Annotated in this window: 222 protein-coding genes, 2 tRNA genes, 3 pseudogenes and 1 riboswitch (2 of these 228 running past the window's edge); of the genes and pseudogenes, 115 read left to right on the forward strand and 112 right to left on the reverse strand. The window is 62.1% G+C overall.

From position 1 onward, the window contains the following. On the forward strand, positions 1-232 hold the 3' end of the coding sequence (locus EUU22_RS17130; RefSeq protein WP_129333213.1) for a siderophore-interacting protein. It extends 848 nt beyond the left edge of the window; 232 of the gene's 1,080 nt are visible here — the last part of the coding sequence; its start codon lies off the left edge, out of view; the stop codon is at positions 230-232. A gap of 7 nt (positions 233-239) precedes the next feature. Here EUU22_RS17130 and EUU22_RS17135 read toward each other — a convergent pair whose 3' ends face one another. From EUU22_RS17135 to EUU22_RS17145, 3 genes are all read right to left on the reverse strand, one after another. Beyond that, on the reverse strand, positions 240-1,436 hold the full coding sequence (locus EUU22_RS17135; RefSeq protein WP_129333214.1) for an MFS transporter: 1,197 nt from the start codon (positions 1,434-1,436) through the stop codon (positions 240-242). A gap of 16 nt (positions 1,437-1,452) precedes the next feature. Then, complete coding sequence (locus EUU22_RS17140; protein WP_129333215.1) at positions 1,453-3,555, reverse strand: TonB-dependent siderophore receptor; 2,103 nt, start codon at positions 3,553-3,555, stop codon at positions 1,453-1,455. 455 nt (positions 3,556-4,010) lie between these two features. Next, the gene (locus tag EUU22_RS17145; RefSeq protein ID WP_129333216.1) at positions 4,011-4,490 is read right to left on the reverse strand and encodes a group III truncated hemoglobin; all 480 of its coding nucleotides are present in this window, start codon (positions 4,488-4,490) and stop codon (positions 4,011-4,013) included. A 217-nt stretch (positions 4,491-4,707) separates the two neighbouring features. Between EUU22_RS17145 and mbfA the strand changes: the two genes are divergently transcribed. Further along, complete coding sequence (mbfA, locus tag EUU22_RS17150; protein WP_129333217.1) at positions 4,708-5,694, forward strand: iron exporter MbfA; 987 nt, start codon at positions 4,708-4,710, stop codon at positions 5,692-5,694. 110 nt (positions 5,695-5,804) lie between these two features. After that, the gene (locus EUU22_RS17155; protein WP_129333218.1) at positions 5,805-6,998 is read left to right on the forward strand and encodes an MFS transporter; all 1,194 of its coding nucleotides are present in this window, start codon (positions 5,805-5,807) and stop codon (positions 6,996-6,998) included. 21 nt (positions 6,999-7,019) lie between these two features. Here EUU22_RS17155 and EUU22_RS17160 read toward each other — a convergent pair whose 3' ends face one another. Further along, the gene (locus tag EUU22_RS17160) at positions 7,020-7,640 is read right to left on the reverse strand and encodes a transglutaminase-like cysteine peptidase (RefSeq protein ID WP_129333219.1); all 621 of its coding nucleotides are present in this window, start codon (positions 7,638-7,640) and stop codon (positions 7,020-7,022) included. A gap of 108 nt (positions 7,641-7,748) precedes the next feature. Then, the gene (locus EUU22_RS17165; protein WP_129333220.1) at positions 7,749-8,555 is read right to left on the reverse strand and encodes an alpha/beta hydrolase; all 807 of its coding nucleotides are present in this window, start codon (positions 8,553-8,555) and stop codon (positions 7,749-7,751) included. A gap of 181 nt (positions 8,556-8,736) precedes the next feature. Between EUU22_RS17165 and infC the strand changes: the two genes are divergently transcribed. The 5 genes from infC (at position 8,737) to pheT (ending at position 13,788) form a co-directional block, all read left to right on the forward strand. Next, a complete protein-coding gene (gene infC / locus EUU22_RS17170) occupies positions 8,737-9,273 on the forward strand; it encodes a translation initiation factor IF-3 (protein ID WP_129333739.1) in 537 nt (178 codons plus the stop codon). A 214-nt stretch (positions 9,274-9,487) separates the two neighbouring features. Continuing rightward, positions 9,488-9,691, forward strand: a complete 204-nt coding sequence (gene rpmI / locus EUU22_RS17175; RefSeq protein WP_112685884.1) for a 50S ribosomal protein L35 — start codon at positions 9,488-9,490, stop codon at positions 9,689-9,691. A 36-nt stretch (positions 9,692-9,727) separates the two neighbouring features. Continuing rightward, positions 9,728-10,132 carry a 50S ribosomal protein L20 gene (gene rplT, locus EUU22_RS17180; RefSeq protein WP_112685882.1) on the forward strand — a complete coding sequence of 135 codons (405 nt, stop codon included), beginning with the start codon at positions 9,728-9,730 and terminating at the stop codon, positions 10,130-10,132. 133 nt (positions 10,133-10,265) lie between these two features. Next, positions 10,266-11,351 (forward strand): phenylalanine--tRNA ligase subunit alpha, encoded by a 1,086-nt coding sequence (gene pheS / locus EUU22_RS17185; protein ID WP_129333221.1) that lies wholly within the window; start codon positions 10,266-10,268, stop codon positions 11,349-11,351. Positions 11,352-11,364: 13 nt separating this feature from the next. After that, positions 11,365-13,788 (forward strand): phenylalanine--tRNA ligase subunit beta, encoded by a 2,424-nt coding sequence (pheT, locus tag EUU22_RS17190; protein WP_129333222.1) that lies wholly within the window; start codon positions 11,365-11,367, stop codon positions 13,786-13,788. 45 nt (positions 13,789-13,833) lie between these two features. Here the strand turns inward: pheT and EUU22_RS17195 are convergent, their stop codons facing one another. Continuing rightward, positions 13,834-14,742: a DMT family transporter gene (locus tag EUU22_RS17195; protein WP_129333223.1), complete on the reverse strand. Its 909-nt coding sequence runs from the start codon at positions 14,740-14,742 to the stop codon at positions 13,834-13,836. A 161-nt stretch (positions 14,743-14,903) separates the two neighbouring features. On the opposite strand from EUU22_RS17195, the gene EUU22_RS17200 reads away from it, so the two are divergent. After that, positions 14,904-15,764, forward strand: a complete 861-nt coding sequence (locus EUU22_RS17200) for a helix-turn-helix domain-containing protein (RefSeq protein ID WP_500681147.1) — start codon at positions 14,904-14,906, stop codon at positions 15,762-15,764. Between the two features lie 9 nt (positions 15,765-15,773). Here the strand turns inward: EUU22_RS17200 and EUU22_RS17205 are convergent, their stop codons facing one another. Then, positions 15,774-16,772 carry an aldo/keto reductase gene (locus EUU22_RS17205; RefSeq protein WP_129333224.1) on the reverse strand — a complete coding sequence of 333 codons (999 nt, stop codon included), beginning with the start codon at positions 16,770-16,772 and terminating at the stop codon, positions 15,774-15,776. A gap of 136 nt (positions 16,773-16,908) precedes the next feature. On the opposite strand from EUU22_RS17205, the gene EUU22_RS17210 reads away from it, so the two are divergent. Then, positions 16,909-17,799, forward strand: coding sequence for a LysR family transcriptional regulator (locus EUU22_RS17210; protein WP_129333225.1), 891 nt, complete (start codon positions 16,909-16,911; stop codon positions 17,797-17,799). 14 nt (positions 17,800-17,813) lie between these two features. Here the strand turns inward: EUU22_RS17210 and EUU22_RS17215 are convergent, their stop codons facing one another. Together EUU22_RS17215 and EUU22_RS17220 are read right to left on the reverse strand one after the other, a co-directional pair. Then, positions 17,814-18,257, reverse strand: a complete 444-nt coding sequence (locus tag EUU22_RS17215) for a GNAT family N-acetyltransferase (RefSeq protein ID WP_129333226.1) — start codon at positions 18,255-18,257, stop codon at positions 17,814-17,816. Between the two features lie 3 nt (positions 18,258-18,260). Next, complete coding sequence (locus EUU22_RS17220; RefSeq protein ID WP_129333227.1) at positions 18,261-19,211, reverse strand: aldo/keto reductase; 951 nt, start codon at positions 19,209-19,211, stop codon at positions 18,261-18,263. 179 nt (positions 19,212-19,390) lie between these two features. Here EUU22_RS17220 and EUU22_RS17225 point away from each other — a divergent pair, with 179 nt between their 5' ends. Continuing rightward, positions 19,391-20,377, forward strand: coding sequence for a Gfo/Idh/MocA family protein (locus EUU22_RS17225; protein ID WP_129333228.1), 987 nt, complete (start codon positions 19,391-19,393; stop codon positions 20,375-20,377). Positions 20,378-20,404: 27 nt separating this feature from the next. Here the strand turns inward: EUU22_RS17225 and EUU22_RS17230 are convergent, their stop codons facing one another. Both EUU22_RS17230 and EUU22_RS17235 read right to left on the reverse strand, forming a co-directional pair. Then, positions 20,405-20,779 (reverse strand): GtrA family protein, encoded by a 375-nt coding sequence (locus tag EUU22_RS17230; RefSeq protein ID WP_129333229.1) that lies wholly within the window; start codon positions 20,777-20,779, stop codon positions 20,405-20,407. Next, the gene (locus EUU22_RS17235; protein ID WP_129333230.1) at positions 20,776-21,798 is read right to left on the reverse strand and encodes a glycosyltransferase; all 1,023 of its coding nucleotides are present in this window, start codon (positions 21,796-21,798) and stop codon (positions 20,776-20,778) included. The genes EUU22_RS17230 and EUU22_RS17235 overlap by 4 nt, the downstream gene beginning before the upstream one ends. Before the next feature lie 155 nt (positions 21,799-21,953). On the opposite strand from EUU22_RS17235, the gene EUU22_RS17240 reads away from it, so the two are divergent. The 4 genes from EUU22_RS17240 (at position 21,954) to EUU22_RS17255 (ending at position 27,069) form a co-directional block, all read left to right on the forward strand. Continuing rightward, on the forward strand, positions 21,954-23,789 hold the full coding sequence (locus tag EUU22_RS17240; RefSeq protein WP_245485109.1) for a hypothetical protein: 1,836 nt from the start codon (positions 21,954-21,956) through the stop codon (positions 23,787-23,789). A gap of 87 nt (positions 23,790-23,876) precedes the next feature. Then, complete coding sequence (xseA, locus tag EUU22_RS17245) at positions 23,877-25,490, forward strand: exodeoxyribonuclease VII large subunit (RefSeq protein ID WP_129333231.1); 1,614 nt, start codon at positions 23,877-23,879, stop codon at positions 25,488-25,490. Positions 25,491-25,663: 173 nt separating this feature from the next. Then, a complete protein-coding gene (locus EUU22_RS17250; protein WP_129333232.1) occupies positions 25,664-26,551 on the forward strand; it encodes an EamA family transporter in 888 nt (295 codons plus the stop codon). A 182-nt stretch (positions 26,552-26,733) separates the two neighbouring features. Then, positions 26,734-27,069: a hypothetical protein gene (locus tag EUU22_RS17255; protein ID WP_129333233.1), complete on the forward strand. Its 336-nt coding sequence runs from the start codon at positions 26,734-26,736 to the stop codon at positions 27,067-27,069. 61 nt (positions 27,070-27,130) lie between these two features. Here the strand turns inward: EUU22_RS17255 and EUU22_RS17260 are convergent, their stop codons facing one another. The 3 genes from EUU22_RS17260 to EUU22_RS17270 form a co-directional block, all read right to left on the reverse strand. Further along, positions 27,131-28,384, reverse strand: a complete 1,254-nt coding sequence (locus EUU22_RS17260) for an aminopeptidase (protein WP_129333234.1) — start codon at positions 28,382-28,384, stop codon at positions 27,131-27,133. A gap of 119 nt (positions 28,385-28,503) precedes the next feature. Further along, the gene (gene ybaK, locus EUU22_RS17265; RefSeq protein WP_129333235.1) at positions 28,504-28,977 is read right to left on the reverse strand and encodes a Cys-tRNA(Pro) deacylase; all 474 of its coding nucleotides are present in this window, start codon (positions 28,975-28,977) and stop codon (positions 28,504-28,506) included. 8 nt (positions 28,978-28,985) lie between these two features. Beyond that, a complete protein-coding gene (locus EUU22_RS17270) occupies positions 28,986-29,336 on the reverse strand; it encodes an ArsC family reductase (protein ID WP_129333236.1) in 351 nt (116 codons plus the stop codon). Between the two features lie 169 nt (positions 29,337-29,505). Here EUU22_RS17270 and EUU22_RS17275 point away from each other — a divergent pair, with 169 nt between their 5' ends. The 3 genes from EUU22_RS17275 to EUU22_RS17285 all read left to right on the forward strand — a co-directional run bounded on the left by EUU22_RS17275 (position 29,506) and on the right by EUU22_RS17285 (position 31,573). After that, on the forward strand, positions 29,506-29,865 hold the full coding sequence (locus EUU22_RS17275; RefSeq protein ID WP_129333237.1) for a DUF488 domain-containing protein: 360 nt from the start codon (positions 29,506-29,508) through the stop codon (positions 29,863-29,865). Positions 29,866-29,990: 125 nt separating this feature from the next. Then, the gene (locus EUU22_RS17280) at positions 29,991-30,557 is read left to right on the forward strand and encodes an isochorismatase family protein (protein WP_129333238.1); all 567 of its coding nucleotides are present in this window, start codon (positions 29,991-29,993) and stop codon (positions 30,555-30,557) included. Beyond that, positions 30,554-31,573 carry a GlxA family transcriptional regulator gene (locus EUU22_RS17285; RefSeq protein ID WP_245485113.1) on the forward strand — a complete coding sequence of 340 codons (1,020 nt, stop codon included), beginning with the start codon at positions 30,554-30,556 and terminating at the stop codon, positions 31,571-31,573. The genes EUU22_RS17280 and EUU22_RS17285 overlap by 4 nt, the downstream gene beginning before the upstream one ends. 18 nt (positions 31,574-31,591) lie before the next feature. Here the strand turns inward: EUU22_RS17285 and EUU22_RS17290 are convergent, their stop codons facing one another. The 6 genes from EUU22_RS17290 to bioB all read right to left on the reverse strand — a co-directional run bounded on the left by EUU22_RS17290 (position 31,592) and on the right by bioB (position 37,281). Beyond that, a complete protein-coding gene (locus tag EUU22_RS17290) occupies positions 31,592-32,071 on the reverse strand; it encodes an anthrone oxygenase family protein (RefSeq protein WP_129333239.1) in 480 nt (159 codons plus the stop codon). A 189-nt stretch (positions 32,072-32,260) separates the two neighbouring features. Continuing rightward, positions 32,261-33,244 (reverse strand): beta-ketoacyl-ACP synthase III, encoded by a 984-nt coding sequence (locus tag EUU22_RS17295; protein WP_129333240.1) that lies wholly within the window; start codon positions 33,242-33,244, stop codon positions 32,261-32,263. After that, positions 33,241-34,521 carry an adenosylmethionine--8-amino-7-oxononanoate transaminase gene (locus EUU22_RS17300; RefSeq protein WP_129333241.1) on the reverse strand — a complete coding sequence of 427 codons (1,281 nt, stop codon included), beginning with the start codon at positions 34,519-34,521 and terminating at the stop codon, positions 33,241-33,243. The genes EUU22_RS17295 and EUU22_RS17300 overlap by 4 nt, the downstream gene beginning before the upstream one ends. After that, positions 34,518-35,159, reverse strand: a complete 642-nt coding sequence (gene bioD / locus EUU22_RS17305; RefSeq protein WP_129333242.1) for a dethiobiotin synthase — start codon at positions 35,157-35,159, stop codon at positions 34,518-34,520. Before bioD ends, EUU22_RS17300 begins: the two co-directional genes overlap by 4 nt. Continuing rightward, positions 35,156-36,295 carry an 8-amino-7-oxononanoate synthase gene (locus tag EUU22_RS17310; protein WP_439329161.1) on the reverse strand — a complete coding sequence of 380 codons (1,140 nt, stop codon included), beginning with the start codon at positions 36,293-36,295 and terminating at the stop codon, positions 35,156-35,158. The genes bioD and EUU22_RS17310 overlap by 4 nt, the downstream gene beginning before the upstream one ends. Then, positions 36,295-37,281 carry a biotin synthase BioB gene (bioB, locus tag EUU22_RS17315; RefSeq protein WP_129333244.1) on the reverse strand — a complete coding sequence of 329 codons (987 nt, stop codon included), beginning with the start codon at positions 37,279-37,281 and terminating at the stop codon, positions 36,295-36,297. Before bioB ends, EUU22_RS17310 begins: the two co-directional genes overlap by 1 nt. 138 nt (positions 37,282-37,419) lie before the next feature. Between bioB and EUU22_RS17320 the strand changes: the two genes are divergently transcribed. After that, positions 37,420-38,031 carry a GntR family transcriptional regulator gene (locus EUU22_RS17320; RefSeq protein WP_129333245.1) on the forward strand — a complete coding sequence of 204 codons (612 nt, stop codon included), beginning with the start codon at positions 37,420-37,422 and terminating at the stop codon, positions 38,029-38,031. 44 nt (positions 38,032-38,075) lie between these two features. Here EUU22_RS17320 and EUU22_RS17325 read toward each other — a convergent pair whose 3' ends face one another. The 14 genes from EUU22_RS17325 to EUU22_RS17390 form a co-directional block, all read right to left on the reverse strand. Next, positions 38,076-38,870 (reverse strand): hypothetical protein, encoded by a 795-nt coding sequence (locus EUU22_RS17325; protein WP_129333246.1) that lies wholly within the window; start codon positions 38,868-38,870, stop codon positions 38,076-38,078. 210 nt (positions 38,871-39,080) lie between these two features. Beyond that, the gene (gene guaA, locus EUU22_RS17330; protein ID WP_129333247.1) at positions 39,081-40,643 is read right to left on the reverse strand and encodes a glutamine-hydrolyzing GMP synthase; all 1,563 of its coding nucleotides are present in this window, start codon (positions 40,641-40,643) and stop codon (positions 39,081-39,083) included. A gap of 86 nt (positions 40,644-40,729) precedes the next feature. After that, a complete protein-coding gene (locus EUU22_RS17335; protein WP_129333248.1) occupies positions 40,730-41,368 on the reverse strand; it encodes a 5'-methylthioadenosine/S-adenosylhomocysteine nucleosidase in 639 nt (212 codons plus the stop codon). Next, complete coding sequence (locus EUU22_RS17340; RefSeq protein ID WP_129333249.1) at positions 41,365-41,814, reverse strand: PaaI family thioesterase; 450 nt, start codon at positions 41,812-41,814, stop codon at positions 41,365-41,367. The genes EUU22_RS17335 and EUU22_RS17340 overlap by 4 nt, the downstream gene beginning before the upstream one ends. A gap of 75 nt (positions 41,815-41,889) precedes the next feature. Continuing rightward, positions 41,890-42,342 (reverse strand): TspO/MBR family protein, encoded by a 453-nt coding sequence (locus EUU22_RS17345; RefSeq protein ID WP_129333250.1) that lies wholly within the window; start codon positions 42,340-42,342, stop codon positions 41,890-41,892. 36 nt (positions 42,343-42,378) lie between these two features. Continuing rightward, positions 42,379-43,467: a DUF1513 domain-containing protein gene (locus EUU22_RS17350; protein WP_129333251.1), complete on the reverse strand. Its 1,089-nt coding sequence runs from the start codon at positions 43,465-43,467 to the stop codon at positions 42,379-42,381. Positions 43,468-43,469: 2 nt separating this feature from the next. Next, the gene (locus EUU22_RS17355; RefSeq protein WP_129333743.1) at positions 43,470-44,567 is read right to left on the reverse strand and encodes an imelysin family protein; all 1,098 of its coding nucleotides are present in this window, start codon (positions 44,565-44,567) and stop codon (positions 43,470-43,472) included. Next, entirely contained in the window at positions 44,567-46,105 is a 1,539-nt protein-coding gene (locus EUU22_RS17360; protein WP_129333252.1) for a di-heme oxidoreductase family protein, read from the reverse strand. The genes EUU22_RS17355 and EUU22_RS17360 overlap by 1 nt, the downstream gene beginning before the upstream one ends. Before the next feature lie 45 nt (positions 46,106-46,150). After that, positions 46,151-47,431, reverse strand: coding sequence for an imelysin family protein (locus tag EUU22_RS17365; protein ID WP_129333253.1), 1,281 nt, complete (start codon positions 47,429-47,431; stop codon positions 46,151-46,153). 141 nt (positions 47,432-47,572) lie between these two features. Continuing rightward, the gene (locus tag EUU22_RS17370) at positions 47,573-48,862 is read right to left on the reverse strand and encodes an RsmB/NOP family class I SAM-dependent RNA methyltransferase (protein ID WP_129333254.1); all 1,290 of its coding nucleotides are present in this window, start codon (positions 48,860-48,862) and stop codon (positions 47,573-47,575) included. Between the two features lie 99 nt (positions 48,863-48,961). Then, on the reverse strand, positions 48,962-49,324 hold the full coding sequence (locus EUU22_RS17375; RefSeq protein ID WP_129333255.1) for a septal ring lytic transglycosylase RlpA family protein: 363 nt from the start codon (positions 49,322-49,324) through the stop codon (positions 48,962-48,964). 359 nt (positions 49,325-49,683) lie between these two features. Next, the gene (locus EUU22_RS17380) at positions 49,684-50,556 is read right to left on the reverse strand and encodes an SDR family oxidoreductase (RefSeq protein ID WP_129333256.1); all 873 of its coding nucleotides are present in this window, start codon (positions 50,554-50,556) and stop codon (positions 49,684-49,686) included. Between the two features lie 4 nt (positions 50,557-50,560). Further along, positions 50,561-51,730, reverse strand: coding sequence for a tRNA epoxyqueuosine(34) reductase QueG (gene queG / locus EUU22_RS17385; protein ID WP_129333257.1), 1,170 nt, complete (start codon positions 51,728-51,730; stop codon positions 50,561-50,563). 12 nt (positions 51,731-51,742) lie between these two features. Beyond that, entirely contained in the window at positions 51,743-52,435 is a 693-nt protein-coding gene (locus EUU22_RS17390; protein ID WP_112685805.1) for a glutathione S-transferase family protein, read from the reverse strand. A 160-nt stretch (positions 52,436-52,595) separates the two neighbouring features. Here EUU22_RS17390 and EUU22_RS17395 point away from each other — a divergent pair, with 160 nt between their 5' ends. Continuing rightward, positions 52,596-53,402 (forward strand): undecaprenyl-diphosphate phosphatase, encoded by an 807-nt coding sequence (locus EUU22_RS17395; protein WP_129333258.1) that lies wholly within the window; start codon positions 52,596-52,598, stop codon positions 53,400-53,402. A 47-nt stretch (positions 53,403-53,449) separates the two neighbouring features. Here the strand turns inward: EUU22_RS17395 and EUU22_RS25325 are convergent, their stop codons facing one another. The 3 genes from EUU22_RS25325 to EUU22_RS17405 all read right to left on the reverse strand — a co-directional run bounded on the left by EUU22_RS25325 (position 53,450) and on the right by EUU22_RS17405 (position 55,183). Next, positions 53,450-53,608 carry a hypothetical protein gene (locus tag EUU22_RS25325; RefSeq protein ID WP_165351202.1) on the reverse strand — a complete coding sequence of 53 codons (159 nt, stop codon included), beginning with the start codon at positions 53,606-53,608 and terminating at the stop codon, positions 53,450-53,452. A 192-nt stretch (positions 53,609-53,800) separates the two neighbouring features. Further along, positions 53,801-54,781: a complex I NDUFA9 subunit family protein gene (locus tag EUU22_RS17400; protein WP_129333259.1), complete on the reverse strand. Its 981-nt coding sequence runs from the start codon at positions 54,779-54,781 to the stop codon at positions 53,801-53,803. A 114-nt stretch (positions 54,782-54,895) separates the two neighbouring features. Beyond that, positions 54,896-55,183 (reverse strand): DUF1330 domain-containing protein, encoded by a 288-nt coding sequence (locus EUU22_RS17405; protein ID WP_112685799.1) that lies wholly within the window; start codon positions 55,181-55,183, stop codon positions 54,896-54,898. A 217-nt stretch (positions 55,184-55,400) separates the two neighbouring features. Here EUU22_RS17405 and EUU22_RS17410 point away from each other — a divergent pair, with 217 nt between their 5' ends. Beyond that, positions 55,401-56,387: a right-handed parallel beta-helix repeat-containing protein gene (locus EUU22_RS17410; RefSeq protein ID WP_165351203.1), complete on the forward strand. Its 987-nt coding sequence runs from the start codon at positions 55,401-55,403 to the stop codon at positions 56,385-56,387. A gap of 24 nt (positions 56,388-56,411) precedes the next feature. Here EUU22_RS17410 and pyrF read toward each other — a convergent pair whose 3' ends face one another. The 4 genes from pyrF to dnaN form a co-directional block, all read right to left on the reverse strand. Then, positions 56,412-57,104, reverse strand: a complete 693-nt coding sequence (pyrF, locus tag EUU22_RS17415; RefSeq protein WP_129333261.1) for an orotidine-5'-phosphate decarboxylase — start codon at positions 57,102-57,104, stop codon at positions 56,412-56,414. Then, entirely contained in the window at positions 57,101-57,691 is a 591-nt protein-coding gene (locus tag EUU22_RS17420; RefSeq protein ID WP_129333262.1) for a histidine phosphatase family protein, read from the reverse strand. The genes pyrF and EUU22_RS17420 overlap by 4 nt, the downstream gene beginning before the upstream one ends. A gap of 6 nt (positions 57,692-57,697) precedes the next feature. Continuing rightward, a complete protein-coding gene (gene pmtA, locus EUU22_RS17425; protein ID WP_129333263.1) occupies positions 57,698-58,291 on the reverse strand; it encodes a phospholipid N-methyltransferase PmtA in 594 nt (197 codons plus the stop codon). A 138-nt stretch (positions 58,292-58,429) separates the two neighbouring features. Beyond that, on the reverse strand, positions 58,430-59,548 hold the full coding sequence (gene dnaN / locus EUU22_RS17430; protein WP_129333264.1) for a DNA polymerase III subunit beta: 1,119 nt from the start codon (positions 59,546-59,548) through the stop codon (positions 58,430-58,432). Positions 59,549-59,770: 222 nt separating this feature from the next. On the opposite strand from dnaN, the gene rsmI reads away from it, so the two are divergent. From rsmI to EUU22_RS17485, 11 genes and pseudogenes are all read left to right on the forward strand, one after another. Continuing rightward, on the forward strand, positions 59,771-60,685 hold the full coding sequence (gene rsmI, locus EUU22_RS17435) for a 16S rRNA (cytidine(1402)-2'-O)-methyltransferase (RefSeq protein ID WP_439329162.1): 915 nt from the start codon (positions 59,771-59,773) through the stop codon (positions 60,683-60,685). Next, positions 60,682-61,065 (forward strand): YraN family protein, encoded by a 384-nt coding sequence (locus EUU22_RS17440; RefSeq protein ID WP_129333266.1) that lies wholly within the window; start codon positions 60,682-60,684, stop codon positions 61,063-61,065. Before rsmI ends, EUU22_RS17440 begins: the two co-directional genes overlap by 4 nt. A 218-nt stretch (positions 61,066-61,283) precedes the next feature. Continuing rightward, positions 61,284-62,603: a sn-glycerol-3-phosphate ABC transporter substrate-binding protein UgpB gene (gene ugpB, locus EUU22_RS17445; protein WP_129333267.1), complete on the forward strand. Its 1,320-nt coding sequence runs from the start codon at positions 61,284-61,286 to the stop codon at positions 62,601-62,603. Positions 62,604-62,703: 100 nt separating this feature from the next. Further along, positions 62,704-63,588, forward strand: a complete 885-nt coding sequence (gene ugpA / locus EUU22_RS17450; protein ID WP_129333268.1) for a sn-glycerol-3-phosphate ABC transporter permease UgpA — start codon at positions 62,704-62,706, stop codon at positions 63,586-63,588. Positions 63,589-63,599: 11 nt separating this feature from the next. Further along, on the forward strand, positions 63,600-64,448 hold the full coding sequence (gene ugpE / locus EUU22_RS17455) for a sn-glycerol-3-phosphate ABC transporter permease UgpE (RefSeq protein WP_129333269.1): 849 nt from the start codon (positions 63,600-63,602) through the stop codon (positions 64,446-64,448). A 2-nt stretch (positions 64,449-64,450) separates the two neighbouring features. Next, positions 64,451-65,551, forward strand: coding sequence for an ABC transporter ATP-binding protein (locus tag EUU22_RS17460; RefSeq protein WP_129333270.1), 1,101 nt, complete (start codon positions 64,451-64,453; stop codon positions 65,549-65,551). A gap of 155 nt (positions 65,552-65,706) precedes the next feature. Further along, positions 65,707-66,207 carry a cupin domain-containing protein gene (locus EUU22_RS17465; RefSeq protein WP_129333271.1) on the forward strand — a complete coding sequence of 167 codons (501 nt, stop codon included), beginning with the start codon at positions 65,707-65,709 and terminating at the stop codon, positions 66,205-66,207. Positions 66,208-66,295: 88 nt separating this feature from the next. Beyond that, positions 66,296-67,243: a glutathione synthase gene (gene gshB / locus EUU22_RS17470; protein WP_129333272.1), complete on the forward strand. Its 948-nt coding sequence runs from the start codon at positions 66,296-66,298 to the stop codon at positions 67,241-67,243. Positions 67,244-67,444: 201 nt separating this feature from the next. Continuing rightward, positions 67,445-68,086, forward strand: a pseudogene (locus EUU22_RS17475) (magnesium chelatase domain-containing protein); the annotation flags it as partial. 256 nt (positions 68,087-68,342) lie between these two features. Next, the gene (locus tag EUU22_RS17480) at positions 68,343-69,155 is read left to right on the forward strand and encodes a DUF2971 domain-containing protein (RefSeq protein WP_165351204.1); all 813 of its coding nucleotides are present in this window, start codon (positions 68,343-68,345) and stop codon (positions 69,153-69,155) included. Between the two features lie 21 nt (positions 69,156-69,176). Further along, entirely contained in the window at positions 69,177-69,407 is a 231-nt protein-coding gene (locus tag EUU22_RS17485) for a hypothetical protein (RefSeq protein WP_113251316.1), read from the forward strand. Between the two features lie 210 nt (positions 69,408-69,617). Here EUU22_RS17485 and EUU22_RS17490 read toward each other — a convergent pair whose 3' ends face one another. Then, positions 69,618-70,874, reverse strand: coding sequence for an STAS-like domain-containing protein (locus tag EUU22_RS17490; protein WP_129333273.1), 1,257 nt, complete (start codon positions 70,872-70,874; stop codon positions 69,618-69,620). 201 nt (positions 70,875-71,075) lie between these two features. Between EUU22_RS17490 and EUU22_RS17495 the strand changes: the two genes are divergently transcribed. The 3 genes from EUU22_RS17495 to EUU22_RS17505 all read left to right on the forward strand — a co-directional run bounded on the left by EUU22_RS17495 (position 71,076) and on the right by EUU22_RS17505 (position 74,568). Next, complete coding sequence (locus EUU22_RS17495; protein ID WP_129333274.1) at positions 71,076-72,548, forward strand: sigma-70 region 4 domain-containing protein; 1,473 nt, start codon at positions 71,076-71,078, stop codon at positions 72,546-72,548. A gap of 368 nt (positions 72,549-72,916) precedes the next feature. After that, positions 72,917-73,279: a hypothetical protein gene (locus tag EUU22_RS17500; protein WP_129333275.1), complete on the forward strand. Its 363-nt coding sequence runs from the start codon at positions 72,917-72,919 to the stop codon at positions 73,277-73,279. Continuing rightward, complete coding sequence (locus tag EUU22_RS17505; protein WP_129333276.1) at positions 73,243-74,568, forward strand: plasmid recombination protein; 1,326 nt, start codon at positions 73,243-73,245, stop codon at positions 74,566-74,568. The genes EUU22_RS17500 and EUU22_RS17505 overlap by 37 nt, the downstream gene beginning before the upstream one ends. A gap of 135 nt (positions 74,569-74,703) precedes the next feature. Here EUU22_RS17505 and EUU22_RS17510 read toward each other — a convergent pair whose 3' ends face one another. Continuing rightward, the gene (locus EUU22_RS17510) at positions 74,704-75,318 is read right to left on the reverse strand and encodes a hypothetical protein (protein WP_129333277.1); all 615 of its coding nucleotides are present in this window, start codon (positions 75,316-75,318) and stop codon (positions 74,704-74,706) included. Positions 75,319-75,519: 201 nt separating this feature from the next. Here EUU22_RS17510 and EUU22_RS17515 point away from each other — a divergent pair, with 201 nt between their 5' ends. Genes EUU22_RS17515 through EUU22_RS17535 form a run of 5 tightly spaced genes read left to right on the forward strand, consistent with a single transcriptional unit; the run spans position 75,520 to position 77,428 of the window. After that, positions 75,520-75,732, forward strand: coding sequence for a hypothetical protein (locus tag EUU22_RS17515; protein WP_129333278.1), 213 nt, complete (start codon positions 75,520-75,522; stop codon positions 75,730-75,732). Next, on the forward strand, positions 75,725-76,321 hold the full coding sequence (locus EUU22_RS17520; protein ID WP_129333279.1) for a hypothetical protein: 597 nt from the start codon (positions 75,725-75,727) through the stop codon (positions 76,319-76,321). Before EUU22_RS17515 ends, EUU22_RS17520 begins: the two co-directional genes overlap by 8 nt. Next, positions 76,318-76,572 (forward strand): hypothetical protein, encoded by a 255-nt coding sequence (locus tag EUU22_RS17525; RefSeq protein ID WP_129333280.1) that lies wholly within the window; start codon positions 76,318-76,320, stop codon positions 76,570-76,572. The genes EUU22_RS17520 and EUU22_RS17525 overlap by 4 nt, the downstream gene beginning before the upstream one ends. A gap of 2 nt (positions 76,573-76,574) precedes the next feature. Continuing rightward, positions 76,575-77,009 (forward strand): hypothetical protein, encoded by a 435-nt coding sequence (locus EUU22_RS17530; RefSeq protein ID WP_129333281.1) that lies wholly within the window; start codon positions 76,575-76,577, stop codon positions 77,007-77,009. After that, positions 77,006-77,428: a putative Ig domain-containing protein gene (locus EUU22_RS17535; protein WP_129333282.1), complete on the forward strand. Its 423-nt coding sequence runs from the start codon at positions 77,006-77,008 to the stop codon at positions 77,426-77,428. The genes EUU22_RS17530 and EUU22_RS17535 overlap by 4 nt, the downstream gene beginning before the upstream one ends. Before the next feature lie 135 nt (positions 77,429-77,563). Here EUU22_RS17535 and EUU22_RS17540 read toward each other — a convergent pair whose 3' ends face one another. From EUU22_RS17540 to EUU22_RS17560, 5 genes are all read right to left on the reverse strand, one after another. Then, positions 77,564-77,848, reverse strand: a complete 285-nt coding sequence (locus tag EUU22_RS17540; protein WP_129333283.1) for a hypothetical protein — start codon at positions 77,846-77,848, stop codon at positions 77,564-77,566. After that, the gene (locus tag EUU22_RS17545; protein WP_129333284.1) at positions 77,848-78,093 is read right to left on the reverse strand and encodes a hypothetical protein; all 246 of its coding nucleotides are present in this window, start codon (positions 78,091-78,093) and stop codon (positions 77,848-77,850) included. Before EUU22_RS17545 ends, EUU22_RS17540 begins: the two co-directional genes overlap by 1 nt. A 203-nt stretch (positions 78,094-78,296) precedes the next feature. Continuing rightward, a complete protein-coding gene (locus tag EUU22_RS17550; RefSeq protein ID WP_129333285.1) occupies positions 78,297-78,536 on the reverse strand; it encodes a hypothetical protein in 240 nt (79 codons plus the stop codon). A 517-nt stretch (positions 78,537-79,053) separates the two neighbouring features. Then, a complete protein-coding gene (locus EUU22_RS17555) occupies positions 79,054-79,806 on the reverse strand; it encodes a recombinase zinc ribbon domain-containing protein (RefSeq protein WP_129333286.1) in 753 nt (250 codons plus the stop codon). Between the two features lie 156 nt (positions 79,807-79,962). Beyond that, positions 79,963-80,697: a recombinase family protein gene (locus EUU22_RS17560; protein ID WP_129333287.1), complete on the reverse strand. Its 735-nt coding sequence runs from the start codon at positions 80,695-80,697 to the stop codon at positions 79,963-79,965. A 38-nt stretch (positions 80,698-80,735) separates the two neighbouring features. Here EUU22_RS17560 and EUU22_RS17565 point away from each other — a divergent pair. Further along, positions 80,736-81,638, forward strand: a pseudogene (locus EUU22_RS17565) (YifB family Mg chelatase-like AAA ATPase); the annotation flags it as partial. A gap of 82 nt (positions 81,639-81,720) precedes the next feature. On the opposite strand, the gene cysK reads toward EUU22_RS17565, so the two are convergent. Next, positions 81,721-82,689 (reverse strand): cysteine synthase A, encoded by a 969-nt coding sequence (cysK, locus tag EUU22_RS17570; RefSeq protein WP_129333288.1) that lies wholly within the window; start codon positions 82,687-82,689, stop codon positions 81,721-81,723. A 136-nt stretch (positions 82,690-82,825) separates the two neighbouring features. After that, positions 82,826-83,443: a LysE family translocator gene (locus EUU22_RS17575; protein WP_129333289.1), complete on the reverse strand. Its 618-nt coding sequence runs from the start codon at positions 83,441-83,443 to the stop codon at positions 82,826-82,828. A gap of 141 nt (positions 83,444-83,584) precedes the next feature. On the opposite strand from EUU22_RS17575, the gene EUU22_RS17580 reads away from it, so the two are divergent. Further along, a complete protein-coding gene (locus EUU22_RS17580; protein ID WP_129333290.1) occupies positions 83,585-84,217 on the forward strand; it encodes a LysE family translocator in 633 nt (210 codons plus the stop codon). 3 nt (positions 84,218-84,220) lie between these two features. On the opposite strand, the gene EUU22_RS17585 is transcribed toward EUU22_RS17580, so the two are convergent. Together EUU22_RS17585 and EUU22_RS17590 are read right to left on the reverse strand one after the other, a co-directional pair. Beyond that, positions 84,221-84,523, reverse strand: coding sequence for an NIPSNAP family protein (locus EUU22_RS17585; protein WP_129333291.1), 303 nt, complete (start codon positions 84,521-84,523; stop codon positions 84,221-84,223). Continuing rightward, positions 84,520-85,425, reverse strand: a complete 906-nt coding sequence (locus EUU22_RS17590) for a DMT family transporter (RefSeq protein WP_129333292.1) — start codon at positions 85,423-85,425, stop codon at positions 84,520-84,522. Before EUU22_RS17590 ends, EUU22_RS17585 begins: the two co-directional genes overlap by 4 nt. 107 nt (positions 85,426-85,532) lie before the next feature. Between EUU22_RS17590 and EUU22_RS17595 the strand changes: the two genes are divergently transcribed. Next, complete coding sequence (locus EUU22_RS17595) at positions 85,533-85,991, forward strand: Lrp/AsnC family transcriptional regulator (protein WP_129333293.1); 459 nt, start codon at positions 85,533-85,535, stop codon at positions 85,989-85,991. On the opposite strand, the gene dut is transcribed toward EUU22_RS17595, so the two are convergent. Next, positions 85,988-86,458 (reverse strand): dUTP diphosphatase, encoded by a 471-nt coding sequence (gene dut, locus EUU22_RS17600; protein ID WP_129333294.1) that lies wholly within the window; start codon positions 86,456-86,458, stop codon positions 85,988-85,990. The genes EUU22_RS17595 and dut overlap by 4 nt on opposite strands. A 91-nt stretch (positions 86,459-86,549) precedes the next feature. On the opposite strand from dut, the gene EUU22_RS17605 reads away from it, so the two are divergent. Beyond that, a complete protein-coding gene (locus EUU22_RS17605) occupies positions 86,550-88,133 on the forward strand; it encodes a peptide chain release factor 3 (RefSeq protein ID WP_129333295.1) in 1,584 nt (527 codons plus the stop codon). A 4-nt stretch (positions 88,134-88,137) separates the two neighbouring features. On the opposite strand, the gene EUU22_RS17610 is transcribed toward EUU22_RS17605, so the two are convergent. Next, positions 88,138-88,749 (reverse strand): LysE family translocator, encoded by a 612-nt coding sequence (locus EUU22_RS17610; RefSeq protein ID WP_129333296.1) that lies wholly within the window; start codon positions 88,747-88,749, stop codon positions 88,138-88,140. 78 nt (positions 88,750-88,827) lie between these two features. Continuing rightward, positions 88,828-89,628: an AraC family transcriptional regulator gene (locus EUU22_RS17615; protein WP_129333297.1), complete on the reverse strand. Its 801-nt coding sequence runs from the start codon at positions 89,626-89,628 to the stop codon at positions 88,828-88,830. Between the two features lie 126 nt (positions 89,629-89,754). Beyond that, a riboswitch (TPP riboswitch) is annotated at positions 89,755-89,852 on the forward strand. A gap of 47 nt (positions 89,853-89,899) precedes the next feature. Here EUU22_RS17615 and thiD point away from each other — a divergent pair. Then, positions 89,900-90,760 carry a bifunctional hydroxymethylpyrimidine kinase/phosphomethylpyrimidine kinase gene (thiD, locus tag EUU22_RS17620; protein WP_245485116.1) on the forward strand — a complete coding sequence of 287 codons (861 nt, stop codon included), beginning with the start codon at positions 89,900-89,902 and terminating at the stop codon, positions 90,758-90,760. A gap of 12 nt (positions 90,761-90,772) precedes the next feature. Here thiD and EUU22_RS17625 read toward each other — a convergent pair whose 3' ends face one another. The 3 genes from EUU22_RS17625 to EUU22_RS17635 all read right to left on the reverse strand — a co-directional run bounded on the left by EUU22_RS17625 (position 90,773) and on the right by EUU22_RS17635 (position 92,770). Continuing rightward, the gene (locus tag EUU22_RS17625) at positions 90,773-91,303 is read right to left on the reverse strand and encodes a flavin reductase family protein (protein WP_129333298.1); all 531 of its coding nucleotides are present in this window, start codon (positions 91,301-91,303) and stop codon (positions 90,773-90,775) included. Between the two features lie 38 nt (positions 91,304-91,341). Beyond that, complete coding sequence (locus EUU22_RS17630; RefSeq protein WP_129333299.1) at positions 91,342-91,746, reverse strand: GFA family protein; 405 nt, start codon at positions 91,744-91,746, stop codon at positions 91,342-91,344. 112 nt (positions 91,747-91,858) lie between these two features. Next, a complete protein-coding gene (locus tag EUU22_RS17635) occupies positions 91,859-92,770 on the reverse strand; it encodes a pirin family protein (RefSeq protein WP_112685749.1) in 912 nt (303 codons plus the stop codon). A 241-nt stretch (positions 92,771-93,011) separates the two neighbouring features. Between EUU22_RS17635 and EUU22_RS17640 the strand changes: the two genes are divergently transcribed. Next, positions 93,012-93,824: a class II glutamine amidotransferase gene (locus EUU22_RS17640; RefSeq protein ID WP_129333300.1), complete on the forward strand. Its 813-nt coding sequence runs from the start codon at positions 93,012-93,014 to the stop codon at positions 93,822-93,824. A 12-nt stretch (positions 93,825-93,836) separates the two neighbouring features. Here EUU22_RS17640 and EUU22_RS17645 read toward each other — a convergent pair whose 3' ends face one another. The 4 genes from EUU22_RS17645 to ubiE all read right to left on the reverse strand — a co-directional run bounded on the left by EUU22_RS17645 (position 93,837) and on the right by ubiE (position 97,919). Then, on the reverse strand, positions 93,837-94,190 hold the full coding sequence (locus EUU22_RS17645; protein WP_129333301.1) for an MmcQ/YjbR family DNA-binding protein: 354 nt from the start codon (positions 94,188-94,190) through the stop codon (positions 93,837-93,839). Then, positions 94,187-95,407: a bifunctional phosphopantothenoylcysteine decarboxylase/phosphopantothenate--cysteine ligase CoaBC gene (coaBC, locus tag EUU22_RS17650; protein ID WP_129333302.1), complete on the reverse strand. Its 1,221-nt coding sequence runs from the start codon at positions 95,405-95,407 to the stop codon at positions 94,187-94,189. Before coaBC ends, EUU22_RS17645 begins: the two co-directional genes overlap by 4 nt. Positions 95,408-95,505: 98 nt before the next feature. Beyond that, positions 95,506-97,080: a 2-polyprenylphenol 6-hydroxylase gene (ubiB, locus tag EUU22_RS17655; protein WP_129333303.1), complete on the reverse strand. Its 1,575-nt coding sequence runs from the start codon at positions 97,078-97,080 to the stop codon at positions 95,506-95,508. A gap of 62 nt (positions 97,081-97,142) precedes the next feature. Beyond that, positions 97,143-97,919, reverse strand: a complete 777-nt coding sequence (ubiE, locus tag EUU22_RS17660; protein WP_129333304.1) for a bifunctional demethylmenaquinone methyltransferase/2-methoxy-6-polyprenyl-1,4-benzoquinol methylase UbiE — start codon at positions 97,917-97,919, stop codon at positions 97,143-97,145. A gap of 147 nt (positions 97,920-98,066) precedes the next feature. On the opposite strand from ubiE, the gene mutM reads away from it, so the two are divergent. From mutM to EUU22_RS17685, 5 genes are all read left to right on the forward strand, one after another. Then, complete coding sequence (mutM, locus tag EUU22_RS17665; RefSeq protein ID WP_129333305.1) at positions 98,067-98,957, forward strand: bifunctional DNA-formamidopyrimidine glycosylase/DNA-(apurinic or apyrimidinic site) lyase; 891 nt, start codon at positions 98,067-98,069, stop codon at positions 98,955-98,957. A 17-nt stretch (positions 98,958-98,974) separates the two neighbouring features. Then, a complete protein-coding gene (locus EUU22_RS17670; protein WP_129333306.1) occupies positions 98,975-99,748 on the forward strand; it encodes an enoyl-CoA hydratase in 774 nt (257 codons plus the stop codon). A gap of 196 nt (positions 99,749-99,944) precedes the next feature. Further along, positions 99,945-100,211, forward strand: coding sequence for a 30S ribosomal protein S20 (gene rpsT, locus EUU22_RS17675; RefSeq protein ID WP_112685733.1), 267 nt, complete (start codon positions 99,945-99,947; stop codon positions 100,209-100,211). Positions 100,212-101,046: 835 nt separating this feature from the next. Further along, positions 101,047-102,603: a chromosomal replication initiator protein DnaA gene (gene dnaA, locus EUU22_RS17680; protein WP_129333307.1), complete on the forward strand. Its 1,557-nt coding sequence runs from the start codon at positions 101,047-101,049 to the stop codon at positions 102,601-102,603. Positions 102,604-102,660: 57 nt separating this feature from the next. Next, positions 102,661-103,251 carry a class I SAM-dependent methyltransferase gene (locus tag EUU22_RS17685; protein WP_129333308.1) on the forward strand — a complete coding sequence of 197 codons (591 nt, stop codon included), beginning with the start codon at positions 102,661-102,663 and terminating at the stop codon, positions 103,249-103,251. Here the strand turns inward: EUU22_RS17685 and gcvA are convergent. Next, positions 103,227-104,123, reverse strand: coding sequence for a transcriptional regulator GcvA (gene gcvA, locus EUU22_RS17690; protein ID WP_129333309.1), 897 nt, complete (start codon positions 104,121-104,123; stop codon positions 103,227-103,229). The genes EUU22_RS17685 and gcvA overlap by 25 nt on opposite strands. Before the next feature lie 194 nt (positions 104,124-104,317). Between gcvA and EUU22_RS17695 the strand changes: the two genes are divergently transcribed. Then, positions 104,318-105,241 (forward strand): DMT family transporter, encoded by a 924-nt coding sequence (locus EUU22_RS17695; protein WP_129333310.1) that lies wholly within the window; start codon positions 104,318-104,320, stop codon positions 105,239-105,241. A 5-nt stretch (positions 105,242-105,246) separates the two neighbouring features. On the opposite strand, the gene EUU22_RS17700 is transcribed toward EUU22_RS17695, so the two are convergent. From EUU22_RS17700 to rph, 5 genes are read right to left on the reverse strand one after another with little or no spacing between them, the layout of a single operon-like run. After that, entirely contained in the window at positions 105,247-105,984 is a 738-nt protein-coding gene (locus EUU22_RS17700) for a class I SAM-dependent methyltransferase (protein ID WP_129333311.1), read from the reverse strand. A gap of 19 nt (positions 105,985-106,003) precedes the next feature. Next, the gene (gene hemW, locus EUU22_RS17705; RefSeq protein ID WP_129333312.1) at positions 106,004-107,185 is read right to left on the reverse strand and encodes a radical SAM family heme chaperone HemW; all 1,182 of its coding nucleotides are present in this window, start codon (positions 107,183-107,185) and stop codon (positions 106,004-106,006) included. A gap of 7 nt (positions 107,186-107,192) precedes the next feature. Further along, complete coding sequence (gene rdgB / locus EUU22_RS17710) at positions 107,193-107,837, reverse strand: RdgB/HAM1 family non-canonical purine NTP pyrophosphatase (RefSeq protein WP_129333313.1); 645 nt, start codon at positions 107,835-107,837, stop codon at positions 107,193-107,195. A gap of 10 nt (positions 107,838-107,847) precedes the next feature. Continuing rightward, on the reverse strand, positions 107,848-108,264 hold the full coding sequence (locus EUU22_RS17715; protein WP_129333314.1) for a VOC family protein: 417 nt from the start codon (positions 108,262-108,264) through the stop codon (positions 107,848-107,850). Positions 108,265-108,292: 28 nt separating this feature from the next. Further along, entirely contained in the window at positions 108,293-109,009 is a 717-nt protein-coding gene (gene rph / locus EUU22_RS17720) for a ribonuclease PH (protein ID WP_129333315.1), read from the reverse strand. 171 nt (positions 109,010-109,180) lie between these two features. Here rph and hrcA point away from each other — a divergent pair, with 171 nt between their 5' ends. Together hrcA and grpE are read left to right on the forward strand one after the other, a co-directional pair. After that, positions 109,181-110,263, forward strand: a complete 1,083-nt coding sequence (hrcA, locus tag EUU22_RS17725; RefSeq protein ID WP_129333316.1) for a heat-inducible transcriptional repressor HrcA — start codon at positions 109,181-109,183, stop codon at positions 110,261-110,263. A gap of 117 nt (positions 110,264-110,380) precedes the next feature. Further along, a complete protein-coding gene (grpE, locus tag EUU22_RS17730) occupies positions 110,381-111,010 on the forward strand; it encodes a nucleotide exchange factor GrpE (RefSeq protein ID WP_129333317.1) in 630 nt (209 codons plus the stop codon). Between the two features lie 69 nt (positions 111,011-111,079). On the opposite strand, the gene ptsN is transcribed toward grpE, so the two are convergent. From ptsN to lptC, 6 genes are all read right to left on the reverse strand, one after another. Beyond that, a complete protein-coding gene (gene ptsN / locus EUU22_RS17735) occupies positions 111,080-111,541 on the reverse strand; it encodes a PTS IIA-like nitrogen regulatory protein PtsN (RefSeq protein ID WP_129333318.1) in 462 nt (153 codons plus the stop codon). Positions 111,542-111,609: 68 nt separating this feature from the next. After that, positions 111,610-112,194: a ribosome hibernation-promoting factor, HPF/YfiA family gene (hpf, locus tag EUU22_RS17740; protein WP_129333319.1), complete on the reverse strand. Its 585-nt coding sequence runs from the start codon at positions 112,192-112,194 to the stop codon at positions 111,610-111,612. A 225-nt stretch (positions 112,195-112,419) separates the two neighbouring features. Continuing rightward, positions 112,420-113,967: an RNA polymerase factor sigma-54 gene (gene rpoN, locus EUU22_RS17745; protein ID WP_129333320.1), complete on the reverse strand. Its 1,548-nt coding sequence runs from the start codon at positions 113,965-113,967 to the stop codon at positions 112,420-112,422. A 142-nt stretch (positions 113,968-114,109) separates the two neighbouring features. After that, on the reverse strand, positions 114,110-114,922 hold the full coding sequence (lptB, locus tag EUU22_RS17750) for an LPS export ABC transporter ATP-binding protein (RefSeq protein ID WP_439329163.1): 813 nt from the start codon (positions 114,920-114,922) through the stop codon (positions 114,110-114,112). A gap of 16 nt (positions 114,923-114,938) precedes the next feature. Next, positions 114,939-115,436: an LptA/OstA family protein gene (locus EUU22_RS17755; RefSeq protein ID WP_245485153.1), complete on the reverse strand. Its 498-nt coding sequence runs from the start codon at positions 115,434-115,436 to the stop codon at positions 114,939-114,941. Between the two features lie 71 nt (positions 115,437-115,507). Then, on the reverse strand, positions 115,508-116,173 hold the full coding sequence (gene lptC, locus EUU22_RS17760) for an LPS export ABC transporter periplasmic protein LptC (RefSeq protein WP_129333322.1): 666 nt from the start codon (positions 116,171-116,173) through the stop codon (positions 115,508-115,510). Positions 116,174-116,440: 267 nt separating this feature from the next. On the opposite strand from lptC, the gene EUU22_RS17765 reads away from it, so the two are divergent. From EUU22_RS17765 to EUU22_RS17800, 7 genes are all read left to right on the forward strand, one after another. Continuing rightward, positions 116,441-116,743 carry an integration host factor subunit beta gene (locus tag EUU22_RS17765; protein ID WP_129333323.1) on the forward strand — a complete coding sequence of 101 codons (303 nt, stop codon included), beginning with the start codon at positions 116,441-116,443 and terminating at the stop codon, positions 116,741-116,743. Between the two features lie 76 nt (positions 116,744-116,819). Next, positions 116,820-117,164, forward strand: a complete 345-nt coding sequence (locus tag EUU22_RS17770; RefSeq protein ID WP_129333324.1) for a DUF1049 domain-containing protein — start codon at positions 116,820-116,822, stop codon at positions 117,162-117,164. 188 nt (positions 117,165-117,352) lie between these two features. After that, the gene (locus tag EUU22_RS17775; RefSeq protein ID WP_129333746.1) at positions 117,353-118,396 is read left to right on the forward strand and encodes a class I SAM-dependent methyltransferase; all 1,044 of its coding nucleotides are present in this window, start codon (positions 117,353-117,355) and stop codon (positions 118,394-118,396) included. Next, complete coding sequence (locus EUU22_RS17780) at positions 118,393-119,253, forward strand: TrmH family RNA methyltransferase (protein ID WP_129333325.1); 861 nt, start codon at positions 118,393-118,395, stop codon at positions 119,251-119,253. The genes EUU22_RS17775 and EUU22_RS17780 overlap by 4 nt, the downstream gene beginning before the upstream one ends. Further along, the gene (lspA, locus tag EUU22_RS17785) at positions 119,250-119,741 is read left to right on the forward strand and encodes a signal peptidase II (RefSeq protein WP_129333326.1); all 492 of its coding nucleotides are present in this window, start codon (positions 119,250-119,252) and stop codon (positions 119,739-119,741) included. The genes EUU22_RS17780 and lspA overlap by 4 nt, the downstream gene beginning before the upstream one ends. Positions 119,742-119,890: 149 nt before the next feature. After that, entirely contained in the window at positions 119,891-120,766 is an 876-nt protein-coding gene (gene olsB / locus EUU22_RS17790) for a l-ornithine N(alpha)-acyltransferase (protein ID WP_129333327.1), read from the forward strand. Between the two features lie 353 nt (positions 120,767-121,119). Next, a complete protein-coding gene (locus tag EUU22_RS17800; RefSeq protein ID WP_129333329.1) occupies positions 121,120-122,079 on the forward strand; it encodes a LysR substrate-binding domain-containing protein in 960 nt (319 codons plus the stop codon). On the opposite strand, the gene EUU22_RS17805 is transcribed toward EUU22_RS17800, so the two are convergent. Then, a complete protein-coding gene (locus EUU22_RS17805) occupies positions 122,061-124,346 on the reverse strand; it encodes an NADP-dependent malic enzyme (protein ID WP_129333330.1) in 2,286 nt (761 codons plus the stop codon). The two genes, EUU22_RS17800 and EUU22_RS17805, sit on opposite strands and share 19 nt — an antisense overlap. A 199-nt stretch (positions 124,347-124,545) precedes the next feature. On the opposite strand from EUU22_RS17805, the gene mutS reads away from it, so the two are divergent. The 19 genes from mutS (at position 124,546) to trmB (ending at position 145,635) form a co-directional block, all read left to right on the forward strand. Then, complete coding sequence (mutS, locus tag EUU22_RS17810) at positions 124,546-127,197, forward strand: DNA mismatch repair protein MutS (RefSeq protein ID WP_165351229.1); 2,652 nt, start codon at positions 124,546-124,548, stop codon at positions 127,195-127,197. A 117-nt stretch (positions 127,198-127,314) separates the two neighbouring features. Beyond that, positions 127,315-130,140: a [protein-PII] uridylyltransferase gene (locus EUU22_RS17815; RefSeq protein ID WP_129333332.1), complete on the forward strand. Its 2,826-nt coding sequence runs from the start codon at positions 127,315-127,317 to the stop codon at positions 130,138-130,140. Between the two features lie 2 nt (positions 130,141-130,142). Next, positions 130,143-131,753, forward strand: a complete 1,611-nt coding sequence (gene murJ / locus EUU22_RS17820; protein ID WP_129333333.1) for a murein biosynthesis integral membrane protein MurJ — start codon at positions 130,143-130,145, stop codon at positions 131,751-131,753. Further along, complete coding sequence (locus tag EUU22_RS17825; RefSeq protein WP_129333334.1) at positions 131,750-132,157, forward strand: VOC family protein; 408 nt, start codon at positions 131,750-131,752, stop codon at positions 132,155-132,157. Before murJ ends, EUU22_RS17825 begins: the two co-directional genes overlap by 4 nt. A gap of 80 nt (positions 132,158-132,237) precedes the next feature. Continuing rightward, positions 132,238-133,302, forward strand: a complete 1,065-nt coding sequence (gene trpS, locus EUU22_RS17830) for a tryptophan--tRNA ligase (RefSeq protein ID WP_129333335.1) — start codon at positions 132,238-132,240, stop codon at positions 133,300-133,302. A gap of 75 nt (positions 133,303-133,377) precedes the next feature. Beyond that, positions 133,378-133,869: a universal stress protein gene (locus tag EUU22_RS17835; protein WP_129333336.1), complete on the forward strand. Its 492-nt coding sequence runs from the start codon at positions 133,378-133,380 to the stop codon at positions 133,867-133,869. A gap of 115 nt (positions 133,870-133,984) precedes the next feature. Further along, positions 133,985-134,548: a NifU family protein gene (locus EUU22_RS17840; RefSeq protein ID WP_129333337.1), complete on the forward strand. Its 564-nt coding sequence runs from the start codon at positions 133,985-133,987 to the stop codon at positions 134,546-134,548. A 26-nt stretch (positions 134,549-134,574) separates the two neighbouring features. After that, a complete protein-coding gene (gene tsaB, locus EUU22_RS17845; protein WP_129333338.1) occupies positions 134,575-135,219 on the forward strand; it encodes a tRNA (adenosine(37)-N6)-threonylcarbamoyltransferase complex dimerization subunit type 1 TsaB in 645 nt (214 codons plus the stop codon). Between the two features lie 7 nt (positions 135,220-135,226). Beyond that, entirely contained in the window at positions 135,227-135,724 is a 498-nt protein-coding gene (locus EUU22_RS17850) for a GNAT family N-acetyltransferase (protein WP_129333339.1), read from the forward strand. A gap of 41 nt (positions 135,725-135,765) precedes the next feature. Continuing rightward, complete coding sequence (locus EUU22_RS17855; RefSeq protein ID WP_129333340.1) at positions 135,766-136,194, forward strand: Fur family transcriptional regulator; 429 nt, start codon at positions 135,766-135,768, stop codon at positions 136,192-136,194. Positions 136,195-136,224: 30 nt separating this feature from the next. Next, on the forward strand, positions 136,225-137,022 hold the full coding sequence (gene olsA / locus EUU22_RS17860; RefSeq protein ID WP_129333341.1) for a lyso-ornithine lipid O-acyltransferase: 798 nt from the start codon (positions 136,225-136,227) through the stop codon (positions 137,020-137,022). Positions 137,023-137,070: 48 nt separating this feature from the next. Then, a complete protein-coding gene (gene miaB, locus EUU22_RS17865; RefSeq protein ID WP_129333342.1) occupies positions 137,071-138,462 on the forward strand; it encodes a tRNA (N6-isopentenyl adenosine(37)-C2)-methylthiotransferase MiaB in 1,392 nt (463 codons plus the stop codon). Between the two features lie 47 nt (positions 138,463-138,509). Next, on the forward strand, positions 138,510-139,565 hold the full coding sequence (locus EUU22_RS17870) for a PhoH family protein (RefSeq protein WP_129333343.1): 1,056 nt from the start codon (positions 138,510-138,512) through the stop codon (positions 139,563-139,565). Between the two features lie 87 nt (positions 139,566-139,652). Further along, positions 139,653-140,159 carry an rRNA maturation RNase YbeY gene (ybeY, locus tag EUU22_RS17875; RefSeq protein ID WP_129333344.1) on the forward strand — a complete coding sequence of 169 codons (507 nt, stop codon included), beginning with the start codon at positions 139,653-139,655 and terminating at the stop codon, positions 140,157-140,159. A 12-nt stretch (positions 140,160-140,171) separates the two neighbouring features. Continuing rightward, positions 140,172-141,266: a hemolysin family protein gene (locus tag EUU22_RS17880; RefSeq protein WP_129333345.1), complete on the forward strand. Its 1,095-nt coding sequence runs from the start codon at positions 140,172-140,174 to the stop codon at positions 141,264-141,266. An 89-nt stretch (positions 141,267-141,355) separates the two neighbouring features. Then, a complete protein-coding gene (lnt, locus tag EUU22_RS17885; protein ID WP_129333346.1) occupies positions 141,356-142,945 on the forward strand; it encodes an apolipoprotein N-acyltransferase in 1,590 nt (529 codons plus the stop codon). 150 nt (positions 142,946-143,095) lie between these two features. Further along, on the forward strand, positions 143,096-143,515 hold the full coding sequence (locus EUU22_RS17890) for a helix-turn-helix domain-containing protein (RefSeq protein WP_112685657.1): 420 nt from the start codon (positions 143,096-143,098) through the stop codon (positions 143,513-143,515). 171 nt (positions 143,516-143,686) lie between these two features. Next, positions 143,687-144,925, forward strand: a complete 1,239-nt coding sequence (gene metK / locus EUU22_RS17895; RefSeq protein WP_129333347.1) for a methionine adenosyltransferase — start codon at positions 143,687-143,689, stop codon at positions 144,923-144,925. Positions 144,926-144,933: 8 nt separating this feature from the next. Further along, the gene (gene trmB / locus EUU22_RS17900; RefSeq protein ID WP_129333348.1) at positions 144,934-145,635 is read left to right on the forward strand and encodes a tRNA (guanosine(46)-N7)-methyltransferase TrmB; all 702 of its coding nucleotides are present in this window, start codon (positions 144,934-144,936) and stop codon (positions 145,633-145,635) included. A 3-nt stretch (positions 145,636-145,638) separates the two neighbouring features. On the opposite strand, the gene EUU22_RS17905 is transcribed toward trmB, so the two are convergent. After that, positions 145,639-145,896: a BQ00720 family protein gene (locus EUU22_RS17905; RefSeq protein ID WP_129333349.1), complete on the reverse strand. Its 258-nt coding sequence runs from the start codon at positions 145,894-145,896 to the stop codon at positions 145,639-145,641. A gap of 48 nt (positions 145,897-145,944) precedes the next feature. Further along, a complete protein-coding gene (locus tag EUU22_RS17910) occupies positions 145,945-146,370 on the reverse strand; it encodes an Hsp20 family protein (RefSeq protein ID WP_129333350.1) in 426 nt (141 codons plus the stop codon). 159 nt (positions 146,371-146,529) lie between these two features. Here EUU22_RS17910 and EUU22_RS17915 point away from each other — a divergent pair, with 159 nt between their 5' ends. Next, complete coding sequence (locus EUU22_RS17915; RefSeq protein ID WP_129333351.1) at positions 146,530-147,474, forward strand: nucleoside hydrolase; 945 nt, start codon at positions 146,530-146,532, stop codon at positions 147,472-147,474. 62 nt (positions 147,475-147,536) lie between these two features. Here EUU22_RS17915 and EUU22_RS17920 read toward each other — a convergent pair whose 3' ends face one another. From EUU22_RS17920 to EUU22_RS17930, 3 genes are all read right to left on the reverse strand, one after another. Next, positions 147,537-149,849, reverse strand: a complete 2,313-nt coding sequence (locus tag EUU22_RS17920) for a methyl-accepting chemotaxis protein (RefSeq protein WP_129333352.1) — start codon at positions 149,847-149,849, stop codon at positions 147,537-147,539. A 239-nt stretch (positions 149,850-150,088) separates the two neighbouring features. Then, positions 150,089-150,988: a ribokinase gene (locus EUU22_RS17925; protein WP_129333353.1), complete on the reverse strand. Its 900-nt coding sequence runs from the start codon at positions 150,986-150,988 to the stop codon at positions 150,089-150,091. Between the two features lie 50 nt (positions 150,989-151,038). After that, a complete protein-coding gene (locus tag EUU22_RS17930; protein WP_439329164.1) occupies positions 151,039-152,265 on the reverse strand; it encodes a DNA recombination protein RmuC in 1,227 nt (408 codons plus the stop codon). A gap of 254 nt (positions 152,266-152,519) precedes the next feature. Here EUU22_RS17930 and EUU22_RS17935 point away from each other — a divergent pair, with 254 nt between their 5' ends. From EUU22_RS17935 to truA, 4 genes are all read left to right on the forward strand, one after another. After that, positions 152,520-154,034 carry a globin-coupled sensor protein gene (locus EUU22_RS17935; protein ID WP_129333354.1) on the forward strand — a complete coding sequence of 505 codons (1,515 nt, stop codon included), beginning with the start codon at positions 152,520-152,522 and terminating at the stop codon, positions 154,032-154,034. 90 nt (positions 154,035-154,124) lie between these two features. Beyond that, positions 154,125-154,640 (forward strand): peptide deformylase, encoded by a 516-nt coding sequence (gene def, locus EUU22_RS17940; protein ID WP_129333355.1) that lies wholly within the window; start codon positions 154,125-154,127, stop codon positions 154,638-154,640. Positions 154,641-154,707: 67 nt separating this feature from the next. Then, a complete protein-coding gene (fmt, locus tag EUU22_RS17945) occupies positions 154,708-155,643 on the forward strand; it encodes a methionyl-tRNA formyltransferase (RefSeq protein ID WP_129333356.1) in 936 nt (311 codons plus the stop codon). After that, the gene (truA, locus tag EUU22_RS17950) at positions 155,643-156,398 is read left to right on the forward strand and encodes a tRNA pseudouridine(38-40) synthase TruA (RefSeq protein ID WP_129333357.1); all 756 of its coding nucleotides are present in this window, start codon (positions 155,643-155,645) and stop codon (positions 156,396-156,398) included. Before fmt ends, truA begins: the two co-directional genes overlap by 1 nt. Positions 156,399-156,418: 20 nt before the next feature. Here truA and EUU22_RS17955 read toward each other — a convergent pair whose 3' ends face one another. The 4 genes from EUU22_RS17955 to dapD form a co-directional block, all read right to left on the reverse strand. Further along, a complete protein-coding gene (locus tag EUU22_RS17955) occupies positions 156,419-157,015 on the reverse strand; it encodes a hypothetical protein (RefSeq protein ID WP_129333358.1) in 597 nt (198 codons plus the stop codon). Beyond that, positions 157,002-158,195: a succinyl-diaminopimelate desuccinylase gene (gene dapE, locus EUU22_RS17960; protein ID WP_129333359.1), complete on the reverse strand. Its 1,194-nt coding sequence runs from the start codon at positions 158,193-158,195 to the stop codon at positions 157,002-157,004. Before dapE ends, EUU22_RS17955 begins: the two co-directional genes overlap by 14 nt. 108 nt (positions 158,196-158,303) lie before the next feature. After that, positions 158,304-158,687, reverse strand: a complete 384-nt coding sequence (locus EUU22_RS17965; protein WP_165351205.1) for a DUF805 domain-containing protein — start codon at positions 158,685-158,687, stop codon at positions 158,304-158,306. A gap of 1 nt (position 158,688) precedes the next feature. After that, a complete protein-coding gene (gene dapD, locus EUU22_RS17970) occupies positions 158,689-159,546 on the reverse strand; it encodes a 2,3,4,5-tetrahydropyridine-2,6-dicarboxylate N-succinyltransferase (RefSeq protein ID WP_129333361.1) in 858 nt (285 codons plus the stop codon). A gap of 154 nt (positions 159,547-159,700) precedes the next feature. Here dapD and EUU22_RS17975 point away from each other — a divergent pair, with 154 nt between their 5' ends. Beyond that, positions 159,701-160,561, forward strand: a complete 861-nt coding sequence (locus tag EUU22_RS17975) for an LOG family protein (RefSeq protein WP_129333362.1) — start codon at positions 159,701-159,703, stop codon at positions 160,559-160,561. 62 nt (positions 160,562-160,623) lie between these two features. Here EUU22_RS17975 and EUU22_RS17980 read toward each other — a convergent pair whose 3' ends face one another. Together EUU22_RS17980 and EUU22_RS17985 are read right to left on the reverse strand one after the other, a co-directional pair. Continuing rightward, the gene (locus EUU22_RS17980) at positions 160,624-161,202 is read right to left on the reverse strand and encodes an EF-hand domain-containing protein (protein WP_129333363.1); all 579 of its coding nucleotides are present in this window, start codon (positions 161,200-161,202) and stop codon (positions 160,624-160,626) included. Positions 161,203-161,312: 110 nt separating this feature from the next. Then, positions 161,313-162,035 carry a pyrimidine 5'-nucleotidase gene (locus tag EUU22_RS17985; protein WP_129333364.1) on the reverse strand — a complete coding sequence of 241 codons (723 nt, stop codon included), beginning with the start codon at positions 162,033-162,035 and terminating at the stop codon, positions 161,313-161,315. A 103-nt stretch (positions 162,036-162,138) separates the two neighbouring features. On the opposite strand from EUU22_RS17985, the gene EUU22_RS17990 reads away from it, so the two are divergent. Then, the gene (locus EUU22_RS17990) at positions 162,139-163,053 is read left to right on the forward strand and encodes an EamA family transporter (protein WP_129333748.1); all 915 of its coding nucleotides are present in this window, start codon (positions 162,139-162,141) and stop codon (positions 163,051-163,053) included. A gap of 92 nt (positions 163,054-163,145) precedes the next feature. Continuing rightward, positions 163,146-163,679: pseudogene (locus EUU22_RS26000) on the forward strand (methylated-DNA--[protein]-cysteine S-methyltransferase); the annotation flags it as partial. Between the two features lie 9 nt (positions 163,680-163,688). Here EUU22_RS26000 and argB read toward each other — a convergent pair. Then, complete coding sequence (argB, locus tag EUU22_RS18000) at positions 163,689-164,576, reverse strand: acetylglutamate kinase (RefSeq protein WP_129333366.1); 888 nt, start codon at positions 164,574-164,576, stop codon at positions 163,689-163,691. 273 nt (positions 164,577-164,849) lie between these two features. Here argB and EUU22_RS18005 point away from each other — a divergent pair, with 273 nt between their 5' ends. Next, positions 164,850-165,578, forward strand: a complete 729-nt coding sequence (locus tag EUU22_RS18005; protein ID WP_129333367.1) for an anti-sigma factor — start codon at positions 164,850-164,852, stop codon at positions 165,576-165,578. Positions 165,579-165,602: 24 nt separating this feature from the next. Here EUU22_RS18005 and yihA read toward each other — a convergent pair whose 3' ends face one another. The 5 genes from yihA to rpmH form a co-directional block, all read right to left on the reverse strand. Further along, a complete protein-coding gene (yihA, locus tag EUU22_RS18010) occupies positions 165,603-166,262 on the reverse strand; it encodes a ribosome biogenesis GTP-binding protein YihA/YsxC (RefSeq protein WP_129333749.1) in 660 nt (219 codons plus the stop codon). 82 nt (positions 166,263-166,344) lie between these two features. After that, complete coding sequence (locus EUU22_RS18015; protein ID WP_129333368.1) at positions 166,345-167,262, reverse strand: DMT family transporter; 918 nt, start codon at positions 167,260-167,262, stop codon at positions 166,345-166,347. A 60-nt stretch (positions 167,263-167,322) separates the two neighbouring features. Next, entirely contained in the window at positions 167,323-169,191 is a 1,869-nt protein-coding gene (gene yidC, locus EUU22_RS18020; RefSeq protein WP_129333369.1) for a membrane protein insertase YidC, read from the reverse strand. Next, a complete protein-coding gene (gene rnpA, locus EUU22_RS18025) occupies positions 169,191-169,580 on the reverse strand; it encodes a ribonuclease P protein component (RefSeq protein WP_129333370.1) in 390 nt (129 codons plus the stop codon). Before rnpA ends, yidC begins: the two co-directional genes overlap by 1 nt. 33 nt (positions 169,581-169,613) lie before the next feature. Then, on the reverse strand, positions 169,614-169,748 hold the full coding sequence (gene rpmH / locus EUU22_RS18030; protein WP_078070738.1) for a 50S ribosomal protein L34: 135 nt from the start codon (positions 169,746-169,748) through the stop codon (positions 169,614-169,616). A gap of 423 nt (positions 169,749-170,171) precedes the next feature. Between rpmH and EUU22_RS18035 the strand changes: the two genes are divergently transcribed. From EUU22_RS18035 to EUU22_RS18045, 3 genes are all read left to right on the forward strand, one after another. Further along, positions 170,172-172,220 carry a methyl-accepting chemotaxis protein gene (locus tag EUU22_RS18035; protein ID WP_129333371.1) on the forward strand — a complete coding sequence of 683 codons (2,049 nt, stop codon included), beginning with the start codon at positions 170,172-170,174 and terminating at the stop codon, positions 172,218-172,220. Between the two features lie 205 nt (positions 172,221-172,425). Further along, positions 172,426-173,901, forward strand: coding sequence for a sensor histidine kinase (locus EUU22_RS18040; protein WP_129333750.1), 1,476 nt, complete (start codon positions 172,426-172,428; stop codon positions 173,899-173,901). 137 nt (positions 173,902-174,038) lie between these two features. Continuing rightward, a tRNA-Arg gene (locus EUU22_RS18045) sits at positions 174,039-174,115 on the forward strand. A 54-nt stretch (positions 174,116-174,169) separates the two neighbouring features. Here EUU22_RS18045 and mgtA read toward each other — a convergent pair. Continuing rightward, on the reverse strand, positions 174,170-176,740 hold the full coding sequence (mgtA, locus tag EUU22_RS18050) for a magnesium-translocating P-type ATPase (protein WP_129333372.1): 2,571 nt from the start codon (positions 176,738-176,740) through the stop codon (positions 174,170-174,172). Between the two features lie 239 nt (positions 176,741-176,979). Here mgtA and scpC point away from each other — a divergent pair, with 239 nt between their 5' ends. Continuing rightward, positions 176,980-178,473: a succinyl-CoA:acetate CoA-transferase ScpC gene (scpC, locus tag EUU22_RS18055; RefSeq protein ID WP_129333373.1), complete on the forward strand. Its 1,494-nt coding sequence runs from the start codon at positions 176,980-176,982 to the stop codon at positions 178,471-178,473. Between the two features lie 25 nt (positions 178,474-178,498). On the opposite strand, the gene EUU22_RS18060 is transcribed toward scpC, so the two are convergent. Beyond that, the gene (locus EUU22_RS18060) at positions 178,499-178,801 is read right to left on the reverse strand and encodes an ArsR/SmtB family transcription factor (RefSeq protein ID WP_112685595.1); all 303 of its coding nucleotides are present in this window, start codon (positions 178,799-178,801) and stop codon (positions 178,499-178,501) included. Between the two features lie 88 nt (positions 178,802-178,889). Between EUU22_RS18060 and trxC the strand changes: the two genes are divergently transcribed. From trxC to EUU22_RS18080, 4 genes are all read left to right on the forward strand, one after another. Further along, on the forward strand, positions 178,890-179,336 hold the full coding sequence (gene trxC / locus EUU22_RS18065) for a thioredoxin TrxC (protein ID WP_129333374.1): 447 nt from the start codon (positions 178,890-178,892) through the stop codon (positions 179,334-179,336). A 108-nt stretch (positions 179,337-179,444) separates the two neighbouring features. Then, positions 179,445-180,749 (forward strand): alpha/beta hydrolase, encoded by a 1,305-nt coding sequence (locus EUU22_RS18070; RefSeq protein WP_129333751.1) that lies wholly within the window; start codon positions 179,445-179,447, stop codon positions 180,747-180,749. A gap of 197 nt (positions 180,750-180,946) precedes the next feature. Then, complete coding sequence (locus EUU22_RS18075) at positions 180,947-182,185, forward strand: NAD(P)/FAD-dependent oxidoreductase (protein WP_129333375.1); 1,239 nt, start codon at positions 180,947-180,949, stop codon at positions 182,183-182,185. 33 nt (positions 182,186-182,218) lie between these two features. Continuing rightward, entirely contained in the window at positions 182,219-183,271 is a 1,053-nt protein-coding gene (locus tag EUU22_RS18080) for a 4-hydroxyproline epimerase (RefSeq protein ID WP_129333376.1), read from the forward strand. A gap of 37 nt (positions 183,272-183,308) precedes the next feature. Here the strand turns inward: EUU22_RS18080 and EUU22_RS18085 are convergent, their stop codons facing one another. Next, positions 183,309-183,737, reverse strand: coding sequence for an RbsD/FucU family protein (locus tag EUU22_RS18085; RefSeq protein ID WP_129333377.1), 429 nt, complete (start codon positions 183,735-183,737; stop codon positions 183,309-183,311). Further along, the gene (locus tag EUU22_RS18090) at positions 183,721-184,968 is read right to left on the reverse strand and encodes an ROK family transcriptional regulator (protein ID WP_129333378.1); all 1,248 of its coding nucleotides are present in this window, start codon (positions 184,966-184,968) and stop codon (positions 183,721-183,723) included. The genes EUU22_RS18085 and EUU22_RS18090 overlap by 17 nt, the downstream gene beginning before the upstream one ends. A 241-nt stretch (positions 184,969-185,209) precedes the next feature. Between EUU22_RS18090 and EUU22_RS18095 the strand changes: the two genes are divergently transcribed. The 11 genes from EUU22_RS18095 (at position 185,210) to EUU22_RS18145 (ending at position 196,188) form a co-directional block, all read left to right on the forward strand. Continuing rightward, positions 185,210-186,235 (forward strand): sugar ABC transporter substrate-binding protein, encoded by a 1,026-nt coding sequence (locus EUU22_RS18095; RefSeq protein WP_129333379.1) that lies wholly within the window; start codon positions 185,210-185,212, stop codon positions 186,233-186,235. A 101-nt stretch (positions 186,236-186,336) separates the two neighbouring features. Continuing rightward, entirely contained in the window at positions 186,337-187,395 is a 1,059-nt protein-coding gene (locus tag EUU22_RS18100; RefSeq protein WP_129333380.1) for an ABC transporter permease, read from the forward strand. Beyond that, positions 187,395-188,177 (forward strand): ATP-binding cassette domain-containing protein, encoded by a 783-nt coding sequence (locus EUU22_RS18105; RefSeq protein WP_129333381.1) that lies wholly within the window; start codon positions 187,395-187,397, stop codon positions 188,175-188,177. The genes EUU22_RS18100 and EUU22_RS18105 overlap by 1 nt, the downstream gene beginning before the upstream one ends. Beyond that, positions 188,174-188,797: a nucleoside triphosphate hydrolase gene (locus EUU22_RS18110; RefSeq protein WP_129333382.1), complete on the forward strand. Its 624-nt coding sequence runs from the start codon at positions 188,174-188,176 to the stop codon at positions 188,795-188,797. The genes EUU22_RS18105 and EUU22_RS18110 overlap by 4 nt, the downstream gene beginning before the upstream one ends. Positions 188,798-189,054: 257 nt before the next feature. Next, the gene (locus tag EUU22_RS18115) at positions 189,055-189,447 is read left to right on the forward strand and encodes a response regulator (protein WP_129333383.1); all 393 of its coding nucleotides are present in this window, start codon (positions 189,055-189,057) and stop codon (positions 189,445-189,447) included. A 9-nt stretch (positions 189,448-189,456) separates the two neighbouring features. Further along, complete coding sequence (locus EUU22_RS18120; protein WP_129333384.1) at positions 189,457-191,685, forward strand: ATP-binding protein; 2,229 nt, start codon at positions 189,457-189,459, stop codon at positions 191,683-191,685. Between the two features lie 17 nt (positions 191,686-191,702). Next, positions 191,703-192,773 carry a response regulator gene (locus tag EUU22_RS18125; protein WP_129333385.1) on the forward strand — a complete coding sequence of 357 codons (1,071 nt, stop codon included), beginning with the start codon at positions 191,703-191,705 and terminating at the stop codon, positions 192,771-192,773. Positions 192,774-192,861: 88 nt separating this feature from the next. Next, entirely contained in the window at positions 192,862-193,899 is a 1,038-nt protein-coding gene (gene pyrC / locus EUU22_RS18130) for a dihydroorotase (RefSeq protein WP_129333386.1), read from the forward strand. A 115-nt stretch (positions 193,900-194,014) separates the two neighbouring features. Then, entirely contained in the window at positions 194,015-194,368 is a 354-nt protein-coding gene (locus EUU22_RS18135) for a DUF805 domain-containing protein (protein ID WP_129333387.1), read from the forward strand. A 129-nt stretch (positions 194,369-194,497) separates the two neighbouring features. Then, positions 194,498-195,190 carry an orotate phosphoribosyltransferase gene (locus tag EUU22_RS18140; RefSeq protein WP_129333388.1) on the forward strand — a complete coding sequence of 231 codons (693 nt, stop codon included), beginning with the start codon at positions 194,498-194,500 and terminating at the stop codon, positions 195,188-195,190. A 71-nt stretch (positions 195,191-195,261) separates the two neighbouring features. After that, positions 195,262-196,188, forward strand: a complete 927-nt coding sequence (locus tag EUU22_RS18145) for a carbohydrate kinase family protein (protein ID WP_129333389.1) — start codon at positions 195,262-195,264, stop codon at positions 196,186-196,188. A 96-nt stretch (positions 196,189-196,284) separates the two neighbouring features. Here the strand turns inward: EUU22_RS18145 and pgi are convergent, their stop codons facing one another. Further along, positions 196,285-197,910: a glucose-6-phosphate isomerase gene (pgi, locus tag EUU22_RS18150; RefSeq protein ID WP_129333390.1), complete on the reverse strand. Its 1,626-nt coding sequence runs from the start codon at positions 197,908-197,910 to the stop codon at positions 196,285-196,287. Positions 197,911-198,203: 293 nt separating this feature from the next. Beyond that, positions 198,204-199,910, reverse strand: coding sequence for a long-chain fatty acid--CoA ligase (locus EUU22_RS18155; RefSeq protein ID WP_129333391.1), 1,707 nt, complete (start codon positions 199,908-199,910; stop codon positions 198,204-198,206). Positions 199,911-200,474: 564 nt separating this feature from the next. Here EUU22_RS18155 and EUU22_RS18160 point away from each other — a divergent pair. Next, entirely contained in the window at positions 200,475-201,791 is a 1,317-nt protein-coding gene (locus EUU22_RS18160) for a UDP-glucose dehydrogenase family protein (RefSeq protein WP_129333392.1), read from the forward strand. Positions 201,792-201,858: 67 nt separating this feature from the next. Here the strand turns inward: EUU22_RS18160 and EUU22_RS18165 are convergent, their stop codons facing one another. From EUU22_RS18165 to EUU22_RS18205, 9 genes are all read right to left on the reverse strand, one after another. Continuing rightward, the gene (locus tag EUU22_RS18165) at positions 201,859-204,174 is read right to left on the reverse strand and encodes a polysaccharide biosynthesis tyrosine autokinase (protein WP_129333393.1); all 2,316 of its coding nucleotides are present in this window, start codon (positions 204,172-204,174) and stop codon (positions 201,859-201,861) included. 93 nt (positions 204,175-204,267) lie between these two features. Then, the gene (locus tag EUU22_RS18170) at positions 204,268-205,173 is read right to left on the reverse strand and encodes a UTP--glucose-1-phosphate uridylyltransferase (protein WP_129333394.1); all 906 of its coding nucleotides are present in this window, start codon (positions 205,171-205,173) and stop codon (positions 204,268-204,270) included. A gap of 4 nt (positions 205,174-205,177) precedes the next feature. Continuing rightward, positions 205,178-206,173 (reverse strand): glycosyltransferase family 2 protein, encoded by a 996-nt coding sequence (locus EUU22_RS18175; RefSeq protein ID WP_129333395.1) that lies wholly within the window; start codon positions 206,171-206,173, stop codon positions 205,178-205,180. Continuing rightward, entirely contained in the window at positions 206,170-207,120 is a 951-nt protein-coding gene (locus EUU22_RS18180; protein ID WP_129333396.1) for a glycosyltransferase family 2 protein, read from the reverse strand. Before EUU22_RS18180 ends, EUU22_RS18175 begins: the two co-directional genes overlap by 4 nt. Further along, the gene (locus tag EUU22_RS18185) at positions 207,117-208,139 is read right to left on the reverse strand and encodes a glycosyltransferase family 2 protein (RefSeq protein WP_129333397.1); all 1,023 of its coding nucleotides are present in this window, start codon (positions 208,137-208,139) and stop codon (positions 207,117-207,119) included. The genes EUU22_RS18180 and EUU22_RS18185 overlap by 4 nt, the downstream gene beginning before the upstream one ends. Continuing rightward, on the reverse strand, positions 208,136-209,347 hold the full coding sequence (locus EUU22_RS18190; protein WP_129333398.1) for a glycosyltransferase family protein: 1,212 nt from the start codon (positions 209,345-209,347) through the stop codon (positions 208,136-208,138). Before EUU22_RS18190 ends, EUU22_RS18185 begins: the two co-directional genes overlap by 4 nt. Positions 209,348-209,375: 28 nt before the next feature. Further along, positions 209,376-210,164, reverse strand: coding sequence for an endo-1,3-1,4-beta-glycanase ExoK (exoK, locus tag EUU22_RS18195; protein ID WP_129333399.1), 789 nt, complete (start codon positions 210,162-210,164; stop codon positions 209,376-209,378). Between the two features lie 16 nt (positions 210,165-210,180). Then, complete coding sequence (locus EUU22_RS18200; protein ID WP_129333752.1) at positions 210,181-211,260, reverse strand: acyltransferase family protein; 1,080 nt, start codon at positions 211,258-211,260, stop codon at positions 210,181-210,183. A gap of 422 nt (positions 211,261-211,682) precedes the next feature. Continuing rightward, a complete protein-coding gene (locus EUU22_RS18205) occupies positions 211,683-213,170 on the reverse strand; it encodes a lipopolysaccharide biosynthesis protein (protein ID WP_129333400.1) in 1,488 nt (495 codons plus the stop codon). A 124-nt stretch (positions 213,171-213,294) separates the two neighbouring features. Here EUU22_RS18205 and EUU22_RS18210 point away from each other — a divergent pair, with 124 nt between their 5' ends. Both EUU22_RS18210 and EUU22_RS18215 read left to right on the forward strand, forming a co-directional pair. Beyond that, on the forward strand, positions 213,295-214,269 hold the full coding sequence (locus EUU22_RS18210) for a glycosyltransferase family 2 protein (RefSeq protein ID WP_129333401.1): 975 nt from the start codon (positions 213,295-213,297) through the stop codon (positions 214,267-214,269). 69 nt (positions 214,270-214,338) lie between these two features. After that, entirely contained in the window at positions 214,339-215,286 is a 948-nt protein-coding gene (locus EUU22_RS18215; protein WP_129333402.1) for a polysaccharide pyruvyl transferase family protein, read from the forward strand. On the opposite strand, the gene EUU22_RS18220 is transcribed toward EUU22_RS18215, so the two are convergent. Together EUU22_RS18220 and EUU22_RS18225 are read right to left on the reverse strand one after the other, a co-directional pair. Beyond that, positions 215,277-216,296, reverse strand: a complete 1,020-nt coding sequence (locus EUU22_RS18220; protein ID WP_129333403.1) for a glycosyltransferase family 2 protein — start codon at positions 216,294-216,296, stop codon at positions 215,277-215,279. The two genes, EUU22_RS18215 and EUU22_RS18220, sit on opposite strands and share 10 nt — an antisense overlap. Positions 216,297-216,423: 127 nt before the next feature. Beyond that, positions 216,424-216,678 (reverse strand): exopolysaccharide production repressor protein, encoded by a 255-nt coding sequence (locus EUU22_RS18225; protein WP_245485119.1) that lies wholly within the window; start codon positions 216,676-216,678, stop codon positions 216,424-216,426. A 787-nt stretch (positions 216,679-217,465) separates the two neighbouring features. On the opposite strand from EUU22_RS18225, the gene EUU22_RS18230 reads away from it, so the two are divergent. The 4 genes from EUU22_RS18230 to EUU22_RS18245 are packed head-to-tail and all read left to right on the forward strand — an operon-like array spanning position 217,466 to position 221,749. Further along, positions 217,466-218,143, forward strand: coding sequence for a sugar transferase (locus EUU22_RS18230; protein WP_129333405.1), 678 nt, complete (start codon positions 217,466-217,468; stop codon positions 218,141-218,143). A gap of 54 nt (positions 218,144-218,197) precedes the next feature. Beyond that, positions 218,198-219,463 carry a polysaccharide biosynthesis/export family protein gene (locus EUU22_RS18235; RefSeq protein ID WP_129333406.1) on the forward strand — a complete coding sequence of 422 codons (1,266 nt, stop codon included), beginning with the start codon at positions 218,198-218,200 and terminating at the stop codon, positions 219,461-219,463. A gap of 7 nt (positions 219,464-219,470) precedes the next feature. Next, entirely contained in the window at positions 219,471-220,760 is a 1,290-nt protein-coding gene (locus tag EUU22_RS18240; protein ID WP_129333407.1) for an O-antigen ligase family protein, read from the forward strand. 11 nt (positions 220,761-220,771) lie between these two features. Next, the gene (locus EUU22_RS18245; RefSeq protein WP_129333408.1) at positions 220,772-221,749 is read left to right on the forward strand and encodes an acyltransferase family protein; all 978 of its coding nucleotides are present in this window, start codon (positions 220,772-220,774) and stop codon (positions 221,747-221,749) included. 22 nt (positions 221,750-221,771) lie between these two features. On the opposite strand, the gene EUU22_RS18250 is transcribed toward EUU22_RS18245, so the two are convergent. The 3 genes from EUU22_RS18250 to EUU22_RS18260 all read right to left on the reverse strand — a co-directional run. Beyond that, on the reverse strand, positions 221,772-222,236 hold the full coding sequence (locus EUU22_RS18250) for a DUF411 domain-containing protein (RefSeq protein WP_129333409.1): 465 nt from the start codon (positions 222,234-222,236) through the stop codon (positions 221,772-221,774). Positions 222,237-222,865: 629 nt separating this feature from the next. Continuing rightward, positions 222,866-222,941, reverse strand: a tRNA-Thr gene (locus EUU22_RS18255). Between the two features lie 126 nt (positions 222,942-223,067). Beyond that, on the reverse strand, positions 223,068-223,151 hold the 3' portion of the coding sequence (locus tag EUU22_RS18260) for an NAD(P)H-dependent flavin oxidoreductase (RefSeq protein WP_129333410.1). It continues 876 nt past the right edge of the window; only the last 84 of its 960 coding nucleotides appear in the window; the start codon falls outside the window, past its right edge; the stop codon is at positions 223,068-223,070.

Here is a 223,151-nt window from a genome sequence, read left to right on the forward strand (position 1 = left end):
CGACGGCCGAGCTCCCGGCACGACTGGCCTTCTCTCCGGTCATTTGGGGCATATCGATGCCGCCGCATTGCCGGACGATATCTTTGTCTGGGCGGGCTGCGAATTCTCGGACTTCCGGGAAATCCGGCAGATCCTCCGCAAGAGGTGGGGTCTGCCGAGGGAGCGGCAGCTCGTGGTCCCCTACTGGCGTCGAGGCAGTGCCGGTGACGAAGCGCGTCACGAAGCGGCGTGATAGCCGGTTACGAGCGTCGCGTCGCGAGCAACAGCAGCGGTACGGCGGCAAACGCCAGGAACGAAGTGACTGTGAAGAGCGGGCCATATCCGAAGCGCTCGGCGATCTGGCCGGCGGCGACCCCGCCAGTCAGGCTCACTAGCGCGTCCATGCATTGGAAGAGCGTAAAATCGACGCCGGCCTGGCGGGGATCGGACCAGCGCATGAATTGGGCGTAGAGTGCGACGAAGCCGAAGGCCATGATGCCGGACGTGCTGGCGGCGGCCGCCGTCATCGTGATCGCGAGCGGCACGAAGGCGGTCGAAGCCGCGGACGAGAAGAGGGCGAGGCAGCCTGCCTGAAGGAGAAGTGCCACCGTGAGGACGCTGCGCACACCGAAGAGGCGGACGCAGATACCGCCGAACACGGCCGCTCCGAGACCGACGAAGAAGCTTCCCAGCCCATTGAGAAGCCCGAGACGACCCGCATCCAGGCCTTGGTCGACGAGAAGTGGACCGATCATGCCGAGGGCGGATTTCTGTGCGAGCACGAAAACCGCGGACACAAGCAGGCCGCGCCGCAGTTCCGGTCGCGACAAGGCGGTTCCGAGGGAGGGAACATGCGAGCGGACTTCTTCCGGGAGATCGCGCGCAGCGCCGAAAAGGAACGGTGAGCCGAGCAAAAGGAGGAGGCCGGCCGTTGCCCAACTCGCGGGTCCCCACCCGTAGAGACCGCTGAGGTAGAGAAAGAGCCCGCCACCGATCGCTGAGCCGAGGTAGGCGCCACCCACCTGAGCTGCATTCCCCCAACCATGCTGCTTGCGCGCCAGAGTCTCGACGGCGAAGCCATCGCAGGCGATGTCGACGGTGGCGGCAGCAAAGGCGACGACAGTCAGGCAGGCGAGCAGCGGCAGGGCGACCGCCGGGTCGAGAAAGCCCGCGACGAGAAGTCCCGCCGCCGAAACGATGCCGCCGGCAGCGACGACGGTGCGACTGCGATTGCGCCCGACCGGCGGCAGCCGGTAGCGTTCGATCGCGCCGGCCCAGAGGAATTTGAGCACCCATGGCAACGCGATCAGCGACACGAGTCCGATGCGATCGAGCGGAACACCGTTTAGTCGCATGATCGCCGGCAGCGCAGACCACGTGACGCCGCCGATAACGCTCTGTGCGACGTAGAGGCCGGCAATGCCGGAAATCACGTAGGTTGAGGAAACGGGACGCATGGCCTTCGCTTGCCGGTTAGAAGCGATAGCGCAGGCTGCCGTAAATCGTGCGGCCTTCATCCCAATAGCAGTAGCCGGCCGAGCAGATTTGCTTGCGGGTATCAAGCAGGTTTTTCGCGTTGACCTGCAGGGTGAGGCCCTTGAGATCCGGATTACGATAGCCGAAGTCGTACGATAGCGCCGCATCCGCGAAGGCACGGGCTTCATTCTTGAACGAGTTCTGATCGTCACCGTAGCTTTCGCCCGAATAGCGCACGCCGGCGCCGAGGCCGAGGCCGGCGAACGCACCATCCTCGATGAGGTAATGGCCCCAAAGTGAGGCGACGTGGTTCGGCGTCGCCGAAAGCTCGTTGCCGTCCGTGCCGGTCGCGCCCTTTTCGATTGTCATGCGTTGGTAGGTATAGGTCGCGATCAGGCTGAAGCCGTTGTCGAAGGAGGCATGGCCCTCGAGCTCCACGCCGCGTGAGTTCAGGTCGAGCTGACGTTGTTTGTTGATGCCCGTCGACGTATCGAAAACGACGCCATCCTTCTGGTCGATATCGAAGAGAGCCGCGCTGAGCACGGCATTGCTGTCTGGAATTTCGTATTTGACGCCGATCTCCTTCTGCCGACCGATCGTCGGACGGGCGACGCGACTGTCGTTGCTCGTGACATCGTCGTAAACGAAACCGACATTGGGAGCGAAAGACGTCGAATAGTTGGCGTAGGGAATGAAGCCGGCGACTGTCCGGTAGGAGAGGCCTATGCGCCCCGAAAAGGCGCCGTCCTTCTGGTCCGTGGAGACGAAGGACGAGTCGATCGCGTCGGTCTGTGCCCAGTCGTAACGGCCACTCGCAAACAGCGTGAAGTCATTCCACTCCATCTGGTCGTGCAGGTACAGACCGAAGAGGTTCGTTTCCTGCCAGCCGGCGTACGGTGTCGGCATGGTCTTGGCATCATCGGCAGAGACGTAGGAGACCGCACTGTATGCCTCATACTCGGACCAGCTGTAATCCAGGCCGGCAACTGCGACGTGACGGATATCGCCGGTGTCGAACTCGAACTGCGCCATGTTGTCGACTGTGAAATTCTTCATTGTCTCTTCGTAGTAGCCCCAGTAGCGGGCAAGCGGCAGTCCGGCGCCGACGGAATAGAGACCGCTGTACTCGAGGTCAGCATCGACGGCGTTGTAGCGCAGGTTCTGCCGCAACGTGACGACGTCATTCAGGCGATGTTCGAACTCGTAGCCGATACGACCCTGGTTCTGGTCGAAGTCGTTGAAGTCCGGGTCGCCGGCGTAGATGTCGGAGACTTTTCCATAGGCGGGATTATAAAAGGCGGCCGTGCCGCCGGTAACGGCGTGTGTGTACTCGCCCAGGATCGTCAGCTTCGAATCTTCGTCGCGCTTCCAGGTGAGTGCTGGCGCCACATATAGCTTGTCGTCGGAATAGCCTTCGAGATCTGTATCGCTCTTTCGTCCCAACGCGGTGAAGCGATAGAGGAGCGTTCCCTCAGCATCCACAGGGCCGGAAAAGTCGACGCCGGCCTGGTAGCGACTGTGCTCTCCGCCCAGGATCTCGACCTCGCGAAACGGCTCGTCCTTCGGACGTTTGGTGACGACGTTCACGATTCCACCAGGGCCGCTCACCCCGTAGAGCGAAGAGGCAGGCCCCTTCAGGACGGTGACACCTTCGATGCCGTATGGTTCGGTCCGCAGCCAGGCCGACGGACCGTTGAAGAGCCGGAGCCCATCGCGGAACATACCGTTGTAATACGCCGGAAAACCGCGAAGGTAGAAGGCGTCGTAGCGGCTGTCGAAACCGAACGTGTTCGGATTGGCGCCGGCGGTATATCCGAGCGATTCGTTGAGCGTGCGAGGCTTCTGGTCTTCGATCTGGTCCTGCGTCACCACCGAGACGGCCTGTGGGATGTTCGTGATGGCGGTATTGACCTTCGTCCCGATCCGGTCGGCTTTCGCGACATAGCCGTCCTGTACGAGAATGTCATCGCTTTCCGCTTCGACAACGACCGCGTCGAGAAGAGTCTCGCCGGGTGCACCCCCGTCCTGGGCAACAGCCTGGTCGACGGCGAGGGCGGCAACGCTCGAGAGAAGGAGGGTGATGCGCAACGGAAAATACATGAGGTGAATACTCCAGTTATCTCGCCGGAGTACTCCAAAATATGAGTTAATTTGTCAAGTATTAACGATCGATCGGCCGAGGAAAATTCCGGCCGCGCGGGCCGGCGTCTTTCCGCGCAGAGCACCTGTTTCGGATAGGTACAGTTCGGGCGGGATCGTTAGAGCGCCTTTAATGAGCTCCTTCGAAATAGCGGTGCATTTGTGGGGAAGGGCTAAACGCTGCGCGCGCAACTGATATGGTCCGCCCCAGCCACTCCTGAGGTGGTCAGGAGCCCACGTCCACCCCCCACCCCCCAGCCGGTCGTGGGCTCCGCTTTGTCTGAATCTGCCGGCAGACCTCGAAGGAGATCCGGCACCGCGCATCTGCACCACTTCTCCTCGATCTCACGACAAAGGGCCCGGACAGGTCATCTGGCACGTGCCAAGGCATACGAAGAGTTGTTTTCGGGTTGTTCTTAATGCGCCGACATCGGTCGCCGATTTGCCGGATCGTCCAGCGCTGGATTGTAGAACATCGCCAATACGAGACTTCGGGCGATGCGTTCCGCGGTCGCCATGAACCATTGTGCAGCTTCTTCGCTCGGCGCGATATCGTCGAGAGTCGCGCGGAAGAGTGCCAGCCACTCGGCGAACAGGCCCTCATAGACGCCCTCCACGCCGAGATGGGCCTGAACCGGCTTGCCGCCGTAGGTGCCGGTCCTGAACGCGATGGACGACCAGAAGCTCTTCATCTTCGTCAGGTGGTCAGGCCAGCGCCCGGCAAGCCGTTGTTCGAAGACAGGTCCGAGATGTTCATGGGCGCGGATGCGACCATAGAAGGTTTCGACCAGAAGGTCGATGAACGCGGCATCCACGCCGAGACGCTCCATCTCCGTCTGGGCGCGTTCGCGTATACCGGCAACATGGGCTGCGCGCGCGGTCAGATCGACGGGCATTGATGACGTCTCCCCCAGATTGGTTTCTCTTCAGTTGGGTTGATATCTGTCAATTTTAAGGCACTTACGAGGCGCACACGAGCGCGTACGTACTCCGCATATCTAGAGTGCGAAACTTCCGGTGCAATGCGGCCATATGTCCGTCGGGCGACGATTGTCGGCCCTTGACCCGCTCGCTGGAATGGATAAGTTAGAATTATTCTAAATGGAGTTATTTATGCTCGGTCGATTTTTCCCATCTTCTTCGAAACGCTCCTTCGCGAGCCTGAGCGAGCAGGAGATACTGGCGCTGGCGATCTCCTCGGAGGAGGACGACGCGCGGATCTATCTTGCCTACGCCGATCAGCTGCGCGCCCAGTATCCGCAGTCTGCCAAGGTGTTCGAAGACATGGCGGAGGTCGAGCATTCCCACCGCAACATGCTGATCGAGATGCATCGTCAGCGGTTCGGCGAGCGCATTCCTCTCATCCGTCGTGAATATGTCAGCGACTTTTACAGCCGCAAGCCCGACTGGCTGCGGGCCAATCAGACACTCGAGCAAATCCGCGACGAGGCGGAGGCGATGGAGCAATCGGCCTACCGCTTCTACACCGAGGCGGCCAAACGGACGAGCGATGCCGAAACGCGACGGCTCCTCGGCGATCTGGCATTGGCCGAGCAGGGGCACGAGGAAATTGCCCGGATGCTGGGCGAAAAGCATGTGCCTGCCGACGTCGCGCACGAAGAGGCGCAAACAGCCCGACGGCAGTTCATCCTGACATATGTGCAGCCGGGCCTTGCAGGCTTGATGGACGGCTCGGTCTCCACGCTCGCACCGATCTTTGCCGCGGCGTTCGCCACAGGTGATACCTGGCAGACCTTCCTCGTCGGTCTCTCCGCGTCCGTCGGCGCCGGCATCTCGATGGGTTTCACCGAAGCCGCACACGACGACGGCAAGCTCTCCGGTCGCGGTTCGCCGGTGAAGCGCGGCCTCGCGTCCGGCGTCATGACGGCACTCGGCGGTCTCGGTCATGCGCTGCCTTATCTCATCCCGCATTTCTGGACGGCGACGATCACCGCATCGGTCATCGTCTTCATCGAACTCTGGGCGATCGCCTTCATCCAGAACAAATACATGGAGACGCCGTTCCTGCGCGCGGCCATGCAGGTGGTGCTCGGTGGCTCGCTGGTTCTTGCCGCAGGTATTCTGATCGGCAACGGCTAGTCTGGCGGCCGGACGGCACGAGACAGGCGCCGTCCGCTTGCGCGCCGTTCTATTCGACTGTCGGCTGTCGTTGCCAACGAGTTGCGACGCAGCTAGCGTGGCGACGCACCATGAAACCGTCCCCCCTGACCATCGGCCTGGGCGTTTCCATGACCGTCGGCTATGGAACGCTTCACTACTCGTTCTCGGTTCTCGCTCCTGCGATCGCACGCGATTTCGGGTGGGAAACGAGTTTTGTCTTCGGGGTGTTTTCAGCCGGCTTGCTTGCAGGGGCCGTATCGGCGCCGATCTTCGGACGGTCGATCGACCGCTTTGGCGCACGCCCGATCATGGTACTGGGGACGCTCGCTGCGACGCTCGCGCTGGGGCTCTATGCGGTCATGCAAAATGCGTGGCAGTTCGCGGCGGTTACCTTTCTCGCCGAATTCGTGGCCTTTGCCGTGCAGTACGACGCCGGTTTCGCTGCCCTTGCCCAGCGGCACGGTCAGGAGGCGAGGAGCCACGTGACGCTGGTCACGCTGATTGCAGGCTTCGCGTCGACCGTCTTCTGGCCCCTCGACCAATGGCTTCTGACGCTGATGGATTGGCGTGACGTCTATCTGGTCCTCGCCGCGGTCAATCTCGTCTTTGCCCTGCCCGTCCATCTGGCGGTACCTTCGTATCGTCCGCCGCGGAAAGAACAGGCGACCGCCACAGGGAAAGAAAGCCCAAAGGACAGTGGCACGCGGATGCCGATGGTGCTGATGGCAATCAGCCTGGCGGCAGGCGGTTTCCTGATCTCGGCTGTCAGCGCATCGCTGCTGGTGGTGCTTGGTGCCGCCGGCTACTCGCCAGCCGTCGCGACCCTCGCCGGCAGTCTCATCGGGCCGTCGCAGGTGCTGGCGCGGCTCATCGAGTATTCGCAGCGGAGACTCTTCACGCCTGTGGTGACTGCGCTCGTCGCGTCCGGCGCGCTTTTCGTGTCGTTCCTGCTCCTGTCGTCCGCACTCGTGCGGCCGATCATCGCCGTTCCGATGTTTTTTGCCGTCATCTACGGCGCGGGGCAGGGGCTGACGTCTATCGTTCGGGGCGTGCTGCCCTTGCATTATTTCGGCACAGCCGGCTATGGCCAAACGATGGGGATCCTGTCGGGCGCCCGAATGGTGCTTTCCGCCGCTGCGCCGGTTTCGATCGTCTTTGTCAGCGAAAGAGCCGGGGCGGGCGTCGCCATCCTTTTCCTGCTCGCCGCCGCCGGCATTTCTGCAGGAGCGATGGCCTTGCTTTCACGGCTACCGCCGCTGACACGCGAGGTGCCCGGCAGCTGAGAGAATGCGGTCCGGAATCGGTTATTTCAACGCGCCGACCATGAGATCGGTCGTGCCGTTCTCGATCGTCACCCACCGGCCGCTATCGAAGCCCGCCTGCCGCTTGAGGTAGGTATACGGCGTTGCAGTCCAGAGTTTGACCTCGTCGTTCAAGTTGTCGAGGACATAGTCGCCTTGGGCTGCGCGCACCGTCAGGACCGCGTGGCCTTCACCGTCCGGCTTGCGCACGACGGTGATGAGAAGATCCGAAGGATCGAAACCCGCTTCGATCAGCTTCTTGCGCTTCAGCAGAACGAAGTCCTCGCAGTCGCCGACATCGGTCGGATAGGTCCACATTTCTTCGCGGCCGTAGATGTCGGAGTCGGTCATCGGGGTGACCGAGGCATTCACCGCAGTATTGATGTCTCGCAGAACGCTCCAGCCCCGGTCGGTTATCCGGGGCGCCGGGGCGTTCGCACGGCCGTGGACGCCGCATTCGTCGCGATGAGTACGGCAGAATTCGTAGTGACCGATCGGCTGTGAGGTGACGGCTCCGATAACCATGGCCTTCGGTGCCGCGGGCGCCGAGAAGCCACTGTTGATGGGCACAAAAAATGCCGTCGCCGCCAATACCGCGGCGAGCGCGCGCGAACCGTTCCTCATGAACCCGTCCCTTTATATCGTTAACGAAGAGTTAATGCTGGACGGGCGTGTTAGTCAATCATTAGCAACTGCTGAAGACAGGCATTTCGCGGCTATGGTTAAAATGCATCACCTTGCTTCGGAAATGCCGAGGATCGCAGCGTTCATCCGCTCGATGTCCTGGGGGCGGGAGAGACGGTGGTCGCCGTCGCGGATCAGCGTCAGGACGACGTCGTCGGCTGGCAGGAATTCGATGAGTTTCAGGGCGTGGGTGTAAGGCACGTCGGGATCCACCATTCCTTGCAGGATGTGTATCGGGCAGCCGGTCTCGATGATTCCGGTGAGAACCCGATTGTTGCGCCCATCCTCGATCAGGGCCCGGGTGAAGATGTTCGGCTCGGGACTGTACTGCGACGGTTCTTCGAAATAGCCGCGCGCCTCCAGTGACCGTTGCTCGTCTGCGCTGAGATTGGGCTCCACCAGTTCGGTGGTGAAGTCGGGTGCGGGTGCAATGAGCACCATGCCTTCGAGCTTCGCGCCTGCTCCCCGGCGCTGGAGCTCCTGCGCAAGGCGAAGCGCGATCCAGCCGCCCATGGAAGAACCGACGAGGACGACGCGCCCCGGTGCTGCCTCATCGAGGACGGCAAACGCCTCCTCCAGCCAGCGCGAGATGGTACCGAGCTTGAAGTCGCCTCCCGAGGCGCCGTGGCCGGAATAGTCGAAGCGGATCGCCTGGCGACCGGTGCGGGCAGCAAGACGGTCGAGTTCCTCCGCCTTGGTCCCGCTCATATCGGAGCGATAGCCGCCCAGCCACATCAGAGCCGGGCCGGCAGCGCGGTCGGTGGCCGGCCGGATCAGCATCGCGATCTCGCGCCTCGTCTCGCCCGAGCCCACAACAAGATGCTGCAGTCGGGGCTCGGTCTTGATGTCTGTCATGAGGAACTCCAAATCTCGCTACGCATTCATAAAACTGATTCGTTCTTGCGAGCACACTAGGTGATTTTCTTTCCGAAGCGTGTTATTAGCCTTGCCGCGGTGGCTGCAAGCGCGACGGAAAGACGAGATTTCGCTCCGGCCGGCAATGCCGCATTCGGAAACAAATGAGGAGAATACGACCATTCGCAGACCTTTCAAAGCCGACGCCCCCGTAAAGGAAGGGCCGCGCTCAAACCGGGAGATCAGGATCCCCAGAGTTCAGCTTATCAATGAAGAAGGTCAGAACCTCGGCATCGTGCCGACGGACGAGGCCCTTCGCATGGCCGAAGAGGCCGGTCTTGATCTCGTCGAGATCTCGCCGAATGCTGAACCTCCGGTCTGCAAGATCCTGGATCTCGGCAAGCTGAAATACGCCAACCAGAAGAAGGCGGCCGAAGCGCGCAAGAAGCAGAAGATCGTCGAGGTCAAGGAAATCAAGATGCGGCCGAACATCGACACTCATGATTATGAGGTGAAGATGAAGGCGATGAGCCGCTTCTTCGAAGAAGGCGACAAGGTCAAGGTGACCCTGAAGTTCCGCGGCCGCGAAATGGCTCACCAGGAACTCGGCATGAAGCTTCTGCAGCAGGTGAAGGAAGATACCCTGGCTATCGCCAAGGTGGAAGCGGAGCCGAAGCTCGAAGGCCGCCAGATGATGATGGTACTGGCGCCGAAGTGAGGTGAATGCCTGCACTTCTGTGACCAAAGCCGCCGCCTGCCGGCGGCTTTTCACGTCTTTCGGCCGATTCCCCCGGCCGAACCCGTTGCGCTTTTGACCGAGTGCGGTTATAAGCGCGCGTCCGAACGGTCCGGCAGGGCATGCCGTGGCCGTTTCTAATGCTTGAAAGGAGCCTCGTCTGTTCCTTTCGATACAAAAACAATGGAGTAGCAAAATGCCCAAGATGAAGACGAAGTCTGCTGCCAAGAAGCGGTTCAAAGTCACCGCCACCGGCAAGGTGCTGGCAGCTGCTGCTGGCAAGCGCCACGGCATGATCAAGCGGTCCAACAAGTTCATTCGCGACGCGCGCGGAACCATGGTTCTCGCCGACGCTGACGGCAAGAAGGTCGTCAAGAACTACCTGCCGAACGGTCTCTGAGACCCGGCTCTACTGGATTACTAAGGAGATCATGACATGGCACGCGTAAAACGCGGCGTTACCGCCCACGCCAAGCACAAGAAGGTTTTGAAGGCAGCCAAGGGTTTCTACGGCCGCCGCAAGAACACCATCCGCGCCGCAAAGGCCGCGGTTGACCGTTCCAAGCAGTACGCTTATCGCGACCGCAAGGTGAACAAGCGCAACTTCCGCGCTCTGTGGATTCAGCGCATCAATGCTGCCGTCCGCGAATTCGGCCTCACTTACGGCCGCTTTATCGACGGTCTCAACAAGGCTGGTATCGAAGTCGACCGCAAGGTTCTTTCCGACCTCGCCATCCGCGAACCGGAAGCTTTCGGCGCGCTCGTTGCCGCCTCCAAGAAGGCCCTCGAGTACCTCAAGGAAGACGGTTCGGCCAATGAGTTTGAAAGCGCGGTTCGTTAAGACCAGCGCTTCCCAAGCTTTCTAGAAATTCGATTGGGAAACCCGCGCTGGCAGGGCTGGCGCGGGTTTTTTCTTTCTCGGTGTCATGCCGACCGCGAGACGGTGTCGGCAATCAGGGGCAGGAACAAGGGACATGTCCGATCTCGACAGTTTGAAAACGGCCCTTCTGGCCGATATTGCCACCGCAGACGGTGAAGCGGAAATCGAGGCGCTGCGCGTCGCAGCTCTCGGCAAGAAGGGTTCGATTTCCGAGCTGCTGAAGACGCTCGGCTCGATGACGCCGGAGGAACGCCAGGCCCGGGGCGCGGCAATCAATGCGCTGAAGAATGAGGTGACCGAACAGATCACCATGCGCAAGACCGAACTTCGCGACGCGGCGATTGCCGCCCGCCTTGCTGCCGAAACGGTGGACGTTTCGCTGCCTGTCCGCTCCTCGCCGGCCGAGCGCGGTCGCATTCATCCGATCAGCCAGATCGTCGACGAGATTACCGCCATCTTTGCCGATATGGGCTTCTCGATCGCGGAAGGTCCGGACATCGAAACCGATTACTACAACTTCACCGCGCTCAACTTCCCGGAAGGCCATCCCGCCCGCGAGATGCACGACACCTTCTTCCTGGAGCCGGATGCCAATGGTGAGCGCAAGGTGCTGCGCACCCATACGTCTCCAGTACAGGTCCGCACCATGGAGGCGCAGAAGCCGCCGATCCGCATCGTCATCCCCGGCAAGACCTACCGTCAGGACTCGGATGCCACCCATTCGCCAATGTTCCATCAAGTCGAAGGCCTCGTCATCGACAAGACTGCGAACGTTGCAAACATGCGCTGGGTGCTCGAGGAATTCTGCAAGGCCTTCTTCGAGGTGGATAATGTCGTGATGCGCTTCCGGCCGTCCTTCTTCCCCTTCACCGAGCCGTCCTTCGAGGTCGATATCCAATGCGACCGTTCCTCGGGTCCGATCGTCAAGTTCGGCGAGGGTAAGGATTGGATGGAGATTCTCGGCTGCGGCATGGTGCATCCGAATGTTCTGCGTTCCGGCGGGCTCGATCCTGACGAATATCAGGGCTTCGCCTGGGGCATGGGTCTCGACCGCATCGCCATGCTGAAATACGGCATGCCGGATCTCCGGGACTTCTTCAATGCCGACGTTCGCTGGATGAGCCATTACGGTTTCCGCCCGCTCGACGTGCCGACGCTGTTCGGCGGCCTGAGCGCGTGAAGAGGATAGAACGATGAAATTCACACTCTCCTGGCTGAAGGAACACCTGGAAACCGACGCCACGCTCGACGAGATCTGCGAGCGTCTGACGGCGATCGGCCTCGAGGTCGAGGACGTCGATGACAAGGCTGCCTACAAGCCCTTCGTCATCGCCAAGGTGTTGACTGCCGAAAAACATCCGGAAGCCGATCGGCTGAAGGTCCTGATGGTGGACGCCGGCGACGGCAAGCCGGTGCAGATCGTCTGTGGCGCGCCGAATGCCCGCGCCGGCCTCGTCGGTGCGCTTGCCCGTCCGGGCACCTATGTCCCCGGCATCGACGTGACGCTCGCCGTCGGCAAGATCCGCGGCGTGGAAAGCCATGGCATGATGTGCTCCGAAAAGGAGCTGAACATCTCCGACAACCACGACGGCATCATTGATCTGCCGGCAGATGCGCCCGTCGGCACGTCCTTTGCCGCCTATGCCGGCCTGGACGATCCGGTCGTCGAGATCAATCTCACGCCCAACCGTCCGGACTGCACCTCGATCTTCGGTATCGCCCGCGATCTCGCTGCCTCCGGTCTCGGTAAGCTGAAACTGCCGAAGGCGCCGGATTTCAAGGTCGAAGGTGATACCCCCGTCGAGGTCAAGATCGTGCTCGACGATGAGCGGCTCTGCCCCGGCTTCGCCTACCGTCTGGTTCGCGGCGTGAAGAATGGCCCAAGCCCCAAATGGATGCAGCAGCGACTTCTCGCCATTGGTCTTCGTCCGATTTCGGCACTGGTCGACGTCACCAACTACATGACCTTCGATCAGGGTCGGCCGATGCACGTCTTCGATGCCGACAAGGTCAAGGGTGACCTCGTGGTTCGCCGTGCCCGCGAGGGCGAGGAAATCCTCGCGCTCGATACCCGCACCTACAAGCTGAACCCGACCAACGTCATCATTGCCGATGACAACGGACCGGAATCGATCGGCGGCATCATGGGCGGCGAGCATTCCGGCTGTGACGAGGCGACCGTCAACGTGCTGATCGAGTCGGCGCTCTGGGACCCGATCAACATCGCCAAGACCGGCCGCAGCCACGGCATCATCACCGATGCGCGCTACCGTTTCGAACGTGGTGTCGATCCGGAATACATGGTGCCCGGCCTCGAGCGCACCACCGAACTGGTGCTCGAAATGTGCGGGGGGACGGCGGCCGCCGCCAAGGTCACCGGCTACAAGGGCTATGTGAATAAGGTGGTCGATTTCCCGTTCTCGGAAGTGAAACGCCTGACGGGGTTGACCGTCTCGAACGAGGAGGGTCGCGAAATCCTCACCGGTCTCGGCTTCGAAGTCGAAGGCGCGGGCGAGGTGGTCACGGTTGCCGTTCCTTCCTGGCGGCCGGATATCGACGGCAAGGCCGATCTGGTCGAAGAGATCATGCGTATACATGGTGTCGACAACATCAAGCCGGAGCCGCTGCCGAGCGCCGGCGCCGTCAATGGCCGGATTCTGACGCCGTTGCAGATCCGCACGCGCACGGCCAAACGCGCGCTGGCCGCTCGCGGCATGCTGGAGGCCGTCACATGGTCCTTCATCTCGCACGAACAGGCAAAGCTCTTCGGCGGCGGAAGCCACGCGCTTCGGCTGGCAAACCCGATCGCGGCCGATATGTCGGACATGCGCCCGTCGCTATTGCCGGGTCTGCTGGCCGCTGCGCAGCGCAACGCCGACCGCGGTTTTGGTGACGTTGCGATCTTCGAGGTTTCGGGCACGTACGAGAACGATACGCCGGAAGGGCAGCGCCGCGTCGCCGCCGGCATCCGTCGCGGTACGGCTTCGCTTGCCGGTGCGGGCCGCATGTGGTCGAACACTGCCAAGGGTGGTGGTAAGGCAGTCGACATCTACGACGCGAAGGCCGACGCGCTCGCCGTGCTGGAGGCCTGCGGTCTGCCGATGGGGAATGTCCAGATCGAGCCCGGTGCACCCGCGTGGTACCATCCGGGCCGCTCCGGCACGATCAAGATGGGCCCGAAGGTGATCCTCGGCTACTTCGGAGAATTCCATCCGAAGACGTTGGAGGCCCTCGATGTCACGGGCGCCCTCACGGGCTTCGAGGTCTATGTCGACGCGGTCCCGGAGCCGAAGAAGAAGGCGACCCGGACCAAGCCGGCGCTGGAGCTTTCGCCCTTCCAGATGGTCAGGCGCGACTTCGCCTTCGTCGTCGACAAGACGGTGGAGGCCGGATCAATCGTCAAGGCCGCCGGCAGTGCTGACCGCAGACTGATCACCGGCGTGAATGTCTTCGACGTTTTCGAAGGCGCATCGCTCGGCGAGGGGCGCAAGTCTGTTGCGATCGAAGTGCTGATCCAGCCGGTCGAGAAGACGCTGACCGACGAGGACTTCGAGGCGTTGACCAAAAAGGTCATCGCCAATGTCGAAAAGTCGACCGGCGGTATACTTCGCGCCTGAACGATCAACGAAGTGAGAAAGGGCGGCGCAGCCGCCCTTTCCTTTTCAGGCTCTGCTCGGCGCAGCCCCGTCGGTCTTCGCCCGCGCCGGCAGACGGGCGAACATCACGACGTTGCCGGCAAGGGTCAGAAGAAGGCCGGCGACGCCGACCGCGGTCCAGTGATAGTCCTCGTAGATGCTCGACAGCGTGAGCGCGACGACCGGGAAGAGAACGGTCGCGTAAGCGGCCTTCTGCGAGCCGATCCGTGAAACCAGCATCAGATAGGTCGTGAAGCCGATAACTGAACCGACGACCGACAGGTAGAGGAGCGCGCCGAGGTAGGTGATATCCGGCGGTGCGACCATCGGCGTGGCGGTAAGAAGGACGAGGCCGAGGAGCGTGAGGGCGCCATAACTCATGCCCCAGGCGTTGGCTGTCACCGGACTGATGCCGGCTGCACTATTGCGACGCGACGCCATGTTGCCGAGTGAGAAGAACATCGTGCCGAGCGCCGAGAGCCCGATGCCTTTCCAGCTGTCCGGATTGAACGCGACGAATATGTCCGGCCCGAAGAGCAGCACGAGGCCAGTGGCGCCCAGCATTGCCGCGAGAAGCGTGCGCGGGCTGATCCGGTCGCCGAAGAATATTCGCGCATTGACGGCATTGAAGATGGTCGCAAGCGAAAAGACCACCGATATCAGGCCGGACGGAACAAAGGCGGCGGCGTAATAGAAGCAGAGGAAGTTGCAGCAGAAGAGGCAGAGCGCCTGTGCCAGAATGAACGGCTGCTGTCTCAGCGGCGGAACTTTCATCCGGCGGGTCAAGATCAAGGCGCCGACGAGGATCAGCGCGGCGGCGGCGAAACGATAGAAGACAGATACCAGCACCGGCACGGGCCCGATCTGGAGGGCGATGGCGATCCAGGTCGTGCCCCAGATCAGAACGGTGGAGGAAAAGAGCAGATAGTTGGTCATGGTGGTTCCCTGAATTTCGGGTCACACCTAGGACCATTCCCGTGTCCGGGCTTGCACGATCTTGCGGCGAACTGCATCGAAAGGGACCCGCAGTCACGACTTCCGTGTGGTCGTCCGTCGAACTTGCTGTAAAATGGGCTCGTTTCTACAACAGGCTTTCCATGCAGCAGCGCTCGTCCGTCTACAGCTTGCTTTCTTCCTCACCCCGCGCCGAGCGGCTGGGAGGGCTGGATCTCGGCGCCGGAAAGTCGACGGCGATCTGGCGCAACAGCTTCGACCGCATGCATTATGAGCGGCCGGACGGGCATACGTTCAGCCTCTATCTCCGGGGCGGCGAAAGCACTTGGCGACTGGATGCCGGGCGTGCGCATGGCTGGCCGGGTGCACTCTGCCTCATGCCGCAGGGCGCGTCGTCGGACTGGGAAATCAACGATACGTTCGAATTCGTCCATCTCTATGTCACGGACGACGAGTTGCGGCGGCAATTTTCCGAGACGCTCGACCGCGACGCGCGGCTGATGACCGTTCCCGAGGCGACGTTCGATGATGCACCTCGGCTCGCCCAGAGCTTGCGGCATCTCGCTCTCGCGACACAAGCCAGGGAGACCCTGCGGGCAGAAGAGGCGATTGCCACCGCGATCGCTTGCCTGTTTTCGGACCCTCGCTACGGCGGGGCGCGACTGGTTCCTCTGCGCGGCGGGCTCTCGCTGGTGGTCCGGCGGCGGCTGATCGACTATGTCGAGGCCCGCCTCGAACATGTGATCACCCTCCAGGAACTGGCAGGTGTCGCCGGGTTGAGTGAATTCCACCTACAGCGCATGTTCCGGCTAAGCTGCGGTGTCTCGCCCTACGGCTTCATCCTCAACCGGCGTATCGATCGGGCAAGGAGGATGCTTGCGGACGGCGATCCCATCGCCGAGATCGCGTCCGCCTGCGGCTTCAGCAGCCAGAGCCACATGACGCGGATGTTCAAGGCGGTAACCGGTACAACGCCCTCCGCCTACCGCCGCAGTGTCGCGTAAGCCGGCATCTCATCGTCCGGACATCTTCGTCATCTTCTCCGAATAGCGCGCGCCGGCGACCTTTGCCGGTGCGAGGAGCTCGCCGAGAGCTGCCACGTCCTGTTCCGAGAGTGGGACATCTGCAGCCGCGACGTTCTGCTCGAGATGCGGGATCTTGCTTGCTCCGGGGATCGGCACAATGAAGTCGTCTTGGGCCACGACCCAGGCCAGGGAGAGTTGGGCGGGTGTCACGCCTTTCTCTTCGGCCATCTGCTCGAGCAATCTCACCAGGGAGAGATTGGCGTCGAAGTTTTCCGCCTGGAAGCGTGGCAGCGTGCGACGGAGGTCGTCGGAGGCAAGCCCGTCGAGCTTCTTCAGTGCGCCGGTCAGCACGCCGCGGCCGAGCGGCGAAAAGGGCACGAAGCCGATGCCGAGTTCCCGGCAGGTGTCGAGGACGCCATTCTGCTCCGGATCGCGTGTCCAGAGGGAGTACTCGCTCTGGACCGCGGCTATCGGATGGACGGCATGGGCACGGCGGATCGTTGCGGCGCTTGCTTCCGACAGGCCCAGAGCCTTGACCTTGCCCTGCCGCACCAGATCGGCCATGGCGCCGACCGTGTCTTCGATCGGAACGTCTGGATCGACGCGATGCTGATAGTAGAGGTCGATCACGTCCGTGCCGAGCCGCTTCAGCGAAGCCTCGGCGACGGCGCGAACGTTCTCCGGCCGTCCGTCGGTACCCGTGATCATCTGGTCGGACGGTTTTGCCGGATCGATACGGAACCCGAACTTCGTCGCGATCACGACGTGGTCGCGATAGGGCCGCAGGGCCTTTCCGACGAGCACCTCGTTCTTGTATGGCCCGTAGATCTCGGCCGTGTCGAAGAGCGTGACGCCGAGCTCAATCGCACGATGCAGGGTGGCGATCGCCGCGCTCTCGTCGGCGGAGGGGCCGTAGGCATGGCTCATGCCCATGCAGCCGAGCCCGAGGGCGGAAACGGAAAGACTTCCGAGTTTGCGCGTCTTCATTTGTTGCTCCTTCGTGTCGTCGGATGACGTTGGTGCGGCAGAGCCTTCAGTCTCTGGGCACGACTTCAAATTAGTCTGCGTCGATCGCTCTGATAATTACTGCAAAATGCAACGGCTTGTTCTATCTGTTAGAACAATGAACCGGACCCAGCTTTCGCAACTCGCTGTTCTTGCCGCCGTCGCCGCGCATGGGAGCTTCCGCGCAGCGGCCAAGGAACTCAAGATCGCACCTTCGGCGGTGAGCCATGCCGTGACACGTCTGGAGGAAAGCCTTGGGATTCGCCTGCTCGCCCGCACCACACGAAGCGTCCGCCCGACCGAAGAAGGACGGCGCTTGCTCGACAGCCTCGCTCCTGCGCTGGGGGAGATCGATGCGGCGATGGCCGCTCTCGTTGACGCGCGCGAGAGACCGGCCGGCAACCTGCGCATCACCCTGCCGCGACTTGCTGCCGACCACGTGATCGTTCCCCGGCTAGGCTCGTTTCTGCAGTTCTACCCGGAAATCACCGTCGAACTCGTCACCGAGGACCGGTACGAGGATCTCGTCGCGAAGGGCTACGACGCCGGTCTGAGGCTCGGCGAAAGCCTGGAACAGGACATGATCGCGGTGAAGGCGAGCGGACCGTTTTCCGGCGCGGTCGTCGCGACGCCGGACTATTTCCGAGCCCATCCGATGCCGGTGCATCCGCGCGATCTACTGCGACACGCCTGTATCCGGCGTCGTTTTTCGAGCGGCGCGATCTACCGCTGGGAGTTCGAAAAGGAGGGGTGGTCACTGGTCGTTGACGTCGAGGGCCCCGTGATTCTCTCGGATGACCGGCTCATGTTGCAGGCTTGCCTCGGCGGAGCCGGAATCGCCTATCTCTTCGATCAGCGGGTTGCCGAGGAGCTGAGGCAGGGCCACCTGGTGCGTGTTCTCGAAGACTGGTGTCCGCCTTTCGACGGCTTCTACATCTATTATCCGTCGCGCCGGCAGATGCGACCGGTGCTCAGGGCGTTCGTGGATTTCTACCGTTTTGGCGCGTAGGCGGCCGCGTTCGCTCATAGGCGGACGCGGTATCGCACATGCCCGTCTTCCTTGGCGTAAGTGTCATAGAGCTTGCGCGCCGTCGCGTTGTCGTGGTCGGTGTGCCAATAGAGCCGTGACCAGCCCTTTGCCTTGGCAAGCACGATCAGGTCATCGATCAACGCTCGCCCGATGCCTTGGCCGCGGAGGCGTCCATCGACGTAGAGGTCTTCGAGATAACAGTCCGGCGTCATCGACCATGTCGAGTCGTGAAAATGGTGGATGGCGAAGCCCGCCAGTTCACCGTCGACGAAAGCAAGCCGCATGGCGAGGCGAGACGACGGATCGAGGATGCGCGCCCAGGTGTGCCTGGTGACCTCGTCCGGCAGGTCGACCTTGTAGAAGGTCAGATAGTCGCGCCAGAGGCGTTGCCAGGCCGTTTCGTCTGCTGGCTGCGCGTCGCGTATCTCCATGGGCATGTCCTATGCTCCGGCTTCGGTGAGGAGTGCCATCTGCGCGGCAGAAAGCTGAAGCCTGCCGACGGCAATCAGGCTTTCGAGCTGCTTCAGGCTGGTTGCGGAAGCGATCGGTGCCGTGATGCCCGGCCGCGCGGCGATCCAGGCGATTGCGACGGTGGCCGGGCTGGTACTCGTTTCTGTCGCGACCTTGTCGAGTGCCGTGAGAATTCTCAAGCCCTTTTCGTTCAGATAATTGCCGACACGGTAGCTGCGAGACGAACCCGCGACATCCTCCGGCTTGCGGTACTTGCCGGTGAGAAACCCGGCTGCGAGCGCGTAATAGCTGATAACGCCGATCTCTTGCGCAGTGCAGAGGTCGGCAAGAGGCCCCTCGAAGGCCTCGCGGGTGTACAGATTGTATTCCGGCTGCACGACGTCGTAGCGGGGCAGGCCCTGGTCGGCCGCGACATCGAGCGAAGCCTGCAACTGCGTGGCATCGAAGTTCGAACAGCCGATCGCCCGGACCTTGCCCTGCTGCTTCAGCTTCGCGAAGGCTTCGAGCGTTTCCTCATGCGGCACGTCGGGGTCCGGCTTGTGGGCAAGATAGAGGTCGATGTAATCGGTACCAAGCCGTTTGAGCGAGGCCTCCACTGCTTCGGCGATCCACTTTGCGCTGAGGCCCGTTTTCCTGCCGTTGTTGTCGAAACCGACCTTTGTGACAATCACCGCGCGGTCTCGTGAAACGTGGCCGCGCTTCAGCCACTTGCCGATGATCGTCTCGCTCTCTCCACCGGCGTGGCCGTCGACCCAGGCCGAATAGACGTCCGCCGTGTCGATCGCGTTGTAGCCCGCATCGAAGAAGGCGTCGAGCAGTGCGAAGGAGGTCTTCTCGTCCGCCGTCCAGCCGAACACGTTGCCGCCGAAAACGACCGGGGCGATGGAAAGGCCGGTGCGGCCGAGCGAACGCTTCTGCATGGAAAAACTCCGTGATTTGGTGGGAAAGCCGCTCGCGGCCGATCGGAGGCGGAAGGTTAGCAACGGTGTCCGTGATCGACCATCGAATTTCTTTGATGGAAGGACAAACGTCCAGGAGCCATTGCCTCGTCCGGCGGCAATGGATAGGTTGCCGCGGCATCGTTTCAGGAGGGATCCCCATGCTGCGCTTTGGAATTCTGTCGACCGCAAAGATCGCCCGGGACCTGGTGATTCCCGCGATCCAGGACGCCGAGAACTGCGTCGTTTCCGCGATCGCGAGCCGTGACCTCGTGAAGGCGCGCGCCGTGGCCGATCGCTTTTCCGTGCCCCATGCCTTCGGATCCTACGACGAGCTGCTCGCCTCCGATCTCATCGACGCCGTATACATTCCGCTGCCGACGTCACAGCACGTCGAATGGGCGATCAAGGCTGCCAATGCCGGGAAACACGTGCTGTGCGAAAAGCCGATCGCGCTGAAGGCGGAGGAGATCGACCAGGTGATCGCTGCCCGCGACCGCAACAAGGTCGTTGTTTCCGAGGCCTTCATGGTGACCTACGCACCGGTCTGGCGGAAGGTGAGGGCGCTGCTCTCGGAGGGGGCGATCGGGCGACTGCGCCACGTGCAGGGCGCGTTCACCTATTTCAACCGCGATCCCGCAAACATGCGCAACGTACCCGAACTCGGCGGCGGTGGGCTCCCGGACATCGGCGTCTATCCGACGATCACCACCCGGTTCGCAACCGGCAAGGAGCCGTTGCGCGTCCAGGCGGTCACCGAGCGCGACCCGGTCTTCGGCACCGACATCTATTCGAGCGTGAAGGCAGAGTTCGACGGCTTCGAATTGAGCTTCTACGTCTCGACGCAGATGGCGAACCGTCAGATTATGGTCTTCCACGGCACCGACGGCTTCATCGAGGTGCGCTCGCCCTTCAATGCCGACCGCTGGGGTCCGGAAGAGATCGAGTTGACGAACCAATCGCACAATCTCTCGCAGGTCTTCCGTTTCCAGGACAGCCGTCAATACCGTTGTGAGGCGGAGGCTTTCGCCCATGCCGCTGCCGGCGAACCGGAGGAGATCGTGACCTTGGAGAACTCGCGCGCCAACCAGCGCTTCATCGACGCGATCTATCGCGCCAGCGAAAAGGACGGCTGGGAGACAGTATAAGGAAGCGAACGGGAGCGTCTCCTTCCGCTATCGGCGGAACACGAAGCGGGAATAGCCGAAGAAGCTGAAGGCCATTGCCGCGAGCGAGGCAAGCACCAGCGCGGCAACCGGTTTCAACAGCGGCGAGGCGATCAGCAGGGCCGAATAGAGAACGTAGTTCAGGACCGCGGTCGTAATGCCGACCGACCCGTAGCGGAACCCTTCCACCGCCAGCGAATGGCGCGAGGCGCCGAAGGTGAAGCTGCGATTGAGAAGCCAGGTGGCGGCGAGCGCGATCACGATCGCGAACGCCCGCGCGGCAAAGGGACCGAGCGGTGTCGTATGCAACAGGAGCATCAACACTGCCGCATCGATCACGAAGCCGGTGGTGCCGACGATGCCGAAGCGCAGGAGCCTCTTCATGCGGCATCCGCCCTGGCCGGAACCGATATCGCGTCGGCGGAGAGCCGCTTTTCGGCTCTCGTGCCGCGGTGGACACGTGCCGAAGCAAGACCGGGAAGCGTCATGTAATGAATCCGCAACTGCTCGGCGCGCGAGCGGGCAACGGAATCGAGGATGGTGCCGGCGGTGAGGAAGAGAAGCGACATCATCATCAGTGCGAGTGAGAACACCCAGGTCGGCATGCGCTCGACCAGTCCCGTCTGGAAATAGGCGTAAAGGACCGGCGTCATGAAGACGACGCTTGCGGTCATCAGCGCCGCAGAGAAGGTGCCGAAGAAGGCGAAGGGGCGTGTCTCCTTCATCAGCATCGCGAACATCCAGAGGATCTTCGCGCCGTCGCGGAAGGTCGAGAGCTTCGAATGGGAGCCTTCCGGCCGCCTGCCGTAGTCGAGTTCGAGCTCGCAGACGGGAAGCTTCAGGCGCGAGGCATGCACCGACATTTCGGTCTCGATCTCGAAGCCGCCGGAAACGGCAGGGAAGCTCTTGACGTAGCGACGGGAGAAGGCGCGGTAGCCGGAGAGGATATCGGTGAAATCCTGCCCGAAGAGGAAGCGGTAGAGGCGGTTGAAGAGGCGGTTTCCGAAGGCGTGGCCGTTGCGGCCGGCATCCTGGTGCACGCCGCGGCGTATGCCGACTACCATGTCGGCGCGCTCGGTAATAAGAGTGCGGACGAGTTCTTCGGCATCATCCGGGGCATAGGTGCCGTCGCCGTCTGCCATGATGTAGACGTCGGCTTCGATGTCGGAGAACATGCGGCGCACGACGTGGCCCTTGCCCTGGCGGCGCTCCCGGAAGACGGTCGCTCCGGCAAGCATCGCGTGAAGCGCCGTCCCATCCGTGGAGTTGTTGTCGTAGACGTAGATGCGCGCGTCGGGCAGGGCCTGCCGGAAGCTGCGGACGACGTGCCCGATTGTCGCTGCCTCGTTGTAGCAGGGCAGCAGGACAGCAATGTCGAGATCATCCGACCCGAATACGTGCATACTCGTTACTCGCAAAACACAACGGGCGCTCCGGTTTGTCCGAGGCCTGGTTTTACTATTTCTTGAGAAGGTTAAGGCTAGGTTTCGCGCACATGTGACACCTGAAATTTCCGCCGTCCGGTTCCGCCGGTGCGACGGCGAAGGAGCAGCCCGGCATGGCGGCTATCGACATCATGAACGACGAGCGCAGACCGCTTTGGACGCGTTACGGCTTCTCCCTTCTCTTCTACGCGGTGGTGACAGTTTCCGCGATCGCCTTTCTCAATCTGCCAGGTGCGCAAGACTACGTCGGAACCGATAACGACGATGTGATGCGCCTCGTCGTGGTTCGCGATTTCCTCGCGGGACAAGGCTGGTTCGACAATATGCAGCATCGCCTCGGCCTGGAGGCGGGCACGTCGATGCATTGGTCGCGACTGATCGACCTGCCGATCGCCGTACTCATTACGTTTTTCCGACAGTTTTTGCCGGAGACTGCCGCCGAGGCCGCGGCATTGCTGGTCTGGCCGCTGTCGCTCACGGTCCCGTTGCTGGCGACGATAGGGCTTGCTGGCCGAAGGATAGGCGGTCCGCAGGTGATGCAGATCGCCTTTGCGATGACGGCCATTCTGGTCGTTACGTCGAACCGGTTTCTGCCGGGAGCGATCGACCACCACAATGTCCAGTTCGTCCTCATAGCCACAATGGCAGCCATGCTGGTCGATGCCGACTACAAGCCGTGGAGCTTCGCAGTCGCGGGCGCGGCGGCCGCCCTGGCAATCGCCATAGGCGCGGAGACAACGCCCATCGTCGCCGTCGTCTGTCTGGTTGTCGCCGTCCTGTGGGCCTGGCATGGATCTGATTTTGGTGCCGCGGCACGCGCATTCGCCCTGGCTATCGCCATCGGCGTGACGATCTTCTTCTTCACAACGGTTCCCCCAAGCCGCTACGGCGAGGTTACCTGCGACAGCCTCTCCGTCGGCTACTACGGGATTACAGCGGCCGGCGGCGCATTGCTGTTCCTTTCGGCACTGCTGGCGAACGGAGCTCGCCGCGAGTTCCGTTTCGCTCTGCTCGCGGGCAGCGGAGTGATCGTGGCTGCGACGGCGCTCGTTCTGGCGCCGCAGTGTCTCCGCAATCCCCTTGCTGATCTCGATCCTCTGCTGGTCAAGCTCTGGCTCTCCAATGTGATCGAAGCGCAGTCCGTGCTCAGCGAACTGAGAAGCGAGCCAGGCACTTTCGGTGGCTTTTACGCGGTCGGTTTTTTCGCTCTGATCGTCTGCCTTTCGCGTATCGTGATGCGTGACCGTGTCGAACTGCATGCCATCCTTTTCGCCTTGGTGGCGGCCGCCTGGGGGATTGCCCTGATCCAGGTGCGTGGCGCCGTCTTCGCCAATCTTCTGGCGCTCCTGCCGCTGGCGCTCCTGATTTCCGAACTCCGCCGTCAGGCCCATGCAGACCCGGAGAACATGAGCATCGGCTTCTTCTTTCTCGGAGGTGCCCTCATGGCGGTGCCGAGCGTGTGGGCCTTTCTCGGGGTGCTCTCCGCCGAGGGTACGGATGGCGTCGCCAACCGGCTTCGGAGCGGAGAATCGAAGCAAACCGAGATGGCAGCGTCCGCGGATTGCGAAAGCCGTGCCGCCATAGCGCCGATGACGGAAGTGCCGCCGACCACCGTGGCGGCGCCCTCCGACAGCGGCTCCGATATCCTGCGATTCACCGCCCACCGCGTGCTTTCGGCGCCTTACCACCGCAATCAGGGAGGCATGCTCACGGAATTGCACATCGGGCTAGCGACTCCTGCCGAAGCGGTCGCCTTCCTCCGTGGCGCGAAGGTCGGCCTGATCGCCTATTGTCCCGAGAATGCACAGACGAAGCGCTTGGCAGCGATGAAGCCGGACGGACTCTATGCGGCGCTCGGTCGTGGCGAGATTCCGCCTTACCTGATAGCCTTGCCGCAGGCGGAGGACTCAGGATTCCATCTCTACAGGGTCGACCTGCCGGCTGAATGACGCGGCCGCGGTTGATAACCGGCCTTCGAGGACCGATGCATCGCTTCGATGGCTGATCTTTGTCGTCAATTGGGCTAGTAAGCCTGCATGGCCAATTTTTTCAGTGATGATTCGCCCACCAATCTCACGGAATTCACCGTTTCGGAGCTTTCGGGCTCGATCAAGCGGACGATCGAGAGCGCCTTCGATCACGTCCGGGTACGTGGCGAAATCTCCGGCTATCGTGGCCCCCATTCATCGGGCCACGCCTATTTTTCCCTGAAGGACGACAAGTCCCGCATCGACGCGGTGATCTGGAAGGGCACGTTCTCGAAGCTGAAATATCGCCCGGAAGAGGGCATGGAAGTCATTGCAACCGGTCGTGTCACCACCTTCCCCGGCTCGTCGAAATACCAGATCGTCATCGAGGCACTGGAACCGGCCGGTGCCGGCGCCCTGATGGCACTGATCGAGGAACGCAAGCGGCGCCTTGCGGCGGAAGGCCTGTTCGATGCCGCCCGCAAGCAGTTGCTTCCCTATATGCCGAAGGTGATCGGCGTCGTGACTTCGCCGACCGGTGCGGTCATCCGCGATATCCTGCACCGCATTTCCGACCGCTTCCCGGTCCATGTGCTGGTATGGCCGGTGAAGGTGCAGGGGGAAGGATGCGGTGAGGAGGTCGCAAACGCGATCCATGGTTTCAATGCCATCGAGCCCGGCGGGCCATTGCCGCGTCCCGACGTTCTCATCGTGGCGCGGGGTGGCGGCAGCCTTGAGGATCTCTGGGGATTCAACGACGAGATCGTCGTGCGGGCTGCCGCCGAAAGCGCAATCCCGCTGATTTCCGCCGTTGGACACGAGACGGACTGGACGCTCATCGACTATGCCGCAGATGTGCGGGCGCCGACGCCGACAGGTGCCGCCGAAATGGCGGTTCCGGTCAAGGCCGACCTGGAGGCGCAGGTTGCAAACCTCGGCGCGCGGCTTGCGGGTGCGAACAGTCGCCAGATGGAATCCAGGCGCCAGAACCTTAGAGCGCTCGCTCGCGCTCTTCCGTCGCTGGACCAATTGCTGGCGTTGCCGCGCCGTCGCTTCGACGAGGCCGCGGGTAGCCTCGGTCGCAGTCTCGAACTCAGTACGATGAACAAGCGCCGCAGCTTCGAACGCGCGGCCTCACGCCTCAATGCTGACATTCTGGCGCGGCGGATCGCCGAGCGACGCCAGCGCCTCAATGAAAGCGCCTCGCTTGCCGAGAGGATTGTAGAGCGCATGGTCGATCGGCTGAGATCCCGCCTCGGTCGCTGCGATGCCGCACTCACGGCCATCCCGTCGCGTCTGCAGTCGCAGACAGGACGTGCCCGCGACCGGCTGACGGGGCTGGTCGCCCGTGCCGATGCCGCGATAACCGCGGAGACCCGGCAGCGCCGGCATGCGGTCACGGCTCATGATCGTATGCTGCAGTCGCTATCCTACAAAAACGTCCTGATGCGCGGCTACGCCGTCATACGCGATGCCGGCGATCGTCCGGTTTCGCGTGCCGCCGGGCTGGCGACGGGAGCCGCGATTGCGATCGAATTCTCCGACGGCCGCGTGTCGGCCGTCACCGGAGGCGGAGGAGAGGCGGCTGGGGTCGCATCGACGAGCGAGGCGAAGGCACCACCTTCTGCGCCGAGGTCCTCGAAAAAGGGTGAACCGCCGGCCGGGCAGGGTAGCCTTTTCTGACGGTGCGGTTCATTCGCTCCGCCACCAGCAGGATGGAGCGATCAGAAGTGCGGTGACCGTGCCGAATACGTCACGCGCACCGCTTCTGCACCAATCACAACCGCGTGAATATATCTTGCCATAAAGATAAATTGGCGTAAGCATGCCACTTCTCGAACAGGAGGGCAGAGCCGATGGTGAAATCCGCCGACATCACGACAGTTGCCGTTACCGCAATCGCTCCGGCGATCTGGGGAAGCACCTACATCGTGACGACGACCATGCTTCCCACTGGCTATCCCCTGACGGTGGCCATGCTGCGGGCGCTGCCGGCGGGGCTCATCCTGCTCGTGCTCGTCCGTCAATTTCCAAGCGGGCTCTGGTGGTGGCGGATGCTGGTGCTCGGCGCTCTCAACTTCACGATCTTCTGGGCGATGCTCTTCGTCTCCGCATACCGGCTTCCCGGTGGTGTTGCCGCGACCGTGGGCGCGGTCCAGCCGTTGATCGTGATAGGGCTCTCTCGCCTCGTGCTGACGACACCGGTGCGCCCAGCCGCCGTCGTCGCGGGTCTTGCCGGGCTTGTTGGCGTCGGTCTTCTGGTGTTGACACCGAAGGCGGCGCTTGACCCGATCGGTATCGTCGCGGGACTAGGTGGTGCCGTTTCCATGGCGACGGGCACGGTTCTGACGCGTCACTGGCGCCCGCCGGTATCGAGCCTGACGGCGACGGCCTGGCAATTGACGGCGGGCGGGCTGCTTCTGGTGCCCCTTACCTTTGCGATGGAGCCGCCATTGCCAGCACTCTCGTTCACGAACATCGCCGGCATCGCTTATCTCGGATTGATCGGTGCCGCGCTCACGTACATTCTTTGGTTTCGGGGTCTCGTGCGACTGGAGCCGTCTGCGGTCGCCTCTCTGGGCTTTCTGTCGCCGATGGTCGCCACCCTGCTCGGTTGGGTGATTCTCGACCAGGGCCTGTCGCCAACACAATTCCTTGGCTTCCTCGTCGTGCTGGCGAGCGTCTGGCTCGCCCAACGGGCGACGGCGTCGCCGCAGGTGGCGAAGTCCGCACACGCGTCTTGAGGCGGCGGCAGGGCGAGTGATGCCGGTCTGCACCAGCACCGGACTTTTTGTCGGTTGCTGGGAAGGCTCGCATCGCCGCCATTTAAACGCCCTTCGGACTTCCTATCTCTATCCGTATCATCAGCAGACACAAATGCGGTGACAGTGTTGATGCGGGCCGTCGTTTGAGGAGTATGGGAATCATGAAACGGATAGCGGGAATAGTTCTCACGGGTCTTTTGCTGGCCGCCGGTACGCCTGCGCTTGCGGGTGATGCCGAACTCGCATCGATCCTGTTCGGAAAGGTCTACAACGACGGTGTCACGGCGGTGCAGGTCGGAGCAGGCTATCGCTGGAGAAACGGGGATGTTCCGCTCTTCGTCCGGCATCCCTCTGCGACAATCATGCGCGCCGCTCAGGCGGAAGCGGCAAGCGATCCGGCCCTCGGCGAGGCGTTGTCGCGCCGCGGCATCGCCCTGCACAACGTCATCTGGGTCCAGACCGCGATGAACGGCGGCCGGATCATCTATCACTACTGAAATCCGGGCTATCGAGGCGGCGAAGTATGGCTTCCACCGCCTGTCGAAAGCGTCCGCAGCCTCAGGCCCACTCGCCCTTGCGCATGACCGGCGCCCGGCTTCCGTCAGCCTTTACGCCGTCAATATCGACTTTGTCGGAGCCGATCATCCAGTCGATGTGGATCAGCGAGGAATTGCCGCCCTGTGCCGTGATCTGGTCCTGTGTCAGCGAGGCTCCATTGAGGAAGCACTTCGAATAGCACTGGCCGAGCGCAATGTGGCAGGAGGCGTTCTCGTCGAACAGCGTGTTGTAGAACAGGATCCCGGACGCCGAGATCGGCGAGGAATGCGGCACCAGTGCCACTTCGCCGAGTCGGCGGGCGCCTTCGTCGGTGTCTAACACCTTCAGCAGGACCTCTTCGCCCTTTGAGGCCTTCGCTTCAACGATGCGGCCGCCCTCGAAACGGACCCGGATATCGTCGATCAGGGTTCCCTGATGCGAGAGTGGCTTCGTGCTTGACACATGGCCTTCTACCTTCAGCGCGTGCGGCGTGGTGAAGACTTCCTCGGTCGGAATGTTCGGGTTGCAGGTGATGCCGTTCTTGGCGACCGACGCGCCACCGTGCCACTCGTGGCCATCTGCAAGCCCGACCGTCAGGTCGGTGCCGGGACCGGTGAAGTGCAGAGCAGCGAAACGCTCGCCGTTCAGCCAGGCGGAACGCTTGTGGAGCTCGGCATTGTGTTCGGCCCATGCGGCCACCGGATCGTCGCGGTCGACACGCGAAGCGGCGAAGATCGCATCGGCGAGCTTGCGGACGGCCTGATCGACCGGCAGCCCGGGGAATACCAACGTCGCCCAGGATGGGTTTGGATAGGAGCAGATGTTCCAGTTGATATCGAAATTGGAGATGTGTTTCAGCGCCGGCTTGTAGGCGATCGAGTTCGCCTTGTTGGCGCGCGCCACCCTGGCCGGGTCCTGGCCGGAAAGCAGCATCGGGTTGTCACCGGCGATCGCCAGCCGTGCGGCACCCCTCGCATAGGCCTTCGCCATGCCGTCGTAGAGCCAGCCGGCGGCCCGATCGAAGCTCGAATCCGGCGCGTGCCGATAGCGGGCAAGAGTCGTCTCCTCGTCGGAGTAGAAGGTGGAGACGAGGCTCGCTCCCGCCATATAGGCATGCTTGGTGATGAGACGAACGAGCGGCATGGCGGCGATGGGCGCCGTCATGACCAGTTCCTGGTCCTTCTGCAGATGCAAGCCCACCTTGACGGCTACTTCGGCCAGCTTTTCGAGCTTTGCCGGATCGACTGCGGTGTTGAAATCGGGCGCGATTGTCATGGAAAACCTGCCATTCTGTTGCGATGGGGCACAAAGACTTAGAGGTCTTTGCGGCGAAATTGAAGTCCACGCTCTGGCCGGGACGGTTTCTCGCCCGGTTCGCGGCGTTTGGGCTTTCGTCAGGCGGTTACGGAGGCGGCGATCGCCTTAAGTGCGTTCCGGGCGTCCTTCGGATCGAGGCAGACCTGCACGCCGCGTTGGCCACCGTTGATGTAGACATGCGGCTCTGCAAGCGCGCTCTCCTCGATTGCCGTCGGCACCGCCTTCCTCTGTCCGAAGGGGCTGATACCGCCGACGTGATAGCCGGTAAGCCGCTCGGCATCCGCCGGCTTCATCATCGCCGCAGACTTGCCGCCGAAGGCGGTGGCGAGCTTCTTCATGCTGACCTCGCGGTCAGAGGGAACGACGACGCAGACCGGTTTGCCGTCGACTTCGGCCATCAGCGTCTTCAGGACCCGACGGGGATCCTCGCCGATCGCCTCAGCCGCCTGGAGACCGATGCGCTCGGCATCCGGATCGTAGTCGTAGAGGTGAACGGAAAAGACAATGCCTGCCTTCGTGAGGGCCTGCGTGGCGCGTGTCGTCTTGGACATCGAGAACCTCAGCCGGCGAAGAACTGGTCGTAGAGGTCCGGCTTGAAGCCGACGAGCACGCGTCCATCCTTCTCCAGGACCGGCCGCTTGATCATCGACGGCTGGTCTAGCATCAGCGCAATTGCCCGTTCGCGATCGAGGTCGTCTTTGGTCGTGTCCGGCAGTTTGCGGAATGTGGTTCCGGCACGGTTCAGCACGGTTTCCCATCCGACGGCGTCGCACCATCGCTCGACCCTGCCGCGGTCGATCCCGAATGACTTGTAGTCGTGAAAGGCGTAATCGACACCGTGCTCCGCCAGCCAGGTGCGGGCCTTCTTCATGGTGTCGCAGTTCTTGATGCCGTAGATCGTAACCTGCATGTGTGGTCCTGTTGCGCCTCCGGGGCGGTTGCCGCCCCGATTCTGTTATTCAAGGCATAGCAAAACGTCACGGCCTTTCAAACGACCGGAGCGACGGTAATCGGCTTTGACAGCGGTACCGGTTTGCGTCCCAATGCTCCGCAGTGCAGCTGAAGGAGGATTGCCCACCATGGCGAAGATCATGCTGAAGCGGGTCTATGAGCCCGCAGCCGAGACCGACGGAACGCGGATACTCGTCGACCGGCTCTGGCCCCGCGGGATCGCCAAGGAAAAGGCCGGCATCGATCTCTGGCTGAAAGACATTGCCCCGAGCGATGCGTTACGCAAGCGGTTCCACGGCAAACCGGAAGACTGGGAAGAATTTCGCGCCGCCTACTTCGCCGAGCTTGCGACGCCAGCAGCACAAGCCGCTGCGGAGGCGCTCCGCCGCCATCTGGACGACGGGCCGGTCACGCTGCTCTACGCAGCTCGCGACGAGCAGCACAACAATGCCGTCGCGCTGAGAGGCTGGCTCGCAGACAACGCCTGACCATTGGCGCACGTCGAGGCAAGCATGTTTGGCGTGAAATGTCCCATCTTTGTCACGAAAGACGATTTCTCTTTATGTTCTTGAGGCTAGGATCTCAATGTGTTCAACACATGGAGATGCATGAAATGTCCGCATATGATATCGCCCTGATCGTGATCGACGTCCAGGAATCCTTCCGACACCGCCCGTATTTCCGCGAGGAAGGGCTTGCCGCCTATATTGCCCGCCAGCAGGCGCTGATCGATGGCGCCAGGGCTGCGGGCGTTCCCGTCGTGCAGATCTTCCATGTCGAGGATGACGGCCCGTTCTCGGAGGCATCCGGTAACGTCACGACGCTGAAGCCGCTGCGGATCGAACCGGATGCAACCTTCCGGAAGCGTCGCCACAGCGCTCTCGTCGGCAGCGGCCTCGACGTCTGGCTCGTCCGCAACGGCATTCGCAAGGTGATCATTTCCGGCATCCGCACCGAGCAATGCTGCGAAACGACGGCGCGTCACGCCTCCGATCTCGGCTACGCGGTCGACTACGTCGGCGAGGCGACGCTCACTTTCCCGATGACCGATGCCGGCGGGCGCGAGTGGAGCGCTGAAGAAATCCGCGCCCGTACCGAGCTCGTGCTCGCAGGCCGATTTGCCCGCGTGGTGACGGTCGAGGAAGCGCTTTCCGGCCTTACGGAGAAGATTGCCGCATGACGAACGATATGCAGCGACGCCGGGAGATTCCGGTCTACATGGTCGTGCCGCCCCGCGCGTTGCTGCTCGACATAGCCGGTCCGATGGAAGTGCTACGCAAGGCGAACCTTGTCCAGGAGGAGGTTTTCTTCTCCGTCCGCTACATCGGCCCGGCCCCGACTGTCGGGAGCTCGATCGGCCTGCAGCTTGCAGCGGTCGAGCCTCTGCCTGAGGAACTGCCAGAGGGTTCGCTGGTGGTTGTCTCGGGTGCTGCCGACAAGCCGCTCGGTCAGGTCTTCGATAGCCGTGCGGAGGACGTGCGGCTCGAAGCGGCAATCGTCGCCTGGCTGAAACGTGCCATTCTCCCGGGTCGGAGGCTTGTCTCGATTTGTTCAGGTGCGCTGCTTGCCGCCCGCGCCGGTCTCCTGGATGGCTACGAATGCACGACCCATCATGAGACGACCGCCGAGCTGATCCGGCTCGCGCCGACGGCGCGTGTGCGGGAGAACCGTCTCTATGTCGAGGATGGCGAACGACTGACGAGCGCCGGGATCACCGCCGGCATCGACCTGATGCTGCACATCGTCGCGAAGGAGGCGGGACACGCAACCGCTCTTGCCGTCGCCCGTTATCTTGTCGTCTACCTGCGGCGCGGTGGTGCCGATCCCCAGCTCTCGCCCTGGCTCGAGGGGCGCAATCACATTCATCCGGCAATCCATCGCGCGCAGGACGCCGTCGCTGCCGATCCCGCGCGAGACTGGTCAGTTGATGAACTCGCCCGCGTGGCGGTAACGAGCCCTCGCAATCTGTCGCGGCTCTTCAATGAACATACGGGGATGAGCGTTAGCGATTACGTGAATCGGATGCGCATAGCTCTGGCACATGAACTCGTGGTTACCACGCGTCTCGACATGGAAAGCGTGGCGGAGCGGGCCGGCTTCGCCTCGACACGACAGTTCCGTCGCGCCTGGAACCGGCTGCATTCGGCCTCCCCGAGCCGCGCCAGGAAATTGCCGCCCGAACACGCGCGTGCCTGACGAGCGGCCCCGGTGTCGCTATCCGGCTGCGATCGCCGCGATGAAGAGCGCCGATGCAGCGGCGGAGGTAAGTGTCCGGACGTGGTTCCAGCGTGTCCAGACGTCAAGATAATTCCGCCAGACGGCGCTGACATCGCCCGAGCCCGCCCTTGAGAGTCTGTTGTTGAGCGGCACGTTGAAGACCATCGTCACGCCGAACATCCCGACGACGTAGAGCACACCGCCGAAAAGCGTCGAAAGGCTGCCGGGTTCGCCCCAGCGGAGCAGGGCGATCAGGGCGAGAATGGCACTCGACACTGTCGTGCCGAGGAAGAATGGCATGAATGTCGACCGGAGAATTTCGACGTTGATCGCGTTCATGGCCGCAGCGCCGGCTTCCGCGCCGGTCCTGTCGAGCGCCCGCATGATGAAGGTCGAGAAGGCAAAGTAGAGCCCGGCCAGAAGGCCGCAGCCGATCGCAGAGAACCAGAGAAGGACGGAGATAACGACATTGACCATGGCAGCCTGTCTCCCGCGTATCAAGATCAAATCCCTTGCGGGACTGATGCTCTTTCACAGTGCCGAGGATGCTGGCACAGACAGGATCGAAAGGAAAGCTGGACCGTCGGGTCTACACCTGTTCATCAGAGACGTGTGCTTCTGGCTTTGACCGGCGCTGAGTGGCGGGCTCGTGCCATTCAGAGCAGATCAGACACGCCAGACGAGCGACCCGCCTGTCATGCCAGCACCGGCCGCGCTCAGGAGAAGGATATCGCCGCAACACAGAGCACGTTCCTTGTGGCTGATCGAGAGCGAAAGCGGGATCGTGGCGGCCGATGAATTGCCGAAGTCGGCGATCGTCTCGACCGCCCGCTCCTTCCCGATTGACAGCTTCTCGCAGAGCGCATCCGTCATGCGGGCGTTCGCCTGATGGGGAACAAAGCGGGTGACGGCGCTCGACTGCAGGTCCGCATCTGCCAGCGCCCTCATGGCCGTCTCCGACATCATCCTGACGGCCGACGCAAAGACCGCCTTGCCGTCGCGAATGCTCATCCGGCACTGGTCGTCCGGAAGACCCGGCCGGAAGGGAAGCGAACTGCCCCCCGCCGGAATGCCGATCAGGTCATACTGGCTGCCGTCGCTGGCGAGATCGAGCGAAAGCAATCCGCAGTCGCTGTCCTCCGAGGGTGCCAGTACGACGGCGCCGGCCGCGTCGGCAAAGAGCACGGCGGACGCGCGTTCGTCAGGGTTTACTCGGCGGCTCAGGATGTTTGCTGCGACCACCAGCACCGGTCTGCCATGGCGCACCACGTGGCTGTCGGCCAGCGCCAATGCCTGCAGAAACCCGGTACATGCGCCGGCAAGATCCACCGCGCCGCAGCGGGTAAGCCCGAGGCGGTGCGCGAGCAACGGAGCAGACGGCGGCAGGAGATGATCGGGTGTCGAGGTCGCAAGCAGCGTCAGCCCGATATCCTGCCGGTCCACATCGGCGTTCGAGAGCGCATCCTGGGCAGCTCGTGCCGCAAGTGTGGTTAGGCTGTCCTGCGGCTCCGCCCAACGGCGGCGCCTGATCCCGGTGCGTCGTTCGATCCAGCCGGACTCCAGGCCGAGCCGCTGCTCGATCTCGCAGTTTTCGACAACACGCTCGGGGGCGCTGTGGCCGAACCCGGCCATCCGGCTCGACCGCGTCATCGGTCGATACTCCGGATCAGGTCGGCGCATTCGTCGATAGCAGAGTATGCACGGTCGAGCTCTTCGGCGGACGAGCAATAGGGTGGCATCAGATAGATGACGTTGCCCAGTGGGCGGATGAGCAGTCCTCGTTCGCGAAACAGCCGACGCAGTCTCGGTCCGACGTCGGAGAGATACCCGGTCGTCGGTGTTGCGAGATCGAGAGCCGTGATCGTTCCGATCTGCCGAACCTCCGAGAAACGCGGGTCGTTGCGGAAACGTGCGAGCTTCTCGCTCTGCATCTCGGCCAATGCGGCTATCCGTGCCTGCACGGGTTCTTGCCGCCAGATGTCGAGATTGGCCAATGCCGCGGCGCAGGCGATCGGATTGGCGGTATAGGAGCTGGAGTGAAAGAATGTCCGGCTGCGATCCGTCGAGCGGTGCGCTTCGAAAATCTCCGGTTTGCTGAGTGTCGCGGCGAGAGGCAATGCACCGCCCGTCAAGCCCTTGGACATGCAGAGAATATCCGGAGTGATGTCGGCCTGCTCGCAGGCGAACAGGGTACCTGTGCGGCCCCAGCCGGTCATCACCTCGTCTGCGATCAGGAGAGCGCCGTAGCGGCGGGCGATTGCGGCGAACTCCGAAAGTACCGAAGGATGATAGAGTTTCATCCCCCCGGCACCGAGGATCAGGGGCTCGACGAGCACCGCTGCCACGTCGCCACCGCGACAGAGCTGCTCCAGTGCGTCGAGTGTCTGTTGCTCCTGACCGGGTGCGGGAAAGGGGAGCCGACCGACATCGAACAGCAGGGGCTGGTAGGGGGCGTTGAACACACCGCGCTCACCGACTGACATCGCACCGACAGTATCGCCATGGTAGCTATGCTCCATCACGACGATCCTGGTCTTCCGCTCGTCGCGGTGATGGAAATAACCGAGCGCCATCTTGATGGCGACCTCCACCGCGGTGGAGCCGCTGTCGGAGTAGAAGACATGGGTGAGGCCGGGTGGCGCAAGTTGGATCAGGCCGGCCGCGAGCGCTTCGGCGGGTTCATGGCTGTACTCGGCGAAGATGATCTGGTCGAAGTTGTTCGTCGCCTCACAGATCGCCGCCGTGATTGCAGGGTGACGATGGCCATGAGTAATCACCCACCAAGAGGAAATCCCGTCGAAGATCCGCTGCCCATCCTCATCAATCAGGCTCGAACCTTCGGTCCGAACGATGCGTTTGAAGGGTTGCTCCAGACCGTGCTGCGTAAAAGGATGCCAAACCGGCGACGACGATTGGGCGACATTCATGGCCTGCTCTCCGGCTGGAAGACCGAAAGGTCGAAGTGCTCGCCAAAGGCGCGTGCGAGCGTCAACGGATTTAGATCGGCAAGGAACGGCAAGCGCCCGAGGCGACGAACCCCTCCGAGGTGAACGATCGAGGCTTCGACACGTTCTTCCGGGTCGCCGATAAACACGATACCGAGAACCGGGACTTGCCGCGACCGCAGTGCTTCGATCGACAGTAGCGTGTGATTGATCGTCCCGAGACGTGTTCTGGCACAGAGGATGACGGGGTGCCCCCAGCGCGCGAAGACGTCGATGAAAAGCCGGTCCGTGGTCAGCGGAACCATCAGGCCACCGGCGCCCTCGATCACCAGCGGTCCGTCGACCGTCGGAGGATCGATCGCGTCCGGGTCGATGCTGACGTTATCGATTTCAGCTGCGATATGCGGCGAAGCCGGCGTGCGAAGCCGCCGGAACTCCGGAAGGACGCGGCCGTCGGCAAGTCCGCTCAGGCGGGCGACGGTTTCGCTGTCGGTTTCATCATCGAGGCCGGACTGGATGGGTTTCCAGTAGAAGCCGTCGAGCGCGGCCGCCAGCGCGGCGGCGAAAACCGTCTTGCCTACACCGGTATCGGTCCCGGTGACGACGTAGCGCACGCTCACGACGATATCTCCATGAGCGCGACGGCGAGATGGTCGAACAGCGAGCGAACGTCTTGCTCTTCGACATTGCAGGTTATCGAGATGCGCAACCGCGCCGTTCCGGCCGGAACTGTCGGCGGTCGAATGGCCCGCACATCGAAACCATCTCGCCTCAACCGTTCTGCGAGTCTGATGGCCCGTCCGTTTGAGCCGACGACGACCGGCTGGATCTGTGACCCGCTCGATGTGCCGAGGAGATCGGTGCTCAATCCGTCGGCGAGGTGAACGAGGTGATGGAGGCGCCACCGTCGCTCCGGTTCGTCGCGGAGTATCCTCAGGACCTCGCGGAGAGACGCTGCCTGAAGCGGCGAGGGTGCGGTCGAGTAGATGAAAGGCTTGGCGTGGTTGACGAGATAGTCGAGCAAAACGGCGCTTCCCGCGACGAATGCGCCCGACATGCCGAGGGCTTTGCCGCAGGTATGGAGGACGAGGACATTCTCCCGTCCTTCGAGATCTGCGGCGAAGCCACGGCCATCCGGTCCCCATACACCGCTCGCATGGGCCTCATCGACGAAGAGAAATCCGTCGTGGCGATCTGCGACCGACATCAGGTCCTGAAGTGGCGCATGGTCGCCATCCATCGAATAGAGGCTCTCGACCGCGATCCAGGGCGTTCCGAGGCCGCCATTCTGGCGCCAGTGCCGTATCGCCTCCTCGCAGGCTTCGACATCGTTGTGCCGAACCGCCACGGCTTCCGCCCGTCCGGCCTTGATCCCTGCATGCGCGCTCGCATGAATGAGGGCATCGTGCAGCACGAGATCGCCGCGCAGCGGCAACGTCGACAGGACAGCGAGATTGGCGGCATAGCCGTTCCCGAAATAGAGCGCTCGTTCGCCGCCGAAAAAGGCCGCCGCCTCGGTCTCCAGTGCCTCGTGTTCCTCGTGATTGCCGCGCAGCAGCCGTGATCCGCCGGCGCCGAGGGGTACGCCACGTTCCAGCGCTGACATTGCTCCGGCCGCCAGCCTTGGGCACGAGGCGAGGCCCAGATAGTCGTTGGAGGAGAAGTCGACGCCGGTTCTGGCCGATAGCTGCCGGCCGCGGTCCTTCTGCGCCAGTTGCTGCAATCTGGCATCGTATCGGGCCAGCTGAGCAAGCATCAGCTGTTGTCCTCCGCGGTGAGACCCAGCCGGCGGAAGAGGCTTCGGTCCTTGTCCTCCCCCGGATTGGTCGCCGTCAGCAGGGTATCCCCGACGAAGATCGAATTCGCACCGGCGAAGAAGCAGAGGGCCTGCAGCTCATCCGACATGGCGCTGCGTCCGGCCGAGAGGCGCACGTAGGAGCGCGGCATCAGTAGCCGAGCAAGGGCGATGATGCGGACGAAGGCGATCGGGTCGACCGGCGTCGCATCCGCCATTTTGGTGCCGGGGACGGGGATAAGCATGTTGATCGGCACGCTCTCCGGCGGAGACGGCAGGTTCGCGAGCGTGACCAGCATGTCGATGCGGTCGTCCTCGCTTTCACCCAGTCCCATGATGCCGCCGCTACAAACCTTGATGCCGGCCTCCCGCACGTGGGCAAGCGTTTCCAGTCGCTCTCCAAATCGACGGGTCGTTATGACTTCGGGGTAGAAGCGTTCGGAAGTGTCGACATTGTGGTTGTAGTAGTCCAGTCCCGCTTCGGCGAAGGTCTGGGCTTGCGCAGGGGACAGCATCCCGAGCGTCATGCAGGTTTCGAGGCCGAGTGCCTTGACGCCCTTCACCATGTCGACGATCGCCGCTTCGTCGCGCGCCTTCGGGCTGCGCCAGGCAGCACCCATGCAGTAGCGAGTCGCTCCCGCATCCTTCGCCTTCTGCGCCTCGACGAGCACTTGCTCGCAAGAGAGCAGCTTTGAGGCCTTCAGACCGGCCTCGTGATGCGACGACTGGCTGCAATAGCCGCAATCCTCAGGACAGCCGCCAGTCTTGATGTTGATGAGCTTGCTGAACTGCACTTGGTTGGGGTGGAAATTCTCACGATGAACGCTATGGGCCTGGAAAAGCAGATCGTTGAAGGGTTGCAGGTAAAGGGTTCTGGCATCCTCGACCGCCCAGACCGGACTTGCGTCGTCGATGGTTGTTGTCTGGTGCCGGTTCAGGTCGTGCATGGCCGCATCTCCGCGTTTTTCCCAACGTCGAGGCTTGGCAAATAATAGATTATCTATTAAATCTCCTCGTGATGTTAGGCTGACTGCAAATGTGCAGATGGTCAACGGGAATCATTATAGATTATCTATGAGAAGGTCATGGCAGAGACGGTCGCAGAGCGCATGGCAAGAGTGTTGGGCGAGCGGATCGTCGCCGGGGAGCTACTCCCGGGCGCGCCTCTTCGTCAGGATAGGATCGCCGAGGAGTTCGAGGCGAGCCACGTGCCGGCGAGGGAGGCGTTTCAGCTTCTGAGGTCGCGTGGGCTGGTCGTCACCGAGCCGCGCCGCGGGGTGCGGGTCGCGCCTCTGGACCCGGCGACGATCCAGGAAACCGTCGAGATCAGGGCGGCATTGGAAAGTCTCGCACTCACCTTCGCCGCTCCCCGCATGAATGCGGCCTCTTTCGAGCGGATCGAGAAGGCGCTCATCGCGGCCGATCAGGCGCAGACCATAGTCGAGTGGGAGCAAGCCAATCGCGTATTCCACCGCGAGCTCGTCATTCCGTGCCGGATGCCGAAACTCCTATCCATGCTCGACGATCTTCAGCTTGCCAATTCACGGATCATCTTTTCGTCGACACGTTCCGCCGGCTGGCAGCCGGGCTCGAGCCTCGCGCATCGCCAGATCGTGAATGCTCTGAAGAAGAGGGAGTTCGACCGTGCCGCGACCATGCTGCGCAGTCATATCCGTGGGCTCGAGCGCGCGACGTGAGGTATTGTACGACACCCTGAGGATCGGACGGAAGCGTTTGGCGGTTAACGGCCCGCGCCGTCGAGAGCCTTTTTCGCCCTCTCTGCAGCGGCTTCCGCATCGATGATGGCCTGAACGGCCTCCTCGCGACCGGCCGCCGCGTGGCTTCGGGCCATCTGGGCGAGATCCGCGGCCATCTGCGCGGTGAACTCCGCCGTCTCACGATATTTTGCGGCGGTCTCGCGTTCTCCCTTTGCCTCGGCCTCCTGGCCTTCACGGACCAGTTTTTCCGTTTCGATAGCTTGCTGGTTCGCCGTCGCCGCAAGACTCATGGCGAGAAAGGCCTCATGCAGGCCGGCAAGGGTCGACGTGCGAGCCGTATTCATGAACGTGGTGTCCCAGTTCAGTGCTGGGATCAGTTCGCCGCAGTGAATTTTTGCGAAAGCGGTCAGTTGTGTGCCGTATTGCTGCATTATCTCCAGATTGGCCTCGGAGGTGCGTGCCGCTCTTCCCAATTCCGCGCCGTAGCTGACACCGAGCCTGAAACCCTCCTTGAGGCCCTCGCCGTATCCGAGACGTTCGTCGGCTGATGTAAGCTCTTCCGGCGTGGGAACCACCCGGAGGACGATCGACGGATCTCTCACCGAACTCAGGGACAAATCGTGGTAGCCGTCGACCACGCCGCGCAGCCATCCGGGGTAGGATCCCTCGCATGCCCCCCGGTGGAATTGTGGGCTGTCCCGATCGGCGAAGGCGACGGCCGTTCCCACGATGCTCGCGCAGAGAAGGACAATCGCCGCAAGAGAAGCGGCCCCCATGCCGCGCATGATTGTCGCCGTTCGCTCGATCTGCCGTGTCATGCCGGCTGCCCTCGCTCGATGTTCAGCTACGCGGAGAATAGCTGAACACTACACGCGGACATTGCGAGTTGTGTTGACCTGTGTCAACTTTAGCGATTGGAGACGAGCTGTTTCACGCACACGGTGTGACGCAGCGCGCCGGGCACTCTTGGAGACCACGGCGTCGGCAGGAATCTGCTTCGCGCAGGCCTCCCGGGATCAATTGCTGTCTCATTCCCACTCGATCGTGCCCGGCGGCTTCGATGTCACGTCGTAGACGACGCGGTTGATGCCGCGGACCTCGTTGATGATGCGGGTTGCCGCACGGCCGAGGAATTCCATGTCATAGTGATAGAAGTCGGCCGTCATGCCGTCGACCGAGGTAACGGCGCGGAGCGCGCAGACGAACTCGTAGGTGCGGCCGTCGCCCATGACGCCGACGGTCTGTACCGGCAGCAGCACGGCGAAAGCCTGCCAGATGGCATCATAGAGCCCGGCCTTGCGGATTTCGTCGAGATAGATCGCATCGGCTTCGCGCAGGATGTCGAGCTTCTCGCGCGTGACGCCGCCGGGGCAACGGATGGCGAGGCCCGGACCCGGGAAAGGATGGCGGCCGATGAAGGAATCGGGCAGACCAAGCTCCTTGCCGAGCACGCGGACCTCGTCCTTGAAGAGTTCGCGCAGCGGCTCGACGAGCTGCATGTTCATGCGCTCTGGCAGGCCGCCGACGTTGTGGTGCGACTTGATCGTCACCGAGGGGCCGCCGGTGAAAGAGACGCTTTCGATGACGTCAGGATAAAGCGTACCCTGACCGAGGAAGTCGGCGCCGCCGAGTTTCTTGGCCTCTTCCTCGAAGGTTTCGATGAATAGCCGTCCGATGATCTTGCGCTTGGTTTCCGGGTCGCTGACACCCTCGAGCTCGCCGACGAAACGGTCGACCGCATCGACGTGAATGAGGTGCAGGTTGTAATGTTCCTTGAACATGGCAACCACGTCGGCCGCCTCGTTCTTGCGCATCAGGCCGTGGTCGACGAGGATGCAGGTCAGCTGGTCGCGGACGGCCTCGTGGATCAGCAGGGCCGCGACGGAGGAGTCAACGCCACCCGAGAGGGCGCAGATGACCCGCTTGTCGCCGACTTGGTCGCGGATCGCCTGCACGGCCTTGGCGCGGTAGGCCGACATCGTCCAGTCGCCCTTGATGCCGGCAACGTTGTGGATGAAGTTGGCGATCAGCTTGGCGCCGTCGGGCGTGTGCACGACCTCAGGATGGAACTGCACGGCGTAATACTTGCGCTTCTCGTCGGCGATGAAGGCGAAGGGCGCGTTGGCCGAAGTCGCGACAACCTCAAAGCCGGGGGGTAACGCGGTTACCCGGTCGCCGTGGGACATCCAGACCTGATGGCGGGAGCCGGTGGGCCAGAGACCTTCGAACAGCGCACAGTCCTTCTCGATGTCGAGGAAGGCGCGGCCGAACTCCCGATGATGTCCCCCCTCGACCTTGCCGCCGAGCTGCATGCAGATCGTCTGTTGCCCGTAGCAGATGCCGAAGACCGGAACACCGCTGTCGAAGACGACTTGCGGTGCGCGGGGGCTTCCCTCTTCCAGCGTCGAGGCCGGGCTCCCGGAGAGGATCACCGCCTTCGGCTTCAGCCGCGCAAAGCCTTCGTCTGCAGATTGGAACGGAACGATCTCGCAATAGACGCCCGCCTCGCGGACGCGCCGGGCGATGAGCTGCGTCACCTGGCTGCCGAAATCGATGATGAGAACGCTGTCGGGATGAGCTGTCTGGGTCATGTCGAGCCTTTAATGAAAACCGCCCGTTCTGGCAATTGCTGATTTACCGCAGAACCGGAAAATTTCGCGGTGCACCGCGCCGGGCTTCAGAACCAGAAGAGGCCGTCCTCGAGTGCCGCAAACAGCGCATCGACACTGCCGGCGAGCTTCTGGTCGATGACATGGAGGTACTCCGTCCAGTCGCCGACGTGCCGAAGCTCTTCCTTCCCGTCTGAGATGCCTCGAAGGCCGATCAGTGGCAAGCCGAACGTGCTGCACACCCGAAAAACCGCAAAGGTCTCCATGTCGACCATGTCGGCCGCGATCGCGTGATAGGCTTCGCCGGAAACGATGTTGGCGCCGGTCGAGAGACTGGCCGTCGGAATGCCCGGAATGCGCAATGGGAGGTCGATAACCGCGGGAAGGTCGAGAAACGGGGTGCGGCCCTTCTCGAAGCCGAGCGGCGAGGCGTCCATGTCGCGATAGGACACTGACCCGACTTGGTAAATCTCGGTCTGTTCGAGGGTATTCGAACCGGCGGAGCCGAGCGAGACGACGAGGTCCGGAAGCGTCTTTTCCGCCTCCAGCGTGGAGACGGCTCGGGTCAGTGCGAGCGTGGCCTCAACCGGGCCGACGCCCGTCATCAGCGGGGCGAAGCGCGAGCGCAGGAAAGGACCATATTCCGCCTCTGCGGCCATGACGAAAAGGACCGACTTGCCGCCGACGGATTTCAGTTCGAACGTCACCCGGTGATCCCCTCCCGTCCGCGCACGACCATCAGCGTGCTCGTCATGGAGGCGATCAGCTTGGCCGGACCGTCGCCGACGGCATAGCCGCGACCGTCCGCAACAATGATCGTACTGCCCGGCTTGGTGATCTCGCCGCGGAACAGGAACCGGTCGCCGCGGCCCGGCGACAGCAGGTTGACCTTGAATTCGATCGTGAGGAGTGAGGCATCCGCTGCAACGACGGTATAGGCGGCGTAGCTGCAGGCGCTGTCGAGGGCCGCCGAGATGACGCCGGCATGAAGGATGCCGTGTTGCTGCGTGAGCTTTACGTCAAACGGCAGTTCGATCTCGACGACGCCCTGCGAGATGCGGGTGAGTTCGGCGCCGAGCGTCTCCATCGCGCCCTGGCGCGCGAAGCTCTGCCGGATGCGTTCGTGGACGTCCTCGCTGCCTATGTCACTCATCTGTCGTCATTCCCCTCGAGAGGCGCGAAATTGGCACGCTCTCGGGAGGCAGGCAAGCCGCTCCCGTCGAGAAAATCAGTTGAGCACGAAGAGCGAGAGATTGAGGAGCGAGGCGAAACCGACCCAGGCCGCATACGGAACGAAGAGCAAGCCCGAAGGGCGATCGATGTCCCAGGCCTTGGCGATGAAGGCGACGATCAGACAGAGAAGTGGCAAGATGACGACGAGGCCGAGAGCCGGGCTCTGCAGGCCGAAGAACGAGGGGGACCAGAGAAGGTTGAATATCATCTGGCCGAACCAGAGCTGCATTGCAGCGGAAGCGGGGGCTCTCAGCCACATGCGGGCGCCGGCGATCGCGATCAGCACGTAAAGCGTGGTCCAGACCGGACCGAAGACATAGGCGGGCGGGTCGAACGGCGGCTTGTCGAGCGACTGATACCACTCGTCCGGAAGGTTCGCGAGACCAGAGAGCAGGCCGAAACCGAGCGTAACGACGATGAAGACGAGATGGATCAGAAGCGAGCGCATGATGAAGATGTAGGGCGCGATCGGCCTCGTCCAAGGTCAAAGCGTGCCGAGACGCACGATATGCTGGTCCCAGGCGACGGCACTCTGTGTTCTCCCGAAACGCCCGTCATAGGACGAGACTGCAAACCCCTCCGCGCCGGGCGCGATGGCCGCCGCGTCGACGATTCGCGTTTGTCGCAGACGCGCACCCGTGGCGCCATCGAGGGTCACCGTGAGGCCGCCTTTGGGTGAGGTGAGGCCCACGAGGTTGTTATGACGGTTAACCGCGATCGCGCCGACGTAATTCGCGAGTCCCTCTGTCGTCTCCTCCGGCAGATCGACAAGACGAAGCTCCTCTCCCCGGCCAAAGTAGCCCACGAGCGGTGGAAGGTCGTTGCGCGGACCTTCGTATTGGCAGGCAAACCAGATGCGGCCGTTGTCGGCGAGCGCGAGATGACGGGTCGAAAGCTGCCGGAGTGCCGGCGGCAGCGTATGCTTTTCGATGAGCGCCCCTGTTCGTGCGTCGCTGATGACGAGGCTAGGTTCCATATGATCGAGATTGAGCTTCGTTCGTCCGAAATCGGGATGGGTCTCGATGCCGCCATTGGCGATGATCAGCAGCCTTCCGTCGTCACTCACCGTCATGTCGTGTGTTCCGACACCATGGGCCGGAACTTCGCCTAGACGGGAAAAGCCGCTCGCGGCGTCATAGATGCCGATGACGCCGCGGTTATTGTCGAAATCGTTCTCGCAGGCATACAGGAGGTGCCCGTCCGGCGAGAAACTGCCATGGCCGAAAAAGTGCCGGTTCTCGCCACAGGCGAAGACTGTCGGTTCCGAGCCGGCGCCGGGATCGACGGCAATGGCAAAGGTGCCGGGTCTGCGCGCGAAGGCGACCACCTTGCCAGTCGCCGTGCAGGAGGTCAGGCCATGCATCCGCCCGGGAAGATCCACCTGCGCAATGATCTCGCCTTCTTCACTGAGGAGCGCCAGACCGTAGGCGCCACTGGGTGCGCGAAAACCGGAGGCGAAGACCGCGTCGGCGCGGTCGAGTGCGAAGGCGGCTTCGGAGGAGAGGCCTGCCAGAAAGGCGGCGCCTGCGGCTTTGACGAAACTGCGACGGTCGATGAGTACGCTTCTCCTCACGGTCAGTCTCCGTCCGAGAAGGAGAAGCCGGCGCCCAGCCCGAGTGCTCCGCCGAAATCGTCGTTGAGCCGCAGGATCAGGTCCTTGCTGTTCAGCAGCAGGAAGTCCAGCCGGGAGCGTTCTTCCGGCGACGCGACCGCCGTCTCGATATCGGGGCTGACGGCGCCGGCCGTGCGGATCAGTGATTTAAGCACGAAATCAATGGAGGTAACGATCGAGCGGGAGTCTGGATCGAGGAGTTCCTGCATGTCCGACTGGTCTATCAGTGTGCGGATGCCTTCGAAATTGCCGCGGATGGACGCGAAGGTGAGGCCGGAGCGCCAGAAGATCGCCTGGCGCGGCGACGTCTTGGCATCTTCCCCCTTGTAGAATGTCTCGATGCGTTGGTCGCGGACGGCCTCGGCGCCATGGACGAGAATGCCAAGCAGGGCGGTCATCGCCTCGCGATCGTCCCGAAAATACGGATTGTCGGCGCCCGGATGCTTCCAGGCGTCCTGAACGCCGTTCGGTTCGTCCCATTCTGCGGCAAGCTCGCTGCCGAGATGCTTGAGATTTCCCGCAATCGCCGCGCCGTAGCGGCAACGGAAGCCGCGCGCCTCCTCCAACAACGTGTTGGAACCGGTGCCGTAGAGCACGAATTCCGCGGCTCCGAGACCCTGCATGGCAACGCTCTTCTCCCTGAGCGTCTCGGCCCTCGTGGCGCTCTCATCCGGCTTGGCAAGAAGCGCCTGCACCTGCTTGAGGCCGGTGCTCTTGCGATCCGGGTAGAACAGAATGCGTTCGAAACGGTTGGCCTCGATCGCCGGCCCGACACGGACGATCTCGATTTTCGACCAGGCCTCGACGGTGTTGACGAAAGCACCTCGGGCAGCGGTTAGCTGCTCCTGCGAAGGCACGGCGCAGAGCGCCTGCATGGCGTCTTCGAAGTTTCCTGCCTTGTCCCGGAAGTCCCGGTATCCCGGACGGATGAAACGGTCGACGACTTTTTCCAACACGCCGGATATTGCATCCCTCTGCAATGTCGGCGTGGAGGTCTCCTGCGCGGCCGCCGGAAGACTAACGAGAAGGAGGATGGCTATCGAGCGGACGAGCGACTTTATCACAGCGACTCCAGAAATCTGATCAGATGTCGGCGCGCCTCGGGCGCCGCCGCGGCGAATGCGTTGCGCGCCCGCTCCGCTTCGCCACCGTGCCAGAGAATGGCCTCGGTGAGGTTGCGGGCGCGGCCGTCATGCAGGAAGAAGGTGTGCCCGTTGACCTCGTCCGTCAACCCGACACCCCAGAGCGGCGGGGTGCGCCATTCACGGCCGGAGGCGTCTCCCACCTGCTGGCCGTCGGCGAGTCCTTCACCCATGTCGTGCAGCAGGAAATCCGAATAGGGCCAGATCAGCTGGAAGGCTTGGGCCTTGTTGATGGCATCGCGACGCGTCACGTATTTCGGCGTGTGGCAGGCGATGCAGCCGATGCCGTAAAACAAAGCCTTTCCCCTCAGGACGTCCGGGCCGTCGACGTCACGGCGGGTCGGTACGGCGAGATTTTCCGAGTAGAAGGTTACCAGGTCGAGCACCGGGTCGGGGGCTTCCGTGTCGCCGAGCCGCGTCTGTACGCCGTTCGGCATCTCCTGACATTGCACTTGCGCGCTCGTGCAGTCGCCCCAATGTCGGGGAGCGTCCGGCGTCGAAATGCCGAGATCACCGACAAAGGCGCTGGAGCTCTGGTCGCGAACGGAGGAATTCTGAGCCTTCCAGCCGAAGCGCCCGAGCTTCAGCTCCCCTGTTCTGTGGTCGCGGGCGCGAGCCACCCGACCGGAGATGCCATCACCGTCACGATCATCCGGGTCGGCCGTCGCCAGAATATCGGCGTCGGCAATCGCTTCTATGAGACCTATGCCGATCATCGGATTGGCGATGCGCGGTGAGAGCGTTGTGTCGACGCCGAGCGGCCCGTAGTTGAGGTCCGCAACGCTGTATTGCGGCTTGCGCAGCGTGACGATCTCACCGCCTGCCAGCGTTACCGGCTCCTCGGTGTAGGTGATGACCACCCGGCCCTCCGCGGCGACGCCGGGCACGGCCTTGTCCTGAAGCTGGCCGCCGTAGACAGCATCGGGAAAGTTGACCACCTTGAGATCGGTGACAGCTTGCCGCTCCTCCCTCGTGCGGGCTGGGCGGGCAAGCCGCAGGAACATCGATGTCGCGTCGGCATTGCCTTCCGGTGGCCTGCCGCGCCCGTCCTTCAAGTGGCAGCTATGGCAGGAACGGGCGTTGAACAGCGGTCCAAGCCCGTCCGAGGCCTGGGTGGAGGATGGGGAGGAAACCCAGAGTTTTTCAAACAGCGCGTTGCCGAGCCTGAAATTCTCTTCTTCCGAAAAGTTGAGATTGGCCGAGGCGTGGGAGAACGCATCGGCGTCGATGGGATTGCGCGACGTTGTCGCTCCGCCCGGCATTACCTCGTACTGTTCCGGCTTGGAGAAGTCATCGGTCGGCCGTGTGACATCCTCGACGCGGGCGATGTCTTCCGCGGACAGATCATTGCGCTTCGCCTCCGTAGCACCAACGAGTGGAGCGAACAGCAACAGGCCGGCGAGGAGAAAAGCCAGCCGATAGCGGGATCTGAGGGAAAGGACGCAGGACGATTGCATAGGCCTGACGGGCCGCCGGAAGGCCCGGCAGCCCGCTCTCTCGTCTTACTGGAACACGGCTTCGGGATTGTCGAGGCTGTCCGAGCCCTCGAGTTCGACGGTGCCGAGATCCAGCGACGCGATGACGCGCTCGATGGTCTTGGTCTGGTCGATCAGACCGTCGATGGCGGCCTGTACCGTGGCGTTGCCTTCCGTGTTGCCCTCACCGATCATCTGGTCGTAGGCCTCGATCGTCTCGGCGCGTTTGGCCATCGCGTTCATGGCCGAGAGCGTCTTTTCGAGCTTCGCCTTCATCTCGGTGTCGAGCGCCGGGTCTTTGGCAGCAACGAGCTCGGAAAGTGACGGGCCGGTCATTTTCGTGCCGTCGACGCGGGTGTATGCGCCGGTATAGGCGGATGCGATGCCGATGGCGTCGTTCAGATGCGAGTTGTGGGTGTTGTCGGAGAAGCAGTCGTGCTCCTCCTCGGGATCATGCAGCAGTACGCCGAGCTTCATGCGCTCCCCTGCGAGTTCGCCATAGGAAAGCGAGCCCATGCCGGTGAGGATCGCGGCGATCCCTGCCTTCGGGTCTTTCTCCACGGCCTTCGTCGCTTCACCCTCCGGCTGCCATGCCGCGACCATTTCCTGCAGATCCGAGACGAGCAATGCAGACGCCGCCTTTAGATACGCGGCCCGGCGGTCGCAGCTGCCGTTGGTGCAGTTCTTGGGGTCGTAGTCGGTGTAGGGTCGGTTGCCTGCGCCGGGACCGGTGCCGTTGAGATCCTGGCCCCAGAGGAGAAACTCGATCGCGTGATAGCCGGTGGCGACATTGGCTTCGATCTCTCCGGCCTCATGCAGCGTCTCCGCGAGGAATTCGGGCGTGATATTCGAGGCATCCACCTCCTTGCCGCCGATCTTGATCTGCGGGCTGGCAATGACGTTTGCCACATAGAGCGCATTCTCGTCGCTCTCGGTGCCGTAGGCCCCGTCGACATAATCAATCAGGCCCTCATCGAGAGGCCAGGCATTCACCTTGCCTTCCCAGGCATCGACGATCGGATTGCCGAAACGATAGACCTCCGACTGCTGGTAGGGGACGCGAGCCTTGATCCAGGCTGCGCGCGCTGCCTTCAGCGTTTCTTCGCTAGGATTGTCGATCAATGCGTCGATTGCTGCGTCGAGGACTTTGGCCGTCGACAGGGAATCCTCGTACTTCGCCTGTGCGAGGGCAGCGTAATGTTTCAGCACCTGCGCCGCGTCGGGTGCGGCACGGGCGGGCGCGGCGATCATGGCCGCCGACGCAGCCACCAATGCGACGGTGGCACCAAGAATCGATTTCCGGGTCATGAATATCTCCTGAGGCGGATTGGGCGCCTGTGGGTGAATTGGGCCCGGCCGTCTTGGAGCAAAAATAAACTGGTGTCAAATAGTCTAGAATAAATTCCCGACACTTTGTCAGAGCGCCGGGCGGGTAGCAACGCGCTGCAGTCAGCCGCGGCGGCGCATACGACAGAAGAAGAAGCCGTCCGTGTCTGTGGAGGCAGGGCTCAGGGTCAGCGTGAGGCCGTCACGGCTGCGCGGACGCGCGTTGGAGGAATCAAAAAGCCGGTCCCAGGCGGCGAAACCCGAGGCGATCTCGAATTCCGGATGGGCTTCGCAGAAGCCACGGACCTGGTCATCGTTTTCTTCGGGGAGTAGCGAACAGGTCACGTAGAGGAGCTCGCCGCCCGGTTTCACGTAGACCGCGGCTTCGGCAAGCGCTTCCCGCTGCTGCTCCACGCGTTCCTGCAGATTGCGCGGCGTCAGCCGCCACTTGGTGTCCGGACGCCGCCGCCAGGTGCCGGTTCCGGTACAGGGGGCGTCCACCAGCACGCGGTCGAAGCGACCGGTCAGGGAGGCTATCGCGGAAATAGCGTCGTGGACCTGGACGTTGTGCGTGCCGGCGCGTTTCAGACGTTCGATGATCGGCGCGAGCCGCTTGCGATCGGCGTCATAGGCATGCACCTGACCCTTGTTGTGCATCGCCGCGGCCATGGCGAGCGTCTTGCCGCCGCCGCCGGCGCAGAAATCCAGAACCTGCTCGCCTTCACGAGGATCGACGAGATCGGCGACGATCTGCGACCCCTCGTCCTGAACTTCGAACCAGCCCTTCTGGAAGGAAAGCTCGGCCGTAACGTTCGGGAGCCGAGAGGGGCCTTCGCCAGCGGGAATGCGGATGCCGTTGCGGGCGATCTGGGCGGCTTGGGCGCCGACGCGATCGAGCGCCTTCAGCACCTTGTCACGCGAGGCCTCGAGGGTATTGGCGCGCAAATCGAGCGTGGGGCGCTTCGCGAGTGCCTTGGCCTCGTCGAGCCAGTCGTCGCCGAATGCGGTCTCCAGGGACGGCTGTACCCATTCCGGGATGTCCCCCTGCACATGGGGCGGAGCGTCCTCGATCCGGCGCGATGCAAAAGCGGAAAGCTGCCCTGAACCGAGCGCGGCTGGGGCGAAGCTGTCGCCGTCGAGTTCGTGCGCAAGGCTGTCGGGTGTAAAGCCCCACTGACGCAGGAGCACCGCATAGCCGAGCGCTGCAGCGCCGTCGTCGTCCATCAGCCAGCCATGGGAGAGTTTCATGCGTAGCGCGTCGTAGACGATGTTGCCGATCGCCGCTCGGTCCCCTGAGCCAGCAAAGCGGTGTGACAGTCCCCAGTCTTTCAGCGCATCGGCGACCGGTCGACGACGGGTCTCGATATCGGCCAGAATTTCGATCGCGCCGGCAAGGCGGCCGCCCAAACGCATGTCATGTCTCCTGCAACAGAAGACTGCGTGGTAGCGGCGAAACACGCCGAGAGCAAGCGTTCGTACCCGCTGAGAGCCGGAAGGGAGATTGCTCTCCCGTCAGCCGATGACCTCGTAGCAGACCTTGGCATGACCGCTTCGAACCATTCCGATGTTCTGGGCTGCCGCTTTGGAGAGGTCGAGGACGCGTCCTCGGATGAAGGGGCCACGGTCGTTGATCCGGACCACGACGCTCCGACCATTGTTTGCGTTCGTCACCTTCAGCTTGGTGCCGAACCGGAGCGACTTGTGGGCCGCGGTGAGGAGAGAAGGATTCATCCGTTCACCCGAAGCAGTGCGCGAGTGAAGGGCATACCATGAAGCGCCACCGCAGGACGATTTTGCAGAAGCCTGCGCGGGGGCGAAAGCACCGAATGCAGCTATAGCTGCAACGGCTGCAATAGAGCGCCGGATATTCTTCAAGTTCGATTTCCCTAGTCGTTCGTTGTAGCTTTAATTTGCGCAAGAACGCTAAGGCATGGCAAAAAGTGGCAAAAACGTGCCTTCATGAACTCACGAAGTGTTACAAGTTGTAACACTCGTGATTCCGGCTTTGGTAAACAAACTCTGAAGAGTTTGGAGGAAAAAAAGAAAAAGCGTTCAAAAACAGCGGAAAATTAGAACAAGGTTCCGGAGCGTATAGGGGTTGTCGCGTTCACAAAGAAAATTTTAGAAAATTTTTGCGGTATGCCCCATTTCCTGCCCGAAATGTGGAGATTCCGGGGCGCGCCGCGATATCCGGTGCTGAAATGAATGATGGGAAGCGAAATGTGGCGAGGCGCCTACTTGTTCCAGCGACCGCTGGCCCACAGTTCCGCGAGCGACACCCGGTGGTCAGGGTACTGGAAACGGAACCCCAGGCCGGTGATCTTTGCATTCGAAACGCGCTTGTTTTCACCGTAGAACGAACGGGCCATGGGTGTAAGCTCGGCGGTCTCGAAATCCTGCTCCGGCGGAGGCTCGATCCCCATCAGGCGAGCAGCTTCGGCAACGACGTCCTGCGGCGGGCAGGGCTCGTTGTCTGTGACGTTAAACGTGCCGGCCGCGCGCTTTTCGGCGAGGAACAGTGCGGCGGAGGCGATGTCCTCGACACGGATACGGTTGAAGACCTGATCCTTCTTGACGAGTCTTCGGGCATTGCCGCGGGTGAGATTGACGAAGGGATTTCTGCCGGGCCCGTAAATGCCCGAAAGTCGCAGGATCGCCAGCGGTACGTCGCTTGCGGCAGCGAATGACTGCCAGGCTTCCTCCGCCTGCAGACGCTCGACAGAACGCTGCGACACGGGGCGGCACGGCGTCTTTTCATCGACCCAGCCTCCTCCGTGGTCGCCGTAGACGCCGACCGTCGAAAGGTAGCCGATCCATTCGAGCCGAGGGAGATGCGTGCGCACCTCGTTCCCGAGCAGCGGAAGTAGGGGGTCACCGTTCTCACCAGGGGCGATCGACTGGACGAGGTGGGTGACACTCCGCATGGCCTCGATGAGCTCGTCGGAAAGCGACACTCCGTCGAACGGGAAGGGATCGATCCCCGATGCCGCGAGTGTCTCCTTCTTTTCGAGACTCCGCGTCGTCCCGGCAACCTGGTGTCCCCTGGTGGCGGCAAGTGCACCGATCGCCTTTCCGGAGTAGCCGGCACCGAAGATCATCATCCGCATTGCGTCATCTCCCAAAGTCCCACTCGGCTTGTACGTCCGGATCCTGCTCTTGCGGCCGGTGGCCGAGTTGCAAGGCCTCGAAGGTGTCCCGGTCAATCAATCGTGACAACGCCCAGACAGCCATCCCGCGAACCTCCGGCGCGTCATCGTCAAGCAGTCGCCGGCACGGCTCCGCAAGCTCGGGCCGCGCGGAATTGCCGGCAGCTATCAAAAGGTTGCGGATGAATCGGTTCCTGCCGATCCTTTTCACCGGCGATCCGCTGAAAAGGGTTCGGAAGGCAGCGTCGTCGAGCGACAGCAAGTGCGCGATCTCCGGCTCTCGCAGGTCGTCGCGCGCTTTCAGCTTCATCTCACGGGCAGTCTCGGCAAACTTGTTCCAGGGGCAGGCGGCCAGACAGTCGTCGCAGCCGTAGACGCGATTGCCGAAAGCCGGCCGCAAGGCGCGATCGATCGGCCCCTTGTGCTCGATCGTAAGATAGGAGATGCACCGTCGGGCATCGATCCGGTACGGAGCGGGAAAGGCGGCCGTCGGACATGCGTCGAGGCAGGCGCGGCACGAGCCGCAGTGGTCGGTTTCTGGTGGGTCGACGTCGAGCTCCGCCGTGGTGAAAAGGCTTCCGAGGAAGAGCCAGGAGCCGTATTCGCGGCTCACCAGATTGGTGTGTTTGCCCTGCCAGCCGAGCCCGGCGGCTGCAGCCAGCGGCTTCTCCATGATAGGGGCCGTGTCGACGAAGACCTTCACGTCTGCACCGGCACGAGCAGCAAAGCGACCAGCAATCTCTTTCAGGCGTCCTTTCATGACGTCGTGATAGTCACGGTTGCGGGCGTAGACGGAGATCGCCGCCCTGTCCTTTTTCCCGAGAACGCTGCGCGGGTCCTCTTCAGGACCATAATTCATGCCGAACATGACGATCGAACGAACGTCGCTCCAGAGCACTTTCGGGTCGGCACGACGCTGGCGCGTCTCCTCCATCCATCCCATTGTGCCGTGATAGCCTGCCTCGATATAGGCGGCGAGGCGCGCCGGGGCTTCCGGGATGCCGTCCGGTCGCGTAACGCGGCAGAGTTCGAAGCCCTGCGCAGTGGCCTCTTCACGGATGAAGGCGGTCAGGCGATGACGCAGGCGCACGGCCTTGTCGTCCGTCGGTCTCTCCGGGGCTCCGTCCGCGGACATGGCCGCTCCTCATCAGAAATCCAGATCAGCGTAGTGCGATACCGGCGTCAGCCCGCGCACGCGCTCGGCAAGCAGCGGGCGGAAGGATGGGCGGGACTTAAGCCGCTGATACCACTCCTTGACGACAGGTGCTTCCGACCAGTCGATCTCGCCGAGATAGTCGAGAACGGAGATTGCCGCGGCCGCCGCAAGATCGGCGTAACTCAGCCGGTCCCCCGCCAGCCAGGGGCGCGAGCCGGAGAGCCAGGCCAGGTATTTCATGTGCTGCCGGATGTTGTTGCGTGCCGTGCGCAGTACCTTGCTGTCGGGTGCTCCGCCGCCGAGCCCATTAGGGATCTGCAGCTTGTGAACGCGCTCCCGCACCAGAGGCCGGGTGACGTCCTGCTCCATTTTCTGCAGAAACCATTCGGTGAGACGGCGAATCTCGGCTCTCTGGAACGGGTCTTCGGCCAAAAGCCGGCGGTCGCGCTTCAGCACTCCATGGGTTTCGTCCAGGAATTCGGAAATCACCGTCGGCCCGCAAAGCGCGCGCATATTGTCGTCAACATAGACCGGTAGCGTCCCCGCCGGATTGAGCGCCAGGAATTCTCTGCGTTTTTCCCAGGTCTGCTCTTCCACCAGGTCGGCTGGAAAGCCGTATTCCGACAGGACCAGCCGGATGAACCGGGACGCGGTCGACATGGGATGATGATACAATGTTGGCATTTTTGTCCGCATTCTCTACTGCTGAGACGCCACGGCGACTGGACGCTTCTCGCCCCGCCTCGCACGGCTGGCCATAGCCACGGTCTCCAAGCTATAGGTTCTCGGCCCCCTCAATACAAGCGAATCAACCCTTTCGCCAGCGGCACCACAAGGACTTTTCATGGAAGACCAATCGATCGTCAGCGCGCTCCTTCTCGGCCTCGTCGAGGGGCTGACGGAATTCATCCCCGTTTCCTCCACCGCCCATGTGCTGCTCGCCGGGCACTTTCTCGGCTTCCGTTCGCCCGGAAACACCTTTGCGGTACTGATCCAGCTCGGCGCCATCCTGGCGATCCTCAGCGTCTATGCACAGAAGCTCGTCGGCATCGCGGTGACGCTGCCATCCAGCGCCCGCAGCCGTCATTTCGTCTTGTCTATTTTGGTTGCCTTCTTGCCGGCGGCGGTCATCGGAGCATTGGCACACGGTTTCATCAAATCGGTTCTCTTCGAAACGCCGGCGCTGATGTGCACTGTACTCATCCTCGGCGGTCTCGTGCTGCTCTGGATTGATCGTCAGGCGCTCACACCTCGTTACACCGACGTGATGCAGTATTCCCTGCCGCTCGCCTTCAAGATCGGCCTTTGTCAATGCGTGGCGATGATCCCGGGTGTCTCCCGCTCGGGCGCGACCATCGTCGGCGCTCTGCTGCTCGGCGCGGATAAGCGGTCAGCGGCGGAGTTTTCCTTCTTTCTCGCGATGCCGACCATGGTCGGCGCCTTCACGCTCGATCTTTACAAGAACCGCAATGCGCTGAATTTCGACGACACCGCGCTCATCGCCATCGGCTTCGTCGCGGCCTTCATCTCTGCCCTGCTGGTGGTCAAAAGCCTGCTCAACTATGTTTCGAAGCGCGGCTATGCATTTTTCGCTTGGTGGCGCATTGCCGTCGGCGGCTTGGGCCTGGCAGCGCTGGCTCTCGGATTCTGAGGCCGAGACCGGGCGCCCTGCGGGGCGCCCGAAGATTTCGACGCAGATCAGCGGGTGGTCGGGATCGACGCCGTGCTGCAGGGGTCGACGCCATAGGCCGGTGCGCAGTTCGATCTGCCCGCGACGCCCGTCGAGGGCGCCATGAACGAACCTGCCATGATGACCAGTGCCGCACACGCAAAAAAGAGTGCGATAGACTTACCCATAAATCTGCCTCTCGGAATGATGGTCTGCGTCCCGTCAGCGCAATGGCGAAGCGCCCGAACGCGGTGGACGATCTACGCATTGCCAGCCGTTTCTTCAATAGAAGATCTTGCTGAACCTTCGGTTAACAAAGGTAATTTGCCACTGCGTCATTTGTGCAACGCAGCAGTGGCGCGCATCGCAAGGAGAACGCGTCACGCCTCCTTGCCGGCTCCTGTGAATTGCCCGTGCGGGCGGTACTGCACGAGGTAGGAGGGAAGGATCGATTCCAGCGTAACCGGAGTAATCCCCATCGCTTCGAGCGTGCGACCTTCGGCCCTCGCTGCCTCGGAGACGACGTTGTCCTTCTTCAGGAGTTTCACCTGGTCGCCGGTGAGCGGCGGTTTGATGAAGGGCACGAGCGACATGAGGCCGGCGAGCAATGAAGCCACGCCGAACGGCAGGCTCAGGAAGCCGCGACGGCGCTCGACCGTCGTCAGCATGACCTCCATGCATTCGCGGAAGGAGAGGACTTCCCGCCCGCCGAGTTCGTAAATCTTGCCGCGCGCGAGCTTGCCGTCGACGGAGCGGGCGACCGCTTCAGCCACATCGCCGACATGCACCGGCTGGAACCTGGTCTTGCCGCCACCGATCAACGGCAGGAACGGCGCCTTGCGGGCCATGGCGGCAAACTTGTTGAAGAAACTGTCCTCGGGTCCGAAGATGATCGAAGGTCGCATGATGACGGCATCCGGCTTGGTCGAGAGGATCGCGGCCTCCGACTTGCCCTTTGTAACCGCATACTGCGATTCGGAGTTCACGTCCGCGCCGATGGCCGAGATATGGGTCAGGGTCGCGCCGGCATTGCGGGCGGCTTCCGCCACTGCGCGGGCGCCAAAGTCCTGGACGGCGTCGAAACGATTGCGTCCGCTCTCGAAGAGAATGCCCACGCAGTTGACGACATGGTCGGTTCCCTCGACCGCCTTGTCGACCGAGGCGCGGTAGCGCAGGTTTGCCTGGACGAGCGAAATCTGGCCGACATTGCCGAGCGGCAGCAGGAAGCCTGCGAGATCCGGCCGCCGGACCGCGACGCGGATGCGGTATCCGCGGCGGGCGAGCGCGCGCACGATATGCCGACCGACGAAACCCGATCCACCAAACACGGTCACGAGCGGTGGAAGATTGGACAGGGTCATTGGCAGGCTCCCTCGGAGAGAATTGGGCAGTGTGGCTTCAAGCTGTCTATTAGACGAATCGCTTCGCGACGTGAAGTGCCATCGCGCCGCAGAAAGGTCGTGTGGATCGGCGTTTCAGACGCCTTCGACCACGACCATCTCGGCATCCGCCACTTCCTGACGGATCTTTGCGGCGATCTGGTATTCCGGCGAATTGTAGCAGTCGACGGCGGCCTGATGGGACGGGAATTCGATCACGACATTGCGTGCGCGGGCCTTTCCTTCGAGCTCCGTGAAGGCGCCGCCGCGGGCGAGAAAGGTTGCGCCGTACTTTTCGAAGGCCGGTTTTGCCGCCGCGACATAGTCCTTGTAACGCTCCGGATCACGGATATCGACGCGGGCAATCCAATAACCTTTGGGCATCCTGTCCTCCTGTCTGGTCTGTTCAGGCGGTTTTGAGTGAATTCGCCGGGAGGGTCAAGTTTGTTCATTTCGGGCTAAGGTGCGGGTCGTATGTTCTGGAATCAGATCACATCCGCAGAGGGAGCCTACATTGAAGCCATGGTCCCGATTGGGAGCGTCCGGTCGCACGGTCTTTCCTGTTTTCATTATGATTTCCGTCACAACGATGATTGTCAGTTTGGCATGGTCAACCGACGCGCAGGCGAAGATGTGCGATGCGACCTTCTACGAAACGCTGAGAAGTGTGCCCCACGGAAAGGATGATCGGATCACCGTGGATTGCGACCTTCAACTGAGGCCGGACGACGTAATTACCCGGAAACTGGTGTTCGCCGGTGATGCTGCTTCGGGTGTCAGCCTCGATTGTCGCGGCGCGACACTCGGCAGTGCCAAAATGAAATACGGCGTAAGCGCGCCGACCGTTCTCGTGAGATCTCAGAAGTTGCCCGGTAGTTCCGGCTGGAGCGTCCCGCGAAACATCCGGATCACGAACTGCAAGATCATCGGAAACATACGCCTGACGGGTCTCGGTCCCAACGGGGAAGCCGAGGAGGTACGAAAATCGTCGCTCAATCGGGATCACACCGCGAATGCGCAGCGGAACGCCCCCTCCGGCATTGACCTGAAGAACGTTTCGATCGAGGCGGTCGGCACGATCCCCCTTTATTTCGGCCCGGGGGTGACGAAGTCATCGCTGACGAACTCGACCATACGTGGAAAATCGGCGAAGACCGCCATCTATCTGGATGCGGAATCGGCCGAAAACGTCATTGCCGGCAATCGCTTCTCCGTCAAAGCCGGCCGCGAAGTGATCGCGGTCGACGGTTCAGCGCGAAACGTTATCTCGGGCAATATCTTTAAAAACCCCGAGAAAGGCGGTATTTTCGTCTATCGCAACTGCGGCGAAGGGGGAACCATTCGCCACCAGGAACCTAGGTCCAACCAGGTCATCGACAATCGCTTCGTGTACCGTTCGAGCATCGTTGCCTATCCGGCAATATGGCTCAACCACCGGGATGTGGGGAAATGGTACTGCAAGGTCGATCCGAGATATCCCTTCGGCAGCAGTCTTGATCCGCGTGATCGGGCGATTGACAACGTTCTCGCCGGAAACCGCTTCGAGGGCGCAATATCCCCCACGGTGCTCAACACCGAGCGAAAATAGCGGCACCCGCATCAGTGCCGAGGTTCAGAGGACCTCGGCCATTTCTGCGAGGATGGCGCGCGCCGCCTCCTTCGGATCCTGCGCCTTGACGATGGGCCGGGCGACGACGAGGTGGCTGGAGCCCGCCTTGAGCGCGTCGGCGGGTGTCATGACCCGCTTCTGGTCACCGCGATCTGCACCGGCCGGCCGGATGCCCGGTGTGACGAGCGCCATGTCGGGACCGATGACCTTGCGAACGGCGCGCGCCTCTTCTGCCGAGCAGACGATGCCGCCCATGCCGGCCGCACGTGCCTGCTCGGCCCTGCGAAGGACGAGGGTGTGCGGATCGTATTCGTAGCCGGCCTCGATGAGATCGCCTTCGTCCATGGACGTCAGCACGGTCACTCCGAGCAGGCAGAGGCCGGAGCCTTTGGCGGCCTCGACCGCCGCACGCATCGCCTTTGGATAGGCGTGGAGCGTCAGCATCGACATCCCCATCTTCGCAATGTTCTCGACACCCGAGGCGACGGTGTTGTCGATGTCGAGCAGCTTCATGTCCAGGAAGATCTTCTTGCCCGATGCGGCGAGATCGCGGGCGAATTCCAGCCCGCCGGCAAAGGCCAGCTGGTAACCGATCTTGTAGAAGAGGATGTCGTCCGAAAGCTTGTCGACGATCGTTTCGGCTTCACGCAGCGTCGGTACGTCGAGCCCGACGATGAGGCGTTCTCGTGCGGTCAAGGGTTCACTCCCGGCCAGTTTTCCATCGCCGTCCAGTCGCACGTGACGCGGCGATCTGCAAGGGAGAAGGCAAACAGATTACCGCCGCCTCCGGGTTGGTCCTTGCTGCAGGAAATGAGAACGCCGGCAAGACGGCATCTCAAGAGGGTTCCGACGCCGCCGTGGCCAACAAAGGCGATGGGTCTTGCGGGATCATGGCCGGCGAGGGCGGCTTCCACGGCGCGGACGATCCGTCGTTGGGCGTCGATCGCCTTTTCCCATCCCCGGAAGCTCTCGGTAGGATGGGCGAAGAACCAGTCGGCCGCCTTCTCGAATTCTGACGGCGAGAGGAATCCTGTCGCGGACCGGTCGTTCTCATGCATTGCGTCGACCGTCTCGTAGTCGATATCCGCCGCCTCAGCGAGAATCGCCGCTGTCTCCATTGCCTTGATTTCGGCACTTGAGACGATGCGTCTGAGCCGGCTCACCCACAGCAGGGCCGAAGCGGCTCGAGCTCGACTCACGCCAATGTCGGAAAGTCCCCATTGCGGAACGGGTATATCGGGATCGACCCGGACCTGCGGATGGGTGATGTAAAGCGCGAACATCGCCGGCTATGCCCGGCGATAGATCCAGAGCTGCGCCGGCGGGATGTTGCGGACGATGAAGTCGAAGTGCTGGATGTGATAGCTATGGGGCTTCGCAATGATCGGCGATACCGGTCCATAGGAAATCTGCACCACCGGACGGCCGGGCGGCAGGCGGTCGAGGAGGCTTTCCAGCAGCCGGATCCGATCCTGCATCGGGAAGTTCAAGAGCGGAACGGCGGAAACGACGGAATCAAACTTCTGGCCCGCGAGCGCTCCAAGCGTGTGGTCGAGATTGAAGGCGTCGCCGTGGATGAAGTTCACCGCCGGATAGGTTTCCTTGAGGTGATTGTAGAAGTCCTCGGAATACTCGACGGAGACCAGCCTTTCCGCCGGTATGCCGCGCGCGAGGATCGCCTTGGTGATCACCCCGGTACCGGGACCGAGTTCCAGGACCGGCAACCCGGAGTTCGGATTGACGATGCTCGCCATCTTCTTTGCGGTGATCGAGGAGGTCGGGACGATCGCGCCGACCAGCTTCGGTCCCTGCATCATGCCTTTGAAGAACCGGATCTCCTCGTCGAACTTCTTCTCGAACCGTTCCTTCAGACGTCGTACCATGGCCTAACCCTCACCAGAGACCGATTATGCAAAAACCGCAGCGGTCACACTGGGGCTATGTTGCGCCGCTTTGTCGCAAAAACAAGGCTAAATGGCGCGCATAGAGCAGAAATCCAACGGATTCGACCGAGCGGTCCCTCAAACCCGCATCGGCATCAGCACGTAGAGTGCGTCATCGCCGGCCGTGTCGCGAATGAGCGTGGGCGAGCCGGCATCCGCAAGCATGAAGATCGCATCGTCTCCGGAGAGCTGAGCGGTGATATCGAGCAAGTACTTGGCGTTGAAGCCGATTTCCATCGAGTCGTTTTCGTATCCGACGGCCACTTCCTCGGTTGCGCTGCCCGAATCGGGATTGTTGACGGTGAGCATCAGATGACCGTCGGAGAGCGCGAGTTTCACGGCGCGCCCGCGTTCGGATGAGATGGTCGATACGCGGTCGACGGCCTGGGCGAAGGTCTGACAATCGACCCGCATCTCCTTGTCGTTCGCTGTCGGGATAACCCGCTGGTAGTCCGGGAATGTGCCGTCGATCAGCTTCGAGGTCATGACGATCGAGCCGATGGTGAAGCGGATCTTTGCGTCCGACACTTCGATGGTGACGACGAGATCCGGGTTGTCGACCAGCTTCTGCAGTTCGCCGACCGTCTTGCGAGGGATGATGATGCCAGGCATGCCCTCGGAGCCGGACGGGGCCTCCACGTCGGCGCGCGCCAGCCGGTGGCCATCGGTCGCTACAGCGCGCAGCTTCAACGTTCCGGCGCTCTCGATCGTGTGAAGGAAGATGCCGTTCAGGTAGTAGCGGGTCTCCTCCGTCGAGATCGCAAACTGCGTGCGATCGATCAACATCTTGAGATCGGAGGCCTTCAGCTTGAAGGCGTGGCTGAAGGTGCCGGCGGTAAGATCCGGGAAGTCCGATTCCGGCAGGCACTGCAGCGAAAACTTGGAGCGGCCGGAGGCGACCGTCATCGAGGCGCCGTCCGGCGTGGTTGCGAGCAGGACTTCGGCGCCGTCCGGCAGCTTGCGGACGATCTCGTAAAGAAGGTGGGCCGGTACGGTCGTTGCACCGGCCTGCTCGACCATGGCGGGCGTCGCCTCGGTGATCTCGAGGTCCAGGTCGGTTGCCTTCATGTCGAGGCTGGCGCCTTCCGCCCGCAGCAGCACGTTAGACAGGATCGGGATGGTGTTGCGACGTTCGACCACGCGATGAACATGGTTCAGCGATTTGAGAAGGTTGGACCGTTCAAGTGTGATACGCATAGACTTTACCGCTTTCGACCTGTCGCCATCCGGGGAGCTGGAATGGCCGCAATATGACGCCGCGCTGTTCGTCGGCCGGAGAATGTGGACGCGCAAAATGGCAGCAAAAGGCGGTCGATTGCAAGAGCCATCACGCGCGGACGGAGCGAATGGGCATTGTATCTTGTTCAAAGATCGATGCTGAACCATAAAGGCGCTGTCATCCCCGAAAGGACGCCTATTGTGACTGACATCCGGAAGGACGCCGCGGCCTCCCCGAAGACCTATCGTCTCCACGATGCGGTGATCTCCGCCCGGCCGCTCGAACCTGCGCTCTATTTGGTCGCAACGCCGATCGGCAACCTTGGCGATATCACGTTGCGGGCGCTCGAGGTGCTTGCCGGCGCGGATGTGCTAGCCTGCGAGGATACGCGCGTCACCCGCGTTCTGCTCGATCGCTACGGTATCCATAACCGGCCGATCGCCTACCACGAACACAATGCCGAGGTGGCGGGCCCGAAATTACTCGCCACCCTGGCGGAAGGAAAATCCGTGGCGCTGGTTTCCGATGCCGGCACGCCGCTCGTCTCCGACCCAGGCTATCGTCTGGGACGCATGGCGATCGATGCCGGTCACCGGGTGGTGCCGATCCCCGGGCCTTCGGCCCCGCTGGCGGCCCTCGTCGGCTCCGGCCTGCCCAATGACGCCTTCTTCTTCGCCGGGTTCCTGCCAACGAAGGACAAGGCGCGGCGGGATCGCCTGGAGGAGGTGCGGGAGGTCCCAGGCACGCTGCTGTTCTTCGAGTCGCCGCACCGTATCGGCGACACGCTGGCTGCCGCGTCGGATGTGCTCGGTGTCGGCAGGCAAGCTTGCGTGTGCCGCGAACTGACCAAGACCTTCGAGGAGTTCCGGCGCGGTACCCTCGCAGAACTTGCGGATTACTATGGTGGTGACCGCGCTGTGAAGGGCGAGATCGTGCTGGTGATCGGTCCGCCTGCTCCCCCCGAGGCGCCGGCGCAGGACGATGTCGACACACTCCTGAAGCGCCTTGCTGCCGACCTCCCCGCCGGTAAGGTGGCAACCGAGGCGGCAAGGCGGACGGGTCTATCTCGCAAGGACCTCTACCAGCGGATTCTCGAACTCAAGGACGAGGGATGAGTACCGTCCGGCCGCAGGAGAGAAGACCCGACGGCCGGCGGCTCAGGGCGGAACGACGCGGGCGTTTGTCCGAATACGTTGCCGCGCTTTTTCTTCTTCTGAAGGGGTACCGCATTGTCGCCTTGCGCTTTCGTTGCCGCGCCGGCGAGATCGACATCATTGCGCGCAAAGGCACGATTGCCGTTTTCGTGGAGGTGAAGGCCCGCCGTCTGGAGCGCAGCGCCGTCGACGCCGTAAGCTTTCGCACCCAGAAGCGCATTCATGCGGCGAGCGACGTCTGGCTCTCGCGGCAACCGGATTTTTCCAACCTCTCTTGCCGCTACGACATCGTTGCCGTCATGCCTTGGCGCCTGCCGAGGCATTTCGAAGACGCGTTTTAGATCGCTGCGTAGGGTCGATGGAAGCGTCACGAAAGTGTCGTTGAATGGTCACGTCACCGTCATCGAACCGTCACCTACCGTTCATCCCGCCTCATTAGAGAAGCGAAAGCGAACCGAAACCCTCCGATCGCCGAACGAACGTCGAAGCGAAAATTTCTGCCTTGACGGCCTATTCGATGTCTCTAAAGTCTCAACTCTTCTGAGGAGGAGAGGAACACATGATAAAGAAAGTTGCTTTTGCCGCGCTGGCACTTAGCCTGTCGGCCTCCACATCCTTTGCCAAGACCCAGATCACTTGGTGGCACGCCATGAGCGGTGAGCTGGGAAAGAAACTCGAAGAGATCGTTGCCAACTACAACAAGTCGCAGGACGCGTATGAGGTGGTTCCGACCTACAAGGGCAACTATACCGAGACAATGACGGCGGCGATCGCCGCTTTCCGTGCCAAGCAGCAGCCGGACATCGTCCAGGTGTTCGAAGTCGGAACGGGTACGATGATGGCGGCCAAGGGTGCGGTCTACCCGGTTTACAAGCTGATGGCCGATACCGGGACCGAATTCGATCCGAAGGGCTTTCTCTCGGCCGTTGTAGGCTACTATACGGATACGGACGGCAATATGCTTTCGATGCCGTTCAACTCATCGACGCCGATTGTTTATTACAACAAGAGCGTCTTCAAGAAGGCGGGGCTCGACCCTGAAACGCCGCCGAAGACCTGGCAGGACGTAGAAGCCTATTCCAAGAAGATCATGGAATCGGGCGCCGCCAAGTGTGGCTTCACCTCCGGCTGGATTTCCTGGGTACAGCTCGAGAACTTCTCCGCCTGGCACAATCAACCGATCGGCACGCTGGAGAACGGTTTTGGTGGTATCGACCCCAAGCTCACCGTCAATGGCCCCGTCCAGGTCAAGCACTGGTCGAATTTGAAGAAGTGGCAGGACGAGGGCGTCTTCCAGTATGGCGGGCCTGTCGGAGGCGATGACGCTCCGCCGAAATTCTATGCGCAAGAATGCGCTATGTATATGAATTCGTCGGCCGCTCGCGCCGCCGTCATGAACAACGCGAAGGATTTTGAAGTCGGCTTCGGAATGCTGCCTTACTATTCTGACGTTGACGGTGCGCCGCAGAACTCCATCATCGGTGGAGCAACCCTCTGGGTCCTGCAGGGACACGACGAGGATGAATACAAGGGCGTTGCCGACTTCTTCCATTACCTGTCCTCGCCGGAGGTCCAGGCCGATTGGCACCAGTTCTCGGGTTACCTGCCGATCACTCAGGCCGCCTACGATCTCGGTCAGCAGCAGGGATACTATGAGAAGAACCCTGGCTCCGACGTTGCGATCAAGCAGATGACGCTGAATCCGCCGACGGAAAACTCGAAGGGGCTTCGTTTCGGCAACTACGTGCAGATCCGAACGATCATCGATGAGGAGTTCGAGGCGCTGTTGTCCGGCAAGAAGGACGCTCAAGGAGCGCTCGACGCGGTGGTGGAGCGCGGTAACAAGCTCATCGGCGACTTTGCTGCGGCAAACCAGTAAAGTTTCCGAAGCAAGTCCGAGCTAGCGGAAGGGCCTGCAGGGTCGGCGACCCGGCAGGCCTTCTGTATCCCCTCAAAGCCTCCATCCGTCGGATGCCGCCATGCAGACCAAGCGCACGATATTCGGCAACAAGATTCTGCCATACGGGCTCCTGTTGCCCCAACTCGCGGTTACTTTGATCTTCTTCATCTGGCCGGCCGCCCAGGCGGTGCGCCAGTCGTTCCTGCAGGAGGATCCGTTTGGCCTCAGCACGGCCTTCGTCGGACTTAAGAACTACACGGCACTTTTTGCGGATCCAGGCTACCTGAATTCGCTACAGGTCACGCTGGTGTTTTCGGTCGGTGTTGCCGTTTCTTCGATTGTTCTGGCGCTGATCCTCGCACTCGCTGCCGATAGCTGCATCCGCAGCCGTAACGTCTACACGACGCTGCTTGTCTGGCCCTATGCGGTCGCCCCTGCAGTCGGTGGTATCCTGTGGTGGTTCATGTTCAATCCGACCATAGGCATTGCGCCCTACGTGTTCCGGGGGATCGGCTACAACTGGAATCACAGGCTTTCCGGCATCGACGCGATGATCCTGGTGATCATGGCCGCGAGCTGGAAGCAGATCTCCTACAACTTCCTTTTCTTCCTGGCAGGCCTGCAGGCCATTCCTCAGTCGTTGAGGGAAGCGGCCGCCATCGACGGAGCGGGGCCGGCGAAGCGCTTCTTTACCGTCATTTTTCCGCTGCTCTCGCCCACCACGTTTTTCCTGGTTGTCGTCAACATCGTATACACGATGTTCGATACCTTTGCCGTCATACATGCCACGACCAAGGGAGGTCCGGCGCAGGCGACGAATATCCTCGTCTACAAGGTCTTCAACGACGGTTTCATCGGCCTTAATATGGGATCGTCCGCCGCCCAGTCGGTCATCCTGATGGGCATCGTCATCTTTCTTACCTTCGTCCAGTTCCGCTTTGTCGAGCGGCGCGTACAATACTGAGAGGGCAGCGGATGGTTGAGAACAGGCCCGGCCTCAGAATTCTGGCACATCTGGTGCTGATAGCAGGTGTGGCGATCGTCGCTCTGCCTGTCTATATCGCGTTCATTGCCTCCACCCACGGTCCGAACGATTTTCTCTCCGGCTTGATTCCGCTCACGCCGGGTGGCCACGGCTTGGAGAACTACAGGCAAATGCTGACCTCGGGTCTCGCCTCCTTCGGTATGCCGCCGCTCACACCCATGTTGGTCAACAGCCTGATCATGGCCTTGTCGATTGCGGTGGGAAAGATCGTGATCTCGTTCCTCTCAGCATTTGCGATTGTCTACTTCCGCTTTCCGCTGCGCCAGTTCTGCTTCTGGATCATCTTCGTTACGCTGATGCTGCCTGTCGAGGTGCGCATCGTGCCGACCTTCGAGGTTGTTGCCAATTTGGGGATGTTGGATTCGTATGCAGGCCTGTCGATCCCGCTGATTGCTTCCGCGACGGCCACGTTCCTGTTCCGTCAGTTCTTCTTGACGGTTCCGGATGAGTTGCTGGAGGCGGCGCGGATTGATGGTGCGGGGCCGCTCAAGTTTCTTCGCGACGTGCTTTTGCCGTTGTCCAGAACCAACATGGCTGCGCTCTTTGTCATCCTCTTTATCTACGGGTGGAACCAGTACCTCTGGCCGCTCTTGGTGACGACTGACCCCGGCTATTACACCATCGTCATGGGCATCAAGCGTATGTCAGAAGTTGCCGATGCCGAACCGCAATGGAACCTCGTCATGGCCACCGCCATGCTTGCCATGCTGCCACCGGTGCTGGTCGTCATTTTCATGCAGCGGCTTTTTGTAAAAGGCCTTGTGGAAACGGAGAAGTGAAGATGGCTTCAATCGAAATCGACAAGGTCGGAAAGGTCTATGCCGGTGGCGTCCACGCCGTGACGGATGTTTCGATCTCGATCGCGGACGGCGAGTTCATCGTGCTCGTCGGCCCTTCCGGCTGTGGCAAGTCCACGCTTCTGCGCATGGTCGCGGGGCTCGAAACCATTTCGAGCGGCAGCGTCAGCATCGGTGATCGGATTGTGAATCGCGTGGAGCCGGCGGATCGAGACATTGCCATGGTCTTCCAGAACTATGCGCTCTATCCGCATATGAGCGTCTACGACAATCTCGCTTACGGCCTGAAGAACCGTGGCGCACCCAAGGCGGAGATCGACGCCCGTGTCGCCGAAGCCGCCCGTATGCTGCAGCTCGAGCCCTATCTCGATCGCAAGCCGAAGGCGCTCTCCGGCGGCCAGCGCCAGCGCGTTGCGATGGGGCGTGCAATCGTCCGCAAGCCGGCGGCCTTCCTCTTCGATGAGCCGTTGTCCAATCTCGACGCCAAGCTGCGCGTCTCCATGCGCGGCGAGATCAAGCAATTGCAGCGTCGGCTCCGTACGACATCGATCTACGTCACACACGACCAACTGGAGGCGATGACGCTGGCCGATCGTCTGGTCGTGCTGAACGCCGGCCGCATCGAGCAGATTGGCACGCCACTGGAGGTCTACCACAATCCTGCCTCCACCTTTGTGGCAAGCTTTATCGGTTCGCCCGCGATGAACCTCTTGGACGCGGTGCTCGATCATGATCGTCTGCGGATTGGCGAGACAGAATTCGCGATCGGACAGCCGACCGCGGTTTCCGGGCCGATCACCGTTGGCGTGCGCCCCGAGGACCTCGCCGTCGTCGAGAAAGGCGCGCCATCATTGCCCTTCTCCGTCGATTACGTCGAGGAATTAGGTGCACACAGGTTGGCTCACGGCCACGTCGCCGGACAGCGACTGACGGTTTCCCTCGGACTGGACACGGAGATAACGCCGATGATGCTGTTGGCGGCGCCTCTGACGCGGCTGTATTTCTTCTCCAGCGAGACCGGCAAGCGTGTCGCTCCCGTAACCAACACGGCTGCATCGGCGCTACCGCAAGGCACGTCGGCCTGAGACGCCGAGCCCGGCCGAGACATGGTGGCTTGCATCCGTGGCTCCGCCGTTGTGTCGGAAGTCTGCGGTTGCGGAAAATTTGAACGATCGCGCTAACCGTGCTCTCACGCCTGTCTGCTACTTCCTCACGAGACCGAATTTTCGAGGGAGAGACCATGGCTTTGAAGCTTCTTCTCGTCAGCATGGCAGGCGCACTCGCGACGCTGCCGAAGGAACGGCAGCTCGGAGAGCGTCCGCCGCTGGTAGCCGCAAATAGCGGCATGCTGGTGCTGAAGCCCGCGCCGATCAATCCGGACTGGATCATCCGGGGGACCCCGATGGCCCGTGTCGGCGATCATTCGACCAGTACGGACGAGGCGAGCTCGACAGCCGTCTGGGATTGCACCGCCGGCGAGTTCCGATGGTACTTCGGCTGGGACGAAACCGTCGTGATCCAGGAGGGTGAGGTTCATGTCACGGCGGAAGACGGCAGCGAAAGAGTGCTGAAGGCCGGCGACATCGCCTATTTCCGCGGCGGCACCTGGGCGACCTGGCGGATCGACAACTACGTCCGGAAGATCGCCTTCCTGCGTAAGCCGTTTCCGGAACCGCTCGCGACGCTTTACAGGATCCGCAATGCGTTGCGCTCACCGTCTCGTCGGGGCCTCTTCGGCTGAACCGAGGTTCAGAAAATTAGGACGCCGCGACGTTGCCATCGCGGCGGCGGCGGCCTACATCTGACCTGCTTTCAACGAGGGGCAGGCAATGGCGAAGATCACTAATATCGCGGTCCAGATGGACCATGTGTCCGGTATCGGAATCGCAGGCGACTCTACCTTCGCGATGAGCCTCGAGGCGCAGGCCCGTGGTTACCGCCTGTTCCACCACACGCCCGATCGCCTGACCATGCGGGACGGGCGCGTTTTTGCGACCGTCGAGCCGATGGAACTGCGCGACGTCAAGGGTGACCATTTCACGCTCGGTACACCGGAGCGCGTCGACCTCGCCACGATGGACGTGGTCCTGCTGCGGCAGGACCCGCCGTTCGACATGGCCTACATCACCTCGACCCATTTGCTCGAGAGGATTCATCCGAAGACATTGGTGGTGAACGATCCTGCCTGGGTCCGCAACTCGCCGGAGAAGATCTTCGTCACCGAGTTTGCGGACCTGATGCCGCCGACCCTGATCACCCGCGACAACAACGAGATTGCGCGCTTCCGCGAGGAGATGGGCGATATCATCCTGAAGCCGCTCTACGGAAACGGCGGTGCCGGCGTCTTCCACACAACCCGCGACGACCGCAACTTCTCCTCGCTGCTGGAGATGTTCCATCAGGTGTTCCGGGAGCCTTTCATTGCGCAGGCCTACTTGCCGGACGTCCGCAAGGGCGACAAGCGTATCATCCTCGTCGACGGCGAGCCGGTGGGGGCAATCAACCGTGTGCCGGCTGAAACCGACAGCCGCTCCAACATGCATGTCGGCGGGCGTGCCGAGGCGACCGAACTGACGCCGCGCGAGCGCGAGATCTGTGCGAGGATCGGTCCGGCGCTGAGGGAGCGCGGCTTTCTGCTGGTCGGCATCGACGTGATCGGCGACTACATGACGGAAATCAACGTCACCTCGCCGACCGGCCTCCGTGAAGTGAAACGCTTCGGCGGTGCGGATATCGCCGCCCTGCTTTGGGACGCAATCGAGAGAAAGCGCGCCTGAGACTGCCGGGCGGCGTCACTGCCCACGGCGTACGATGTTTGTTCCCGGATACAACCGATGTAAAACCTATGCGGGAATATTGCGCGCAAATGTTCCGCAAATGTTCTTGTCATTACTCGAAATCCGTGTCAGTGTTCGATCGGCAGCGCGCGAAAGATGTATTTTCCCGCCATGCCAGGGGGCAGATCGAGGGGGCGGGCGATGGTTGCGCGTGTCAGTACGGTTGCATTTCAGGGCATCGAAGGGGTTCCGGTCGACGTGCAGGTGATGATCGCGCCGGGCAAGATCGGCATGCAGATCGTCGGCCTGCCCGACAAAGCGGTCGCCGAAAGCCGCGAGCGGGTGCAGGCCGCCTTACATGCCTCGGGCCTTGCTTTGCCGCCCAAGCGGGTCACCGTTAATCTCGCACCGGCGGATCTGCCGAAGGAAGGCTCGCATTTTGATCTTCCCATCGCGCTCGGCCTGATGGCGGCCCTGGGCGCGATACCCGGCGACGCCCTTTCCGATTACGTGGTCATTGGCGAACTCAATCTCGATGGAACGATTGCCTCGATTGCCGGTGCGTTGCCTGCGGCGATCGGCGCCAATGCGCTTGGCAAGGGTCTGATCTGCCCGGCTCACAGCGGACCCGAGGCGGCCTGGGCTGGGGCGGAGATGGATATTCTGGCACCGCGCAGCCTGATTGCGCTCGCCAATCACTTTCGGGGAACCCAGGTCCTGTCGCGGCCGGAGCCGGCAGTCCGTGCACTGGCCGCCAATCTGCCCGATCTCGCCGACATTCGCGGGCAGGAAAGTGCGAAGCGCGCGCTCGAAGTGGCGGCGGCCGGCGGTCACAACCTGCTGACATTGTGCTACATTAAAAATCTTCCGGGGAAGCTGTGTCGGAACTCCCCTCGTAAGCACTATGATGGCTCGTGGGTAGCGATTCGGGGGATCCATGCAGGACGTGTTCAGGCTCCGGGATATCTTCGCGCCTCATGAGGGCCGAAGGCGAGACGATCTGGTTCGTCACAATCGACGATTAATTCATTACACCTCTGCTGCGGCAGCGGTTTCGATCATCCGCAATGGTCGCGTTTGGATGAGAAACGTTCGGTGCATGAACGACTTCATGGAAGTCGAACATGGATTCCAACTCCTCCAGCGTTCTTTTTCGCCTCCAGTGGATTCGGAGACGGAGAAAGGCCTTCGCGCGGTCGGTGCGGCGTTGGACGCCGTCTTCCCAGGGTTGACCGAAGACAGTATTAAATGGTTCGACGGATGGCTGTTCCAGTTGAGAAACAAGACCTATGTGACCTGCCTCTCCGAACATGATTCATCTGAGAACGATTACGGCCGGCTCTCCATGTGGCGGTCTTATACAGCCAATCAGGTGGGAGTCGGCTTGGTGATCAATCCCCTGCCATTGTACAGCCTGAGTGACACTTTCGGCGCGTTTAGTAGCCCCGTCTATTATTTCAATGACAACGATCTCCGCGATCTTTTCCTAGAGATCGCCAACAACATTTCTACCAACAAGGACTTTTTGCAATCGAAGGGTCGGGAAGAGATCAAGGGTTATTTTTGCATGCTTCTTCGTGCAGTGGCGATGTGCACGAAGCATCCAGGCTTTCTTGAAGAGAAAGAGTGGCGAATTATGCACACCGAAAAGCTCGACGAGAAAGGGACCCTAGAACTTGATGTGGAATGCATCGCCGGAATCCCACAGCCTGTATATAAGATACCTCTACAGGATCATGCACCTAGCGGCATGACAGGAATTTCCATTCCAGATCTTCTCGAACACGTCCTGATCGGTCCGACGCAATTTCCTATCCCTGTCTGGGACGCGATCGTCATCGAGCTGGAGAAAGCTGGAGTAGAGGACGCAGAGAGCAAGGTGTCATACTCGAATATACCCCTTCGAACGTAACACCGATCACAGAGTAAGAGGATGGCAACCGGATTACTGAAGGAAAAGATCGTCGACTGGTACGAAGGGCGATACGTGCCCTACGAGAACGATCCTCGGAGCAGCGTGATCATTGTTGGTGGCTACTATGAACGCCATTGGACGGCACAGGCGGCGCGCAAGCTAGTCGAATTCTGGTTCGCCCACTGGCAGTGGACGATCGGCACGATTCTGGCGCTGCTGGGTCTGTATCTAGCTGTAATCAAAGATTGATATCATGGGGGCGCACCGACCAGGCGTGTGAAGATGCCCGGAGGGAGGACTTCCGGAAATGGAAAGCTGCGCCTGCGCCGAGTACGCAACCTGGCAATGGATGCGGTGGCGTTGGATCCTGGCGGGTGTCGCGGTGGTCGCTGTTCCTACGGTGACCATGATGCTCGTGCTCTACGTGGAGCCGTCGAGGAGCGATCTGAGCCTCGATGCTCAGCTACTGGCCTGAGCTTCGTTCGAATCAAGGGCCTTTCGCTGCTCAATCGCTCTTGCGATCAAGCCGGCGACGGTGGAATTGCTCTGGACGATCCGTACTCGGCGGCTAAAGTTATCATGACCTATCTCTGACGAGAGCTTGCCGAAAACCTCATCTGCGAAGCTACTGGAAACGATTTCAACATCTTGCATGTCTACCCGCACTAAGGCGTTCGTATTTTTTAAAATGTTGTAGATTCTATTGCGGATTGGCTTCGCATTTTCACGATTTCCATAAGAAAATGTTTCATTTCTCATTACGAAGTCGATTGTTTCTTCATCATCGATGCGATCGTAATAGGTGTAGCTCGGCGTATACTTTTTTCCTCTGAAGTATAGAGCTTGCTCAAGTATCTTGGAGTCCTCGCAGTTGATCGAGCATGCGATTAGGGTTCCTTTGAAAGGAACTGTGTTTTTCCTAATATGCAGGCCCTTCGACTTATCGAGCTTGAGTGTCGCGTATCCGGAATGAATACGGAACTGCCCTCCCGAGAGTTCAGCAATCCTCGACGAACCGAACAAGCCGTTGCCTTGATTGGTCTGGCTATTTCGCGTGACTCCTTCTTGGATGGCATGCTCCAAGGCATCAAGGTCGCTGCTGATCTCCCGGTGCGCACTCCGCAGGGTTCGAGGAATTCCGCTCCCAACATCGCAGACGACGACTTCGACAACCGTTCCATCTCGTCGCGTAGTCACTTGCAGGATGCCGCCGATTTCACTGTCGGCATGATTCAGCACATTGTCGGTGATCTCATTTATTGCCCATTCGAGGGCAGAGAGATTTCCTCGGTTCAGGCCTTTCGAGGATCCTAGAATGATGTCGATGGTCCTGCTAACCGCAGCGTATTGCTCGTCCGGAGTGTTATAGATTAGCGCAGGGGAGTGGTTGCCCCGGGCGGGCGCTACTTCTGGAAACTGGATGGGATCGATGAGGTGGGCCCAACCAGTGTTCTTAAACAATCGCGCAAGCTTGACCTCAGTTGGAAGGGTCAGGAACGTGTCAAATCCTCGATGTAGAAGTTGCCTGACGTGGGCACATAAAGGGATAATGTTAGGTGCCATCACCTTTGTAACATGCGCGAAGTCCAAAGCGATGCTTCGGTACTGATCTGATTTCAGGGTGTTGTGAATGGCTGCAATGGCCACCTGGAGATCAGTCTCGCCGAACTCTCCCTCGAAGTGGATGTTGTTGCCGTCGCTTGATACTATGCCCATGACATTTCAATCAAAAGTAGTCGTTTGCCTAGCTGTAGCAGGTAGGCCACGAAAGTCGAGGGCCTTGACCCATGTGCGCCGACGATCGAGCATAGAAAAACCGCCATCACAGGGCTCGCAACCCTCAGGCGGTTTTTCACGGGAATGTATTCGAATGTTGAACAACTTCGCTGACATTGTAAAGCCGCCGTTGACAACCGCTTGAGCCCGGGGCTCGGATATCTCACCTCCGAAGCCGAGCCGAACCATATCTTTCCAAACCAAATTGTTGACAACGCCTCGTTTGGCCTCGCCAAATTCGATTACAGGGCCTTCGGCGCGCGTCAGCATCTCGAAAACTTGCATCCTTACAACGGCAGATCGGGCGGCATCCGGAACGGTGTCATCAGCTTCGCGCAGCGAGTCCGCGACGGGAGCGGCAAGCCGTGGCGAGAATGGACTGCTCGCGCAGGATCATGTGCTGTCGAGGAAGCCGAGCGACTGCTTCGTCAGGACAATCGCGCCGACCTGTACGTGTCGCAGGCAGCTTTCGGGAAATGGCGGTCTATTTCCGATCTGATGGCGATCGGTGCCTGCTATGCCGACCTTGATTATCACAATGTGTCGCGATGGCGTGGAAAGGCTCCGGCTGACGTAGCCGGGGCGGTTCTCGATCATCTGGAAGAGGCGATATTGCCGCACCCCTCCTATATCCTGTCTACCGGACGCGGGCTCGTCTGCGTGTGGTTGACGGAACTCCTTCCTCGTGCCGCCCTGCCGCGCTGGAATGCCGTCCAGAAGCGTCTGGGGGCGGTGCTAGAGCTATTCGGCGCAGACAAGCGGGCACAAGATGCCGCTCGCGTCTTCCGGCTTGTAGGTTCCGACAACAGTCGCGCCGATTCTAATCGGCGGATGGTTGGCATGGTGTGGTGTCAAGGATCGCCAGAAGTGCCCACACGCCATGTCTTCGGGACGCTCGCCGACGAGGTGCTGCCTGTCACCCATGCCGATCTCATTTCCCTTCGTGCCGAGCGCGCCAAGCGCAAGGCGGAGGGGAAGGGCAAGGCAGGCCCGGCAAAGTTCCTGTCGGCGGCAACGTACTGGGAGACGGTCCTGACCGATCTCCAACGTCTTCGGGCATATCGGTGTCCTGAAGGGGCGTTGCCGGACGGCCAGCGAGATACCTGGTTGTTCGTGGCCGCATCCGCGATTTCATGGATATCACCGCCACAAGTCCTTGGGCGTGAAATCCTTGCACTCGGCAACGAGGCGGCGGGGTGGCGTGACAGCGAAACAACATCTCGAATGTCTGCTGTCATCAAGCGCGCCAGACAGGCCGCTGCGGGGCAGACGGCGACGTTCAACGGACATGAGGTCGATTGTCGCTACCGGATGAAGGCTAGCACGATTGTCGAGTGGCTGGACATCGATCCGGCTGAGCAACGTGCGGCGGGACTTCGGGTGCTGGTCGACGAGGACCGGAAACGGGAACTGAACACCGAACGGACGAAGGCATCCCGTCATAGTCGCGGTGCGAAGGATCGGGCCGCACAACAGGCGGCGCGGCGGGAGATGGGCCAGAAGGCCCTCTATCTCCGGGCATCGCAGGGGATGACGGTTGCGGAACTGGCTGCCCATCTCGGGGTGTCGGTCGGGCAAGTGCATAAGGCCATGCGGCAAGCCGAGCAGCAGTGATTTGTATAGTGTATCGTGCTGGGGGACAAAGCCCCCCAGACCCCATGATAGGTAAACACCATACACCGCGACGAATCGTGAATATGCCGCACAGCGGCGGGATGTCGGGTATCCCCGCATCACCATGGGCAACGCCCCGAGCCTCTGACGAGGCGAAGTCACCGAGCGGCAGTCATCGACTGCCTCGTCGTCCACAGGACGGCGACAAGGCCCCGCCAGGTCTCCATGAAATGGTCCGGCGGAAGGCCCCCTCGGAGAGCCGATGCCTTGACCACAGGGAAAGGCTTTAGTCGGTCACTAAAGACTATTGTTTCAGGCTCCGCCGGCACTCACGATTCTTCCACCAGCATTCACCGGGAGGATCAACAATGCACGACAGAAGCGAATCCGAGTTTACGGACGGTGAGCTTGAGCTTGTCACCGAAGCTCTTTCAGCCGCGATTGAAGTTTTGGAAGATCAGCCTCGACGGCATTTTCGTGTGAGCGCGAGAAGCAGAGGCTATGCTTGGGGCAAGTCACGAAATGCTCGTCACGACGACGACATTTGGGAGGATGGTGACATCGAAGATTTAGCAAAGTTTCGCGTTGAAGATCCACTCGTTGGGCATTGGGTAGATCATGGACGCAGAATGCTGGAGCGGTTGCTTATTGAGCGTGATCGTCGTCGCGCGTTGACCGTCGAACGAATTTGCAGGTGGGCAGAGTACGGCCTACCAAGGTCATCGCAGTGAGCTTCCAGTTCGTCCACCTCGAAGCATTCTCGCGCAAGGGCGACAGCAAGGGCCGCTCGACCACATTCGTCTTCAATGAGGCCCGGCGCGATCCAGGGGCATCCGTCCACGTTCGGAATCCTGCGCCTCCGGTCGTGGTCTATGGCTCGACGATCGACGAGGTGGAACGGCTGCACGACGCTGCTGCCGATGTCGCGACGACATCGCCGAAGGGTGGCAAACCTCGGAGAATCCAAAAGACGCAGCACACGTTGATGACGGTCGTGGCGAGCCATCCGCTCGCGATGGATGAAGTACGCGCCGATCCAGTGAAACGCCGTGAAGCGGAAGAGTGGGAGAAGCGGACGGTGGCGTGGCTGCGGTTTCAGTACGGCGACAAGCTCGTCTCTGTGATCCGCCATGAAGACGAAGGATATTTCCACGTCCATGCTTACGTCCTGCCGGATGATCCGGCCATGCGAGCCTCGGCCTTGCATCCTGGCCAGTGCGCAAAGGCCGCAGTGATGGCGGCGGGTCCCGTTGACGGCGAGGACACCAAGGCCCTGAACAAGCGCGGCGATCAGGCATATCGGGCCGCGATGCGCGACTGGCAGGACGCGTATCACGAGACCGTCGCCATCCCCTGCGGCCTGACGCGCCTCGGCCCGCAGCGCCGTCGCCTGACGAGGGCTGAATGGCAGGCGGAGCAGACGCAGGCCAAAGCTCTGAAGACGACGATCGAGCGCGCGAGAGAGGTCAAACGCAAGGGCGAGACCTTCGTTGCGGCAACGAAGGAAGATGCCGCCAGGATCGCGGCGGAGGCGGCTGCGGCCAAGGCGGAAGCGGATCGCCAGCTTGTCGCCGCCAAGGTAGCCACGGAAGCCGCCAAGGCAGTACATGACAGGGCCGTTGCGGAACAGCGCAAAGCCCTGTCGATGATGGCACGCGTTCGGCAGGAGGCCGCTCGTGTCCGGGAGGCGACGGCAAGGCTCCAGCGGCTGCCGGGCGCGCTGCGCAGCCTTTTCGACGGCTTCAAGCAATCGAAGGTCGCGGCCCGCATCCGCGCGGCCGTCGAGTCCGAAATGGAAGCTCTTCGACGTGTCGCAGCCGATGCCGCCGACCGGGCCAGCGCCGCCGATGCGGGACACAAGGAGGCGGAGGCGCGGGCGAAGAACTTGCGGGAGAACCTTGCAGAGACCGGGCGCGAATTGGCGACGGCCAGACGTGAGCTCGCCGCGCTCCGTCCACCGAGGCCGGAGCCGGAACGAGCACCGGGCATTTCGACGCCCGCTCTCCGGCGGCGAGACTGAAATCTCCCGAAAACCGCGATCTGCACAAAAATCGAGCACCAAGGGAGGCCGTACAATGCAGTCGGCGCTGCCGGATGGGTGCGAACCCATCAGGATTCGACGTCGAATCCATCGTCCGGGAGCCGCGCCATCGTATCAGGGCCCAGCCGAATGGAGGTCGTCCAGCCATCCATCGAGCCCCGTGAAATAGCCGGACACTCCCTGCATGACATCATGAATGTTTTCCAGGTCAATCATGTGATCTGGCAGTTTGATTTCCCTTCCCGCTTTGCCCCAGCCATAGCGAAAGCTCACTCCGCTGCGATCGAGGTCATGGAGTTCCTTGACGATCTTCTCGACCGCCTTGGTAGCTTCCTCATCGTCTTCGCCAAATCTCGCGATGATCGCGCGGCACTGCTTCCAAAGCTTCCAAAGGTCGTGGTCTTCTTCAATCCCTTGGAACCCTTCTCCGCCAAAACGAAGGACGATCCATTTCATTGCCAGTTCGAGACCGTGCCGATAGTTGAACAAGATCGGGTAGATCACGAAGTGTCTGTCGCCCTCGTATCCATCCTGGGTGCACAATTCGATCAATCCGGCTCCGGCTCTCATGTATCCTTCCCACAGGTGCACGTGTCTATCGATCGGTCGCTTGGAAAACTCCACCCCACGGTTCCAATCGCCCGATCGTCGAAGTAACCGATCGCCCTTCTTAGGCCAGCGGTGCTCAAAATTCAGAAGTTCATCGAAACTCGTGGGTCTCTTCTTCATCGGAACATTCACCTCGGGTACCAAGCTGAACCTAAGGTTCGGCAGGATAGGCGGTTTCGCTGAGCCGACAATGCCACTTGGGCAACTCCGTTGGGATTCGACGTCGAATCCTTCACCCGGACTTGCGGCGGCCACTCCACATTTGCGCCGGTCCCGACCTGCACGCATCCTTGAAGTATGCGATGGCAAAGAGGATCAGGCATGTCGGCAGTCAGTGAGCGTATTGAATACATCTATCAGAGCGCCGTCTGGATGGCCGAAGGCGTGTTGACAGATGCCTGCGAGGAATGCTGGTCCGCGGATCAGATCGCCCAGGCTGCGCGGGAGTGGCACCGCACGCGCGAGCTTCTGGCTCTCTCGAAGAGATGGCGGGAAAAGGTCCGCCCGGGTGATGTCGAGGGTTCCGATGAATGAGAAGCAACGTCGCCGCCGGACCTGCCTCGATCAGATGCGCCGCGAGCTGGCCGAGCGGCAACGGCGACTTCGCGGAGGTGATCCTGCCGGAAAGGTCTTGCTCCAACTGCTTGCGCTGCTATCGGGAGCGTTGGCGATGATGCCGCCGATCCCGATGCCGACGTTGTCGCTTCCCTTCCGTCCGGCTCGGCAGCCCTCCTCGTCGATCGATGAGGACAGGGGACCAACGGCGTACGCTATGGAGCGCGGCCTGGAACCGCTGGACTATGCCAGCAGTCGCATGCGCCCGCCGCCTTCCTTCCGGCGGCTGGTGAAGGATTTATCCCGCCCTCGCAAGGCTGATGAAGCGCGCGAGCTTCTGGAAGCGCGGGTTCCTCCCGCTGTGGTCGAGTGGCTGCGCGACTCCATCGAATCGGGCGACCTGTGGCGACTCCGGATGGCCGCTCGGCCCGGTGCGTCTGACGATGAGGTTATAGGGTCCATGCTGGCGGCTGCGCAGATGTGGGAGGCGGAGCGGCAGCAGGTCGAACCACCAGAACCGGAAGCCCCTGATGATGATCCAGACGACAAGAAAGGACCGAACCCATGACCGACGAAATCACCAGTCCAAGCCTCGCCGGCTTCCTCAATCGGGTGGGCCTGCCCGCATCCGCGCGGGAGAGAGTCATGGAGATCGATCGGGAGCTTGCTCGCGAGCTTGAGAGCGACCACCCGGACACGGACGGCTGCGCGTCCTTGGTCTTGGAGGCGGCGGACCTGATCGCTGATCGCGATCTAGCGGGTTTCGACTGGTCCGGCTGGGGCGACGATGACGACGACGTTTTCGAGGAGGAGGAGTAGACATGTATAATTTGGTCATCGGCGTGATCGCGGGCATCATCCTCGGCGTGCTGTCAGTCGCTGGGGTCTGGTATGGCGGCGCGGTCTACGAGCGAGCACGGCTCCGATCCGAGCTTGTCGCGGTCGTGGGGCAACAGCAGCAGATAGCGGCGGCGCTCGATCTCTACGAGACGGATGGCGGGCGGGTGTCGTCTCTCGGCGATGACAGTGCAGTCCTCGGCGGGCTCGTGGAGTCCGGCTTCCTGAAATCTGTGCCGCCGGGCACGTGGCGCGTCCGGCGCGGCGGCGAACAGATTTGGAATCCGCTGTCAATCCAGACACTGGAGGCCTGCGCCGGGGTGAACGGGCTCGTCGGTCTGCCGGAGGTCTGCCCGCCGTGCGACAGCGAGACTCTCTCGCGCTATCCGGCGTGCGAACTCGAGGAGGGCGACGTATGAGGACGGCTGTTATCATTCTTGCCGCGTTCGCGGCTCTCTGGAACGTCGACGCGTCAGCCGGCACGTACGTGCTGCGGTCGTCAACGACGGGTGCGATCGCCGTCCCCGTCGCGGTTCCCCCGGAAGAGCCGACGACACCGCTGCCGCCGGAGACTTCGGCGGGCTTTGCGTTGTCGATGACTGGTCAGGCATCCGTGGCGGCAGGCGCGGCGCTCGATCTGCGTCCGGTGGTCTCAGGGGCATCTGGCAGCCTGTCGTACTCATATTCCGGCAGGCTGCCTCTTGGCGTATCCTTCGATGTCAAGACGGGCCGGATCGACGGGCGGGCGCTGGTGGCGGGAAGCTACGAAGTCTGGGTGTCGGCGACGGATTCGATCGGCACGGCGGTGACGGCGGTCGTGACCATCGTCGTGACGTGATAATATGGAAACAGGGCCTTTCGACCCCATTGTCCACTTTCTGATCGATTTTAAGGGTGCATACAGCGCTTCCGGCGCTCTGCGTGGTGTCTGTACCCACTCGGAATCGAGAATGTATCTGGCGGTCGCCTTTCGCTACTCAACAGGCCTGATTGATGCCCGCCGGGCTTGGATAATGCTGAGGCGGCAGGCCTCGTCCCAAGATGACGCGTGCCCCTCTGCAAAGGTCACGCCGGTCCTGTCGCGGGTGCCTGTGACGCTGTAGTGCGTCGGTCCGGTACGCCCCGGCTCGCCGAGCACCAACATGTCGTAAGTGTCCTCCTCGCCGTCACCGACGATGAGGAGGTTCGTCCATGTGCTGTGAGTATCGTCGGCAACGGTGTCGTCGCGCTCCCAGCCCAGAAGTCGAGGAGCCTGCATCACGCCTCCTCCTTCTTCAGCATTGCCTCGATGCCACTGACAACGTGCTTGCCGTTGAGGACGTACTGCGTCACGTCGTCGGTACCATCGGCAAGAAAGCCAGCCATTTTGCGAATCTCACTATCCTCATCAAGCAAGCATACGAGCTCATCCATCCGGTCGAGGTAACGATCGTAGGTCTCTTTGAGCACTTTGAACTCGGCAACGATGTGGTGGGCGATGAGGCAGTTTGTAGTATGTGACATGAGGTCTCCTTTTCTGTCTGTCGATCATTCACGGCGCTGGAGAGCGTGGCGAATTTCTTTGGAATAATCGAGGAATTTCATATCCTTGAGGCGTGTCCGGTCTGACTTCGCAACGGTCTTGAATCCTTGCCGGAAAGGACTCGAAGGGCATCGAATCCTCGCGAGGGCAAAATGAGTCCTTGGCGAGTCCTTGGAAAAACATTTCAGGCAGTCCGCGAAAAAGTTTCCAGAGCACGAACGCCACGCTGCTGGACGACCTGAGCCAGTTCTTTCGCGGTGCCGGGGATACGTGTCCGGCGGACAAGCTTCTCGGTGCCAGACCGCTTCTCTCGAACATAGATTTCGGCGCGATAGAAGAGCGTGTCCGCAGCATCCGTCTGCGTCGTCTCGACGACTAGAACGTCAATCGCGAGGCCTCGGATCAGGGTCTTTTTCGTCTTCACCGAAATTCTCCTAACTTGTTGACAACATTAGATTTATAGCGGATTTCGGGAGTCGAGCCCAGGCTTCCGGAAATGATTTCCGGGGTCATCGATCGGATGGCGATCGAAGTCTTAACGGCGGCTAGGTAGGGGTTGACGGCGGGAGGGGCGGCATAGGCTTTCGCCCGCCTTGCCCAAACGGGGCATGGCGGTGACCGAAGGTCAAGAACAGCCGCCCCTTCTGCTGTCACTGAGCGAGAAGGTTCCACGACTATTTTTTCCCCGGTCCGCGTTGCGGATCGGGGCGGGACACGTGGCCCGCCCCGAAGGGCAGGAAAAAATCGTCGTGGAAGAGAGCGAGGCTACCCGTGCCGGACAACAGAGAAGAGCATATCGGAGCCGTCAGCATAGCGCCGCTGACAGCGGGACGGCGGGAATTCGCGCATGCCGGTGACCGGATAGAGGGCAGCCGCAGGAAGTCCAGCATTAGCGCCGTCGGAACGGCGGGGACTGGGATCGACTGCCCCCGGCGAGGCATTCAGAATGGCCATGGTCCAACCCACTCGTCGATGATGTCGTCCGGAACATTCTGGTCCAGGAGTATTCGGGGGATGCCCTCCCGCGTCATAAAAGTGAAGTTGTATTCGCTTCGCCTGTTGTTGATGTGGAACTCGTCTCTTGGAATGAAAACGGCGGTAGCGCCGAATCTCTGATGGCACTCGATTCGCTCGACAATGCCGCGTATGATCTCCCGCAGGCGAGTCCGGAGTTCGCGGCGCTCTTCGATATCGGGGGTCTCGTTAAGTTGCCGGGAAATAGTCGCTGCCGCTGCCACACGGGCGGCGAGGTCCGGTTCTGCGGCGTTCTTCGCAATTTGATCCTCAACGGCTTTCAGTTCCTTCCTGCTGCGCTTTATGTGTTTGGCGAGTTCAAGGGAGCGCGCAGTGGCGATGTCGTCGCCAAACTCAACCAGTTCGATCAGGGTGCGTTGCCGCTGCTCGAAATCGGCAATCTGGGTTCTAAGCGCCTCGGCTTCCGCCCGAAGTTGTGTGAGGCCATAGTTCTGGCTGGAGAACGCAGCTTGATCCAGCATGTCGATTGCCGCGAGCAGGAGCGGTTCGAGCATATCGACCCGCCAACGGCGGTTGTTGTCGCAACCTGCGTTGCGGATGTTGGCAGAGCAGGCAAGATAGATGCCTCCTTTCGGAGGCTTGCCCTTGTTGATGATGTGCATGGGGCCAGCGCAATGAGCGCACTGGGCGAGCCCTTGGAACAGATGCGAACCGGACATGCCCTTACGCCCGGCTGCATTTTGCCGTCGTCCTTGCGTGGCACCTTGCGCGCGTAAGAAGATACCGTTGTCGATGATCGGCGGATAATAGTTCGAGATGGGGTCACCTTCCGGCTTCCGATTCCGGTTGCGATGGGTGCCAGTGTGGGGTTGGTACTAGCCGAGGACCGCGCGGCTTTGGAGGATTTTGGCGATGCTGGATGTATGCCAGCCCTTGCCGCCCCGGAACGTGGGGATACCTTCCGAATTCAGCCGGCGCACGATTTCGCGCCGCCCGAACCCATCGATCGTTTCCTGGAAGACACGTCGGACTAGGGCGACCCTTTCGGGGCGCTCTACGAATGCGCCGTCGCGCACCTCAAGCCATTCCGGACATCTCGGCGTGAGAGGCTTTCCTTCCTTCCGGGCCTTCTCCTTCTTTTGTTGCCATGCTTCGCCGACGCGCTCGGACTTGATACGGCTCTCGTCATGAGCGCGGGCCATGACGGCAAGGGAGATGATGAGAGGAGTCCAGTCCTGACGCAGCCGCTCGGATGAATACTCCTGACCGTCGCTTAACGTCACAACGATGATGCCCGCTTGGATGAGAGCGAAGAGCCGTGTGGCGGCATCGATTACCGTTTCGCGGGACAGGCGATCCAGGCTTTCAACGATCAGGTAAGAGCCGCGTTGTATCCTACCGTCCTCGACCATTTCCAGGAAAGACTTGAGCGCTCCAGTCGTTCTGTTTGCCCCATGGAACGCACTAACCCCTAGATCCCGAAGGGAGTTGTCGAGGACAAGGCTGTGCTGCTGCGCCCACGCTTCCGCTTTGGCCGTCTGGCGGCGCAGCGAATCCCCTTGCGCTTGTTCCGGGGTCGAGAAGCGGATGTATGAGTATGCTTTTGTCATGGTGGAATCCGGTATCACAGATTATGCTATTAATGTAGCATAATCTGCTGATGGTCGGTCCTCCCGGTTCCGGAAAGTCCATGCTGGCCTCGCGCCTGCCGTCGATCCTGCCCGCGCTCTCCGCGCCGGAACTCCTCGAAGTCTCAATGATCCATTCGATTGCCGGGCAACTGTCCGGCGGCAAACTCTCCGACCGCCGTCCGTTTCGCACGCCGCATCATTCCGCCACGATGGCGGCCCTCGTCGGTGGCGGGTTGCGGGCAAAACCCGGCGAGGTGTCACTCGCCCACAAAGGCGTGCTTTTTCTCGACGAGTTGCCGGAATTCGCGCCGCAGGTGCTTGATGCCCTGAGACAGCCGCTCGAAACGGCTGAGTGCGTGATAGCCCGCGCCAACCACCGCGTTACTTATCCCGCCGATTTCCAGCTGATCGCAGCTATGAACCCGTGCCGTTGCGGGCTGGCGGGTGAGCCCGGACACACCTGCGCAAGAGGCCCGCGTTGCCTTACCGAATACCAGGGGCGTATTTCCGGTCCTCTGATGGACCGGATCGATATCCGCATCGACGTTCCGGCGGTGGTTGCAACCGCTCTCATCCGTCCGATGGCCGCCGAGCCGAGCGCCGAGGTCGCCCGACGCGTCCAGCGGGCACGGGACCGGCAACGGGAGCGCTTCGAAGCGGCCGGCGTGCCTGAGGTTGCGACCAATGCCCGTTGTTCCACGGCCTTGATCGAAGTCCTCGCGGAACCGGATCCTGCCGCGCTGCAGCTCCTGCGCGATGCGGCGGAGAAGTTTCGCTTTTCGGCCCGCGGTTATCATCGTGTTCTGAAGGTCGCCCGCACGCTCGCCGATCTCGACGCGGCCGATCGGCTCGGGCGCATCCATGTCGCCGAGGCGATTTCCTATCGCATCCCGTCCGAGCGGTTGTCGGCAGCGGCGTAGACAGTCAAAATCGCGGACGCCCGCAGAGCGACCGCGATTGATGGCAGATGACCGGCGATGGCAGATCGTGAAGGCGCGTGCCTCAGCCTCCGAGTCCTTCGAAGAGTGCGGTCGAAAGATAGCGCTCGGCAAAGGAGGGAATCACAACGACGATGGTTTTGCCGGCGTTTTCTTCGCGTTGACCGACCTTGATTGCCGCCGCGAGGGCCGCGCCGGAGGAGATGCCGACCGGCACGCCTTCGAGACGGGCGACCAGACGTGCATTCTCGAAGGCCTCGTCGTTCGTCACCGTGACGATCTCGTCATAGATCGTCGTGTCGAGGATCTTCGGCGCGAAGCCCGCACCGATGCCCTGGATCTTATGCGGCCCCGGATTTCCGCCGGAGAGAACCGGGCTGTCCGCCGGCTCCACGGCAACGACTTTCAGCGAGGGCTTGCGGGCCTTCAGCACCTGGCCGACGCCGGTGATGGTGCCGCCGGTGCCGATGCCGGAGACGAAGATGTCGACGGCACCGGCGGTGTCGTTCCAGACCTCCTCGGCCGTCGTCTTGCGGTGAATTTCAGGGTTGGCCGGATTTTCGAACTGCTGCGGGATGACGGCGTCGGGCAGCTCGGAAACGAGCTCCTCTGCCTTGGCGATCGCCCCCTTCATGCCTTTCGGTCCCTCCGTCAGCACCAGTTCGGCACCGAGCAGCGCCAGCATCTTGCGGCGCTCGATCGACATGGTTTCCGGCATGGTGAGAATCAGCCGGTAACCTTTGGCGGCGGCTGCAAAGGCAAGCGCAATGCCGGTGTTGCCAGAGGTGGGTTCGACCAGCACCGTCTTGCCGGGAGTGATCTTGCCCTGCTGTTCGAGCGACTCGATCATGGCGAGACCGATGCGATCCTTGACCGAGGCGAGAGGATTGAAGAATTCGAGCTTGGCGAGCAGGTTCGCCTTCACGCCCTTTTCCTTCGCCAGCTTGTCGAGCCGGACGATCGGCGTGTCGCCGATGGTTTCGAGAATGGAGCCGTAAACGCGGCCGCGGCCGGGTTTCTTCGTGTCGGACATGGTGCTCTCCCTCAAGATCGTTCTTGGTGAGCGCACAATAGGATCAAAGTCCGCACCCGGCTAGAACCCTTTGCCTACGGCACGCCGTCCAAGGAGAAAAAACGCGCCGGCGGGGCGGACGTCCCAAATATTTATTTCAGGCTGCCCGGGCGGCGATGTACGCGGCGGTACTCGCCAAAACGCTGCCCGCCACGCGGTTCAGGAGTTTGAGCGCAGAAGGCTGCTTGAGCAGCACGCGCGCGCGAGCCGCGAGCACGATATAGGGGATGAGCACGGCCATCAGAACAACGAAGGTGATTCCGGCGAGTGCGGCATAGTCCGTCGGCCCGATCGCCTCGAGTGGGATCAGCGTCGGCACCAGAGCGACGTAGAAGAGCATGGTCTTCGGATTGCCGAGTGTCACGAAGAGGCCGGAAAGGAAGGAGGCACCAAGGCCGCCGCCCTTGTGCGCCTGGACCTCCTGCGGCAGCAGACCGGCCGTCCAGAGCTTGTAGGCGATGTAGCCGAGATAGGCGGCGCCGGCGTACTTGATGACGAGGAAGGGCGTCACGAATGTTTGCGCGAGGTACGAAAGACCGAGGACGACCGCCGTCAGGTAGCAGAGATCGCCGAGGATCAGTCCAAGTCCCATGAAGAAGGTCGGACGGAAGCCCGAGCCGAGCGCCCGCGCTACGATTGCAGTCATGCCGGGGCCGGGAATGGCCGCCGCGATGAACAGTGCGCCGGCATAGGCGAGCAGCGTGGAGAGGGTCATGAGGGGCTCCCCGATCGGATGAACGAATGTTCGCACCGCTAACTGATCAGCATCAAACTTGCAATGGTGACACGATCATTGTTGCCGGTCTCGCTTCCGTCTGCTTACCAGTTGTGCAACCCTTCAACGAAGAGACCAGTCATGCCGTCCACCGCCTCGCTTCTCGCCTTTGGCCTCATCTGTCTCGGTATGGTGCTTACCCCGGGACCGAACATGATCTACCTCGTGTCGCGGTCGATCTGCCAGGGACCCGCGGCGGGCCTGATCTCGCTCGGGGGCGTGGCCGTCGGCTTCGTTGTCTATATGCTGTCGGCTGCCCTCGGCATCACCGTACTGGTGCTTGCGGTACCTTATGCCTATGACGCGCTGCGGCTTGCGGGGGCCGCCTATCTCGCCTGGCTGGCGTGGCAGGCATTGCGACCGGGCGGGCGCTCGCCCTTCCAGGTCCGCGAACTGCCAAAGGACTCGTCCTGGCGCCTGTTTACGATGGGATTCGTCACAAGCCTGCTAAACCCGAAAGTTGCCGTGCTGTACCTGTCGCTGCTGCCGCAGTTCATCGATCCGTCCGCCGGCAGCGTGTTTGTTCAGTCGGTGGTTCTCGGTTTCACCCAGATTACGATCAGTGTCACCGTCAATGCCATGATCGCGGTCAGCGCTGGCGCAATCGCGCTCTTTCTCGCCGGGCGGCCGTTGTGGGTGGTCGCGCAGCGGTGGCTGATGGGAACGGTTCTCGCCGGGCTTGCAGTGCGCATGGCAATGGAAGCCCAGCGCTGAAGGTCAGAATATCGGCCGCATGAAGCTCCGCTCATAACTGAGGATGCAACGGGTCTCCTCCGCATACGCGAAAGCCGACTGGCATTCCGCGTCGTCGGCCATCTTCTGCCGGTACGTCTCGTAGTCGGCCAGTGAAGGAAAGCTGAGCAGCGCCAGCGCGATGTTGTTTGCGCCCTCGTGTGGCAGGAAGTAGCCGTGGTGCGTGCCGCCGAGCCGCTCGACCAGCGGTATCCAGAGCCGCGCATAGTGCTCGAACTCGTTCGCCTTGTACGGATCGATCACGTAGCGGAGATAGCAGGTTATCATCGTTGCGGCGCCTTTCTTTTCGGCAGGAGAAGCGCTTTCGGCGCCAGATTGAGCGTGGTCGCGACGGCCGCGAAGAGGATTGCTGCGCCACCGAGTGCCTGCACGGGCGTCAATACATGTCCAAAGGCATACATGTCCACGATCACCGCCACGACGGGATAGAGGAAGGATAGCGTGCCGGTCAGCACCACCGGCAGCTTCTGGATCGCCGAATAGAGGAACGCATACATGATCCCGGTGTGGACGATGCCGAGGGTTGCCACCAGCGCCCAGTTTTGCGGTGCGGTGGGCAGGTTGTGCCAGTCGGCGAGCGGCGCCAGCAGGACCACACCTGTGCTGACCTGGATCAGCGCGATCAGATAGGAGGAGGTGCCCTTGAGCCATTTTGCGACGAAGGCCGCCACGGCGTAGCAGAAGGCCGCGACGACCGCGAGCAGGATGCCCAGCAGATAGCTGCCCTGCGCGTTCTCTTCCGTCGGCGGTCCCGAAAGTGTCATCGCCAGCATCCCTGCAAAGGCAAGCCCCAGCCAGACGAGCTTGTTGGCGGAGACCTTTTCGCCGAGGAAGAGCACGCCGAGACCGACAAGCATGAATGGCTGAACGTTGTAGACGATCGTCGCTGCCGAGATGGAAGCGAGCGGATAGGCGGAGAAGAGGGCGAGCCAGTTGAGAACGAGTGCGACGCCACCGATCATCGCCAGAAGCAGAGTGCGTCCGCGAATAACGGCAAGGACGCCGGCGCGATACGCGAGCAATGCCAGAATGGGGGCGCCGATCAGGCATCTCAGGAAGACGACGTTTGCGGGCGATTGCCCGGACTGCAGTACAAACCAGCCGATCGTGCCGGACAGCACCATGGCAATGGTCATATCGAGGATTCCGCTCTTGATTGTGGGTGACATGGCAACCTCCTTGGGATGGTTGCAGCCTAGCAAAGGAAATGGCATAATTGCTTTACTGAAGTGAGGTTAATTCGCTTATATTCAGAATAAAGTGAGGTGAATGTCCCATGAACGTGAACTTTATTCAGCCGCTCGATCTCATCGACCGGAAGATCGTCGAAGCGCTTGTCGGAGATGCGCGTCTTCCGCTCAAGGAGCTTGCTGCTCGCGCAGGGCTTTCCTCGCCGGCCTGCTCGGAGCGGTTGCGACGGCTAGAAGAGCGCGGCGTGCTGACCGGATACGGCGCGGATGTGGAACTGGAAGCGCTCGGCTACCCCCTTCAGGCGATTGTCCGTGTCCGGCCGCTGCCAGGCATGCTGCATGTGGTCGAAAAGCTGATCCAGGAGACACCGGAAATCACCGAAGCCGACAAGGTGACGGGTGACGACTGCTTCATCTGCCGCATGGCCCTGCGCAGCATGACCGATCTCGATCGTATACTCGACCGGATCGCGGAACGCGCCCAGACGAACACGGCCATGATCAAGTCCACGACCGTCAAGCGCCGTTTGCCGCCGGTCGTCTAGACGCCGGTCGAGCCGAAACCGCCTGCACCGCGAGCGGTCGTGGAGGTCTCCGCGACTTCCGTGACGAGCGCCTGAGTGACCGGTGCAATCACCATCTGGGCGATCCGCATACCGCGGAGGATCTCGAAGATCTCGTCGCCGAGATTGACGAGAAGCACCTTCACCTCACCGCGATAGTCGCTGTCGATCGTACCCGGCGTGTTGAGGCACGTGACGCCGTTCTTGAAAGCGAGCCCCGACCGCGGACGCATCTGCGCCTCGAAGCCTTCGGGGATTTCCATGATGAAGCCGGTCGGCACCAGCGCTCGCTGACCGGGCACAAGCGTCATAGGCGCACCCTCGGCGACGGCCGCGCGCAAGTCCATGCCGGCGGCCCCCGCCGTCTCGTAGGACGGCAGTGGGATGCCCTCACCGTGGGCAAGACGGACGAGCTTGAGGGTTGGTCGAATGTCGTTATGGATATTCATGCCTCCATTACTTTGCGCGCGATCTCCCGAGGTCAATTGCAATGCCGGCCTTTAGTCGCTAGATACGCGGCAATTCACAGGATTCACATTCATGGCTGAAACGCTTGCAGAGGCGGTATCCCGCCGCCGCACCTTCGCGATTATTGCGCACCCGGACGCGGGTAAGACGACGCTCACCGAAAAGCTGCTGCTGTTCGGCGGGGCGATCCAGCTCGCTGGCGAGGTGAAGGCGAAGAAGGACCGCATTCAGACGCGCTCCGACTGGATGAAGATCGAGCGCGAGCGCGGCATCTCGGTCGTTACCTCGGTGATGACCTTTGAATACGACGGCAAGGTCTTCAACATCCTCGATACACCCGGTCACGAAGACTTCGCCGACGACACCTATCGCACGCTGACGGCGGTCGACGCCGCCGTCATGGTGATCGATGCCGCCAAGGGTATTGAGCCGCGAACGCTGAAGCTCTTCGAAGTCTGCCGCATGCGCGACATTCCGATCATCACGTTCGTCAACAAGATGGACCGTGAAAGCCGCGATCCTTTCGAAATCCTCGATGAGGTGGAGGAGAAGCTCGCTCTCGACACCGCACCCGTCACCTGGCCGGTCGGCCGCTCGAAGACCTTCTGTGGCTCCTACAATCTGGCAGACAACACCTTCCGCGGTTCCGACACCCAGGTCGAGCCGCTGAAGGTCAACGGTCCGCAGAGCGTTGCCGAACACCTGCCGGAAAACGAACGTCAGGCCTTCATCGAAGAGCTGGAACTTGCCCAGGAGGCCTGCCGGCCGTTTGACCGCAAGGCCTTTCTCGAAGGCCACATGACGCCGGTCTTCTTTGGCTCGGCGCTGCGCAACTTCGGTGTGCGCGATCTCATCAACGCGCTCGGAGCGTTCGCGCCACCGCCGCGCGACCAGGTGGCGGACATTCGCACGGTACACGCAGCCGAAGACCGGATGACGGCCTTCGTCTTCAAGATCCAGGCGAACATGGACCCGAACCATCGCGACCGCATCGCCTTTGCCCGCATCTGCTCTGGCAAACTGGAGCGCGGCATGAAGGCGCGGCTGTCTCGTACGGGCAAGCAGATGGGTCTCACGGCGCCCCAGTTCTTCTTCGCTTCCCAGCGACAGCTTGCCGACACCGCCTATGCAGGCGATGTCGTCGGCATTCCGAACCATGGCACGCTCCGGATCGGCGACACGTTGACCGAAGGCGAGCCGCTGGTCTTCCAGGGCGTGCCGAACTTCTCGCCGGAAATCCTGCGCCGTGTGCGGCTCGAGGACGCGATGAAGGCGAAGAAACTAAAGGAAGCGCTGCAGCAGATGGCGGAAGAGGGCGTCGTGCAGCTCTTCCAGCCGGAAGACGGGTCGCCGGCGATCGTCGGCGTGGTCGGCGCGCTGCAGCTCGACGTACTGAAAGAGCGGCTTTCGGCGGAATACGGCCTGCCGGTTTCCTTCGACATGCCGCGTTTCTCCGTCTGCCGCTGGATTTCTGCCGATCAGCCGGGCGAACTTGAAAAGTTCATGACCCAACAGCGCGGCAACATGTGCCGAGATCTCGACGGCGATCCGGTCTTCATGGCGCAGGACGCGTTTTCGCTTCGCTACGAGGCGGAGCGGTATCCTGCCATCAAGATGGTCGCCATCAAGGAGTATCACGTCGCCAAGGCGGCGTGAGTTCCTAGCGGCCGGCGAGGGCCAGGCGCAGTCCGAGTGCTGCGAAAGCGCCGGCAAACGATCGGCGTAGCCACAGCTGCAGCCGAGGCCGGCTGATGACGTGGCGCCGGGTGGCCGCGGCGAAGATGCCGTAGCCTATGAAGACCACGAAGGTCAGTCCCATGAAGATGCCGGCCAGCACAAGCATGTGCAGGGACGCGTTCGGCGCGTTCGCCGGGACGAATTGCGGCAGGAAGGCGAGAAAGAAAAGCGACAGCTTCGGATTGAGGATGTTGAGGAGCAGGCCATCGGTAATTATCTTGCCTGCTCCGGAGGCTGCGCGGGTCGAGGTGACCTGAAGCACACCCTCGTCCCGCCATATGCCCCATGCCATGAAGAGCAGATAGGCGACGCCGAGATACTTGACGGCTTGGAAGGCGAGGGCGCTTGCGTGAAGGAGTGCGGCAAGGCCGGTGATGCTTGCCGCAACATGGGGGATGATGCCGAGCGTGCAGCCGAAGGCGGCGATCACGCTCGCCCGCCAGCCGGCGCCGAGACCATAGGCGATCGTGTAGATGACACCGGTGCCGGGCAAAAGGATGATGATCAGCGACGTCACGAGGTATTCTGGGGTCATTGCGCCTCTCCTTGCATGGGAGGGCAAAGCAGACACCAGAACGCGGCCGCCGGTCTTGAACGGAATTGCAGCTGGCTGTCAGTGGACGGCCGCAGCATAGGCGCCGGGTGTCACACCATACCGCTGGACGAAGGCACGGGTCATATGGCTCTGATCGGCGAAGCCGCTTGCCACCGCCGCCTCCGCAAGCGGAGAGCCCGCGTCGATCATGCGTCGTGCCATGTCGATCCGCCTCTGGATCTGGTAGGCGTGCGGCGTGAAACCGGTCTGCCGTACAAAGGCCCGAAGCAGCTGAAATTTGCCGAGGCCGGCTTCGTGCGCAAGATCGGTGAGGGTGGTCGGATGTGCAGGGTCGTCATCGAGCAGTCTTGCAGCGCGCCGGATGCCGGCACTCTTCGTCGCGACTGCCGTCGTGCGAGGCTGCAACACGGAGGCGATGAGCGTCACAAGTTCTGTTTCGCTCTCGAGAAGCACCCCGTTTTCTGCTGTCGTGGCGGCAAACAACTGTCGAAAGCGCCCCGCGAGGCGGGCGTCACGGATGACCGGATGTTCGAACTCGAACGTCCCCCTGCCGCCGTCGGTGATGTCCAGCGCCGCGGCCGCAAGTGTCCCCGGTAGGAGATAAAGCATCTGCCAGAAACGACCGTGGTCACCGATCGGTGCACCGTCGTGCACTTCGCCGGGATTGACGGTGATGATATCGCCCGGACCCGCCTCGACGATGCCCCGCCCGCTCAGGGATTTCTGCGCACCACGGCGAATGATCCCGATCCCGAAGGTGTCGTGGGTGTGGCGGGGGAAGCTGTGTCGCGTGTCGGCCGTCACTGCGGTCACGCCGAAAAGCGCGGTGTTCGCAATTTGAAATCGGCCCTTACTCATGCGCGACGGCTCCGATGTGCTGCCTAGATGGACTCTGCCAGCATCATGCAGAGTGCCAGCTTCGTCTTCCGGCGGCAACCGTCCTGCGACAGCCTGCGTGACAGCCGCGGCAATCTGTGCGACAGGAAGACTAGACGGGGGCGTCCACCGGAAGGTTGGGCTGAGAAGAACCCTTTGAACCTGAACCAGATCATGCTGGCGGAGGGAGTCGTTTCGGGCGCAGGCTGCATGGCCGAAGTCCTGTGACCTCTCTGCCATGGAGAGGCAAAAGATGACCGACATCTACAATATGGCAGGGCCGGGCTCGTCGCCAGCAGCGATCGCCAATGTCTTGTCGATCGCTGGCTCCGATCCGTCAGGCGGTGCCGGCATACAGGCCGATCTCAAGACGTTTTCGGCACTGGGCGTCTACGGTATGGCGGTGGCGACCGCCCTGACCGCGCAAAACACCCGGGGAGTCACGGGTATCCACATCGTGCCGCCGGATTTCGTTGCAGAGCAGATCCGGGCCGTCTTCGCCGACATAAGTGTGAGTGCCGTGAAGATTGGGATGATCGCTGACGCGGCGATTGCAGGCGCGGTTGCCGAGGTGCTCGCACGTCACGTCGATGTGCCTGTCGTTCTCGATCCGGTGATGATCGCCAAGGGCGGCGCGTCACTGCTCACGGATGATGCGGTGACGGTCCTCAGAACACGGCTCCTGCCGCTCGCCACAGTCGTCACGCCGAACCTGCCGGAGGCGGCGGCGCTTCTTGGAGAGCCCGAGGCCCGCGATCGCGAGGAGATGGCCGGCCAGGCTCGTCGACTCGTCGGGCTCGGTGCGAAGGCGGTGCTGGTCAAGGGGGGGCATCTTTCGGGAAACGACAGTCCGGATGTGCTCGCCTCTGCGGCGGGTCTCACCTGGTTCGAGGCGCCGCGCGTTGCGACCCGCAACACGCATGGGACCGGCTGTACGCTGTCGAGCGCGATCGCTGCCGAGCTTGCCAAGGGAGCATCGCCGGAGGAAGCTGTGGCGGTGGCCAAGACCTATGTCGCGGGAGCGATCGATGCCGCGGATGCCTTGAACGTGGGTTCCGGGCATGGGCCTGTGCACCACTTTCATGCGCTCTGGAAAAGCGAAGGGGCAGTGTGACCGGCCAGACTGTCAGGGCATCTGGGAGTCGAGCGTGATCTCCTCGCCGTCGATGGCGAATGTGCCGTAGCCGCGATGGTGAATGGTTCGCGGTGACGTTTGGGCGGGATCGTACCAGGCCTTTACCACCTGCAGCACGAAGAGATTGTAGCGCGGAACGAAACCCTGATCGACCACGCGGCATTCGAGGTTCGCGAAGCATTCGCCGATGAGCGGCGCGCGCACTTCCTCAGCGGGGAGCGGCGTCAGCCCGACCGTCGCGAACTTGTCGGTGTCCCGACCGGAGCAATTCCCGACCGCGACGACCTTCTCGGCAAGCTCGACCGTCGGGATGGCGATCACGCATTCGCCGGTTTGCTGGAGTGCGTGAAAGCTGTGGTCCGCCCCGCTGACGATGCACGCGATCATCGGCGGGGTAAACTCCATCATCATGTGCCAGGACATGGCCATGACGTTCGGGCGGCCTTTTTCCGAGGTCGTCAGGAGGACGACCGGGCCGGGCTCGATGAGCTGGTAGACCTTGGCAAGCGGAAACTCCTTCATGGCGGTCCTTCTCCTGTCAGCGAGTCCGCCTCTTGCATTCAGTCCCCGTCCTTGCCGGGCAGGGCGCGGATGTCGTGGGCGAACGGTAATGCCGAACGCAGCCAGAACTGTCGGCCCGGAATCAACTCCCGGCGCTGGCGGATCGTGCCGATGCGAATGCCGATCCGGGCGTCGCTTACATCGCCACTGGCGCGATAGATCGACGAGCCGCATTTCGGGCAGAAGTATTGCACACTGACCGCACCGCTGTCGCCGACCTTTGTGTAAGCCTTGGGAGCATTGCCGCGAAGGGAGAAGCGGTCGCGGGTCGCCGCAACCGTGACACGGTAGGCACTGCCTGTCAGCGACTGGCAGTCCGTGCAATGACAGATCGAGACTTGGGTAGGGTCGACGTCCGCCTCGTAACGCACGTAACCGCAGTGACATTGCCCATCGATATACATCGGCGCGCCTCCTTCGGGTTCTTCTATGGAACCTAGGGCGGATCGCTGCAAGGTCGAACGCGGTATCCGACGGCGCCGGACGTGGAGCCCGGCGCCATCCTTTTGCTGCAGCCTAGTGGTCTGCCTTGATGAAGGTGCCGTTCTGCAGGTCACGCATTGCCTGCATCAGCTCCTCGCGCGTGTTCATGACGATCGGTCCGTGCCAGGCGACCGGCTCCCGGATCGGCTTGCCTGTGACGAGAAGGAACCGGATACCCTCCTCGCCGGCCTGTACCGTGACCTCGTCGCCGGTATCGAACACAACGAGCGTGCGGTTGCCGGAAAGGTCGCGGATGTTGAGTTCCTGGCCTTGGTACTCTTTCTCGACCTTCACGCCGAAAGGCTTGGAGGCATCGCGGAAGGTACCGGAGCCGGCGAAGATATAGGCGAATGCGGACCGATAGGTATCGACCGGGAAGCTCTTTCGCTTGCCCGGCGGAACCGAGATGTCGAGATAGACGGGCTCGGCGGCAATACCGTCGACGGGACCGGTCTTGCCCCAGAAGTCTCCGGTGATGACGCGGACTGCGGTGCCATCATCGTCGACGATCACGGGAATGTCCGCGCTCTTGATGTCCTGGTAGCGCGGTGCCGTCATCTTCAGCGACGACGGCAGGTTCGCCCAGAGTTGGAAACCGTGCATTCTGCCGGCGAAATCGCCTTTCGGCATTTCCTGGTGCATGATGCCGCTTCCCGCCGTCATCCACTGCACGTCACCGGCACCGAGCAGGCCCTGATTGCCGAGGCTGTCGCCGTGTTCGACGGTGCCGGCGAGGACGTAGGTGATGGTCTCGATGCCGCGATGGGGGTGCCACGGAAAGCCGCGGAGGTAATCCGACGGATTGTCATTGCGGAAATCGTCCATCATCAGGAAAGGATCGGTCATCGACGGATCGCCGAAGCCGAAGACGCGATGCAGTTTGACGCCGGCCCCTTCCATCGTGGGTGTGGCGCGACTTTCATGTTTCACAGGTCGAATGGACATTGGATTGCTCCTTTCGAGCGAAATTTCAGTTGCCCCCAATATAGGGAAATACGGCGGGCGGCGAAGGCCGTTCCCCGGAACGCAGTGTTCACAGAACGCAATCCTCCGGCGCAAAATGTGATCGTGCCGGCCAGTCAAAATTCGGCCGCGAATGGGCTATTTAGCTTTCGTTATCCAATTCAGGCAAAAATAGTTAATCCCTTGCCGCCATTGGCGGAACGCATCCGGAGTCTATTGCAGCATGTGTCGCTGGGCAGCCTATCGCGGTCAACCGATCTATCTTGAAGAGCTCGTCACCTCTCCCGCGCATTCCCTGATCGAGCAGTCCCACTGCGCGACCCGCGCGAAGACGGCGACCAATGCGGACGGTTTCGGCATTGCCTGGTACGGAGATCGTCCGGAACCTGGACGCTTCCGCGATGTTCTGCCGGCCTGGTCGGACTGCAATCTGAAGAGCATGGCACGGCAGATCCGTTCGCGGCTTTTTCTGGCGCATGTCCGCGCGGCGACGCATGGTTCCACGCGCCGGGACAACTGCCATCCCTTCGTCTGTGACACCTGGTCCTTTATGCACAACGGCCAGATCGACCACTTCGATCGTTTGCGCCGGTCGATGGAATCGATGCTGGACGACGGGCATTTCAATGCGCGCGTCGGCACGACCGACTCCGAACTCCTGTTCCTGCTCGCCCTGCAGTTCGGCATGCGCGAGCGGCCTCTCGCCGCCATGGCCGAGGCAATAGGCTTTGTCGAACAACTGAGCATCAATCTGACCGGCAGTGTAAAGGTGCGGTTTACTGCGGCCTTTTCCGACGGGCATACGCTTTACGCGGTGCGCTATGCAACTGACGCCTACGCGCCGACCCTGTTCGCAGCCCCGATGGGGGAGGGCGGGCACTGCCTCGTTTCCGAGCCGCTCAACGACGACACCGACGCCTGGATGGAGATTCCGGCCGGCAGTGCAGTGACACTTTCGGAAAAGGGGATCGAGGTCACCCGCTTCCAGCCGTCCGTGGACGGGGCGGCTGTGATGAAGCCGGCGCTGGCGAGCTGACCAAGCTTGTCTTTAGACCGGAATGCCGAGTTCCGTCCGGAGCTTCTTCGTGAGTCCGGCGGCGACCAGATCGTAGGAGCGCCTCAAATAGTGGCGTAGTTCATCGTCCGACAGCGGCGCGACCGGCGCGACGGCGACCCATTTGCGCTTGGCGAAATAGGCTGCCTGACCGACGCCACCGAGGGCGGTCAGGATCTCGAAACTCTCCTCGCTGACCTTGAACGCGATCTTGGCGCCGTCGTCATTGAGGACGGCGAATACCTTGTCGCCGACTTTGGCGACGCGGGACTCCCATTGGTCCACGAGGGTCACGCCGGCCAATCCGGTGACGAAGGCGTCGAAGTCTGCGCGTTCGAAGAGGCTCATCGCACTGCTCCTTGGTTCAGGTGCTCGGCGATCCAGTTTGCCAGACGCTCAGCAACCTCATCCTTGTCGAGTTCCGGCCATTCCTCGACCCCCGACTCGGTGATCAGTTTCACCCGGTTGCGCGTGCCGCCCATCACACCGGTTTCCGGCGAGACGTCGTTGGCGACGATCAGGTCGGCACCCTTCTTTTCGAGCTTGATGCGACCATTCTGTTCGATGTCCTGGGTTTCGGCGGCGAAACCGACCACGATCGTCGGGCGCTTCTCGTGGTGCCCTACGGTTCTGAGAATATCGGGATTCTCGGTAAGCTGCAGCGGCGCTGGAGCCTCCCCCGGTGTCTTCTTGATCTTCTGGCCGGCGGAGGTCGTCACGCGCCAGTCGGCGACGGCCGCGACCATGACTGCGATGTCGGAGGGAAGCTGCGAGAGGACAGCGTCCCGCATCTGTTCCGCCTGCTCGACGTGGATGGTTCGTATGCCTTGCGGGTCCGGAATGGTGACCGGTCCCGAGACGAGGGTGACGTCTGCGCCGAGCTTCGCCAGCGCCGCGGCGATCGCATGGCCCTGCCGTCCTGAAGAACGGTTGGCGATGTAACGCACCGGGTCGATCGGTTCGTGCGTCGGCCCCGACGTCACGATCGCTGTCCTGCCGGCAAGCGGCTTCGGGCCGGCATCGAGAAGGGCTTCCAACGCCGCAACGATATCGAGCGGCTCCGCCATGCGACCGACTCCCCGTTCGCCGGCCTCGGCCATTTCACCTTCCGCAGGGCCGACGAAGGTCACGCCGTCTTCCTTCAGCAGCACAACGTTACGACGCGTTGCCGGGTTCGACCACATCATGGGGTTCATCGCCGGAGCCATCAGGACGGGACGCGAGCGCGCAAGCAGCACGGCAGAGGCAAGGTCGTCGGCAAGGCCATTTGCCGCCTTCGCCATCAGGTCGGCGGTGGCAGGGGCAACGACGATGAGGTCGCACTCCCGCGCAAGGCGGATATGGCCGACGTCCTGCTCGTCTTCCCGGGAGAAGAGGTCGGTGTAGACATGGCTCGCGGAAAGCGCGCCGACGGCAAGCGGGGTGACGAATTCCTGTGCGGCCCGCGTCATGACCGGCCGGACCGTCGCGCCACGCTCGCGCAATCGACGAATGAGGTCGAGGCTCTTGTAGGCGGCGATGCCGCCGGAAATGACAAGGAGGATGCGTTTGGCGGATAAGCTCATTTGGTCGTCCGGTCGCTCGTTTGCGCGAACCTACCGCAAGGCACGGCAAATCGAAATCGATTTTCGCGCACCCGCCCGCCGTCGGTCTCGGCGCCGGATCAGTTGATCTGGACGGCGATGTAGACGAGCGACGCGGCAATGATCCAGAGCGCTAGTCGGCCGAGCCGGCCGTGGCGCGCCTCGGCACGCCCGATCGCGTCCGTGGTTTCCCGGTCGAGGCGCAGGCCGTTTTCGCTCATTGCCATCAGTTCGGCATGGAATTTCTCGGTCTTCACCGCGATCTCCGGGATCGCTTCGGCGAGCCGGACGGCCGCGTGCAATCCGTCCTTCAGGTCGGAGACGATCCTCTTCGGGCCGAGATTGTCGCGAATCCAGCCGGAGACGACCGGCTCCGAGGCCTTCCACATGTTGAACTGCGGATTGAGCATGCGTGCCACGCCCTCGACCACCACCATAGTCTTCTGCAGCATGACGAGCTCGGGGCGGGTCGCCATGTCGAAGAGCTCGGTGACCTCGAAGAGCAGCGTCAGCAGCCGTCCCATCGAAATGGTTTCGGCCGGCTGGCCGTGGATCGGCTCTCCGATGGCGCGGATCGCTTGGGCGAAGCTCGCGACATTGTGGTGGGAGGGTACGTAGCCGGCTTCGAAATGCACCTCCGCGACGCGCAGATAATCGCGGGTGATGAAGCCGTAGAGGATCTCCGCCAGGAAGCGTCGCTCCTTCTTGCCGAGCCGACCGGCGATCCCGAGATCGACAGCGACGATCATGCCGCTTTCGTCGACGAACAGATTGCCGGGATGCATGTCGGCATGGAAGAAGCCGTCGCGCAGCGTGTGGCGCAGGAAAGACTGGATCAACGTGTCGGCAAGCGCGTTGAGGTCGTAGCCCGCAGCCCTGAGTGCCTCGACGTCGGACATTTTGATGCCATCGATCCACTCCATGGTGACGACGTCACGCCCGGTGCGTTCCCAGTCGACGGCGGGGACCCGGAAACCCGGATCCTTCTTCGTATTCTCGGCCAGCTCGGACAGGGCGGCGGCTTCGAGCCGGAGGTCCATCTCGACCTTGGTGGTTTGCTCGAGCGTCCGCGTCACTTCGACCGGCCTCAGCCGTCGCATATGCGGAAGGAAACGCTCCTGCAGGCGCGAGACGATGTACATCGCCTCGAGGTCGGCTGCGAAACGCCGGCGAACACCGGGACGGATGACCTTGATCGCGACCTTCCTGCGGCCCTGACCGGTCTCGACCTCACCGAGGTGGACCTGTGCGATCGAGGCGGCAGCGATCGGTTCATCGAAGGAGGCGTATAGTTCGCCGACGGGACGTCCGAGCGACTCGCGGATGGAATTCTTGGCGGCTTCGGTCGGGAAGAAGTCCATCCGATCCTGCAGGCCGGAAAGGTCTTCCGCGATCTCCGCGCCGACGACGTCGGGGCGGGTGGCGAGGAACTGGCCGATCTTCACGTAGGATGGGCCGAGGCGGGCCACCGCCTTCGACAGACGATCCGAGCGTCGTTCGCGCATCGCGCGCTTGCGGGCGAGCAGCCCGGCGGCCGACTGGGCGAAGACGAGCATCGGAGGCAGGCCTTCGGAGGGCAGGGCGGATATCACACCCTCGCGCACCAGAACCCAGCCGACCCGCGCTAGGCGGAAATATGCGCCGATCGTGCTCATCGTGCGTTGTCAGCCTCAAGGGCCCGGCCGCGGAGGGACTTCATGGAGAATGCCCTCATAGGTCAGAGCTTCCAGCCGGAATGCAGCGCGGCGATGCCACCGGTGTAGTTGGTGAAGGTGACGCGCGAAAAGCCGGCCTTCGAGATCATTGCGGCGAAATCGCGCTGGTTGGGGAACTTGCGGATCGATTCCACCAGATACTGGTAGGGCTCGGCGTCGCCGGTGATCATTCGCCCGAAATGCGGAATCGCCTTGAACGACCACTCGTCATAGAACCGGTCGAGCAGCGGCATGTCGACCTCCGAAAACTCGAGCACGAGCAGACGCCCGCCACGTTTCAGCACGCGATGGGCTTCCTTCAGCGCAACGTCGATATGCGGCACATTCCGGATGCCGAAAGCGATGGTATAGGCATCGAAACTGTTGTCCTCGAAGGGCAGTTCTTCGGCATTCGCCTCCACGAAGGTGACATTGTCGGAAAGCCCCTTTTTCGCCGCCCGTTCGGCACCGACGGCGAGCATGGAGCCGTTGATGTCGAGAACGGTCGCGTGCGCGAGACGGTCGGAGGCCTCGATGATGCGGAAGGCGATGTCCCCGGTCCCGCCCGCAACATCCAGAACCTTGTAAGCCGGATCCTTTCGCGGGTTGAGCGCCGCCACCATGGCGTTCTTCCAGACCCGGTGGAGGCCGGCGGACATGACGTCGTTCATGATGTCGTAGCGTTTGGCCACCTTGTGGAAGACGTCGTTGACGAGCCCTTGCTTTTCGCCCTCCTGCACATCGCGGAAGCCATACGATGTCGCCATGCCGCCTTCAGCGGTCGTGCGGGTTTCAGCCATGTGCTCGCTCCATTGTCCTTTATGGCCGGGTGACCATAGCGAAATCGTCCAAGGCACGCTATCTGTCTCGCCGGTACCGGCTGCGACACCTTCGCGCTGGTCTATAGACCACAAGAAGCGTGGTTGAAACAGAAAGATGGGCCAGTAATGCCGGAATTGCCAGAGGTGGAGACGGTCAGAAGAGGGCTCGCGCCAGCAATGGAGGGCTCGCGCATCGGGCGCCTGGAATTGCGCCGTGCCGATCTTCGCTTTCCGTTTCCTCCGGGCTTTGCCGAGCGAGTTTCGGGAACGCGGATTGTCGGAATCGGTCGACGGGCGAAATACCTGCTGATCGACCTCGACAGCAATGAGACGGTCGTTGCGCATCTCGGCATGTCCGGCTCTTTCAGGATCGAGCAGGAGACAGAAAACGAACTGCCGGGCACCTTTCACCACGCCCGTTCCAAGGACGAGAAGCACGATCACGTCATCTTCCACCTCGAACGGGCTGGGGGTTCCATGCGCGTCATATATAATGACCCGCGACGCTTCGGCTTCATGGATCTCCTGCCGCGCGTCGATCTCGACAATTATCCGGCGCTTCGTCAGCTCGGGCCCGAGCCGGTCGGCAACGCTCTCGACGCGGAAGGTTTGGCCGTGCGTTTTGCCGGGCGCAGCCAGCCGCTCAAGGCGGCGCTGCTCGACCAGAGCAATATCGCCGGGCTCGGCAACATCTACGTCTGTGAAGCGCTCTGGCGCGCCGGGCTTTCACCGAAGAAGCCCGCCGGTGCAACGGTCACGCCGACCGGACGGCCGAAGAGGGAGCTTTTCGAGCTCGTCGATGCCATCCGCGCGGTCATTGCCGATGCAATCGCGGCCGGAGGCTCCTCGCTGCGTGACCACATCCGCACGGACGGAACGCTCGGCTATTTCCAGCATACGTTCCGCGTCTATGACCGCGAAGGTCATGCTTGCGCGAACCCCGAATGCGACGGTACCGTGGCGCGCATCGTTCAGTCCGGCCGCTCGACATTCTTTTGCAGCCGTTGCCAGAAATGACCAAGGGAGAGATTGGAATGACTTATGAGACGCTGCTCGTGGAGGTTCGCGGTCGTGTGGCGATCGTCACGCTCAACCGGCCGCAGGCGCTGAACGCGCTCAATTCGACGGTGATGGAAGAACTGCGCGAGGCGCTCGCGGGCTTCCAGAAGAACAGTGATGTCGGTGCGGTCGTCCTCACCGGCTCGGAGAAGGCCTTCGCGGCCGGCGCCGACATCAAGGAAATGCAGTCTCTCGACTTTGTCGACGCCTATCTCGGCGACTTCATCAGCGGGTGGGAAGATGTCGCGGGCTTTCGCAAGCCGATGATCGCCGCGGTCTCCGGCTTCGCCCTCGGTGGTGGTTGCGAGCTTGCTATGATGTGCGACTTCATCATCGCGTCGTCTACGGCGAAGTTCGGCCAGCCCGAGATCACGCTCGGCGTCATACCCGGCATGGGCGGTTCGCAGCGTCTGACCCGGGCGGTCGGCAAGGCGAAGGCCATGGATCTCTGCCTGAGCGGCCGCATGATGGACGCTGCCGAAGCCGAACGCTCGGGGCTCGTGGCGCGCGTCGTCGAGCCGGAACGGTTGCTGGAAGAGGCGATTGCCGCGGCTGTAAAGATCGCGGCCTTTTCAGCGCCTGCAGTGCTGATGGCGAAGGAAAGTGTCAACCGCGCCTTCGAGCTGACGCTGGCCGAGGGTTTGCGTTTCGAACGGCGTCTTTTCCATTCACTTTTCGCGACGGAAGATCAGAAGGAGGGCATGGCGGCCTTCACGGAAAAGCGCAAGGCGGCGTTCAGGAACCGTTGAGGGCAAAAGCAGGCGGTTCCGGGTGGTCTCGGCGAAATTGCGCGTTGACGCCGCTCCGCTTTCCCGCTATATGCCCGCCCACAGTTAGGAAAGCTTCTGGCTTTTCCGCGATTGCTCCCGAATTGCTGAAAGCGTAGGTCGCAAGGACCCGATGCGGCGATGGCGGAGTTTGGTTAGAATTCGAAGAGAGGCATCCATGGCCAATACCACTTCGGCGAAGAAGGCGACCCGCAAGATCGCTCGCCGTACTGCAGTCAACAAGGCTCGCCGTTCGCGGGTTCGTGGTTTCATTCGTAAGGTCGAAGAGGCCATCGCTACCGGCGACGTCGCAGTAGCGCGTGAAGCTCTCAAGGCCGCCCAGCCCGAGCTGCATCGTGCGGCGACCAAGGGTGTCCTCCATGCCAATACCGCATCGCGCAAGATCTCGCGTCTTGCCCAGCGCGTTAAGGCACTGGCCGTCTAATTTAAGACACAAAATCGCCACTTTTCGTCAAGCTCGGCTGCCCAGCCGGGCTTTTCGTGTTTTCTTTCATATCGTTGTCACCGGTCCGTCATATTGACAACCGCATGTCACTATGGTGACAAGAAAAAATGTTCAAAAACAACGAATTAGCGGAGGTGCCATGGCGCGCTTCCTCTTCACTTAACGGCAGGCGGCACCAGTTTCGAGTCAAGCGAATTTTTATTTTTTTTGTCGCGGGGGGCGGCGGCGGACCGTCATTTTTGAATCCCCTTGATTCAACAGCGATTCTTTTTCCCCTAATTGTGGCGGGCAAAAATCGGGTCGGGAGTCAATGGTTCGAACTTAATTTTGGGTAAAATTCACTGTTGATCTTGGCTTTTGATCCTGCCTAAATGGCTCCCAACGAGAGGCACGGAGTTGACCTCGGGGACGATCTGCAACTGCTGGTCAGGTGTTGAAACGTCCCGGTGGCTTTCGTAGCGGGATGGTTCTGATCCCGTTTTTTCATCCAGTGTTTGGCCCTTCATCGCAATCTGCTCGGATTGCGACGGGGTGAGTTTGCGCACAGTTTCAGGGGCTGGCGAAAGCAGTAGGGGGTAGGCGAAGGCGCGGCCGAATGTCCGTTTCGAGGGTGGGCGATCGGCGAGTTTGATGAATGGAATAGGGGGACTGGCCTTGGGCCGTCACGACAGGGTGCCTGATCCGCTTGGCATGGGATCCGGCCTCGTTTTTCGTGAGGTGTGCTGTTTTCTTGCGAGAGGCACCACGGGCAGTCAAAGGCAGCTGGGCGGGAAATTGCACTGTTCGGCGAAGGTAATTTTTGGAAGGCGGCAAAATGCAAATTAATTCACTGACGGCCGGTGCAGCGGTTGACGGGGACCATGCACGGGAGACGACGGGTATTGTTCGTTCCGGAGCGACGGAGGACTCGTCTGTGGCGACGCATGATGTGTTGTTCGAGCGTTTCAGCGCCAGGCTGAAGGCTCAGGTCGGGCCGGATGTCTATGCGAGTTGGTTCGGCCGCCTGAAGCTGCATTCAGCTTCGAAGAGCGTCCTGCGCCTGTCGGTTCCCACGACTTTTCTCAAGTCCTGGATCAACAATCGCTATCTGGACCTGATCACGAATATCATCCAGCAGGAGGATGCGAGCATCCTGAAGGTGGAGATCGTCGTGCGCAGTGCGAGCCGCAGTGTGCGCCCGCAGGTGTCGGACGAACAACACAAGCCGGTTTCCGAAACTGTTCCGTCAGCCGCCGTTCGCAAGCCCTCCGCATCGCAGCAGATCGGGCAGGTTGCCGCGCACCAGGGTGCTGCGCCCCGCTCGGCGCCGCCCGGACCGCTCTTTGGTTCGCCGCTGGACTCTCGTTTTACGTTCGACGGCTTCATTGAAGGCGCGTCGAACCGTGTTGCGCTCGCGGCGGCCAAGACCATTGCCGAGGCCGGCGCCGGTGCCGTTCGCTTCAATCCGCTCTTCATTCATTCCTCGGTCGGCCTCGGCAAGACCCATCTCCTGCAAGCCGTTGCCAATGCCGCGATCCAGAGCCCGCGGGCGCCGCGCGTGGTTTATCTGACGGCCGAATATTTCATGTGGCGTTTCGCGACTGCCATCCGCGACAACGACGCGCTGACGCTGAAGGATTCGCTGCGTAACATCGACCTGCTCATCATCGACGACATGCAGTTCCTGCAGGGAAAGATGATCCAGCACGAGTTCTGCCATCTCCTCAACACCTTGCTCGACAGCGCCAAACAGGTTGTCGTGGCCGCCGATCGCGCGCCTTGGGAACTAGAGTCGCTTGACCCGCGTGTCCGATCGCGTCTGCAGGGCGGAGTGGCGATCGAGATGGAGGCGCCCGACTTCGAAATGCGTTTTGCCATGCTGAAGAGGCGGCTGGAAGCTGCGCAGAAGGACGATGGTTCGCTCGACATTCCGGTCGAAATCCTCGCTCACGTGGCGCGCAGCGTCGCAAGCAGCGGTCGTGATCTCGAAGGCGCCTTCAATCAGCTCATCTTCCGTCGTTCGTTCGAGCCGAACCTGTCGGTCGATCGCGTGGACGAACTGCTCGCCCATCTGGTCGGAGCCGGAGAACAGAAGCGGGTTCGCATCGAGGATATCCAGCGGGTCGTCGCTCGCCACTACAACGTCTCACGTCAGGAGCTGGTCTCGAACCGCCGCACGCGGATGATCGTCAAGCCCCGGCAGATCGCCATGTATCTGTCGAAGACGCTGACGCCTCGCTCTTTCCCGGAGATCGGCCGCCGCTTCGGCGGACGCGACCACACTACAGTGCTGCATGCGGTCCGGAAGATCGAGGAATTGATCGGCGCGGACACCAAGCTCAGTCACGAGATCGAGCTTCTCAAGCGGTTGATCAATGAGAACAATGCGTGATGCAAGGCCGGCGGAGACGCCGGCCTTTCGCTTTCTGAGACAGCCGTAGGAGACACGATGCCCCGCGATCCGTCGCTCGCCTTCTACGAAACGAATGCAGCCTCCTATGCAGGACGTTCGCGATCTGTGCCGCACGCCAGGCTCGGCGCCTTTCTGGGCGGACTGACGTCAGGCGCCCGCATTCTGGAGCTCGGCTGTGGTGCCGGCGACGACACTGCAGCCATGCTTGCGCGCGGGTTCGACGTGGTGCCGACCGACGGCTCGGCGGCCATGGCGTTCCAGGCCGAGACGCGGCTTCGCCGTCCCGTGCGGGTCATGCGCTTCTCGGAGCTCGATGAGACCGGTCTCTATGACGGCATTTGGGCCAATGCCTGTCTCTTGCACGTGCCGCTGGCGGAGCTGCCGCCGGTACTTGGAAAGATCCGCCGTGCCCTGCGTCCGGCGGGACTGTTCTATGCAAGCTTCAAGGCAGGGCAGGGTGAAGGCTACGACCGGTTCGGCCGCTACTACAACCGGCCGACGCCGGAGTGGCTCACGCGACAATACAAGGCGCAAGGGTTTGCCGAACCGGTTATCGAAAGCGCGGAAGGCGGCGGCTATGACGGCGTGGCGACGGAATGGCTTCACGTGCGCGCAAGGCCGGCCTGAGCGAGAATCCAGGCACGAACCCGGCGCACTGCCGCCCGCTCCAGCGCTTCGGGAGGATAAACGACGTAGTAGGCAAAGCGGCTTTTCAGCGATTGGGGAAATGGCGTGACCAGCCGTCCCGCATCCAGATCCTGTTCGGCAAAGCCGCGGCGTACCAGCGCAAAGCCGAGGCCCGCGCGGGCAGCTTCCAGGGCGCCGTTGCTGTCCGCAGCGATGACGACACCCTTGCGCCAGTCAACCTCGGGGGCATTCGCCTCCTCGAGCCAGAGGCGCCAGTCGTTCCGGTCGACGTCATGGATCAGCTTCTCCCCCGTAAGGCCGGCGGGCAAAGGCGAATGCCCGAGGGATGCTGCTTGTGCCGGACTTGCCACCACGATGAAATCGTCGTCGATCAGGCGGTCGGAGAGAAGTCCCGGATAGCTGCCGAGCCCGTGACGGATGCCGAGGTCCACCCGATCCCTGACAAAGTCGACGAGGCGGGCGGTCGTGCCGATCCTGAGGTCGATATCCGGATTGTCTTCCAGGAACTGGTCGAGCCGCGGCATCAGCCACTGCAGGGCAAAGCCGGTTGTACAACTCAGCGTCACGATGTCCGGCCTCTGTCGCGAGCGCACGGCATGTGTCGCTTCGCGCATGAGGCGAAATGCGGAACGGAGCGAAAGAAAATACTCTGCGCCCGCCTCGGTCAGTGCCAGTTGGCGTGGATGCCTCTCGAAAAGCGTAAGTCCAAGCGAGGCCTCCAGCTCCCGCACTTGCAGGCTGATGGCCCCCGGCGTCACGCCTAATTCCTCGCTTGCACGCTTCATGCTGAGATGACGCGCGGCAGCCTCGAAGGCTCGAAGCGCCGATAAGGACGGCAGTATCTCGCTCATGGTTTAGAAAAACTCGTCCATTCTGCAAGAACTTCTCGTTTGAAAGCGGCAAAGTCAAGTCGCTACAAATGTTTGAAGTACAGAGGACCAAGAGCGATCACAAACGGACGATCTGAGCTTGACGCAACCAACGGCAGGAAACGGGTGGAATGGTAGCCGGTGGTCGGCGACATTGTCCGAAAAGGAGAGATGCGATGGCTCAAAAGGAAATGGCGGCGGCGGAATGGTTGATGCTTCTCGGGCTTTCCCTGCTCTGGGGCGGATCCTTTCTCTTCAACGGCATTCTGGTCAAGGTCTGGCCACCGCTCACCATCGTCACGGCTCGGGTGTTGCTGGCAGCGATCACGCTCTGGATCATTATCCGGCTGTCGGGGATGGCCGTGCCGAGGAGCCGTGAAGTCTGGCTTTCCTTTCTCGGCATGGGACTTCTGAACAATGCCATTCCGTTCACGCTGATCGTGTGGGGGCAGACCCACATCGCAAGCGGGCTCGCGGCGATCCTCAACGCGACGACGCCGCTCTTCGGGGTCGTCGTTGCACATGTGTTGACCGAAGACGAGAAGCTGACGGCAAACCGCGTGGCGGGACTATTGATCGGGCTCGCCGGCGTGGTGATCATGATCGGGCCGTCGGTGCTCGGAGAGGTCGGTGGCGATGCCTGGGGTGAACTCGCGGTTCTCGGTGCTGCGCTGAGTTACGCTTTTGCCAGCGTTTACGGCCGTCGCTTCCGCCGCATGGGGTTGCCGCCACTCCTGCCCGCCGCCGGCCAGGTCACGGCCTCGTCCCTGCTGCTGTTGCCGATGGCGCTCTTCGTTGATCGCCCCTTCGCCCTGCCGCTCCCTGGACCAGAGACCTGGATCGCGCTGTTGGGCCTTGCCGTCGTCTCGACGGCGCTCGCCTACATCCTCTTCTTCCGGATCCTTGCGACGGCGGGCGCGACGAATATCATGCTGGTCACAATCCTCATCCCGCCGAGCGCGATCCTCCTGAGCGCGCTGGTGCTCGGCGAGCACCTCGCCCCGCGGCACTTCGTCGGAATGCTGGCGATCGGGCTCGGCCTTCTCGCCATCGACGGGAGATTGTGGCGCCGGCTGGCGACCCGTGCCTCTCGTGGCTAAAGTCCTCAGCGGCTTGCGATGGCGATGATTTCGGAGCTCTGCGGGGTAAGTGGGGAACGCTTCCAATCCCCATACCAGTCGACGGTACGGAAGCCGGCGTCATCGAGAAGCCGAGCAATGGTGGCCCGGCCCGGAAAGCGCAGAGTACTTGCGCTCGTTCGCCGTTCTCCCGTCTCGATAAGTGTGAAGACCGTGTCGAAAGTGACGTGTTCTGCTTCGACTTGCTGTACTCGGTAATAGACCTCGACGGGACCGAGGTCTGGAACGTCCGCTCTTGCCCGAGTGAGTGGCTCGGTCCACCGCTCCCACTCGCGTACGAGCGGATTGCGGCTCTCGAAGGCGAGGCGGCCGCCGGGCGCGAGATGCTTGTACGCGGAGGCGAGCACTGCGCTCGCTTCCGGGTCATCGAGAAAGACCTGGAAGACGTGCCCGGTCATGATGACGAGATCGAATTCCCGATCGAGCGTAAAGCCCATGGCGCTTCCGGAAACCCACTCGACGATGCGATCAGTATCCTTGGCTCTCGCGACCGCCAGCATACCCGGAGCCGGGTCGAGCCCGGTCACCGCATGCCCGCGCCGGGCAAGGGCAAGCGTCAACGAGCCGGTACCACAACCGAGATCGAGAATGCGGCAAGGACTGCCGGCAAGTCGGAGATAGAATTCGCGATCGGGGCCGTCGCCGTTGAAGCTGTCGTAGAGGATTGCCATGTCGTGTCGGGAAAAGGCGTCGTCGACGGGCACTGACATCCTCCCTTTTTTGCTAGCAGGCGAGATCGGCGACGACGGCATCGAGGATGAGCATCCCCTTCGGTGTGCAACGCAGCCTGGAATTGCCGAGCCGTTCGATGAAGCCGTGCTCCAGTAAAGTCTGCTCGCGCGCCGGGTCGGGGTCGCGGCCGGAGAGTTGCTGCCAGCGGGCGAGGTCGACGCCTTCCCGAAGGCGGAGGCCCATCAGCAGCAGTTCGTCGGCCTGCTCGTCGGTGCCGAGAATTTCCTGGTCCACCATTCCGTGGCCATCGCGCTCGACGGCTGCAAGCCAGCCTTCGGGGTTACGTTCGGTCGCGGTGGCAAGCTTCTCCCGTCCCCGCGACAGGCGGCCATGGGCGCCGGGACCGATTCCTGCATAGTCACCGTAGCGCCAGTAGGTGAGGTTGTGGCGGCTTTCGGCGCCCGGCCGGGCGTGGTTCGAGACCTCGTAGGCCGGTAGTCCAGCCTCGGCCGTTATCTCCTGCGTCGCCTCGTAGAGATCGGCGGAAAGATCGCCGTCCGGCACTACGAGTTTGCCGGCCTTGTGCAGACCAAAGAAGGGGGTGCCTTCCTCGATCGTCAGCTGGTAGAGCGACAGGTGGTCGACCGCATAGGAGATCGCCTGCCGCAATTCCGGTTCCCACGTCTCCACGGTCTGGCCGGGACGGGCGTAGATCAGATCGAAGGACATCCGCGGGAAGATCTCGCGCGCGAGCCTGATCGCCTTCAGCGCGTCCGCCACGTCGTGCAAACGTCCGAGAAATTTCAGATCCCTGTCGTTGAGCGCCTGGACTCCGAGAGAGACGCGATTGACGCCCGCCGAACGATAGCCGCGGAACCGTGTCGCCTCGACGCTCGAAGGATTGGCCTCCATGGTAATTTCGATGCCGTCCGGCACATGCCATTGGCGAGCGATCCCCTCGAGGATCGCCGAGACGGTCGCCGGCTCCATGAGGGAGGGCGTGCCGCCGCCGAGGAAGATGCTCGTGACGGTCTTCGGACCGCTGAGGCGGCGCATCGTCTCCATTTCCCGCAGGAAGGCCGCGACGAAGCGCGGCTGGTCCACGGGTTGGTGGCGTACATGGCTGTTGAAGTCGCAGTAAGGGCACTTCGCCGCGCAGAACGGCCAGTGGACATAGACACCGAAGCCGGGTTCGCCCGTATCGGGAAGAAGGAACGGTGTGGCGTCCGACATACCGGCGTCAGGCCTCCAGGCAGGTTTCGACGAAGAGCTTGAAGGCGCGGGCGCGATGCGACAATGCGGTCGCCTGTCCGGGCTTCCAGCCGTGTTTCTCCTGTGCCGTCATCTCGCCGAAGGTTCGCTGGTGTCCCGCCGGCTGGAAAACCGGATCATACCCGAAACCCGACGTGCCGCGCGGCGGCCAGACGACGGTGCCTTCGACCTCGCCGCGAAAGGTTTCCGTGTGGCCGTCAGGCCAGGCGAGGCAGAGCACGCTGACGAAGCGTGCCTTACGCTCTTCCGGCACGGCCGCGCCGCGGTCCTGCAGGGCCTTTTCGACCTTCTCCATCGCCATTTGGAAATCGCGAGTGCCATCGTCGCGTTCCGCCCAGTTGGCGGTGTAGACACCGGGAGCACCGTCCAGGGCGTCGATCACCAGACCGGAATCATCGGAAAGGGCCGGCATACCCGAAGCCTTCGCCGAGGCGAGCGCCTTGATGGCTGCGTTCTCCTCAAAGGTGGTTCCGGTCTCCTCCGGTTCTTCGAACTTCAGGTCGGCCGCCGATCTCGCGGAGAACCCGAGCGGGCCGATGAGATCGGCAATCTCGGCGATCTTGCCGGCGTTGTGACTGGCAACGACGATGGTCTTGGTTTCGAGTTTGCGCATACGGCAGGTCCTATTCGAGATTCCAGAGCCGGGGCTCCGCACATTCCAGGCTGTTTCCGGCCGGATCGCGGAAATAGATCGATCGGGCGCCGTTCGGCCAGTGAAAATCGGCCTCGATCGCGACGCCGGCGGCCCGCAGACGGGCAACGACCGCATCCAGCTTCTCGCGCGAGACCCGGAAGCAAGCGTGCCCCGGGCCGGTCGCGCCATGCGGCGGCACGGGCAGAGCGTCGGCAGGCGCCGGATGCGCGGTCGCCAAAGGATCGAAGATCAGCAGGATACCTGCGCCGCAACGGAAGAAGACGTGTCGTCCTTTTTGCCGGATCACGACGTCGAGGCCGAGGATACCGCCGTAGAACGCCTCGGCGGCCTCGAGGTCGGAGGCATAGAGCGCCGTTTCCAGAATGCCTTCGAGCTCGCTCGACATGATCTGCTCCCGCGTCTTGCGGCTGCGATCAGAGGATCGCTTGCTTCTGCAGGGTCACCAGTTCACCGATGCCGGCGCGTGCAAGCCGCATCAGCGTCAGGAACTCGTCCTCGGTGAAGGGGGTGCCCTCCGCCGTTCCCTGGATTTCGACGATCGCGCCGCTTCCCGTCATCACGAAATTGGCGTCGGTCTCCGCCGCCGAGTCTTCGAGATAGTCGAGATCAATGACCGGCTGGGTTGCAAAGACGCCACAGGAAATCGCAGCGACATGGTCCTTCAGCACCCTGTCGAGCTTGACCATGTTGCGCGCTTCCATCCACTTCAGGCAATCGTGCAGCGCAACCCAGCCGCCGGTGATGGACGCCGTGCGCGTACCGCCGTCCGCCTGGATGACATCGCAGTCGATGGTGATCTGGCGTTCGCCGAGTGCTTCGAGGTCAATGACGGCGCGCAGCGAACGGCCGATCAACCGCTGGATTTCCTGGGTTCGTCCACCCTGCTTGCCGGCCGCCGCCTCTCGCTTCATGCGCTCTCCGGTGGCCCGTGGCAGCATGCCGTATTCGGCGGTGACCCAGCCCTTGCCGCTGTTGCGCAGCCATGGCGGCGTCTTGTCCTCGAGGCTCGCCGTGCAAAGCACGTGAGTGTCCCCGAACTTCACGAGACAGGAACCTTCCGCGTGCTTCGAGAAATTGCGCTCGAACGAGATCTTGCGCATCTGGTCGGTTTTTCTGCCTGACGGCCGCATTGGCTTCTCCTTGAAACTTTCTATGGCCTTCTACGGTCGAGCGCGGCGATTTGCAAAGAAAAACCGGCCTTTTGCGCCCGGCAAGACAGGGATTTTCCCGTTTGTGATCGGCCTGCAAGTGACTATATTCGCCTAGGGCATTGTTCGAACAGGGTTTGCATCGTTAGGGTCATGGCGAATACTCCGGTCAAAGAGATATCTTCCGCGCTGGACGACCGTTCGCGTGAGATTTTCCGGCGCATCGTCGAAAGCTATCTCGAATCGGGAGAACCGCTCGGTTCGCGCAACCTTTCGCGTCTTCTGCCGATGTCTCTCTCCCCCGCCTCTGTGCGCAATGTCATGAGCGATCTCGAGGATCTCGGCCTCATATACGCGCCTCATGTCAGCGCCGGCCGGATGCCGACGCAGCAAGGACTGCGCTTTTTCGTCGATGCGTTCATGCAGGTCGGCAACCTGTCGGAGAGTGAACGCAAGAGCATTGAGCGGCAGATCCGTCCCCAGGATGCCGATCAACCGCTGGAAAACCTGCTGACCGACGCGAGCCGGATGCTCTCGGGCTTGTCTCGCGGGGCTGGGCTGGTGATCGCCGCCAAGAGCGACCAGATCCTGAAGCACGTGGAATTCATTCGGCTGGAGCCCACGAAGGCGCTGGCGGTGCTGGTCGGCGAACACAACCAGGTCGAAAACCGCATCATCGACCTGCCGGCAGGCGTCACCGCATCGCAACTGACCGAGGCTGCCAACTTCATCAATGCCAATCTTGCGGGGCAGACGCTCCCCGAATTGCGAGGCCAGCTCGTCAAGCTGAAGGAGCAAGTCGCCGGAGAGCTCGGCGCACTTTCGCAGGATCTGGTCGAGCGCGGTCTGGCGGTTTGGTCCGGTGGGGCCGAGGCGGAGAAGCCGACGCGGCTCATCGTCCGCGGCCGTGCCAACTTGCTCGAGGGCGTCGCGGGCGCCGAGGATATCGACCGGCTGCGGCTCCTCTTCGACGATCTGGAACGCAAGGAAAGCCTGATCGAGATCCTCAATCTTGCGGAGAGCGGCCCCGGCGTCCGGATCTTCATCGGTTCGGAAAACAAGCTTTTCTCGCTGTCCGGCTCCTCGTTGATCGTGGCGCCGTACCGCGACAGCGACGAGCGGATCGTAGGCGCCGTCGGCGTCATCGGCCCGACGCGCCTCAACTACTCCCGCATCGTTCCGATGGTGGACTACACCGCGCAACTGATGGCACGTCTGTCGCGCTCCAATCGTTAGACGCGTCGATGAGACAAGCAAGGTTCCGGTGGCGATATCGCACCGGAGCCTTGATTTTTTGACCTCAAACCCTGATATCGGGCACGAATTCCAAACGAGATTCAATCGGAGACCGTCATGACCGACGAAACGAAGAAAAACGGACCTGACGCCACTGTCGCTGAAAGCCAGATCGACGAGCAGCAGAACAGGGAAGCCGAAGCACTGAAGGTGGATGCCGATCCGCTTGAGGCATTGAAGGCCGAGAATGCCGAATTGCGCGACCGCTTCCTGCGCCTTGCCGCCGAAATGGACAATCTGCGCCGCCGCACCGAGCGTGATGTGAAGGATGCCAAGGCCTATGCGGTGACGGGCTTCGCCCGGGACATGCTGGCCGTCTCCGACAATCTGCGCCGGGCTCTGGAAGCCGTTTCGGAAGAGGCGCGCGCGTCCGCCGACGCCGGTCTGTCTGCGCTCATCGAAGGCGTGGAAATGACCGAGCGCGGCATGCTCTCGACCCTCGAACGGCATGGCGTGCGCAAGATCGAACCGCAGGGCCAGAAGTTCGACCCGAACTTCCACCAGGCCATGTTCGAGATTCCCAATCCCGATGTCGCGAACAACACCGTGGTACAGGTTGTACAGGCGGGCTTTACGATTGGCGATCGTGTTTTGCGTCCGGCCATGGTCGGCGTTGCGAAGGGCGGCCAGAAGACGGAAGCCCAGCCGGAGGCCAATGCTGCATCAGCTGGCGAGAAGGAAGCCTGATTCTTCTCTGACTTCCGTCGGAAACGCGGGCGTCGGCGAGAGCGCGACGCCCTTTCTTTTGCGCCGACGTCAGGCCGCGTTCGCCTGTTCCTCGTTCAGGAAAGCGTAGATTGCCGAGGCGGATTCGGTCGCGCGGAGCTTGGCGACGAGGTCCTGGTCGCGCAGGACGCGCGCGATCCTCGACAGCGCCTTCAAATGGTCCGCGCCTGCCCCTTCCGGCGCCAGCAACAAGAACACGAGGTCGACCGGCTGGTCGTCGAGCGCTTCGAAATCGATCGGCGTCTCCAGCCGCGCGAAAATGCCGGTGATGTTCTTGATGCTGTTCAGTTTTCCGTGCGGGATGGCGATGCCGTTGCCAACACCGGTGGAACCCAGGCGCTCTCGCTGCAGGATGACGTCGAAGATTTCCCGTTCGGGGATGTTCGTGAGTTTTGAGGCTTTCGCGGCGAGCTCCTGAAGCAGTTGCTTCTTGGAGTTTACCCTGAGGGCGGGGACGACTGCGTCTTGTTGCAGCAAATCTGCCAAGGCCATTTCAAAATCCTTCATGCCGCCGAATCAAAGGGGAAGGAAACGGCGTGGGCCGCCGTTTCCGGTTTGGCTCAGCCTTTGACGTTGGCGGAGTCGATCCATCCGATATTGCCGTCATTGCGACGGTAGACGATGTTGATCTGCTCGCTGCCCGGATTGCGGAACAAGAGCACGGGCTCGTCCGTCATGTCGAGGGCCATGACCGCACTTGCAACCGACATGGTCCGCAGTTGCTTGGTGCTTTCGGCGACGATGGTGGGCGCGTAATCCTCAGGAACTTCCTCATGCTCGTCGGAGACGGCATCCATCACCGTGTATGCGACTTCGACGGGCGTGCCGGCGCCGTTGTTCGGATGGCGATCCTTGAGCTTCCGCTTATAGCGGCGCAGCCGCTTGTCGATGCGGTCGGTGGCGATGTCGAAGGAAATCAGCGGGTCGTTCGCGGAGCCGGTGGCGTGCAGGTTGACGCCGGAGTCGAGGTGGAGCAGGCAGTCGGCGACGAAAGGTGCGGCTGCGGCCGCCGATTTCGTTACCGTGATCTGGCCGGAATACCCGCCGTCGAAATACTTGGTGACCGTCTCCCTGATCCGTTCTTCAATCCGTTGCCGGAAGGTATCGCCGATTTCCATATGTTTGCCGGATACGCGCACACTCATGGAGTTTCCCTTCTTATTGTGATTTGCGGGTATCAGTTTACGTCAACCGCCGTCTGCATCCAAGCTCTTCACACAGCAATGTCCCCCGCTAGGGCTGTCGCTGGACGGAGCTTGGGGATAACCAGGGGGTCGTCTCCTTTGCCAATCGGGGCGGGCTTCTAGAGAAGCTTTGCGCGAGAGTCAACGGCTCGCTAACCGATTCTTAACAAACGACACGCGCGATATTCACCTCGAAGATGCCTTCACCAGCGCGCGCTTCTCGCGTCGCCGCTGTACCGACGAGGAAATGTTCATCGCCTCGCGGTACTTCGCGACGGTACGCCGCGCAAGGTCGATACCGCTGTCCTTCAGTGCGCTGACGATGTCGTCGTCCGAAAGGACCGCGTTCGGGTCCTCCTGGGTGATCAGCATGCGGATTCTGTGCCGTACCGCTTCCGCCGAATGGCTGTCGCCGCCCTCGGCCGAAGCAATGGAAACGGTGAAGAAGTACTTCAGTTCGAAAAGGCCTCGCGGGGTCAGCATGTACTTGTTGGAAGTGACGCGACTGACCGTGGATTCATGCATCTTGATCGCGTCCGCCACCGTGCGCAGGTTCAGCGGACGGAGATGATCGACACCGTGCCGCAGAAAGGCATCCTGTTGCCGGACGATCTCGCTGGCGACCTTGAGGATGGTTCGGGCGCGCTGGTCGAGGCTGCGGGTAAGCCAGTTGGCGTTCTGCAGGCACTCGGCGAGGAATGCCTGGTCTCCGGCGTTCGTGTCGCGGCCTTTTGTCACCCTGGCGTAGTAGCTCTGGTTGACGAGAACCCGTGGAAGGACATCGGGGTTGAGCTCCACAGCCCAGCCGCCGTCAGGTGCCGCACGAACGACGATGTCGGGGACGACTGCCTCGCTCAAATTCGTCTCGAACCCGCTCGCCGGCTTCGGATTCAGGCCGCGAATTTCCGAAAGCATGTCGATCAGGTCTTCTTCGTCGACTCCGCAGAGCTTTTTCAGGGTCGCGAAGTCACGCTTGGCGAGGAGCTCGAGATTGTCGACCAGCGTCGCCATTGCCGGGTCGAGCCGATCGCGTTGTTTCAGCTGAATTGCGAGGCATTCGCTCAACGAACGGGCAAAGATCCCGGGAGGGTCAAGGGTCTGCAAGACGTCGACCACGTGCTCCACCCGTTCGGGTGTCGCCTCGAAACGCTCCGCCACCTCCTGAAGATCGGTGCGCAGATAGCCTGCTTCATCGACCTGGTCCATGAGTGCGAGCGCAATCATGCGGTCGGACGCTTCCGGAAATGCGAAGGGAATTTGCTGGCTCAGGTGATCGCGTAAGGTTATCTGACCGGCAACGAAATCGTCGAGATCGTAACTCTCCCCGGAATCGGAGCCAGCGCCCGGCATCGACTTCCACTGCCCCAGCAGCTCGGGAGCGTCAGCACGGGCCGAGACGCCTTCATCTGCAAATGCAGTGTCGAAATTGGAGTCGAGGCTCTCGTTGAGCGGGGCGCCCTTGGCGTTCTCGTACCAGTCGCTTTCGGGGGCGCCGGTCTCCTCACCGGTCGTCGTTTCTTGCGCGGCAAGCGCTTCCTCGCCTCGCAGGGGTTCTGATCCGCCGTCGCCGTCCTCCGGAGCAAAGTCGAGAAGCGGATTCTTTTCGACCTCCTGGGCGATGAACTGGACGAGTTCGAGGTGAGTCATCTGGAGCAGTTGGATGGACTGCATCAGCTGAGGAGTCATGACCAGGGACTGGCTCTGGCGCAAATATAGATTGGCCGACAAAGCCATGATGGACGCGAAACTCCCCCGAAATTCGCCCGCCCAGACCGTTGGTCTGCGGCGGGGAAACTCCAACTGGCCCAAAAATTGCTTTTTTATCCGGTTTGGTCAAGCCGGGCGGAGGGGGAATCGTCCCGGTCGGCTGCTGGGCTCAGAGACTGAACTTGTCGCCGAGATAAAGTCGCCGAACGTCGGGATTGTTGACGATGTCGTTGGCACGGCCGTGCGTCAGGACCTCGCCGGCGTGGATGATATAGGCCCGGTCGATAAGGCCGAGCGTCTCGCGCACATTATGGTCGGTGATCAGTACCCCGATGCCGCGTGCCGTCAGGTGCCGGACAAGATTCTGAATGTCCGATACCGAGATCGGGTCGACGCCCGCGAACGGCTCGTCGAGCAGCATGAATGTCGGGTCGGTCGCAAGTGCGCGGGCGATTTCCAGGCGACGTCGTTCGCCGCCGGACAGGGCCACGGCTGCAGACTTGCGCAGCTTCTCGATGTGGAATTCATAGAGCAGCTCATCGAGCTTGGCTTCCCGTTTGTCGCGGTTCGACTCGTGGACCTCGAGCACCGCCCGAATGTTGTCCTCGACGCTCAGCCCCCTGAAGATCGATGCTTCCTGTGGCAGGTAGCCAACGCCCAGGCGCGCGCGCCTGTACATCGGCATGGCGGTCACCTCGTTGCCGTCGATGGCGATCGTACCGGCGTCGACGGGCACCAGCCCCGTGATCATGTAGAAGCAGGTCGTCTTGCCGGCGCCGTTGGGGCCGAGCAGCCCGACGGCTTCCCCGCGGCGCACGACCAGCGACACCCCGTTGACGACGCGGCGGGTGTTGTAGCTCTTCGTCAGGCCATGGGCGATCAGCGTTCCCTGGTAGCGCGCCTTGTCAAGACGCGTCTCGTCGGGGCTCGGCTGCCGCGTCCGTAGCGCGCCGGACAGTGCTGAGGCGAAAGGAATCTTCACGTGTCGACCGGTCCGGTTATTTCTTCTGGGATTTCGGGTCGAGCTGGATCTGTACTCGGCCGCCGCAACTGTCGAGTTTCGCTTCGCCGGTATTCATCTGGACCGTCAGCTTACAGCCGACGAAGACATTCTGGCCTTCCGACAGAACCACCCGGTCGCCCTCGAGCACGAACACCTGGCGGTCCATGTCGAAATAGCCCCTTTCAGCAGTGGCCTGCTGGGTGCCGGACGAGAGGAAGACCTTGTTGGTGACGTCGATCTTTTGAATGTCGGCATTGCCGCTGGTCACCGAGGTACTGTCGCCACGGTAATGAACCGTCATGTTGCCCGACTGCAGGACGGTGGTCCCCTGTACGACCTTCACGTTCCCATTGAAGAGCGCGACCTTCTCCTGCTCGCGGATCTGCAGCTCGTCGCTCTCGATCTGGATCGGCTTGTCGTTGGAAAGCTTCAGGCCGTCGAGATTGCTTTTCGTTGCCTGTGCCAGCGCCGGTACCGACCCTGCAAAGGACATGCTGAAGGCGATCAGCAGCCCAGCCACCAAAACCGAATTTTGACGTTTGTCTTTCATGACTGGACCGGCTCTCAGTTGTCCGCTTTACGGATGGCGGACGGTTCGATGTGGACGCGAACTTGTCCCGCGAAGGTGATTACTCGCCCCTTATCTGTCATCTTGAGCGACTGCGCAACAATCGACGCTTCCTTCGCAGTGATGGCAACAGGGTCCTTTGTTTCCATGCTGCCGCCCTTGATGTCCAGGTGAGCGGACTTAAAGGCAGCCTCTATGCCCGTGCTGAGCTTGATCGTGAAGGGGGCCGTCATGTCCAGCCGGTCGGTGGAGCGGTCGAACACGCCGCTTTCGGCGATGACGCGGGCGATGGTCTTGTCGTCGATCGGAACCGCTGCCGCGATTGTTTCGAGCGAGATGATATTCGGGTTCTTGATATCCTGAAGGGCGCGTTCAGCGCGCATGGAATAGCTGATGCCGTCGGAGTTACGTCCCGATATGGCGGGCTTTTCCATCACGACCTTGCCGTTCTCGATCCGCGCAGATTCGATCTTCACGTTTTCGGGAAGATAGGCCCGGATCACTGACACTGCGATGAAGGCGAGCGAGATGACGAGCGCGGCGACGGGGAGCAGAACCTTGAGGCGACGCACGCGTGCGGAATGCGCCACCGCCCTCTGGTAGGCGCGCGCGTCCGGCTGAAGGCCGGCAATTGCGGCACTCTCGTCTACCCTGTTCAACATGAATCAGGCCTGTCCCAGAATAAATATCGAGCGGGAATGGCCCCGCCCGCAGCCTGCCGCAACCGACACGACACATCGCATTAATAAGATCGCATGCCAATATGGAAATTGTTGTCGCGAATGCAAGTCCACCTCGTCCGGAGCGAGCCACTGCCGTGCTTGCCAGCCACACTGCGGAGTTCCGGCTAAGTTGTTCCTTGACGGTGCTTTTTTAGTTTGGCACCTTGGCCGCTCTGTTGCTGGAAACCACAATCTCAGGGGGCGAGCGTGATCAAGTCGGAATTGGTGCAGATCGTCGCGGCGCGAAATCCGCATCTTTATCACCGTGACGTCGAGAACATCGTCAATGCCGTCCTGGACGAGATCACCGATGCGCTGGCCGCCGGTAACCGTGTCGAGCTTCGCGGCTTCGGTGCCTTTTCCGTCAAGAACCGCCCGTCGCGGTCGGGACGCAATCCCCGGACCGGCGAGTCGGTCTTCGTGGAGGAGAAGTGGGTGCCGTTCTTCAAGACCGGCAAGGAATTGCGCGAACGCCTGAACCCCGGAATGGGCGACCAGGACGAGGATTGAACGGCGTCATCTGGCTGAGCGCGCGGCACCACATCGAGGGGTGTTCCGCGAATATGCGTGCCGAGGAGAGTGAGCGATGGTGAAGAAGATCGTCAATCTGGTTGTGCTTATCCCGCTCGGCATCGTGCTCGTCGTGTTGTCCGTCGCCAATCGCCAGAGCGTGACGCTTGCGCTGAATCCCTTCCGGCCGGAGGATGCGGTGCTGTCGCTGACCGCGCCGTTCTTCGTTTTCCTGTTCCTGGCCGTCATGTTCGGAATTGTGATCGGCGGTGCGGTCGTGTGGTTCTCCCAGCGCAAGTATCGCAAGCGCGCTCGCACGGAATCGCGCTCCGCCCAGCAATGGCAGGTGGAGGCCGAAAGACACAAGGCGCGGGCCGAGCAGATCGCAGGCCGCGACCTGCCGCAGTTGCAGTCCAAATAGGCTTGCCGTCGAAAACCCTGAACGGACCGAAAGCGCTTTCGCATAGGCCGCCGTGATGCTATGGGCTCGCGATCACTGGACGATCGAAAAGACAGGACCAAGGCGTGAAGAACAAAGAACGCCGGCCGGCCCGCGGCAAGCCGGCGCGACCGGGCGGCAAGGGACCGACAGGTGGGAAATCTCCCGCAATGGCAGCCGCGAAAGGTGGCCACGGCAAGACTCACGAGGTCGTCCGCCGACCGACTGCGAAAGTTGCGTCCGAGAATTCGCCGGCACAGGCCGACGAGCCAGCCCGCAAGCTGCAGATTCGCCCCGGTGAGCGTCCGGCCGAGCACGTTCCGCTTATTCTGGAGAGTCTCGGCGCCGGAGATTTTCATCTGATCGACAGCGGTGACGGCTTGAAGCTGGAGCAATACGGACCCTACCGTATCATCCGCCCCGAGGCGCAGGCTCTATGGCCGAAAGCCCTGCCGTCTCACGTCTGGGACAAGGCGGATGCAGTTTTCACCGGGGACACCGACGAGGACGGCATGGGGCGCTGGCGCTTCACCCGCGAGGCGCTTGGTGAGACCTGGCCGCTTTCGCTTCTCGGTGTCGATTTTCTCGGCCGCTTCACCGCTTTCCGGCACGTCGGGGTCTTCCCCGAGCAGATCGCGCACTGGAACTGGATGAAGGAGCGGATCGAAGGCCATGGGCGGCCGCTGAAGGTGTTGAACCTCTTCGGCTATACCGGCGTCGCATCGCTCGTCGCCGCTGCTGCCGGGGCCGAGGTCACCCATGTGGACGCCTCGAAGAAGGCGATCGGCTGGGCGCGAGAGAACCAGGCCTTGAGCCGGCTCGAAAGGGCGCCGATCCGCTGGATTTGCGACGACGCCATGAAGTTCATCCAGCGAGAAGAACGCCGCGGCAGCCGCTACGACATCATCCTGACCGATCCGCCGAAGTTCGGTCGCGGGCCGAACGGCGAGGTCTGGCAGCTCTTCGATCATCTGCCGGCCATGCTCGACATTTGTCGCGAAATCCTTGCCCCGAAGGCGCTCGGCCTGGTGCTGACGGCCTATTCTATCCGGGCGAGCTTTTATTCCATCCACGAACTGATGCGCGAGACGATGCGCGGCAAGGGCGGGATCGTGGAATCCGGCGAACTGGTGATCCGGGAGGCCGGACTCGACGGCAAGACGCCCGGCCGGGCACTTTCAACCTCACTTTTCAGCCGATGGGTGCCGAAATGAACGACGACCTTCGCGAACAGGGACCGCGTCGGGTCGGCCAGGTCAAGGAAGTGACGAGCCTCTCAAACCCGATCGTCAAGGATATCAAGGCTCTTTCGCTCAAGAAGGCGCGTGACGAGACGAAGAGCTTCATGGCCGAGGGTCTGAAGCTCGTCATCGATGCGCTTGATCTCGGCTGGACCGTCAAGATCCTCGTCTATTCCAAAGCCGGACGAGGCAAGCCATTGGTCGAAAAGATTGCCGCACGCACCGTCGCGGCAGGCGGGCTGGTGCTCGAGGTAAGCGACAAGGTGATGTCGGCGATCACACGTCGTGACAATCCGCAGATGGTGGCGGGCGTTTTCGAGCAACGGTTCAGGGCGCTGAAGGACGTGCAACTCGGCAAGGACGAGACCTGGGTGGCGCTTGACCGCGTGCGCGATCCGGGTAACCTCGGAACCATCATCCGCACGGCCGATGCTGCGGGTGCCTCCGGCGTCATCTTGATCGGCGACTGCACCGATCCCTTCTCGCTGGAAACCGTACGCGCCACCATGGGCTCCCTTTTTGCCGTGCCGCTGGTCAAAACCTCGGTCGAAGAGTTCGTTCGCTGGAAGGCGAAGTGCGGGGGGCAGGTCGTCGCGACCCACCTTGCCGGTGCGGTCGACTACCGCACGATCGACTACAAGCGTAAGCCGGTCGTCGTCCTGATGGGTAACGAGCAATCCGGACTTCCTGACGAACTCGCCCGCGAGGCTGACGCGCTGGCGCGCATTCCCCAGGCCGGTCGTGCCGATTCGCTCAATCTCGCCGTTGCGACGGGTGTGATGTTGTTCGAGACACGTCGCCATCTTCTGACGCTCGGCGAGGCCAAATGACGACGCATCCGGCGATCTTCGCGCGTCCGCTCCCGGCGATCTGTTTCATCGTGTTCGCCCTCGTCCTCGACCAGGCGATCAAATATCTCGTCGAGATATCCCTGCCCCTGCAGCAGCCGGTGCCGGTCATGCCCTTGCTGGCGCTCTACCGAACCCATAACCTCGGCGTGGCCTTCTCCATGCTTTCCGATGCCCACGGCTGGTTCATCGTCGGACTTAGGATCGCGATCGTCGCCTTCGTATTCTGGCTCTGGAGACGGACGAGTCCCGTCCACCACTTCGCCCATCTGGGTTTCGTAATGATCATCGCCGGAGCGATCGGCAACATAATCGACCGTTTCGTCTACGGGCATGTGATCGACTATGTCTTGTTCTACACCCAGACATGGTCGTTTGCGGTCTTCAATCTGGCCGATAGTCTGATCACTGTCGGTGCGGCCTTCATCATCCTCGACGAGTTCATGGTTACCAGGGCGCGGAAGGGATAGACCTCACCGATCAGGCGCGACGCGGATTTTGCCGAATTGCGACAGTCGGCCAAAGATGCTAGCGTGACGCCCGTCGCAGATCGTGTCACCTTCCTGTCGCATAGGCGTGGTTTATGACCCTGAAACGAAGCGGTTCCGGACGGCTCGCCATGAACACTGAACTTCTCGACATCACGACCTCGGCCGACGGCGCGAACGCTGTCAATGCCGCAACTGCTGCGCCGAATGATCTGCTCGGCAGGATCGGAACCCTCGAAACGCGCCTTACGCGCAGCCATGCCGAGATCGATGCGGCACAATCCATCCGCTACAAGGTTTTCGTCGAGGAAATGCATGCGCAGGTCGCTCCCGAAGGAGCGCGGCGCAAGCGTGACATCGATGGCTGGGACGCGCTTTGCGACCATCTGGTCGTGGTCGATCGCTCGATCGAAGGTGACCCTGAAGAACAGATTGTCGGCACCTACCGGCTACTGCGGCAGGAGGTTGCCGAGGCCCATGGCGGCTTCTATTCGGCGTCCGAGTTTTCGATCGACCGGCTGATCGCCAGTCATCCCGGCAAGCGTTTCATCGAACTTGGCCGCTCCTGCGTGCTGCCGGAATATCGCAACAAACGCACCATGGAACTGCTGTGGCAGGGTGCCTGGGCCTATGCCTTGCGCCATCGCGGGGATGCCATGATCGGGTGCGCCTCCTTTCCGGGCGTCTTCCCGGAAGAGCATGCGCTGGCGCTCTCCTTCCTGCACAACAATGCGGTCGCCGACGGTGAATGGGCGGTCGAAGCGCGACCGGAACTTTATCGTCAGATGGACCTTATGCCCGCCGAGGCTATCAATGCCCGCAAGGCAGTCTCCTCGATGCCGCCGCTGATCAAGGGCTATCTGCGACTCGGCGCAATGTTCGGCGCCGGTGCCGTCGTCGACCACGCGTTCAACACTACCGACGTGCTGATCGTCTTGCCGATCTCGCGGATCTCTGACCGCTATCTCAACTATTACGGAAGCGACGCGGGTCGTTTCGCGAGCTGACACCCCGACGAGAGCTCCAACCGTCCGGCATGGGGGTGCCCGACGTCGATTCGGTATTGCCGAAGGCGTAGGGGTCGAAAGGCAGGTCCGCGATTTGCCGTGGGCTCATCGCCGCTATTGCGGGATGGCTTAGCGGGTCCTGCGGATAAGGGTTCTCGTTGGAGCGCGGCGAAGCGCTCCTTCTCCAGAAAAACTTGAACATTGGATCGTCTCCGGAATTCGCTGGCTTTTGGCTCGATGTCGCCGTGGAGGGCAATCGGTGCTGGAATTCTGGTCTATCTATACGAAGACTTTGCTCCTCTTCTCGAGAAGCTTCAATTGAGATTTGGCAGGCTCTGATATAGAAAAACTATATGAAGAACTTGAATCTCGTTCATCTGAATGGCCTGAGGGCGCTTGAAGCGGTCGGACGCCTCGGGTCCCTGCAAAGGGCGGCCGACGAGCTGGGCGTCTCGGTCGGCGCCGTGAGCCAGCAGGTCATCAAGGCCGAGGGGCAACTCGGCCGTCAAATTTTCGAACGCACGCCGAAGGGCCTCGTCCCGAGGAAAGCGGCAACCGATATCCTGCCGCGGCTCACCGAAGCCTTCAGCCTGCTCTCAGGCGCGGTTGCCGCGGCCCGAAGACACGACGACAAGCTGCTGACGATTTCGGTCGCTCCGGTCTTTGCTGCACGGTGGCTCGTACACCGGCTTGGGGGCTTCTCGGCCCGTCATCCGGAAATCAATCTGAGGATGGACGCAACGACCCGACTGATCGATCCATCGGCGTCCGACATCGACCTTTGCATCCGTGTCGGCAAGGGGCACTGGCCGGGCGTGCGCTCCGAACTCATTCTGGCGCAACGGGTCTTCCCGGTGTGCTCGCCGGCGCTCGCCCGCCACCTCAAGGTACCCAGCGATCTTCTGGACTTGCCGGCGGTCATCGATGGCCACGCGTTGTTCGGCTGGGACGTCTGGCTGGAGCCGGCCGGTCTTGGCGGCCGGATGCTCGCCACCCGTCATGTCTTCAATGAGGCATCGCTCTGCCTGGACGCGACGATCGCCGGACAGGGAGTAATGCTCGCCTGGCAGACGCTCGCCTCCCACGCCGTACAGACGGGCCAGCTCGTCATCCCTTTCGGGCCATGGGCGCCGACCGGCGACGGCCACTACTTCGTGACTACTCAGACCACCCGGCGCACTCCCGCCGTCGAAGCCTTCAAGACCTGGCTTCGGGAGGAACTGGCGGACGACATGCGCGCGCTCGAATCGGCTTTTGAGCGGTCGATCCGGTCGCGCGTGCCGATCACTCCGGGTCAGGCACCGGCGTTGTAGGCCGCGATCGCGGCCATGTTGACGATGTCCGTGTCCTTCGCCCCCATCGAGGCGATCTGTACCGATTTCCCGAGACCGACCAGGATCGGTCCCATGACAGTGGAGCCGCCGAGCTCCTGCAGCATCTTCGTGGAGATCGATGCGGAGTGGATGGCCGGCATCACCAGCACGTTCGCGGTGCCGGAGAGGCGGCAGAACGGATACTGTTCCATACGGTGGGCATTGAGCGCCACATCCGCCCCCATCTCGCCGTCATACTCGAAGTCGACGCGGCGCGTGTCGAGGATCTTCACCGCCTCGCGTAGCCGTTCGGAACGTTCGCCGGTCGGATGTCCGAACGTGGAATAGGCAAGCAGCGCGACCCGCGGCTCGTAGCCGAAACTGCGGGCGAAGCCGGCGGCCTCCTCTGCGATGTCGGCGAGCTCCTCCGCAGTCGGCATATCGTGGACGGCAGTATCGGCGACCAGAACAGTCCGTCCGCGGGTCAGTGCGAGCGACACGCCGATCACACGATGGCCCGGCTGCGGGTCGATGCAGCGACGGACATCCTCGAGTGCGGTCGAATAATTGCGGGTGGTGCCGGTCACCATGGCGTCGGCGTCGCCGAGGGCTACCATACAGGCGGAGAAGTGGTTGCGATCGGTGTTGATGAGGCGCTGACAGTCGCGCAGCAGGTAGCCTTTGCGCTGCAAGCGCGAATAGAGGTACTCGGTATAGGCCTCGACCCGGGTCGAAAGCCGCGCATTGACGACTTCAATGCCCGGACGGTCGAGGTCGATTCCCGCCCGGGCAGCGGTGGCCTTGAGCGGTTCGTCGCGGCCGACGAGGATCGCCGTGCCGAGGCCCTGGTTGGCGAATGCGATTGCGGCACGCATTACCTGTTCTTCCTCGCCTTCGGCAAAGACGACGCGCTTCTGGTGGTTGCGTACCCTCTCGTAGAGGTGCTGCGTCGTCGCGGCGATCGGGTCGCGACGCGCCGAAAGCTCTCGCGCATAGGCGTCGAGATCGGTGATCGGCTTGCGCGCGACGCCGGTTTCCATAGCAGCCTTGGCAACGGCGACCGGTATTGCCGAGATAAGCCGCGGATCGAACGGCACGGGGATGATGTATTCGGCACCGAAGCGCGGCCGCGTGCCCTGGTAGGCGGCTGCCACGTCGTCGGGGACGTCCTCCCGGGCCAGTGCGGCGAGCGATCGCACGGCCGCAATCTTCATGGCATCGTTGATGGAGGAAGCACGCACGTCGAGCGCGCCGCGGAAGATGTAGGGGAAGCCGAGTACGTTGTTGACCTGATTCGGGTAGTCCGACCGGCCAGTCGCCATGATCGCGTCGCTGCGGATATCTGCGACCTCTTCCGGAGTAATTTCCGGATCCGGATTGGCCATTGCGAAGATGATGGGGTTGGCGGCCATCGAGCGGATCATGTCGGCCGTAAACGCGCCCTTCTGGGAGAGCCCCAACACGACGTCGGCGCCTTCCATCGCTTCGGCGAGCGTGCGCCGGTCGGTCTTTACCGCATGGGCCGATTTCCACTGGTTCATGCCTTCCGACCGGCCCTGGTAGATCACGCCCTTGGTGTCGCAAAGCGTGACGTTCTCCGGATTGAAGCCCATGGCCTTGATCAGCTCGATGCAGGCGATCGCTGCCGCGCCCGCGCCGTTGCAGACGAGCCGCGTGCTCTTGAAATCGCGCCCGGTGAGTTCGAGCGCATTGATCAGCCCGGCCGCGGCGATGATCGCCGTGCCATGCTGGTCGTCGTGGAAGACCGGAATGTCCATGAGCTCGCGCAGGCGCTGCTCGATGATGAAGCAGTCCGGCGCCTTGATATCCTCGAGGTTGATTCCGCCGAAGGACGGCCCCAGATAGCGGACGCTATTGATGAATTCATCGACGTTCTCGGTGTCGACTTCGAGGTCGATGGAATCGACATCGGCGAACCGCTTGAAGAGGACGGACTTGCCTTCCATGACCGGCTTGGCCGCGAGTGCGCCGAGATTGCCGAGGCCGAGGATTGCCGTGCCGTTGGTAATGACGGCCACCATGTTGCCGCGAGTCGTGTAATCGTAGGCCGTGGCCGGATCGGCGGCGATCGCCTTGACCGGAACCGCGACGCCCGGCGAATAGGCGAGCGAGAGGTCACGCTGGGTCGCCATCGGCTTCGTCGGCGCGATTTCGAGCTTGCCCGGTCGGCCCTGGGCGTGAAAATCGAGCGCTTCCTGTTCGGTGACGGATGTCCTGATGCGGTCGGCCTTGTCTGATGCGGGCATGTTCCCTCGAACCTAGCTGTGGGCGGCCGTTGTTCCGGCCGACCTTTGTTATTGTCTTTGCAGAGCGGAGGCCGTTACTGTTGCACGTCTCTTTTTCGAAGAAAACCGTTCGCCCGTGACAATCAACAGAGCCCCCTCGACCGAGGTCCTGAATGCTGCCGAGCTTGTCTCGGAGGAGAGCCGTGCATCGGCAACGCCGATGATGGAGCAGTATATCGAGATCAAGGCGAACAACCCCGATTCGCTGCTTTTCTACCGCATGGGCGATTTCTACGAGCTCTTCTTCGAAGACGCGGTGGACGCCTCGCGGGCGCTCGGAATCACGTTGACGAAGCGCGGCCAGCACATGGGTCAGGAAATCCCCATGTGCGGCGTTCCGGTACATGCCGCGGACGACTACCTGCAGAAACTGATCTCTCTCGGCTTCCGGGTCGCAGTCTGCGAACAGGTCGAGGATCCGGCCGAAGCGAAGAAGCGTGGGGCGAAGTCGGTCGTCCGCCGCGACGTCGTCCGGCTCGTTACGCCGGGCACGCTGACTGAAGAGAAGCTGCTTTCGCCGTCCGAGTCGAACTACCTGATGGCGCTTTCCCGCATCCGCGGCGGCGCGTCGCCGCAACTGGCCTTGGCCTGGATCGACATATCGACCGGCGTTTTCCAGCTCGCAGAGACGGAGGAGGCGCGTCTGCTCGCTGACATCCTCCGGATCGATCCGCGCGAACTGATCGTGCCCGACAGCATCTTTTTCGATCCCGAGCTGAAGCCCGTTTTCGACGTGCTCGGTCGGGTAGCCGTGCCGCAGCCGGCAGTGCTCTTCGACAGTGCGACCGCCGAAAACCGGCTGGCGCGCTTCTTCGGCGTCGGCACGCTCGACGGCTTCGGTTCCTTCACGCGCGCCGAGCTGGCGGCGGCGGCCGCCGCCGTCGCCTATGTCGAGAAGACGCAGATTGCGGAGCGGCCGCCGCTCGGACTGCCGGAGCGCCAGAGTGCCGCGTCGACCCTCTTCATCGATCCCGCGACTCGCGCCAACCTGGAACTCGTGAAGACGCTTTCCGGTGACCGCAACGGTTCGCTGCTGAAGGCGATCGACCGGACCGTCACCGGCGGCGGTGCCCGTCTGCTCGCCGAGCGGCTGATGTCGCCGCTCACCGATCCGCAGGAGATCGCCGAACGACAGGATTCCATCGCCTTTCTGCTTGCCGAGACAACGCTCGCCGACCGCCTGCGCGATGCCTCGAAGCGCGTGCCGGACATGCCTCGCGCGCTCTCCCGCCTGGCTCTCGATCGTGGCGGGCCGCGCGATCTGGGCGCGGTCCGTCATGGCCTTGAGGTTGCACGTGATGTGGCAAGCCTGCTTTCGAAACAGGACCTGCCGGCGGAACTCGAAGGAGCCTACGAGGATCTCGTTCTTCTGCCGGCTTCGCTCGAAGGCTTGCTTGCGGCCATGCTCGCTGACGACCTGCCGCTGCTGAAACGCGACGGCGGCTTCCTGCGCGAAGGAGCGATTGCCGAGCTCGACGAGGTCCGGGCGTTGCGTGACCAGTCGCGGAGGGTGATCGCCGGGCTCCAGCTCCAGTACGCGGAAGAGACCGGCATCAGGTCGCTGAAGATCAAGCACAACAATGTGCTCGGCTACTTCATCGAGGTCTCCGCCGGCAATGCCGGCGCCATGACCGACAGCGACGCGGCGCGGTCGCGCTTCATCCATCGGCAGACGATGGCGAGTGCCATGCGCTTCACCACGACCGAGCTCGCCGATCTCGAAAGCCGGATCGCCAATGCCGCCGGTCAGGCCCTGGAAATCGAGCTGCAGGCCTTCGATCGCATGACAGCAGAGATCGTCGCGGCCGCCGAACCGATCAAGGCGGCGGCGCGGGCACTTGCGGTGCTCGATGTGGCAGCAGGGCTTGCAGCGCTCGCCGAGGAGCAGGGCTATTGCCGCCCGATCGTCGACGACAGTCGCATGTTCGCGATCACCGCAGGCCGCCATCCGGTGGTCGAGCAGGCATTGAGAAGACAGGCACTCAGCCCGTTTATCGCCAACAACTGCGATCTGTCGCCGACCGGCAGCGGCACGAACGGTGCGATCTGGCTCCTCACCGGCCCGAACATGGGCGGTAAGTCGACCTTCTTGCGCCAGAACGCGCTGATTGCCATCATGGCGCAGATGGGCTCGTTCGTGCCAGCGGGTTCCGCCCATATCGGCGTCGTCGACCGTCTGTTCTCCCGCGTCGGCGCCTCGGACGACCTTGCACGCGGGCGCTCGACCTTCATGGTCGAGATGGTCGAGACGGCGGCGATCCTCAACCAGGCCGGCGACCGTTCGCTTGTGATCCTCGATGAAATCGGGCGCGGAACGGCGACCTTCGACGGGCTTTCGATCGCCTGGGCGGCGGTCGAGCATCTGCATGAAGTCAATCGTTGTCGGGCGCTGTTCGCCACCCATTTCCACGAGTTGACGGCGCTTTCCGAGAAACTCGACAGGCTCTCCAACGTCACCATGCGCGTCAAGGAATGGGATGGAGATGTCATCTTCCTGCATGAGGTGGGGCCCGGCGCCGCCGATCGCTCCTATGGCATTCAGGTCGCACGGCTTGCGGGCCTGCCGGCTTCTGTCGTGGCGCGGGCGCGGGACGTGCTCACCCGCCTCGAGGATGCCGATCGCAAGAACCCGGCGAGCCAGCTGATCGACGATCTGCCGCTGTTCCAGGTGGCGGTGCGGCGGGAAACGGCGCTGAGATCAGGACCTTCGAAGGTGGAGGAGGCGGTGCGTGTGCTCGACCTCGACGACATGACACCGCGCGCGGCACTCGATGCGCTCTACGAACTCAAGAAACAACTTGGCAAGTCTTGATCGTTAAAATGCCTGTGAAGGGTGCCGGAAAAGCGCTATAGCGCTGTTGCGCCCAGCTCACCATCTATTGCCGGAAAGCCTTGCGGCGGACCTGCCGGGGAAAGCCTGACGACTGCCATGACCACGCCCGATCTCGATCTCAGCGAAATCCTCGATGTCGCCGCCCTCACTGAAGAATGCGGGCAGGCGGTCCGTGCCAATAGCGGGAAACTGTTGGAGATGCGCTCGGCGCTCCTGCCGATCTTGCGGGCTGCAAGCACGCAAGGGCGGGAGAGGGTGAAGGCGCAGCTCTTTGCCGATGGCAGCGGCATTCGCTGCGCGCAGCGGCTTTCCTGGCTGCAGGACCGGATTATCACCATCATCTTCGACTGTGCCGCAACTCAGATCTATCGTGATGCGGCGAAGATCGCCGTCTCGGCCGTCGGCGGTTACGGACGTGGCACGCTCGCGCCGGGGTCGGATATCGACCTCCTTTTCGTGCTGCCGGCGAAATTCACGCCCGACATGCACAAGGCGGTCGAGTTCGTGCTCTATCTTCTCTGGGACATGGGCTTCAAGGTCGGACATGCGACCCGCACGATCGAAGAGTGCATCCGTCTGTCGAAGACGGACATGACGATCCGCACCGCGATCCTCGAGACCCGTTACGTCTGCGGCCGGGAAGAACTGGTGCGGGAACTGCACCAGCGTTTCGATCATGACGTGACCCGCGACACGGCTCCGGAATTCATCGCCGCCAAACTTGCCGAACGCGATGAGCGGCACCGCAAATCAGGTGACAGCCGCTATCTCGTCGAGCCGAACGTCAAGGAAGGCAAGGGAGGTCTGCGCGACCTGCAGACACTCTTCTGGATTGCCAAGTACAAGTACCACGTCCGTGACGCCGGCGAACTCGTCAAGCTCGGCGTTCTTTCGCGGCAAGAACTGCGGCTTTTCCAGAAGGCCGACGACTTTCTCTGGGCGGTGCGCTGCCACATGCATTTCCTGACCGGCAAGCCGGAGGAACGGCTCTCCTTCGACCTGCAGCCGGAAATTGCCCGCAGCCTCGGATACCAGCCGCGGCCGGGTCTCTCCGCTGTCGAACGCTTCATGAAGCACTATTTCCTTGTCGCCAAGGATGTCGGCGACCTGACCCGCATCTTCTGCGCGACGCTCGAGGAGCAGCAGGCGAAGGCTGCACCCGTACTGACGGCCATGCTCGGCCGCTTCGCCAATCGCCCCCGCAAGATTCCCGGTACCATCGAGTTCATCGAGGACAGGGGCCGGATCGCGCTGGCGGATAAGGACGTTTTCAAGCGCGACCCCATTTCGATCATGCGCTTCTTCCATGTTGCGGATATCAACGGGCTCGAGTTCCATCCCGATGCGCTGAAGATCGTGACCCGGTCGCTGTCGCTGATCGACAACGACTTCCGCGAGAACGAGGAAGCAAACCGGCTGTTCCTCTCGATGCTCACCGCACGGCGCCAGCCCGGGCAGATCCTGCGGCGGATGAACGAGTCGGGCGTGCTCGGACGCTTCATTCCAGAGTTCGGCAAGATCGTCTCGATGATGCAGTTCAACATGTATCATCACTATACCGTCGATGAGCACCTGATCCGGTCTGTCGAGGTCCTGTCAGAGATCGATGAAGGGAAGGCCGAGGACATCCATCCGCTCGCCGCAACTCTCATGCCAGGCGTCGAGGATCGGGACTCGCTCTATGTCGCTGTCCTCCTTCACGACATCGCCAAGGGACGGCAGGAGGATCATTCCGTCGCCGGCGCCCGGGTCGCGCGCAAGCTCTGCCCGCGCCTCGGTCTCAGCCCGAAGCAGACGGAACTCGTGGCGTGGCTCATCGACGAGCACCTCACCATGTCGATGGTCGCACAGACCCGTGATATGCACGACCGCAAGACGATCAGCGATTTCGCCGAGAAAGTGCAGTCGCTCGACCGACTCAAGATGCTCCTGATCCTCACGATCTGCGATATTCGTGCAGTCGGCCCCGGTGTGTGGAACGGCTGGAAGGGCCAGTTGCTGCGAACCCTTTACTATGAGACTGAATTGCTCCTGTCCGGTGGGTTTTCGGAGGTATCGCGCAAGGACCGCGCCAAATATGCCGCCGAGCAACTCAGCAAGGCGCTCGGCGACTGGAGCGACAAGGATCGCGCGATGTACACCAAGCTGCACTACGAGCCGTATTTGCTCACCGTGCCGCTGGAAGATCAGGTGCGGCACGCCCACTTCATCCGGGACGCGGACAGTGCGGAAAAGGGGCTCGCGACCATGGTCCGGACCCATTCCTTCCATGCGATCACCGAGATTACGGTGCTCGCCCCCGACCATCCGCGGCTCCTTTCGGTTATCGCAGGGGCATGTGCTGCGGCAGGCGCGAATATCGCCGATGCCCAGATCTATACGACCTCGGACGGCCGCGCTTTGGACACCATCCTGGTCAATCGTGAGTTCCCGATCGACGAGGACGAAATGCGACGGGGCGCGACGATCAGCAAGATGATCGAGGACGTTCTCTCGGGCCGCAAGCGCCTACCGGAAGTCATCGCCACCCGCAGCAAGGGCAAGAAGGGCAACAAGACCTTCCCGGTGCAGCCGCATGTGACAATCTCGAACACGCTGTCGAACAAGTTCACGGTCGTCGAAGTCGAATGCCTCGACCGCATAGGTCTGCTCGCCGAGGTGACGGCGGTGCTCTCCGACCTGTCTCTCGACATTCAGTCCGCTCGCATCACCACCTTCGGAGAGAAAGTGATCGACACCTTCTACGTCACTGACCTCATCGGGCAGAAGGTCACCAACGAGAACCGCCAGGCGAGTATCATTGCGCGCCTGAAGACGGTGATGGCCGGACAGGCCGACGAATTCCGTGACAACATGCCGTCCGGCATCATCGCGCAGCAGGTGCAGAAGGGGCCGGTCGCGCAGAAGAAGGTCAGGGCCTGAGCATGGGGCTCGTCAGGAAGTTTGCCACCGTCGGCGGCGCAACACTGGGCAGCCGCGTCTTCGGCTTCGCACGCGAGACACTGATGGCCGCCGCGCTCGGCACGGGGCCGATGGCCGACGTCTTCTATGCCGCATTCCGCTTTCCGAACCTCTTCCGTCGGCTTTTCGCCGAAGGTGCCTTCAATGCAGCCTTCGTGCCGCTGTTCGCCAAGGAGATCGAGGCGAACGGCGTGGAGGGCGCCAAGCGCTTCTCCGAGGAGGTCTTCGGCGTTCTGTTCACCGTCCTCATGATCCTGACGATCGGCATGGAGCTCGCCATGCCGCTTCTCGTCTCGTGGATCATCGCGCCGGGGTTTGCCGACGATCCGGAGAAGCTGTCGATTACCGTCAGGCTTGCGGCGGTGATGTTTCCATATCTCATGTCGATGTCGCTGACGGCGATGATGAGCGGCATGCTGAATTCCCTGCATCACTTCTTCGCGGCGGCGGTTGCACCGATCTTCCTCAACGTCGTGATGATCGGTGCGCTGTTCTATGCCCTTTATTCGGGCGCGGAGCCCGCGCTGACTGCATGGTATCTCTCCTGGTCGGTGCTCGCCGCCGGTGTCCTGCAGTTGGCGGTCGTCTACGGCGGCGTGCGTCACGCGGGTATTTCCATCGGATTGCGGTTTCCGCGCTTCACGCCCAACGTCAAACGGCTTCTGGTGCTCGCCATTCCGGCGGCGGTGACGGGCGGCATCACCCAGATCAACCAGATCATCGGCCAGGCGATTGCCTCCGGGAAGGAAGGCGCCATCGCCGCCCTCCAGTATGCCGACCGAATCTACCAGCTTCCGCTTGGCGTCGTCGGCGTGGCGGTCGGCGTCGTCTTGCTTCCGGAGCTCGCCAGGGCACTGAAGGCCGGCTACGCGAAGGAAGCGGCCAGTATCCAGAACCGGTCGATCGAATTCGTGCTGTTCCTCACCCTTCCCGCGGCCGCCGCGCTCTGGGTTCTCTCCGATGAGATCATCCGGGTGCTCTATGAGCGAGGTGCCTTCACCGAACAGAACACGGCGGTCGTCGCTTCGATCCTCGCGATCTACGGCCTCGGGTTGCCCGGCTTCGTCCTGATCAAAGCCCTGCAGCCGGGTTTCTATGCGCGGGAGGACACGCGCACGCCCATGCGGTTCACCGGGGTTTCGGTCGTCATCAACTCAGCGCTTGCCATCTCTCTCTTCCCCTTCATCGCCGAGCGCGGGATTGCCACGGCCGAAGCCGCGGCGGGCTGGGTCAACACCTGCCTCCTGTTTACGACGCTTCTTCGCCGCGGTGATCTCGTCTGGGAATGGGCGCTCGCGAAAAGGGCGGCGCGACTCGTCGTCGCCTCCGCGGTCATGGCCGGCGTGCTCGTTTATCTCTCCGAGCGCTGGAGCGGCTGGCTGCAGCCAGAAACACAACTTCTGACGCAGGTTGCGGCGCTCGGCGCACTGATTACCGTTGCAATGGTCGTCTATTTTGGCCTCGCCTTCGCGATCGGTGGGGCCGATCTCGGCATGATACGGCGCAATCTCCAGCGCGGCACTCGGAGTTCCGCCCGATCGTCCGAAAGCTTATCTTCGGATGGCGAGCAATGACCGCTTCCGCTCCCCGGCGTCGTCTCGCCAGCGTCACGCTGGTGGTCGATGATTACGACCGCGCCAAAGCCTTCTATTGCGATGTCCTCGGCTTCGAGTGCCTTGCCGACAGCAGTTTGGAGGGGGACAAGCGCTGGCTCGTCGTCGCGCCGAAAGGAGCGGCCGGTGCCGCCCTGCTGCTCGCCCGGACAGACGGCGAAGCACAGACGCAGGCGATTGGAAACCAGACAGGCGGCCGGGTCGGGTTCTTCCTGGAGACCGATGACTTCGCACGTGACCACGCGACCTTTCTTGCAAATGGCGTCCAGTTCCTCGAAGAGCCTCGACGCGAGGTCTATGGGACAGTCGCCGTCTTCGCGGACCTCTACGGAAATCGCTGGGACCTGATCGAACCCGCCCCTTGATTGTCGCTCGGGCCGCGTGCATAAGCGCGAGCGAGTTTCAATAGCGAGGCCGGGCCCTCCACAAGCCTGTGAGGACGATTATGGGCGAATTCAAGCAGCTGGTTTTCTCGGGTGTTCAGCCGACCGGCAATCTCCATCTCGGCAATTATCTGGGTGCGATCCGCAAGTTCGTCGCACTTCAGGAAAGCCACGATTGCATTTACTGCGTCGTCGATCTTCATGCGATCACCGCCCAGCTCGTCCACGACGACCTGCCGGGCCAGATTCGCTCGATCACGGCGGCTTTCATCGCTGCCGGCATCGATCCCAAGCAGCACATCGTCTTCAACCAGTCGCAGGTCCCCCAGCACGCCGAACTCGCCTGGATCTTCAACTGCGTCGCGCGCATCGGCTGGATGAACCGCATGACGCAGTTCAAGGACAAGGCAGGGAAGGACCGCGAAAACGCCTCCCTCGGACTGCTCGCCTATCCGAGCCTGATGGCGGCCGACATCCTCGTCTATCGCGCGACCCATGTTCCCGTCGGCGACGATCAGAAGCAGCATCTCGAGCTTACCCGCGACATCGCGATGAAGTTCAACATGGACTTCATGCAGAAAATTCGCGCGGCTGGCCTCGGGACCGACATCCTGGTGGGCGACGAGCCGGTCCATGCCTATTTCCCGATGGTGGAGCCGATGATCGAGGGTCCGGCGCCGCGCGTCATGAGCCTCAAGGACGGCACCAAGAAGATGTCGAAGTCGGATCCCTCCGACCTCTCGCGCATCAACCTGCTGGATGACGCCGAAACCATTTCCAAGAAGATCCGCAAGGCCAAGACGGATCCCGACGCGCTGCCGAGCGAAGTCGAGGGGTTGAAGGGCCGGCCGGAAGCCGACAACCTCGTCGGCATCTTCGCGGCACTTTCCGACCGTTCGAAGGCGGACGTGCTGAAGGATTTCGGCGGCCAGCAGTTCTCGGTCTTCAAGCCCGCCCTCGTCGATCTCGCCGTCGAGGTTCTCGCACCCGTCAATGGGGAAATGCGCCGCCTCATGGGCGATCCGGGCTATATCGACAGCGTCCTTCGCGACGGTGGTGCCCGCGCAGGCGCCCGGGCTGAAAAGACGATGAAGGAAGTCCGCGACATTATCGGTTTCGTGCAGTAAGGTCGCGGCCAACCGGGCAGGTCGGCCGGAACCTGTCCGCGGGCGGATCAACACAGTCCGGCGGCGGGGATGGACATGGTTTCGAAGCGCCTGTCAGGTCTTGAGGGGCATCGGCGAAAATTTCTGGCCGTCATCGACAATACGCCGGAATGCTACCGGGCGCTCCGTTATGCCGGCCGTCGCGCGAAAAATTCCAACGGCGGTCTCGTCCTGCTCTACATCATTCCCGAAGGCGACTTCCAGCAATGGCTCGGTGTCGAGGAGATCATGCGGGCGGAGGCGCGTGAAGAGGCCGAGGCGACGATGGCCAAGGCTGCGCAGACCGTCCGGGAATCCATCGGAACAGAGCCGGAAATCGTCATCCGCGAGGGAAGTCCCGCCGCGCAGATCAATGCCGTCATCGAGGAAGACAGGGATATCGCAATCCTCGTCCTCGCCGCCGGTTCGACCAAGGAAGGGCCCGGACCTCTGGTCTCGATGATCGCCGGTCGCGGCGCGGCCTTCCCGATTCCGGTCACCGTTCTTCCGGATTCCTTGACCGACGAGGAAATCGACGCCCTCTGCTGAGCCGGGGATAAATCGCGGCAGTACCATTCGTGCTTGAAGACGAAGGCGAATGGCCCTATTTCATTTTGAAGAATTCTAAAACTCGATGGCGGTCGCTGGCCGTTAGGAGGAAACAATGTTCATCCAGACCGAAGCCACGCCGAATCCGGCGACACTGAAATTCCTTCCCGGCAAGGTCGTCATGGAGACAGGGACGGCCGAATTCCGCGATGCTGAGAGCGCGGTTGCGTCGCCGCTCGCCGTCCGTCTCTTCGATATCCCGGGCGTGACCGGCGTCTTTTTCGGCTACGATTTCATCACCGTCACCAAGGACGGTCCGGAATGGCAGCATCTGAAGCCGGCGATCCTCGGCACGATCATGGAACACTTCATGAGCGGTGCGAAGGTCATGGCGGCGTCTGCCGCGGCCGGCGCCGAAACGGATGGCGAGGAATTCTTCGATGCCGGCGACGAGACGATCGTGGCTACGATCAAGGAGCTTCTCGAAACGCGGGTTCGTCCGGCGGTCGCCCAGGATGGCGGCGACATTACTTTCCGCGGCTTCAAGAACGGCAAGGTCTACCTGAACATGAAGGGCGCATGCTCGGGATGCCCGTCATCGACCGCGACGCTGAAGCATGGCGTGCAGAACCTCCTCAGGCACTTCGTCCCCGAAGTCCAGGAAGTCGAAGCGGTCTGACACCGCGCGGCATTTGGGGGTGATGCATGATCGTTCTGGCAATCGATACGGCGGGCGTGGATTGCTCGGCCGCCGTCTACGATAGCGACAGGGGTGCGGTGCTCGGCCAGGCGACGGAGACCATCGGTCGCGGGCACGCTGAAAAGCTCATGGAAAAGATCGATGCGGCGCTGGCCGAAGCCGGCCTTTCCCTCGAGGCCGTCGAGCGCATCGCCGTGACTGTCGGTCCTGGATCCTTCACCGGTATCCGCGTCGGTGTCGCTGCCGCTCGCGGTCTGGCGCTCGCGCTCGGAATTCCGGCCGTGGGCGTATCGACGCTCGCGGTGCTGGCGTCGGCGGAGGCGGGCAACGCTCCCGTCGTCGCGGCGATCGATGCCAAGCGCGACGAAATCTACATCCAGGCCTTCGACCAGGCTCGGGCCATTAGTCAGGCGATAGTCGGCAGCGTAGAAGACGCGCGCGATCTCGCCGAAAGCCTTGGCGCCCATGTGACGGGCTCGGCTGCTCCGTTGCTGGCGGGTGACGACGCCGAGACGCTGCCCGATCATTTCCCGATCGCGATCGTTGCCAAGCTAGGCGCGGTAGGTGATCCGGCAGGAAAGCCGAAGCCTCTTTATCTCCGTGGGCCGGACGCGAAGCCGCAGGCCGGATTTGCAATTGCACGAGTGTGACAACCTGATGCGCGAAGCCTATTTTACCCGCAAGCCCGAATTCGAAATCGTCGAAATGACGCGCGAGCATTGTGCCGCGGTGTCCGTCCTCCACGGCCAACGCTTCGCGCGGCCTTGGGGAGACGGCGAATTTCTGAGCCTGCTTCTGCAGCCGCACACGTTCGGTTTCGTGACATGGCAGACGAACACCCTGATTTTCAAGCCGCCGCTTGCGGGCTTCGTACTGGCGCGCGAGACTGCAGGAGAAGCTGAAATCCTGACGATCGCCGTCAACGAGAAGCTAGGGCGTCACGGCCTCGGCTGGCGGCTGATGCAGGCGGCAATCCGGGAAGCACGTGCCCGCGGCGGCGAGACGATGTTCCTTGAAGTGGACGACGGCAATGCCGCCGCACTCGGGCTCTACAACAAGCTCGGCTTTCAGAAGGCTGGCGAACGGCCCGCCTATTACGCCGACGAGCAAGGTCGTCGGTCCTCCGCGCTTGTCATGCGGCGTGATCTCCGATAGTTGCCTTGCATTACCGTTGAACGCCGGACTTGCATGCTGCCATGAGCGAACCCGTCAAATCGCTTCAAGATCTTTGTGTCGAGCGCGGCATGCGCATGACGGAGCAGCGGCGTGTCATCGCCCGGATTCTGGAAGAGTCCGACGACCATCCGGATGTCGAGGAACTCTACCGGCGTTCCTCAGCAGTGGACTCGCGGATCTCGATCTCGACCGTCTACCGTACAGTGAAGCTGTTCGAGGATGCAGGGATCATCGCACGCCATGACTTCCGTGATGGCCGCTCGCGCTATGAAACGGTTCCCGAAGAACATCACGATCACCTGATCGATCTCAAGACCGGCAGGGTGATCGAGTTCCATTCCCCCGAGATCGAGGCGCTCCAGGAACGTATTGCCCGCGAATACGGTTTCCGTCTCGTGGATCATCGCCTCGAACTGTACGGCGTACCGCTCAAGAAGGACGACAACTGACGCAATGGTTCGGCTTCAGGAGAAGCAGCATTGATCACGTCCCTGCGAATAGGTTTCCTCCTCCTCGTCATCGTGGTCTCGACTCTTCTGCTCGCGCCGGTCCAGCTGGCAGGTCTCGCGTTTGACTGGAGGATCCGCCGCCGGCTGCCGCGTCTGTGGCATCGCATCGCCTGTCGGATGCTCGGCATTCGCATTCACGTCCACGGCCGCCTCGACAGCCGCAGGCCCTTGCTGATCGCGGCGAACCATGCCTCGTGGAAGGACATACTGGTGCTCGGTGCCCTTGCCGACGTCGTCTTCATTGCCAAGAACGAGGTGAAGACGTGGCCGGTCTTCGGCCTGCTCGCGCGGTTGCAGAAAAGCGTTTTCGTGGTGCGGGAAGAAAAGCGCCGCACGGGCGACCAGGTCAACGAGATCGCGGAGCGCATGGCCGATGGGGAGATCGTCGTGCTCTTTCCCGAGGGCACGACTTCCGACGGAAACCGGCTTCTCGAGGTGAAGAGTTCGCTGTTCGGCGCTGCCGCGGCGGCCCTTCCGCTCGCCCCGCAGGGCGTCGTTTATGTGCAGCCGGTCGCGATCGCCTATACACGTGTCTATGGCCTGCCCATGGGGCGGTTCCATCGTCCGCTTGCGGGATGGCCCGGAGACGTTCCGCTACTGCCGCATCTGATCGGTGTACTGAAGGCGGGGGCGCTCGACGTCGATGTAAGCTTTGGCGAGACGGCCGAGTATCGTGAGGGCGACAAGCGGAAGCAACTGAGTGCAGTTGTCGAGGGCCGTATCCGAACGATGCTGCTTGATCACCTGCGCGGGCGGCATCCCGTCTGAATGTATTTTAGGGTTTCAACAGGCATCGAAAGCCACTAAATAGCGGCCATGAACCAGGACAGCATAGTATCAACGGAAACAAAACTCGGCGAGCCGGGCCCGTCCCGGAAGGTCTTCATCAAGACCTACGGCTGCCAGATGAACGTCTACGACTCCGGTCGTATGTCCGAGGCGCTGGCCGGCGAAGGCTATGTGGCGACCGAGGACATGCAGGAGGCCGATCTCGTTCTCCTCAACACCTGCCATATTCGCGAGAAGGCCGCTGAAAAGGTTTATTCGGCGCTCGGTCGTCTTCGCGACATGAAGAACGAGAGGCAGGCCGAAGGCCGTGAATTCATGATCGGCGTCACCGGCTGCGTCGCTCAGGCCGAAGGCGAGGAGATCATTCGACGCGTGCCGTCCGTCGATGTCGTGATCGGGCCACAGACCTATCATCGGCTTCCGGAGGCGCTGAAGCGTGCCCGTTCAGGCCGTTCGGTCGTCGACACGGAGTACGCGGTCGAAGACAAGTTCGAACATCTGCCGGACCAGTCGAGGGCAGTGTCGGCTCGGCGCAACGTCACTGCCTTCCTGACTGTCCAGGAGGGATGCGACAAATTCTGCACCTTCTGTGTCGTACCCTACACGCGCGGGTCCGAGATATCTCGCCCGATAGAACAAATTGTACGCGAGGCCGAAAAACTCGTTTCGGCCGGCGTTCGGGAGCTCACCTTGCTCGGGCAGAACGTCAATGCCTGGCATGCCGAGGGAGAGAACGGCGAGCGACTGGGGCTCGGCGACCTCCTTTATCGCCTTTCCGAAATTCCAGCGCTCAAGCGCCTGCGGTATACGACCAGCCATCCGCGCGACATGGATGACCGACTGATCGAGGCGCATCGCGACCTCGACATGCTGATGCCTTATCTGCACCTGCCGGTGCAGTCCGGGTCGGACCGGATCCTGAAGGCGATGAATCGACGTCACAAGGCCGCCGACTACATCGCCCTCGTCGAGCGTATCCGTGCGGCACGCCCGGACATCGCCCTCTCAGGCGACTTCATCGTCGGCTTCCCGGGCGAGACGGAGGAGGATTTCCAGGCCACCCTGCGGCTCGTGGAAACCGTTGGATACGCCCAGGCATTCTCCTTCAAGTATTCTTCGCGACCGGGCACCCCGGGCGCCGACATGCCGGATCACGTACCGGATGAGGTGAAGGCCGAACGGCTTGCGCGGCTGCAGGAACTGCTGCTCAGCCAGCAACATGCATTCGCCCGATCCTGCGTCGGTAAAACGATCGACCTTCTCCTCGAAAAGCCGGGACGGCTTCCCGGGCAACTCATCGGCAGGTCGCCGTGGCTGCAGTCCGTGAATGTTGATGCAAAAGACGTGGAGATCGGTGACACTATAAGGGTACGAATCACCGGAACCGGCCCAAACAGCTTGTTTGCCGAGGTGGCATAGAGTTAAAGTGAGGGCTCGATACTCATCCTCAAGGGAGTCTGACCCGCTTGAACGAACAGGAAATGGTTTCTTCACCCTCGCGCCACTCACGGGCTGCTGCGACCGACGCCAATCATTTCATCTTGACGTTCGAGAACAACCGCTTCGCCAGCGAACTCTTCGGGCAATTCGACCAGAACCTCAAGCTTCTCGAGGAACGATTGCACATCGACGCCAGAGCCCGCGGCAATTCCGTCGCGATTTCCGGTGATGTGCAGGCGACCAATCAGGCACGCCGTGCGCTGGATTTCCTCTATGCACGGCTCCAGAGTGGCGGAAGTGTCGAGAGTTCCGATGTCGAAGGGGCGATCCGGATGGCAGTCGCGACCGACGACCAACTGACGCTGCCCACGCTCGAACGCAAGGCGAAACTCACAATGTCGCAGATCGCGACGCGCAAGAAGACGATCGCCGCGCGCACCCCGACGCAGGACGCCTACATGCGGGCGCTCGAACGCTCCGAGCTCGTTTTCGGCGTCGGCCCCGCGGGCACCGGCAAGACCTATCTCGCGGTCGCCCACGCGGCGCAGCTGCTGGAACGTGGCTTGGTGGACCGCATCATTCTTTCGCGCCCTGCTGTCGAAGCGGGAGAGCGGTTGGGCTTTCTGCCGGGTGACATGAAAGAGAAGGTGGATCCCTATCTGCGCCCGCTTTATGACGCGCTTTACGATATGATCCCCGGCGACAAGGTCGAGCGGGCAATCACGGCCGGCGTTATTGAGATCGCGCCGCTCGCCTTCATGCGCGGACGGACGCTGTCGAACGCAGCCGTCATTCTGGACGAGGCTCAGAATACGACCTCGATGCAAATGAAGATGTTCCTGACGCGTCTCGGCGAAAACGCCCGGATGATCATCACAGGCGACCCGAGCCAGGTCGACTTGCCGCGCGGTGTAAAATCGGGTCTCGTCGAAGCCCTGCAGATCCTGCGGAGTGTCGAGGGGATTTCCATCGTCCGCTTCAAGGACGTCGACGTTGTCCGGCATCCGCTTGTGGGCCGGATCGTGCAGGCCTATGACACCCAATACGCGGTGCAGGACGAAAGTGAGCAAACCGACCGCTAGTGTGAAGCCTCTGGCGTTCGCGGCTAGATCGGCAATATCGTGCCGCAGCGGACTTCGGGATCACGACACGAGCGCGGCTTAAAGAGAATGCAGGAACTCGATATACAAATCTCCATCGAGGACGATGGCTGGCCGCCGGAGCCTGCGTTGCAGGCTTTATGCGAGAGAGTTCTCGGTGCAGCGGCTGACTATCTCGCCGGCAACGAGGGACAGCCTTTTCCCGACATGATCCCGGAAGTGTCACTGGTCTTCACCGACGATGCGGCGATCCGCGAGATCAACGCGGAGTGGCGAAATCAGGACAAACCGACCAATGTCCTCTCTTTTCCCGCATTTCCCCTTGTTCCCGGGGGGATGCCAGGGCCGATGCTTGGGGATATCGTGATCGCCAGGCAGACAGTGCTTCGCGAAGCCGACGAACTCTCGAAGACTCTCGAAGAACACCTGACCCATCTGCTCGTGCATGGCTTCCTGCATCTGTTCGGCTACGATCACATGGATGCGGGCGAGGCCGAGATTATGGAAGGGCTCGAGACTCGCATTTTGGCCTCACTTGGCCTATCTGATCCCTATGCGGGGCAAGACCCGATCTGACAGTATGGAATAATGAGCGATTTTACAGCAAGAACGACCGTCGACACGGCAGACGGAGACGGCGCCTCTGATGAGGGCGGGAGTCCTATAAAGCCCGAGAGTACGGGCAGGGCGCCGACGTCCTTCTGGGCGCGCGCGGCCCGCATTCTCCGGCCACTGCACGCGACGAACCTGCGGGAAGACCTGACTGACGCGCTTCTGGCGGATTCCGGTACGAACGAGGCTTTCTCCCCCGAAGAGCGGGCGATGCTCCACAATATCCTGCGTTTCCGCGAGGTGCGCGTGGAAGACGTGATGATCCCCCGCGTTGACATCGAGGCGGTCGATCAGAACACTACCCTCGGCGAACTGATGGCGATCTTCGAGGAATCGGGACGCTCGCGCATGCCGGTCTACCACGAAACTCTCGATGACCCGCGCGGAATGGTCCATATCCGCGATCTTCTTTCCTATCTGACCAGGCTGGCAAAGAATGGTGCCGGCGCAGCTGCGCTCGATCTCGGCTCCGTCGATCTTTCCAAGACCGTGATCGACGCCGGGATCGTGAGGCCGGTCCTCTTCGTGCCGCCCTCCATGCTTGCCTCCGACCTCCTGAACCGCATGCGGGCGGCGCGCACGCAGATGGCGCTCGTCATCGACGAATACGGCGGTACCGATGGCCTCGTCTCGCACGAGGACATCCTCGAGATGGTGGTCGGCGACATCGAGGACGAGCACGATGACGAGGATGATGCCAAGGTTGTTCTTCTCTCCGAGGATGTCTTCGTAGCCGATGCGCGGGTTGAACTCGAAGAGATCGCGGGCGTCATCGGTCCTGATTTCGACGTTCGGGAACAGAGTGAGGATGTCGATACCCTGGGCGGCCTGATTTTCTACGCTCTCGGGCGCATTCCTGCGCGCGGCGAGGTCGTCGAGATACTTGCGGGGTTCACGTTCCACATCCTTGATGCCGACCCGCGTCGCGTCAAACGCGTGCGGGTCACGCGCAAGCGGCGGCCACAGCGCTCTGCTGCCGTCAGTGCCGATATCGCGTCGGAGATCCAGACGTCATCATCTGTCCCTTCGGCGTCTCCAACCCGGTCGGTCGAGTCCGACCCGGCCCGCTGAACGCCTCCTTTCCCGCCCTCTGCGCGACAAACCTGCCGAATTTTGGGAGACTGCGGCGGGTTGATTCGTGACAGGGGAAAGGAAGACGCATGGAGCGGCTGGCGGGGAGAATCATGCTGTTCTGGGGGGTGAGGAGGGCAGCGCTGGCGCTGTTCGCCGGTGCGATCGGAGCGCTCGCCCTGCCACCATACGGCTTTCTCGCGGCTCTCTTCATTGCCTTTACGCTGCTCGTGTGGCTTCTCGACGGGACAGCCAGTCATCCGCAGATCGGCACGTCTCTCGGCTTGCGATCCGCCTTCCTTGTCGGCTGGCTCTTCGGCTTCGGCTATTTCGTCGCCGGACTCTGGTGGCTCGGCCACGCGCTGCTCCTGGAGGCTGACGAGTTTGCCTGGGCCCTACCGCTCGCGGTCGTCGGCTTGCCCGCGGTGCTTGCTGTCTTTTACGGTTTGGCGACCTTTGTCGCACGGCTTCTCTGGTCCGATGGTTTCGGACGTATTCTGGCCCTTGCAGCCGGCTTCGGTATTGCCGAATGGTTGCGCAGTTTCGTGGCGACCGGCTTTCCGTGGAACGCGATCGGCTACGGTGCCATGCCGATCCCGCTGATGATGCAGTCTGTGCATATCATCGGTCTCTTTGGCGTGACCACGCTCGCGGTGCTCGTCTTTGCCTCGCCCGCCTTGCTCGGTACGCGCAAGGGGGCGTTGCCCGGCCTGGCGATTGCCGCAGGCCTGTTCTTGATCCACCTCGGTTATGGCGGCTATCGGCTGTCGATGCCGGAGGTGGGCGACGGCAAGCAACTGACGGTTCGCCTCGTCCAGCCCGCGATCGATCAGGCGAAGAAGCTTGCGAATGACGATCGCGAGGCGATCTTCAAGAAGCATCTGGAGCTTTCGGTCCTGCCCGTCGCACAGGGTGGTAAACGACCCGACGTGATTGTCTGGCCGGAGACCTCTATCCCCTTCATCCTGACTGAAAACCCCGATGCCCTCACGAGTATCGCCGACATGCTGCAGGAAGGGCAAGTGCTCGTCACGGGCACGGTCCGGTCGGAGACGCAAGGGGCCGGTCGTCCACCCCGCTACTACAACTCGATCTACGTAATCGACGACAAGGGGCAGATTGTCGCCGCCTCCGACAAGGTCCACCTGACGCCCTTCGGCGAATATGTTCCGTTTGAGGATGTCCTGAGGCGGATCGGGTTCGACAATCTCATCAGCCTGCCCGGTGGGTTTTCCGCGGCCGCCGACCGGACGATGCTTACGCTGCCGGGGGGCCTGAAGCTCTACCCACTGATCTGCTACGAGGTCATTTTCCCAGCGGAGATGACGGGCAACTGGGCGGAGGCCGGCGCCATTCTCAACGTCACCAACGATGCCTGGTTCGGTCTCACGCCCGGTCCGTACCAGCACTTTCAGCAGGCGCGGGTGCGGGCCGTCGAGAACGGCCTGCCCTTGATCCGCAGCGCCAACAACGGAATTTCCGCCGTTATCGACGATCGGGGGCGGACTTTTTCGGGTCTTTCACTCGACGCGCAGGGCGTTGAAGATGCAACCGTAAATGTCGATTCAAGCGCTAAATTAGGAAACAACTTCCGAGAGCGCAACTTCTGGATGATATGGGCAGCTGTCGTCATAGGTGCGGTCTTTTCACGCATGGGTTTTATTTTCGGGAAGAATTGACCAAAAACCCCTAAAAATGCATAGTGGAAGAAACCACCAATCTGTACGTATGCTTCGAGTTCCGTCTGTTGGCATTACAACGCCTCGTTATGGTCCCCTGCAAGCAAACCGGGTTGTCGGTCCTTTGCCAACTTTTGTCAGGATCACATCATGATCGAGAATAAGAAGAAGCCGAACCCGATAGACATTCACGTCGGAAGCCGGATTCGTCTTCGCAGAACCATGCTTGGGATGAGCCAGGAAAAACTGGGCGAGAGCCTCGGCATCACCTTCCAGCAGATCCAGAAATACGAGAAGGGCACCAACCGTGTTGGCGCCAGCCGTCTGCAGAACATTTCGAGCATTCTCAACGTGCCGGTTTCCTTCTTCTTCGAGGATGCGCCGGGCGAGCAGGGAAATGTTGCTGCCGGCATGGCGGAAGCATCGAGCTCCAACTACGTCGTGGATTTCCTGTCCTCGTCGGAGGGCCTGCAGCTCAATCGCGCTTTCGTGAAGATTGCCGACCCGAAAGTCCGTCGCAAGATCGTCGACCTCGTCAAGGCGTTGGCGGCCGAAGCAGACGGCGAATGATCTTACTCGTCTTGGGGGCGATGGAAGGCGGCCTTTCGGGGCCGCCTTTTTTTTATACCTGATGGCGGCCTGGAGCGAACACATAAAGATATATTTATGTCGTTGTGCGCTTGTTTTTCGGCCGCGAACTGAATAACAAGAATGCGGCTTGTTCTTTGAGGGGAATCCCGCATGCGCGCTAACTATCTTTTCACGAGTGAATCCGTTTCCGAAGGTCACCCGGACAAGGTCTGCGACCGAATTTCTGACGAAATCGTCGACCTGGTGTACCGCGAAGCGGCGAAGACCGGCGTTGATCCCTGGGGAGTGCGCATCGCCTGCGAAACCCTTGCGACGACCAATCGTGTCGTTATTGCCGGAGAGGTTCGGCTGCCGCCGAGCCTCATGAAGAAGGACAAGAACGGCAACGAAGTCATCAATCCCTCCAAGTTCAAGTCGGCGGCCCGCAAGGCGATCCGTGACATCGGTTATGAACAGGACGGCTTCCACTGGAAGACGGCGAAGATCGACGTCCTGCTGCATTTCCAGTCCGCCCATATCGCGCAGGGCGTCGACAAGGCGGCTGACCACGCAAACAGCGAAGGCGCGGGCGACCAGGGCATCATGTTCGGCTATGCCTGCCGTGAGACCCCGGACCTCATGCCGGCGCCGATCTATTATTCCCACCGCATCCTGCAACTGCTCGCCGCTGCCCGCAAAAAGGGCGAAGGCGAAGCTGCCAAGCTCGGCCCCGACGCCAAGAGCCAGGTCACCGTCCGCTACGTCGACGGCAGGCCCTCCGAGATTGTCTCCATCGTGTTGTCGACGCAGCACCTCGACGAGAGCTGGGACTCCGCCAAGGTTCGCTCTGTCGTGGAGCCCTATATCCGTGAAGCGGTTGGCGACCTCAAGATCGCTGACGACTGCAACTGGTATGTAAACCCGACCGGCAAGTTCGTGATCGGCGGCCCGGACGGGGACGCAGGCCTCACCGGCCGCAAGATCATCGTCGACACCTACGGTGGAGCGGCCCCTCACGGCGGCGGTGCCTTTTCCGGCAAGGACACGACGAAGGTCGACCGCTCCGCTGCCTATGCCGCGCGCTATCTCGCAAAGAACGTCGTGGCCGCCGGGCTCGCCGACCGTTGCACGATCCAGCTTTCCTATGCGATCGGTATCGCCCAGCCGCTTTCGATCTATGTCGACCTGCATGGCACCGGTAACGTCAGCGAGGAGCAGGTCGAGGCAGCGATCCGCAAGGTCATGGACCTTTCGCCGTCGGGTATCCGCCGGCACCTCGACCTCAACAAGCCGATCTATGCGAAAACGGCTGCCTATGGTCACTTCGGGCGTAAGCCGGGCCGTGACGGTTCCTTCTCCTGGGAGCGTCTTGATCTGGTGAAGCCGCTCAAGGATGCGGTGAAAGCCTGACACTGCCGATGACCTCCTCCGAACGCCGCAGCCGGGCGACCGAAGCTTTCTTCGGTCGCCGAAAGGGGAAACCCCTTCGGGAACAACAGCTCGAACGCATGGGCAACCTGCTCCCGGCGCTGCGCGTCGATCTTTCCGCACCGTCGCCCGAGAAACTTGAAGATCTTTTTCCTGTCCCGGTCGAGAGGCTGCGGCTGGAGATCGGCTTCGGCGGCGGCGAGCACCTTGTGCACCGCGCGACCGAAACGCCCTCCACCGGATTCATCGGCGTCGAACCCTTCGTCAATTCGATGGCGAAATTGCTGGCGGAGGTCGAGTCCCGAGGGCTCCGCAACATTCGCCTCTACGACGACGATGCAACCGCGCTTCTCGACTGGCTACCGGATGCCAGCCTGGACCAGATCGATCTTCTCTATCCCGACCCATGGCCCAAGAAAAAGCACTGGAAGCGGCGGTTTGTATCGCAAGCCAATCTGGCGCGCTTTCACCGTGTGCTGAAACCGGGCGGGCTCTTCTGCTTCGCCTCGGACATAGACACCTATGTCAATTGGACGCTTGTGCACTGCCGCGACCACGGCGGCTTCGAGTGGATGGCGAGAAATGCGGCAGACTGGAAGACGCCATTTGCCGGGTGGCCGGGCACGCGTTACGAAGCAAAGGCCCGGCGTGAGGGCCGAGGCTCGGCCTATCTTACTTTCCGCAAGATATGACCGTCAGTGCAGGCTGACGGTCTGGAGCTCGTCTTCGGCAGCCTTGTAGAAGGTGCTGGACCGGTTGTCGGTGAGGAGAATCGGCGTGCCGTCGGCGCCGAACAGCGCCCAGAGATCGAGCCTCGGATCGACCTCGGGAGCCTCGGGAAAGCAACGCGAGATCTCGTCGTATCGCATTTTCCGGATGTAGCCGACTTCGCCTGTGCCAAGATGCGCCAGTTCGGATTGCGTCAGTCGGGCGTTTGCTTCTCTCAGTAACATTCCGATCCTCCACCGATCAGGGAGCAACGGCTCATCAGGCCGTTGACCTCATTGTGCCGTCGAAATGTTAATTTTCTTCACCACTTGCGCTGGTTCGGGCCGTGCGAGGTCGATCGACAAAAGTCCATTTTTCAGTGTTGCACCAAGGACATCCATGCCTTCCGCCAGCAGGAAAACCCGTTGGAACTGGCGGGCGGCGATGCCCCGGAACAGAAAATCCCCGTCCGCGCGCTCGGCTTGTCTGCCCCGCACGACCAGCCGGTTCGCCTGCAATGAGACGTCGAGTTCGCTCTCGGAGAAGCCGGCCACGGCCAGCGTGATTCGCAGCCGTTCCGGGTCGTCGCCGACCTCGCGCAAACGCTCGATGTCGTAGGGCGGATACCCGTCATTTGCGCGAGCGATCTGGGCAAGGATCGAGTCATTCGACTCGAATCCCAGCAGTAAGGGGGGTGCGAGCGGTTTCATGCGGCTCATTCGTCGTCCTCATCTCGGCGTCGGCCTTCGGGCGGCGCGGACCTGTAACGCCGTCTCCCATATGGGGTGACGCTCCGTCACTCGCAAGCGCGACGAGCTTGACAAGCTATGCCTGCGCGCCCATCACGCGGATCGACAACGAGCAGAGGTGACCAAGGCATGACCGTGCGCAGAAAAATCATCATCGATACGGATCCGGGCCAGGACGACGCCGCTGCCCTCATGCTGGCGTTCGGCAGTCCCGAGGAGATCGAGGTGCTCGGGGTATGTGCGGTCGCCGGCAACGTGCCGCTCAGGCTGACGAGCCGCAATGCTCGCATCGTGTGTGAGTTGGCGAGACGCTCCGATATCGGCGTTTATGAAGGGGCTGACAAGCCGCTCGAGCGGCCGCTGGTGACGGCCGAGCATGTCCATGGCAAGACTGGACTCGACGGAGCCGCGCTCGACGAACCGAAGATGAGCGTTCGCCCGCAGCACGCCGTCGACTTCATCGTCGAGACACTGCGCCGGGAAGAGGAGGGGACAGTTACTCTTTGTACCCTGGGTCCGTTGACGAATATCGGGATGGCTCTGCGCCGGGCGCCGGATATCGCACCCCGCGTCCGCGAGCTTGTGATGATGGGCGGCGGATTTTCCGAGGGAGGCAACATCACGCCCGCCGCGGAGTTCAACATCTTCGTAGACCCACAGGCCGCCGATATCGTCTTCCGATCGGGCATCCCGATCGTGATGATGCCGCTCGACGTAACGCATCAGCTGATGACGACGAAGGCGCGGGTCGCCCGGATCGCCGCAATCGGCACCCGCCCGGCCAGAGTGATGGTCGACTGGCTCGAATTCTTCGAGCGCTTCGACGTCGAGAAATATGGTTCGGATGGCGGCCCGCTGCACGACCCGACGGTGATCGCCTACCTGCTGAAGCCCGAGCTTTTTACCGGGCGCAACTGCAACGTCGAGATCGAGACGAACTCTGAGCTGACGATGGGCATGACCGTCGTCGATTGGTGGCGTGTCTCCGGGCGCACGCCGAACGCCCGGGTCATGCGTCACGTGGATTCAGATGGCTTCTTCGACCTCCTGACCGAGCGGCTCGCACGGCTCTGAAAGCGCGAAGGCCGCGGACAAAGCCCGCGGCCTCATGGTTTGGACAAAGGGCGCGTCGCCGCTTAGAACTCTTCCCAGCTCTCTTGGACGGCAACGGCTGCTGCGGCACCGCGGACTGCCGGTCTGGCGACACGAACAGATTCACGCATTGCGGCGGCCGGATACGCGGCCGGTGCCATGGTCTCCCGTGCGGCGCCGGAGGTGCGGAAACGCGTCACCAGTGATCTCAGGTTCTGGGCCTCCGTCTTCAGCGTCATGCTCGCCGCCGTGGTTTCCTCGACCATGGCCGCATTCTGTTGGGTGACCTGGTCCATCTGGTGGACGGCGGTGTTGATCTCCTTGAGGCCCGAGGCCTGCTCGGTCGCCGATGCGGAAATCTCGGCGATGATCGTATTGATCTGCATGACTTGCTCGGCGATCTTGTGGAGCGTGTCGCCCGCCTCGCCGACAAGGGCCACGCCGTCCTTGACCTGCGCTCCCGAGGCCGTGATCAGCGCCTTGATCTCCTTTGCCGCGTTCGCCGAGCGCTGGGCGAGCTCTCGCACCTCCTGCGCCACGACCGCGAAGCCCTTGCCGGCTTCTCCCGCGCGTGCAGCCTCGACACCGGCGTTGAGCGCCAGCAGATTGGTCTGGAAGGCGATCTCGTCGATGACCCCGATGATGCGGGAGATCTCTCCGGAGGACTGCTCGATACCGTGCATGGAGGTGACCGCACGCTGGACGACTTCGCCGGAGCGCTCAGCGTCCTGGCAGGCAAGCTGCACGGTCCGGGCCGCGATTGCGGCATTGTCGGCGCTGGAATTTACCTGCTCGGTGAGCTGGTTGAGAGCGGCGGCCGTCTCTTCGAGGCTTGCCGCCTGCTGCTCGGTACGCCGCGACAGGTTATCCGCGCTGTCGCTGATCTCGGAACTGCCGTTGTTGATCGCACCGACGCTCACGTTGACCGCATTGATCGCGTTTTCGAGGCTGGCGACGGCGGCGTTGAAGTCGGCCTTCAGCGCGGCGTATTCGCCGGGGAAATCGGCCTGGATGCGATAGCCGAGATTGCCGTTCGAAAGCTCGGACAGACCGGTGCCGAGCATCACGACGACTCTCTGCTGCAGCGCCGCGCTTTCCTCGCGTTCGGTCTCCGATCGGCTGCGCTCGTCTTCTGCCGCCCGACGCTGTCGTGCTGCTTCGCCCTCGAGCATCCGTCCTTCGGAAAGCCGATGCCGGAAGCCTTCGAGCGCCTTGGCGACGAGCCCGAGCTCATCCGTGCGGTTCTGGCCCTCGACTTCCGTCTCGTAGTTTCCGGCGCCGAGACGATCGACGTCCGCGACGATGGCGTGCAGCGGCTTCTGGACATAGGCGCGCGCGGCGAGATAGAGGGCGGTCATGACCGCGGCGAGAACCACGAGGCCGCCGATGATCATCATGATGGTCTGTGCTTCGACCGGTGCGCTGATGGCACTTTGGGGAATGTCGACGATCACCGCCCAGGTGGTGTTCACGCCCGGAACGGCAAAGGGATAGATCAGTCGGTCGAAAGGCTCTGCCCCGGCGGCAGAGACGTTGAGCAGCGTCTCGGGTTTGCCGGAGGATAGCGCCGCCTTCAGCTTATCCCCACCTTCACCTTCATAGGGCTTCATCAACAGGTCGGTCGAAGGAGCCACGAGCCACTGGCCGGTATGCCCGACGAGCATGACCCGGCCGGTCTCGAACGGTTTCAGCGCTTGCAGCTTCTCGGAGAGAGAACCGAGCGAGATATCGACGCCGGTCACGCCGATCATCTTGCCGCCGGAGACCACCGGATAGGCGATCGAGCTCATGGTCGTGGGGACCTCGGTCCCCTCCGCGAGATACGGGGCCGTGATGGCGCCCTTGCCGCTTTTGGCAGCGAGCGCGTACCACTCCTGCGTATAGTCGTTGTTGAAGGTGGAAAACTGAATGCCACCATCCTGCGTCTTGGACCAGTACGGCGTGAAGACGCCATTGTCGTTGCCGCCGAGTTCGAGATTCTTGACCGTATCTTCCTTGCGGCCGTCGAAGGCTTGCGCGACTTCGCAGAACCAGCTGCCGAAGGCGAACGCATTCTGCTCGACATTGGCCTTCAGGAGATTGATGGCGCCTTTGCGATCGAAGGACTGCGCCTCGTGCCCGCGGGCGAGCACACCGGCCATCGAGCGGGCGGCGCTGGCGAGCTCGCCGATATCGCCGGCGACTTCGTTGGCGATCGCATTCGCCTGGCTTTTGGCCTGATCCATCGTCAGCGATTGGACGCGATCACGGGTCTGCGAAATGAGAACCAGGTTGGAGAGGGCAAGCACGAGCGCGATGGCAATGCCGGTGACAAGCTGCAGCTTGAAAGCAATGGACTTTGAAATCAGTTTCAACATGACGGCCTCAAACCCGCACGCCGGGGGCCGGCGCGTTGAATTGGTCACAGGGAGGGAATGCTCCTTCATGGAGCGGTGTTTTCACTCCATGCAGCTACGGTGCCGGAGAAAGCAGTGCGAGAATAAGAATGGAAAGTTTAATGCATGTTGAATTTTACGGCACGTTTTTATGGCCGTCGCGCAGCAATCCGCGCCGGTGCGGTCACCGGCGCGACAAAAGAAAGCTGCGGCGAGAAGTGTCAGAGTCTGGCGGCAACCTCGTCCGACAGTGGGATCGAAGGCTGTGCGCCGGGCTTCAGGCAGGCAAGTGAACCCGCGACTGCGGCCCGGCGGAGGGCGTCCTTGAAGGCGAGACCCTGATCCAGTCCCGCGGCAAAATAACCGCAAAAAGTGTCGCCCGCGCCGACCGTGTCGACAGGTACGATCTCAAGTCCCTTGACCCTGACCAGTTCTCCCTGATCGACGGCGATCACACCGTCTGCTCCGAGCGTGACGACGAGGGTCTGCCCGGTTTCTTCATAGAGACGCAGCAGCGCCTTTTCGCGCTCGTCTGCTCCCATGCCGTCCCGCGCAGCAAGACGTTCGAACTCTGTCTCGTTGGCAACCACGATGTTTGCCATCCGGCCGAGGCGAGCCGCCTCCGCCGTCAATGGTGCGATATTGATGATCGTTCTGATCCCGCGGTCCCGGGCACGCGAGAGGGCTTCCTCCACGGCTCCAGCGGGTATCTCGAGCTGCAGCATCAGAATGTCGTCCTGCGCCATGGCATCGACTGCGGCTCGTGCGTCCGCCTTATCGATCGTACCATTTGCACCGGGAACGACGGCAATCATGTTCTCTCCGTCATCGCCGACCAGGATGAGCGCTGTGCCTGTCGGCGCTGACGTCTTGTGAACTGCCGAGAGCTCGGTTCCGGCCTGTTCGAGAAGGTCGAGCGCCGGTGCGGCGAATGCGTCACTGCCGACCGCGCCCACCATCCGCACACGGGCGCCGGCACGCGTTGCGGCAAGCGCCTGATTTGCGCCCTTGCCGCCCGCCGCCGTCGAGAAATCCTTGCCGCCGACGGTTTCTCCGGGCTTCGGGAGCCGTGTCGTCGTGGCAATGAGATCCATGTTGATGGAACCGAATACGGTGATCATCGAGGTGTTTCCGTCCGTTACGTGTTTTGGAGGCGAGTTTGGCCCGTGGGCTAGTCCTCGTCAACGACCCGAAGCTTGAGAAGGCCCGTCTTGCTCTCGACGGCACGCGCCGTTCCGCCTTCATCGCCGTTGCCGGACTGGAATTCGAGCGCCTCGATCTTCACGCCCCGCTTGGTCAGCTTGTCGGCCGAGGTGAGGATCATGTCGACATCCTTCTGGGCCGCGAGAAAATGGCTCTGTAGTTTGCGCGTCCGGTCGTCCAGCCGGGCGAGATCCTCCATCAGGTGGATGACCTCCCCCTGTATGAGGTGCGCCTGTTCGCGCATCCGCTGATCCTTCAGTACGGCCTGGATCACCTGGATCGACAGCATCAGCAGTGACGGCGAGACGATCACCACGCGCATGCGGTGGGCCCTCTGGACGATGCCTTCGAAGTTCTCGTGAATCTCCGCGAAGATCGATTCCGACGGAACGAAAAGGAAGGCCATGTCCTGGGTCTCGCCGGGGATCAGGTATTTCTCGGCGATGTCCCGCAGATGCACCTCCATGTCGCGGCGGAACTGCTGACCGGCAGTCTTCTTGGCATCCGCCGTCTCGGCGTCGCGTATCGCGTTCCACGCCTCCAGCGGAAACTTCGCGTCGACAACCAGCGGCGGAGAGTCGTTCGGCATCCGGATCGTGCAGTCGGGCCGCGACCCGTTGGAAAGCGTCGATTGAAACGCATAGGCACCGATCGGCAGTCCGTCGGCGACGATCGTCTCCATCCGCGACTGGCCGAAGGCGCCGCGTGTCTGCTTGTTCGAGAGGATGGCCTGGAGGCCGACGACATCCTTTGCGAGCGATTGGATGTTGTTCTGGGCGGCATCGATGACCGCGAGGCGCTCCTGCAACCGGCGCAGGTTCTCATGTGTGGTCTTCGTCTGCTCGCTGATCGTCGCCCCGATCCTGTGCGACATACCGTCAAGGCGCTGGTTGATCGCCTGGTTGAACTCCGACTGTTTGGCGCCGAAGACATCGGCCATGGCCGCAAGGCGCCCCTGCATTTCCGCCTGGGCGCGCAGCAGTTCGGCCATCCGGGCTTCGGCTGCCGCCTCCCTTTGGGATGCTTCCATTTCCATGCGGAGCCGCATTCGACTGTTTCTCATCACGGCGGCTGCCCAGAGTATCAGCGCGGCGAGGATGAGTGCCGCAAGACCGGGGACGAGCATCAGGGGCGAGACGGCGAAGTCGCCTATCATGAAGACCGGCGCGCCGGCTACGGAAGGTGTAGTGTTCATGGCGATCAATCTAGCAGATTCGGCCATCGATGACAGATCAAAACAAGAACGAAGATCGGGCCGCCGACAATCTGGTCAGGCGATCCTGCAAGCAACGGGTGAGGCCGATTGCATGGTGCACCGTCTGGTGTGTCGCTGATCACATTTCGCTCTAACCATTCATTCTCCGTTTAGGGTTTTGAGCAAAACCTTCGGCCAATTCTTTGACCGTCCGGCAGGCGGCGTGATCGCGCCTGAGACCATTGCGAGGCAACATGCAAGAGAGTGGTGACGACAGCCTGAGGCAGCGCCTCGATTTCATCGAGCTCGACGAGAAGACCTGTCGCACGCTTCACTCGCTGCGGCCGACTCTTTCCGAGATTCTGGGCGGCGCGCTCGACAAGTTCTACGCCAAGGTCGCGGCTACGCCGCATCTTGCCCGGTTCTTCCGTGACGGTTCGCACATGGCGGCCGCGAAGAAGGCACAGGTCGGTCACTGGGACCGTGTTTCAAACGGAACCTTTACGCAGGAATACGTCAAGGGCGTCACCGCGATCGGCAAGGCCCATGCCCGGGTCGGCCTGGAGCCGCGATGGTATATCGGCGGGTATTCGATGCTCATCGGCGAACTGGTCGCGGGCGTACTGAAAAAGCACTGGCCGTTCCCTTTCGGCAAGCATCACGCGACCGCTCTTGCCGACAAGCTGAGCGCCCTGATCAAAGCCTCCATGCTGGACATGGACTATTCGATCTCCGTGTATCTCGACGCGCTCGAAGAGAAGCGCCTGCAGCTTCAGGAGGAGCGCGAGCGCTCCGAGGCCAATCAGCAGATCGCCATGCAGCACTTGCGCCGCGGCCTCGAGGCCTTGGCACGCGGCGATTTCAAGGCCCGTATGTCCGACGACCTGCCGGACGACTTCAAGCAGATGGCGACGGACTATAACGAGGCCGTGGCGCGTCTCAACGAATCCTTCCAGCTCATCCGCCGTTCCTCGGAGGAGATTCTCGCCGGAACGGAAACAATTGCCCGCACATCAGACGAACTGGCGCTGCGCACCTCCAAGCAGGCCGCGGGCGTTCAGGAAAGCTCAACGGCTTTGCAGCAGCTCTCCGTGAGCGTCAGCCAGACGGCGTCCAATGCCGAACGTGCCGCGTCCGTCGTGAAGGAGACGCAGCAACAGGCACGGACCTCGGGCGAGGTGGTGAACCAGGCCGTGTCTGCCATGGCGGAAATCGAGAAGTCTTCGTCCGAAATCTCGAAGATCATCGGGGTCATTGATGAAATCGCCTTCCAGACGAATCTCTTGGCGCTCAACGCCGGCGTCGAGGCAGCGCGTGCCGGCGAGGCCGGCAAAGGCTTCGCCGTCGTTGCCCAGGAAGTTCGCCAGCTGGCACAGCGCAGCGCTGACGCGGCCAAGGAAATCAAGCGGCTGATCTCCCAGAGCTCGCAGCAGGTGAACGAAGGCGTCGAGCTTGTTTCCAACACCGGTACGGCTCTAGCCGACATCATCGGACGGATCGATGCGATCAATACCTTCGTCGGAGAGATCGCGACTGCCGCCAAGGATCAGGCTTCGGGACTGAGCGGAATCAACCAGGCGACCCGCAGCATGGATGGCCTGACCCAGGAAAACTCGACGATGGTCGAACAGACATCCGCCGAGACGCGGCGACTGCGCAACGAGGTCGCCGGGCTCGTCGAACTGCTGGGTCGTATCAATACGGACAGCAGCGAAGTCTCGCTGTCACCCCCAACGCCACGTCGGCAGGTGCGCGGCCTCGCCGCCTGATTTTCGCTCTGGCGCAGATCCAGGGAACGCGAGGGTTTTCCCTCGCGTTTTTCGATTCCATCGGCGCGACAGATGCGATATGGGAGGCCCATGACGATAAAGCCCCTCATTATTCTTCCCGATCCGCTGCTGCGTCAGCTTTCCAAGCCCGTCGAACGGGTGGATTCCGATATCCTGAAGCTTGCCGACGACATGCTCGAAACCATGTACGATGCCCCCGGCATCGGGCTTGCAGCCATCCAGGTCGGTGTGGCGCGTCGCCTGCTGGTCATCGATGTGTCTCGAGAGGATGAAGAGAAGCGGCCGCTCGTTTTCATCAATCCCGAGATTCTGACGTCGTCCGACGAACGCTCGACCTACGAGGAAGGGTGCCTCTCGATACCGGACTACTACGCAGAGGTGGAGCGACCGGCCAAGGTGACCGTGCGGTCCATCGACCGCGAGGGCAAGGAGCAGACGACCGAAGCCGAAGGTCTGCTCGCGACGTGCCTCCAGCATGAGATCGATCACCTGAACGGTGTCCTGTTCATCGACCATATCTCGCGGCTGAAGCGCGAAATGGTCATCAAGAAGTTCACCAAGGCGGCCAGGGGTAAGGCGATCTAGCGCCGGCGCCCGCAGCAGCGGCGGGGCCTGAACCAAGCCCGTTGGGAAGCCGGAGGCGACGACAACCATGGCACTTCGCATCATCTTCATGGGAACGCCGGAGTTTTCCGTTCCGACGCTTGACGCCCTTGCCGAAGCCGGCCACGAGATTGTCGCCGTCTATACGCAGCCACCACGTCCCGGTGGCCGGCGCGGTCTCGATTTGCAGAAGTCACCGGTGCACCAGGCAGCCGAAAAGCTCTGCATTCCTGTATTCACTCCGATCAACTTCAAGAATCCCGCGGAACGTGCGGCCTTTCGCGCGATCGGTGCGGACGTTGCGGTCGTGGTCGCCTACGGCCTTCTGCTGCCGGAGGAGGTTCTCGGCGGCACGAGGCTCGGCGCCTACAACGGCCACGCGTCGCTTCTGCCGCGCTGGCGCGGTGCGGCGCCGATCCAGCGCGCGATCATGGCCGGCGATCGCGAAAGCGGCATGATGGTCATGAAGATGGACAAGGGCCTCGATACCGGCGCCGTCGCGCTGACGCGCAAGGTGGAGATCGCACACGACATGACGGCGGGCGAGTTGCACGACCGCTTGAGCCGGATCGGTGCGGACGCCATGGTCGAGGCGATGGCGAGGCTCGAAGCGGGAGATCTGTCGTTCACGCCGCAAGCCTCCGAAGGCGTGCTCTACGCGGCAAAGATCGACAAGGGCGAAACACGTATCAGCTTTGCCCGCGACGCCCATGACGTGCACAACCATGTTCGTGGACTGGCGCCGTTCCCCGGCGCCTGGTTCGAGGTGGAGATCAACGGCCGACCTGAACGGGTGAAGGTGCTCGGCTCCACTCTCGCCGAAGGTGAGGGCAGGCCCGGCGAAGTGCTGGACGAACACCTGACGGTCGCCTGCGGCAAAGGTGCGGTGCGGCTCACACGGCTGCAGCGTGCCGGCGGCAAACCGCTCGCCACGACCGAATTCCTCCGCGGCACCCCGATCCCGCGCGGCGTGGTTCTCGCCTGATGCCGCGCTTTCGCATGACCGTCGAATATGACGGCACCCACTACGTCGGCTGGCAGCGGCAGGAAAACGGCCATTCCGTCCAGCAGGCATTGGAAAACGCCATTCTCTCCCTGACCGGAGAGACAGTGTCGATCCGGGGTGCGGGCCGAACCGACTCCGGTGTCCATGCGCTCGGCCAGGTCATCCATGCGGACTTCTCACGTTCCTGGGCGCCCTACAAGCTGCGCAACGCGCTCAATGCTCATCTCGGTCTGGCGGGCGAACGCGTCGCTGTCCTTGATGTGCTGGAGGCGGACGAGAGCTTTGATGCTCGCTTCTCTGCCGTCCGGCGGCATTATCTTTACCGCATCATCAGCCGTCCGGCGCCGCTGGCCGTGGAACTGAAGCGCGCCTGGTGGGTGCCGAAGCCGCTCGATCACGAGCGCATGCATGAGGCCGCGCAGCAGCTTGTCGGCCATCACGACTTCACCACCTTCCGGTCCGCGCATTGTCAGGCGACGAGCCCGGTGCGCACCCTGGACCGCCTTGATGTGACGCGTGCCGGCGACCTGATCGAGATCCGGGCCTCGGCCCAGAGCTTCCTTCACAACCAGATCCGCTCCTTCGCCGGGACACTCAAGCTCGCCGGCGAGGGCAAGATGTCGCCGGCCGACGTCAAGGCGGCGCTGGAGGCGCGCGACCGCGCCGCCTGCGGCCCTGTAGCACCGCCGGAGGGGCTCTACTTTTTGAAAGTCGACTACGCCGACGGGCTGTAGGACCCGGCGGGCGTGCTCGTTCAGCCAGGGAACACGCCGAGAAAGCGCTCCAGCAGCTCGGACAGCAACATGGTTGGAACCAGCAGAACCATGGTCATCGTCGCGATCGTCAACGTATGATCGCCGAGCACCATGCGCAGCACGCGAAAGAGCGCGAATACCAGCGTCAGCAACAGCACCAGCCACAGGATCGTCAGCAGGCCCTTGAGGACGGGCAGCAGTACCATCAGCACGATCAGCACGGCATAGGCATAGGAGACTGGAAGCGCGAGCCAGTTCGTGACCGTGACGATTGCGGCGAACCGCGGGCCGATCCCGAGCGCCCAGGCGAGCACCCCGGCGAGGATGACCGGCATCAGCCAGTTCGCCACTTCCACCAGTGCGAGGCGGAAGAAGAAGATCGGTCCCGTCTCCGTGCCGAGCGGCATCACGGCGAGGTAGGCGGCCCGCCACCAGAGCCAGGAAACGAGGATCGCCGGCGCGGCCCATGCCATCGCCCAGAAGGAGCGCAGGGCGCCTCGATCCGTGAGGTCGAGAAAACTGAAGCCTTTCGTGTCTCGCTGGAAGAGCAGCCATAGGCCGGTCAGGTAGAGCTTAACTTCCTTAAGCGTCGGCATTCGCAAACCACTGCTCGATGAAGGTCTGGTAGATCTGCGTGAGCGTCTCGAGATCCTCGACGGCCACTCTCTCGTCCACCATGTGCATGGTCTGGCCGACCAGGCCGAATTCCACGACCGGGCAGTAATCCTTGATGTAGCGGGCATCCGAGGTGCCGCCGGTCGTTGAAAGCTGCGGCGTCCGTCCCGTCACCTGCTCGACGGCATCCGAAAGCGATGAAATGAGGGCTTCGTTGCGGGTGAGGAAAACGTGGCTCGGACGTTCCGACCAGACGATGTCGTACTTCAGCGGCTGGCGTGCAGGCCTCAGCGTCGTATCGGCTGCGGCGGCATCGAGGCGCCGGACGATCTCCGCCTGCAGCGTTTCGGCCGACCAGGTGTCGTTGAAGCGTATGTTGAAGCGCGCGGTCGCCTTTGCCGGGATGACGTTCGTCGCCGGATTGCCGACGTCGATCGTCGTCACCTCGAGGTTCGAAGGCTGGAAATTGTCCGTACCGTGGTCGAAGGGCGGGTTCATCAGTACTTCGGCGAGACGGATGATCCCGCGAACGGGATTGTCGGCAAGGTGCGGATAGGCGGCATGCCCCTGCACCCCATGGACGGTGATCGTGCCGGACAGGGATCCGCGGCGGCCGATCTTGATCATGTCGCCGAGCAGGTCCGGATTGGTCGGCTCGCCGACGAGGCAGGCATCCCAGTACTCACCCTTTTCCGCCGCCCATTTGAGAAGCTTGATCGTTCCGTTGATGGCTGGGCCTTCCTCGTCACCGGTAATCAACAGCGAAACGGAGCCCTTGGGCGCACCCTTCTTTTCGATACTACGGGCGAGCGCCGCAACGAAACAGGCGATCCCGCCCTTCATGTCGACCGCACCACGGCCATAAAGAACGCCGTCGGCGATCTCGGCCGCAAACGGCGGATGGCTCCAGGCCGACTCGTCACCGGCCGGCACCACGTCGGTATGACCGGCGAACATCAGGTGCGGGCCGCTCGTGCCCAGCCGGGCGTAAAGATTCTCGATGTCGGGAGTATTCTCGTCGGACGCTGTCACGCGCGAAATGGCGAAGCCCATCGGCTCCAGCATCGCTTGAAGCGCGCTCAGCGCACCGCCTTCGGCAGGCGTGACGGATGGACAACGGATGAGAGCCTGCAGGTTTTCAACGGGATTTGTCGCGGTCATGGTTCTGAACGTGGAGGATGGAAGCCGGTCTGGGCGGCGCCGTGCCGCAGGAGGAGTTCGCAACGTGTAGCCGATCAAACCCCACCTGTCACCATGGCGGGAGATGTGTCATTTCTGGGGCCGGTCGGGCGCAGAACCATAGGCATTCGGCCCCTTCTCGGAAGGCCAAACACACATCCAGAGCAGCACGACGACCGAGATCACCGGCACGAAGAGGGCGATGGCCAGAAGACCGGTGAAACCCATGTCGTGCAGGCGCTTGACGCCCAGCATGAACCCGGAGACTACCGAGGTCACAAAGACGCTGAAGAAAAGGAAGCTCCAGAACGGCAGAACACTTTCGTCGTCCTGATGCAGGACCAGCTTCGCGGTCGTGTAGCCGTTGGCCATCATCCAGAACAGCCAGGAGAGGATGAAAACCTGCCGCCCGGCGCGACCGGACGGGCTGAAGAACAGCCATCCGATACCGGGCGTGCGAACGGTGTCCCGCACCTCAGTCCCTGAGAAGCTCGTTGATGCCCGTCTTCGAGCGCGTCTTGGCATCCACTCGTTTGACGATGACCGCGCAATAAAGGCTCGGAGCAGGCTGGCCGTTGGCCATGACGCTGGCCGAGGGCAGGGCGCCGGCAACGACCACGGAATACGGAGGCACTTCACCGTAGGTGATCTCGCCCGTCGCACGGTCGACGATCTTGGTCGACTTGCCGATGAAGACGCCCATGCCCAGTACCGAGCCCTCGCGGACGATGCAGCCTTCGACGACCTCGGAGCGTGCGCCGATGAAGCAGTTGTCCTCGATGATCGTCGGGCCGGCCTGCATCGGCTCGAGCACGCCGCCGATGCCGACGCCCCCCGAGAGATGGACGTTCTTTCCGATCTGTGCGCACGAGCCGACGGTCGCCCAGGTGTCGACCATCGTGTTCTCGCCGACATAGGCGCCGAGATTGACGAAGGACGGCATCAGCACGGCGCCGGGAGAGATGTATGCGGAGCGGCGGACGACTGCATTCGGAACGGCACGGAAGCCGGCACGCTCGAATTCATTGGCGCTCCAGCCCTGGAATTTGGAGGGAACCTTGTCCCACCAGGTCGAGGCGCCCGGGCCGCCAGCAACAATCTCCATGGGATTGAGGCGGAAGGAGAGCAGAACGGCCTTCTTCAGCCACTGATGAACCGTCCAAGTGCCGTCTTCGCCGCGCGAGGCGACACGCAACTTGCCGCTGTCGAGCAGATTGAGAGCGGCTTCCACCGCGTCGCGAACTTCGCCGCGTGTCGACGTGCTTACCGTGTCACGGTTTTCGAAGGCGGCTTCAACGATGCTCTCGAGCTGGCTGACATCCATGGCGGTCATCTGAATTCCTTAAACTTCGTTGTCTATCGTATAACCCCGGAAATTTCCGGATTCGCGATCGGAAACTGGCGTTCTGCTGTAGCGCATTCGCCGGGGGTTGAAAACAGCCGCCCGCGACCTCCGCGGTCGTTTCCGGCAGAGAAAGGCAGTGAAAATGGCGAAGCTAGAGAATGGTCCGAGACAGCGTAGCGGTGGAATCTGGGATCCGCTGAAAGACAGCACGACCGACCGCAAGGTCGCCGCCGGCATCCCGCGGACGCCACAGTCGGAATCTCCGTCCTATCGCCTCGCCTACATCGATGACGATTTCCTCTGCCGCGACGAACTCCGGCCCGTTCGTCTGCAGCTCGAGCTGCTGAAAGTCGAGATGATCCTCGCCGAGCGTGGGATCAGGTCGACGATCGTCATGTTCGGTGGCGCCCGCATTCCGGCGCCTGGGGCAAGTGCGTGGGCCGCACGCAACGAGACGCAGCGTGCCAATCTGGAAGCGGCATCCGTCTTCTACGAGGAGGCCCGCAAGTTCGCCGGCCTCTGCGCGGAATACTCGGCAAAACACGACCACCAGGAATATGTCGTGATGACGGGCGGGGGGCCCGGCGTCATGGAGGCGGGCAATCGCGGAGCGGCAGAGGCGGGCGCCCCGTCGATCGGCCTCAATATCGTCCTGCCGCACGAGCAGGCACCAAATGCTTTCGTGACGCCCGAACTCAGCTTCAACTTCCATTATTTCGCGATCCGGAAGATGCACTTCCTGATGCGTGCCAAGGCGATCGCCATCTTCCCCGGCGGCTTCGGGACCATGGATGAGTTCTTCGAGGCGGTGACCCTGATCCAGACCAAACGTATGGCGCCGATCCCCCTCATCCTTTTCGGTGAAGCTTTCTGGCGAAGGATCATCGATTTCGACGCGCTCGCGGAATTCGGCACGATCGCTCCGGAGGACGTGGAATTGCTGAATTTCGTCGAAACGGCGGAGCAGGCCTGGAAAGTCATCGCCGATCACTACGAGCACTGACGCGAATGGCCCACGGCATCGCCGTGGGCCATTGTCCTTTCAGGCGGCGGATATCTGCCGGGTCAGAAGGAGCCGCGCTTCGGCATGTCGTCGGCGGAGAGTGCGCCGTCGCCATTGCGATCCATGCGGGTGAAGAACTTGTCGCTCGCCACAGATGCCTCTTCACGGCTGATCTGGCCGTTCTCGTCGGCGTCGGCCATCCGCATGCCGCCGAAGCGCCCACCGTGCCCCATCCCCTGGCGCTGCCCGTCTTCAGCCATGGCGCGTTCGCCATGATGCTTCTTCCAGCCCATCATGCCCATCTGGTGGCCGGTTCCGTCCTGCGGTCCCGTGCCCATACCTGCGCCCTTGCCGGCGGGCGCGTTCGCCCGCATGGCTTCGCGGTGGGCGCGAAGTTCGCCTGGGGTCAAGGCGCCGTCCTTGTCGGCATCGATTTCTCCAAACAGCCTCTCCTGGCCGGTCTTGGCTTCGTCCTTGGAAATCTTGCCGTCCTTGTTCGCGTCGAACTGTTGCAGCATGTGGACGAAGCGGGCTTCTGGGCCGCGTCCCCCCGCCATCTCCTGGCGGGCGAAGGCCGCCGCCGATGTGCCGACGACAAGCGTGGCAGCGAGGGCGGTGAGCGTGATCGTTTTCCTGTTCATCAGCATTCCTTTCAGCGTCTTCTGATGAAGGAAAGCTACGGTTTCGTGCGACGCCATCCCACTTAAACTTCGGTAAGGCTGCATGAATTTTTGGTAATATACAAAAAAGATCAGTTGCTTGTGCCGACTATCGTCTGAAGGAAGCCGGCGAGATCATCGGTCATGTAGTCGATGCAATCCGGTTGCTTGGCATTCTCCGCCAATTCCCAGCTCTCCAGCACGGTCGTACCGAGATTGCGGGGAACGAGAAGAACCGTCTTCATGCCGAGCGAGCGGGGAACCAAAAGATTGCGCGGCAGGTCCTCGAACATCGCCGCACGTCTGGTGTCGACGCGATTGAGGGTCGCGAACTTGTCGTAGGTGTTACCGGCGGGCTTCGGGACGTAATCGGCCGCAACGATGTCGAAGATGTCGTCGAAGTTATCGAGGATGCCGAGCGCGCGAGCGGCTGCCTCCGCGTGCTTGACGGTTCCGTTGGTGAATATGAACTTGCGGCCGGGAAGCGCCTTGATCGCGGTACCGAGCGCAGGATCTGGCAGGATCGCCGAATAGTCGATCGCATGGGCTCTTTCGAGGAAGTCGTTTGGGTCAACCCCATGATGGAGCATCAGGCCCGCAAGCGTGGTGCCGTGATCGCGATAGTACTGCTTCTGCAGCACTCTTGCGGCGTCCGGTTCGAGTTGCAGCAGTTCCGCGACATAGGCCGTCATGTTGCGATCGATCTGCGCGAACAGGTTGACGTGGTGCGGATAGAGGGTGTTGTCGAGGTCGAAGACCCAGTCGCGCACATGCGCGAAATCGGCCATGTCGGGATGTGTGGGGGGTGTGGTCATGGTTTAGCTGTGACACGGATCACCGCAAAAATAAACGCCTGGCGTACTGCTTTTCCCTCCGGGGATATGGCGACCTCGCATGCCCCGTGCTAACGCGATCGCCATGGAATTCTGGGCCGCCGTCACAATCACCAGCGCATTCCTCCAGAATGTGCGTTCCGCATTACAGAAACACCTCAAGGGGCGAATGGGCACGACGGGGGCGACCTTCGTGCGCTTCGGCTTCGGCGTACCTTTCGCGCTTGTCTATCTTGGCGTCCTGCACCTCGGTCTTGGGCGGTCGCTGCCGGTCCCGAGTGGTAGCTTCTGGTTCTGGGCGGTCGTCGGTGCGTTCGCGCAGATTGCCGCGACCTTCTTGCTGGTACATCTTTTCTCCTTCCGGAACTTTGCCGTCGGGACCGCATATTCGCGCACGGAGCCCGCGCAGGCAGCATTGCTCGCACTCGTTTTCTTCGGCGAACGGATCTCCGGGTCGGTGATGATCGCGATCGCCGTCTCCGTGGTCGGCGTCGTTCTGATCTCCGTTGCCCGCACGGAACTTGCCACACGAACGCTCCTGCGCGCGGTCGTCAGCCGGACTGCCTTGGTGGGACTTCTTTCCGGTCTCTTCTTCGGCGTTTCCGGCATTGCTTATCGTGCCGCCTCATTGTCGCTCGCGCCGAGTCTGCCGGCCCCGGATTCGCTGATGCAGGCGGGCTATACGCTGGTAATCGTCATCCTGATGCAGGCATTCTCCATGTTTGTGTGGATGGCCTTGCGCGATCGCGAAGAATTGCGTCGGGTAAGGGAGGCAGCACCGGTCGCACTTCTGGTTGGCTTCGTCGGCGCCACCGCCTCCTTCGGATGGTTCACGGCGATGACGCTCCAGCAGGTGGCGGTGGTCAAGGCGCTGGCGCAGATCGAGATGCTGTTCACCTTCGCCTCGTCGGTGTTCATCTTCCGGGAGCGGATCACCACTCTCGAATTCGCCGGCTGCCTGTTCGTTGTCCTCGGCGTACTGATCCTCGTCCTCGGCTGAATTGCCTCCGCCGGTTTCGGGTTGCCAGCCGTTTTCGCCCTTCCTACATTGGGTGGGCAACCCGGGACGGATCGATGATCGCTACGGAACCGCTTTTTGCCGAATGGTTCGAGACGCCGCTTGGCGACATGGTCGCGGCCGCCGCCGACACCCATCTGCATTTTCTCGAATTTCGGGATGCGGCGACACGAGAAAAGACGCTCGCCTCACTGCAGGCGAGGTCGCGTCGACCCGTGGTTTGCCGACGCAATCGGGTGATCGACCAGATCGGCACCGAACTCGCGGACTACTTCGCCGGCAAATCGGCCTCGTTCCGCACGCCGCTTGCCCCTGAAGGCTCGGACTTCGAAAAGAACGTATGGACGGAGCTTCTCAAGGTGCCACTCGGCGAAACCTGCTCCTACGGAGACATCGCCCGTGTGGTCGGCGGTATGGAGACAGTACGCGCCGTCGGAAAGGCGAATGGAGCCAACCCGATCGCCATCGTCATTCCCTGCCACCGCTGCATAGGCGCCGACGGCTCCCTGACAGGCTATGGCGGCGGGCTATGGCGCAAGAAGTGGCTCCTGCGCCACGAGGGACAGATGCGGCCGATCGGCCTCTTCGCCCTGGGTGAGGCCCAATAGGGCCGAGGATCAGGGAACGATCAGCGTTCCAGCGCCACCTTCGGTGAAGATCTCGAGCAGCACGGAGTGGGCCGTCTTGCCGTTCAGGATGACGACACCCTGCACGCCGGCATTGATCGCGTCGATGCAGGTCTCGACCTTCGGGATCATGCCGCCGGAGATGGTGCCATCCTTGATCAGCGCGCGTGCTTCGGCGACCGACAGTTCCTTGATGAGCTCGCCGTTCCGGTTGAGCACGCCCGGCACATCGGTGAGGAAAAGCAGGCGGGTGGCGCGGAGCGCACCGGCAATGGCTCCTGCGAACGTGTCGGCGTTGATGTTGTAGGTGTGGCCGTCGCGGCCGGGCGCAACCGGCGCGATGACCGGTATCATCTCCGATTTGGCAAGCAGGTCGAGCAGGGTCCGGTCGACTTCGACCACTTCGCCGACAAAGCCGAGGTCGAGCACGCGTTCGATGTTGGAGTCAGGGTCGGTCACCGTCTTCTTCGCCTTTTCTGCGAAGACCATGTTGCCGTCTTTCCCGCAGAGGCCGATGGCCCATTCGCCGGTCTGGTTTATGAGGGCGACGATCTCCTTGTTGATCGAGCCTGCCAGCACCATTTCGACGATCTCGACCGTCTTCTGGTCGGTGACGCGCAGTCCGCCTTCGAAGCGCGATTCGATGCCCATCTTGCTCAGCATGGCGCCGATCTGCGGCCCGCCGCCATGGACCACGATCGGGTTGACGCCCGACTGCTTCAAGAGAGCGATGTCCTCCGCAAACGCCCTGCCGAGCTCGGGATTGCCCATTGCATGGCCGCCGTATTTCACGACGATCGTCTTGTTTTCGTAGCGCTGCATGAAGGGCAGCGCCTGGGCGAGGAGGCGTGCCTGGATTTCGCTGTCGGAGGCGGTCATGGGACATCCTTTTTGTTGGATCGCGGCCTTTTAGCGCAAGTTCGGGTCCGAGGGAATAATCACGCGAAAAACTTGGAGCCGGCAGTCGTTGCCGACATCGGCTCGCGCGTCGCCGCAGCGCAAGGTGGCAAACCGATTGACAGTCGTGGCGAAGAATTGGATTCTTGCAACGTGCAAGGTAGCGCTCGCGGCCGTGCGTGTTCCGCGTTCGACCGCATTTGGTGCGGTGCGCGGCTCGTACCATGATATGCGAACCCGAGAACCGATGGATCGATGACGACGCCCGATCAGAGCAAAGGAGACCGGTCCCGCGACGAGGTTCTCGCCGGGGAGTATGTTCTCGGAGTGCTCGGCGCGAACGAACGTGCGAGCGTCGAGGAGCGCCTGCGCCACGACCGGCCCTTCGCGGCGATGGTCCGCCGCTGGGAGCGCAATTTGTCCAGTATCGATCAGGGGTATGGTGCCGAGAGAAAGCGTTCCCCGCAGGTGCGTCCGCGTTTCGACGAACCTGCGGGGCTTCCCGCGGACCTTTCGCTTTCAGGGTTCGCCGCGAGTCTCTGGAACTCTCTGAGCTTGTGGCGTTCGCTGGCGTTGGCAGGTTTCGCAGCGCTCGCCGCCTTTGCTGCGGCCGGTGCGGGCTTATGGCCGTTTCGGGTGCCCGAGGACGCCCTGCTTGCGGAACTGACGTCGCCGAACGAAGCTCTGGGCTTGTCGGCGCGGTACGATCGCGCGACCGGCAGAATCAGACTCTCTCCCGCAACGAACAGGGACGCCGCGCCGAAATCGCTGGAACTCTGGCTACTGGAAGGCGGGGATCAGGCGCTTTCGCTCGGTGTGCTCCCGGCGGAGGGGGGCGCTGACGTCCTCGTGCCGGCTAAACTGCGTGAGAAGGTCGTTGAAAAAGCCGTGCTCGCTGTCAGTGTGGAGCCGTATGGCGGTTCTCTCACCGGCAAGATGACCGGGCCCGTGGTTGCAAAGGGCGTAATTCACGGCCGGCCCTGATGGGAGAGGCAGCCGTCTGCCGCCTCAGCCGCGGCGGCCGATGGTATTGAGAATGGCCGAGCGCAAGTCGTCCATGCCGCTTCCCTTTTCCGACGACGTTGCCAGCACCTCCGGGTAGGCGGCCGGCCGCTTGCGGATTTTCTCCACGGTTTCAGCGATCAGTCGCGGGACGCCCGCCTGCTTGATCTTGTCGATCTTGGTGAGGACGATCTGATAGGAGACTGCCGCCTTGTCGAGCAGGTCGAGCACCTCGTCATCGTTCTTCTTGATGCCGTGCCGGGCGTCGATCAGCACATAGACGCGCTTCAGCGTCGAACGGCCGCGAAGATAGTCGAAGACGAGCTTGGTCCAGGCGTCGACCTGTTCCTTCGGCGCCTGGGCATAGCCGTAGCCTGGCATGTCGACGAGCGCCATTGGAGGCAAGTCACCCGCCTCGCCGCTATAACCGTCCGGAACGAAGTAGTTGAGTTCCTGGGTGCGACCGGGCGTGTTCGACGTTCGCGCAAGCCCCTTCTGTCCTACCAGCGCGTTGATGAGCGATGATTTGCCGACGTTCGAGCGTCCGGCGAAGGCAATCTCCAGCGGCCCTTCCGGCGGCAGGAACTTCATGGACGGGACGCCGCGAATGAAGATCCACGGATTGCCGAAGAGCGGCTTTTCGTTTGTCGCAATGTTCTCGGCCATGGCTTCCGTCTTCATCCTTCCGTCGTAGCGGACTGGCTTCCGGGTTTTGATGTGGGATGTCAAGAAGAAAGGCGGTCCTGGGTCAGCGCCGGTTGGCCTGCTGCCTCCGGAATTCTGTGCCGAGGTAGGTGATGAGCGCGGCGAGGATGACCAGTCCGCCCCAGATGGCGCGCTCGCTCGGGATCTCGCCGTGAATGACCGCCACCCAGACCGGGGCAAGCATCGTTTCGCCGGTTCCGAGCAGCGCGGCGAGCGCCGAGGGGACCAGCCGCGCGCCGGTGACGAAGAGGGCCATGCCAAGCCCGAGGTTGAGTGTTCCGAACACGAAGAGCAGCGCGAGCTGATCAAGAGGAACGAGCAGCGCGCCGGCCTGCGTCGCCGAGACGACGCAGGCGACGAGCGCTCCGAGCGAGGCGGCTGGCGTCATGCGGACATTGGTGTAACGGCGGGTGATCACGGTCGTCGCGGCAAAGACGATGGCGATCGTCAGGGCCAGCGCGTCCCCGATCGGCGAAACGGAGCCTGTGAAGGAACCCGAAACCATAATTGCGACGCCGGCAATGACGGCCGCGATTGCGCCCCAGGTCAGCGTGGTTATCCGCTCGCCGAAGAAGACCCGGCTCATCAGTGCAGCGAAGAGCGGCACGCCTGCCTGCAGGAGGACGACATTGGCGACGGTGGTGTAGCCGATTGCGATGATGAAGCAGGTGGTTGCGGTTGCAAAGGTGCATGCGACCACAAACCCCGGCCAGCCCATGTTACGGTAGAGGGCGATGGTGCCTCGCGGCCCGTCGCGCAGCAGCATGAAGGCGATCAGGAAGACCGCGGCAAAGAAGTTGCGCCAGAAGACGATCGTCCAACTGTCGGTGACGTCGAGAAAGCGGGCTATGGCGCCGCCGAAGCTCCAGAAGAATGCCGACCCGAAGACCAGGAGCGCGCCGACACGCTCCTTGCGGATATCGTTGACGGCAGTATCCGGGGAAAGCGTGTTGAGGCTCATGTCGATCTCGGATGCATCTACGAAAAACTCCGGGGGAAGCCCCCGGAGTTTCTTGATGTCTTACTTGCTCGGCTGCGGTTTTCGCCGGAACAACGATCTCAGATTGTCGACGAGTTCGATCTTCACGCCGTGGCGCTTCATGATGATCGACTGCTGAAGGATCGACAACGTATTGTTCCAGGCCCAGTAGATCACCAGCCCGGCGGGGAAGCTCCCGAGCATGAAGGTGAAGACGAGCGGCATCCAGTTGAACAGCATCGCCTGGGTCGGATCGGGCGGCGTCGGGTTCATGCGCATCTGTAGGAACATCGTGACGCCCATGATGATCGGCCAGATGCCGAGATGCAGGAACGTCGGCGCGTCGAACGGCAGAAGCCCGAAGAGGTTGACGAAGGTCGTCGGATCAGGAGCCGAAAGGTCTTGGATCCAGCCGAAGAAAGGCGCGTGCCGCATTTCGATGGTGACGTAGATGACCTTGTAGAGCGCGAAGAAGACCGGAATTTGCAGCAGGACCGGCCAGCAGCCGGCGACCGGATTGATCTTCTCCGTCTTGTAGAGCTCCATCATCGCCTGCTGCAGGCCCATCCGGTCGTCGCCGAACTTGGCCTTCAGCTCTTCCATCTTCGGCTGAACGCGCTTCATGTTGGCCATGGAGGCATACTGCTTGCTGGCGAGCGGGAAGAAGAGAAGCTTCACCACGATCGTCGTCAGCAGGATTGCAACCCCGAAATTCCCGACCATCCGGAAGAAGAAGTCCATCAGTTGGAACATCGGCTTGGTGAAGAACCAGAACCAGCCCCAGTCGATCAGGAGGTCGAATCGGGGAACCTGATAGCTCTGTACATCGGCGGCTTCGCCGCCGCGCAGGCTGGCGAAGATCGTGCCGAACCAGGAATCGTCGAGTGCGTAACCGTTGACGACGCGCACTTCCTTGGCGCCGGCGAAAACCAGGGTCTTGAGACTGGTTTCCTGCCCGGGGGCGACGGTGACGGCGTCATTCTTGAAGTCAGCCTGATAACGCGGCTGACCGTCGGAAAAGTGCGAGAAGCGGGAATCGTACGCGATCGTCTGCGGCGGCACGAGAGCCGCTGCCCAATACTTGTCAGTGATGCCGATCCAGCCGCCGGTCGCCTTGTCGTTCGCAACGCCCTCTTCTTCAATGTCGCCGTACTTCTTCTCGACGAGGCTGCCGTTCGTGCCGATTACCCCGAGGAAACCCTCGTGCAGCACGTAGACAGAAGGGGTCGCCGGCTTGTTGTAGCGGGTGATGCGGCCGTAGGGCGCTACCGACGCAGCTGTCGCGCCGCCGTTCTTGATCGCGTCTTCGACGGTCAGCATGTAGTGCTTGTCGACGGAGATCTTTCGGGTGAAGGTGAGGCCTGCCTCATTGGTGAAGGAGAGTGTGACCGGCGTCGACTGGGTCAGCTTGTCGCCTTCGGCCAGCGTCCAGACGGTCGACGGCCCGGGCGCCGCGCCGGCGCCTTCGCCTGCAACATAGCCGAGCTCGGCGAAGTAGCCGTCTTTCGTGTCGGACGGGCTGAACAGAGTGATGATCGGGCTCTGCGGATCGACGGTCTCGCGGTATCCCTTGAGCTTGAGGTCGTCGAAACGGGCGCCGGTCAGATTGATCGAGCCGGAAAGCGCAGGTGTGTCGATCGCGACACGGGCTGTCTTGGCGATGGCGTCCTCGCGGGTAGCAGTCGCGCCAGCCTGGCCGGACGCGGGCAGGGCACCGGAGACCTGAGCTCCCGTCGATGGCTGTGTTGCCGGGCTTTCGCTGCCTGCCGGCGCCGTCTTCGCCTGCTCGGCGATGCGTGCCTGCTCCTGACGTTGCGCCTCGATCTTCGGATTCATGTAGAAGAATTGCCAGGCGAGCACGATCAGCACGGACAGGGCAATCGCGATGAAGTAATTGCGTTTGTTTTCCATCACACTTTCCTGGAACGGGTCTGGGAAGACCGCTTGTGTTTCGGCCTGGCTTCGATCCGTTCGGCCAGTTCTTCCGTGAGTTCTGCAAAGGACGCCGACAGCACGTCCCGCCGGGCGACAACCACATAGTCATGTCCCGACTGCATTGCAAACCCCGCCTTCACGCGCACAGCCTCCCTGAGGCGGCGGCGCATGCGGTTGCGCTCGACGGCATTGCCATGTTTCTTGGTGACTGTGAAGCCGACTCTCGGCTCGCCCTCGGGCTCCTTGCGATCGAGCACTTCGAGGAGAAAGAGGCCGCCGCGGCGTTTCTCGCCTTCGCGGACAGCAAGAAACTGCGGCCGGCTCTTCAGCCGCCCGACAGTTTTCGTTGGTTCATCAGACGTCATTCGCCCGTTTCCTGGGATCGGGCACGTCCGGCCTTAAGCCGAAAGACGCTTGCGACCGCGAGCGCGGCGTGCGGCGAGAACCTTGCGGCCGCCGTTGGTGGCCATACGCGCACGGAAACCGTGGCGACGCTTGCGAACAAGCTTGGAAGGTTGGTAGGTACGCTTCATTTATTTAATACCGCGGTGTGCGGCCCTTCTTGGGTTTGCATTTCTGCAAGAGCGTTGGAGTTTCGCACGGCGGATCTGCCGCGTGAGCGGGCGGGTATCTCCGGGCGTGCGGGGGGCTTATACGGGCGAAGACCCCGAGAGTCAATCGGTTGCGCGGTTGCCGCGTAGCTTGGTGCGAGCCTCCGTAGGGATCGGCTTTTCTTGCAGCTCCAGGTAAATGCGCCGGCCGGACGCCATCAAGGGATGTAGACGATTGCCGCACCAAAAGTAGAAGTGGATTTTCAACTTCCTCTTGCATCCTGAGGAAGTGGTACGCCTTCGCACCCGCACAATAGACGCGAAAGACTTCTTTAATGCCACGTGTATAAAATCCCCATAATTTGATGGGTTTTCGCCCCGAATTGTCGAAGAGGAGTTATATTCGTGAAAATTGGCGGCAAGATTTATTCCCTTGTGGGGGTACTGGGTTTTGCAGCGGTCGTCATCGGCGTCATCGGCATTTACGTCACCGCCCAGTATGCTGGCAGAGCCGAGGCGTTGCGCACGGTGTCGGAGCGGGTTTACCTCGGTGAACACATGAACCGAATGGTGACCGCCGTGGTCATGGAAGCGCGTGGTATCTACGCTGCACCGACGACCGAAAAGGCGGGTTCCTTTGCCAAAGGGCTCCTCAAGAATCTCGATGAGATCGACAGCGTGATTGCTGCCTGGAAGCCGCTCGTGCCGGCCGAACAGAAGGTCGCCTTCGATTCCATGGTAGGAAAGGCGGCAGAATTCCGGGTGTTCCGAACCGAGACGGCGCGTCTCGGCACCGAGGTTGATCCCAAGGATGCCAACGAGCAGGGCAATAACGAGGCCAATCGTGCCAACCGGAAAGCCTTCCAGGCGGATATCGATGCCGTGGTCGAGCAGGACAAGGCCGAGCTTCAGGCGATCACGGCGTCTCTCAAGTCGTTCCAGACCCTGATGCTGATGCTCATCACGGGCGTCACCTTCGTGGCGGTCGCCGGTGGTGCCGGTTTCGGCATGTACATCGCCGTCAATCAGCTCAGCCGGCCGATCCGCAATGTCACCAACGCAATGAAGAAGATCTCCGACGGGGATTATGGCGTCGACATCCCGTATGCGGGCCGTGCCGACGAAATCGGTGACATGGCGGCCGCCGTCGAGATCTTCAAGCAGAACGGCCTCGCCGTCCAGCGCCTCAATGCGCAGGAAGCGGCCATGCGGGCGAAGAGCGACGACCTGCAGTCCAGCATGTCGGTTGTGGTCGCCGCTGCGGCCGATGGCGATTTCGGCCGGCGGATCGAAAAGCGCTACGATGACCCCAACCTCGATCGTTTCGCGGCCACTATCAACGCCCTTCTGACAGCAGTCGATGCCGGTGTCGCGGAGACGCGCCGCGTGGTGGCGAGCCTGTCGGCGGGAGACCTGACGCAGAGCATGCATGGCGATTTCCGGGGTGCCTTCGCCGAGTTGCAGGTGAACGTCAACGCGACGGTCGGCCGGCTGCGGCAGATGATGGTCGACATCCGTGGCAAGACCGACCTCATCGACGGTAATGCCGATGAGCTGATGTCGGCGACGAACGACCTTGCCAAGCGCACCGAGCAGCAGGCTGCCGCCCTCGAGGAGACATCCGCGGCGCTCGATGAGATCACGGTCGTTGTGCGCAGTTCGAGCGAAAGAGCGCAGGAAGCAAGCGAGATGGTGACGGAGGCGACCCGCAGTGCCGCCCAGTCCGCGATGGTCGTCGGCGAAGCCGTCGAGGCCATGGGGCGGATCGAGCAGGCGTCGCGCGAAATCTCGCAGATCATCAACGTTATCGACGAGATCGCCTTCCAGACGAACCTGCTGGCTTTGAACGCCGGTGTTGAGGCGGCTCGCGCCGGCGAGGCGGGCAAGGGTTTCGCCGTCGTTGCACAGGAAGTCAGGGAGCTCGCGCAGCGTTCGGCGAACGCCGCCAAGGACATCAAGGCGCTCATCACCAAGTCGGGCGAAGAAGTGTCCGGCGGCGTCAAGCTCGTCCAGAAGACCGGAGAGGCTCTCTCGGAGATTGAAAGCCGGGTGCTGAAGATCAACGACCATATCCATTCGATCGCGACAGCAGCGAAGGAGCAGTCCACCGGTCTGCAGGAGGTCAATACCGCCATCAACCAGATGGACCAGGTTACCCAGCAGAACGCCGCCATGGTCGAGGAAACCTCGGCGGCGACCCACAAGCTCTCGGAGGAGGCAGACGGCCTCGCCGCGCTCGTCGCCCATTTCCGGCTCTCCGACGGTGCGAGGGACAGTGCCGTTCCCGGTCCTGCCATCCATGCTGCGGCATCGATCCGGATGCCGGCACCGGCTTCGAGCGCTCCGCGCAAGCCTGTCGCCTCTCCGGCACGCCAAATGCAGGGAAGCGTCGCCCGTGCATTCGGCGATGGCGCGGCGGCAGTCGCCCAGGACGCCGAGTGGGAAGAGTTCTGATCGCTCCGATCAGGCAGGCACACAACGTTCCATAGGTCGCGAGCATCGCTCGCGGCCTTTTTCGTGCGGAGACGAAGATTCGTGCAGGCTTCGTTCTTTCGATGCCGCTTATCTTTTACTTCTTACCGGTCTATCCTATGTATGCACCCCGGGGCTTTCTACCCGCGGTCAGATCAGCGGCAAGGAGAGGCCGATGCCAGACGAGATGCGGAGGACGGAACCTGACGAGGGCGTGCCGAAACCCGCCATCGGTCCAGGCTTCTTTCAGGGGTTGTCCGGCAAGCTCCTCTGGCTCACGATTGTCTTTGTGTTGATAGCCGAGGTGCTGATCTTCGCACCCTCGATCGCCACGATGCGTCTGCGCTGGTTGGAGGATCGTTTGCGGACGGCGGCTGCCGCGAGCGTGGTGATCGACGGGCTTCAGCCGATCGAGTTGCCGCGGGCACTGCAGGACGAGGCGCTCATGGCGACGGGCACCAAGGCAATCGTGCTGCGCAAGGACGGAACCTCGCGTCTCCTCGTGGTCGACAACATGCCACCGAAGGTCGACGCCCAGTTCGATCTGGCCAACGTGCATCCGCTCCGTTCGGTGAGTGATGCGCTTTACACGCTGTTCTTCGGCGGCGACCGCATCCTGCGCGTCTATGGACCCGTCGGCGAAAGCGACATGGAGATCGAGGTCGTCCTTTCCGAGAACAGCCTGCGCAAGGCGATGCTCTCCTTTGCGCGGTATCTCGCAACGGTTTCCTTGATCATCTCGGTGATTACCGGCGTCCTCATCTATCTCGCCATCAACCGGATGATGATCCGCCCGGTCCGGCGCCTCACCTGCAGCATGCGGGAGTTCACCGAGGATCCCGAAGACCCTGCCCGTATCCTGGTGCCGGAGAAGGGCAGTGACGAACTCGCCGTCGCCTCACGGCATCTGTCGATGATGCAGGAACAATTGCACCGGACCCTCAAGCAGCAGAAGAACCTTGCCGATCTCGGCCTTGCCGTTTCCAAGATCAATCACGACATGCGCAATATTCTGGCTTCGGCGCAACTCATGTCGGATCGCCTCGCCGATGTGGAGGATCCGATGGTCAAGAGTTTCGCCCCGAAACTCCTTCGGACGATCGATCGGGCGGTTGGCTATACGAGAGAAGTGCTGGCCTATGGTCAGGCGGCGGAGGCCGAACCGCGCAGGCGCCGGATTCAGCTTGCGGCCCTATGCCAGGAGGTGCGGGACATCCTTGCGATCGACCCCGAGAGCGGTATCGAATTCATCGACATGGTGGCTGCCGACCTGGAGGTGGACGCCGATAGCGAGCAGTTGTTCCGGGTGATCCATAATCTCTGCCGCAACGCGATACAGGCGCTGGCCGGCTATGGCGTAGGCGATCCCGACGTCGTTCGCCGGCTGACGCTCACGGCGCAGCGGGTGGGCAGCGTGGTTTCGATCACCATCGACGATACCGGCCCGGGCATGCCGCGCAAGGCGCGGGAGAATCTCTTCGCCGCCTTTCGTGGCGCGGCGCGGTCGGGCGGCACAGGGCTCGGCCTTGCGATCGCCCGCGAACTCGTTCTCGCCCACGGTGGTACCATCGCGCTTGTCGAGAAGCCTGGATCTGGCACGCTCTTCAGGATCGAAATTCCCGATCGCCCGGTGGCGCTTGACGACTGGCGTGCTCGCGCATGAGCGCATATATGGTGCGAAAACAAAGACATGGTGGGATCGTGATGTGAAAATGACGGAATTTTTTGAAATTCGCTTGCAATCCTCCGCGCCACGCTTTAGAGGATCGCCACGCAGCCGGTGACACGCCGGCACGGCACGCACCCGTAGCTCAGCTGGATAGAGCACCAGACTACGAATCTGGGGGTCAGGAGTTCGAATCTCTTCGGGTGCGCCATTCTTTCCTTGAAAATTCGAAGATCTTGCGAGCTGCGCGCTTGCCGTTGCGCATTCACGCAAGCCGGCGTCGGCGCCCTTTCGTCCGCGGGCGAAACAGGTGTTGCTTCGCCACTTCCGTGGCCGCCAGATAGGCGGCGATGATCAGGATCGCCGCTCCCATCTGTGCCGCGGACAGCGGCACGAAATCGAACACCCCGGTCAGCGTTCCGAGATAGGGGATGGTGAGTGTCGCGGCGGAGACGGCGATCGTCGACCAGAGAAGCAGCGAGCTCGGCCTGCTTTTCCAGGCCGGCTTGCGGGTGCGCAACACCAGAACGACGCCGAGCTCGGTTAGCAGCGAGATCATGAACCACGATGTCTGGAACGTCGCCTCGCTCGCGTGGAAAACGAGGAGCAGGGAGGCGAAGGTCAGCATGTCGAAACAGGAGCTGATCAGCCCGAACACCACCATGAAGCGCTGGATGTCGCGAATGCTCCATCGCTGGGGCGTGGCGATCTGTTCCGGATCGGCATTGTCGCTCGAAATCGCGATCGACGGCATGTCGGAAAGGAAGTTGTTGAGCAGGATCTGCTTGGCCGAGAGCGGCAGGTAAGGCAGCAGCGGCGTGGCGAGCGCCATGCTGACCATGTTGCCGAAATTGGCGCTGGTGGTGATCGAGATGTATTTCAGGGTGTTGGCGAAGGTCCGCCGGCCCTCCTCGATGCCGGAGCGCAGCACGTCGAGATCGCGGTTGAGAAGAATGATGTCGGCGCTTTCGCGGGCAACATCCACCGCCTGCTCTACCGAGATGCCGACGTCGGCGACGTGCAGCGCCGGAGCGTCGTTGATGCCGTCGCCCAGGTAGCCGACCGAGTGGCCCGTCCGTTGGAGGGCACGGATGATTCTTTCCTTCTGCTGGGGATCGACCTCGACGAAGAGGTCGGTGCGGGCCGCCAGATTCCACAGGGCTTCGTCGTTCAGTCTCGCGATCTCGTCGCCGGTCAGGATGCCGGCGGGGTTGAGGCCGACTGCCTGCGCGACGTGCGCGGTGACGAAGCGGTTGTCGCCGCTGATGACCTTTATGCCGATGCCGAGAGCCGCGAGGTCCTCGATCGTCTTCTTTGCCTCCGCCTTTGGCGGGTCCTCGAACACAAGGAAGCCGCACAGCGTCATCCCGGCTTCGTCGTCGCGGGTGTAGTCTGCCTTCACGCCAGCCTCGCGGGTGGCGATCGCCAGCACGCGGTAGCCTTCGGCGCCTCGGGCCTTGGGAAATCCGGCCAGTTCCTCCCGCAGATCCTCGTCCAGCGGGATCGTCGCTCCGCTCCGCAAGACGGAGATGCAGGCGGCGAGCACGTTGTCGAAAGCTCCTTTGGTGACGATCAGGCGCTGCGAAGATTCGTCGGGGCGTTCGACGACGATGGTCAGCAGCCGCCGGGTGAAATCATAAGGGATCTCGTCGATCTTCGAGTATCCGGAGGTGGTCAGGTTCGAGGTTTCGCCTTTCGCAACAATTGCGGCGTCGATCGGGTTCTCTATCCCCGTCTCGAAAGAGGCGTTGAGGAAGGCAAACTGCAGAACCTCGTCGGAATGGCGACCATCAGTATCGACGGCGTCATGCAGCACCACAGTTCCTTCCGTCAGCGTGCCCGTCTTGTCGGTGCAGAAGATGTCCATGCTGCCGAGGTTCTCGATCGCCTCGAGCCGGCGGACGATGACGCCACGTTCGCTCATGGCCTTGGCGCCGGCAGAAAGCGTGACGGTGATGATCGCCGGCAGGAGCTCCGGCGAGAGGCCGACGGCAAGTGCGACAGCGAAGAGCAGCGATTCCGCCACCGGCCGGTCGAGCAGCAGATTGACGGTCAGCACGAAGAGCACGATCAGCACCATCACGCGGATCAACAGGTAGCCGAACCGCCGCACGCCACGGGCGAAGTCCGTTTCTTCGGGTCTTCCGCGGAGCCTTGCGGCGATGGCGCCGAACTCGCTCTGCCTGCCGGTCTTGACCGCAAGCACCCTCGCGGTGCCGCTGCGCACCGAGGCGCCGAGAAAGACGGCATTGGTTCGCGCGGAAATCGGGGCGTCGGCGGCGACCTTTCCGGGTCGTTTCTCTACGGGAAACGATTCTCCCGTCATTGCCGCCTCGCTGACCAGGAAATCGGCTGCATCGAGCACGAGCCCGTCTGCCGGAATGAGGTTGCCGGCGGAGAGCAGGACGATGTCGCCCGGAACGACGGTCGTGACCGCAACCATCTGTTCTGTGCCGTCCCGCACGACGCGGCAGGTGAGCGCAAGCCGGCGTTTCAGCGCCTCGACAGCCCGAGAGGCGCGATTTTCCTGATAGAAGCCGAGGAGGGAGCTTCCGAGCACGATGGCAACGACGATGGCTGCATCAACCCACTGCTGGAGCAGCATCGACACGACAGCCGCGAAGACGAGGATCAGAACGAGCGGACTTTCGAACTGGCGCAACAGCAGTCGGATGGCGCCGACGCGGCTCGTATCCTCGATCGAATTTGCCCCGAGCTGCGCAAGTCTTTCCTTCGCCTGGGCGGCAGTGAGGCCACCTGCACCGGAACCCAACGCAGCGGTCAGCTCGCCGCCGTCTTTCGTCCAGTAAGGCCTGTCCTGCGCATTGCTGTTCATCGGTTGCTCCGGTCAGAACCGTCCCGCGGGAACCACCGGTATTTCGATTCCTTTCTCTTCGAGAATTCAAGGGTCATTCATCGGCAACCAGGTGGCGTCACAGATCCGGTATGCGCTTTGTGCATATCAGCTTCGCATCGCATGCGACTGAAGAATGATTGCAACGGCGGCGCCGCCACCTCTAAGCCAACCGGAAACCTATGGGACGACACCGCCCCGCATCTGGACGAGGAAAGATCATGCTGCGTGAACGGATTCGACACAGGCCCCTGCTCGATCGGGTCGTGACTGCCGATGAGGCGGCAGCCCTCATAAAGGACGGCATGACGGTCGGCATGAGCGGGTTTACTCGTGCCGGCGAAGCGAAGGCGGTTCCGCTTGCGCTTGCCGAGCGGGCACGCAAGGACCCGCTGAAGATCACGCTGATGACCGGCGCCTCGCTCGGCAACGACCTCGACAAGACCCTCGCCGAAGCCCATGTGCTCGCCCGGCGCATGCCCTTCCAGTCGGATCCGGGTTTGCGCAAGGCCATCAATGCCGGCGAAGTCATGTTCATTGATCAGCACCTCTCCGAAACCGTCGAGCAGCTGCGAACAAATCAGATCCCGCCCGTCGACATCGCGGTCGTCGAGGCCGTTGCGATCACCGAGCAAGGCGGTATCGTGCCGACGACGTCGGTCGGGAATTCCGCGAGCTTCGCGATCCTGGCCGACAAGGTTATCGTCGAGATCAACCTCTCGCAGCCGGTAACGCTCGAGGGTTTGCACGACATCTACATACCGGCCCGCCGGCCAGCCCGCATGCCGATCCCCGTCGTGACGCCGGAAAGCCGTGTCGGTCTGCCATTCATTCCGGTTCCGCCGGAAAAGATCGTCGCGATCGTGGTCTCGGAGAAGCATGACAGCTCGGCGACCATCCTGCCGCCGGACGACGACACCCGTGCGATCGCCGGCAATCTGACGGACTTCCTGTTGAACGAGGTGAAGCGGGGACGGATGGGCTATGAGCTGCAGCCGCTGCAGGCCGGGATCGGGACGATCGCCAATGCGGTACTGCACGGATTCATCGATTCTCCCTTCCATGACCTGAAGATGTATTCGGAGGTCCTGCAGGATTCGACCTTCGAACTGTTCGACGCCGGGAAGCTCGGCTTCGCCTCGGGATCGTCGATCACGCTTTCAGCGAAGATGTACCGCAAGGTACTGCCGCGGCTCGCCGAGTACAAGCATCACCTGATCCTGCGGCCCCAGGAGATCAGCAATCATCCGGAGGTCATCCGGCGCCTCGGCCTCATCTGCATCAATACGGCCCTGGAATTCGACATCTACGGCAACGTCAATTCCACCCATGTCGGCGGCACCCACATGATGAACGGCATCGGCGGCTCGGGCGATTTCGCGCGAAACGGCTACATGTCGATTTTCGTTACCAAGTCGATCGCCAAGAACGGTGCCATTTCAAGCGTGGTACCGATGGTGAGCCATGTCGACCACACGGAGCACGACGTCGACGTGCTGGTGACGGAGGTAGGTCTTGCGGATTTGCGTGGCCTCGCCCCGCGGGAACGTGCGCAGGTCATCATCGCCAACTGCGTCCATCCGGACTATCGCGACGCGCTGCGGGATTATTACGTTCGGGCAAGCCAGCGCGGCGGCCATACGCCGCATATCCTCGAAGAGGCGTTCTCCTGGCACGTCGCATTGCGTGACCGCGGCACCATGCGCTCCGCGTGAGGGTATTGCCGGTGGGTAAGGAAATTCAGACCGAGCAGTAGGTGTTATAGAGCGCGCCGATGACGTTGCGGGCGGGCTCGCTCTCGATCCGGTACCAGATCGTCTGCCCGTCACGCCGGCCGCTGATGATCCGGTCGCGGCGGAGGAGCGCCAGATGCTGCGACACCGTCGAATCCCTGATCCCGAGAAATTCGGCGAGCTGGCCGACCGAGCGCTCGCCGTCTATCAGCTGACAAAGAATGAGAAGCCGGTGCCGGTTGGCGAGCGCCTTCAGTAGTTCACTGGCGTCGTCTGCGGCGTTCTGCATGGATTCAGGATTAAGCTTCATTCTTGCGTATCTACGTCATTGTGAATATAATGTCAACTATCGCAGGCGCCTCTGCCGGGTATATGGCGCCTTGAAGGAGACATATAGCATGGAAACAGATCGGCAAATCGTTTGTCCGCATTGTGGCGCCGTCAATCGCGTGAAGGCAGGGCGTCCGGCCGCCGAGGCGCGCTGCGGCGCCTGTAAGGAGGCTCTCTTCGAAGGGCATCCGGTCGACGCGGATCCAGCGATGTTCGAAAAGCAGATCGCCCGCAGCGAAGTGCCGGTTCTCATCGACGTCTGGGCGCCCTGGTGCGGCCCCTGCAAGATGATGGCGCCCCACTTCGCCGAGGCGGCAAAGGTTCTCGAACCCTCCATGCGTCTGATGAAGCTCAATTCCGAAGATCATCCGGACGTCGCCGGACGGCTCGGCATTCGGGGCATCCCCACGATGTTGCTCTACCGTGGTGGTCGGGAGATCGCCAGGGTCTCCGGTGCGATGTCCGCTCGGCAGATTGTCGACTGGGCGAATGCCCAGCTGACGCAGGGCGCCTGACGGGCTCCGACGACCGGGCCTGTGGCAAGAAAGCACTGGTCTCGCCCTGTGATCCGCGGTACCCCTACGGGCCTTGATCGCTCATAAAGGGACCGCGTATTGACCGGAATGCAATTGGAGGAAGGTGGAATTTCCCCTCCAGCGGCTCGCAAGAGCGCGCGGATTCGTTCCGGATTCATCGGTTTGCTCGCTGTTTGTCTCGTCGCGGCCGGTTGCGCCGGCCGGCCGGTCGGCGTCATGGAGCCCGTGGATGCGAGAGCCGATGGCGCAAGTCGGGTGGATCTCATCGCCGCAACAACGCGTGCCCCGTCCGAAGACAAGGCGATCCTGTTCACCGGCGAACGGGGAAGCGGCCTGATGATGGACGCGGTCACGATCTCCATTCCGCCTGAGAAGAACCGCAAGGTCGGGCAGGTTCAGTGGCCGAAACGTCTGCCGCCGGACCCCTCGCGGGAATTCGCGACCGCCGCGGTCGACCCGCTCGATTCAGATGCGGAAGCCAAGGTCTGGCTCGGCAAGCACAAGGTCACGAGTCGCCGCGTGCTCGTGTTCGTCCATGGCTTCAATAACCTCTACGAGGATTCTGTCTATCGTTTCGCGCAGATCGTTCACGATTCCGGCGCCGAGGTCGTTCCGGTCGTGTTTACCTGGCCGTCACGCGGCAACATCTTCGACTATGCCTACGACCGGGAAAGCACGAACTATTCTCGCGATGCGCTCGAAGACCTTCTGACCCGTATCGCCAGCCATCCCGACGTGTCGGACGTGACGGTGATGGCGCACTCCATGGGCACATGGCTTGCCGTCGAATCGCTGCGTCAGATGGCAATCCGCAACGGGCGCGTCCATCCGAAGATCAACAATGTCATTCTCGCCGCGCCGGATCTCGATGTCGACGTGTTCGCGCAGCAATTCCGCGCGCTGCAGAAGGATGCGCCGCATTTCACGCTCTTCGTCTCGCGTGATGATCGGGCGCTGACGCTTTCCAAGCACCTCTCCGGCAATGTCGAACGGCTTGGGCGCATCGATCCGAGCAAGGAACCCTACCGATCGGAACTGGAGAGCGCCGGAATCACGGTGATCGATCTCACGGAGCTCAAGGCGGAGGATCAACTGAACCACGGCAAGTTTGCCGAAAGTCCGGAAGTGGTGCGCCTGATCGGCCAGAGGCTGGTCGCTGGCCAGACCATCACCGACTCGCAGGTAGGGCTCGGTGAAGGCCTCGCCGCGGTGACCGTAGGCGCAACGAGTACCGTTGGGCAAGCCGCCGGTGCCGTCATCAGCGCTCCGATCTCGATCTTCGATCCGCGCACACGCCGAAGCTACGGGCGCCAACTCATCCTCTTCGGCCAGAGTGCCGAGGGTACGATCGGCTCGGTCGGCAATTCACTGGGTGCCACTGCAGCCAAGTAGGGCATCTCCGCGCAAGTCCTCCCGATCATAACCGTTGCGCAGTGTTCCAAGTTCCTGCTCCGCTGTGCCGTGATCTCGCATGATGACGGATCGCGCGACGAGAAAACTGGTGGCATTTTTTCCAAACTGATATATCACAATGTCTGAACCGGCGCGAAATGCGCGGCGGGCGTTTCCGGGCGAGGGGACTGAGCGGCATGAGCAAGACCACCGTTGTTGTCGGAGCCGGCATCGTCGGCGCGGCGATCGCATTCGAGCTTCAGAGACGTGGTCGCCAGGTGACGCTGATCGATCGCGATCAGCCGGGGCTAGGCGCGTCCTTCGGCAATATGGCGAGCATTGCCGTGTCCGAGTTCATGGCGGTGTCGCGTCCCGCTACATGGAGGAAAATCCCGCGCTGGCTGCTCGACCCTGAAGGCCCGGTCTGGTTGCGGCCTTTCTACGCACCCAAGATGACCTCCTGGTTCCTTCGGTTCATCCTTGCCGGACGTCCTTCGCGGGTCGCCGCAATCGAGGCGGCTGGAGCCGGCCTCTGCGCCCGCGTTCTCGACGATTTGAAGCCGATGCTCGAAGCCGTCGGCGCGCGGGACATGCTGACCGACGAGGGCTGCCTCGCCATATATGAAACCGAAGCGGAGTTTGCCGCCGACCGTGATCATATCGCGCTCATGGAGAATTATGGTTTTGCCCATCAGGTCCTGACCGGAAAGGCGATCCGCGACCTCGAACCCGCCTTGTCGCCGCACATCGTCAAGGCGGTCCTGTTGCCGGCGAATCGTTCGATCCGCGACCCTTATCGGCTCGTGTTGAAGCTCGTCGAAGCCTTCAGGCAAGCCGGTGGCGTCTTTGTCTCCGGTGAGGTCGAACGGGTGGAACGGCACGGCGGCGGTGCGGACGTCGTTCTTGCCGGCGGAACGCGGCTCGTCACTTCCGACGTCGTGCTTGCAGCCGGCGCCCGGACTCGCTTTCTTGCCGCCGCGCTCGGCGAGCCGATCCCGCTTGAGACCGAGCGGGGCTATCACACACAGATCATGGCGCCGGGCATCTCCATGCGTCATTCGATCATCTGGCCGGAGCGCGCCTTCATGGTGACGCCGACCGCGGGTGGCATTCGCGTCGGCGGTAACGTCGAGCTCGCCGGGCTCGATGCCGCGCCCGACTATCGGCGCGCTCGCGTTCTCGTGCGCCACGCCCAGCGCGCGCTACCGGGCCTCAAGGCGGAGGAGACAAGTGAATGGATGGGACATCGCCCTGCCTTCCCCGATACCCTGCCGATCATCTCGGCGTCGTCGCAGGTGCCCGGCGTCTGGTACGCGACGGGGCACGGCCATCTCGGCTTGACCTATTCGGCGACGACGGCGAGGCTCATCGCCGATATGATGACCGGCGCGCGGCCGCCGGTCGACATGGCGCCCTTCAGCATCACCCGCTTTTGACAAAAAACTGCACGCCCGATTGGAGCATAGACGATGAGATGGAAGCGCACGATCCAGTTGCTGGATGTCCATTGCGAGGGAGAGATCGGCAGGCTGGCAATCGGCGGGGTACCGAAAATTCCCGGCGAGACGATCGCCGAGCAGCTGCATTGGCTGAACACCGATCCCAAGGGCGAGGAACTCCGTCGCTTCCTTGTGCTGGAGCCACGCGGCGCGCCGATCGGCTCGGTCAACCTCTTGCTGCCGGCAAAGCATCCCGACGCCGATGCAGGCTTCGTCATCCTCCAGCCGGACCAGGCGCATGCAAGCTCCGGCTCAAACTCGATCTGCACGACGACAGCGCTGCTGGAATCGGGCATCGTTGAGATGAAGGAGCCGGAGACGGTCGTCACACTCGAGACAGCTGCCGGCCTGGTCCGCGCCACGGCCACTTGCCGCGACGGGCACTGCGAGAAGGTGAAGCTCACCATGGTGCCGTCCTTCGTGCATGAACTCGATGTCGGGATCGATACGGAGCAATGGGGGCGCATCACGCTCGACCTCTGCTACGGCGGGATCTTCTACGCACTGGTGGATGTCCAGCAGATCGGCACGACGATCGACAAGTCGAACGCCCGCACACTGGTCGAAGCCGGCATGATCCTGAAAGAGCTGATCAACCGCACCATACCCGTCGTGCATCCGGAAATCCCGGCGATCTCGGGCGTCGCGTATGTCATGTTCCGCGACGTCGATCCGGACGGGGCGATCCGCACCTGCACGACCATGTGGCCGGGACGTGTCGATCGCTCCCCCTGCGGTACCGGAAATTCGGCAAATCTTGCGACGCTCCATGCCCGTGGCAAGGCGAAGGTCGGAGATGTCTTCAAGTCACGGTCGATCATCGGATCCGAGTTCGAGGTCGGGCTCTCCGCAGTAACCGAAGTCGCGGGAAGGCCGGCCATCATCCCGACGATCGCCGGGCGAGGCTTCACTTTCGGGCTGACGCAGGTCGCACTCGATCCGTTCGATCCGTTTGCCGAGGGTTTTGCTCTCACGGATGTGTGGGGACCGTCTGCCGGGGAGATCGGCAAGCCGCGGGCATAAGTGGCGTGCGGCGGTCGCTCGAACCGCCGCGTCCAGTTCAGGGATAGATCACGCCCTTGCGCAGGATCACGTTCGCGTAGAGGCGCGGCTCGCCTGTCTGAACGATCGCGTGGGCAGCGCGGACGCGGTCATAGAAGGCGCTTCCGACGAGCGGCGTCACGCTCCGCTGTGGTTCGTGCCGGTTGCAGCAATCGAGAATCTCGTTGTGCACGGGATCGAGCCGGTCGCGATCGGGGCCGACGGTCGATCGGAAAATTGCCTCGGGGACGAAGTCGTCGATCGGCAACACGCTGAGGACCGCGTTGAGCACCGGCACCAAGCCGTGCCCGTCGAGGCGGATCAGGCGGCGCGCGTGCTCGAGGCCGGGATAATTGCCGTCCACGATGGCGATTTCGTCGCCGTGGCCCATGGCCCGGAGGGTCGCGAGCAGATCGGGTCCGAGAAGAGGATCAAGTCCCTTCAGCATGTTCGATTTCCTTGAATAGCACTGTCTGGTCCGTGAGGTAGCGCGCGAAGATCGGCAGACTTGCACCGCCGATCGCGCGCGCCTGGCTTCCGACGACGCCTTCGACGATTTCGGGCACCTGAATGCCCTGGAGATCGAGACGCTCGAAAGATTTGTTGACGGCGGCGACCAGACGGTGGCGTACCCAGTCGGGGAAACCTCCGTCGATCACAGCCGCGGAAAAGTCGATGATCGAGGAAGCGGCGACCGTGGCTTGAGCGATGGCGTCCGCGCTGTCGCGGATCCAGACATCCAGAGGCGCGCCGAAGTCGATCCAGTCGGATGCGGCGTACCACAGCGGTTGCGGATCGATCCCCCCTTCGCGCAGGAGATTCTCCAGCACAAAGATCGAGGCGATCTCCAGCAGCTGCCTGGTTTCGCCTTGCTTGTTCCGTACGGGGAGGGGACCGATCGCGCCCGCCGTCCCCGTTCTCCCGACGAAGACGGTGGAATTGAGGACAATGCCGCCGCCGATGAAGGATCCGACGTAGAAATAGACGAAATCGGGATAGCGGGAACCGAGGCCGAAAACCAGTTCGGCGCCACAGGCGCTCGTCGCGTCGTTCTGCAGGAAGACCGGATAAGGGACCTGCCCGGCCACTTCCGCCTGCAGGTCGAAATTGCGCCAGGCATCCATGGCCCCATGCGGCGCGCCGACTTCGTCGGCCCAATTCCACAGCTCGAACGGAGCCGCTATGCCGACGCCGGCTACATTCGCCTTCTGCTCGACGGACATGCGTCCCTCGAGTTCGGCGATACCCCCGGCGATGAAGGCGAGTATCTCCCGCGGTTCCGGATAACGATAGGTGCGATGGAGCTGCAGCCTGATCTTTCCGACGAAGTCCATCAGGATCAGGTCCGCGCTGCGTCGGCCGATCTTGACGCCGAAGGAGAAGACGGCGTCGGGATTGAGAAACATCGGCACCGATGGTTGCCCGACCTTGCCACGGATCGGCTTGCCGCGGATGAGCAGCTCGTCCTTTTCGAGCGCCCGCATGATGACGGAAACGGTCTGTGCCGAAAGGCCGGTCTGCCTGGCTATGTCAGCCTTCGAAATGCCACCCTGGCGGCGCACGAGCGAAAGCACGAGCCGCTCGTTATAGGCCCTTACGCGCACCTGGTTGGCACCACCGCCCGCACTCACGAACTGGGGAAGGTCGGACCTGGGCGCCGGTTGTTCGGTAGATGACATGGCCGCTCCTCCTTTCCGACCGAGTTCTCTCCCGCTTCATGCATCATTTGTTCCAGCATGTCACATCCAATTAATAATTCAATTGGATTTATTTATTGACAGAGCCGTTCGCCGGTGTTCTTAATGACATCGGAGGAAGTTGCACTGACCCTTCGAGCCACTATCGGGCGCGGAGATCGCGTCCGGACCATTCGTCTGTCGTATGGCCGCGAACGGCCACTGAATAATTCGGGAGGAAGAAATGAAGAAATCTCTGATCGCAACCGCCGTGTCGGCTCTGGCCCTCGGCGTCGTCTTCGCGGCACCGGCACGTGCCGAAGGCGTCTCGGCTTGCCTCATCACCAAGACGGACACCAACCCCTTCTTCGTCAAGATGAAGGAAGGTGCGACCGCCAAGGCTCAGGAACTCGGCGTCACGCTGAAGGCTTACGCCGGCAAGGTCGACGGCGATTCCGAAAGCCAGGTTGCAGCAATCGAATCCTGCATTGCGGACGGCGCCAAGGGCATTCTGCTCACCGCATCCGACACCAAGGGTATTGTTCCGGCAGTGAAGAAGGCCCGTGACGCCGGTCTCCTCGTAATCGCTCTCGACACGCCGCTCGAACCTCTCGACGCCGCCGATGCCACCTTCGCGACCGACAACCTGCTCGCCGGCAAGCTCATCGGCCAGTGGGCCGCGGCAACCCTCGGCGACAAGGCCAAGGACGCCAAGGTTGGTTTCCTCGACCTGACCCCGTCGCAGCCGACTGTCGACGTCCTGCGTGACCAGGGCTTCATGATCGGCTTCGGGATCGATCCCAAGGATCCGAACAAGATCGGTGACGAAGACGATGCGCGGATCGTTGGCCATGACGTGACGAACGGCAACGAAGAGGGCGGCCGTACCGCCATGGAAAACCTCCTCCAGAAGGATCCGGACATCAACGTTATCCACACGATCAATGAGCCGGCCGCCGTCGGCGCCTACCAGGCGCTCAAGGCTGTCGGTAAGGAAAACGACGTGCTGATCGTGTCGGTCGACGGCGGTTGCCCGGGTGTCAAGGCGGTTGCCGAAGGCCAGATCGGCGCGACCTCCCAGCAATATCCGCTGCTGATGGCATCGCTCGGTATCGAGGCCATCGCCAAGTTCGCGCAGGACGGCACCAAGCCGCAGCCGACGGAAGGCAAGGACTTCTTCGATACCGGCGTTGCGCTGGTCACCGACAAGCCGGCCGAAGGCGTGCCTTCCATCGACACGAAGGAAGGCCTGAACAAGTGCTGGGGTTGATGCCCTGATCCTTTAGGTCGACAATAAATTGAAGGGCGGTCTCGGCCGCCCTTTTTCAAACCGGAAAGCGAAAAGCGCCGGGTCCCTACGGGAGGGTTCACATGGCAAGTATCCAGGAATTCGAAAAGGTTCTCGACAAGAGCGACCAGTCGATCGCCGCGTTCGAGGACAGGTCCTTCCTGCGGAAGGTACAGCACTTTCTGCATTCGACGCCGGCCGCCGTGCCGTTCATCGTGCTCGTCTCGGCGATCATCATCTTCGGCATTACGATCGGCGGCAAGTTCTTCTCGAGCTATACGCTGACGCTCATTCTCCAGCAGATCGCCATCGTCGGCATTCTCGGCGCCGGCCAGACGCTCGTCATCCTGACGGCGGGCATTGATCTGTCGATCGGCGTCATCATGGTCATTTCGGCCGTGATTATGGGCAACTGTGCCGTCACCTATGGACTGCCGACACCGATCGCGATCCTCGCCGGCCTTGTCGCGGGTGGATCTTGTGGCTTCTTGAACGGCTTCCTCGTCGCGAAGGTGAAGCTGCCGCCGTTCATCGTCACGCTCGGCACTTGGTACATCGTCATGTCGACGAACTTCATCTACTCCGCCAACGAGACCATCCGCGAAACAGACGTCGCGGCGAACGCCCCTCTCCTGCATTTCTTCGGAACGAGCTTCAAGATCGGCTCCGCCGTCTTCACGATCGGCGTGGTGACGATGGTGATCCTGGTCCTCGTGCTCTGGTACGCGCTCAATCATACCGCCTGGGGCCGGCACCTTTACGCCGTCGGCGACGATCCAGAGGCCGCCAAGCTCTCCGGTATCCGTACAGACAAGGTCCTTCTCGGCGCCTATTCGCTCGCAGGCGTAATCGCCGCGATCGCCGCCTGGGTCTCGATCGGCCGCAACGGTTCGATTTCGCCCTCCGCGGCCGTGACCGACTATAACCTGCAGGCCGTCACCGCCGCGGTGATCGGTGGTATCTCGCTCTTCGGCGGGCGCGGTTCCATCCTCGGCACGCTCATCGGCGCGATGATCGTGGGTGTCGTCTCCATGGGTCTCAACATGCTCGGCGCTGATCCTCAGTGGAAGGTCTTCCTGACAGGCGTTCTCATCATCTCGGCGGTCGCCGTCGACCAGTGGATCAGAAAGGTAGCAAGCTGATGGCACAGGAAGCACTTCTCACCGCCCGCGGGCTCATCAAGCGCTACGGTCGCGTCACCGCTCTCGACAACGCCGATTTCGACCTCTATCCGGGCGAAATCCTCGCGGTCATCGGCGACAACGGCGCCGGCAAGTCTTCGCTGATCAAGGCGATCTCGGGCGCCGTTCGTCCGGACGAGGGCGAGATTCGGCTCGAAGGCAAGCCGGTGCACTTCTCCTCGCCGATGGAGGCGCGCGATGCCGGCATCGAGACGGTCTATCAGAACCTCGCGTTGTCGCCGGCGCTATCGATCGCCGACAACATGTTCCTCGGCCGCGAAATTCGCCGGCCGGGGCCGCTCGGGTCCGTTTTCCGCATGCTCGACCATAAGCGGATGGAAAAGATCGCCCGCGACAAGCTTACCGAACTGGGATTGATGACGATCCAGAACATCAACCAGGCCGTGGAAACGCTGTCCGGCGGCCAACGCCAGGGCGTCGCCGTGGCTCGTGCTGCCGCTTTCGGATCGAAGGTCGTCATCATGGACGAGCCGACGGCCGCCCTCGGGGTGAAGGAATCCCGACGCGTGCTCGAGCTCATTCTGGAAGTCCGCTCCCGCGGCCTGCCGATCGTGCTCATCTCGCACAACATGCCGCACGTCTTCGAGGTGGCCGACCGCATTCACATCCATCGGCTCGGGCGGCGCCTCTGCGTCATTAAGCCCGGCGACTATTCGATGGCGGACGCGGTCGCCTTCATGACCGGCGCGCGCCCGGCACCGGACGCGGAAATGGCTGCATGAGGCCGGGCCTGCCGGAGGTCGCAGACGAGATCAAGAAGCGGGCTGCAGGACATGCCCGCTTCCTCGTCGCCATTGCCGGGCCACCGGGGGCGGGCAAATCGACGGTCGCGGAGACGCTCGCCGAAACGCTCGTCGAACGGGGTGAAACGGCCGTCGTGCTGCCGATGGACGGGTTCCACATGGATAATGCGGTCCTTGAAGAAAAGGGACTGCTACGCCGCAAGGGTGCGCCCGAAACCTTCGACGTTCGCGGTTTCATCGACATCGTCCATGCCATTCGTGCCGGCGGCGAGGTGCTCGTCCCGGTCTTCGATCGCAGCCGCGAGATCGCCATCGCCGCCGCGCGCGTGATATCGCCAGCCCACCGCATCGTGATCGCGGAGGGCAACTACCTGCTGCTCGAGGAGGCGCCATGGTCGGCGCTTGCCGGTCTTTTCGACCTCTCCATCCTTCTCGATGTCCCGGAAGAGGTGCTCGCCGAGCGCCTCGCCGACCGTTGGCGCGGTTATGGTCTCACACCTGCCGAGATCGCGGCGAAGGTCGGCGAAAACGATCTTCCGAACGGTCGCCGTGTGCTCCGCCAGAGCCGCCGCGCCGATCTCGTGATCACCAATCTCTGACCCGTTTTCCAGCGCTGAGACCGCACCCGGCGCCCCCGGGGCTACGCGCCAAAGCGGTCGCGCGTGAGGGCTGGTTCCTCTTGCCGCCCTCAGTGCCGCAAACCGTAAAATTCGAAGAATTTGCTTCAGGCAATTTCAGTTCGCGGCTGATACCAACCGGGTATCCGCGGAGGTCTTCCGCTCAGCCGTGTCGCCTCACGCTATCCGGCGGACGGAACCGGCCGCAGCAAAGAAGAAAAAGGGTGTCAGAGAAAACCATGCCCATCTTGATCGTCGAAGACAACGCGACCAACGCGATGATCCTGAAACATCTGGCCAAGAAGGTCACCGACGACGAAATCGTCGTCGAGGGCGATGCCGGACGGGCACTCACCCTTTGCCATAACACCTTCTTCTCCATGTTGATCGTCGATCAGATCCTGCCCGGCATGACCGGCCTGGAGGTTGTCCGCAAGATCAGGATGATGGAGCGCTACGACGGCGTGCCGATCGTCATGGTGACGGCCGATCAGGAGCCGAAACTACAGGACGCGGCTCACGAGGCCGGCGTGACGGCATTCCTGACCAAGCCGGTGGAAGCGGTCGCTTTCCGCAACCTCCTGATCTCCCATCTGGGGCTCCGTTCTTCCGCACCAGCTGCGGCCGGCTGAGGTCGACTGATGGGATACCTGACGAGCGTCGGCAGTCGGACTTTGCGGAAGGTCACCGACACGGCGACCATTCTCCAGGTTCTTTCGGCCATCCTGCTCGTCGTACTGGTCGGGCTGTTCGTCGACATCTCCCGTCATTTCCAGTTGCTCTATGACGACGCGCGCGAGGATGCTCTCTGGTCCGTTGTCCAGTTTGATCGCGATCTGCGCGCCCTGGCGCATGATGTAACGGAGGTGAGGAGCGGCGTATCGGCAGCTGTCCGCGTGAACGAGATCGGCGTTCGCTTTGATGCGCTGGGGCAGCTCGCACGGACGCTTGGCGAGCCATCGATCGCTCGCGACGCCGCGACGGAGACTCTTTACCAGTCGGTGGTCTCCGGTTTGGCCGACGCGGAACGGATCCTTTCGAAACTCGGGACTGACTCCGATGCCGGCGATCATCTCGCCGATCTCGAGCGAGCGCTATCCGAACTCGGACGTCAGGTCGAGCAACTGCCGGCGCGCGTGCATGCCGAACAGAGCGCCGCGCGCGAAATAGGCCGTGCCGCCGTACTCGATCTGGGGCGCAGCGCGGCCGCAATGCTCATCCTGCTGCTCGCCTCCGTCATCTTCCTCGTGGTCACGTTACGCCGGCAGCTGGGCGCCGTCCGCCAGACGGGACGCGAGCTCAAGGTGGTGACCAGGCAACTCACCGAAGCCTATGAGGCGGCGGACGCGGGCAATCGGGCGAAGTCGCAATTCATGGCCACCATGGGCCACGAAATCCGCACGCCGCTCAACGCCATCCTCGGCATGGCGGAACTGCTCGAATATTCGGAACTTCCGGAGGATGCACTTTCGAGCGTCAAGACGATCCGCTCGTCGGGCGAGGCGTTGCTCGAAGTGATCAACGAGATCCTCGACTACGCGAAGATCGAGCATGGCAAGCTCGAACTCGAAGAGCGCGCGGTCGACATTTCGGCGCTGGCGGAAACGACCACGAACATCATTCGCGGCCGAGCGGCCGAGCACGGCAATGCCGTTATTCTGGATATACCCGATGCGCTCGATGCCCATTATGTCCGGACGGATCCGACGCGTTTGCGCCAGGTCCTGCTGAACCTCCTGAGCAATGCCGTTAAGTTCACCTGCAAGGGTACGGTCACGCTTCGGGTCCGGGAGTTCTATCGCGCCGGCAAGCTGATGCTGCGTTTCGAGGTCGAGGATACCGGCATCGGCATCGACGAGGCCGGCCTTGAAAAGCTCTTCCAGCCGTTCTCGCAGGTCGATGCCAGCATCAGCCGCAGATATGGCGGCACGGGTCTCGGCCTTACCATCTGCAAGCAGATCGTCGAAAAGCTCGGCGGTGAACTCGGCATGAGCAGTACGGTCGGGGTCGGAAGCATCTTCTGGTTTGAGATCGCCGTCGTCGCGGTGGACCGGGACGAGGTGGCGAACCACGCGGCCGGCCAGGACGCGGCGGCGGGTCTGCCGCGCAAGCGTATCCTTCTGGTCGAGGACAACCGTGTCAACCAGCAGGTCGCGCGGCGTTTCCTGGAACGGCTCTGCCAGGACGTCACCATCGCCAACGACGGGGCCGAGGCGGTGCGTCTTTGCGAAAACGAGACGTTCGATCTCATCTTCATGGACATGCAGATGCCCGTGATGGACGGCATCGAGGCGACCCGCCGGATTGCCGCGGGCAGCCCGAACGGAACGACCCCCATCGTCGCCATGACGGCAAACGCCTCTGATGACGACCGTCGGCGCTGTGTCGAAGCCGGGATGGTCGGGTTCGAAGCCAAGCCGATCACAATGAAGAGGTTGCGCAACGTGCTCACGAGACTTTCGGAGGCAACGATCGACGACAGTGCGAAGGCGGAGCCGTATGACACCGGCCTGCCGGATCTGGAGGCGGTCGATATCCCCGTGCTGGCACCGCTCCCCATCGACGGTCTCGACGGTGAACGGCAATCGGAACTGGTCGAGGCGCTCGGCGAGGACGTTTTCCAGGAGTTGATCGTGTCCTTCTTCGACGATGCCGGAAGCCTCGTCCTGGAACTGCGTCAGGCCGTCCGCGAGGGAAGCCCGGATGATGTCGATCGCGTTCTCCACACGATCAAGGGCGCCGCGATCAACGTCGGCCTCAACGACATTGCCGGAAAGGTGAGCGCTTTGCGCAAGACAGAGCCGGAGCTCACCGACGTGGACCGGCTGACCGACGAACTGGAAACCCTGAGGTTCAAGCTTGTGGCCTGACGGCCAAGGAGGCGACGATGCGTATTCTGCTGGTGGACGACAACAATACAAATCTCAAGCTCCTGACGAAGCTCGTCGCGAAACTCGACCAGTGCGAGGCCGTGCCCTTCGCTGGTCCTGATGCGGTCCTGTCCGCATTGCCGGACCTCGATTTCGACGTCGCCATCATCGATTACCAGATGCCCGTGTACAACGGCGTCGAGCTCTACACAGAGATCGTCCGGTTCGAGAAGTACGCCAATGTTCCGGTGATCTTCATCACTGCGGACACGGACATGACGACGCGCATGGCGGCCCTGAATGCCGGGGCGATCGACTTTCTGACGAAGCCGGTGAACCCGGTCGAGTTCCAGGCACGCGTACAGAACATCGTGAGCCTTTCTCGCGCACGCAAGCAATTGGCGGACCAGGCAGAATGGCTCCGCCGCGAAGTCGACCGGGCCGTTGCCGAACTGCGCCAGCGCGAACAGGAGATCATTCACCGGCTGACGCTGGCCGCCGAATACAAGGATCCCCACACCTCCCGCCACACCTCCCGCGTGGCCGCCTATTCCGAGGCGATCGCCGTGGAGCTCGGCCTGCCGGAAGAGATGTGCAATGACATCCGCCTCGCCGCACCGATGCACGACGTCGGAAAAGCCGCCATGCCGGACACCTTGTTGCTGAAGCAGGGCCGCCTCACGGAGGCGGAGTATCGGCAGATGCAGGCGCACGCCCAGATCGGCGGAAGCATCCTTGCGCAATCGCAATCGTCCTTGCTGCAACTCGCCTCGGAAATCGCCGTCAGCCATCACGAGCGCTGGGACGGGCAGGGCTATCCGAATCGGCTGGCGGGTGAGGCGATCCCCATCGCCGGCCGGATCGTCTGCATCGCCGACAACTTCGATGCGCTCACCACCGAGCGCCCCTACAAGTCCGCATGGTCGTTCGACCGGACCGTCGAGCACATCCGAGGCCGGGCTGGTTCGCAGTTTGATCCGCAATGCGTGGCGGCCTTCGAGCGTGCGCTTCCGAAGATCTACGAGATCATGCAAAAGGATCGCGAGGAGCAGGCGTTGTCGGCCGTGGCCGCGGCCTCCGGCTTCTGACGAACACCTTTGACTGCCGAAAAAGCGGGATTGACCGGCGGGCTGGGCGTGCTATCGACGGCCGACAGAGATCTGCCGGAGGCATGCCATGCAATCGCTCACCATCCGCCGCCCCGACGACTGGCATCTGCACCTGCGAGACGGTGTCATGCTTCGCGCCGTGATCGCCGATACGAGCCGGCATTTCGCTCGCGCCATAGTCATGCCGAACCTCGTGCCGCCGGTCGTCACGACGGCTGATGCCCGTGATTACCGCGGCCGTATTTTGGATGCGCTTCCGGATGGCCACAGCTTCGAGCCACTGATGACGCTCTACCTGACGGAGGAGACCGATCCGGATGATGTCGAAGAGGGCAAGCGCAGTGGGCTGATCACGGCGGTGAAACTCTATCCCGCCGGTGCGACCACCAATTCGGCGAGCGGCGTGCGCAATCTCGAAAAGGTGATGCCCGTTCTGGAGCGGATGGCGAAGATCGGCCTGCCGCTCTGCGTCCACGGCGAAGTCACTGCGCCGGAAGTCGATATCTTCGATCGCGAGGCTGTTTTCATCGAGACGGTGCTCGATCCCTTGCGCCGGCGACTGCCGGAACTGAAGGTGACGATGGAGCACGTGACGACCTCCGACGGCGTCGACTACATCCGCGCCTCGACTGCCAATCTCGCAGGGTCCATCACGACCCACCACCTGATCATCAACCGCAACGCGATCCTCGTCGGCGGTATTCGTCCGCACTACTATTGTCTGCCCGTCGCCAAGCGCGAGAGCCATCGCTTGGCGTTGCGGGCGGCGGCGACGTCGGGCGATCCTCGCTTCTTCCTCGGCACCGATTCCGCACCTCACGTCGATCCCGCGAAGGAATGCGCCTGCGGCTGCGCCGGCATTTATTGCGCGCCGAACACCATGAGCTGCCTTGCCCACGTGTTCGAGCAGGAGGGCGCGCTCGACAAGCTCGAGGCCTTCGTGTCGCTGAATGGACCGGCCTGGTACGGTCTGCAGCCGAACGAGACGCGGATCACCCTGGTCAAGCGCGAGACACCGGTGGAGTTTCCGAAGAAGATCGAGACGGGCGCCGGTTCGGTTACCGTTTTCGATCCGATGTTCCCGCTCTTCTGGGACGTCGAGTAAGCCCCTCCCGCCGACCATTCTTGGGTGTTTGTCCGGCGGACATCAGTGCCTCGTTGCCGAGGCTCGAGAAATCGCCTAGCCGATTCCTACGGAAAAGCATTTTCGGGGGAGCAAAATGGCGTTTCAAGAATCCGTTTCCACTGTCCTGTCGAAATACAAGGATTTCACCGGCCGTGCATCACGCTCGGAATTCTGGTGGTTTGCACTCTTCACAGTGATCGTCAATTTCGTGGCGTCGCTGCTCGATCAGGCGATTATCGGGATCGGGCTGCTCGACACGCTGGCCGCGCTCGCCCTGCTTCTTCCGAGCCTTGCCGTCGGTGCGCGCCGTCTCCACGACATCGACAAGTCCGGCTGGTTCATGCTCCTTGCGCTGATCCCGGTCGTCGGCTGGATCGTGCTCATCTATTTCAATGTGCAACCGAGCCAGCCAACGGCAAACCGGTTCGGCGCGCCGCCTGTCGCCTGAGTGCAGAGGCACCGCTTCGCCGGCGTATTCCGGCGCACACCCTCTTTTGCCTGATATCTGCCGCTGGAAAGCAGGGCGGCTTGCTGCTATTGCCGTTGCAATGCAATCAGGAAGCAAGAGGGACCGCCCATGATGCCGACGTCGTTTTCCGATCCTGCCGTAATGGCGGAACTCGTTGCGAAGATGCTGTGGGAGATCAAGGCGGTGCATTTTTCCGCCGACAAGCCCTACAAGCTGTCGTCGGGGATGATGAGCCCGGTCTATATCGACTGCCGCAAACTCCTCTCCTATCCCCGCATCCGCTCGGCGGTGATGGATTTCGCCGCCGCGACCGTCATGCGCAACGCCGGCTTCGAGCAGTTCGACTGCATCGCCGGCGGCGAGACCGCGGGCATTCCCTTCGCCGCGCTTCTGGCCGACCGTCTGGGCCTGCCGATGATCTACGTGCGCAAGCAGCCCAAGGGCCACGGCCGTAATGCCCAGATCGAGGGCCATATGCCCGAAGGCGCGCGGGTGCTGGTGATCGAGGACCTGACGACGGCCGGCGGCAGCATGTTCAAGTTCATCGATGCCGTGCGCGCAGCCGGTGGTGTCGTCGACCACGGGATTGCACTCTTCTTCTACGGGATCTTCCCCGAGGCGAAGGAGCGTTTCGTCAACGGCAACGTCACCTTGCATTACATCGCGACCTGGCGCGAGGTCCTTGCCGTCGCGCGCGCGCAGAAGCTTTTCGACGAGAATACCCTCGCCGAGGTCGAGGCCTTCCTCGATGCGCCGCTCGCCTGGTCTGCGCGCAACGGTGGCGTCGCCTCTCTTTCCTGAGGAGGGGCTGGCAATCCCGGGCGGATTGCTTTAAATCGATTGAAAACGTCTAGGGCTAGCGGGAGGCTTGTATGATACTGTGTTGCGGCGAGGCGCTTATCGACATGCTTCCGCGTGAGACGACGCTTGGTGAAAAGGGCTTCGCTCCCTATGCCGGCGGCGCGATCTTCAACACGGCGATCGCGCTCGGACGGCTCGGCATTCCGACTGGCTTCTTCACGGGCCTCTCCGACGACATGATGGGCGACATCCTGCGTGAGACGCTGAAGTCGAGCAATGTCGACTTTTCCTACTGCGCCACACTGCCACGGCCGACGACCATCGCCTTCGTCAAGCTCGTCAACGGGCAGGCGACCTACGCGTTCTACGACGAGAATACTGCGGGGCGGATGATCACTGAAAGCGACCTGCCTTCCCTCGGCGACGACTGCGAGGCCCTGCACTTCGGCGCCATCAGCCTGATCCCCGAGCCTTGTGGGTCGACCTACGAGGCGCTGATGGTGCGCGAACAGGCGACCCGCGTCATCTCGCTCGATCCGAACATCCGTCCGGGCTTCATCAAGGACAAGGCGGCCCACATGGCGCGCATCGAGCGGATGGCCGCGATGTCGGACATCCTGAAATTTTCGGATGAGGACCTGGATTGGTTCGACCTACCCGGCAGCCAGGACGAACGCGCCGCCTATTGGCTGACGCGCGGCGCCAAACTCGTCGTCGTCACCAAGGGCGCCGAAGGCGCCACGGGCTACACGCCCGGCTTCAAGGTCTCGGTTCCGTCGAACAAGGTCACCGTTGTCGACACCGTGGGCGCGGGCGATACGTTCGACGCCGGCATTCTCGCCTCGTTGAAGATGCAGGGCCTGTTGACCAAGGAGAAGGTAGCGGCAATCAACGAGAAGGCCGTCGAAGCTGCCCTAACTCTTGGGGCAAGGGCCGCGGCGGTCACCGTATCGCGCGCCGGCGCAAACCCACCTTTCGCCCACGAGATCGGACTCTAGCACGGTTCGGTCTTGCCGCTTTCCCGAGTGTCCGGTTCCCCTTGGTTCTTCAGCTTATCGGACAGGTCTGTCGTGAGTTGCCTGCCCTGGGATCCGTCATCCGGCGCGTGACAGCAGGCTGGCGACCAGACCTGCCGTCGAACTGTCGTGGCCGGAAGGGGCAGTTTTGCCCTCGACCACCGGCAGCAGCGCGGTCGCGAGTTCCTTGCCGAGTTCCACGCCCCACTGATCGAACGAGTTGATGCGGAAGAGAACGCCTTCGACGAAGACGCGGTGTTCGTAAAGCGCGATCAGCCGGCCCAGTGCAAAGGGGGTGAGCTGATCGTAGATGAAAGTGATCGAGGGACGATTGCCGGAGAAGACGCGGTGCGGCGCGAGGCGCTCGATATCGGCTTCGCTCGCACCTTTCGCCTCGAGCTGCGCCTTCGCTTCGGCAAGCGTGCGGCCTTTCATCAAGGCCTCGGACTGGGCAAGGCAGTTGGCGATGAGCAGTTGATGCTGGTGACGCAGCTCCGGTTCGAAACCGTTGGCGGCGATCATGAATTCGACCGGCACGACGGTCGTTCCCTGATGGAGCAACTGGTAGAACGCATGCTGGCCGTTGGTGCCGGGCTCACCCCAGACGATCGGACCGGAATTACCGGCGACCGGCTTGCCGTCGATTGTCACGCTCTTGCCGTTCGATTCCATATCCAGTTGCTGGAGGTAGGCGGCGAAGCGGGAGAGCCGCTGGTCATAGGGCAAGATCGCGCGCGAGGCATGGCCGAGCACGTTGCGGTGATAGAAGCCGATGAGGCCGAGCAGCATCGGCAGGTTTTCCCGCAACGGTGCCGCGCGGAAGTGGTTGTCCATCGCATGGGCGCCGTCGAGGAAATGGCCGAAGTCCTCGGCGCCGATCGCGATCATCAAGGAGAGACCGATCGCCGACCAGACGGAATAGCGGCCGCCGACCCAGTCCCAGAAGCCGAAGACCCGATCCTCCGGAATGCCGAAGGCTGCTACGGCGTCGAGCGCCGTAGAGACGGCAGCGAAGTGGTGGCCGACGGCCTCCTCGCCGAGCGCGCTCGCGACGAAGCCGCGTGCCGTCCGGGCGTTCGTCATGGTCTCGATCGTCGTGAAGGTCTTCGAGGCGACAATGAAGAGGGTCGTTTCGGCGGCCAGGTTCTTCAGGGTATCGGCGATGTGCGCACCGTCGACATTGGAGACGAAATGCAGGCGCGGCCCGTCATGATAGGGGGCGAGCGCCATCGTCGCCATGGCAGGACCGAGATCGGACCCACCGATGCCGATATTGACCACATCGGTTATCTTCTTGCCGGTCGCACCGGTGATGCTGCCACTGCGGACATCTTCAGCAAAACGTCCCATGGCGTCCAGAACCGCATTGACGTCGGGCATCACATCCTTGCCGTCGACGAATACCGGCGTGTTGGCGCGGTTGCGCAGCGCCGTATGCAGCACGGCGCGTCCTTCGGTGAAATTGATCGTCTCCCCGGCGAACATCGCATCCCGTTTTTCGGCAATGCCGGTCGCGGTCGCAAGCTCCTCCAGCAGGGCGAGGATCTCCTCGTTCACGGCGCACTTGGAATAATCCATCAACAGGTCGTCGAGGCTCGTGCTGAAGCGGGCGAACCGATTTGTGTCGGCGGCGAAAGCCGCCCGGATATCCTCCGCTCTCGTGGCAGTTGCGGTGCTGGACAGTTTGTCGATGATCGCCTGCATCTATCTCCCCTCGAGTGCGGACACGGGTCCGAAACGGGCGTGGCGGCCTTGCGGTTCGCTCTTGCTCATCCGAGCAGGCGCGAGGATAACCTGCAAATCCGAACACCACGCCAGAATCATGGAGCCGCAAGTGTCCTTCGGCTTTTCGGAAGCAGGACACTAGTGCGGCGCCCGTGAGCGATCAAGGCGAGTTCATGCGCACCGGCGCCGGCCAGTGACATTCTGGAGATGGGTGAGACCGATGCGGCACAGTCCTGGCCCGGCGCGCCGCAGTCGGCCGGATGGCGGCGAGGTCAGGCGGTCGGCCGCAACTCCCGGCGCAAGATCTTGCCGACGTTCGACTTCGGCAGTTCACTCCGGAATTCGATGTAGCGCGGGCGCTTGTAGTTGGTGAGGTTCGCCGTCAAATGCGCCTTCAGCGCCTCTTCGGTGAGCTCCGGGTCCTTCTTGACGACGAAGAGCTTGACGGCCTCGCCGGAATGCTGGTCGGGGACTCCGATCGCCGCACATTCCAGCACGCCCGGATGCAGGGCGGCCACTTCCTCGATCTCGTTCGGATAGACGTTGAAGCCCGAGACGAGGATCATGTCCTTCTTGCGGTCGACGATCTTGATGTACCCGCGCTCGTCCATCAGGCCCATGTCGCCGGACCGGAAGAAGCCGTCGTCGGTCATCACCTTGGCCGTCTCTTCTGGCCGTTGCCAATATCCCGCCATGACCTGCGGACCGCGAATACAGATTTCGCCGACCTGGCCGATCGGCAGCGTCTTGCCGTCCTCGTCACGGATTTCGACGTCGGTCGAGGGAAGCGGCACCCCGATCATCCCGGAAAATTCGGGTGCGTTCAGCGGGTTGGCCGTGGCGACCGGCGAGGTTTCCGAAAGTCCGTAACCTTCGGTGATCGGGCATCCCGTCATTTCGTGCCAGCGTTCTGCTACCGGTCGCTGCACCGACATGCCCCCGCCAAAGACGAGCAGCAGGGAAGAATGATCGCTTTTCTTGAACTCTTCATTGTTCATAAGGGCATTGAACAAGGTGTTGAGCCCGGGGAAGATATGGACCTTGTATCTTTGCAGTTCTTTGACGAAGGCCGGTATGTCGCGCGGATTGGCGATCAGGATGTTGTGTCCCCCGGTAACCAGCCCCATCAGCGAATTCACCGTCAGCGCGAAGATATGATACAGCGGCAGCGCGCAGATGAAAGTCAATACCTCGGGCCGCGACCCACTGGTGAACCCGGACTCCAGCCAGATGCTCATCTGTGATGCATTTGACAGAAGGTTGGCGTGGGTCAGCGTCGCACCCTTGGATACACCTGTCGTGCCGCCCGTATACTGAAGGAAGGCGACGTCACTGCCCTTCACGTCTACAGGTTCGAGGCTCTGGCGAGCACCTTCCGAAAGAACCTGCCGAAAGCTTCTGTGGCCCGGGATGGACCAGGCCGGCACCAGTTTCTTGACCTTGCGGACGACGAAGTTGACTATGTGGCCCTTGAGGCCCAGCATGTCGCCCATGGTCGCGACCACAACATGCTTCAGCGGCAGGTGCGGCAGGACCTGCTCCACCGTATGGGCGAAGTTCTCCAGTACGAAGATCGCCTTGGCGCCGGAGTCCTTCAGCTGGTGTTCAAGCTCGCGCGGCGTGTAGAGCGGGTTGACGTTGACGACAACGAAGCCCGCACGAAGGATGCCGTAGACCGTCACCGGGTTCTGCAGGATGTTGGGCGTCATCACGGCGACCCGGTCGCCCTTCGCCAGTCCTTGGGCCTGGAGCCAAGCGCCAATCTTGCGGGACTGAGCTTCCAGTTCGCGGAACGTCATGCCGCGTCCCATGCTCGAAAAGGCGAGCCGGTCGGCGTATTTGGCGCAGCTGCTTTCGAAAAGCGCTCCAAGCGAAGCGTGCTCGAGCGGCGCAATTTCCGCCGGTACGCTTTCCGGATAGGAAGCAAGCCAAATCCTCTCCGCTGCGTGCCCACTGCGGCGGCTTGATACGTCCGACATGCTTTCCTCCCGACCATGTCTCACGCTTCGCCCTCGCGGGCGGCGTGCATTTCCTCCTCGTTGCCCAACAGCGAGAGTATGCCTTTGATCTCGCGGTTCAAGACAGAACACGTCTATCTAACATTGACGTAAACGTCAACGAGGGGGGATGTTTCGCCCCCGACGTTATTCGCGTGAGGGGTCATGTTTCGGGTGCTGGTCGCATCATCGTCGACGGAAGAATACGCGTAGTCCGCTTGTCCAGCGATGATATGGTGGGTCCTGATCCCAAGGACATGTAGCGATTTGTGCTTAGGGTTCGTGCCGCGCGGCGGATCTTGGCGGGCGCATTTTTCTTTCGAATCCGTGAGGTTGCGCGGGCATGCGAACCCGCCCGCCCGTGATAGCCCGGAAGGCTTATACTCCCGCGCTAATGCTTGGTTTTTCCGTCCGGTTGCGCTAATCCAGAAGCCGTTACGCCTTCCGGAACGTTTGTTTGCAGCCGGATTCGGTTGACCGTTGCTGCGGTCCCGGTGATGTCGCATCCAGCGGCATCCGGCTGGTTTTTTGCGAGTGGAGTGCATCTTGCGGATAGCGATCATTGGCACCGGCTATGTCGGTCTGGTTTCTGGAGTATGTCTGTCGGAATTCGGTCACGACGTCGTCTGCATCGACAAGGACGCGTCGAAGATTGCCCGGCTGAACAACGGCGAGGTTCCGATCTACGAACCGGGACTCGAGGACATGATCGCCCGCAATGTGGCGGCCGGGCGGCTGCATTTCACGACGGAACTCGCCGGCCCCGTCGCGGATGCGGATGTCGTATTCATCGCTGTCGGCACGCCGTCGCGCAAGAGCGACGGCCATGCGGATCTGAGCTACGTCTATTCAGCGACGCGCGAAGTGGCCGAGGCGCTGCGTGGCTTCACCGTTCTCGTCACCAAGTCGACGGTTCCGGTCGGCACCGGCGATCACCTGGAGCGGATCATTGGTGAGGTCAATCCCGATGCCGACGTCGCCGTCGTCTCCAATCCGGAATTCCTGCGGGAAGGGGCGGCGATCGCTGACTTCATGGCGCCCGACCGGGTGGTGGTCGGATCGAATGACGATCGGGCCAAAGCGGTGATGGCCGAGGTCTACGCTCCCCTCGATTCCGAAAGGCATCCTGTGGTCTTCACCTCGCGCCGCACCGCCGAACTCACCAAATATGCGGCGAATGCGTTCCTCGCGCTCAAGCTCGCCTACATCAACGAGATCGCCGATCTTTGCGAGGAGGTCGGGGCGAATGTGCAGGATGTTTCGCTGGGCATGGGCCTCGACAGCCGTATCGGCCGGAAGTTCCTGAATGCCGGTCCGGGTTATGGCGGCTCGTGCTTCCCGAAGGATACCCTTGCGCTCGTAAAAACCGCCCAGGATCACAACAAGCCGATCCGCCTCATCGAGACGATCGTCGGCATCAACGAGACGCGCAAGCGTGCCATGGCGCGCAAGGTCGAACGGGCGGTCGGCGGTGATGTCCGCGGCAGGACGATCGGCATTCTCGGGCTGACCTTCAAGCCGGATACCGACGACGTGCGGGAATCTCCGGCCTTGTCGATCGTTCAAGCCTTGCTCGACAAGGGCGCGCTGCTGCAGGCCTACGACCCCGAGGGCATGGAGGCGGCGCGCGACCTGATGCCCGAGATCGACTACCGCGACGATGCCGAAGCCGTCGCACGCGGCGCCGATGCGCTGGTGATCATCACGGAGTGGGAGGAATTCCGTTCCCTCGACTTTCCGAAGCTCAAGGACCTGATGAATGCGCCGGTCCTGGTCGACCTGCGAAACATCTACTCGCCGGCGCACGTCGCCGATCATGGCTTCGTCTACGAAAGCGTCGGGCGTTCGGATCGCTATCGCTGAACCCTGGACGCAACACAGCCTCCGCCGAACATGTAGATGCGTGCGGCGGAGGCTGCCGTTCGTGTGATCAGTAGTACTTGTCGTACTCCCGTCGGAATTTCTCCTGCCCGCCGAAATCACTGTACTTGGCAAGCTGCGTCATGTCGGTCTTGTTGAGCAGCACGCCGAGAATCTTTGCAGCGATGTGCGGCTCGGCGGCGAGAAGGTCCGCAACGAGCCGGCTCGGCGTCTTGCCCCATTCGACGACATAGATGAAGCCGTCGGCGTGGGCCGAAAAGGCTTTCGCATCGACGACCGGTCCGATCGGAGCCAGATCGACGATGACGTAGTCGAAGATCTGGCGGGCGTTTTCCAGGATACTCGCCATGCCCGGCGAGGCGAGCAGCTCGTTGGTGTGGGGATGGGCGTCGCCGTTCGGGCGCGGGGCGACCGGAAGAACGGCGAGCTTGGACTGCTGGTCGACCCGCACCGCGTTCGTCCATGTGATATCCCCGAGGACGGCTTCCACAAGGCCCGCCTTTGGAACGGGTTTCAGCATCCGGCTGAGCTTGGGATTGCGCAGATCCGCGTCGATCAGAAGCGTTTTTTTGCCCGAAGCCGCGAGCAATGCAGCGAAGTTGGCGGCAACCGTCGTCTTGCCTTCTCCGGGCATGGCCGACACGATGCCGATGACCCGGCTGGGACGACCCTGCAGCACGATGTCGGTCGCAAGCTTGGCGTTCCTCAATGTCTCCGCGAAAGCCGATCGCGGCGTGTCGAGCACGATGCGCGTCATGCGTTCGAGCGGCATATGGGCCGGTGGTGGCGCGGGGCGTCCCCGTCGGCGGTCGAGCGCCGCACGGAGGCGCTGCAGGGGCGTTTCAGGCGTGGCGCCGACCAGCGGCAAATAGCCAAGAGAGGTCTGGCCAAGCGCCGACCGGACGTCGCTTTCCAGCCGGAAATAACGTTCTCGCATCTCTTGGACGAAGGCGAGTGCGCCGCCGGCCATGAGGCCGAGCACGGCTGAAAGCGCCAGAACCAGGGTCTTCTTGGGACTCGACGGCGAGACCGGCACGCCCGGCTCGGAGATCACGCGTGCCTCTGCGATGGGGAAGGACTGTTGCTGCGAGGCTTGCTCGTAGCGGTCGAGATAGGACTGGTAGAGCGACTTGAGTGCGGTGGCACGCTGCTCCAATTCCCTGAGCCGCACCATGGACTGGTTGGCTTCGGAGTTCTTGCCCGTCACACCCTCTATGCTCTTGCGAAGGGACTGCTCACGAGACTGCGTGACTTCGAACTCGTTGCGGTAACGTTCCGTCAGCCGCTGCATCTCCTGAAAGATCTGCTGGGCGACGTCGTCCTTCTCGGCTTTGAGGGCCACCGCCTGCGGATGATCGGCGCCGAAGCTCGCGGTGATATCCTTTTCCCGTCGCTCTATCGACAGATAGCGTCCCCGGAGATCCTGAATAACGGCATTGTCGGAGCCGTCGGAGGCGGCTGTTGCGTTCTTGACCGCGTTGTCGCGTCCCTGGTCGATGATCGCCTTGAACTGGTTGTAACGCGCCGAGGCGCGCGCCGCGTCGGCCTGGGCGATGATGAGCTGGCTGTTGAGGTCGGAAAGCTGCTGTTCCGACATCAGCTCTCCACGTGCCGAGGTGAGTCCGTTCTCCGCCTTGTAGCGCTCGGCCTCGAGAGAGGCTGCCTGCGCGCGCTCCCTCAGGCTGTCGAGCCGCTCCTGCAGCCAGACGGATGCGCGCTCGGCCGCTTCGAAATTCGCGTTCAGCTGGTCGGCGAGATAAGCATCACTGTACCCTTTGGCGACACGGGCGGCGAGCTGCGGGTCCGGCGAACGGTAGGAGAGCGCCACCACGGAACTGCGGCCGACACGCTCGACCGTGATCCCCTGCTGAAGAAGGGCGGCCGCCTTCTGCCGGGCGCCGGCGATCGCGGGATCATCGGCAGTCGCCGCGCTAAAGAGGCCGACGGAGCCGCGCAGCCAGGTCTTGACGATGGACGGCAGAGACTTGGGCGGATTGAGAATGGTCTCGTTTTCGGCGAGGCCGAGCTCATCGACCACCCTCAGGGCGAGCTTGTTCGACTTCAGGATTTCCACCGCGCTCGAGATTTGTGTGTCCGCCTGCTGCTTGCCCTGTACCGAGGTCTGCTCCTCCTGCGCAAAGCGGGAAAGGTTCTCATCAAGGAGAATCTGCGTCATCGACGTATAGATGGGCGTCGTGAAGACCAGATAGGCGATGCCGAGGACGACGAAGATCGCGGCGGTCAGCGTGATGATGCCCGCCCGGCGAAGGACCGCCGCCAGTAACCGGTCGAGGTCAATGAAGGAGTCGGAATCGTCCTTCTCGCGGGACAACACGCCGTTCAGGGGAATGGTTCGCTGGTGCATGGCTGCGCCTTCATCTGGTGTCGGGTAAGCGGCCCGGATCATGTCCGGACCGCTCTCGTCATCTTTCGCCGGCGACGCGCCGGAGGGTCGTCACTATGCAGCGCGGATGCGGCCTTCGTGAGACAAGACCATGTCGCGGACGGAATCGAACACCAGCCCGCTGATGTCGTCGCGCGCGAGCGCAAAGGCCACATTGGCCTCGATGAAGCCGTGCTTGCAGCCGCAGTCGAAGGTGCGGCCCTCGTAAGGATGGGCATAGAACGGCTGGCTTTCCGACAAGGTCACCATCGCGTCGGTCAGCTGGATCTCGTTGCCGGCACCCCGGCTTTGGTGGGCGAGAATGTCGAAGACCTCCGGTTGAAGAATGTATCGGCCGTTCAGATAATAGTTCGAAGGGGCTGCGCTCGGCTGGGGCTTCTCGACCATTTCAGTCACGGTGAAGCCGTGAGGCACGCCCGCTCCCTTGCCGACAATTCCGTATTTCGACGTATCTTCCGGCGCGCACTGTTCTACGCCGACGACGTTGCCGCCCGCTGTGTGATAGAGGTCCATCAGGCCCGCCAGGCAGCCGCGGACGCCATAGGAAATCATGTCGGGCAGCAACAGTGCGAAGGGTTCGTCGCCGACGAGTTCGCGGGCGCACCAGACCGCATGGCCGAGACCGAGTGGCGCCTGCTGGCGCGTGAAGCTTACCGAGCCTGCGGTCGGCAACATGTCGGCGAGTTCGGAGACCTGCGCCGTCTTGCCCGACCGGGTCAGCGAAGAGACCAGTTCCGGCGCATCATCGAAATGGTCCTCGATCGCCTGCTTGTTGCGGCCGGTGACGAAGACGATCTGCTCGATGCCGGCCTCGCGCGCCTCGTCGACGGCATACTGGACGACAGGACGGTCGACGATAGTCAGCATTTCCTTCGGCATCGCCTTCGTGGCGGGCAGAAAACGGGTTCCGTTACCCGCGACGGGGATCACGGCTTTCCTGACGGTTTTCACTGGGTCCATGGCACTATCCTTTGCTAGTGTGTGGGCCTGCTGCCCGGGGTGGATCTTTTCGCGGCGCTGAAGACGGCGGACCGATCAGCCGCCGTAGCCGCGCGACAAGCGGCATTCTCAAATGCCTGAGTGCCAGGGGGTCGCGAAGTGCGGTCACGAGGGCCGGAGCTATGGCTCCCTCCTTGAAATGATCGATCAGCGAGAGGAACGAGCGAGCCTGCTCCAGACTTCTTCTGCGCCGCCGCTGCGCCTTGAGGGTTGCCGTGTCGAGCGGATAGGACCGAACGAAGGCCGTGTCGGCGGCAAGCATGGCTTCGACGTGATGACGCTTGAGAACGCTTGAGATCGAACCGTCCGTGAGGTGATAGGCATAGCCGACACGCGGGTTGACGGCGCACCGGCCGCCGACAGCGAGGGCTGATGCGAGCAGAATGTAGTCCTCGCCGATCTTCAGGTTCTCGTCGAAGCGCAGCCCGTGTTCTTCGAGGAAACTGCGACTGAAGACGGGCTTCATGTAGCCGTAGTTATAGGTCGACCGGAAGAGCACATTCGAGGAGATGAAGGCCTCGAGTGTCATCCACGGCTGACGGGAGAGCTCGGCCGCGGCGAACATGGCGCGGCGCGTGCCCTGCGGCGAGACGATATCGAGATTGTCGACGATAACGTCGGCATCCGTCTCCTCCGCTTGGCGGACGAGACGGGAGAGACGGTCGCTGTAAATCGTGTCGTCGGCGTCGAGAACCGCGAGCCACCGTCCCGAGGCGGCGTCGAACGCGGTGTTGCGCGCCCCGCCGGGGCCTTTATTGTGCCCGTGTGCGATCAGCCGGACGCGGGGATCATCGATCGCCAGAACGATCTCACGGGTCGCGTCACGGGAGCAGTCGTCGACGACGATGACCTCGACGCTGACATCATCCTGCATCAGTGCACTCACAATCGCGCGCTCGATCGTCGCCTCGGCATTGAAGGCGGCGATCACGACAGTGACGTCACACGTCGGCTCGATCATGGGGTGCTCGCCTCCAGCTTTCCGTATTGATGAATGATGCGGGCGCCCGCCAGACCGGTGACGACGCCGGCATGCATAATGGCCCGCAGGAGATATCGGTTCCGCGGCATGGCGAAGAGCGCGAGGAGTAGCCCCGCCGTTGCGCAATAGCCGGACTTCGCGGCGGCGAGAGCGATCTGGAGCGGCCGTGCGGTTGCCGACGTGCCCTCTGCCTGCAGGCGGCCGTGGGTCTGGCCCATGCGATAGCGCCGGACAGCAAGCCAGCCGAACCGCGCTCGCTGCTCCGGCACAGGTTCGAACACCAGCGCCTCGGGAGAGAAGGCGATCTTGCCGCCAGCCCGGTTCATCTGTGTGAAATACGCGGTGTCCTCCCCGCCGCTCTTGCCGAGCGCGAGATTGAAGCGGCGCCCCGCGACGACCGGTGATGCGAGCCGCAGCAGCACATTGCAGGTGTACCCCGTGCGGATCTCGCCGCGAACCCAGACCGGCCGGGTCGAATGAAAGTCGCCGCGCCGCATCCAGCCTGGTGCGCGCTCGTCATAACGCGCCGCGACGGGGCCGAGAACCGCATCGGCGCCGCTCTTTCGGGCTGTCGCGAGCAGGTTGGAGAGCCAGTATTCGGATGCCGTCTCGTCGTCGTCTATGAAGGCGAGATATTCGCCGGCCGCCTCGTCGAGGCAGGCATTGCGCGCGATCGAAATGTTGCGGGCGGGGCAATGAACATAGCAAAGGTCGTATGGCAGCAGCCTCCGCATCCGTTCAATGAGCGGTTCTGCGCTCGGCTCCACGTCGTTGTCGGCGACGATGACGCGAAGGGTGACCCCTTCAGGGGTCTCGATGGTTGCGAGCGACAGCAGCGTTTTCTCGAGGGACAGGCGCTGAAAGGTGCAGACGCCGATGTCGATCCGCGTTGCCGCTGCGGCTTCCGTGGACTGAAGCTGTGTCATCGCGACATCTCCCCGCCTGTCGCCCGGACCGGCGTGCGATTGCCGGTCGCGATCACCTCACGCCAGAAGCCGGCGGACCAGGCGAAATGCATGACCATCGCGGAGACGGCGGCGAGCGGCCCGTGCGGATTGCGCTCCCCGATCGCCAACCAGGTGCCGTAGCCCAGGCAGGCGGCAGCCCATAGCGCAAACGGAATGGCAGCGGCGGCATTGAAGACGGTGAGCGCTGCCCCGATGGTCACGGGCACGACCGAGAGCGGGATCATCTGGCGGATGCTGGGCCACGAACGGTGCTTGAGGAAGTTGCGGGCGCGGCCACGGCCATAGCCGAAATATTGCCGGTAGAGCGACACTGGGTTCGCCCTCGGATAGTAGACCATGCTGGTCTTGTCGGTCATCCAGATGCGATATCCCGCCTGATTCAGGCGGTAGTCGAGTTCGGCATCCTCGTTGTGGTTGAACGCTTCATCGTAGCCGCCCATCTTCCGGAAGGCCGCGATCTTCATCAGCGCGTGATGGCCGTGATCGGTCCAGTGGCTGGCGGCACCGATGCGGTGACGCGAACCGCCGTTGCCGAGACGCGAGTTCTGGGCAAGTGCCGTCGCCTTCTGGAACAGGCCGAATCCCACGGTCTGCATGCCGACCACGACGGAATCCGCTCCCGCGGCGAGCGCCTCGGCCACCAGTGTCTGGCAGTAATCTTCCGGATAGCCGCCATGGGCGTCGATGCGGATCAGATAGTCGCAATCAAGGCCGTAGGTCGCGACCGCGAGATTGACGCCCGCACTCTGGATTTTTCTCGGATTGGCGAGAAGCGTGACCTTGGGATTCTCGCGCTCGATCCTTTGGACGATCTCGCGGGTTCCGTCTGTGCTGCCGCCATCGGCGACGATGATCCGGGCATCGAGGTCGGCGAGTGCCTTGTGCAGATTGCCGATGACCGCTTCGATGTGTCCGGCCTCGTTGAGGCAGGGTATGGCAATGAGGCACCGCACCGACTTCAGCTGTTCAGCCGTCATGATAGTCCTCCTTGATCGCGATAGGTCGGGGAACCGGCCACTGCCACGCTTGCAGCGCCGTCTGCATTGGTTGAGAGCGTCGCGAGTCGCCTGACGAGGGCTTCACAGTCGTCGCGCCGGACGCTCCAGAGAGAAGGATGTTGTTTGGCGACGGTCTCGAAGGCGTGCCGATAGCTCTCTTCATCCATGCCTTCGAACAGCTCCTGAAGGCGGGAGCCATCGGCATCGGGAAGCACGAGTCCGATTTTCCTGTCCTCGAGGAAACGAGCCGTCTCTGTGCCGGCAAGGGCGATCGGAACAGCGCCGTGGCGGCAACCTTCGTACAGGCGGTTCGGCAGCAGCCAGTTGGAGTTCTGTCCCTCCTCGAAGAAATCGATGGTCCAGACGTAATCCACGCCGGCATAGATCGCCGGGAGATCCTCGGGGTTGCGGTAAGGACCTCTGAAGGTCATGTGGGGCTCTGCCGCGACGACGTTGTCGAAGTCTTTCAACTCCGATCGGGCGGGGCGGCCGCGCAGGACGATCTCGACTCGACCGCCCATCGCGCGTGACAACGCGGAGAGCATCGCCAGCGAACGACTGCAACGTAGCGCCCCGAACCAGCCGATCCGCCATGGATCGCCCTTCCTGCGTTGCCGCACCGGCGCCGGTGCGTCGGCCTCCTCTCCGAGCGCGAGAACCTGGTTTTGCAGGAGGAGAACGGGGAGGTCGAGCCCGGAAAGGGGGCGGAAATAGTTCTCGACGAAGGCAGGGGAGCTGGTGATCAGAAGCTTTGCTTTTTGCCCGAGACGCGCTTCCGCACCGCGCAACATCCGACCGACGAGATCGCCGCGGAGCAGGAGACGATGGATGTCGAGGCTCTCGTAAACGATCGGAACACGGCCGCCGAAGGCCGTGACCGCCCGGTTGGCGACCGCGAGCATTTCGAGATTGCGTGCGATGATGACGTCCGGCCTGGCCACGTCACGAAGCTCCCGGCTGATGCTGAGGCAGGCCTTTCCCACCGCGCCCAGACGTTGCGCGAAGCGGCCGTCGGCAGTGACGCCGAGTTCGATCGGGCGCAGACCCTCCACCGCCGCCAATGCGTTGTCGCCGCGGCGGAAGCCGGCAAGTGTTACCCGCGCGCCACCTGCCGAGAGCATCAGCACCCGGCGACGAACGGCGGGGTCGGCGAGATCATGGACGAGGTAAAGCACGTGAAGCGTCATTGCATCCGTTCTCCAGGATAGGGGCGGCTCACTTCAGCTTGCAGACGAGAGAACCCTCGAACTGGCACTTGTCTCCTGCGGCCGTGAACGCCACCTGTTCGATCTGCATCCGCGCCGGGCCGGAGAAAGCGAAATTGCCCATCCAGTCCTTGAGCGTGTCCGTGCCCCAGAGGCTCAGGAAGATCTTCTGTGCGTTGACCGGCAGCTTTGTCGGATCCGTGACCTCGTGGGCCATTTCGCCGTTGACGAAGAAGCGCAACCGGTCCTTCTCCCAGACAAAGGCATAGTCGTTGAAGCCCGTGTCGGCGCCGCCGGGCACGTCGACCAGAGCCTCGTTGCCGCCCTTGCGTGAGACGTACTGGTTGACCTGAACCTTCGACGTGTCCCTGCCGAGCACCTCGAAGTCGATTTCATCATGCGGCTTCTTGTCGGCGGGTCCGATATAGCTGAAGAAGGCGGAGTTCAGGCCAGGCCCGGTTGCCGCCTTCATCCGGATTTCATAGGTCCCGTAGCCATACCGCTTGCGGGTCTGGATCTCGCCGCAGGCATAATCGCGATCGCCGGTCTCCTTCTGGTCGAGTGTCAATGTCAGGAGCCCGCCTGCCACCGATACCTGCGACTTCGACCAGGTGCAGTTCTGGTGCGGACCGTTGTTCCAGCCGTCCGACACGAACCAGAACGACGTATCGAGCTTGTCGAAGGTTTCGACGAAAGATGCCCCGGTCACGCCTTCCTGAGCACCGGCGGCGGTTGGCGCCAGTGCCAGGAGGCCGATGATTGCAAGGCGGTGGCATTCTGTCTTGCCGAGAGATGTCATCGTCTTTCACCTTTGCCTACGAAGAGTATTCGGAGCGGGAGGCCACGACCTCGGTCGGCGGGTAACGTCGCTTGCGGCCGCTGTCTGTCCGGTTGCCGGTGAGGATGGCGTGAAGCCCGGGAGTTGCGCGTTTCACAAGACCGTGGGTCGTGGTCAGAAACACCAGCGTCAGCACCGGCGCCGTGAGATAGAAGAGTGGATAGGAGGCCGAGCCCATCCGGTTCCACGCCATCCACAGCAGGATGAGGAGTGGGTAGTGGCCGCAGAAGATCCAGAAGCTCAGGCCGCCGCCGGAGGCGAGTCGGGTGCCGAAGCGGGTACGGACGAGGAGGCTCGACAGTGCCCAGGCGCCGAGAATGCCGGCAATTGCCGTGAGACTGCGCAGCATTTCGAGCCATAGAGGATATTCGGGCCCGGTTGCGTAAAGTCCTGCCGCCAATAGCAGCGACGCCGCGCCAACGGCGAGTGTTATGGACGTGGCGTGTTCGTCGAGACGCTTGACGTCGATCTGGTGAAGCGAGGCATAGATGCCGAGGCTGAAACCGAACAGGATCGATTTCTTCAGGAATATCAGGTTCGGAACGGGCAGCACGGCATACGCCAGGAACAATGCCAGCGTGAGATGCGGAAAGCGCGTCACAAGCTGGCCGAGAAGCGGAGAGAGAGCGATGCAGAGCAGAAGATCGCGCAGGAAATAGAGCGGCAGGTTGATCGGCCAGTCCTGGACGGCAAAGGCGAGGCTCGCCAGTTCGTGCGACGGGGCGCCTGCAACATCCGGAAGGTAGCCGACAGCAACGCCGTTCCTCTGAGCGGCGAAGGCGAGGATCAGGAAGGCGCTGTTCCAAATCATGAAAGGAAGAAGAACCGTCACCGCCTTGCTGCCGAGTACCCTGCGGTAGTCAAACTGTGTGAGGCCGCGACGGAAAAGCAGATAGCCGGAGATTGCACTGAGGCACGGAACACCGATACGGAAGAGGCTGTCTCCGAGATAGACTCGCAGCCAGTCCACGGTGCCATAGTTCCCGAGATAGGGACTTCTTTGCGGATCGTAAGGTATGTGGACGAAAACGATCCCTGCGATCAGCAGGAGCCGCATCAGATTGATCCGCGATGAGACGTTCGCGTCGACGTTCACGATGGCAGTCACCCCTATTGGGCCGCTCCCCCTAAGCAGCCGTTTCAACCAGAGCAGACTTGAGCCCGCATCCTTAAGCTAGGGGTGCGAAGAGGTAGAAAATATGGCAGTGCAGCGAGAAAATGCCGCCGACTATATTGCGTCGCACAATTGTTCTGATGGAGGCCCTTCCTCGGGAAAGGTCTCGAGCTCTTGAGTATTGTCAAAAAAACGCAGGATTGCAGACGGTTACGATAATCAACGATATGGTTGTACGTCGGGGGCAATAGCGGCCGTCGGCGGCCAGATTTTTTCCCCGTGAGAAGCCCGGAAAACTCGCGCCGCCCCAATGGCGGGTCCCAACGGAATAGATCGTGCCCCAATTGAGGCACGCATCACAGATTCTATTCCGCGATCGCCGCCGCCGTCGTCGCGGCTGGTGTGGTCTTGCGCGCAAGCGCCATGAGCGTCCGCAGCAGGGGGCGTTCGGTGAGCAGGATGAGAACCGTGTAAATCACGCCTCCGACAAGGATGCCGACAACCATCTGGAGCGCCGGATTGGGGATGATGTGCCCGTAGGTATCGAGAAGCGCACGCACCGCCACCGCCATGACGATCGAGGTGAACATGGGGCGACTCGCCTGGAGGAAACCGCGTAGGAAAGGCTTGTCGTCGGCCCTGAAGACGATCCAGGAATAGCCGGCAAGAACGATTGCGTTGACGATGCAGAGCGCGATCATCGCCTCGACCAGGGATCCCCGCAACGCTCCGGTCGCGACGGCGGCAGTGGTGACAGCCGCGCGCAGGAGGGCCCACCAGAAGAGGACGCCCCCACGGCCGATACCCTTCAGATAGGGAACGAAGGTACTGCAGGGCGTGAGAATACCCTTGGATATGGCAAGCAGACCGAGCACTGGCCAGGCATAGGCCCACTGCTCGCCGAACAGCACGCGCATTGCAGGTTCTGCGACCGCCCAGAGACCGAACATCATCGGAGCAAGCAGCACGGTCGTCACCTGCGTGCTCAGCATCAACGCCTGTGATCGCCGTTCGCGATCATGCATCATGGAGCTGAAGGCCGGGAACAGAACGCCCATGACCGCGGACAATACCACCTGGTTCGGAATGCTCGAGAATCGGTTGGCCGCGGAATAGGCCCCCGCATCCGCCAAACCGAGATGGCGGGAGATCACCACCATCGGCGACTGGAACGTAACGAAATTGGCGACCTCGGAGCCCATCATCCCGAGACTGAAACGGGTGAGTGCGAGCACGCGGCGCATGCTGAAGGCGAATCCCGGGCGATAGCGCGAGACGGCGTAGAGGCCCCAGATGCGGATGAGGGCGGAGGAGAAGAGTTGTGCGACGAGCGCCCACACGCCGACGCCGGCGAGCGCAAGCACCAGCGCGATGGTCGCACCGAGCGACTCCGAGATCATGCTCCACAGTGCATCCTTGGAGAACTGCATGCGCCGGGCAAGAAGCGCATAGGCGACGTCGCCGCCGAGTTGCAGCGGGATAAGCAGGCACATCGTCCGCAGGAGGTAGGCGGCCTCCGTGGCTCCCAGCATGCCGGCAATGGGTTCCGCGTAGACATAGATGACGAATGCCAGCAGCGCCGAAATCGCGAGATTCGTCCAGAAGACGGAGTGGACCGTGACCGCGTCCTCGTCCTCCTGGAGTATCAATGCGGAGGCGAAACCGGCCCCGCCGATCATCGCGAGGAACTGAACCGCGGCGAGCGCCACGGCGACCGCGCCGAACTCGTCCGGTGACAGGATGCGGGCCAAAATAGGCACGGTGACAAACTTAAGCCCGAATGTCCCTGTCTTGGATAGGACGCTCCAGCCGACGTTACGGGTCACCGATTTCGCGTTCACTGCTGGGGGCATGACGACATCCTTTGTAGACGAACCAGGGAACGACGACGACAAAGACGTAAGCGCCGGGCGAGAGCCGCAACCTGTCTGGAGGAGGCCAGGCAACCTCTTTTAGGTAAACTGCAGGGGCAAAAAGATGGCGAAGTTTTCAGTTATCATTCCGTACTACCAGAAGGAGCCGGGCATTCTCAGGCGTGCGCTCGGTTCTGTTCTTGCCCAGACCTACCGTGATTTCCATGTCATCGTGGTCGATGACCAGTCGCCCTATCCGGTCGATGACGAGCTTGCGCCGCTTCCCGCCGAAGCGCGCGACCGGCTCACGGTCGTCCGTCAGGCGAATGCCGGACCGGGTGGCGCGCGCAATACCGGCCTCGAACACGTGCCGGACGACGCGAACTTCGTCGCCTTTCTTGATTCCGACGATTTGTGGACGCCTGATCACCTGCAGAACGCCTTTGTGGCGATGACGCAGTTCGGCGCGGACTGCTATTTCGCCTCGATCACCGGCGGCGATGCCTTCTACTATCACTTCGGCATGGCAGAGCTAGAACGGAGCGAACGGGCGGTGCGCCTTTTCGACGATCCGCTGATGATCGAGCTCCCGGAGCTGTCACGGGTCATGTTGAAGAACTGGAGCTTTCTGCACTTATCGTGCATGGTCCTCGGACGGCCACTCTTCGAGACCGTGCGCTTCGAGGCGGAACTGCGCCTTGCCGCTGAAGACGTCCTCTTTTTCTGCGATAGCGTGCTTGCCGCCCGTCGGACGGTGCTCTGCGACGCAGCCGGTGCGGTCCGCGGCGAGGGCGTCAATATCTTCCACAGCATCGACAACGACTCGCCGCAGTTCCTCAAGCAGCAGTTCAACACGTGGGTGGCGCTCGACACTCTCGAGGGCCGTTTTCAGGGGCGCCCGGACGAGGTCGCCTCCATCCGAAGCTACAAGCAGACGGCGCGAAGGCAGGCACTCTGGAGCCAGGCTCGCCTCGTCAAGCGACGCAAAGTCCCACAGGTGAGCCTGCTCGCACGATGGTTCTGGCGCGATCCCGCCATCCTGCAGAGCGTCATGCAGCTGGCGGTCGGGAAACTCGTTCGCCAGTCATCCGCCAATTGAGTTCGAAATGTTTTCCGCTGTCCGGCGGGACCGCGTTCTCGCGACCCGTGTGGCAACCAGGAGGATCAGATGCAGCCCTTTTACTGGCAATCGCAGTACGGCAATTTCGGTGACGACCTGAACTTGTGGCTTTGGGACCACCTGCTGCCTGGCTTTCGGGATGTTCACCCCGATGTCCTGCTCGTCGGCGTCGGCACCGTTCTCGACCGTGCGCTTCTGCCCTCCGGAATTCGCAAGCTCGTCGTCGGCAGCGGCTTCGGCTACGGGACCTTGCCGGACATGTCCGACGGGGACGAGTGGGACGTCCGGTGTGTGCGCGGACCTCTCACCGCCCAGGCCGCAGGCCTTCCTCTCGAAAGAGGCATCGTCGATCCGGCGGTCATGGTCGCCGACATGCCGGAGTTTCGTAATATCGAAAAGAAGCATCGCAAGAGTTTCGTGCCGCATTGGGAGTCGGCCGTCGCCGGCTTGTGGCCGGCGATCTGCGAGACGGTAGGGCTCAACTACATCGACCCGCGCGGGGAGGCCGGGGAGGTGATCCGCGAGATTGCGGCATCCGAAATGGTGGTGGCGGAATCCATGCACGGGGCGATCCTTGCGGATGCGTTTCGAATCCCCTGGGTCGCGGTGACGACGTCCCGCAGCATCAACAGCTTCAAGTGGCGGGATTGGGCCTCCACGCTCGGCGTTTCCTACCATCCCCGACAGGTTCCGGTCTCCAGCCGCGCCGAGGCGATCATCAAGGGAGCCAGGTTCTGGGGCGTCGATTTCAGGGAAAATGTCCCCGCCCGAAGTGAGGTCCGCCGTTCCGATCTCGGCGATATCGCCGTTCTCGATCGCGAACCCCGCCAGACCACGCTGCGCACGGCGGCCAAGCATGCGCTCGCCGCTCCCTCGACTCTTGCACTCTGGCAGGCGAGTCGGGCGACGCCACAGATGAGCGGCGACGCGCTCCTGACCGAACGCAAGGAACGCTTCGCGGCGGAACTCGAGCGGGTGCGCCGCGACTACCTCTGAGCGGAAACAGGTATCGCGGAGAGCAGGTAGCGCAGGCCCGGCGAGTCGAGGTGCCCCGCCGCACCGATACCCGGCGGGCGGCGGAAGCGCTCCGTCTTGTCCGCGAGAATGCCGCCGGCGATGGCCGGAAGGGCTGCAGGGCGGGCGAGCGCGTAGCGGAGCGCGGCGAACGCGCCCTCGTCGTTCTTGAGATCGAGGAAGCGACGCAGGTCATGCTTCGCCCGAACGTGCCGCTCATGCCGCCGGATCACAGCGACCATCTCGCCAGAAAGGGAACTGTCGGCAAGGATCGCGCGGTCGGCCTCGTAGAGGCGCCGGAGATCCTCCGTGCGGTGGCGCCCGCTGAGCGAGTCGCTCCGCACCACGGCACAGTAACCGCAAGCGTGAATCAGGCGATAGCGGGCCCCCTTTGCGAGGGCGCGCGCATAGAGCTCGTAATCCTCTCCCAGACGAAGATCCTCGCGGTACCGCAGGTCATTTGATTCGAGAAAGGCGCGGCGCATCAACGGTTTCAGAAAGCCGATCTCGCCGCGACGTACCCCGCGTCTTGAAATATTGCCCTCTATGAAGCTCTCGAGATCGATGAGCCGCGGTTGCGGATCAAATTCGGGTATCGTCGGTGGTGCGCCCGTCAACCGCGACTCTTCGATGAACGCGATATTGTCGGCGACGAAGTCCCACTCATCCTCGGCGAGCAGCCTGCCGAACCGGCCCGGAAGAAAGAAATCGTCGGCGTCGAGAATGGCGATGAAGGGAGAGGATGAGCATGCGATCGCCGCGTTGCGTGCGGCGGCGGGGCCGCGGTTCTTCTCGAAGCGCAGGATGCGAAGCCGGCCGCTGCCGTCGTCCGCAGTCTGCGCGGCCGTCGATGTGGCGTCGGTAGAGCCGTCATCGATGACGACGACCTCGGCTGTTTCGGGTTCCGCAAGGGCGGACGCGACCGCTCTTCCTATCGTTGCCGATGCATTCCTGGCCGCGATTACGACGCAGATGGCCTGTATTTGAGGCATGCCACACTCCTGTACCGGTTGACGGGTGAGGTGAGCGCTCGAAAGGCTCGACCGGAGAGTGGCGAACGATCGTGACGCAAACAGGGCATCTGGTGGCTGCGACAGGACCGCCGCGTTGCACGGAAGCTCAGAGCTTGGAAGGACCGGGACTGTTGAGACGCGAGACCCGCGCGCTTTTTGCCTTTTCGTCCGTGGCGGACGTCTCTAACTCGGATTTGCGCTGCCGTGCCGCCTTGGCGACCATATAAAGGACAGCGAGAAAATAGCCGACTTGCAGCAGTATGGCGCTCACTGCCGTCTGGATCAGGGTAGTGGTGAGGGAGCCGGTCAATGCATAGGTGACCAGACCAAAAACGATCAGGACACCGACCATGCTCATCATGACACGAGGTCCATACATATGGTCACCTCATATCCGAGTCGATTGACGTAGTATTCATCGCCGGACCGCCTTCTCCTCTCAAGGCTCAAACGAATATATTGATCATCGCTCGTTGTTTCAACGTGCATGCCCCTGAAAAGTCGGGAATTCTTCCCTCTTCTGCAGCATAAGCTCACGTCCTTTCGGTTGTGTTACGAGGTGGAGGCGAAAAGGCGTATGTCCTTCCGCGGTGCCCCAGATTCGCCACAGAACGACGCTGGGACTCTCGAATGAACGCGTGAAGCCCGTTTTGGTTGCGGAGGATCGCGTGCGCGATGCCGGGGGTTGCGCTACTGCGGCGGGAAATCGGCGCCGTTGCAATCACGTTTTGTTACAATTTAAGAAAATTCGAATTGAAAAATGTGCAGCGCAACATAATGATGCGCCGCAAAAATATTCTTCAACAGTGGCCGTTTTCCTGTGTCCCGCACGCCTCCACCAGAATGCAGGGCGCCGGAACCTGTATACCGTAAGCCGCCGATTTCGGAATTTCTGAATTAATATAATGTTACAGAGTATTAATGATCGGATCATCTCGTCCTCGGACGGGCGGAGACGATGGCTCTAGTTGGAAGGACCAGTAATCGGACCGACCGCGCGTGGCCGGCGCAGGGGGCGCGGGGTTCGGAGGGAACCATTTCCCGGTGTCGGTGGCGAAGCAAGACAAAATCTGACCACACACTCCGTCTTGGATAAGGGCCGCGTCCCCAGGGACCGACCAATCGCCAACGTAAATGGAGTCATCTCTATGAAGTACGCGACTCGATCGGCCAGTTCGCCGTTGTTGCACACGCTTGAGGCCGGCACTCCGCCGGTTGGGGGGATATCCAAGAGGGTTTTTGACGTCGCCGCCGCCTTGGCGGCTCTGCTGCTTTTCAGCCCTCTTTTTCTTCTGATTGCGGCTCTCGTCAAATTCTCAGACGGCGGCCGCGTCTTCTACGGCCATCGCCGCGTCGGGCATAATGGCCGGAGCTTCTACTGCCTGAAATTCCGCACCATGCGGGAGGATGCGGACCGGATCTTGCAGGAGTACCTGCGAAACAATCCGGCCGCCTACGAGGAATGGCGCACCACCCGAAAGCTGCAGGACGATCCGCGGGTGACCGTCGTCGGCAGCGTGCTCCGCAAGCTCAGTCTCGACGAGTTACCGCAACTCATCAACATCATCCGCGGTGAGATGAGTGTCGTCGGACCGCGTCCCGTCGTCGAAGAGGAGCTCGAACTCTACGAGGTTGCCGCCCGGTTCTATCTGCAAAGTCGTCCGGGTCTCACCGGCCTCTGGCAGGTCAGTGGCCGCAACGACGTCTCCTATGCTTCGCGCGTCGCGCTCGACTCCCACTATGTGCAGAACTGGTCGCTCATCAACGACCTCATCATCGTCGGCCGAACGGTGCCCGCCGTCTGCCTGTCGCGCGGAAGCTACTGACGTCCGGCGGCCACGCCGCCGGACAAGACGACAGAACAGCAAACGGGGTATCACATGCATGCTTTCTTCCGCCGCCGGACGTCGACAGACGCCGGCCTGAGCGCTTTGGTTTCACCGCTCGCCCTCTCGCTGTGCGCGGTTCTTGCCTTTCACGGCACGCTGCGCGCCGAGGAATACCACCTCGGCGTCATGGACAAGCTGCGGGTCCGCGTCGCCGAGTGGCAGACGGCGGAAGGGGCTGTCCGGGACTGGTCGGCCGTCAGCGGCGATTATACGGTCGGCGCCTCGGGCAAGATCTCGCTGCCCTTTCTCGGCGAGCTCGCGGCATCCGGCAAGACCACCGAGGAAGTCTCCGGAGAAATCGGAGAAAAGATGCAGCAGCTGTTCGGGCTGCGCGACCGTCCCTCCGCCTCCGTCGAGATTGCACAGTACCGGCCGATCTATCTTTCCGGTGAGATCCAGTCTCCCGGTCAGTATGCCTATGTGCCCGGCATGACCGTGTTGAAGGCCCTAAGTCTCGGGGGCGGTATGCGTCGCCCCGATCCGGGACAACGCGTTGCGCGCGACTATATTCGCTCCGAGGGGGATGCATCGGTCCTGATCGCCGAGCGTAACCGTCTGCTCGCACGCCGCGCCCGCTTGCAGGCGGAGATTGCGGACAAGGACAGCATCAGTCTGCCGAAGGAGCTCGAAGGTGTTTCCGAGGCAGATCAGTTGCTCGCCAGTGAAACAGCACTCATGAAGTCGCGCGACAAGCGCCTGACGCTGCAGCTGCAGGCGCTTGCCGATTTGAAGACTCTCCTGAACAGCGAAATCGAATCGCTCGCAAAGAAGTCCGACACGCAGTCCAGGCAGCTGGAGCTCGTTCAGAGCGACCGGGAGAAGGTCTACAACCTGACCGAAAAGGGCCTGGCGGTCAGTTCCCGCCGCCTGTCGATCGAACAGCAGGTGACGGATCTTCAGGCCGGTCTGCTCGACATTGACACAGCGTCGCTCAAGGCACGCCAGGACATCAACAAGGCCGGCCAGGACGAGACAAATCTGCGTAACGATTGGGATGCGCAGCTTGCCCAGGAGCTGCAGAACACCGAGCGCGAGCTGGAAACCAACACGCTGAAGCTCGGCACCAGCCGTGACCTGATGAGCGAGGCGCTGATGCAGTCGGCGGCCGAGGCGACATCCGCGAAGGAGACCGCGACAGTGACCTACGCGATCGTCCGCGAGGTCGACGGCAAGGCCCGCGAGATGACCGCCGATGAAAACACGCCCGTGCTTCCCGGCGACGTCGTCAAGGTTAGCGTCGGGGTCGCCATGAGATGAGGTGGGGATGAGGGTCGCGAAGTCCAGCCTGATCGGACCAGGTGAGAATACGCTCTACGGGACCGTGGCGGTTGCGCTCTCGTTCTTCGTTTTCGCCTATTCGGCGCGGTTCGGACAGATTTCCATCCTCTTCTATTACGGGCTGTGGTTGCCGCTGGTGCTGGTCGATTATCGGCGAGTGCTCGGCAACTACGTCCGGTACCTCTGGATATTCGCCTTTGCGATCTTCGCCTGCCTTTCCGTCTTCTGGTCCGAGGCACCGGCCCAGACTGCCCGCACCGGCATCCAGTATCTTTCGCATGTGGTCTGCGCGCTGATTGCAATGCGCGTCATCGACCTGCGAACGCTCATCAAGGGCGCAATCGCCGGAACCGGGCTGGTCCTCGTCTATTCATTGCTCTTCGGCGTCTATCACTATGACCCGCTCGACGGCTCCTACAGTTTCGTCGGCGCCTTCGCCTCGAAGAACCAGCTCGGCTTCTACGCCTCGCTCGGCGTCTATTTTGCCTTCGCCGCGGTCGTCCTGCTGGCCGACGGAAAGCTGTGGCTGCTTGCGGCTGCCGCTGTCGGGCTGCTTTCGGCCTATGCGCTTGCCGCTTCGCAATCGGCAACCTCGGTTCTCACCGGGGCGGTCGTCGTGGCGCTGGCGGCGGTCGCGCGCGGGTTGCAGGTCCTTTCGCCGAAGCGGCGCAAGGGCCTTTTCCTGGCGGTCGCAGTCTTCGCTCTCGTCGGCGTCCTTGCCTTCGTCTACGGCGACGGCTTTTCCCTCGTTCTCGGCGCCTTCGGCAAGGACGCGACGCTGACCGGCCGGACTTATCTCTGGCAGCAGGGTATGGAGGCCGCCCGTGCCAACCCATATTTCGGCGTCGGATATCAGGCCTACTGGGTCCAGGGCTTTTCGGAAGCCGAACGGTTATGGGAAGAATTCTTCATCACCACCCGGACGGGTTTCCATTTTCACAACACCTTCATCGAGGCGACGGTGGAAACGGGTCTGGTCGGCGTTCTGCTGCTCACGCTCGTCCTTCTCGTGACGCTTGCCGGACATACATGGCAGATGCTTTCCCGTCCGGCAGGCCGGGAGTCGGTGGTGCTCTTCGGGATATCTGTGCTGCTTGCGATGCGCGCCTTCGTGGAGATAGACATCCTGACCCCTTATCACGTCGGCTCCTTTCTCCTCTATTTCTGCGCAGGCAGGCTGACACTGCGGGAAGTCTCGCGATCACACCGGCGCTCCGCCGCCCTTGTTCCGGTGCCGGTCCGGCCGGCGCCAGCCTACGGCAGGGTACCGACGTGAAGGAGGTGCCATTGAACACGCTCTACGGAATTCAGTATCTGCGTGCCGCTGCGGCGATCGCCGTCGTCCTGTTCCACGCCGCCGAAAAGCTCGGCTACTCCTTCGCAATCGGTGCCGTCGGCGTCGATGTCTTCTTCGTCGTCAGCGGCTTCATCATGTGGGTGATCACCGAGCGTCGCACGCCCACGCCCGCAGGCTTCCTGCGCGGTCGTATTCGCCGGATCGTACCGGTCTACTGGATGGCGACGGCGGTAATGATCGCGGGAGGACTCGCCGGGCTGTTTCCAAATCTCCGGCTGAGTATCGGCCATGTGATGGCCTCCTTCCTCTTCGTTCCGGCGCGCTCGCCGAGCAATGGCGAAATCTGGCCGGTCCTCGTGCAGGGCTGGACGCTGAACTACGAGATGTTTTTCTACGTGGTCTTCGCAGTGGCGCTCTTCCTGCCGAGGCAGTGGCGCTTTCTGGCGATCGGCCTGCTGTTCGCTGCATTGGTCGCCGCCGGCCAAATCTTCGAGAGCGACAACGTTTTCCTCGTCACCTATACCCGTCCCATTATTCTGGAGTTCGTGGCCGGCATGGCGATCGGGATGCTCTGGCTGAACCGTCGGATGCCGGGGCGGTTGACGGGCGTCCTGCTGATTGCGGCGGGCCTCGGCGGATTTGCCGTGATCCATCTGCTCGGATTGCCGTTCGACGCCTGGGACTGCGGTCCGCTGGCGACGGCGCTTGTCCTCGGTGTGGTTTCTCTGGAGGCGAACGGCGGCATCGCGCGCGCGGCACTGCCTGCGTTTCTTGGAGACGCGTCCTACTCGATCTATCTCTGGCACACCTTCGCAATTTCGGTCACTGCGAAGGTGGGGATGGCGGCCGGCATCCCGATGCCGGCCCTGATGGTTTCGGCCGTCGCGGCCGGGATTCTGGCCGGCGCGATCGGCTATACGGCGTTCGAACGTCCGACGACCCGCCTCTGGCGTCAGCCAGCCTGGTAACTCGCGCCGGTTCGCGCCGGCGTCAGCTCTTCGGCCCCGCGCGGAAGTAGACGGTCGACTGCCTCGACGGGTCCTTGTAGACCGCGTAGACCTCGAAAGAGGCGCCGGGATCGTCGCCCATGCCGGGCGACCCGGACGGCATGCCGGGAACGGCAAGGCCCGCTATGTCCGGCCGTTCGGACAGGAGTTTGGTGAGCGCCTGCTCGGGAACATGACCCTCGATGAAATAGCTGCCGATCACGGCGGTGTGGCAGGATTGCATGTCTTCCGGCACGCCGTAGCGCATCTTCACCGGTGCGAGATCGGGCTCATCGATGGTACGGATGCTGTATCCGGCGCGCTGCATGGCCTCGCCCCACAGGTGGCAGCAGCCGCAATTGGGATCCTTGTGAAGGGTAATCGTCTCACCGGCTGCGCGCGCGGCATCGGATGCGACGAGTGCTCCGGCGGCGAGAACGGCGGTGCAAAGAAATTGTCTGCGGTTCATTGTCTTGTCCTGGATCTGGTGTGCCGGTGCGGCATCCTCCGCATCGCCGGCATCGAAAGCCTGGGAAGCGGGTCGGGAACGGCGCATGCCGAACGAAACCCGCCACGAAAAAAGATCGCGTCAGGCTTTCGGAGGCTCGGTCGGCGGCTTCACCAGCATTCCGGTGACGAGAACGTCGGCATCGGTCCTTTCGCTCCCCGGGCCGGCTGGGACGGCGGCGCTGGAAGCATCAGCCAGAATCGCCGGAACCGCGCAGGCCGCTTCGCATGACCGGAGGTTCATGCAATCCGGGCAGCTTCGGGACCGTTCCTTTGCGCAGCAATCATCCCCGTGGACGGTCACGGCCTCCGATGCGCCATGCATGTGAGCGGACGCCATCAGTGTTCCGGCCATTTCTCGAGGTGAACCCGCGGCGAAACCCGCGTTCACGCGTGCCGGTCCGAACGAGAGGACCAGCATGGCAAAGAATACGACAAGGCTGCGGCGGACGGATAGTGCCATTTGTTCAATCTGCCACGGCGCGGAGAAAACGGAAAGAATATCCTCCGCCTCGGTCCTTGGAAAAAGGTCGCAGCGGCGTCCGAGCGGTAATATGCTCTCTGGCTGTTCGATTTCGACAAATGAGGAAATGGTGCCGCTTACGTGACTCGAACACGTGACCCCATCATTACGAATGATGTGCTCTACCGACTGAGCTAAAGCGGCCAAGGCGAACCGCGTCTGGCGCGGTTCGTCGATCTGTGCGCGCTGATACAAGCATCGCGCGGGAATTTCAAGCCGGGATTTTCTCCTCCCGGCGTTTTCCGTTCGAAGCCCGGCTCTCCGGCAGCGTCAGAGCGCGAGACGGCTGCGGGCCGCCTTGTACTCTTTCTCGAGCCGGTCCACGACGGCCGCAACCGGCTCGACGGCCTTCAC

It is taken from the genome of Ciceribacter ferrooxidans, from assembly GCF_004137355.1.
GTDB lineage: Bacteria > Pseudomonadota > Alphaproteobacteria > Rhizobiales > Rhizobiaceae > Allorhizobium > Allorhizobium ferrooxidans.

Bases quoted from the DNA above. Each gene is read 5' to 3' on its own strand.
- tsaB (WP_129333338.1), top strand. From the start codon at position 134,575: ATGATCGTTCTGGCAATCGATACGGCGGGCGTGGATTGCTCGGCCGCC.
- EUU22_RS18170 (WP_129333394.1), bottom strand. From the start codon at position 205,173: ATGGACCCAGTGAAAACCGTCAGGAAAGCCGTGATCCCCGTCGCGGGT.
- EUU22_RS17365 (WP_129333253.1), bottom strand. From the start codon at position 47,431: ATGACCCGGAAATCGATTCTTGGTGCCACCGTCGCATTGGTGGCTGCG.
- EUU22_RS17695 (WP_129333310.1), top strand. From the start codon at position 104,318: ATGGCTCAAAAGGAAATGGCGGCGGCGGAATGGTTGATGCTTCTCGGG.
- EUU22_RS17975 (WP_129333362.1), top strand. From the start codon at position 159,701: ATGGCGAAGCTAGAGAATGGTCCGAGACAGCGTAGCGGTGGAATCTGG.
- olsB (WP_129333327.1), top strand. From the start codon at position 119,891: ATGAACACTGAACTTCTCGACATCACGACCTCGGCCGACGGCGCGAAC.
- EUU22_RS18070 (WP_129333751.1), top strand. From the start codon at position 179,445: ATGCAATTGGAGGAAGGTGGAATTTCCCCTCCAGCGGCTCGCAAGAGC.
- ybaK (WP_129333235.1), bottom strand. From the start codon at position 28,977: ATGTCCAAGACGACACGCGCCACGCAGGCCCTCACGAAGGCAGGCATT.
- EUU22_RS17990 (WP_129333748.1), top strand. From the start codon at position 162,139: ATGGAATTCTGGGCCGCCGTCACAATCACCAGCGCATTCCTCCAGAAT.
- EUU22_RS17360 (WP_129333252.1), bottom strand. From the start codon at position 46,105: ATGCAATCGTCCTGCGTCCTTTCCCTCAGATCCCGCTATCGGCTGGCT.
- EUU22_RS17980 (WP_129333363.1), bottom strand. From the start codon at position 161,202: ATGAACAGGAAAACGATCACGCTCACCGCCCTCGCTGCCACGCTTGTC.
- EUU22_RS17910 (WP_129333350.1), bottom strand. From the start codon at position 146,370: ATGAGCCGCATGAAACCGCTCGCACCCCCCTTACTGCTGGGATTCGAG.
- ubiE (WP_129333304.1), bottom strand. From the start codon at position 97,919: ATGGCTGAAACCCGCACGACCGCTGAAGGCGGCATGGCGACATCGTAT.
- EUU22_RS17755 (WP_245485153.1), bottom strand. From the start codon at position 115,436: ATGTCCTTTGCAGGGTCGGTACCGGCGCTGGCACAGGCAACGAAAAGC.
- trxC (WP_129333374.1), top strand. From the start codon at position 178,890: ATGGAAACAGATCGGCAAATCGTTTGTCCGCATTGTGGCGCCGTCAAT.
- EUU22_RS17625 (WP_129333298.1), bottom strand. From the start codon at position 91,303: ATGAAGGAGTTTCCGCTTGCCAAGGTCTACCAGCTCATCGAGCCCGGC.
- EUU22_RS18090 (WP_129333378.1), bottom strand. From the start codon at position 184,968: ATGTCATCTACCGAACAACCGGCGCCCAGGTCCGACCTTCCCCAGTTC.
- EUU22_RS17685 (WP_129333308.1), top strand. From the start codon at position 102,661: ATGCCCCGCGATCCGTCGCTCGCCTTCTACGAAACGAATGCAGCCTCC.
- lptC (WP_129333322.1), bottom strand. From the start codon at position 116,173: ATGTTGAACAGGGTAGACGAGAGTGCCGCAATTGCCGGCCTTCAGCCG.
- dut (WP_129333294.1), bottom strand. From the start codon at position 86,458: ATGAATATCCATAACGACATTCGACCAACCCTCAAGCTCGTCCGTCTT.
- EUU22_RS18250 (WP_129333409.1), bottom strand. From the start codon at position 222,236: ATGAACCGCAGACAATTTCTTTGCACCGCCGTTCTCGCCGCCGGAGCA.
- EUU22_RS18075 (WP_129333375.1), top strand. From the start codon at position 180,947: ATGAGCAAGACCACCGTTGTTGTCGGAGCCGGCATCGTCGGCGCGGCG.
- fmt (WP_129333356.1), top strand. From the start codon at position 154,708: ATGGCACTTCGCATCATCTTCATGGGAACGCCGGAGTTTTCCGTTCCG.
- EUU22_RS17395 (WP_129333258.1), top strand. From the start codon at position 52,596: ATGGAAGACCAATCGATCGTCAGCGCGCTCCTTCTCGGCCTCGTCGAG.
- mutS (WP_165351229.1), top strand. From the start codon at position 124,546: ATGATGGAGCAGTATATCGAGATCAAGGCGAACAACCCCGATTCGCTG.
- EUU22_RS17400 (WP_129333259.1), bottom strand. From the start codon at position 54,781: ATGACCCTGTCCAATCTTCCACCGCTCGTGACCGTGTTTGGTGGATCG.
- EUU22_RS18240 (WP_129333407.1), top strand. From the start codon at position 219,471: ATGAGGGTCGCGAAGTCCAGCCTGATCGGACCAGGTGAGAATACGCTC.
- cysK (WP_129333288.1), bottom strand. From the start codon at position 82,689: ATGTCCGACACGAAGAAACCCGGCCGCGGCCGCGTTTACGGCTCCATT.
- EUU22_RS17840 (WP_129333337.1), top strand. From the start codon at position 133,985: ATGTTCATCCAGACCGAAGCCACGCCGAATCCGGCGACACTGAAATTC.
- rpmH (WP_078070738.1), bottom strand. From the start codon at position 169,748: ATGAAGCGTACCTACCAACCTTCCAAGCTTGTTCGCAAGCGTCGCCAC.
- rph (WP_129333315.1), bottom strand. From the start codon at position 109,009: ATGCGGCCGTCAGGCAGAAAAACCGACCAGATGCGCAAGATCTCGTTC.
- EUU22_RS17935 (WP_129333354.1), top strand. From the start codon at position 152,520: ATGCAAGAGAGTGGTGACGACAGCCTGAGGCAGCGCCTCGATTTCATC.
- pyrC (WP_129333386.1), top strand. From the start codon at position 192,862: ATGCAATCGCTCACCATCCGCCGCCCCGACGACTGGCATCTGCACCTG.
- EUU22_RS17370 (WP_129333254.1), bottom strand. From the start codon at position 48,862: ATGCGTTTGGGCGGCCGCCTTGCCGGCGCGATCGAAATTCTGGCCGAT.
- EUU22_RS18190 (WP_129333398.1), bottom strand. From the start codon at position 209,347: ATGACGCTTCACGTGCTTTACCTCGTCCATGATCTCGCCGACCCCGCC.
- EUU22_RS17925 (WP_129333353.1), bottom strand. From the start codon at position 150,988: ATGATCACCGTATTCGGTTCCATCAACATGGATCTCATTGCCACGACG.
- EUU22_RS17815 (WP_129333332.1), top strand. From the start codon at position 127,315: ATGACCACGCCCGATCTCGATCTCAGCGAAATCCTCGATGTCGCCGCC.
- EUU22_RS17905 (WP_129333349.1), bottom strand. From the start codon at position 145,896: ATGTTACTGAGAGAAGCAAACGCCCGACTGACGCAATCCGAACTGGCG.
- ugpB (WP_129333267.1), top strand. From the start codon at position 61,284: ATGATAAAGAAAGTTGCTTTTGCCGCGCTGGCACTTAGCCTGTCGGCC.
- EUU22_RS18155 (WP_129333391.1), bottom strand. From the start codon at position 199,910: ATGTCGGACGTATCAAGCCGCCGCAGTGGGCACGCAGCGGAGAGGATT.
- EUU22_RS17285 (WP_245485113.1), top strand. From the start codon at position 30,554: ATGACGAACGATATGCAGCGACGCCGGGAGATTCCGGTCTACATGGTC.
- EUU22_RS17930 (WP_439329164.1), bottom strand. From the start codon at position 152,265: ATGAACACTACACCTTCCGTAGCCGGCGCGCCGGTCTTCATGATAGGC.
- EUU22_RS17220 (WP_129333227.1), bottom strand. From the start codon at position 19,211: ATGCAGAAGCGTTCGCTCGGCCGCACCGGCCTTTCCATCGCCCCGGTC.
- ybeY (WP_129333344.1), top strand. From the start codon at position 139,653: ATGCAGGAACTCGATATACAAATCTCCATCGAGGACGATGGCTGGCCG.
- coaBC (WP_129333302.1), bottom strand. From the start codon at position 95,407: ATGAGCTTATCCGCCAAACGCATCCTCCTTGTCATTTCCGGCGGCATC.
- trpS (WP_129333335.1), top strand. From the start codon at position 132,238: ATGGGCGAATTCAAGCAGCTGGTTTTCTCGGGTGTTCAGCCGACCGGC.
- EUU22_RS17775 (WP_129333746.1), top strand. From the start codon at position 117,353: ATGGCAGCCGCGAAAGGTGGCCACGGCAAGACTCACGAGGTCGTCCGC.
- bioB (WP_129333244.1), bottom strand. From the start codon at position 37,281: ATGCACGACCTGAACCGGCACCAGACAACAACCATCGACGACGCAAGT.
- EUU22_RS18115 (WP_129333383.1), top strand. From the start codon at position 189,055: ATGCCCATCTTGATCGTCGAAGACAACGCGACCAACGCGATGATCCTG.
- pheS (WP_129333221.1), top strand. From the start codon at position 10,266: ATGTCCGATCTCGACAGTTTGAAAACGGCCCTTCTGGCCGATATTGCC.
- rpsT (WP_112685733.1), top strand. From the start codon at position 99,945: ATGGCCAATACCACTTCGGCGAAGAAGGCGACCCGCAAGATCGCTCGC.
- EUU22_RS17320 (WP_129333245.1), top strand. From the start codon at position 37,420: ATGGCAGAGACGGTCGCAGAGCGCATGGCAAGAGTGTTGGGCGAGCGG.
- EUU22_RS17295 (WP_129333240.1), bottom strand. From the start codon at position 33,244: ATGACGCGGTCGAGCCGGATGGCCGGGTTCGGCCACAGCGCCCCCGAG.
- gcvA (WP_129333309.1), bottom strand. From the start codon at position 104,123: ATGAGCGAGATACTGCCGTCCTTATCGGCGCTTCGAGCCTTCGAGGCT.
- EUU22_RS18105 (WP_129333381.1), top strand. From the start codon at position 187,395: ATGGCACAGGAAGCACTTCTCACCGCCCGCGGGCTCATCAAGCGCTAC.
- EUU22_RS17585 (WP_129333291.1), bottom strand. From the start codon at position 84,523: ATGATAACCTGCTATCTCCGCTACGTGATCGATCCGTACAAGGCGAAC.
- EUU22_RS17155 (WP_129333218.1), top strand. From the start codon at position 5,805: ATGAAACCGTCCCCCCTGACCATCGGCCTGGGCGTTTCCATGACCGTC.
- EUU22_RS17345 (WP_129333250.1), bottom strand. From the start codon at position 42,342: ATGCGCTCGCTTCTGATCCATCTCGTCTTCATCGTCGTTACGCTCGGT.
- ptsN (WP_129333318.1), bottom strand. From the start codon at position 111,541: ATGGCCTTGGCAGATTTGCTGCAACAAGACGCAGTCGTCCCCGCCCTC.
- EUU22_RS17610 (WP_129333296.1), bottom strand. From the start codon at position 88,749: ATGACCCCAGAATACCTCGTGACGTCGCTGATCATCATCCTTTTGCCC.
- EUU22_RS18185 (WP_129333397.1), bottom strand. From the start codon at position 208,139: ATGACGGCTGAACAGCTGAAGTCGGTGCGGTGCCTCATTGCCATACCC.
- yidC (WP_129333369.1), bottom strand. From the start codon at position 169,191: ATGGAAAACAAACGCAATTACTTCATCGCGATTGCCCTGTCCGTGCTG.
- EUU22_RS17515 (WP_129333278.1), top strand. From the start codon at position 75,520: ATGTCGGCAGTCAGTGAGCGTATTGAATACATCTATCAGAGCGCCGTC.
- EUU22_RS17890 (WP_112685657.1), top strand. From the start codon at position 143,096: ATGATCGAGAATAAGAAGAAGCCGAACCCGATAGACATTCACGTCGGA.
- EUU22_RS18200 (WP_129333752.1), bottom strand. From the start codon at position 211,260: ATGCGGCTCCTGCTGATCGCAGGGATCGTTTTCGTCCACATACCTTAC.
- EUU22_RS17235 (WP_129333230.1), bottom strand. From the start codon at position 21,798: ATGCACGTATTCGGGTCGGATGATCTCGACATTGCTGTCCTGCTGCCC.
- mgtA (WP_129333372.1), bottom strand. From the start codon at position 176,740: ATGAACAGCAATGCGCAGGACAGGCCTTACTGGACGAAAGACGGCGGC.
- EUU22_RS18230 (WP_129333405.1), top strand. From the start codon at position 217,466: ATGAAGTACGCGACTCGATCGGCCAGTTCGCCGTTGTTGCACACGCTT.
- EUU22_RS17225 (WP_129333228.1), top strand. From the start codon at position 19,391: ATGCTGCGCTTTGGAATTCTGTCGACCGCAAAGATCGCCCGGGACCTG.
- EUU22_RS17510 (WP_129333277.1), bottom strand. From the start codon at position 75,318: ATGAAGAAGAGACCCACGAGTTTCGATGAACTTCTGAATTTTGAGCAC.
- mbfA (WP_129333217.1), top strand. From the start codon at position 4,708: ATGCTCGGTCGATTTTTCCCATCTTCTTCGAAACGCTCCTTCGCGAGC.
- rplT (WP_112685882.1), top strand. From the start codon at position 9,728: ATGGCACGCGTAAAACGCGGCGTTACCGCCCACGCCAAGCACAAGAAG.
- EUU22_RS17525 (WP_129333280.1), top strand. From the start codon at position 76,318: ATGACCGACGAAATCACCAGTCCAAGCCTCGCCGGCTTCCTCAATCGG.
- EUU22_RS17140 (WP_129333215.1), bottom strand. From the start codon at position 3,555: ATGTATTTTCCGTTGCGCATCACCCTCCTTCTCTCGAGCGTTGCCGCC.
- hrcA (WP_129333316.1), top strand. From the start codon at position 109,181: ATGGCGAATACTCCGGTCAAAGAGATATCTTCCGCGCTGGACGACCGT.
- EUU22_RS17545 (WP_129333284.1), bottom strand. From the start codon at position 78,093: ATGTCACATACTACAAACTGCCTCATCGCCCACCACATCGTTGCCGAG.
- dapE (WP_129333359.1), bottom strand. From the start codon at position 158,195: ATGACCGCGACAAATCCCGTTGAAAACCTGCAGGCTCTCATCCGTTGT.
- trmB (WP_129333348.1), top strand. From the start codon at position 144,934: ATGACCTCCTCCGAACGCCGCAGCCGGGCGACCGAAGCTTTCTTCGGT.
- EUU22_RS17605 (WP_129333295.1), top strand. From the start codon at position 86,550: ATGGCTGAAACGCTTGCAGAGGCGGTATCCCGCCGCCGCACCTTCGCG.
- EUU22_RS17780 (WP_129333325.1), top strand. From the start codon at position 118,393: ATGAACGACGACCTTCGCGAACAGGGACCGCGTCGGGTCGGCCAGGTC.
- EUU22_RS17290 (WP_129333239.1), bottom strand. From the start codon at position 32,071: ATGGTCAATGTCGTTATCTCCGTCCTTCTCTGGTTCTCTGCGATCGGC.
- rpmI (WP_112685884.1), top strand. From the start codon at position 9,488: ATGCCCAAGATGAAGACGAAGTCTGCTGCCAAGAAGCGGTTCAAAGTC.
- EUU22_RS18125 (WP_129333385.1), top strand. From the start codon at position 191,703: ATGCGTATTCTGCTGGTGGACGACAACAATACAAATCTCAAGCTCCTG.
- rdgB (WP_129333313.1), bottom strand. From the start codon at position 107,837: ATGCGCAAACTCGAAACCAAGACCATCGTCGTTGCCAGTCACAACGCC.
- gshB (WP_129333272.1), top strand. From the start codon at position 66,296: ATGGCGAAGATCACTAATATCGCGGTCCAGATGGACCATGTGTCCGGT.
- EUU22_RS17805 (WP_129333330.1), bottom strand. From the start codon at position 124,346: ATGCCCGCATCAGACAAGGCCGACCGCATCAGGACATCCGTCACCGAA.
- EUU22_RS18095 (WP_129333379.1), top strand. From the start codon at position 185,210: ATGAAGAAATCTCTGATCGCAACCGCCGTGTCGGCTCTGGCCCTCGGC.
- thiD (WP_245485116.1), top strand. From the start codon at position 89,900: ATGACCGACATCTACAATATGGCAGGGCCGGGCTCGTCGCCAGCAGCG.
- EUU22_RS18165 (WP_129333393.1), bottom strand. From the start codon at position 204,174: ATGCACCAGCGAACCATTCCCCTGAACGGCGTGTTGTCCCGCGAGAAG.
- EUU22_RS17405 (WP_112685799.1), bottom strand. From the start codon at position 55,183: ATGCCCAAAGGTTATTGGATTGCCCGCGTCGATATCCGTGATCCGGAG.
- EUU22_RS18110 (WP_129333382.1), top strand. From the start codon at position 188,174: ATGAGGCCGGGCCTGCCGGAGGTCGCAGACGAGATCAAGAAGCGGGCT.
- EUU22_RS17380 (WP_129333256.1), bottom strand. From the start codon at position 50,556: ATGCGGATGATGATCTTCGGTGCCGGCTACTCCGGAAAGGCGATCGGT.
- EUU22_RS17460 (WP_129333270.1), top strand. From the start codon at position 64,451: ATGGCTTCAATCGAAATCGACAAGGTCGGAAAGGTCTATGCCGGTGGC.
- EUU22_RS17485 (WP_113251316.1), top strand. From the start codon at position 69,177: ATGGCAACCGGATTACTGAAGGAAAAGATCGTCGACTGGTACGAAGGG.
- EUU22_RS25325 (WP_165351202.1), bottom strand. From the start codon at position 53,608: ATGGGTAAGTCTATCGCACTCTTTTTTGCGTGTGCGGCACTGGTCATC.
- pgi (WP_129333390.1), bottom strand. From the start codon at position 197,910: ATGCAGGCGATCATCGACAAACTGTCCAGCACCGCAACTGCCACGAGA.
- EUU22_RS17880 (WP_129333345.1), top strand. From the start codon at position 140,172: ATGAGCGATTTTACAGCAAGAACGACCGTCGACACGGCAGACGGAGAC.
- EUU22_RS17715 (WP_129333314.1), bottom strand. From the start codon at position 108,264: ATGTCGAGCGAGCTCGAAGGCATTCTGGAAACGGCGCTCTATGCCTCC.
- EUU22_RS18210 (WP_129333401.1), top strand. From the start codon at position 213,295: ATGGCGAAGTTTTCAGTTATCATTCCGTACTACCAGAAGGAGCCGGGC.
- EUU22_RS17595 (WP_129333293.1), top strand. From the start codon at position 85,533: ATGAACGTGAACTTTATTCAGCCGCTCGATCTCATCGACCGGAAGATC.
- EUU22_RS17255 (WP_129333233.1), top strand. From the start codon at position 26,734: ATGAAACGGATAGCGGGAATAGTTCTCACGGGTCTTTTGCTGGCCGCC.
- EUU22_RS17500 (WP_129333275.1), top strand. From the start codon at position 72,917: ATGCACGACAGAAGCGAATCCGAGTTTACGGACGGTGAGCTTGAGCTT.
- EUU22_RS17580 (WP_129333290.1), top strand. From the start codon at position 83,585: ATGCCGTCCACCGCCTCGCTTCTCGCCTTTGGCCTCATCTGTCTCGGT.
- EUU22_RS17575 (WP_129333289.1), bottom strand. From the start codon at position 83,443: ATGACCCTCTCCACGCTGCTCGCCTATGCCGGCGCACTGTTCATCGCG.
- EUU22_RS18235 (WP_129333406.1), top strand. From the start codon at position 218,198: ATGCATGCTTTCTTCCGCCGCCGGACGTCGACAGACGCCGGCCTGAGC.
- miaB (WP_129333342.1), top strand. From the start codon at position 137,071: ATGAACCAGGACAGCATAGTATCAACGGAAACAAAACTCGGCGAGCCG.
- queG (WP_129333257.1), bottom strand. From the start codon at position 51,730: ATGTCCGCGGACGGAGCCCCGGAGAGACCGACGGACGACAAGGCCGTG.
- EUU22_RS17915 (WP_129333351.1), top strand. From the start codon at position 146,530: ATGACCGTGCGCAGAAAAATCATCATCGATACGGATCCGGGCCAGGAC.
- EUU22_RS17260 (WP_129333234.1), bottom strand. From the start codon at position 28,384: ATGACAATCGCGCCCGATTTCAACACCGCAGTCGATCCGGCAAAGCTC.
- EUU22_RS18135 (WP_129333387.1), top strand. From the start codon at position 194,015: ATGGCGTTTCAAGAATCCGTTTCCACTGTCCTGTCGAAATACAAGGAT.
- EUU22_RS17640 (WP_129333300.1), top strand. From the start codon at position 93,012: ATGTGTCGCTGGGCAGCCTATCGCGGTCAACCGATCTATCTTGAAGAG.
- EUU22_RS17985 (WP_129333364.1), bottom strand. From the start codon at position 162,035: ATGACCACACCCCCCACACATCCCGACATGGCCGATTTCGCGCATGTG.
- guaA (WP_129333247.1), bottom strand. From the start codon at position 40,643: ATGACCCAGACAGCTCATCCCGACAGCGTTCTCATCATCGATTTCGGC.
- EUU22_RS17160 (WP_129333219.1), bottom strand. From the start codon at position 7,640: ATGAGGAACGGTTCGCGCGCGCTCGCCGCGGTATTGGCGGCGACGGCA.
- EUU22_RS17165 (WP_129333220.1), bottom strand. From the start codon at position 8,555: ATGACAGACATCAAGACCGAGCCCCGACTGCAGCATCTTGTTGTGGGC.
- EUU22_RS17800 (WP_129333329.1), top strand. From the start codon at position 121,120: ATGAAGAACTTGAATCTCGTTCATCTGAATGGCCTGAGGGCGCTTGAA.
- EUU22_RS17560 (WP_129333287.1), bottom strand. From the start codon at position 80,697: ATGACAAAAGCATACTCATACATCCGCTTCTCGACCCCGGAACAAGCG.
- EUU22_RS17615 (WP_129333297.1), bottom strand. From the start codon at position 89,628: ATGAGTAAGGGCCGATTTCAAATTGCGAACACCGCGCTTTTCGGCGTG.
- EUU22_RS17520 (WP_129333279.1), top strand. From the start codon at position 75,725: ATGAATGAGAAGCAACGTCGCCGCCGGACCTGCCTCGATCAGATGCGC.
- EUU22_RS17135 (WP_129333214.1), bottom strand. From the start codon at position 1,436: ATGCGTCCCGTTTCCTCAACCTACGTGATTTCCGGCATTGCCGGCCTC.
- dnaA (WP_129333307.1), top strand. From the start codon at position 101,047: ATGCAAATTAATTCACTGACGGCCGGTGCAGCGGTTGACGGGGACCAT.
- EUU22_RS17240 (WP_245485109.1), top strand. From the start codon at position 21,954: ATGGCGGCTATCGACATCATGAACGACGAGCGCAGACCGCTTTGGACG.
- EUU22_RS17630 (WP_129333299.1), bottom strand. From the start codon at position 91,746: ATGTATATCGATGGGCAATGTCACTGCGGTTACGTGCGTTACGAGGCG.
- EUU22_RS17465 (WP_129333271.1), top strand. From the start codon at position 65,707: ATGGCTTTGAAGCTTCTTCTCGTCAGCATGGCAGGCGCACTCGCGACG.
- EUU22_RS17480 (WP_165351204.1), top strand. From the start codon at position 68,343: ATGAACGACTTCATGGAAGTCGAACATGGATTCCAACTCCTCCAGCGT.
- yihA (WP_129333749.1), bottom strand. From the start codon at position 166,262: ATGGCCGAGAACATTGCGACAAACGAAAAGCCGCTCTTCGGCAATCCG.
- exoK (WP_129333399.1), bottom strand. From the start codon at position 210,164: ATGACATCTCTCGGCAAGACAGAATGCCACCGCCTTGCAATCATCGGC.
- ubiB (WP_129333303.1), bottom strand. From the start codon at position 97,080: ATGAGCACGATCGGCGCATATTTCCGCCTAGCGCGGGTCGGCTGGGTT.
- EUU22_RS17300 (WP_129333241.1), bottom strand. From the start codon at position 34,521: ATGAATGTCGCCCAATCGTCGTCGCCGGTTTGGCATCCTTTTACGCAG.
- EUU22_RS18175 (WP_129333395.1), bottom strand. From the start codon at position 206,173: ATGATCGAGCCGACGTGTGACGTCACTGTCGTGATCGCCGCCTTCAAT.
- EUU22_RS17920 (WP_129333352.1), bottom strand. From the start codon at position 149,849: ATGTTGAAACTGATTTCAAAGTCCATTGCTTTCAAGCTGCAGCTTGTC.
- EUU22_RS17195 (WP_129333223.1), bottom strand. From the start codon at position 14,742: ATGACCAACTATCTGCTCTTTTCCTCCACCGTTCTGATCTGGGGCACG.
- grpE (WP_129333317.1), top strand. From the start codon at position 110,381: ATGACCGACGAAACGAAGAAAAACGGACCTGACGCCACTGTCGCTGAA.
- lspA (WP_129333326.1), top strand. From the start codon at position 119,250: ATGACGACGCATCCGGCGATCTTCGCGCGTCCGCTCCCGGCGATCTGT.
- EUU22_RS17645 (WP_129333301.1), bottom strand. From the start codon at position 94,190: ATGAGCCTCTTCGAACGCGCAGACTTCGACGCCTTCGTCACCGGATTG.
- murJ (WP_129333333.1), top strand. From the start codon at position 130,143: ATGGGGCTCGTCAGGAAGTTTGCCACCGTCGGCGGCGCAACACTGGGC.
- EUU22_RS18060 (WP_112685595.1), bottom strand. From the start codon at position 178,801: ATGAAGCTTAATCCTGAATCCATGCAGAACGCCGCAGACGACGCCAGT.
- dapD (WP_129333361.1), bottom strand. From the start codon at position 159,546: ATGACCGCCATGGATGTCAGCCAGCTCGAGAGCATCGTTGAAGCCGCC.
- EUU22_RS17835 (WP_129333336.1), top strand. From the start codon at position 133,378: ATGGTTTCGAAGCGCCTGTCAGGTCTTGAGGGGCATCGGCGAAAATTT.
- EUU22_RS18215 (WP_129333402.1), top strand. From the start codon at position 214,339: ATGCAGCCCTTTTACTGGCAATCGCAGTACGGCAATTTCGGTGACGAC.
- EUU22_RS17440 (WP_129333266.1), top strand. From the start codon at position 60,682: ATGAGTACCGTCCGGCCGCAGGAGAGAAGACCCGACGGCCGGCGGCTC.
- EUU22_RS17250 (WP_129333232.1), top strand. From the start codon at position 25,664: ATGGTGAAATCCGCCGACATCACGACAGTTGCCGTTACCGCAATCGCT.
- EUU22_RS17855 (WP_129333340.1), top strand. From the start codon at position 135,766: ATGAGCGAACCCGTCAAATCGCTTCAAGATCTTTGTGTCGAGCGCGGC.
- EUU22_RS17535 (WP_129333282.1), top strand. From the start codon at position 77,006: ATGAGGACGGCTGTTATCATTCTTGCCGCGTTCGCGGCTCTCTGGAAC.
- ugpE (WP_129333269.1), top strand. From the start codon at position 63,600: ATGGTTGAGAACAGGCCCGGCCTCAGAATTCTGGCACATCTGGTGCTG.
- EUU22_RS17955 (WP_129333358.1), bottom strand. From the start codon at position 157,015: ATGCCGACGCTTAAGGAAGTTAAGCTCTACCTGACCGGCCTATGGCTG.
- EUU22_RS18225 (WP_245485119.1), bottom strand. From the start codon at position 216,678: ATGATGAGCATGGTCGGTGTCCTGATCGTTTTTGGTCTGGTCACCTAT.
- EUU22_RS17555 (WP_129333286.1), bottom strand. From the start codon at position 79,806: ATGTCCGGTTCGCATCTGTTCCAAGGGCTCGCCCAGTGCGCTCATTGC.
- EUU22_RS18040 (WP_129333750.1), top strand. From the start codon at position 172,426: ATGCGGAGGACGGAACCTGACGAGGGCGTGCCGAAACCCGCCATCGGT.
- EUU22_RS18180 (WP_129333396.1), bottom strand. From the start codon at position 207,120: ATGACACAGCTTCAGTCCACGGAAGCCGCAGCGGCAACGCGGATCGAC.
- hpf (WP_129333319.1), bottom strand. From the start codon at position 112,194: ATGAGTGTGCGCGTATCCGGCAAACATATGGAAATCGGCGATACCTTC.
- rnpA (WP_129333370.1), bottom strand. From the start codon at position 169,580: ATGACGTCTGATGAACCAACGAAAACTGTCGGGCGGCTGAAGAGCCGG.
- EUU22_RS17275 (WP_129333237.1), top strand. From the start codon at position 29,506: ATGGCGAAGATCATGCTGAAGCGGGTCTATGAGCCCGCAGCCGAGACC.
- EUU22_RS18220 (WP_129333403.1), bottom strand. From the start codon at position 216,296: ATGCCTCAAATACAGGCCATCTGCGTCGTAATCGCGGCCAGGAATGCA.
- EUU22_RS17390 (WP_112685805.1), bottom strand. From the start codon at position 52,435: ATGCCAACATTGTATCATCATCCCATGTCGACCGCGTCCCGGTTCATC.
- dnaN (WP_129333264.1), bottom strand. From the start codon at position 59,548: ATGCGTATCACACTTGAACGGTCCAACCTTCTCAAATCGCTGAACCAT.
- EUU22_RS17340 (WP_129333249.1), bottom strand. From the start codon at position 41,814: ATGAGTGACATAGGCAGCGAGGACGTCCACGAACGCATCCGGCAGAGC.
- EUU22_RS18085 (WP_129333377.1), bottom strand. From the start codon at position 183,737: ATGCTGAAGGGACTTGATCCTCTTCTCGGACCCGATCTGCTCGCGACC.
- ugpA (WP_129333268.1), top strand. From the start codon at position 62,704: ATGCAGACCAAGCGCACGATATTCGGCAACAAGATTCTGCCATACGGG.
- EUU22_RS17530 (WP_129333281.1), top strand. From the start codon at position 76,575: ATGTATAATTTGGTCATCGGCGTGATCGCGGGCATCATCCTCGGCGTG.
- pheT (WP_129333222.1), top strand. From the start codon at position 11,365: ATGAAATTCACACTCTCCTGGCTGAAGGAACACCTGGAAACCGACGCC.
- xseA (WP_129333231.1), top strand. From the start codon at position 23,877: ATGGCCAATTTTTTCAGTGATGATTCGCCCACCAATCTCACGGAATTC.
- def (WP_129333355.1), top strand. From the start codon at position 154,125: ATGACGATAAAGCCCCTCATTATTCTTCCCGATCCGCTGCTGCGTCAG.
- EUU22_RS17215 (WP_129333226.1), bottom strand. From the start codon at position 18,257: ATGCCCATGGAGATACGCGACGCGCAGCCAGCAGACGAAACGGCCTGG.
- EUU22_RS17310 (WP_439329161.1), bottom strand. From the start codon at position 36,295: ATGCTTGCTCAGCTGGCCCGATACGATGCCAGATTGCAGCAACTGGCG.
- EUU22_RS18145 (WP_129333389.1), top strand. From the start codon at position 195,262: ATGATACTGTGTTGCGGCGAGGCGCTTATCGACATGCTTCCGCGTGAG.
- scpC (WP_129333373.1), top strand. From the start codon at position 176,980: ATGCTGCGTGAACGGATTCGACACAGGCCCCTGCTCGATCGGGTCGTG.
- EUU22_RS17590 (WP_129333292.1), bottom strand. From the start codon at position 85,425: ATGTCACCCACAATCAAGAGCGGAATCCTCGATATGACCATTGCCATG.
- EUU22_RS18100 (WP_129333380.1), top strand. From the start codon at position 186,337: ATGGCAAGTATCCAGGAATTCGAAAAGGTTCTCGACAAGAGCGACCAG.
- EUU22_RS17325 (WP_129333246.1), bottom strand. From the start codon at position 38,870: ATGACACGGCAGATCGAGCGAACGGCGACAATCATGCGCGGCATGGGG.
- EUU22_RS18120 (WP_129333384.1), top strand. From the start codon at position 189,457: ATGGGATACCTGACGAGCGTCGGCAGTCGGACTTTGCGGAAGGTCACC.
- EUU22_RS18205 (WP_129333400.1), bottom strand. From the start codon at position 213,170: ATGCCCCCAGCAGTGAACGCGAAATCGGTGACCCGTAACGTCGGCTGG.
- EUU22_RS17670 (WP_129333306.1), top strand. From the start codon at position 98,975: ATGACTTATGAGACGCTGCTCGTGGAGGTTCGCGGTCGTGTGGCGATC.
- EUU22_RS18005 (WP_129333367.1), top strand. From the start codon at position 164,850: ATGACGACGCCCGATCAGAGCAAAGGAGACCGGTCCCGCGACGAGGTT.
- EUU22_RS18140 (WP_129333388.1), top strand. From the start codon at position 194,498: ATGATGCCGACGTCGTTTTCCGATCCTGCCGTAATGGCGGAACTCGTT.
- EUU22_RS17540 (WP_129333283.1), bottom strand. From the start codon at position 77,848: ATGCAGGCTCCTCGACTTCTGGGCTGGGAGCGCGACGACACCGTTGCC.
- EUU22_RS17210 (WP_129333225.1), top strand. From the start codon at position 16,909: ATGAACCGGACCCAGCTTTCGCAACTCGCTGTTCTTGCCGCCGTCGCC.
- EUU22_RS17770 (WP_129333324.1), top strand. From the start codon at position 116,820: ATGGTGAAGAAGATCGTCAATCTGGTTGTGCTTATCCCGCTCGGCATC.
- EUU22_RS17205 (WP_129333224.1), bottom strand. From the start codon at position 16,772: ATGAAGACGCGCAAACTCGGAAGTCTTTCCGTTTCCGCCCTCGGGCTC.
- EUU22_RS17280 (WP_129333238.1), top strand. From the start codon at position 29,991: ATGTCCGCATATGATATCGCCCTGATCGTGATCGACGTCCAGGAATCC.
- EUU22_RS17200 (WP_500681147.1), top strand. From the start codon at position 14,904: ATGCAGCAGCGCTCGTCCGTCTACAGCTTGCTTTCTTCCTCACCCCGC.
- rpoN (WP_129333320.1), bottom strand. From the start codon at position 113,967: ATGGCTTTGTCGGCCAATCTATATTTGCGCCAGAGCCAGTCCCTGGTC.
- EUU22_RS17850 (WP_129333339.1), top strand. From the start codon at position 135,227: ATGCGCGAAGCCTATTTTACCCGCAAGCCCGAATTCGAAATCGTCGAA.
- lnt (WP_129333346.1), top strand. From the start codon at position 141,356: ATGGAGCGGCTGGCGGGGAGAATCATGCTGTTCTGGGGGGTGAGGAGG.
- EUU22_RS17420 (WP_129333262.1), bottom strand. From the start codon at position 57,691: ATGTTCGCGCTTTACATCACCCATCCGCAGGTCCGGGTCGATCCCGAT.
- metK (WP_129333347.1), top strand. From the start codon at position 143,687: ATGCGCGCTAACTATCTTTTCACGAGTGAATCCGTTTCCGAAGGTCAC.
- EUU22_RS17145 (WP_129333216.1), bottom strand. From the start codon at position 4,490: ATGCCCGTCGATCTGACCGCGCGCGCAGCCCATGTTGCCGGTATACGC.
- EUU22_RS17825 (WP_129333334.1), top strand. From the start codon at position 131,750: ATGACCGCTTCCGCTCCCCGGCGTCGTCTCGCCAGCGTCACGCTGGTG.
- truA (WP_129333357.1), top strand. From the start codon at position 155,643: ATGCCGCGCTTTCGCATGACCGTCGAATATGACGGCACCCACTACGTC.
- EUU22_RS17270 (WP_129333236.1), bottom strand. From the start codon at position 29,336: ATGCAGGTTACGATCTACGGCATCAAGAACTGCGACACCATGAAGAAG.
- argB (WP_129333366.1), bottom strand. From the start codon at position 164,576: ATGACCGCCTCCGACAGCGAAATCCAGGCACGCCTCCTCGCCCAGGCG.
- hemW (WP_129333312.1), bottom strand. From the start codon at position 107,185: ATGTCGGACGCCACACCGTTCCTTCTTCCCGATACGGGCGAACCCGGC.
- mutM (WP_129333305.1), top strand. From the start codon at position 98,067: ATGCCGGAATTGCCAGAGGTGGAGACGGTCAGAAGAGGGCTCGCGCCA.
- EUU22_RS18080 (WP_129333376.1), top strand. From the start codon at position 182,219: ATGAGATGGAAGCGCACGATCCAGTTGCTGGATGTCCATTGCGAGGGA.
- EUU22_RS17490 (WP_129333273.1), bottom strand. From the start codon at position 70,874: ATGGGCATAGTATCAAGCGACGGCAACAACATCCACTTCGAGGGAGAG.
- pmtA (WP_129333263.1), bottom strand. From the start codon at position 58,291: ATGGTACGACGTCTGAAGGAACGGTTCGAGAAGAAGTTCGACGAGGAG.
- EUU22_RS17230 (WP_129333229.1), bottom strand. From the start codon at position 20,779: ATGAAGAGGCTCCTGCGCTTCGGCATCGTCGGCACCACCGGCTTCGTG.
- EUU22_RS17635 (WP_112685749.1), bottom strand. From the start codon at position 92,770: ATGTCCATTCGACCTGTGAAACATGAAAGTCGCGCCACACCCACGATG.
- EUU22_RS18015 (WP_129333368.1), bottom strand. From the start codon at position 167,262: ATGAGCCTCAACACGCTTTCCCCGGATACTGCCGTCAACGATATCCGC.